Origin of the sequence: Chryseobacterium sp. POL2 (assembly GCF_011058315.1) — a bacterium.
In the GTDB taxonomy this organism is placed as follows: domain Bacteria; phylum Bacteroidota; class Bacteroidia; order Flavobacteriales; family Weeksellaceae; genus Soonwooa.
Genome location: NZ_CP049298.1, coordinates 692,059 through 922,744 on the forward strand (window position 1 = coordinate 692,059; position 230,686 = coordinate 922,744).

Below are 230,686 nucleotides of genomic sequence, written 5' to 3' on the forward strand. Positions count from 1 at the left end.
AACGGCGGATAAAACGGTTGTCAACATCACAGAAATTCAGGTGTACAGTTCCGATAAAAAAATGGTTTTTAAAGTTTGGGAGAACAAAAAAATAAAATTGCAAGGTATATTTCAATCCGCGCGAACAGGGAATCTATTTACCAAAGTGATATTTGAAGTGAAAAAAAATTTAAAATAAACTTTTTAAAAATAAAACAATGAAAACAAAAAACATCTTTTCAAAAGCTGCACTATTCTTGGGGATTTGCAGCCTTGCAGCCTGTAATTTCAGTACAAAAACAAATAATGATAAAGTAGATAACATGGAAACAGTAAGCAATAGCGAACAGAAAATTCGCAACGGAATTCAATGGGAAGAAACCGGTGGTGTAAAAGTGGAAAGCGCCTTTCTGATGCTGGAAAGCGGCGAGATAATTTCCGATGAAAATACCGTAAAACCTGATGAACGCTTTAAATTGGTTTTAAAAATATCGGGTTGGAAAGCAGAAAACGGGAAAGTACAAATTGGAGCGATTGAGCAGGTTCATGACGCCAACCGTCCGGTTCCTTTGGAAGGAGCCGATCTTTTTGGTGGAAACGATGCACTTCCTGAAGAAACTGCAAAAGTTATTTCACTGAAGATGGGCATTCCGGCGGCTTCGGCCATTTATGAAGTGTATCAAACCGATTTTAAAGTGTGGAACAAAAACGCCGATCAGTATATCACGGGCAGTTATCGTTTTAAAGTTAAAAATTAGAAAATGAAGATACCTAATTATTTAGTCAAGATTTCGTTGTGCATTTGCATTTTGGGTCTTCTTTCTTGTCAAAATGAAACAAATAAAACCGCAGAAAATAGCGAAAAACAAGCCGGTTCAAATGATACATTGGCAATTGTTCAAACAGAGGAAACCGCATTTCCGTTTCCTCTAAATGTAGACATCCTTTTGCCCACACAATACAGAAAGGAAAGCCACGGCTATCCGAAAGGTGTAAAAGAAAAAGATTGGTACGAAATATACAAAGATGTAAATACAGGAAAATGGCACATCGGAAAAGCGGAATTGAAAATCACTTATGGACGTGACGAATGCGTGGGCGAAGAAGTCATGATTATTAAATCCCAACACGAAGATGCGGCCTTATTCTTCACGCCGTTTGAAGGTTTATCTGAAAATCCGGTTACGGTTTTGGAAGATAAAATGCTGTTTCCCGAGCATACTGTTTCGTTTAATTTCAATGGAAAAAAATATCTTTTATCACCGATGGGTTCTTGTCTGGATGAAAAAGGACAGATAATGACCAGTGCTGAATTAAAATCGAAAACCAACGAAGAACTGGACAATAACACCAAAATTTCGGGTTATCGATTGTCTTTTGGAACGGATGAAAATTCAATGGAACTCGCCACTATCGAAAACATGGAATATGCTACACCCCGACTGGTTTGGGCAGGTGATTTAAACAATGATGGTTTGCCTGATTTGATTCTCAATTTGCCTGATTTCTATGAAAGTCAGCATCTTTTCTTTTTTCTTTCCGATAAAAACGACCCAGAAAAATCCTTGAAAAAAGTAGCCGATTTATTGGTAGTAAACGATTGTTAAAAGGATAAATTACAAAATCTAAATTTTTATTAAAAACAAAAAATCAAATGAAAAAGTATCATTTTTTAGCCGTATTAATTTTTGGAATTTTGGGATGGATGACGAGCTGCGGACAATCTTCGTCTAAAACAGAAAACCTTGAACCCCAAAAGGCAGAAACCGAAGTTGTAGCCAATGATAGCGTCGCTATTTCCCAAGCTTTTGAACAATTGAAAACCGATAAAACCTTCTTGAAAGACCTCGGTTTGGAAACTGAAAAACATTTCGCCTGGAATAATCTGCATCGACTGTTTCGGGGCGATTTGGATGGGGATGAAATAGAGGATGTCTTGCTTGCTTTTTCAATAGAGGGAAGAGGTCGCGGAAACAATTTCGATGCGCATTTTGCAGCATTTTTAAACAAAAATAAAGAGTGGAAATACGGCGGACAATTGGATGCGAACATTTTTGCAGAAGATCGTTTTTTGGAAATCGATAAAATTGAAAACGGTATTATCAAAGGAAATTGGGTGGGCAATAAAAATGAAAGTTTAACTCCTTTTCAAGCAGAATATCTTTTAAAAAACGGAAAGTTCATCAATACTTTTACGGCATTGCACAAAACAGAAAATGTAGAACGGGAATATTTGTATGTTGCTGAAATTCTTACCCCTGAAAATAGTTTAGTTCCCCTAACGGCCACCGCAAAGGAATATGAAAAGCTGTTGGGAAAAGGCAAAATTAGCACACCCAAAGAACAACCCGAATGTGGGGCTTATTTCGATGAAGGACTTACCCGCTATTTGGATTATGCTGATTTGCAATTTGAATTGAGCGACCAAAATGATGCAGCATTAGTAGAAATTCAGTTTAAAAAGGAATTCCGTATGCAAACCGATAAAGGAACAATTAACGAAAACACAACACGCGAAGATTTAAAAAATTGTTTCTATAAAAAAGAAAGTTGGATGGTATATGATGAAGAAAACGGGTTAAAAGTTTTTCCATTCCCGACGGCGCCGAATCGGATAACCAATGGCAATTTACATTTGATAAGAAGGGCAAGTTGATTAAAACGATCCTGTTTGTCCCTTGTTAAGAGAATTTTTGTTGTGAAAAATCTCCATCACATCATCGTAGGGTGGAACAAGAGGGAATATGATATTGCTGATATAACTAGAAACAGAAATCTAAAAGACGGATCTTATCTTCACTTTGCATATTTTGTCAAGCTTAGCTTTAATCTTTTATTTAACAACTTTCAAAGATTGAGCGTGTTTTTTTTCCGCATCAATTATAGTTAATATATACAAACCTTTTTCTTTTACCAGTGAATTAATAAGAATATTTTCACCAATTGTATATTGTTTTTTGTGAATAGTTTGTCCTACAGAATTGCTGATTAAAAGTATGAAATTTTTAATTTTTGAGTGAACAATAATTTTTGAATTCTCATCAATTGGATTTTTTGTAACGGCAAATTTTAGATTATTTAATTCAAAATCCGGAGTATTTAAAAGGATTGGATTATTTCTACATTCAATTGTTGAAATTGAATTATTAGAGTTCAATAATATTGAATAAATGTCAGAATTTGAATCTATGCTAACAACATTTTGTAAAAAAGCTGTTTGCGAGGAAGGGAAGGATTTTGAAACGGATATTACATCTGTATCTAATATTGATAGATTTTCAGTGGTCAGATTTGAATAGGTGGTAACATAATTTATAAAATCAGTTTTATCGAAGCCTATATTCAAATTAGAAATATGTTCCAGTTTTGCGTAATATTGATGCAAATTATTACTTTGTTGATAGCAATTTAATTGTGCAAAAGATAATTTAGTTGTCAAAAAAAGAAAAAGAAGAAAAAGTAATTTTGTTTTCATATCAGTAGTTTTTTGGTCATTTTTTTTTGAAATTATAACTAAAAAAATATTGGCGAAGTGCCAGAATCCAGAGAACCGAAAGTTCAAGCACAATCAAATCTAGCCATTATTTTTCAATGAAACTAAGTTACTCAAAAAAGTGAAATTTGAAAATAATGGAAAATAAAGAAGTGGAGTAGTTCAACTTTTCCCAGAACCCTGCATTTTGCCAATACTATTATTGGCAGTTTTTTTAATCCTCAAAATAATCTTTTAATGATTTTGAAAAGGGAGCATGAAAGTAATCAGCAATATGTGAAATTACACGAATCATAAAATCCTTAAATTCTTCTTCGTTGGGGTTTGGATTATTTACAAAATAATCTTGTTCATAAAACCAATATTTATACGCCCAATATTTTACATCAGGATCAAACGGATTTTCCTTTTCTCCCTTATAAAATCGTGTATACCAAAATTTATCGTCTTCCATTTTTACTCTTGTCGTACCATCGTCAACAGCATTTTAAAACGTTCAACAGCTTTTAGTGCATGCGGAATATTAGCTGGCATAATGATGCAATCGCCTTTTTTTAGATGATGAGGTTTTCCACCAATTGTTATTTCCGCTTCACCATCCAAAATCTGCACAATTGCGTCGAAAGGTGTTTTATGTTCCGATAAACCTTGCTCTTTGTCAAACGAAAACAAGGTTAAATTTCCACCAAGTGATTTTGTAACCTGCTTGCTAATAACACCTCCGTTAGTGTATTCTATTGAATTTTCGAGATTGAAAATTATTTCTTTTTCAAATGTTGCCATAATATAAATTTTAGTTGATGTTTTAATCGCCGCCAATCATTTTTGAAGCAATACCTTTTTTAGAAGAAAACTCCGCAATAGCTATTCCAACGAAGTGAAAAACTATAAAAATCGGGAATGCATAAACTCCCCATTTGTGTACGGTTTCTATCCCATCTTTCCATGGGGTAAAAAATTCTTTTTCAATACAGATTCCTGTAATGGCTGCAATAAAAACAAAAAAATAAAAGTACACATAAGTAAATCCTTGTAAACGCTCTTTAAACGGTTGGTTGCTTTTGAACGGATTGGGAAAACGAATACCTTTTGTGAGCATATAAAGTATTCTTGCAAGGAATGCAACAATCATCACATTTGCAAAAATTTCGTGCCATTGCCACATGGGTTCTCGAATTGTTTTAGCTATGTCCGTCATCAATTCTTTGGGGATTGCTGATGTTTTACTTGCGATGATTCCTGTAATTTCATTTTTATTCATCCAATACATGCGTAGGAATCCGGTAATGAATAAAACGGGCATTGCAAAAGCCATTAGCCAATGTAATATTCGATGAAAGATGGTGAACTTTTGTGGAGATTTCATTACTGAAAATATTAATTAAAATATTGGTGATATTGTTGATAAGAATTTTGTAATTGTAAAAGCATTTCTTTGGCTTTTGTTGCATCGGTTTCATTTTCCAAAGCTTTTACTGTTTCAAGGTGCGGATGTAGCCATTTGTGAAGTTCGTCGTGACTTTTTCCATCCATAGTACAGCTTTTTACGAGTTGTTCATTTTGTTCATTCAGTTGTTTGGCAAGCGTTTTATAATCGGTTTCATGGTTTTGAATATAAGCATTTACCAATTCTTCGCCTTTTGAAACATAAGGCTTCATTTCCTCGTTCACGATCCATTTTTCTCCATTGTTCAGTTCAACAGCGTCTGTTTTTTCATCATGATGGTGTTCTGTTTTTGTTTCCTGCTCAGGAGTTGATTTTTCAGAAGCATTATTACAGCTCCATAAAAGCATAACACCCATTCCCAATAACATTACTTTTTTCATATTTTTTAATTTTTAAATTGGTTAATATTTGCGTATTTGACAATAAACTTGATTAAAAAGAAAGATATTGACAAAAGCTTTAATTGCGATGAAATTAAGTTTTTTTCACACCTGTAATTTACGAAAAATTGAAGACAGATCGTAAAGATTAACCAATTCCGTTAACAATTTAAAATGAATCTAGTTAATAATATGAGTTGTTTTGTATTAGTTTGGAAAGGATTATTTCTTAATAATTTTTGACAAATATTTTCAAAATCGTTTTTTGCTCAAATTTTCACTTTGCAAATAGGCTAGAACCTTTCTACAAAAGCTACAACTGCAATTTAATTTTGCTAATTGCTCGAAAATAAACTTACAATATGTTATTTAATCTCAACTTCATAAATATTTATGAATAGATTACTCATAATTGTTTTTTATTAATTAAAAAAATGAATAACGTTTAATAACGAATTAAAAAATTAATCCTTTATGTAAAATACCAAGGCTGACATTGCCGAGAAAAATATTTTTTCTTATACAAGACAATCCATAGTAGTGTCAAACCAAAAGTCAGCATTATTTTTTAAAATATAATCAAATGAGAAATTATACTTAGGAAATTTTAATAATATCTAATTCAATAATATTGTAAATAATTACAATTTATTGAAAATCAATTTGTTAAATACACTATTTAACATAATATAAATTATAGGCTGTTTTGAAATAGTGAGATGTATGCCGTTTAAATTTGATTTTGAACCTCTTTAGAAATTAATTTTTGAATTTGTCAAGAAAAGCTTATTTTCGACAAACAATTTTTTATTAACCAAAACATCAAAATATATGTCTTATTATCCACTTTCAAACATTCCAGATTATTATCTGATGGATGATCTTTTAACCGAAGAACACAAACTCATTAGACAATCTGTTAGAGATTGGGTTGAAAGTTTTGTAATGCCTCAAATTGATAAAGCAGCTCAAGAACATCGCGATATTCCAAATCTAATGAAAGAATTAGGAAAAATTGGTGCCTTGGGCCCATATATTCCTGAGGAATATGGCGGCGCTGGACTCGACCAAATTTCGTATGGAATCATTATGCAAGAGCTAGAACGTGGCGATTCAGCAGTTCGTTCTGCTGCTTCGGTACAATCTTCTTTGGTCATGTTCCCTATTAACGAATTCGGTTCCGAAGAGCAAAAAAAGAAATATCTTCCAAAATTGGCAACTGGTGATATGATCGGAAGTTTCGGTCTTACAGAGCCTAATCACGGTTCAGATCCTGGTTCCATGGAAACAACGATTAAAGACAATGGCGATCATTACCTTCTTAATGGCGCCAAAATGTGGATTACCAATGCGCCGCTTTGTGATATTGCTGTGGTATGGGCAAAAAATGAAGCTGGCAAAGTACGTGGCGTAATTGTAGAACGCGGTATGGACGGTTTTACAAGCCCCGAAACGACAGACAAATGGTCGCTTCGCGCTTCCAAAACTGGAGAATTAGTTTTTGATAATGTGAAAATTCCAAAAGAAAATCTACTTCCAAATGTTGAAGGTCTTAAAGGCCCTCTATCCTGTCTTAACTCGGCAAGATATGGTATTTCTTGGGGCGTCATTGGAGCGGCAATCGATTGCTATTGCACAGCCGTACAATATGCTTTGGAGCGCAAACAATTTGGGAAACCAATTGCTTCTTATCAATTGCAGCAGAAAAAATTAGCAGAATTTTTAACAGAAATTACTAAAGCACAATTGCTTTGTTTGCAATTAGGAAAGCTTAAAAATGAGCACAAAGCTTCTCCTGCACAGATTTCTATGGCAAAAAGAAACAATGTTAAAATGGCGATTGATATTGCACGAGAATCTCGTCAAATCTTAGGCGGAATGGGAATCATGGGAGAATTCCCGATGATGCGTCACGCAGCAAATTTAGAATCTGTAATTACTTACGAAGGTACACACGACGTACATTTATTAATCACTGGTATGGATATTACGGGGATTAATGCTTTTTAAAGGAGAAAATAATTTCTAAAACATCATTAAAACTGTAGAATTTTTATTAATTCTGCAGTTTTTTTATAACTGAATTCAGTGATTTTTAAACTATTTTTTTAATATTATTTCAATTTGGTTTTTATAAATTCTATTCAATATTTAATTTTTAAAATTCTATTGAACCGCTCTAAAATTAGACAATGACAAAAATTATCATTCTATAATTTTGCATGATTTTCAGATATTTTAGGTTTAATTGATGTATTTAATAGTTTTCATTTGTAATACTTTCATTTTAAAGAGATATAAAAAAAAGTAGATTTTTATTATCTTTATAACAAACTAAAAACTATTTATCATGAAAAAATTTTATTCAGTTTTACTGATGGCGATATTGTCATTGGTAAAAGCGCAGATGACCTATACTGCCGCTAATTATGCTAATGTAAGCGACCAAGCCAATTACCATTTAGGAAACACCTCTACCAGTCTTAATTTTGCCGCAACAGGTGCTAATTTTCAATGGAATTTTGCGGCGGTTCAAAATCAATCGAGCAAGCAAATCGCTTATGCAGACCCATCTACAAGTGTTTTTAAAAATCTTTGGTGCCAATCTTTGGGTTATACATCGGATTGCGATGTAGAATTTAGTGATAATTTTAATGTCGCTCAAAAATTAATTAACAATCCAGAACCAGCAGGAACAAATAGTACTTTAGAGGATCTTTTTGCTCATTACTATAAATCTTATTCTGATTTTTCCACCAAAATGTTGGGTTTAAAAATGAATTCTTCTGGTAACGAAATTGTATTGACGCTCAATTATCAACAGCCAGATGTCATGTACAAATTCCCAATGAATTATAATGATTCCTATACAGAAGCTTTTTCTTATGATGGAGAATCTATGGAACAGAGTTTTTTATTTAAAATCAACGGAACCGGAACGCGCACCAATGTTGTCGATGGTTATGGTAATCTTGTAATTAATAATCAAACATTTTCAAATGTTTTGCGACTAAAAACAATTTCTGATCAACAAATTACAATCGTTCAAAACAGTGGAACACAACAAAGAAGTATTAAAACAATTAATTACCAATGGTTTCATCAGGATTACAAATTCCCAGTTTTGGATGTTGTTGCTATTGAACAAAATAATATAACCATCCCAATTGAGATTCGTTATTTGGAAAACTCGTCAACTCTTGCAAATTCGTCAAATGAAAAATTAGGTAAACACTTTATTTACCCCAATCCTTCCAAAGGTATTTTCAAAACCAATATTCCCGAAAATGAGATTAAAAGCATAGAAGTTTATAATCTAGCAGGACAATTGGTTTCAAAATCATTAAACTTGTCGCAGCTTAACAACGGTCAATATATTGTAAAAATTAATACTGCTAAAGAAAGTATAAGTCAAAAAATTATTAAGAACTAAACAACCTCGGCTTTTCAATTGAAAAGCCGAGGTTATTACCAACTTGTATGTTCTTTTTCCTCAAAAGGAATTTCTGGATTCAGAATTAAATTAATGAGCGAAGCTATGGAAAATTCAATTTCGGAGTCATCCAAATCGTCTGCGGTTAAAGAAGCAACGCCTTTATTAACCTCCGCGAACGACCAAATGCCAGGTTCTAAAACGTTTTTGTTATAATCTTCATCTTGTTGCAAAACATATTTATAAATGGACAATTGCAAGGCTTGTTTATAATCTTCGTTATAAAACAAAGTTTCCAATTGTTCGGTTTTATCTTTAACTTTCAGGTTCAGTTTTTTAATCTTTGCAGTTTTATAGTCAATAATTCTTACAACACCGTCCAGACGGTCTATCCTATCAATAAAACCGTTAAACATCACCGAATCTGTTTTTTCAGCATTAATAAAAAATTCAGCTTTTACATTTTTTTCAAGTTCGATAATTTCTAAAGAAGAACCGTTTTTCACCAGGTTTTCGTCATACTGCAAAATGCTTCGGATAACGCGTTCTGCTATTTGACGATGGACATAATTCATCCCGCGCTCATAAAATTCTTTTTCATGCTTTAAGGTTTTAATGGCATGCAAAATGGAAGCTTCTACTCTATCTTTTAAAACTTTAAAATCGTCCAAAGTCAAAATTTTATTTTTGAAATCTTCATATAAATATTGCACAGCAAAATGCACGAGATTACCATAATTTCTCACAGAAAGTTCTTCTTCGATTTCGTCTGTATCTTTGACTTTTAGAACATATTTTAGATAAAAATCAACAGGATTATACAAATAACTTGTAAGATGTGATGCCGACACAGATTGCTTCCATTCTTGAAGTTTTTCGAGGACAGATTCTGTTTTTTCGATTTTCATTAGTTCCTGAACAATAGGCTCGGACGCATTATCAACCACAATATGATTAATTTTATGCGCACTTTCCATTTCAATTTGAGTAATAAAGCGACTTTTTTCTCCAGTGTTAACACCCGAACTTAAAGCATTAAATAACAAATGAACATTTTTAGAATCTTGAATTAATCGGTAAAAGTGATACGCATAAATGCTGTCATTTTCTAAAAAAGTATTCAGTCCAAAATTCTTACGAACATCAAAAGGCAAATAGGTATTTTGGGTATTTCCCAGCGGTAATTTCCCTTCGTTGACAGAAAGCAAAATGAGGTTTTCGAAATTAAGAAGTCGGCTTTCCAAAAGTCCCATAACTTGCAAGCCTGCCAAAGGTTCACCTTGAAAATCTATCGATTCGGTATTCACCAATTGATTGATAAGAACCTCCAAAGTTTCCATTTTTAAAGGGATTTTGTAAGGCTCTATCTGGTTTTTTAAAACTCTAAATGATTGTTCAAAATGGCTAATATTTTCATACAAAATATCGTCATCATTAATTCTGAATTTCAGTTCAGTACAAAACTTAATGAGATCGTCTAAGAATTTAATAACATTGTTAGGCTGCTTTAATAAAGAAAAATAGCTAAGCTCACCTAAAAGCTCAATTATCATTTTGGAAGAAATGTAAACAATATTTCGGCTTTCTATGGTCGCAATAAAATCGTTGATGATTTTTTGATCTTCATCCGAATTTGGTAACTCTTGCAAAATCGGAAAAATATCTGCATAATAATAAGAACTCGCTTTTTTTTCTAATTGTTTTTGAAGATAAAATAGCTTTTTTATCGCGTTGCTAAAAGACAAATTCTTCAACGGAAATCCCATTGTAATATTGAGATTTTTTACTTGCGACATAGCATCCAGACTTGCTGGCAGAAGGTTTTCATCGAGTAAAATAACTGCTGTTTTAGAAATATCTTCAAGCGCTATATTTTCAAAAATCTTGGGTAAAACCTTAGTCTGAACAATATTCCCTGAGACTTCATAGACATTAATATTTTTAGACTTTTGGAAATCATTTTCAATCCAATTGAATACCCGCGAATCATTAAATTCTTTCCATTTTAGATGTTCTCGCAAAAATTTTCCAGCCTCTTGCCTTTCGTCCTCAATATAATAAGAATCTGCCTGAAAGTAACAAATGGCTTTGTCCCAATGCAACAGATTTTTCACCACACTTTCTTCAATAGGCGTAAAGGCGTTAAACCCACAAAATATAAACTGTGCCGGCGTATCTTTTGCGAAATCCTGGATTTTTTCTTTTGCTGCGACGTGTATCATGCCAGAAGTCGCCCAATTTTTAGCATCGAGTTCGGTTTTTAATAATGGTAAAAACGCATTCATCTTTTTCCAGAAATTGAGATTTCTACGGCGTGCATTATCTTCTTCGCCCAAGTCTTCGCCCCAATTTTTGATACGTTCTTCATCCAGCATCCATTGCAGCACTTTCTCATTATCATCGGTAAATTTCAGCATATCATCCCAATCTTTTTGCAAAGTCGGAAACCATTTTAGAAAACTTCCAAAATCCTCTGAAGCATCAATATTTTGATAAATTTTATAAGCAAACAAATGAAGCGCAATGCCTTGTAAATGCTGTTTTGCCGCCAATTCTTGGATAAGATCTTCTATGGTCGAGAATTGTGGCAACATCCCGTTGTAGGATTTTTCTTTCAGAATCCGATTGATAAAAACCAAGGGCCGTTTACCCGGCAAAACGATATTAAGCTGTGATAAATCTGAAAATTTAGACAACAAATCTTCGACAATTTTCTCAAGAAATTTCATAAAAAAAGACCTTTTTAAAAGGTCTCAATTTAGTTATTTTTTTTGTGTAAAAACTACTCCACTACAATTTGTTTTTCTAGCCAAATATTCTCTCCAGAAGCATTTTTGCCTTGCCAAAATTTGAAATAATAAGTTCCTTTTTTCTGAGGTTCAAATCTGATTAAATTAAAAGCGCGGTAAGTGCCTTCTTGACAAGTTTGGTTATTTTTGTAGGCGTAATTAACAACTGTTCTTGTAGAATCCTGAGGGATATAATCTACACCATAAAAGCCTTCGCATTCTTTATTATAAGTCGAAAACACTTTAATTGGCTGCATATTAAAAATCGTCATAGTGTCTTGATCTATAATAACGCTGTCAATTTTTCTAGCCTGTACTCCAGTAATTTCGTAAGCGTCGTTGTTACAAGATTGTAGAAAAACGAGGCCTAACACTGCAAAACTTATTTTAATAAATCCTTTCATAGTTTAAAATTACTAAAAAATATTTCCTTTAGAGATATAAACTACTTTTTTTGTTTCATAAAAATCTTCTTCGAAATAGTTTTTCAGTTGAAAAATTTCCGATTTGATGCCTGCTAACTCTTCACCCAAATCGCCGCCCTTAAGATAAAGTACGCCGTTGTGTTTTGGATTGAATTGGTCTTTCTCAAACTTGCCATGCAACCAACGCAAAAATACGGGCATCTGCGTTACAGCACGACTTACCACAAAATGAAATTTATCTTTTAGTTTTTCTGCTCGTCCGTGTATCGCGGTGACATTGGACAATCCTACACCTTCGGCAACCGCTTGTACTACGGTGATTTTTTTGCCAATGCTATCTATTAATGTAAACTGTGTTTCTGGAAACAAAATCGCTAAAGGAATTCCTGGAAAACCGCCGCCTGTACCGATATCCAAAACTTTGGATCCTGGCGCGAAAGTCATAACTTTTGCAATTCCTAAAGAGTGTAAAATGTGCTTCTCATAAAGACTTTCCATATCTTTTCGGGAGATAACATTTATCTTTTCGTTCCATTCGTTATACAAATTTTCAAGTTTTGAAAATTGCTCTTTCTGGGTTTCCGAAATATCGGGGAAATATTTTAAAATAAGTTCTAAAGACATGTTGCGAAATTAAGGAAAAACTTCGTTAAAAAGATAACCAAACTAGTTGATTATCTTTTTTGTTAACGTATTAGTTTTGGTACTAATTTTCAAAATAAACATGCCTTTTGCAAATTGATTCAAAGAAATTTGAGCTGCTTTATTATTAGGTTTAGTTTGATAAACCAATCTTCCCAATGCATCATACACTTCAACTTCTTCGATATTGTCCGTTTTTGATGTAATGACAAAAGCATCATTGTTTTTGTAAACTAAAACATCTTTTTGAGCTTCTGTTACCGCTAAAGTTGTTTCTTTCTTTTTATAAACAATTTCGAAGCGTTCATTATAAATTCCTTTTTCACCATAAAAATTGTAAGAACTGTTAGATAAATCTATGATTTGAGAATTCGAATTGTCTTTTAAATAGATGTTTTGATTTTGGTTAAAAATTCCTTCCACATCACCCAAAGAAATACTGTAGTTACCAGCTGCAGAAAGTTGTACACCTAGTTTAACAACATCTTCTTGGTTATCATTCCAACTTCTAGCCTGGATGCCTAATTGTTTATTATCCAGATTGCTCCAGATTGCATCTTCACCAACTGCTAATAGCTCTGTATCCAAGTCTGCATCAAAAGCATTGCTTGCATCCTCCAAATAACCTATAAGAATTTCGTTATTGATATCCGCTTCTGATTTAAGATTTAACCAAAATCTATTTTTTTCAGCTGCTTTATAATTAAAGAATACACCTTGCTCTTTTGTTCGCATAGCATTGGTAAAGCGAAGTGCTTTATTTTGGCCTGTAGCTTTAGCTTTTATGATAAAGCCTTGTGATGTTTTTACAGAAATGTTAGGGATATTTTTGTTTAGACCTTTATAAGTGGCTGGGATACCGCCCATTCTGTTGTAGATTGCATAGTTATTACCATTGTATTGAGAACCTTGCTGAGTAGAGATACTCATATCATTATTGGTCCAGAAATATGCGATTGGCTGAATAAGATCTGCGTTTTCGATAAAGAATATGTCAAGATCAATATTTGATGGATAAGGATTTCCTACCAAATTATAGCCATGATCTTCGTTTGTATATTTTAAAATATAGGACTCTATCGTTCCGTTGTTTGGTACACCAACAAATTTGAATTCGGCTTCTGGCGATGTTGCATTAATTTCTGTAGGAAAGCTGTTTTTTCCACGAATAGCGTAACCACGAGATTTTAAAAACTCTGAATTGGCGTCTAATTTCAGCTCATTTGGAATTGATGTAACAAAATAATCATTTTTTTCATTATAGATAAAAAATTGATTCCAAGGTGTTCCTTGTGGATTCGCAGGATTACTAGCTTGGTTATAACCGTCAGAAAACTGATAAAGATTCTGTCCTGTAACAGGCGAAGACCAATAGTTATAACCTTTTTTTGGAAGTTTGGTTGTTCTTTTTACAGTAACTTTTCCAATATTAGGTGTGTTGTTGGTTTGTAAAAAATTAGCATCTGGAGCAAAAACAATATTGTCGCCAGTTCCCAAATTGGTTAATGCATTACTAAGTTTAATATAATCGTTGTTATTAACAGTAACTTTCGTTTCGCTATTAACTGTAATATTGGAAGCTTCTATCGATCCATAAAGTGAAGTGTCATAATTGGCAACAATTACAGCATTTTTTAACAGATTCGGTTTTCCATTGTCCCAATAAGGTTGCGCTGGATTTACCCAACTTGTTACATTATAATTTGACACAATAGCTTTAACTAAAGGTCCAGACAAAGGTTTTGCTGATAATCTTATTAATAAGTCGTTATAACTTTTATAAGGATAAAGCCTTACAAATACCTTTTCTCCAGGTTTTAGAATTGCGTCTGCACCAAAGTCAAAACTAGAAGCTTTCCATTTGTCATCATAAGCAATTTCTGATGTTAAAACTTTAACTCCAGTTGCAAAATTTGGATCTTTAGAATATTCCATTTTAAAATAACCAGTTCCTCCATTTGCACGGTATTCTATATCAAAGCTTTTAAGATCCAATTGTTTTCCGTTTGGTTCAAAAGTAAATTCAATATACTTATTAAGATCTATAGCTTCAGTAGGTTTGGACAAACCAGAAATCTTAAAAATAGGTTCGCTCCACGTATCACCACTTATACCTAAAATATTGCCTTTTACAGATTTTCCAATTACGCCTGGGATAAGTGCATGGGCAGAAAGTGACAAATTATCCCACTGTATAATTGAAATAGTTTTCTCTGCTGTAACATCAACATCTACTCTAGCCAAGCTAGAAGTGCCATTTGCATCTACAAGTCTGTAAAAGAAAAAATCCTTTCCTATAAACGATACTTCTGGTGTATATGTAATGCTATTGTCAGTATTTATACTTACTGCGCCATGAGTTGGTGCCGTATCTATAACAACATTAGTCGTGGTTTGAAAAAAATCGTTATCTAGAATTTTGATATTAACATCATTATTCTTAGTTGTTGTAGTCGTATCGTTTTCAGGAATTGGCACAATAGCTTGTTGGGCTTTCGCTGTTCCTAGAATTGTGGGGCCATCAGAATCCTGTGTGTATTTTATTTGAAATCTATTATTGGTTTGATAAACATAAACTCGCACATAAAGTGCTTTTCCAGAAACAATTATTTGACGAGGTAATCCAGAAAAATCAGAACATGAAAGTTTTGCCCAAGACTTATTCTCAATTAACAAATCTTCGACAAGCACTTTATAATTCGAAAAATTAGGATCCACAGAATATCTAATTTCTAATTTTGCAGAACCGCCTTGCATACGGTAATCAAAATTGAAACTATTCAAATTAATTTGGTTTCCAATCTTAGGTTTAACTGTAAATTGTACATACTTATTGGTATCTAAAGTTTTTTCAGTTAAATCATTATAATTTGGCGTTGGCCAATCGGAAGTATTAAAAAAAGTTTGATTGTCTTTCTCGGCAGATATTCCTACTGTAGAAAATATATTTTCCGCGGAAACTAAATTATTTTTAACAGTTGGGGCAAAATTTTGTTTATTCCATACCGCTATTGATGTTTGTGCTAAAAAAAAGTTAACAACAAGCGTAGATATAAAAAAAGATATTTTTTTCATTTGTATTTAATAATCAAATAATAAGGTTCGTAGTGTTTTATAAAAATTGGGACTGCAAAAATAGAATATTAAATTTATAGGATTATCAAATACGCATTAAAATAAGCTTAAAATTAAATTTTAAATAAAAGCATTTAAAAATTTTATTAAAACAAATATTTATCACAATAAATAAGATTTATCATAATAATAACAGGGTTTTTGTAAACAAACCTCATTTTTAAAACTCTGCAAGACACATGATTAAAATCAGAATTGCTAAAACTCACCTCCTAAACAGGGCGTTTTCTAGAAATTTTAGAGTATATTATCAACACTTGTTGACTGATTACAATTATCTATATCTTTGCAAAAAATAGAAGCTTAAAATGGAAAGATATTCGGATCGCGTCAACCGACTTAGCTATTCGCAGACGTTTGTAATGAGTAATAAAGTTAGAGAGATGAAGGCGGAAGGCATTGATGTTATCAGCCTCACTTTGGGAGAACCCGACTTCAATGTTCCTACAATTGTGAAACAAGCAGCGATACAAGCCATCAACGACAATTACAGCCACTACTCGCCTGTCCCTGGTTTTTTAGATCTAAGACAAGCCATCGCTGATAAATTAAAGCGTGACAACAATCTTACCTATATGCCAACACAAATTTGTGTTTCCAACGGTGCCAAACAATCTATCATGAATGTCCTTTCTGCACTCATCAATGATGGTGACGAGGTTATTCTTCCTGCACCATATTGGGTAAGTTATGACGAAATGGTAAAAATGATGGGCGGAACGTCAGTTTTTATTGAAACGAGTTTAGAAACAGATTTCAAAATGACTGCCGAACAACTAGAAAAAGCGATTACACCAAAAACAAAAGCTATCCTTTATAGCTCGCCTTGTAACCCATCTGGAAGTTTTTATACTTATGAAGAACTTAAAGCAATTGCTACAGTTGTTGCAAAATATCCACAGATTACTATTATTTCTGACGAAATCTACGAGTACATCAACTATATAGGAAAGCATATTTCTATCGCAGAATTTCCAGAAATATATGAACAAACCGCAGTTATCAATGGTATGAGCAAAGCCTTCGCCATGACAGGATGGCGAATCGGCTATTCGGCTTGTCCAGAATGGCTAGCAAAAGCTTGCGATAAAGTACAGGGACAAGTTACTAGTGGACCAAATACCATTGCGCAGCGCGCTTCGATTGTCGCTCTTGGTTTGACAAAAGACGATTTGTCTTATATGATTGATGCTTTCGAAAAACGAAGAAACCTAGTCTACGAACTCATGAAAGACATCAAAGGATTCAAATGTAATCTTCCCAAAAGTGCATTTTATTTCTTTCCAGACATCTCTTATTTCATAGGAAAAACCATCAACGGTACTTTGATAAGAGATGCAGATGATTTTGCAATGTCCTTATTAGTAAACGCTCATGTTGGGTGTGTTGGCGGAACATCATTCGGGAATCCCAATTGTATTAGATTCTCGTACGCCGCATCAGAAGAAGATCTGATTGAAGCCATGAGAAGAATAAAAGAATTCACGAAAGATATCTAATAAATTCTAAATTGTTTTATTAAACTAAAATGTTTACTAACAAATATCATATAAAACCAGGCTTCAGGAGTTTGGTTTTCTTTGTTTTAAGTCTTATATTTATATAGAAAATAAAATGAGTGCGCTCCGGATGGAACGGCCTGTTGGAGCTCTTTTTGTAAGCAAAGGAAAAAGCGACGGAACAAAAAAGCGACTAGTGACAGCCGGAAAAAGCGCCAAAATATTTAAAATTAAAAGAAATTCGTAGTGATAGATTTTATAAATTGATTATTGTTTTTCAATACATAAAATCTTACTATCTTTACAACATCAAATTGTTAATAACAAGTTTAACTAAAAAATATAAAAATTATGTCATTAGTAGGAAGACAATTTCCAAATGTAGCAATTGACGCGATGAGCGAAATGGGTGATAACTTAAGAATTAACATCCTAGAAGAAGCGGTTAACAACCAACAAAAAGTTTTGTTGTTCTGGTATCCAAAAGATTTCACTTTTGTATGTCCTACAGAATTGCACGCTTTCCAAGAAGCTTTGGAGGAATTCAAAAAAAGAAACACTATCGTAATCGGTGCGTCTTGCGATACCAACGAAGTACACTTTGCATGGTTGAACACGCCAAAAGATAATGGTGGTATCGAAGGGGTAACTTACCCTATCCTAGCGGACACACACAGACATCTTGCTAACCTTTTAGGAATTGTTGATCAAGATATCGATTTTGATGATGAAGGAAACGAAATCTTCACAGGGTCTAACGTAACTTACAGAGCAACTTATCTAATCGACGAGACTGGAAAAATCTTCCACGAAGCGGTTAACGATATGCCACTTGGTAGAAATGTTGCAGAATTCTTGAGACTTATCGATGCCTATACGCACGTACAAAAGCATGGTGAAGTTTGTCCAGCTAACTGGGAAGAAGGTAAAGACGCTATGAAAGCAGACAGAAACTCTACAGCAGAATACTTAGCAAAACACTAATTATTGTGAAATAATCTAATGTGATAATTTGTAATGCTGATGGAGACTGAAGATGATTATTTACAAATTATCACATTTTTAATACCCAAAAATCAACAAAATGTTTTTAGAATTAACAGAAGATAACCTACAACAAATCCTTGCTGACAACCCAAAAGTTATGGTGCAATATGGTGCATCATGGTGCGGCAATTGTAGAATTATGAAGCCAAAATTCAAAAAATTAGCTTCAGAAAACGAAGATATTCCGTTCTATTATGTAGATGCAGAAAAACTTCCAGAAAGTAGAAAAATGGCGAACGTGGACAACCTTCCAACTTTTGCAGCTTTTGAAAATGGTGCTTTGAAAAATCAAGTGCAAACCAATCAAGCAGAAAGTTTGAACAATTTGTTCAACGAATTGAAAGCCTAAGTTTTTTTCAATTTTAAATTATACGAGATATGAAATTACCAATTATAAGACAATTTTATCAAAACCAAACACCAGAGCAACTTAACACCGCTTTGGAGGTTTTAGAAAATTACTGTGAATTTCGTAGCGTGAAAGAAGAAGAATTGGATGTTGTTGGCGAAATGATTACCAATATCTGTGGCGCGCTAGAAGTACACAACGAAGTTAAAAACGGTTTGTCAGAAAAAGATGCCCTGAATGCTTTTGCACAAAAAGTAATGGGTTCTATTGATAAATAGTTGTTTATTTTTTTAGTTGAAAAGACCGTTTTTTAGCGGTCTTTTTTATATTTTGCATACATGAAACTTAAAAATATTATATTTGATTTTGGAGGCGTTTTAATGGATTGGGACCCTAGATATTATTTTAAAAACCATTTTGAAACCCAAAGCGAGATGGATTTTTTTCTTAATAATATCGCAACCAATACCTGGAACATGGAGCAAGATCGCGGAAGAAGTCTGGAGCGTGGCACAGAAAAACTTGTCAGAGAGCATCCTCTTTTCGAAAAAGATATCCGCGCCTATTACGATAACTGGACAACAATGTTGCGTGGTGACATTCCTCAAAATGTTGCAGTTCTTAGACAATTAGACGGCAAATATCCATTGTATGGTTTGACCAATTGGTCTTCGGAAACTTTTCCTTATGCTTTAGAAAACTATGATTTTTTCAAAATTTTTGATGGCAAAATTGTAGTTTCGGGGGACGAAAAACTCATCAAACCCGATCCTAAAATTTATCAAGTTTTATTAAAACGTTACAATCTGAAAGCTGAAGAATCTGTTTTTATTGACGATAATATCCAAAATATTGAAACAGCAAAAGATTTGGGATTCGCAACAATTCATGTGAAACAAGAGACGGATCTCGGGCAAGAACTTCGTAACTTAGGCTTCGAGTTTTAAATATAAAATCTTTACGATTTTACAACTTACATTAAAGCAATTTAACAACCTATAAAAAATATGAATCAAAATAAAATGAAAGTAGAAATCTGGAGCGACATCATGTGTCCTTTCTGCTATATTGGAAAACGCCACTTCGAAGCGGCTCTAGAACATTTCGATCACAAAAAGGATGTGGAAATCGAATGGAAATCTTTCCAACTGGATCCCACAATTCCCGAAGAAGTGAAAATCCGAACAACAATGACCGACTATATGGCCAACCGAAAAGGCATGAACGTTGACGATGTCCAAGCCATGTTCGAGAATGTCGTTTCTATGGCAAAAGATGCGGGATTGGATTTCGATTTTGATATTCAGTTATTGGCGAATTCTATTAAAGCGCACAGAATTATTCAGTTTGCTAAAGAAAAAAACTTAGGAGATCAGGCCGAGGAAGTTTTCTTCAAAGCATATTTTACCGAAGGAAAAGATTTGGCGGACGATGCAACTTTGTTAGAATTAAGCTCTAATATTGGGCTTTCACAAGACGACGTCAACAATGCCTTATCGCAAGATGAATTTTTGAAATACGCCAAAGACGACATTGCCGAAGCACAAGATTTAGGCATTGACTCGGTTCCGTTTTTTGTATTCAATAGAAAATTTGCTGTTAAAGGCGCACAGCCAGCACATCATTTCTTAGATGCTTTGAAACAATCTTATGCGGATTATAGTAAAGAATCTGGTTTTAAAACATTGGATTCTAATGATACTGCAAGTTGCGATGTTGACGGAAAATGTGATTGATATTAAATTTTAAAATCCATTAAACATAAAAACCGGGTCCATAAAGCTCGGTTTTTGCATTTATATTTTAAACCAACTTTTCAAAGGCTTTTCTGGCGCTGCCTCGGAAATATACTTCTCCGCAATATTGATAATTCAGTTTGTCTAAAATTCTCATCATTGCAAGATTATCAAAATTGGTATCCACTTTTACACTATGGACATTTTTGGACGTTGCAAAATTTTCAACTTCATTGAAAAACCGAGTTGCAATGCCCATTCCTTTCGAGCGCTCTGCTGCAGCTACACGATGCACCACAACATAATCGCCATCGGAAAGCCATTTCCCAACGATGTCGTTATAGGCAGGTTCTTCATCAAAAATCACAGCGCCGTAAGCTAAAACACCGCGTTCGTCAGCTAAAACATAAGCACAATCATTTTCTAAATCTTGAAGTATTGAATTCCGGTTAGGATAACCATCTTGCCATTGATTGCTGCCATCATTTTTTCGACTCTTAATTGCAAATTGCAGAATACTCCATATCTCATCCACTTCTTCAAAATGGGCTTTCCTAAAAATCATTTTCTAAAAATTTATTGTAAAAAATTTTCTACTTTTTTTTCCAAATCTTCCAAATCAAATGGTTTTTCAATAAAATCATCTGCCTGAGCTTCTTTGGCAAGCGCAACAATATCGTTATTTGCTGTGGTATAAATCACTGGAATATTTTTGAATTCGTCATGCGATTTCAAAAGTTTTGTAGCTTCTACGCCACCAATATTTGGAATCCAATTATCCATCAAAATAACATTCGGTTGGAAATCTGCAACTTTTTCTATAATATCATGAGACGTTTCAGAAATTTCCACTTCATAACCTGCATCTTCAAAAATAATTCCCACAACTTCCAGAATTACTGCGTCGTCATCAAAAATTAAAACTCTTTTCTTACTCATTTTTATCTTTTTTTAATTCCTTTAATTTAAAATTTCTTGTTTTTTGGAATAGTATTTTAATGAATATATTTCAAACGATTAATTTTCTGAGCCAAATCTTCGGCCTCAAAAATACAATCAAATTCTACATTTCGTATCGCCTGTTTTGGCATATAATCGACTTCTGCAGTGTCAGGATTTTGTATCCAGACTTTTCCTTTATTTTTTTTAATATATTCTAATCCTTCGGTACCATCGGCATTGGCGCCAGATAATAAAATTGCCACCACATTTTTCCCGAAGGTTTCTGCCGCGGATTTGAAACTTACATCAATCGAAGGTCTTGAGTAATTTACTTTTTCCGAAGCATCTAAAGATACTTTATTTTTCGATTCAAAAAGCAAGTGATAATCCGCTGGTGCAATGTAAATACATTTTTTATCGAGTTCTGTTTTGTCCTCAACTTCTTTCACTTTTAATGCTGAAATTTGTGTCATCAAAATAGGCAAAAGACTTGTAGATTGCGCTTTTCTGTGAACGACTAATACCATTGGAAAACCCAAATCAATATCCAGTTTTTTAATCATTTCCAAGATGACTTGCAAACTTCCTGCGGAACCTCCAATAATTACCAATTCTGTATTTGCTTCGTTCATAAATTATTTAATGATGTTCTAGTTTTTTCCAAATCTTCTGATTATCAATTTGATGAAAATTATTATTAAGTTTTGAAAATCTCAAGGTTTCTTTAGAACCCAAAGCCAAATATCCTAAATTTTCCAGACTCTCGTCAAACAATTGAAAAACCCTTTCCTGTAATATTTTTTCAAAATAAATGAGAACATTTCTACAAATTATCAATTGAAAACTGTTAAATGAACTGTCTGAAACTAAATTATGAGTGGATAAAATGAGTTTTTCTTGTAGGCTTTTATCAAATTTCACACTGTCATAATTGGCAGTATAATAATCTGAAAAATCTTTTTCTCCACCAGATTGAATATAATTTTCGGTGTATAATTTCATTTGTTGAAGCGGAAAAATACCTGCCCTAGCCTTTTCCAAGACCGATGGATTAATGTCTGTTCCGTATATCAAAGATTTATGATACAAATTAGCCTCTTTCAATAAAATAGCGATAGAATAAGCTTCTTCACCTGTGGAACACCCCGCGACCCAAATCCGAATCAATGGATAGGTATCCAATTGTGGTAAAATATGCTCCCGCAAAGTTTTGAAAAATGATGAATCACGAAACATCTCGGTGACATTGACTGTAATTTCCTCTACGAAACGTTTGAAATACTCTGGATCGTTAACAATTGTATAGCGCAATTCTGCATAACTTGTGAATTTATCGATTAAACAAATGCGGTTAATACGGCGTTTGAAGGAAGCTCTGCTGTATTGTGAAAAGTCGTAACCATACAACTCATGAATATCTTTTATAAGAAATTCTACATCCTCGTCCTTTACAATACTTGGTTCCAACATTATAATAATTTTTCCATTGCTTTTATCAAAACATCCACATCTATCGGCTTTGACACATAGTCCTGAGCACCTGCTTCCAAACATTTCTGTCGATCTTCGGGCATGGCTTGCGCGGTAACTGCGATTATCGGAAGGTGTTTTATTTCTTCAATATTTCTTATCAATTTGGTTGCTTGGTAACCGTCCATTTCTGGCATCATCATATCCATAAGCACAAGATTAAAATCGTTTTGAGATTTTAAAATTTCAATATTAACTTTCGTACATCCAAACACGAAGCAAAGACAACAACTGATCGGTATCTACAGGTTTTGAAATGTAATCTGAAGCACCTGCTTCGATGCATTTTTCGCGTTCGCCAATCATAGACTTTGCAGTAATGGCAATAATAGGAAGTCGCGCCAACGTGGGTTGTTTGCGAATTTCTCGAATGGTTTCGTAGCCGTCCATTTCGGGCATCATCATATCCATCAAAATAACATCGATATCTGGATGTTCTTTAATTTGATGCAAAGCTTGCTTTCCGTCCATCGCCAAAACCACTTCCACTTTGTATTTTTCTAAAACTTTGGTCAAAGAGAAAATATTGCGAACATCGTCATCGGTAATCAATATTTTTTTACCACTCAAAACCTCTGTTAAAGAACCCAAAGTTGTACTTCTGGTTTCCTCATGATTGTTTTTTTCTTCCACCAAATGTAAGAACAAACCAACTTCATCCAGAATTCTTTGATAAGAATGTGCCGTTTTTACAACAATAGAATCTGCATATTGTTTGATTTTCAATTCTTCAGATTTTGATAAATTTCTATCGATAAAAATGATAATCGGAAGATTTTCCAAACCTTCATGACTTTTGATGGATTCTATAATTGCATATTCTTCGCCCCGTGAATGTTCCACATTCAGGATAACGCAGTCAAGATTTTGTTGAGTAAAAGCCTTCACGCAATTCTCCGCTGTATCTTCCACCGAAGAAGAGATATTAAAATTGCTCAGAAAATAAGATAATGCAGTAGCATGTCTGGCATTTTCTTCAACAATTAAAACTTTTTGCAAAGACTTACTCAAAGCATCTTCAATCTTTTTGAAAACATCAGCCATTTGCTCAAGAGCTATTGGTTTACTAATAAAATCAATAGCACCTTTCATCAAACTTTCTTGTTTTACGTGCAGAGATGACATCATATGCACAGGAATATGCTTGGTCTGGAGGTTTGCTTTCAGTTCGTCCATGACTTGCCAACCATCTTTTACAGGAAGTTGCACATCTAACAAAATCGCCAAAGGATGATAGTTAAGCGCTGCTTGAAGTGCATAATCCCCACGCACGATCGCAACGGCTTTATAATTTTGGGTATGCGCATATTTCACCAAAGCTTTCGCAAAATTAACGTCATCTTCAACAATAAGAATTACTTTATCATCTTTAAGAATGCGATCTCTATCATCGGGAATATCCTCTGGAATTCGTAAAATATCAACGGGCACAGGCAGCTCAACATCGTCATAAGCGATGATTTCTTTAATCTCCTGAATATCCTCCTGAATTGTTTCTATTAAATCTTGATCTCTATTAACGTATTCTGTTTTTAAATTTGATGAAATGGGAATAACTAAACTAAACTCTGAACCTTCATTAACTTTGGACTGAAGTAGCAATTCGCCACCCAACAATTTTGCAATTTCTCGACTGATAGAAAGTCCCAAACCAGTGCCTCCAAATTTTCGTCTTGTTGATCCATCAGCTTGTTGAAAAGCCTCAAAAATAATACGTTGTTTATCTTCTGGAATTCCGATTCCTGTATCTTTTACCGAGAAAATCACAAAATCTTGTTGAGCTGGATCTTTTCTAATATTAAGCCTAATATTTCCTTGCGCAGTGAATTTGAGTGCATTAGACATTAGATTTCTCAACACTTGGTCCAATCTCAAACGATCCGTTTCGATGCTTGTCTGAAGTTCTGGATCGATATTGATAATGAAATCAATGTTTTTTTCCTGCATCAAAGGATTGAAAAGCTTTTGCAAATCTTTTACAACATCTTGTATAAAAACCTTTTGGTAATCCAAACTCATTTTTCCAGATTCAATTTTAGCCAAATCCAAAATCTCATCAATAAGCGTCAGCAAACTGCTCCCAGAACTTAAAATTACTTTTGCAGATTCTATTTGATCTTCGTTAAGATTTTCGTCAGGATTTTCCGCCATCAGTCGCGAAAGCAACAATATAGAATTAAGCGGTGTACGCAATTCGTGCGACATATTCGCCAGGAATTCCGATTTATACTTGGTGCTCAAAGCCAATTCTTCGGCCTTTTTTTGAATTTCGATATTGCGATCGGCAATCAAATGATTTTTTTCTTCAAGCAGTTTTGAGCGTTCTTCCAGTTCGGCATTGGTTTGCATCAATTCTTCTTGTTGTACGCGCAATTCTTCTTCAGAAGCTTGAAGCTTTTGCGTTTGCGCTTCAAGTTCGGTATTCAAATTTTCCAGTTCGGAATGCTGTACTTGCAATTCTTCCGACTGTGCTTGCGTTTCTTCCAAAAGTCGCTGCTCTTTTTCGCGACCTTGGGCGGCATTGATCGCTATACCAATAATTCGGCAACACTCAACATAAAAATTCACCAAATCGTCATTAAAATTTTCACCAGAATTTAGCTCAATAATTCCAATGGCCTGGTTTCCCAACATAATCGGAACGTGCAAAATTCCATTAATTCTTAGTTGTGCGCTTACAAAACTTGCCACAACATCTTCTTCTTTAATATTATTGTATGCTTTGATTCTTTTTTGTAAAAATGACTGGCCTAAAATACCTTGTCCAGGCTCAAAAACAGTTTTCACATTATTTTCAAGTCCATAAGAGCTAAACAATTTCAAAGCATTGTCGTCTAATAAATAAAGAGCGCCACTCGCGCAGTTTCCATATTCTACAAGATGATTTAAAGCGGAATGAGAAAGCTCCTTGATGGATTTGTTTCCAACTAAAAATTCATTCAAACTCGCCAAGCCTTTTTGATTCCAATCGCTTTTGTTGATTTTATTAAAAGACTTTTGTAAAGATTCTGTCATATGATTCAGCGATTCTACCAAAACGCCCAAATCATCCTCTTCCTCCGCAATGGCACGTTGGCTGTAATCACCTTTTGCTACGCGGTTTGCAACTTGCTGAATGGCATTAACACGATTGGTCATCATCTTATCTTTAGCCAAAAGTTTTCTTTCCAAAATATCTCTCCTACGAATGTCGTTCCGCAATCTAAAATATAAATATGAGGTGATGACAATAGCGGCAAGCCCGGAAAATAAAAGAAAAAAGTTTGTAATTTCTGACGATTTTTTGAGCTCTGCGTTTTTTAAATCCAGTTGATTTTCCTCAAAATTTACAAAATCATCAACCAATTTTCTGGTTTTATCCATCGAAGTTTTGCTTTTCAGCATTTCGGATTGGGAGATATCTTCGCCTTTTCTTTTTTTATCGATCAAATATTCTAAAACTGCGCTTCTCTCGTTAACCAATTTTTCAAGCTCGTTAGCTCTCTCTTTTTGAATTTTATTTTCAAAACTTAAATTTTTAAGATTGGCAATAGCTTTTGGATATTCTGCCATCCCTCTCTCAAAAGGCTCCAGATAAGCTTCTTGTCCCGAAAGTTGGAAGCCTCTGTTCCCTGTTTCAGCATCCAAAAGTGCAAACAAAACATCTTTTGCCGCAGTAATAGACCGTCGAGATTGGGATCTGTTTTCGCGGAATTCGACTTGTTTTTGAATGCTGAAATACGAGATTATTAAGCTCGCAAACAGCATAAATAATGACATACCGATTCCAAATTGTAGATTTCTTATAATTTTTTTTGCCATATATTATACTCTTGGTAAGGTGAAATAAAATGTAGATCCTTCATTAATAACGCTAGATAAACCTATGCTTCCGCCATGCTGAACAATAATTTCTGCACAGATGTAAAGTCCAATTCCCATGCCTTGAAACTGTAATGATGATTCTTCAACACGATAAAACTTATCAAAAACAGAAGCTTGTTTGTATTCTGGAATTCCGATTCCGAAGTCCGTAACGCTTATTTTAACATCTTGCTCATCAACAGAAGTGGTCACAATAACCTTGTTGTTTTCTGGGGAATATTTTATCGCATTTGTAAGAAAATTAATTAAAACCTGTTCTACTCTTATGCTATCGAATTGCATGAGAAAATCAGGTTTTTGTCCGTGTCTTTCTATTTTAATACTATTTTCATCATGGGTATGCAGAATGGTTTCCAAAGCATTTTGGATGACTTCTTCCAAATTGTTGGTTTGTAGGTTCATTTTTAGCTTTCCATGTTCGATTTTTGAAATATCTAACAAATCGGTGATGAGATTATTCAACTTATCGATTTGATGTTGAACTTTTGCAACATAGCCTGCTTCTGGACTAGATTTATCGAGTTTCAGTTTCCGTTCTAAAAGCTGAACATAAGCTTTGATACTTGTGAGTGGTGTTTTCAACTCGTGGCTGGCAATACTAAGAAATTCGTCTTTTTCCTGTTCTACCCTTTTCTGATCGTTGATATCTGTAAAAGTCCCTACCCAATTTTTGATTTTCTTATTTACTAAAATTGGTGACATTCTCAAAAGATGGTAACGAAATTCGCCTGTTTCAACATTTTTAATTCTAACTTCTAAGGCGATAATTTCAAGATTATCTTTTTGTTTGCGGTATTCTTCTACCAAAACACTATCATCTGGATGAATGTCTGGGAAATGTTTTTCGGACTTAGAATATTGAAACCAACGGCCATTTACGAATTCTATTTCGCCTACTTGATTAAGTGTAAAAGCGATTTGCGGCAGCGCTTCCAGCATTTGTTGAAAATGATCCAACTGCGACTTCATGACTACTTGTGTTTCGCGGCGACCTTTAACTTCTAGTTCTAAATTTTGTTGCGATTTTTTCAGTTTGCGGTTTTGTTCCTGAATATTGTAATAGGTTTCCACTTTCAACAACAAAATATCTGGATCGATAGGTTTGGTAACATAGTCGATTCCGCCAGACGCGTAACCCTTTGTAATAAAGCGTTTCTCAGTATTAACAGCCGATAAAAAGATGATGGGAATATCTTTGGTTTTACTGTAATCTGCAAGCGTTTCGGCCACTTCGAAACCGTCCATATCTGGCATTTGCACATCAAGAATAATCAAAGCATAATTATTTCTCAAAGCTTTTGACAAGGCTTGTTCACCAGAATTTGCTGTATCTACAGGGAAATTCTGAGATTGTAGTAATTTTTTTAAGGAAAATATATTGGACTGATTATCGTCTACAATTAAAATCATAAAAATAAGCTTAGTGATTTTTCGGTTTTTACCGATATTAATATTCAAAAATAATTAGAAAATTATTAAGATGAGTGATTTGGAGATATTATATTTGCTTTTTTACTAAACTATAAATTTATATGAAAAAAATTACTGTTTTAGCATCATTTCTTGTAACAATAATGATGTCTGCACAAATAACATTTGAAAAAGCTTATTTTATTAATAAATCTGGAAAACGTGTAGAATGTTTCATTAAAGATTATGACTGGCGATCCAACCCTACGAGTTTTGAATACAAATTATCTGAAAATGATCCTGTGAAATACGGAAAAATATCGGATGTAAGCATGTTTGAGATTTATAACAAAGCAAAATTTGTTTCGGAAAAAGTCCAAATAGACCAATCTTCATCAAACCTCAATTCGCTAAGCCCTCAGCGCGAGCCAATATATACTGAGGAAGAATTGTTTTTGAAAGAAATTGTTGATGGCAAAGCGGATCTTTACCAATATGTAGATGGTACGCTAGAACGTTATTTCTACAGATTAGACGATAACAAGCCTGTACAGTTAATACATAAAGCTTTCGATTATGCGAATGATCAAGTTGGGTATAACAACGACTACAAAATCCAATTAAAAAAAGATCTGAATTGTGCCAGCATCAGTTCCTCAAATATAGAAAATGCAAAGTATAGGTTGTTTGATTTGAAAAGAATCTTCACCAACTATAATACTTGTATCAATCCTAATTTTAAACAAGACATAAAAGAACAAACAAAATTTGATTTTAATTTATCTATAAGACCAAGAATTAATTCGGCTTCGATGAAGCTTTCCAATGCATTTGACTCTGAGTCTTATAGCCTTGGAAATGCAATGTCTATTAGCGGAGGTGTTGAGTTTGAATTTATAATGCCGTTCAATCGTGGAAAATGGGCACTAACTCTTGAGCCAAATTATCAACAATACAAAGGTGATGCTACGTTGACGGTGCCATATCAGGAGAATCGTACGAAACATACAAAAGCAGATTTCAAATCCATCGAAATTCCGATAGGTGTAAGACATTACATATTTTTGAATTCTGATTCGAAATTATTTTTAAACGTTAACTATTCTTTTAATATTCCTATGGATTCTAAAGCAAATTACGGTAGAGATGGACAACATTATTACGATATAAAATTAGAAGTCAACCCAGCCTTTGGATTTGGAGCTGGCTATACTTTCAAAAATAAATATACAGCTGAGGCAAGATATAGCACAAAAAAAATAAAAACAGATACCAACTCTTGGACTGGCACCTATGACCTTTTCTCAATTATCTTAGGTTATAATATTTTTTAAAATAAAAAACCTTGTTAAATGCAATGTTTCTTTTAAGGTAACTTTAAATTAATTTTCAAAAATTGGTTATTTATTAATAATTATTATACTTTTAATAAAAATATTAACACAAAATAATGAAAAAAACAATCTCTATAACATTGCTTTTAATGCTATCGTTTTTCTCTGCTCAGAAGACAAAATTCTACACGTTTGACAAAGAAATTATTTACACTTTTGAGGCTTTAGCCAAAAAAACAGATACTTCTATTTTCATAAATTCGGATGACGATTCTTATTTCTTAAGAGTTTATTCAGGAATAGCAGGTTCCACAGCAAAAATTTTCGATTGGAAAAATAAACAAATTCATATTTTTAATCTTAGCAAAAATCCAAAAAAAGGAGAAAATTATTATGATTTTCATTTTAACAAGACCACTAACTTATCTGCTAGTTCTACAATAAAAAAAGACAAAATTTCTATTGAAGATTTGTCTAATGAGAATAATAAAAAAATTGTTATTTACACTTCAAAACGCAAAAAAAGAATTGACAGAGAAGTAACTTTTTCTACAGTAACTTCTGATAAAAACTTATTTTTCGCATTTCGTTACATAGCACTTCATCCCTATGAGCAAGCAACCAATATTGACATAAACGATAAGGCGATTGTAGAAAAGGCGATTGTTAAAAATGCTAAACTCCTCTGCAATTATAAATTGAAAACAATTAATCCCGTTTCATTAGATCTAAAAACAAATTAAAATTTCGCAATAAAATATCTTTACAAGAATCAAAATCATATTTTCCTTAATTGTAAAACAAATTCCATTTTACGGTTTACCGTATTTTAGAATAACAATTTTTTTTAGTTTTGAAAAATAAGTTTTTGAAACTTATAACCAAACTTTATATTGTATTGTAAAAAGGCTTCTACTAATTGATAGTAAAAGCCTTTTTTATTTTACTTTTGAAAAGGATTTTTTATTAAAGTTATACACTTTTTTATTTTTAGATCACTTTAAAAAACAGCGATTTTTATAAGAAATGTCTATCAAATTTCATAAGGCATTTAAAGCAATTACAAAACCAAACTGCAAAACCAAAATGCAAAATAAAACTTTAAATAATCCTTTTAAAATATTGATAATCAATTATATAAACAGTAAAACATTAATTATAAATTCAATAATAAGTATTTCAAAGCTTTCTCCTATTCTCAACATGGAATTTCTGAGTTTTTAATATATTTTATCAATCGATTTTTAATTTAATTCCTAAAAATCTTTCGCTTGTTATCGGAAAAAACTTAACTTTGCCTTTAATAAAAATTAAGCAAAAAACGCTTAGTTTCATCTTTTTAAAATAATCAACGGAGTCTATTTGATTCCTTAAAACAAACAACATGGCAGTAGAAAAAAACAACGTCGTAGCATTGACTTACACGCTTTATTCAGTTGAAGAAAACGGCGAAAAATTATTAGTAGAATCTACCACTGCAGAGCAACCACTTACCTATTTGCATGGTGTGGGAATGATGCTTCCAAAATTCGAAGCAGAAGTAGAAGGTCTTAATGCTGGTGATACAAAATCTTTTATTTTAACTCCTGAAGATGCTTATGGACAACGTACAGAAGATGCCATTGCGCAACTTCCTATCGATATGTTCAAAGAGTCTGGTGTGCCGCCAGTTGACGCAATTCTTCCTTTGCAAGATAACCAAGGTAATCACTTCAATGCGATTGTTAAAGAAGTAACGTCTGACGTTGTGGTTGCTGATCTTAACCACCCAATGGCGGGGAAAACACTTAACTTCGAAGTTGAAGTTTTACAAGCGCGTCCTGCAACTGAGGAAGAACTTTCTCACGGTCATGCACACGGTATCGACGGTACAGAAGGTCACTAATCCTTTTAAAATATATAAAAATAGGCTGTCTCACTTTTGAAACAGCCTATTTTTTTATTAAATTTTCCTGGAAATTATCGTTTCGATTTCAATCGTAAGAAGTATTTATAAATTTCAAACCATAGGACAGAAATCATGGCAACTCCAAACGCCAATAACAAATCATTAAAAGAAAGTGACGTGAGTTGGAAGAAGTTTGAAATGGGTTGTACATATAAAATAAGCATCAGCAAAGCTAAAACTGCAATTGAAATTCCCACTAACAAAGGATTTCTGTTTCTAAAACTTTGAAAAACACTGTAGTAAAAAGATCTGTTGACGAAGCTTAAAAAGACATTCGCAAAAATAAGGGTACTAAAAACCATTGCTCTAGTTTCCTCTTCGGTTCCGCCATTCTGAAAAGTCCATTGATAAACAAACAAAATTCCTAAAGTAATCACCAAACCTTGAACAATGCTAATGCTCAATTCTTTCCAATTCAGGAAGGTTTCCGTCATTTTCCTTGGTGGTTTTTGCATGGCATTTTTCTCCATCGGTTCATTTTCATAAACAATGGAACAAGTTGGTCCCATCACCAACTCTAAGAAAATAACATGTACAGGCGTGAAAATTTGAGGAAAAGCCCAACCTAAAAATAAGGGCAACGACACCGTTAAAATAATAGGAATATGGATAGAAATAATATACTGAATGGCTTTTTTAATATTCGAATAAATACGTCTTCCAGCGGCAATACCAATAATTAATTTTGAAAGATCGTCATTGGTAAGAACCAAATCTGCGGCAGCTTTTGCGATTTCCGTTCCTTTATTTCCCATGGCAACGCCAATATGAGCCGCTTTTAAGGCTGGTCCGTCGTTTACACCATCACCAAGCATTGCTACCACTTCCCCATCCTTTTTCAAAGCGTTTACGACAGCCAACTTTGCTTCGGGAAACATCCTTGCAAACAAAGTGGTTTCATCGGCTGACTTCATCAAAGCGTCTTCGCTAAGTTCCATAACTTCGCTGCCTTTTAAAGCTACAGAATTATTGATAATTCCAGCCTGATGTGCAATAGCATTGGTCGTTTCGGCATTATCACCAGTTATAATTTTTACTTTAATTCCAGCCTCATAGATTTTTTTAAAAACCTCTTTAATGCCTTTTTTTGGTGGATCATAAAATACCGTAAATCCTAGAAATTCAAAAGGGAAATCCTGTTGTTTTTTCGGGAAATTATCGCCTTCAAAATGAGCTTTTGCAACACCCAAAACGCGATAACCTTGCTTTCCAAATTCTTCAATTTTTTCACGAAGTTTTTGTTTTTGATTTTCAGATAATTCAGAAACTGCTAAAATAGCTTCTGGAGCACCTTTCGCAGCGATAATTCTCTTTTTTGAAGTATCCTGAAACAAATGCGTCATCATCGGTGGTTTTCCTTCTAAAGGATATTCATGAAAAAGCACAAAATTCTTTCTAACATCTTGCTGATGCGTATTTCCGTAAACTTTATGCAAGGTAATTTCCATGGGATCAAACGGAACTGGCTCGCTGCTCCACATAGCATATTCAATTAATTCTTGAACTTCGGTATTTTGAAAATTTTCTTCAGAATAAATTTTATCCGATTTAAAATCATACAATTCCTTAAGTTGCATGCTGTTTTCGGTAATCGTTCCTGTTTTGTCGGTACAAATTACGGTCGTACTTCCCAGAGTTTCTACAATGCTACTGCGTTTAATAATAATACCTTCACGCATCAGTTTCCAAGCGCCTAATGCCATAAATGTAGTAAAAGCAACAGGAATTTCTTCTGGTAAAACCGACATCGCCAAAGTGAGTCCACTCAACAAACTTTCTACCCAATTTCCCGTTTTCACATAACTGAAAATACACACCAAAATAAAAATAACAATCCCAATATAGGCCATTCCTTTGACGAATTTGGTGATTTGTATTTGCAATGGTGAAGCGACTTGACTAATATTCTGAATGGACTCTCCAATTTTCCCGATTTGAGTTTCTTTTCCGATGTTCTGAACTTTAAAAATTGCCATTCCAGAAACCACAATAGTTCCGCTAAAAACCTGTTTGTCTTTGCTGTTTTTATCTTTAAAAACGGAATAACTTTCTCCCGTTAAAGCCGATTCGTTAACCGAAAAATCATGACTGTGGACAATTTCTCCATCCGCGTTAATCATTTTTCCTTCTTCGATAACGCAAAGATCGCCCACAACAATATCATGCGTCGGAATTTCTATAATTTTAGAACCTCTCAAAACGCTACTCAATGGTTCATTGAGTTTTTCCAATTCTTCCAACGCCTTCTGACTTCGGGAATCCTGATAAAAAGAAATCGCCGAAACCGCAATAATCGCTGCAAACATGAAAATAGCTTCGGCATAATCGCCCACCAAAACGTAAATAAATGAAATGACGATCAACAGAATAAGCATGGGCTCTTTCACAATATCCCAAAGAATATTCCACCATTTATGCGGGCTTTCTGCCTTCAGTTGATTGAGTCCAAATTGTTCGCGGGATTGTTTTATTTCTATTTCCGAAAGTCCTTTTAAATGTTCTGGAATATTATATTTCATATTGAGAGGCTTATAAGTTGAAGTTACAAATTATTAATCATAAAAGTGGTCTGATTTTTTTACTTTTCCTCATTATTTTTAAGTTTCATAAGAAGTGTGTAAGCGTTTTTAGTGACGATTTTTTTGTTTTTAAAATCATCGGCATTTAAGATTTTTATAAATCCATTTTCAGATTCACCTAATTTTGCAAGAGTTAAACGGTAGGTTTGTTTTTTTTCCTCCACAAAAACGTAAGATTTCGCTTCAAAATCGACAATACTTTCTTCTGGAAGTGCATTTACAATTTCGGTTTCGGTTTCAATAATCGCATTCATGTACATTCCAGGAAGTAAGCTTGCTTCATACTTATCAAATCGGCAAAATACTTCTGCAACGCCGTTTGTAGCCACATCTTTTCCTGTAAGCATCACTCTTCCTGTATATTTTTTGTCGGGATGGTTGTTGGTGAAACCTTCAACACGCATTCCAGCTTTTAAAAGTTGCAAATCTTTTTCGTAAACTTTTAAATTCAATTGAATATCATTGGGATTTATCAGTTCAAATAAAATATCCGAAGGCGTTACAAACTTGCCAATATTCACGTTCACTTTACTTACAAAACCATTAATGCTACTAAAAATAGAAACACTTTTGCGAATATTCCCAGAATTAATCGAAGATGGATTAATATTAATGATTTGAAGTTGCTGCGCCAAAGCATTCATCGTGATTTGCTGACTGTTCATTTCCGATTGCGCTTGTTGCGTTACTTTGTCGCTGCTGGCTTGGCTTTGGTTGAGTTTTTTCTGACGATCATAATCCAATTTTGCAAAATGATATTTGGATTTTGCCAACAAATAATCTTGCTGAAGCTGCACAAATTCAGGATTTTCAATAATTGCGATGACCTGACCTTTACGCACTTGCATCCCCGGAATAAGCGAGGTGCTTTTCAGATAACCGCCCATTGGCGTACTCACCGAAACCAAATTTTGTGGCGGAACGTCCACTTTTCCGTTGAGTTTTAAAGTCGTAGAAATACTTTTATCCGACAAAGTTGTGGTTTCAATAGGCGCATTTTTCAGTTGTGCATCGGTAAGTGTTACCAAATTTTCATCGACAATTTGTTGGTTTTCAATGGTGGCTTCTTCCTTTTTTTGACATTGAACAAAAAGCAAAAAACCAAGACCAATAATAGTGTATTTATAACGTTTAAAAATAGATTTCATAGGGGAAATATTAAGGTTGTCATTCATTTCTTTATTTTTTAAAATGAATTAATTAATACTCGGATAATTCAGTAAAATAGCACTTTCGTTAAGCTTCCAAAGCGCATCGATATAGTTGCTGCGCACGCCAATGGCTTGATTCAAAAGGATGACAAAATCCAGAAAATTGATCTCTCCATTTAGGAATTGTTTTTTGGAAGTTTCGGTAATGACATCGGCATTTTTCAGCTCGCTGCTTTCGTATTGTTGAACAATTTCGGTGTTGGTTTGATAGTTTTCCAACAATTGTCTTTGTTTATTTTGCAAATTAAATTGTGCATTTTGAAAATCGTTTTCAGCAATATTTTCCGCCAATTTTGAAGCTTCAATTCTTGATTTTTGAGCGGAAGAAAAAATCGGTACCGACACGCCCAATTGCACAGAATGAAATTGTGGCGTCGCCGTGTACAGCTTATCATCAGGTCCCAAACCTTTGAAACTATTGAGATTATAAGCCACAGATAAACCCGGAAGTAATTTCGATTTTTCTACTAAAGTTTGTTTCTCGCTGATATTTTTTTGTTGTTCTAAAATCATCAAAAGTGGATTTCCTTCTTGATTTTGCGTTTGAACATAAAACTTTTCGTCATCAATAGTCAATTGCTCTTCCGCATTCAAAAGCCATTGTAGCTGCAAAGTCAGTTGTTTTATTTCTTGCTGAACTTGCTTTAACTGAATAGCGATGGCGTTTTTTTGTTGTTGGGCCGTAGTTTTTTCCAAAATATTGCTTTCGCCAGCTTTCAAACGAAGTTGGGCTTTATCGGAAAAATCCGTGTACAATTGTTGCGCTTCCTGCAACAAATTTTCTTTTTCCTTCCAATACAAAATTTGATAAAACACCAGACTTACCGACTTTTTCACCTCGAAAGAACTGAGCTGCACATTCATCTCAGTTTTTTTCCATTCTTCGGTTAAAAGATTTTTTTGACGTTTATAAACTCCCGGAAATGCAAAACTTTGTTCCACTCCCAATTTAACATCATTGTATGGAGAATTAATTTGCCCATAATCCGCTGTAATACCTGTTTGTGGAACATCTGCAGAAGATTTAATCAAAGTTTTTGCATAGTCGGATTTCAGTTTTTCGGTTTTTAAAGTGCGGTTATTTTGTTCCGCCATTTGAAGCGCCGTTTTCAAATCGATATTTTGCTGAGCTTGCGCAACATTAAAACTGGAAATTCCTATTAAAATAAGAATCGGAAGTGTATGTTTTGAGATTTTATTTTTCATTTTAAAACCTTTTTCGAAGTTGATAAATAATAAAGGAAGGACGAATAAAGTAAGGAAAGTTGCGACCAACAAACCGCCAATAACCACCGTTGCCAAAGGCCTTTGCACTTCCGCACCAGCGCCGTTGCTCAACGCCATTGGGATAAAACCTAGAGAAGCCACGAAAGCCGTCATCATAACAGGTCGCAGTCGCGCTTCGCCACCGTCCACGACAATTCTTACAATATTGTTGATGCCACTTTTTCGAAGTCTGTTAAATTCAGAAATTAAAACAATTCCGTTGAGAACAGCGACTCCAAAAAGGGCAATAAAACCTACACCAGCACTAATACTGAACGGCATTCCACGGGCTGCCAAAAAGAAAACCCCACCAATTATGGACAACGGAATTGCGGTGTAAATGAGAATACTTTCTTTCACCGATTTGAAAGCCAAGAATAAGAGTAAGAAAATCAAACCTAAAGCCACAGGAACGGCAATCATCAAACGATTTTTGGCGTTGTTAAGATTTTCAAACGAGCCACCATACGTAATGTTGTAGCCCGTTGGGAGCTGAATTTGTTTTTCTACTTTCTGCTGAAGTTCTTCCACAATGCTTTGTACATCGCGGTCTTTTATGTTAAACCCAACGATAATTCGGCGGTGTGCATTTTCCCTCTGAATTTGGTTAGGACCTTGCACAATGCTCACATCCGCCAATTGCGACAACGGAATTTGATTACCAGAAGGCGTTGGCACCAATAAATTTTGAATATCCTGAAGATTTTTTCGACTGGTATCTTTCAGACGAACTACCATGTCAAAGCGTTTTTCTCCTTCGAAAACCAACCCGGCACTTTGTCCGGCAAACGCTGCATTTACAATTCGGTTAATATCCGAAACGGATAATTTGTATTGCGCAATTAAAGGTCGGTTATAGTTAATCACCACTTGCGGAAGCCCAGAAATAGGCTCTACATAAAGGTCTTGCGTACCTTTGATGCCTTCCACAATTTTCCCTAATTTCTGTGCATTTTGTGATAAAGAATCCAGATCGTCTCCAAAAATCTTCACCACTACATCTTGTCGCGCGCCCGTCATCAATTCATTAAAACGCATTTGCACTGGATATTGAAAACCAACGCTGATTCCCGGAACATCTTGCAGCGCTTCGGTCATTTTTTCGGAAAGTTCAGGGAACGATTTTGCAGAAGTCCATTCTTTTTTATTCTTTAAAATCACCATCATGTCAGCAGCATCCATCGGCATTGGATCGGTTGGAACTTCGCCACTTCCTATTTTGGTCACTACTTTTTCCACTTCTGGAAATCTTGTTTTTAAAATATGAGCGGCTTTTTGCGTGCTTTCAATACTTGTATTCAGGTTTGAACCTGGTAAAACTCTGGTGTCCACAGCAAAATCGCCTTCTTCTAAGGACGGAATAAACTCGCCTCCCATTTGACTTAAAACCGCGATTGCTGCAATAAAAAGTCCGATGACAATGGCAAATATAGTTTTAGGAATACGAATAATTTTTAAAAGCGATTTCAAATACCAAGCTTCCACTTTTTTCATCATTCTATCAGAAAAACTCGGTGTTAATCTTCGTTTTTTCAAGACAATAGAACTCATCATCGGGATGTAAGTCAGTGATAATAAAAATGCGCCTAGTAAAGCGAAAGCAACGGTTTGCGCCATAGGTTTGAACATTTTTCCTTCGATGCCTTGTAAAGTTAAAATCGGTAGATAAACAATGAGAATAATAATTTGTCCAAAAACCGCACTGTTCATCATACGTCCCGCAGAAGAAACAACAATTTTGTCCATTTCTTCTGTTGGAACTTTTCTTAGATGACTGAATTTTTTATGATTCGAAAAATGATGCAAAATTGATTCTACAATAATCACGGCGCCATCAATAATTAATCCGAAATCCAAAGCGCCCAAACTCATTAAATTTCCGCTCACTCCAAAAAGGTTCATCATACAAATGGCAAACAGCATGGATAAAGGAATAACCGAAGCGACCAAAAGTCCCGCACGGAAATTCCCGAGGAAAAGCACTAAGACAAAAACCACGATTAATGCACCTTCCAAAAGGTTGGTTTCTACTGTTTTAATGGCATTATTCACCATTTTGGTTCGGTCGAGAAAAGCTTCTATTTCTACACCTTCGGGAAGACTTTTTTGTATTTCTTCCACTCTGGATTTCACATCTTTAATCACCTGACTGCTGTTGGCGCCTTTCAGCATCATGACAATTCCGCCAGCAACTTCGCCATCGTCATTGTAGGTGAGTGCGCCGTAACGCGTTGCAAATCCCATTTTCACTTCCGCCACATCCCGGATGAATAAAGGCGGTTGATCTTCAGCTTGAGGAATCGCAATATTTTCGATATCATCGGTTGTCGTTACCAAACCTTCACTGCGGATATACAAAACTGTTGGCCCTTTTTCGATATATGCGCCACCCGTATTTTGATTATTGCTTTCTAAAGCATCAAAAACATCGTTAATGGTAATGCCGTAAGCGTTCAATTTGTCGGGTTCTACAGCAATTTCGTATTGCTTCAGTTTCCCACCAAAGCTGCTGACTTCGGCAACGCCTTTAACGCCTAAAAGCTGTCGACGAACAATCCAATCCTGAATGCTGCGAAGTTCGGTAACATCATATTTTTGTTCAAAACCTTTTTTAGGACGAATGACGTATTGATAAATTTCCCCTAAACCTGTCGAAATAGGCCCAAGTTCTGGGTTTCCGATTCCGGGTGGAATCTCTGTTCTTACGATTTGGAGGCGTTCCGCCACTTGTTGTCGCGCCCAATAAACATCGACATCATCATCAAAAACAATGGTTACTAATGACAAACCAAAACGCGAAAAACTTCGGATTTCTTTTAATCCAGAAATATTACTGTTCGCCTGTTCTATAGGGAAAGTCACCAGACGCTCGATATCGGTAGCCCCAAAAGAAGGCGCAGTGGTGATAATTTGTACTTGGTTATTGGTAATATCGGGTACGGCGTCTACAGGCAGTTTGGTCACCTGATAACTCCCTACCAAAATAAGTCCCAAAACCATGATGGAAATGATGAGTTTATTCTTGACAGAAAACTCAATAATTTTTGAAAGCATGTTGAATTTTGTTAAGCTTTATGTTAATAATAAACGATACGACATTGTATTACAGGATTTTACAAACAAATTCTGTATTTAAAAAATGCATAAGTTTATTATGATTCGAGAAAAAACATATAAAAACTTAACTAAATTTTGGTGGTTGCCAAATGGCATTGAAATAATCGACATCAAGAAACAAATCATCGTAAGCGATAATTTTGTCCGTATCAATAGGAATTTCGTGTGTTTTAAAATCGAGGCTCAATCGTGGTGTTATGGTGAAAATAACCGTCATGTGTTCAGAATGCAAAACGAATGGAAGTTTTTGATCTTTCTCGAAATCTGCATCTTTAACGGGATTATCGTAATGCATTTTCAGAAAATTCAAGAACGTCATTTTTTTGTTTTGAGATTTGTGCTCGATAAAATGTTCGATGAGAATAGGGATTTTCAAAAACTGATACAGTTCAGTTGTTGAAAACAAATACATGCTTAGCATTAATATTGAAAGCCATTTTCTCACCTTGTAAAAATACAAATTTATTTATGAGAATCTTATTTTTAACAAAATTTAGAATTAAACTAAAAAAAGCAGCTTGCAAATCGCAAACTGCTTGGTATAGATATTTAAAAACTATTAAAAAGAAATTCTTTCTCCTACTTCCAATTTATTATTTTTCGCTAAAACACCACACATGTGGAAAAGCATTCTTGCGCCCACATTTCCGTCCCATTCGTCATTTTCTCCTGGAGCCACTTCAACTAAGTCTATCCCGATGATATTTTTATTTGAATTAGCTAAACGACTTAAAGCATAAGTAGCTTGTTCATAAGATACCCCCCCTGGAACTGGCGTTCCTGTATTGGGGCAATACCATTGGTACAAAGCATCGATATCAAAACTTACCGCCACATTTTCTGGAAGCAAACTTATCATTTCATCCACTTGTTGTTGCCAAGTTGTTCCTTCAAACTGCGCTTTTTTCAAATCTGAATCGGTAAAAACTTTCACTTTATCTGAAGCTTTGATAACACCAACTTCTTCTTCACTAAAATCTCTAATTCCCACCTGAACTAATTTGGAAATTTGCGGCAACTGAATGGCATTATACATGATAGAGGCATGTGAATAAGTGAATCCTTCGTAAGCAATTCTCAAATCCATGTGGGCATCGAAATGTAAAATTCCAAAATTATCATAATTGCTTGCCAAAGCCTGATAATAACCCAGCGGCGTTGAATGATCTCCACCCAACAAAATGACTTTCTTGCCTTTAGTTTGCCATTCTAAAATTCTTTCTTTCAACTCAGCATTCAATTGAGTAGAAGCCTCATTTATTTGATCTAAACTCGCTTTCAAAGCATGATTTTCATCAATCAATTCCCCATTTTCTAAAGCTTCAATAATGGGTTGAGCCATCGCTTTATACTCATCGCTTGTAGATTTCCAATGTTCAGCACCTTCATCAAAATAAATTCCTAATTTCCACAATTCAGGAAATTCTTGATGCAGCAAATCCACCTGAAAAGAAGCCTCTAAAATAGCTGAAGGACCTTCTGAAGCGCCCGCTCCGTAGCTCACCGTAACTTCCCACGGAACAGCCACAACTACTATTTCACTTTCTTCTGAAGTAAATGGTAGACCAAAAATACTAGCATCTGCTAAACCTGGTTGCGAAGGATCAAAATTGTTTATTTTATCTTGTTTTGTTGACATTTTTTAGTTCATTTTATAATCGTGCAAAGATAAGATTAAATTTGATTTTCATTTAGAATCGAATGTATAGAAAACACTTAAAATTTTAGTCAATTTATATTTAATATTAGATTAATTCAGCATTCAAAACTCATTCTATTTTGAATAGCAGAAAAATATTTGGTATTATCGTATGGGAACTGAAAATATTTCTGGAAATTAACACAACTAATAAATGGGAACAATAATAAAAGCCGAATGCCATTGCGGTTTTAAAACCAATGAGCTTTATTTGGGCGCAGGAATGCAAAATTTTATGGATATTTCTAATATTCCTGCTTTAAAGAAAAATGCTTCCAATATCAAAATGTTAAACTACAAGGAAAAGCAAAAATATCCAGATTATCTATTTTATAATGATCCAGAATTAACTGGACTTTCTAATAGCAGCGTCTCAATCGAATGGGACGGCATCGCGATTTTTGAACAATACAATTTTTGTCCACAATGCAAAAAGTATAGCTTATCTTTTATTCCTATTGGACTTTTTGATTAAGTTTTTGAGGATTAAATTAACAAATCAAAAGCAACCTGTACTCGTCTTTATTTTCCACAGGCGCACGATGTATGCAAGGCAAAACCGCTTGATCAGAATGATCCACAGCCAAACGCCAAAGATGACTATTTCCTAGATTAATAGGCTTTGCGTTGGTTTTTGCTGCATAATGCAAATCGAAGAAATTTTCTGTTAAAAATTCTTCAAAACTTTGCTCAGTGTTATTATGAAGTTCTTTTAATTTCTCTCGAATTTCGGGAATGAGAATTTTTTGTTCTGCTTCAGAATTGGAAATAATATCGCTAGAAGCACCGAAATATGTACACAAAAATGTGTCCATCAACACAGGTGAACGATCGACATGAAATGAGTAAACATCGGTGGAAATAAAACTAAATTCGTCATCTCGGTCATAATTTTTGAGAAGATTAAGAGAAGGTTGCGCTCCAAAATCCTTTAATAATTGCATATCGTTGAGGATAATTTCTCTGGCAATATTTCCTTCTGCTGACAATTTTAATTCAAGAAGATCTTCAACAGAAACTTCTGTAATATTCTCTTTTAGTTCCAGTTTTGAAACAATTTCCTTAAAATCGCCTTCCGAGTTTCTGTGCCAACAAAGCGCATTGTTTTCTCCTTGAAAATCTGTTTTGACAAGTTCTTCGAAAGAAGAAACCAATTTAACCTGATTATGATTTGATAATGCTTGGTTCATATTTTTATTAAAAACGAAACGTGTTTTCCTTACAAAAATACTGAAATGTTATTTATCATATCGTTTTGGAATTTGTTATTTATGAAGCTTTTTGAATGAAATACATTTAAACTTTCAAAAAAGAAAAAAATTATGGAAATTTGCAACATGCATCCACGAGAACTGAAAATTGAAAATTTCACTTACAATTTACCTAACGAAAAAATAGCTTACACACCTGCTAATCCAAGAGATTCTTCTAAGCTGTTAATTTATAAAAACGCAACGATTTCGACGGACACTTACCAACATATTTCGGAGTATTTACCGAAAGATTCTGTTTTGGTTTTTAATGACACAAAGGTTATAAAATCCAGGATTTTCTTTCAAAATGAGACTGGCGCAACGATTGAAGTTTTTTGTTTAGAACCTTATGGTGAAAACCTTAATTATGAAGATTATTTTCAAAAACAAGGCAGCGTGCTTTGGACTTGTCTTATCGGAAAAGTTGCAAAATGGAGATCGCCAAAATTGTCAAAAAAACTAACGATTAATAACCAAGATGTCGAATTATCAGCAGAAATTGTTGAGAAATTGGGCGATTCTTATGTTGTAAAATTGTCGTGGACACCATCGGAAATTCCGTTCGCAGAAGTGGTGGAAGTCGCAGGTGTTACACCACTTCCCCCCTACATCAAAAGGATTGCGGATAAAACCGATGAGGAAACTTACCAAACGGTATATTCGGAGCACGATGGTTCTGTAGCTGCGCCTACAGCGGGATTGCATTTCACAAAACGAATTTTGGATGATCTTTCCGAAAGAAAAATTCCCACATTATTCACCACTTTGCATGTCGGCGCAGGAACTTTCAAACCTGTAAAATCCGAAACTATGGAAGACCACATCATGCATTCGGAATGTATGACTATTACTTTGGATTTTCTGGAAAGTTTGCTTTCAAAAATTGACAAAGCTATTATTCCTGTTGGGACAACCTCCATGCGTACGATTGAAAGTATATATTGGATGGGAAACAAAATTGCCAATAATCCTAATATCGAATTTGAAAATCTAAAAGTCACGCAATGGGAGCCTTACGAAACCGAAACTACACATTCTGCAAATGAAGCACTTTCTGCATTGATTAATTGGATTAAAAAACATGGGCAAACACATATCTCGGTAGAAACAGAAATTATTATTGCGCCAAGTTACAAATTCAGGATTGCAAAAGCTTTGGTGACTAATTTTCATCAGCCGCAATCCACTTTATTGCTTTTGGTTTCAGCTTTAATTGGAGAAAAATGGCACGAAATCTATGATTATGCTTTGGAAAATGATTTTAGATTTTTAAGTTATGGCGACGGAAGCTTGCTATTTCCGCAAGACTAAAATTTGAAACAACACCTAAGTAAAAAGCCTCATAATCAAAATATTACGAGGCCTTTTTGTGTTTTAAAACTTATTAAAGTGCACTTACCAAATCTAAAAACCAATTTTTAATATCACCTTCCAAGTGAGGGCCAATTTTTTCCTCACATTTTTTATGATAAGCATTTAACCAACTGACTTCATCTTCAGACAGCATTTCTTTAACAATTATATCTTTAAAGAATGGGCAGAATGTCAAGGTTTCAAACTCATAGAAGGTTCCAAAATCTGTTGTTTCAACCTCTTTAACCGCTACAAGATTTTCGTGACGAATACCATATTTATTTTCCAGATAAAACCCCGGCTCATTGGAAACTACCATTCCGGGAAGTAATTCTTGAGGATTGAGGTCTTTACGGATACTTTGTGGACCTTCATGAACATTCATAAAACTTCCAACACCGTGTCCTGTTCCGTGGGCATAATCTTTACCAGCCATCCAAAGCGGAAGTCTTGCAATCGCATCCAACTGTACGCCACGCGTGCCTTTCGGGAATTTAACCATTGATAAACGAATCATACCTTGAAGCACCAAAGTTGAATCTTTTTTAAACTCTTCTGAAACATCACCAATCGCCAAAGTTCTTGTAATATCTGTAGTCCCTTCAAGATATTGACCTCCAGAATCGACCAAAATAATACCTTTATTAGTTACCTCAGAACTTCCTTCTTTCTTGGCAGAATAATGTGGTAATGCAGCGTTGCCTTGGTAACCGATGATACTTCCAAAACTTTCACCTACGAAATTGTCTAGACTTGCACGGAATTCTCTTAATTTCAGACCAATAGAATATTCGGTCATCGGTTCTTTTCCGACATTATGTGTTAACCAATACAGGAATTTGACCATCCCAACGCCATCGCGCTCCATAACAGTTCGGAAGCCTGCAAGTTCGGTTTCATTCTTTTGGGCTTTCATCAAATTTCCTGGAACCGCAGCTTTTAATAATGTATTATCAGTAACTAATGTATTAATAATGGCTTGATTGGTATTTGGGGAAACCAGAACTTTTTCATTCTTAATGGATTTTAAAAAGAGATAAAATTCTTCGTAAGCTATCGTTTTGACACCTGAAGCGTCCAGTTGTAATCTTGCTTCTTGATTAAGTTTTTCCAAATCAACAAACAAAATAGCTTCGGTTAAAGAAAGATAAATATAGCCTAAAAAAACAGGATTGGATTGCACATCGCTTCCTCTAAGATTAAGCGTCCAAGCGACATCATCTAGACTAGAAATAATATGAGTTGTCGCGCCTATCTCGTCCATTTTTTGACGAATATCAGAAAGTTTTTCGGTCACCGATCTCCCAGCGCGTTCAACGGGATGTACAAAAATTTCATTTTTAGAAGGTGTTCCTCTATCTGTCCAGATTGTATTTAACAAAGCCAAATCCAGTAAGTGAATATCTGCTTTTTTCAATTGATTTTCTATCAGTTCCCAGTTAGCGTTGGACGTTGCCAAAGCATTAACTGCAACTTTTCCACCTTTCGGGATTTCAGAAATAATCCAATCAACAAACTGCGGTGTACCTTCTACTCCTTCTTTCATCAATTCGATTGTTGAATCTTTAAGTTCTTCGGCAGCCTGAACAAAATAACGTCCGTCTGTCCAAACGCCCGCCTTATCTTTGGTGATTACCGCAAAACCTGCAGAGCCTGTAAAACCTGTTAACCAACTTCTCTCCTTCCATTCGTTTGGAAGATATTCACTCATGTGCGGATCCGCAGAAAAAATAATATAAGCATCAATTTTTTGCTGGTGCATTGCTTCACGAAGCTTTGTTAATTTATCTTGTGTTGTCATAATATTATATGAAATTTTCAAAGGATAAATTTACTCAAAATCTATGAGACAAAGGCCGATAAAACTTTAAAAAAGCACCAAAATTTCTTTAATAAAGCTAAGTTTTTATTTAATTAATTTTAAAAAATCGTTGCAATTAATAAATAAACATTGAGTGAAAGTATAATGGCACTAATTATAAAAATTAAAATTTTTAGCCAGTTTTTATTGGCAAATTCTCCCATTTTAAGTTTGGAATTGGTAAACATTACCAAAGGAATTACAGCAAAACTAAGTTGCATCGACAAAATAACTTGACTAAAAACTAACAATTGGGACGTTCCTCTTTCGCCATAAATTATCGCAACAATCAAGGCAGGAATTACGGCGATAAGTCTTGTTATCAAACGGCGTACCCAAGGTTTTAGTCTAATATTTAGAAATCCTTCCATAACAATTTGTCCAGCTAAAGTGCCCGTCAAAGTAGAGTTTTGTCCAGAAGCTAATAAAGCAATTCCGAAAAAAATACTTGCGAAAGTTGTTCCTAAAATTGGCGTTAAAAGTTGATATGCATCGTGAATATCAGCAACGTCATGATTGCCACTCGTGTGAAATGTTGCAGCAGATAAAATCAAAATGGCCGCATTGATAAAAAAGGCCAACATTAGAGAAAAACTACTATCAATTGTAGCAAATTTAATAGCTTCTTTTTTGCCCGGAATTGTTCTTGGATAATTACGGGTTTGGACAATACTGCTGTGCAAATATAAATTGTGAGGCATGACGGTTGCGCCCAAAACACCAATGGCGATATACAACATCGAAGGATTGGTAACAATTTCTTTCTGCGGTACTAATCCTTGTAAAATAGGAAACATTTCTGGTTTGCTGACAATTAATTCATAAAGAAAACATCCTAAAATAATAAATATTAAACCACCAACAATACTTTCTATAATTCTGAATCCTTTTGCTTGTAAAAACAAAATAATAAAAACATCAATAACCGTTATCACAACACCCCAAGTTAATGGAATCCCAAATAACAAATTGAGCGCGATAGCCGTACCTATAACTTCTGCTAAATCGCAAGCGGCAATAGCTATCTCGCATAAAATCCATAAAAAAAAATTGACAGGCGGACTGAAATGGTCGCGACAAGCTTGTGCCAAATCGCGTTCTGCAACAATTCCCAATTTTAAAGATAAATGTTGTAAAATAATTGCAAATAAGTTAGAAATTAAAATTACTGATAACAAAGTGTATCCGAAGCTTGCACCACCTTCGATATCAGTCGCCCAGTTTCCTGGATCCATATAACCTACAGCAATCATGAGTCCCGGACCTGTGAAGGCTAATAGTTTTTTCCAAAAACCTGCATTTTCTGGAACTTTTATTGATGAATAAACTTCTTGTAAAGAATTTTGGTGTTTTTCTCTACGCCAAGCACTGGTTGATTTTTTGAACATTCAAATTAATATGTTAGAATAATCTAACAAAATTACGCTATATTATTTTATCCCACAAAAAAAGCCGTCACAATGGACAGCTTTTTTTATAAGTTTTAAAGTTTTTATTTCACAAAGCGAATAGCCGTTTTTCTGTCAGCTTCTCTTTCTTTATCAGATGCTTCCGCAGGTACTTTTGCAAACTGCGATCCGTAACCTTCAGCTTCTTTTACTTGTGCAGAGTTCAAGGCTGTTTTGATAGCTGCAGCACGATCTTTAGACAGTTTTAAGTTAACTGCTTCGTCACCTCTTTTATCAGTGTAAGCACCTATCTTAATACTAGCGGCTGGAAATTCTTTTAAGATTGCCTTTAAATTATCCAATTGTGCTTGAGATTCTGGCGTTAATTTGGTTGTTCCAAATTCAAAGTTCAAATTATCAAAATTAAACCATTTCTCTTTTAGTTGATCTTCAGTAGCATTTTTATAGTCATCAGATTTTAGGAACGTTACAATTTGATCCTCGATACCACCTTTATAAGCGTTCAAAGTTTTGCCACTTGGTAAAGTTACTACCACACTTTCTCTTTGTAGCGTTGTAACATTTGCTGAATCGCCATTCATATTTGTTGACATCGTATCTGTTTCTTGTATTGTAGAATTTGTTGTTAATGCTGTATTGTCTGTTTTTTTGTCACATTGTTTCCAAAGGAACCAACCAGCTAATAATAACAAGAGTAAAGGCAGTAGCCATTTCAGTACAGAACCGCCTCCGCCATTATCATTGGGTGGGGTGTGCATGTTTCCACTTTTAGTTACATGAGGACCAGAATCCTTATATTCTGTTTCTTTATTTAAAATTGGTTGGGCTACTTCTACTTTTGGTGTAGACATATCACTTGCTGACCCCCCAAAGCCTAAGCTTGCCAGGCTAAGTCCTGCTGGTAACAAACTGGATACAATAGATTTTTGATCATTCAATAAATTAGTAAATTGAGTATGATCCAAATTGTTATCTGAAATATATTTGCCTAAATATCCAAAAGTACTACCTCCTACCAGATCTAATAACTGATTGCCAGAGGCCGGACTTACGCCAGCAAAATTAGATACTGTATTTACCAATGCATCTAATTTTCCTCCAAAAATTAATGAAATTAAAGATTTTATGGTTGCTGCTACACTATCTGAACCACTGGTCATCTGTGAAACAAAATCGGAAGATGCAATATTCTTCAAACTATTGAAAATACTGACATCTCCCGAGTTATTTGCCATCCCGCCAACAATGGCTGGTAAAAATGCGCTAATTGCGTTAGACACATTAGAATTGTTTTCTCCCAAATGTGTTGAAACCTGAGAAACAAGTTCTGGACTTAGCTGCGCTTTGATAAGGTCGATTAAGTTAATTGCCATAGGTGTTTATTTTTATTAATACCAAGACAAACAAAAACCAAACCAATAATTAACTTTTCTTCAATTAAAACTAGATTTTAATATGCTTTTGCAAACAAAACACGTTGTTTTGACGGCTTCCCTGTAATCATAGAAACACCTTCTTCCTGCTCATTTTCCAAAGGAATACAACGTATGGTTGCTTTGGTTTCTTCTTTTATTTGTGCCTCTTCTTCATCTGTACCATCCCAATGCGCAGAAATGAAACCTCCTTTTTCTTCCAAAACTTTTTTGAACTCTTCATAAGAATCTACTTTTGTGACGTGGGTATCACGATAAGTTTTAGCTTTATTAAAAATATCTTCCTGAATTGTTTTTAACAATTCTTCAATATAAAGATCAACATTTTCAATTGGCTGAACCTCTTTTGTTAAATTATCTCTTCTTGCAATTTCAACCGTTCCGTTTTCTAAATCTTTTGGACCAATCGCCATTCTAACAGGCACACCTTTTAATTCGTACTCAGCAAATTTCCATCCTGGTTTGTTTTGGGTATCATTATCAAATTTAACAGAAATACCTTTAACTTTTAATTTAGCTTGAATATCTAATGCGACTTTACTAATTTCTTGCAGCTGTTCCTCACCTTTGAAAATAGGAACTATTACAACCTGAATTGGCGCTAAACTAGGCGGCAAAACCAAACCTAAATCATCCGAATGTGTCATGATTAAAGCACCCATAAGCCTTGTAGAAGTTCCCCAAGATGTTGCCCAAGCGTGTTCTATTTTCCCTTCTTTATTTGTGAATTTCACATCAAATGCTTTTGCAAAATTCTGTCCTAAAAAATGGGATGTCCCTGCCTGCAAAGCCTTCCCATCTTGCATCAAAGCTTCTATACAATAAGTTTCGTCTGCACCTGCAAATCTTTCAGAAGGCGTTTTGAAGCCTTGTATTACAGGGATTGCCATAAAATTTTCAGCAAAATCTGCATAGACTTGATTCATTTTTTCAGCTTCTTCAATGGCTTCATCTCTTGTAGCGTGCGCCGTATGACCTTCTTGCCAAAGGAATTCTGCAGTTCTTAGGAATAGACGTGTTCTCATTTCCCAGCGTACTACATTCGCCCACTGATTAATAAGAATTGGTAAATCTCTGTAAGATTGTATCCAGTTTTTATAAGTACTCCAAATAATAGCCTCGGAAGTGGGTCTTACAATAAGTTCTTCCTCCAACTTAGCTGCTGGATCTACAATAAGTTTTCCAGGGTTATCTGGATCATTTTTTAAACGATAATGTGTTACCACAGCACATTCTTTGGCAAAACCTTCTGCATTTTTCTCTTCAGCTTCGAAGAGGCTTTTCGGGACAAACAAGGGGAAATAAGCATTAACATGTCCTGTTTCTTTGAATTTGCGATCCATCTCGTCGCGCATTTTTTCCCAGATTGCATAGCCATAAGGTTTGATAACCATACAGCCACGTACACCAGAGTTCTCTGCTAGATCAGCTTTTACAACCAATTCGTTGTACCATTTGCTGTAATCTTCTGCCCTTGTTGTTAACTTTGCCATAATTTTTTTTGATATTTCTTTTAACTTTTCTTTATGTTCTTAATCTAAAAATAAAAGACGTATTTTTACGCTTCTATTTATCGTACTTTTGGTACAAATTTGGTATAAAGAAATGCAAATATAATAAACTTAATACTCTATTGAAAATGAAAACTTTTATCAATTATAACATTTTTAATCTAATTAAGTCTAAAACCTTAATGATGATTTCTGGCAGTCTCCTTTTAACATCTTGTGTTGTGTACACAGGAGGTTACTCTGAGACAGATGGTGTTTATTACGATCCTAATAGGGACAGCCTTCCAGAAGGTTACACTAGCAATCAAACTAACCAGATAGATCAGTATTATGATTATTCTGATGCTGGCATTGTTGAACAATCTTTAAAAAATCAACAATTGAGCAATAATCGATATGGTAGCTATGACTCTGACTGGGGTTCTTATACAGGAACCGAAACCTACTATACCAATTTTAACAATTGGGGATGGGGATCTAGCTATTATGGTTGGGGTTACCCTTATTATCCTTCTCGTTGGGGATGGGGATATGGTTGGAATATAGGATTTAGTTGGGGTTGGGGAAACCCTTGGTATGCTGGTTATAACTCATATTGGGGCTATGGCGGTGGCTATTGGGGTGGCTATTACCCATCTTATGGCTATGGTGGCTATTATCCTTATTATGGTAATTCTTACTACATTCCTAGAGGAAATAGAAATACTAATGGTAACAGATTAAGTGGAATGTTAAGAGAAAACACTGTTAGAAACATGAATAATTCTAGTGTCAGAAATCCTAATGGTGGAAATCGTAGTCAAGGCATGATTAATAACAATGCAGGGACAAGAAATCCTAATAATATGGGAGGCATTAGAAATAACACTTATCCAAACCAAAGCAACGGTTCTATCCGTCAAAATGGTGGCGTGAGAAATGATAGTGGCGTTCGTAATAATACTGGCGGAATAAGAAATACTTCACCTATGCCACAACAAAATACTGGAGGATTCCGTAACAGCGGTTCTAACAGTGGAGGTTTCAACTCTGGTGGCGGAATGCGTTCAAGTGGAGGCAACATGGGAGGAGGCATGCGCTCTAGTGGCGGTGGCGGAATGCGATCTGGTGGACGTTAATTTAATAATAAATAAAAAATTTAAAATAGTTTTTAAACAACATTAATATGTTAAAGAGAACATTACTGGTACTTTGCCTACCTGCAGCTTTTTATCTTAAGGCACAAGACATATCAGAGATTAGAAATACTACAGATGTCTATAACAACAATCGTATATCGGGAACGGCAAAATATGTAGGTATGGCTGGATCCATGGGAGCGCTCGGTGGTGATATTTCTAGTCTAAATGTTAACCCTGCAGGCTTAGGCGTTAACATCGCAAGTGACCTTAGTTTGAGTCTATCAACTTTTTCTAACAAAAATAAAAGTACACTAGCAGGCACTTCGGTATCTAATAAAGTTAATAAAACTGATCTGGGCAATGCATCGGCAATTATTGCTTTTGATCTTACCAATATGAATTCCAAATGGAAGTTTGTTAACATTGGTGTTAGCTATAATTCTATCTTTCTTAATGACGGGCTAGGCACTCCAGGAAATAACAATATTGTTATTCAAAAAGATTTAATTGATGCTAACAACAATCCATTAGTAGGAAACTTGACCTATAAAGGTCATGTTTATAACAGAGATGGACGTTTGAACAAAACCAACTTTTCTCTTGGAGCCAATTATGATAACAAAATTTATCTAGGTGTTGGCGTTAATATGAGCAACGCTAATCTCACACAGGACGATTACGCTTTCTTTCATCTGGATGCAAATAATGTTACGGATTCTTATGAAAAACAATATACACCTTACCTAGAGCAGGCTAATGGATTCTCTGCTAATTTTGGTATTATTGGAAAAGTTAACAATATGTTCCGTGTGGGAGCAGCTATTGAAACACCAACTTGGTGGTCTACAGAGCGCGTCTATAGAGATTATATGATCGATAATGATGGATATACAGATGCAGCAGACTTTAGCGAAAAGAGAGATTTGAGAACACCTTTCAAGGCAACCTTAAGTGCCGCTTTTGTTCCAAATAAAAACTTTGCGTTTAACGTGGATTACATCCAAGGATTAGGAAAACCAAAATACACCACAACATCAGCGGTGAACACAGATCTCAATGCGTTTTATAACGAAAATTATAAAAGCTCATCAGAAGTTAGATTAGGTGCTGAATACCGTTTCCAAGGTCTTCGCGTGAGAGCGGGTTACGCATTTTCCAGCAATCCATTCAACAATATGAGCTTATCGAGTTATAATGACAGTGGCATCATACAAGACACCAACTACTCTAATTTAATTCTATCTAAAAGAAATACTTTGGGTGTAGGACTTGGTTACGATTTCAAAGCATTTTATATCGATGCGGCATACCAAAATGTTTCATCGGATTATAACAATCCATTCTTGTATGGAAATGTTGACCAAGGCACTGGTTATTACAGTAACAATTTTGATATTAACGCGCCTGCTTACGCCGTTTCTAAAGTTAAAAATCAAGTGAACAATTTTGTTTTCACATTGGGTTGGAAATTTTAATTGAATCAATTTACATACAATAAAAAAGCTATTCATTTCTGAATAGCTTTTTTATTAAGGCTATGTCAACTGTTTGTCAGTTGGTCGTTGTTTCTTTTGCGTAAACTTTTTAACAACATAATCAATAACAATTGGTGCTAAAATGGTCAATAAAGTTTTGAATAGTTTAGATCTCATAATTAAATATTTTCTCAATACCAACAAGATTTAAGCCACAATTATCAAAGCTATTTTTCAACCAAAGCTTCCCCATCGAATTTAACATCGTCCCAACCATACTTCATAAAATTTCGGATATTTTGATGATCACTTCCAGTAGGATTTTTCAAAACTTCTTTTGTGTAAAAATCTCCGAATAAAGACAAAGTTTGATCTTTTGTTAAATCATTTAATTTTGCAAAACTAAAAATCTTACAAGATCCGTTATTTTGATTAGCAACATTCACTTGGTCACCATTGGTAAATTTGGTTGGATAAAAATGATAATGGCTATCAATATAAGCGATAACATCATTAAAATTAAACTCAGTTTTCCCGTCTTTTATCTGTTCTAAAATCGTACTCATTGTCTATTCATTAAATTTAAAATCATTTCTAAAACCAAAATTACAACAAAAAAAATCCGAATTCAATGGAATCCGGATTTATATTAATTAATGTCCTGAATTATCAACAGCCTTGGCTACTGTTTCAGCATTATGTTTGTGTCGGAAAAGAATGGCGAAAGCCACACCAACTATCAACGCGTAAATCGCGAAGGTCAGCCATATCTCATGCCAATTTTTCATTAAAATTGTTGTTGATAAAATACCATCGGGACCTATGCTAGCATTGAAAGAATTTTTAAGTATTGACAAGAAAGTCGGGTTATCAACCGTTGTTTCCAAATAAGTTGCCAACTCTGTCGCCGTTGTGAACTTGTATGTGAAGTATTTATCAATCATCCAACCTGCAACATTACTCCCGATAACGGCCCCGAAACCATTTGTCATCATCATAAATAAACCTTGCGCAGATGATCGGATTTTTTTCTCCGTAGTCGTCTCAACAAACAAAGAACCCGAAATGTTGAAGAAGTCGAATGCCATACCATAAACAATACAAGACATAACAATCATCCAAAGTCCATCCTGTGGATTACCATAGGCGAATAATCCGAAACGTAAAACCCAAGCAAACATACTCAGCAACATCACGTTTTTGATACCATATTTCACTAGGAAAAATGGAATGGCAAGGATAAACAAAGTTTCAGAAACCTGAGAAATTGCCATAATAATCGTAGAACGTTGTACTACAAAAGAATCGGCATATTTCGGAAAATTAGCAAACTCGCTCAAGAAAACATCGCCATAAGCATTGGTCAATTGCAACGCAGCCCCCAACAACATCGAAAAGATGAAGAACAAAGCCATCTTATAATTCCCGAAAAGCTTGAAGGCATTAAGACCCAATTGCTCAGTAATCGGTGCTTTTTTATCGATCAGGTTTTCTGGCGGACATTTTGGAAGCGTTATCGCATAGACGCCCAAAAGCACAGCAACGGCTCCTGCGATATAGAATTGTCCTTCTGTAGCCTTGCTTCCTGATAGGTTGGTGATAATCATCGCAACAATGAAACCAACGGTTCCCCAAACACGAATGGGCGGAAAATCCTTGACAACATCCAGATTATTATTTTTAAGAATGCTATAAGAAATTGAATTACAAAGCGAAATCGTTGGCATATAGAAACACATCGCTGCTAGCATAATATAAAAAAATGTACTAGGACTGTCTGCATGAGGTAGCAAAAATAACGTAGCACCATATAATACATGCAAAATAGCATAAATCCTTTCCGCGTTCACCCAGCGGTCAGCAATAATCCCCGTAAGGGTTGGCATAAATATCGCCGCAATCCCCATGGTTCCGAAAACTGCCCCGAATTGTGTACCGTCCCAATGTTTTGTTCCAAACCAGAAGTTAGCCATCGTAATGAGCCAAGCTCCCCAAACGAAAAACTGAAGAAAACTCAGTATCGTTAAACGTAATTTTATGTTCATAGTAAAGTAATGTAAATAGAATTATTCAATCTTTCGGTTGCGCTTTTTGATTTCTTCTTGAATGCGCATTGCTGTGTCAAAATCTTCATCGCGAACGGCATCTTCCAATAGTTGATTCAGTTCTTGCGTAGAAAATTTAGAAAATGTATTTTTATCTGTGAAATCTGCTTTTTCATCAAAAGATTCTTCTGTATAGTTTTGTTCTTCTTCTTTTTCTTCTATTTCTAAAAGTATTCCGGCCTCGTTAAGCACTTGCTCTGTTGTATAGATGGGCGCATCAAAACGAACCGCCATCGCCACAGCGTCAGAAGTGCGGGCATCCAATATAAGATCTTCGTCCGTAATATTATTCGTAAATACCAAATTGGAAAAAAATACACCATCCAAAATTTGATAAATTATAACAGAACTAAGCTTGTATTGCGTAGAGGTCACAAACTTTGCAAACAAATCATGTGTAAGCGGTCTAGGTGGCTGGATGTCTTTTTCTAAACCTAAAGAAATGGATTGCGCTTCAAAATTACCAATAACGACAGGAAGTTTGACACCCGTCTCTTCGTGTTCTAAAAGTAATGCATAAGCGCCAGATTGGGTCTGGCTATAGGAAATTCCTCTAATGATAAGTCTTTTGTAATCCATATAGCAAATATAAAGTTTTTTAGGAATTATCGTATCTGTTTTTATAGTGAGCTTAATCATTTGATTTGTAATAAATAAACTTAGGATTCAAAAAATTCTGGGATAAAGAAAAAACCCCATTTTGTTGGTCAAAACCTAAGTTGTAAGCTCATTAAAATTCATAGTTTTTTAGGGCTTAAAAAATAGCAAGCTTGCCAAGGCCCAACGGCAAGCTTGGTATCAGTCAATAGCAAGCTTGTTATCATCCAATAGCAAGCTTGCTTTTTTGTGGGATCTAAAATTCTTGAGATCCGTTGGTATGTGCAAAGCTGGTGCGCCCCGGATGGAACGGCCTGTCGGAGCTCGCGCCGCAGGCGCGGGCATTGGCTGTGGCGCGACGCAGCGACTAGTGACAGCCGGAAATGGCGCCCAAATAAAAAAGCCCGAGAAAATTCTCAGGCTTTATATATGGTCCAAAAATCGATTACGATTTGAAGGCTTTTAATTTTTCCGTTAAAGCGGGTACGATTTGGAACGCGTCACCTACTACCCCGTAATCCGCAGATTTGAAGAATGGTGCTTCTGGATCACTGTTGATTACCACAATGGTTTTGGAACCGTTAACTCCTGCTAAGTGTTGGATAGCGCCAGAGATTCCTACGGCGATGTACAAGTTAGGCGAAATTGCTTTACCTGTCTGTCCAACGTGCTCAGCGTGGGGTCTCCATCCAATATCTGCTACTGGCTTGGACGATGCTGTTGCAGCGCCAAGAACATTAGCTAGCTCTTCGATCATTCCCCAGTTTTCTGGACCTTTCATCCCACGACCTGCAGAAACTACGATTTCGGCTTCTTTTAGGTCTAGTTTTCCTGATGATTGCTCGTGGCTGATGACTTTTGTGTCTTCGTTAACAATGCTAAGGTCTTTCACTTCTTCGGAACCTGCAACAATGTTTTCTTTAACACCGAAAGCGTTTTGAGATACAGTCACAATAACTGAAGTTGCATCTGCTTTTGCTATCATAAAGCCTTTTCCTGAGAATGCTTTTCTTTTCACTTGGAAAGGTGTGATGTTTTCTGGTGCTGCAATAACGTTAGTTAATAGCGATGCGTTTTTTTGGATGGCTAACATTGGCGCGATAGAAGATGCATCTGTTGTATGTGGGAAAACCACGATGTTGCCTTCTGCTACTTGGTTAACGGCATCTGCATAAGCTTTTGCACTGAAACTTTTAAGTCCTTCATCTTTAACATTCACAACTTTTGTTGCACCGTATTTGTATAATAAATCTGAAGAATCTGTTGGGTTGATAGAGATTGCAGTTACTGTATCGCCAGCTTGATCTGCAATTGCTTTAGCGTAAGATACTGCCTCGAAAGCTGCTTTCTTGTAAACGCCATTTATATTTTCTGCATATACGAATATTGCCATGTCTTTAAAATTTGAAATTAAACAATTGAGATTTGAAATTAGATAACTTTAGCTTCTTCGTGAAGTAGTCTTACCAATTCGTCTAAGTTGTCTGGAGAAACCAATTTAACAGCTGCTCTTGCAGGAACACTATCAAAAGAAATAGCGTCAACTTTAACTTCTGAGTTGATTGGCTCTACCACTTGCAAAGGTTTGGTTCTTGCAGACATAATTCCTCTCATGTTAGGAATAATCAAATCTTTTTCTTCTACGATCCCTTTTTGTCCAGCGATAACTGCAGGTAACTTAACAGAAATGGTTTCTTTACCACCTTCAATTTCTCTAACTGCTGTTGCTTCCGCACCATTAACATCTAGTCCGACACATGCATTTACAAAAGGTTGATTTAGCAATGCTGCCACCATACCAGGAACTGCGCCACCGTTATAATCGATAGACTCTTTACCTGCCAATACGATATCGTATCCACCATCCTGAGCTACTTTTGCAATTTCTTTAGCTACAGAAAAACTGTCTTTAGCGTCGGAGTTTACGCGTACAGCATCGTTAGCTCCGATAGCCAAAGCTTTACGGATAACAGCTTCTGTACCTGCGTCGCCTACATTAACCACCGTAACTGTAGCGCCTTGAGATTCTTGTAATTTTATAGCTTTTGTTAAAGCGAATTCATCCAAAGGATTGATTACCCATTGGATACCATTCTTATCAAATGCAGACTTGTCTGCTGTAAAGTTAATTTTACTTGTCGTATCAGGCACACTGCTGATGCAAACTAATATTTTCATCTGGATAATTTTTAAAAATTAAGCTTCGTAAAGATACTAAAATTTACTATGCGTGCATAATATTTTAGTATTTTATGAATAAGAAAAGCTTATGCTTTGATATAAGGGAATTTGATAAACGGTACGGGAAAAACTTCATTAATATTTATTAAATAAAATAGTCATCTGTGAGTTCATGCAATCCCAAAAATCTTTATCAACTTCCGAAATCTGTATTTGTTAATTATTTTTTTACTTGACTTGCCCGCAATTCTATCTTAGAAGGAAGGACGCGCGGATCCATATTTAGCATGTTAATAATTAAATCACCAACATCACTAGGTTGTATCTTCCAAGCATCTTCTTCTTTCGGTTCAGAATTGTTAAAATAGGTATTAATTGATCCTGGCAAAATCACAGCGCATTTGATATTAAACTTTCTCAAATCTATCATAGCCGCTTGTGTAAAGCCAACAACGCCAAACTTAGAAGCATTGTAACCACTTCCCTTTTCAAAGAAATATTCTCCCGCCAAACTTGCAATGGAAATGAAATAGCCTTCGGTTTTCTTCAAAGCTTCGATCGATGATTTTAATGTATAAAAAACGCCTGTCAAATTGGTGTCAATCATTTCGTGCCAGTCTTCAATACTCAACTCATCAACAGATGCAAAATGCCCCAAGCCAGCATTGGCCACCACTAAATCTATTTTTCCGAATTTTTCTAAGGTTTTTGAAATCGCTTGTTGTTCATCTCCAAAATTTTTAACATCGGATACAATTCCCAAAACATGCTCTCCTAAAGGATCGAGTTGAGTTGCTGCCTTATCAACATCTTCGGGTTTTCTCCCAGAAAAAGCGACTTTAAAGCCATTTTTTAAGAGAACTTCAGCAATTCCAAAACCAACACCTTTTGTTCCACCTGTTATATAAGCTACTTTATTAGACATATTAAAACTTTAATTATGTAAAAATAAAAAAGACAACTCAAATTGAATTGTCTTTTTTATACATTTTATCCTTTTGCGTAAAACTCAAAGAAATACGGAATACTTTCAATGCCTTTATAATAATTGTAAAGGCCGTAATGTTCGTTGGGTGAGTGGATTGCATCCGAATCTAGACCAAAGCCCATTAACACAGATTTTGCGCCCAACACTTTTTCGAATAATGAAGTAATCGGAATACTTCCACCACTTCTGTAAGGAAGAACTTCTTTACCGAAAGCTTTCTCCATCGCTTTTTTCGCTGCTTGGAATTCTTTGGTATCACTCTCTAGCACGTAAGGCATTCCACCGTGATGTGGTGTTACTTTTACTTTTACGCTTTTCGGAGCGATTTTCTCGAAATACTTCGTGAATTTTTCTGTGATTTCTTCAGGGGTTTGATTCGGTACCAAACGCATCGAGATTTTAGCAAAAGCTTTAGAAGCGATTACCGTTTTGGCGCCTTCGCCTGTGTAACCTCCCCAAATTCCGTTAACATCTAAAGTCGGACGAATAGAGGCTCTTTCTAAAGTCGTATATCCTTCTTCCCCTTGAATATCGTTTAAACCAATTGATTTTTTATATGCTTCTGGATCGTCTTTCAATTTGTTCATTTCTTTACGATCTTCATCAGAAACCACCAAAACATTGTCGTAGAAACCATCAATGGTGATATGGCCTTTATCATCGATAAGATCGCCAATCATTTTTGACAATACATTAATCGGGTTAGGCACTGCTCCACCATAAAGTCCAGAGTGCAAATCTCTGTTTGGCCCTTCCACTTCTACTTCTACATAACTAAGACCTCTAAGTCCCGTAGTTACCGTAGGTTGATCAACCGAATAAATATGCGTGTCTGAAATTAAAATAACATCACATTTTAGTTTTTCTTTATTCTCTTCCAGGAAATCGGCTAAACTTGCAGAACCCACTTCTTCTTCCCCTTCAATTATGAATTTAACATTACACGGCAACGTATTGGTTTTCATCATCGCTTCGAAAGCTTTCACATGCATAAAGAACTGACCTTTGTCATCGGCAGAACCTCTTGCGAAAATTGCTCCGTCTGGGTGTAACTCCGTTTTTTTAACCACTGGCTCAAAAGGATCGCTTGTCCATAATTCTAACGGATCCGCTGGCTGCACATCATAATGCCCGTACACCAAAACAGTAGGCAACGCTGGATCGATGATTTTTTCGCCATAAGCCACGGGATAGCCTTTGGTTTTTAATACTTCAACATTATCCGCGCCTGCTTTTTTTAAATGTCCTGCAACAGTGTCAGCACATTTCAAAACCTCTTCTTTGTAAGCTGGATCAGCAGAGATGGAAGCTATTCTTAGCACATCAAACAATTCGTCTAAAAAACGTTGTTTATTTTCTTGAATATAATTTTGAGTTTCGTTCATTTTAGAAAATTTGAAATTAAAATATATAAAAAATGTCTCACAAGACGTAAGACATTATATGCTTTTAACAGTATTTTATTAATTTGCTTTTACAGTATCAACTTTTGCAGCAGGCATTTCCTCAACAGCAGCAGTTTGTACTGGAGCCGCTTTTGTTGTATCAACCACTGCTTTGTAAGTTCCTTTTGGTGCGTTAGGATCATCATATCTCACCACATCGTCGGTTTTCTTAACACGACCTTTGTTACCGCCTTCTGGCAAACTACAAGATACTATAACTAAAGCTGAAGCCAATAATAAAACTGATTTTTTCATTCTTAAAAATTTAAAGTTCAAAATTAATAAAACTAGCCGTCACAACAAAATAAAAGCACGAAATTTATTCAGGTTTTAAATAACCTCTTTACGCATCCAAACTTCTGAGAATAATTTTCCCTTTTTGACTTTGCGTAAATATTAAATATTGATTTCCACCATCTTTTATTTTGTATTTCTTTTTGATGTCGTCGGGCGACAAAGGATGGTTTTTTGAAATGATATTGTATTTTGAATTTTTCTCAATCTGTTTGGCATCTATTTTTTCAATGTTTAAAATTCGACCTGGAAAATTTTTCACCAATATTTCAGAAGTATAAAAATGGGTATTGGGATGAAGTTTTGTCAAATTAAATGCTTTTGAAATTAAATTAAAAGCGCCCGATTTCAAAATCGAATTGTTCGGAATGTACAGATAATTGGAAGTTTCGCCGAAACTTGCGTGACTGCGTTTTTCATCATCAATATTAAATGTAAAAACCGCTTCGTTGCTTTCCAGATTAATGCAAGAGCATTGTATTTCTTTGTAAGAATGTTGCGGTTCTATAACAACCAACAATTCTTTAACGTCGTTTTTGACAGCGATAATCTGGATTTCAGTTATGTTTTTCAAAACCGAAATCAAGTAGGAAATATCAATTAATGGTGATAATTTAACAACTATTTTCTTCCCGACTTCATTCAATACATCTTGAATTTCTAATAAATTTGGCGACAAATCTTCTAGTAAAAATTTCTTTTTCAGTTGCTGGTCGCGTCGCGCTGGATCGAGATAAATAACATCAAATTGACTTTGATTTTTGGACAAAAAAGTTTCTAAACTTTCATTGATAAACTTAGCTTTTCGATCAAAAACAGTCCAGTTGTGTTCTACGATTTTAATCAAACTTTCGTTCTGCTCAACCAAAGTAACTTGCTCAAAATTTTGAGACAAAAAATAAGCATCAATTCCAAAACCGCAAGTCAAATCAATAAAACTTTTTCCTTGCAACAATTGCGCTTTGTAAACGGCTGTTGATTGTGACGAAGCCTGCTCCAGATTAAGATTTGGAGGGAAAATTATTCCCTCTTTTTTTAAAAATGGAAACTTTTTTTCGGCCACTTTTTTGCCTTTTATTTGCTGAACAATTTCGTGCATCGAAATCCCATCAAAAGGGGATTTTTTCAACAATAAAGAATGCAAATCTGCGTGGAGATTTGCATTAATATAATATTGTATGTCTTTATTTAAAATAGTCTGCATTATTCAAACATTTCTGCCCAACGCACTGCTTTTATTTCGTTTTTATTATAAAGATCAGCAACCGATTTTGTAATATCAAGTTTTGGATAAAGATTGACACCAATTAATTTAATTTTACCTTCTTCCACCCAAGATTGCTCTTTTGTTGCTTGGTTAAAAATAAGTTCTTGGATTTTCCCTGACGCAATAGATTTTGTAAAACCTCCGTTTTGCTCAATGTTTAGGAATAAAGTCCACGTTTTTTCTGACAATTGTCTGGTAATATCTTCGATAACATAACTGCCAGAAGTCGCGTCCTCAAAGACATTGATGATACTTTCGTAAGCCAAAACAATCATCTGTTTGAACGAAACTTCTTCCGAAAGTTTGCTTTGATTATTTATTTTGAAATTGTTTGCAAAAACAGCATCGGCTCCACCAATCATGGCTGCCGATAATTCTAAAGTTGAACGAATTAAATTGTTTTCTTCATCATTATTAGCTTTGTTTCTAAAACTTGTTTCAGCAAAAATATATGGGAATAAATTAAGTCCGTATTCTTTTGACAATTGATTAAACAAATATTTGAAAGCGCGGATTTTTCCGATTTCTAAAAAATATTGATAACCAACTGCAAAACGGAAACTTAGTTTATCTAAAATTTCGGCACCGAATTCTTCTACCAAATCTTTGGTTTTCGCTAATGCGATTGCCAACTGCTGAACCAAAGAAGCGCCAGCATTTTGATAAATTGTAAGGTCAACACCGATATTTCTTTTGAAATTTTGATTTAATAGATATTGTGCTAATTCTACATTAATGCTTGCATCTGCATTGAAAACATCCACCAAAGAGATATATTGATTGGACGCGTCCTGACTAATGTTTTTCGCCAAAACAGCATTGGTGAAAAACAAAATTTTCTCAGCAACTTTTACATCTTCATCAATCAAAAATGCATAAGCATCTTCTTCTAAAGTCTCGTTATATTTTGCGACAAGATGTGTGCTTTCTTCTAGTCTTGGAAGTTTTGGCGCTGCTGGATTTGTATTATCGTAATAAGGTTTTACGATAATATCTTCAAGATTTTCTTTAATTAATATTGAATAAATATCTTCGGTTTTCAATTGTTTTTGTACCAATTGTTCCCAATCCTGAAGACTAATTTTTGGAAATTCCATGTTTACTTTTTATCAATTGTTGTACTGTCTGCTACGAGAATAAAAATTTCTTCATTTGGTTTTTTCATAAAGTAATTTTCGCGTGCATACTTTTCTTTCTCATCTTTATTATTCATGAGTTTTTTGAAGAATGCATCATTTTTCTCGTATTCATTTTTATAATAATCAAGTTGGTGTTCATACTTTTTGATGTCACCATTTAGTTCATTAACAACCAAAAAAGAGGTGTTATCAAAGAATATCATCCATACAAAAAACATCATCAAAGTGATGGTATATTTGTTAAGAATGTAAGATCTAACAAAAGTAAATCCTGTTGATTTTTTCTTGATATCTTTGATAAGTTCTTTCATTATTTCTTCAGAGAATTGTTAATAACCGTTGTCAGAAAATCTATCGCTACTGTATTGTTTTTCATATTCGGCACGATAAGATCCGCTTCATTTTTTGATGGTTCGATAAACTCCTGATGCATTGGCTTTAGCGTTGTTTGGTAACGGTGAAGCACTTCTTGCAAATCTCTTCCGCGCTCTTGTGTATCGCGACGAATTCTACGTATAAGTCTTTCGTCAGAATCTGTATGAACAAATACTTTAAGATCATATTCTTTAAGAAGATCTTTATTGGTCAACACCAAAATACCTTCTACAATCAACACATCTTTGGGTTCTACCAAAACATGATCTCCCGTTCTGGAATGTGTTACAAACGAGTAAACAGGTTGTTCTATGGCTTGGTTATTTTTTAGCGCACGAACATGTTGTGTTAACAATTCGAAATCTATAGACTTCGGATGATCGTAGTTTAAAGCTTCGCGTTCTGTTAAAGTTAAATGTGGATTATCGTGATAATAATTGTCCTGCGAGAGAACGTTAACGCCTTCTACATTAAGCTGTTGAAGAATTTTGTTAACGACTGTGGTTTTTCCAGATCCTGTTCCTCCGGCAATTCCAATGACAAGCATATTTTGATTTTTTACAAATTTAATTTAAAAATCACATTCAGCACAAAAGAAATAGCTACAAAAAACATGATTTTACGTACAAAAATTAGTTCTCTTTCGGTGAAATTCCTAAAACATAATAAACAACTGCCAAAACTCTTGCTAAAAATTCTCGGGTATGATTTCTATAAAAGCTTTCATTTTTAGTAACATCTTGGGCATCAAATCCCAAAGCATTCATATTATTATTTCGTGCAAAAAACAAAGCTCTTAGATTATGAAAACCTTGTGAAACGATAATCACATTCGACTGTTTATAAATATCTTTGCAACGCAAAATACTTTTGTGGGTGTTAAAACCTTTTGGATCTTCGATGATAATTTCTGGTGGGACACCTTCTGTATAGACCAAAAATTTTTTCATTGCGGCTGGCTCATCATAATTCTTACTTTTCTCACCACTTACGATGATTTTTTTAATTTTTCCATGATGATACAAAGTCCCTACAGCAGCCATTCTTGCGGTGAAATAAGGATTTGCAAAACCCGATCTCATTTTGGGAGATGTCCCAAGAACCAAAGCGCTTTCGCGAGGTGGCACTTTGCTAATTTTGGTATACGTCCTTCCACTGGTTAATGCGAATACCCAGAAATTTGCTAAAATCATCAGCAAAAAAATCAGTTCAAGGCTAACAAAAATAGTCTTGAAAAAAGATTTTATAAACTTCAACATACAAAGGATCCGCTAGACGTCATTTTTTTTGAAGGAGTGAATTTAACTATAATTTTTTAAAAATGAAAAAATTATTAATCCATTAAATCAAAATCCAAAAATAAATCTTGACTCATCGCAAAGGCAGAACATGGCAAAATTTTGGACTGTGACAACTCTTTATCTGTCAAATATTCATTTTCTTCCATCTCGACTTCGCCTTTTTCCAGTTTACAAATACAACTTCCGCACACGCCAGATTTACAAGAATACGGTACATTAATCCCCATTCCTAAAAGTTGTTGCAGGATTTTCCCTTTATTATTTTTCAAAATAATATCGTCTTTTATAAGATGATTGTATTTTATTTTCACCTTAATATTTTCGATTATCGGGAAAGCTTTTTCTTGCGGATAAATATTGTCGTTAAAAGATTCGAACAATTCAAAATGAATGTCGCGTTTTGGGATTCCATTATTATAACAGGCATTTGCGACAGATTTTATCATATCGCCAGGACCACAAATCACCACTTTGTCCGTAGAATCCCAAATTGTTGACTCGTCATCTTCGTCGTCCAAATGCAGAATTTGATTAATAATAAGTTTGACTTTTTTTTCGTCTAAACGCCCTTCTAAAAGTGGATTATTAAGCTTTTGGCGGGAGAAAAAATAATAGACAAAAAAACGATCTGCATGGTCTTTCTGGAGTTGCTTTAACTCATCAAAAAAAATAATATCCTCTTTGGTTTTGTTGCTATAAAAGAGAAAAATCCTTGTCCTAGGCTCTTGATACAAAAGATTTTTTATGTGACTGAAAATTGGCGTAATCCCAATCCCTGCAGCAAAAGCTAAAATACTTCTTTTCTCATGCGGTTTTATGATCAAACTAAATCGACCTTGTGGCGGACTTACCAAAATCTCATCGCCAACTTGATAATTTTGGTACAAAGCATTGGCAGAACTTTCTGAAGATTTTATTTTAACGGCCACTTCAAAATTTGACTCGTTTGGGGAAGTAGTAATGGAGTAATCATTAATTATTTCGTGCTGATTTTCATTAAACTTCAAAGCAACATACTGTCCTGATTGATAACCGAATACAGCCTTCTTATCTTCAGGAATACCGAAACCTAATAGAAAACTATCTTTGGTCAAGTCCATTTTTTTAACTATTTTTAACCGATAAAACCGAGGCTGGTTACCAACTGATAATACTTGTTCTGTCATAGCCTCAAAATTAATCAAAAATTATCAAAGTATAATTTCAAAAAATCAACAACAACCGAGTTTAATCAATAGAAAATAAATGAAAAAATACGTCTTAGGTCTTATTTTAGGAACATCTTTAATCGCATGTAAAAATGATAAAGATTTGAAGTTTGAAAACAAAAACAACGCAGAAGATTCTTTAGCAATTGACAGTACACAAGAAGTTGATTCTCTTGGTGCGCATCGAGAATTACTAGAATTAACACCTGAAAAAATTCCTACTTTGCTATCTGCAAAAACCAATGATACGCTGTATGTAACCAACTTCTTTGCGACCTGGTGCCAACCTTGTATGATAGAAATTCCGCATTTCAAAGAAAAAATGGAACAATTAAAAGATCAACCTGTTAAATTCACTTTTGTAAGTCTGGATAACAAGTCGGATTGGCCAACACAAGTTAGCGATTTCGCTGATGAATACGGACTTCGCAACAATATCGTTTTGTTAGATGGCAGTCTTTTGACACCCGAATTCTTCTCTCAAAATTTTGACACTTGGAATGGAGAAGCTATTCCTTTCACCTTGATGCGTCGCGGAAATATGGTGGACGAATATATGGGCTCAATGAAAAAGGAAGAAATAAATGCCAAGATTGATAAGATGATGGCTGCCAATTTCACTCCAAATATTAATGAGCAAAAAGAAAAAAATAAAATTACTGGCAAAAAATAATCTAAAAAAGGTATCCAATTGGATGTCTTTTCTTTTTAAATAATCGTATTTTTGGCATTCAAAATTAAGTATGGCAAAAGGCTTTGGAATTCTCGGTATTGTTTTAGGCATCGGCATTCTTGTGGCGGTAGTTGTTAATCTTAATATCGGATATATCCCATTAGAATTATCGGATTTTTTCGATAAAACTGCTGACAATTCTGCGATCGCAGACATCCGTATCAATCGTGTTTTGGCCATGCTTTTAGCAGGTATATCCATCCCAAGTAGTGGATTTTTATTACAAGAATATTTTAAAAACCCTTTAGCAGGACCAGATGTCTTAGGCATAACATCGGTATCGAGTTTGGCAGTGGCTTGTTTTATTTTTTTTTCACAATCTTGGATAATGCCAGATTTTATACAAAATAGCTTCATCAGCATATCAGCCATTGGCGGTAGCTTGATTTTAATGCTTGTTTTAATTTTGTTTTCAAAACGTTTTCAAAATGCTTCTTTCATTATTATTTTTGGATTTTTAATTTCAGCTTTGGCAGGCGCAGTTGTCAGCATTTTACAATTTTATGTCGAAAGTCAAAGCCTGAAAAACTATATTTTATGGTCTTTTGGAGCGAATAATAATGCAAGTCGAGATCAACTTTTAATTTTGTTTTTATTTGTTGTGCTGGGCTTATTTTTTAGTTTTAAATCTATAAAACCTTTGATGGGAAATGCTTTCGGCGCGGCTTATGCAAAAAGTCTAGGTGTTAATCTAGATCGACTGAAATACACAATCATCATCGCCACATCTTTGCTATCAGCTTCTGTCACAGCTTTTCTTGGTCCTATATTGTTTGTTGGAATTGTTGTTCCACATTTTTGCAGATTACTTTATAATCCATCAAAACTTTGGCACCAATGGATTCTGAATATGATTTTAGGCATTTTTATCATGCTTAGTTTTTCAGTTTTAGCAGAATTAACGCAATTTCCTATCAATATCATAACATCAATTATTGGCATTCCTGTCATCCTTTTAATGCTTGTCAAACAATCTAAAAATCTAGCGTAATGGAAAAATTTTTAGACTTAAAAAACTTAAGCATAGGCTACAAAAAAGCTTTAGTAGAAGACATTAATGCAGAACTTCACTTAGGCGAAGTTGTTCTGTTGATGGGAAATAATGGCGTCGGCAAAACTACTTTGATTAAAACACTTCTCAAACAAAATACTATTCTGCAAGGTGATATTTTTTTAAACTCTAAAAACATAAAATCATATAGCCAGAAAGCCATTGCAGAAGAAATTGCAATTGTCTTTTCCAAAGCTGATATTCCGTACAATTATAGCGTTGAGGAACTTATCAATTTCGGAAAATATATCCATTATCCTTATTATTTTAAAATTGACGCAGCAGATAAAAACGACATTTCAAATCTTATTGAAAAATTAGACCTTGAACAATATCGTCATACCCAACTGCAACATTTGTCAGATGGAAATCTTCAAAAAGCATTTATTGGTCGTGCTTTAGCACAGAATTCTCCCATGATAATTTTGGATGAACCAACAACGCATTTGGATGAAGATAACAAACTAATGATCCTGAAACTATTGCGTCAATTGGCGAAAAAACATAACAAACTGATTTTGTTTTCATCACACGACTGGCGATTAGCCCGTGAATTTGCGGATAAAATTTGGTGGATTCGCGATCAAAACTTACAAGCTGGTTTAACAGAGGAAATTCTTTTAAAGAATAAAAACTTCCTAGATCCTCATATTTTCAATGTTAATCACAATTTTGTTTCCCCAAAAATCGACGCGCCACAATTGGAAAAAGAGTTGCTATTTTCTTTTTTGCAAAAGAATTTTGACGTAAATTTATCTTCATTTTCAATTACTTATAAAGAAGACAAATGGTCGGTAATCTCTAATTTTTCAACAACTTCCCACAAAAGTTTAGCCGAAATTAAAAATTCATTACAAACACTCTTAAATTCTACAATTTAGATAATCAATTTTAAATTTTATTACGAATAGCATAACAAATAACCTGTTGATTTTCAATATTTAACATTTATTTAACGGAAATATACTATGCATGCATAATATATTTTCTTATTTTTGAATAATCACTTTAAAGGTTATTATGGACAAGAAAAATTCAGATAAAGTTGAAAGTGTAGATTTATTACTTAAGTCTGCGTGGTTAGCGGTTTCAAAAATGTATTCGGATAAAGCATCCTTATACAATTCAACAGCAGTACAAGCTTTGACATTGTTAAAAATTGACCCAAAAGAAGGGACAAGAAGTACAAATCTAGGCCCTAAAATGGCTATTGAACCAACTTCTTTAACAAGAATCATTAAGCTTTTGGAAGATAACGGTTACATCTATAAAGAAAAAACTACGACGGACAAACGTGAAGTCATTATCAAACTTACCGAAAAAGGTATCGAATCGAGAAATCTATCAAAAGAAGTCGTTCTGGATTTCAATACTCGCGTTATGGAAACAATTCCGCAGGAGAAGTTTGATGTCTTCAAAGAAGTAATGTCTTCGATTCTTAAAATAGCAAACGATCTAAATAATAAAAAATAACAAAATTATAATGAAAAGACGAATCAAACACGTTACAGTTTTAGGTTCCGGAATTATGGGAAGCGGGATTGCTGCACACTTTGCGAACATTGGTGTAGAAGTTTTGCTTTTGGACATCGTTCCTTTTGAACTGACTGAAGCTGAACAGAAAAAAGGACTTACCAAAGAAGACAAAGTGGTTCGCAACCGTATTGCTTCAGAAAACTTTGCGAAACTTCAGAAAGCCAGTCCAGCGCTACTCTATTCTCCGAAATTTGCAGATAGAATTAAAGTTGGAAACTTCGACGATGATTTAAAGAAAATCAAAAACACCGACTGGATTATCGAAGTTGTTGTGGAACGATTAGACATCAAAAAATCGGTGTACGAAAAAATTGAACAGTTCAGAAAGCCTGGAACATTGGTTTCTTCTAATACTTCGGGAATTCCAATTCACCTTTTAACAGAAGGTAGAAGCGATGATTTCAAAGATTATTTCGCAGGAACGCATTTCTTCAATCCAGTGAGATATTTGCCTTTATTAGAAATTATTCCTACGCCGCACACAAAACCAGAAATTGTCGATTTCTACATGACTTACGGTGCAAAATTCTTAGGAAAAACAACCGTTCTTGCAAAAGATACGCCTGCATTTATCGCCAACAGAATTGGGGTTTTCGGCATTATGAACATCTTTAATACCATCCAAAAATTAGGTCTGAATATTTCTGATGTTGATAAATTGACAGGTCCTGTAATCGGTCGTCCAAAATCAGCAACTTTCCGTACAGCGGATGTGGTTGGTTTGGATACTTTGGTGCACGTTGCCAACGGTGTTCGTGAAAGCGGTGTTGAACAAGAGATCTTCAAAGATCAGTTCGCCATGCCTTCTTACATCGATTTCTTGATGAGCAATAATTTCTTAGGTTCAAAAACCAACCAAGGTTTCTTCAAGAAAGTGAAAAATGCCGACGGTAAATCAGAAATTTTAAGATTAAACTTAGACACTTTAGCATACGAACCTCAAGGAAAAGTAGCTTTCCCGACTTTAGAATTAACAAAAACCATCGATAAACCTATCGACAGATTCAAAGTTTTAATTGGTGGAAAAGATAAAGCAGGCGAATTCTACAGAGCTTCTTTCGGTGCGATGTTCGCGTATGTTTCACACAAAGTTCCAGAAATTTCTGATGACATCTATAAAATCGACGATGCCATGAAAGCTGGTTTCGGTTGGGAAAACGGTCCTTTCGAAATTTGGGACGCAATTGGTGTTCAAAAAGGAATTGATTTGGCTAAAGAAGCCGGTTACGAAGTTTCTGATTGGGCGAAAGAATTGGCGGCAAAAAATGAAACCTTCTATAAAGTAAATGACGAAGGCCAAAGCATTTTCTACGATAAAAATACCGGAAACTACGATCAAATCCCTGGTCAGGAAGCTTTCATTATTTTAGATAATATCAGAAAAAACAAAACCCTTTGGAGCAATTCCGGATCGGCAATTTTAGATTTAGGCGACGGAATTATCAATTTCGAAATTCGTTCTAAAATGAATTCTTTGGGTGGTGAAGTTCTGGACGGATTAAACAGAGCCATCGATCTAGCCGAAAAAGAATACGACGGTTTGGTGGTTGGAAATCAAGGTGCTAATTTCTCTGTAGGAGCCAATTTAGCCATGATTTTGATGATGGCAATTGAGCAAGATTGGGACGATTTGAATATGGCAATCGCGTATTTCCAAAAATCGATGATGCGCGTTCGTTACTCATCAATCCCAGTCGTAGTTGCGCCTCACGGAATGACTTTGGGCGGTGGTTGCGAAATGACCATGCATGCAGACCGCGTAGTTGCCGCTGCCGAAACCTACATCGGATTGGTAGAAACCGGAGTTGGTGTCATTCCTGGCGGTGGTGGTTCCAAAGAATTTGCGTTGAGAACATCTAGAGAATTCCATGCAGATGATGTTAAAAACAACCGTCTTCGTGATGCGTTCATGAATATCGCCATGGGTAAAGTAGCGACTTCCGCTTACGAAGCTTACGATATGGGAATCCTTGAAAAAGGAAAAGACATCGTGGTGGTTGACAAGAAACGTCAGATTGCAGAAGCTAAAAAAGTAGCGAAATTATTGGCCGAACAAGGTTACACCCAACCAATTGAGCAAACGGTAAAAGTTCTTGGAAAAGATGCTTTAGGAATGTTCTACGTAGGAACCGACCAAATGTTAACCGGTAATTTCATTTCAGAACACGACAAGAAAATTGCGGACAAACTAGCCAATGTTTTAGTAGGTGGAAATCTTTCCGAACCAACTGTTGTTACTGAACAATATCTATTAAATCTTGAAAGAGAAACTTTCCTGCAATTATGTGGCGAAAGAAAAACTTTGGAAAGAATTCAGTACATGTTGCAAAATGGGAAACCACTTCGTAATTAGTGGAGAGCTCCGTAGGAGCGAACTGTTAATAGATTGAATAATTGAATTCAAAAACGAGCCTCGTAGAGGCGACCTGTTAATTTTTATGGCAAACACGTACACACAAATTTATGTTCAAATTGTTTTCGCAGTTAAAGGAAGACAAAATCTGATTTCAAAAGAAAACAGAGAAGAATTGCATAAATATATCAATGGAATCGTAAGCAATAGAAAACAGAGATTATATGCTGTTTTTGCAATGCCAGATCACGTTCATCTACTTATAAGTATGAGTCCAGCTATGTCGATTTCAGATTTGGTAAGAGATATTAAAGCGGGTTCTTCAAAATTTATTAATGATAAGAAATGGATGAATGAAAAATTCAATTGGCAAGAAGGTTATGGCGCATTTTCTTATTCCAAAAGTGGTGTAGATCATGTGATAAAATACATTTTGAACCAAGAAGAACATCATCAAAAAAAATCATTTAAGGAAGAATATTTAGAATTTCTACAAAAATTTGAAATTGAATACGATTTTCAATATTTATTTGAATGGATTGAAAACTAACAGGTCGCTCCTACGGAGCTCCGCACCCCAAACCATTATTAAATTTATTAACAAAAAACCTCTACGAGGTAAAAACAAAATTAATTTTAAATCAAAAAAATGAAACAAGCATATATAATTAAAGGTTACAGAACCGCAGTAGGCAAAGCGCCAAAAGGTTCTCTTCGTTTTACAAGACCCGATGTCATGGCGGCTACCGTAATTGAAAAATTAATGGCGGCTGTACCACAATTAGATAAAGACAGAATCGACGATCTCATCGTTGGAAACGCAATGCCAGAAGCAGAACAAGGCTTGAATGTGGCGCGTTTAATTTCCTTAATGGGATTAAATACCGACAAAGTTCCTGGTGTTACCGTGAACAGATATTGCGCATCGGGTTCGGAAGCGATTGCGATTGCATCCGCTAAAATCCAAGCCGGAATGGCAGATTGCATCATCGCGGGTGGAACAGAATCGATGTCGTATATTCCGATGGGCGGTTACAAACCCGTTCCGGAAACGGATATCGCAAAAACAAACCCCGATTATTATTGGGGAATGGGCTACACTGCGGAAGAAGTGGCAAAACAATACAATATTTCTCGTGAAGAGCAAGATCAATTTGCTTTTGAATCTCACATGAAAGCTTTAAAAGCCAATGCGGAAGGGAAATTTGCCAACCAAATTGTTCCAATTCCTGTGGAATATAATTTCTTGGACGAAAACCAGAAAATGCAAACCAAAAAGTTCGATTTCTCGGTAGATGAAGGTCCAAGAGCCGACACTTCTTTGGAAGGTTTGGCTAAACTTCGTCCCGTTTTTGCAAACGGAGGTTCTGTTACCGCAGGAAATTCATCTCAAATGAGTGACGGTGCGGCTTTCGTGATTGTAATGTCCGAAGAAATGGTGAAAGAATTAGGCCTTGAACCAGAAGCGAGATTAGTCGCTTATGCAGCAGCAGGTTTGGAACCAAGAATCATGGGAATGGGACCAATTTATGCCATTCCAAAAGCGTTGAAACAAGCTGGTTTAGAACTAAAAGACATCGAATTAATCGAATTAAACGAAGCTTTCGCTTCTCAATCCGTAGCTATTAAAAAAGAATTAGGTTTAAATCCGGATATTCTGAATGTCAACGGCGGCGCAATCGCACTTGGTCACCCACTGGGTTGTACAGGAACAAAATTAACGGTTCAGCTTCTAGACGAAATGAGAAAACGCGGCAACAAATACGGAATGGTTTCCATGTGCGTAGGAACCGGACAAGGAGCGGCTTCCATTTTTGAACTGCTTTAGCTTAGACTTGAGGATAAGAGACAAGGAGATCATAGACAAAGAGATAATAGACGAAGAGATAATAGACGAAGAGATAATAGACAAAGAGATAATAGATAATTGAAAAAAATGAGTGATTTTAAGCGACATAATTTTAAAAAATTAAAAATATGGCAAATGGCAATGGACTTGTCAAGAATCACTTTGGATCTAACGGATACTTTTCCGGCTTATGAAAAATACGGCTTGAAAAGTCAAATGGACAGATGTTCAATATCAATCCCTTCAAATATTGCAGAAGGTTCCAGTAGAACAAATAAATCGTTCAGTCATTTTTTAGATATTTCTTTAGGTTCTTCATTCGAACTTCAGACTCAACTTTTATTGGCTGCCCACAGAAAATATCTAGCTGATGAAAATTGTGAAATTTTTGAAAATAAAATCGAAGAATTTCAAAAAGCGACGATGGTTTTTCAAAACACTTTAAATCAATAAAAGTCTATCCGTCTATCATCTATCCGTCTATCCGTCTATCATCTAAAAAACTATAATTAATTACAAATAAAAACAAAATCATATGGCAAATTTAATTGGTGGCGAGTTCCTTATCAAGGAAGTTCCTACAACAGAAATCTTCACCTTAGAAGAACTTTCAGAAGAACAAAGAATGCTTCGTGACAGTATTCGCGAATTTATCGATAGAGACGTAATCCCAAACAACCCTCGTTTCGAGAGCAAAGATTATGCATTAACCCACGAATGCATGCAAAAATTAGGCGAAATGGGTGCTTTAGGAATTGCTGTTCCGGAACAATATAACGGACTTGGAATGGGTTTCGTTTCTACAGTTTTGGCTTGTGACGTAGCTTCCGGAGCCAATGGTTCTTTGGCAACAGCTTACGGAGCGCATACCGGAATTGGGACGCTTCCTATCCTACTTTATGGATCCGAATATCTAAAAAACAAATACCTTCCAGCTTTAGCAACAGGTGAAAAATTCGGGGCGTATTGTTTAACAGAGCCCGATGCAGGTTCTGATGCCAATTCAGGAAAAACCAAAGCGGTACTTTCTGAAGACGGAAAACACTACATCATCAACGGACAAAAAATGTGGATTTCTAACGCAGGTTTTGCAGATACTTTTACGTTTTTTGCAAGAATTGACGATGACAAAAACATCACCGGTTTCGTGATCAACAGAAGCGAATTGGAAGATCCAAATTCAATGACTTTTGGTGAAGAAGAGCACAAATTGGGAATCCGTTCCTCTTCTACCCGTCAGGTTTTCTTCAACGATATGAAAGTTCCTGTGGAAAATCTTTTAGGAGAAAGAAATAACGGTTTCAAAATCGCCATCAACGCTTTAAACGTAGGTAGAATTAAATTGGGTGCGGCAAACTTGGACGGACAAAGAAGAATTCTAAACCATTCGCTTCAATATTCAAATGAGAGAAAACAATTTAATGTTTCTATTTCTACTTTTGGAGCGATTCGTAAAAAATTGGCTGAAATGGCGACTGGCGTTTTCGTTTCGGAAGCTGGAGTTTACCGTGCTGCAAAAGATATTCAGGACAAAATTGATGAATTGGTTGCGGGTGGAATGAACCATCAGGAAGCGGAATTGAAAGGTGTTGAAGAATATGCCGTTGAATGTTCAATTTTGAAAGTTTTCGTATCGGATTTAACACAAAAAACAGCGGACGAAGGAATCCAAATTTATGGTGGAATGGGATTCTCCGAAGATGCCCCAATGGAAGCGCCTTGGAGAGATGCCAGAATTGGAAGAATCTACGAAGGAACCAACGAAATCAACAGACTTCTTGCCGTTGGATTGTTGATCAAGAGAGCCATGAAAGGTCAGTTGGATCTTCTTTCTCCGGCAATGGCTATTTCTAAAGAATTAATGGGAATTCCATCATTCGATGTTCCCGATTATTCAGCATTCATGAGTGAAGAAAAAGCACTTCTTGCCAATTTGAAAAAAGTTTTCTTAATGGTTTCCGGAGCTGCCCTACAAAAATACATGATGGATATTGAGAAACAACAACACTTATTGTTAAACGCTTCCGAAATCCTGAACCAAATCTACATGGCAGAATCGGCGGTATTAAGAGCTGAAAAACATTTCGCACCGGATTCTGTAGAAGCAGCAATGGCTCAGTTGAATTTATACAAAACGGTTGATGCCATTATCACAGCAGCTAAAGAAGGCATTGTTTCTTTCGCAGAAGGTGATGAGCAACGAATGATGCTTTCTGGCCTTAGAAGATTTACGAAATATACCAACACACCAAATGTGGTAGCACTTACAGAAAAAATTGCTGCTCATTATGTTGAAAAAGGGAATTATTAGAATCTTAAAAATAATAAATATAGGCAGCTAATTAATTGCCTATAATTATCTTTAAGAAAACAAAAAAGCCTCGACTTCGTCGAGGCTTTAATATTTAAAATCGTTAAAATTATTTACCCAAATAAGATTTTAGAATCTTGCTTCTTGAGTTGTGTTTTAGGCGTTTGATAGCTTTTTCTTTAATCTGACGAACACGCTCTCTTGTAAGATCGAATGTCTCCCCGATTTCTTCCAAAGTCATAGGATGTTTTCCGCCAAGACCAAAATACAATCTAACAAGATCTGCTTCTCTCGGCGTCAAAGTATTCAATGCGCGCTCAATCTCGATTTGTAGAGATTCTAGCATCAAATCTTTGTCAGGACTTGGAGATTCTCCAGAACGCAAAACGTCGTACAAGTTAGAGTCTTCTCCTTCTACCAAAGGGGCATCCATAGAAAGGTGACGTCCAGAATTCTTCATAGATTCTTTGATGTCTTCCTCGCTCATGTCCAACACTTCAGCCAATTCTTCTGGAGAAGGTGGTCTTTCATTTTCTTGTTCTAGGTGTGCGTAGGCTTTGTTAATCTTGTTGATAGACCCAATTTTGTTCAACGGAAGTCTTACAATTCTCGATTGTTCAGCCAAAGCTTGCAAGATAGATTGTCTAATCCACCATACTGCGTAAGAAATGAATTTAAAACCTCTCGTCTCATCATAACGTTTCGCAGCTTTCATTAAGCCTAAATTACCCTCGTTAATAAGATCCGGAAGCGAAAGTCCTTGGTTTTGGTATTGTTTTGATACTGATACAACGAAACGAAGGTTGGCTTTAATTAATTTTTCCAAAGCGGCTCTGTCGCCAGCACGGATGCGTTGTGCCAAATCTACTTCCTCGTCGGCAGTAATCAATTCAACTTTTCCAATTTCTTGCAGATACTTGTCAAGCGAAGCGGTTTCCCTATTGGTAACCTGTTTTGTAATTTTTAACTGTCTCATTATAGATATTCCTCAATATAGAGTTCTATTAGATTATACGAATAAGTTTGCCAAAAGGTTACAAATAATTTATTTTAACTATTAATTATCTTTTTTTAACGGCGCCATTTCCGGCTGTCACTAGTCGCTGCGCCGCCTCAAAGCTATTGCCCGAGCCTGCGGCGCGAGCTCCAACATACCGTTCCATCCGGGGCGCATAATAGTCATCCGTAGCAAATTTTATCTATAATTAGAAAGCCTTGTTAGGGCTTCGAGCCCTAACAAGGCTCCTATATTTTTAAAATTAATATCAAAATTAATTTTTTATGCCTTCACAACAAATTTCGAAGATAAACACTTTGTCATTCCCAAGAACGAGAAACCGAAGGCTCAACGTCGTTAAATCTAGTAAAACTTCAATTTACATAAAATTCTACGCTTCGCTAGGTTCTGAATAACAAAATCTAGTAATTTTAGGCTTTTGAGACAACCACATTTTATTTCCTAAATAATTTCACCATTTCATTTAGAAGCATCGGAATTAAACCTAAACCTAAAATCCAAAGCCATCCTTCACCATGCAACGGCTGCAAATGAAAAGCTTCTGCCAAGAAAGGAATATACAAAACAATCGTCTGCATTAGGAACCCCACTACCACAGCGCCTATTAAATATTTATTTCTTAACAAACCACCATTCAGAATGGTGTGGTGAATGCTGTTGTAAGACAAAGACATGAAAAGCTGACAAGAAACTAAAGTCATAAAAGCCAGTGTTCGTGCATATTCAAGAACATTTTGGGGAACATTAGAATCAAAAGGAGAATAACCGTGTTGGTTGTAGCCATGCCAAAATCCAAAAATAGTCACCAAACCAATCAATACTCCAGCGATTAAAATTTTGGCGGCACCGCCGTTAGCAAAGAAACCTTCGGATAGCTTTCTAGGTTGCTCTTTCATCACATCTGTACTTCCCGAATCTAAACCTAATGCCAAAGCCGGCAACGAATCGGTGATTAAATTAATCCACAACAATTGGGTTGCAATTAATGGCATCGGCATTCCCGCAACCACCGCAATAAGCATGGTAATTACTTCGCCCAAATTACTGGAAAGTAAAAATAGAACCGATTTTTTAATATTGTTAAAGATAATTCGGCCTTGCTCAATCGCATTAACAATGGTACTGAAATTATCATCCGCCAAAATCATATCCGAAGCCGATTTTGCAACATCTGTACCCGTAATTCCCATCGCAACGCCAATATCGGCAGCGTTCAGAGATGGCGCATCGTTCACGCCATCACCCGTCATCGACACAATATTTCCTTTGGACTGAAAAGCTTTTACAATATTCACTTTATCTTCAGGGGAAACCCTTGCAAAAACCCGACATTCCGTTACGGTATCGTTGTATTTTTCTGGCGCAATCATTCGAAGGTCCACACCAGAAATAGCTTGTTTGTTATCTGTTGCAATGCCCAATTCTTTGGCAATAGCCATGGCTGTATTTTTGTGATCGCCTGTAATCATCACGGTCATAATCCCGGCTTGTTTTGCTTCGTTAATGGCGTCTTTTACTTCTAATCTTGGCGGATCCATCATCCCCACCACACCAACTAAAATAAGATCGTTTTCGTATTGTGTTTTCGGAATATCCGAATTTTCCCGTTTGTACGCCAAAGCCAAAGTTCGTAACGCATGGTCCGACATTTTTTCTGCAGCTTCCTGTATCAGCATTCTGTGAACATCGGTCAGTGGGATTACTTCATCGTTTTCCAACACATATTTAGAACGTAATAAAATAGAATCTAAGGCGCCTTTCACATAAATTTCTCGAGTTTCATCAGCTAAAAGATGACAAGTGGACATCATTTTTCGCTCCGAATCGAAAGGCAATTCACCAATTCTGGGATAAGAATCCGTAAGTTTTTGACGGTTTAATTTTAAATCATCTGCAAACATCAATAAAGCAATTTCCGTAGGATCACCCGTTGCCACATCATCTTCCAAAGTGGCATCTGAAGCCAGAAACATACCTTTCGCTAAGCATTGGGAAGAACTCGTTTTAATAGTAGAAAAATCATCAATTAAAGCATCAGAAAAAGTATAAAATTGCGTAACGGTCATTTTATTTTGGGTAAGCGTTCCCGTTTTATCCGAACAAATAACACTTACCGAACCCAAAGTTTCTACAGCTGGTAATTTTTTGACAATTGAATTTTGACGCGCCAGTTTGGTAACGCCCACCGAAAGGACAATGGCCACAATGGCGGCTAAACCTTCCGGAATAGAAGCCACAGCCAAAGAAACCGATGTCATGAAAAGTTCGAAAACCTCGCGCCCCTGAAAATAACCAATCCCAAACATAAGGACACAAACACCAATAGCAATTTTACCCAAAGTTTTTCCGAGTTCGGCCAATTGAATTTCCAAAGGTGTTTTGCGGTCTTCTTCTTCAGAAATAATCGTGGCTATTTTACCGATTTCTGTAGAATTTCCCGTGCCTACAACCACGCCAACGCCTCTGCCATAGGTCACCAATGTGGACATGAACGCCATATTGTGAAGATCGCCAATGCCAAGATCTGTTTTACTGGACAAAGTTTCGGCAGTTTTTGGACTGGCCAACGATTCTCCTGTAAGAGCAGATTCATCGATTTGAAGATGGGCGGCTTCGATGATTCTAATATCGGCAGGAACATTTCGTCCCGCTTCCAAAATAACCAAATCGCCAGGAACCAAATCTGAGGTGTTGATCTCCAAAGTTTGTCCATTTCTTTTAACAATGGCGTGCGGATTGGAAAGTTGTTTGAGGGCTGCAATGGCGTTTCCAGCTTTCATTTCCTGATAAACACCCAAAACAGCATTCAGAATAACAACCACCAAAATAATGATGGCATCTACCCATTCTCCCAAAAATAAAGTGATCATCACTGCGCCCAACAAAACATAAATGAGGGCATCGTTCAATTGTTCCAAAAGCAATTTGAAAACAGATTTGGATTTTTCTTCAGTCAAGGTATTGAAGCCAAACTTTTTTTGGTTTTGCAATACTTGTTGATCGTTCAAACCTTCGGCTTGCTGAACGTTAAACTGCTTTAGAATTTGCTCTTGGGATTGAGAATACATAGATTTCAGATCAATCATATTGTGATGACTTTTGCAGCTATAAATTTACAAGGATTACATAAGATAAAAAAATTCATTAAGGGAAAATGACTATATAATTTTTAGTATATTTTATGTTCATTTTTTTAGTAATTGATTTAAATTCTTGTGACCTAATCAGAGATAATGATTTGATTAAGAACACAACGAAACCTCAGTTTTTTATTAAGGAATTTTGAATAAAAATATATTCGGGAAACCTAAAGAAAAGTTTTACAACAGAAAATCTTTAAATAATGAAAACTTTTGATACTATTTTGATACTTTTCATGGCATTGTTCGAAACATAGCTCTTTCCTAAACGCAAAATACCTAAAGCCTAGTTTGTTACAACAAAATAAAAGTCTTGTGGCATAATAAATGTACTAATTATAATAACAAAAAAAACATCTATAAAATTGTCAAAAACATTTGCAGATAGAGTAATTGCGTTTAATTGCAGTTTGCATTATACAGGAAAACTCCCAAAAACTTTTCGGGTAATGAATCCTTATATGGACAATCCAGAAACTTTAAAAGTAATGCAAGCTTTTTATCATAAATATTACAACGATAACAAAGAACGAAAATTTATTATTGGTATCAATCCTAGTCGGCATGGTGCAGGAATAACAGGAATTCCGTTTACCGATACAAAACGTTTGGACAGTATTTGTGGAATAAAAATGCAATCGGCCCATACCCATGAAATTTCCTCGGTTTTCATGTACGAGATGATTGCTGCTTATGGTGGAGCAAAAGACTTTTATAATGATTTTTATATCAACTCGCCTTTTCCATTGGCTATTGTTCGGGAAGCAAAAAAAGGGCAATTATTGAATGCCAATTATTATGATGATAAAGATTTGTTCGACGACGTAAAAGATTATATGATAACATCTTTGCAGCAGCACATCAGCATAGGGCTGAACACTTCCGAAGTCTATGTTCTTGGAAAGAAAAATGCCAATTTTATTCAGAAACTAAACCAAGAAGTCAAACTATTCGACCGTTTAATAGTTTTAGAACATCCACGCTACATTCAACAATACAAATCCAAAGAAAAACAACACTATATTGACAAATATCTTTTAGCTTTTCATCAATCAAAAGAATCATTATGAAAACAAAATTTAAAGTTGGCGACAAGGTAAAATGGAATTCGGAAGCGGGTATTGTTTCGGGAACGATTATCAAAATACACACAACAGATTTTAAATACAAAACCTACACGCATCATGCCACAGCTGCTGATCCGCAATACGAAATAAAAAGCGACAAATCGGATCATATTGCCGCCCACAAAGGCTCTGCACTAACTAAAATTTGATACAAATTCAACACAATTGGCTGAAAGCAAGAAAGGAATTACACACTCTATTTTACTGAATTCTTTTCTTTCTCACAAATGAAGATTGGCACTGTTCCTGCTTTATTATAAGCAACAACAGAAACTGTTTTATCAATCAAAATATGTAAAAAAGACATTCAATTTCAAACCTATTTTCGCGATTCTTCTGGGAAGTGGATTATTTCTTTTTTCTTGCAAAAACATTCAAAATAGCGCTAACCAAACGCTTAATGAACAAATATCAACCGACCAATTAACAGAGAACAACAAAAAAATGCTAATCGGTTCTTGGGAAGATTAATCAGAAAGTGCATTGAATTTTAGCTTGTTTGGCGGCGGTACAGCTCAATCGGATACTATGTCAACTTTACTGTATGAAAGATGGAGCGTGGAGGGCAACCAACTTACTTTGACCGCAAAAAGCATCGGTAACAAACAGTCTTCCATCGACTCCAAAATTTATTTCATCCAAAAACTGAATGACAAAGAATTGGTTTTAAAAGATAAAATGCAACTTCTGAACTACAAAAAAGTAAACACGAAATCTCAGCAAAAATCTAAACCTAAAAGGACAATTGGTTTTCAGTCATGAAGTTCGGACCTTCCAAGCCTGTGGAAGCGATAAGTTATATTGGATTTCCGATCAAACAGGAAAAATAAAAGACGTTTACAGCCAGCTCACCAAAGATCAAAAATCTTACACTCCAATTTTTGTAGAAATACAAGCGGAAGACCAAGGAAAATCCAATGACGGTTTTTCAGCAAAATACGAAAGTGTCTATCATGTTACCAATCTTTTAGAAGCCAAACTTGTTACCGAAAATGATTGTCATTAAAAACAAAAACGTATTTTCCGAAATTAAAATAGAACTCAAAAAAAACCGTAAAACTTTAATCCAACTTAAAAACAAAATCCCATTATGATGAATACACTTAACAATCAAGTCATCATCGTTACCGGCGGTGCTGCGGGAATCGGCGGTGGCATTACCCAAGAACTTGTTCAGCGCGGCGCTACTGTAATTGCTGTAGATGTGAATGAAGAAGCAGGCACACAAATCGAAAAAAACAATCCAGGAAAAGTTATTTTCCTAAAAGGAGATGTTTCTCAAAAATCGGTTGCCGATGAAGCCGTAAACATTGCCGTAAGCCAATTCGGAAAACTAACCGGCGTGGTGAACAACGCACATGTTTCCAGACAAAAACCACTCATGGATCTTACCGAGGACGATTGGGCGATTTCCTTCGGAACAGGATTTAACGCCACACTTAATTTCATGAAATCCGCTTATCCCGAACTCAAAAAATCGCAAGGTGCTATCGTGAATCTCGGTTCGGGCGCAGCATTGCAAGGAAGCAGGTTTCAGGCGAGTTACGCAGCGGCAAAAGAAGCCATTCGGGGTTTGAGTCGTGTGGCAGCAACCGAATGGGCCGCGGATAATATTCGGGTAAATGTGGTTTGTCCTTTAGCTTTTACCGCAGGTGTCAAAAACTGGAAAGAAAATTTCCCAGAAGATTACCAACATGTGGTCGAAAAAATACCGTTGGGACGTTTTGGAGATCCACAACATGACGTTGCGCCGATTGTAGCTTTCCTTCTGAGTGAAGACAGCAAATACATGACGGGACAGACTTTAATGGCTGATGGTGGTGATATTATGCTGCGCTAAAAACAAAATTTGAAATTCAGAAAACGAAAATAAGACAAGAAAACTCAAAGGATTACGAACAAATTTTTGAACTCATTAAAAATGTCTTCGAAAATTAAATCCAGTCCGATCATCAAGAGCAATTTCTTGTAGAAAGATTAAGAAAATCTGAAAATTTCATCCCTGAATTATCGATTGTTGCAGAAATAGACCAAAGCATTGTTGGATATATTTTATTGACAAAATTGAAGATTAAAAATTCCGAAAACGAGTTTGAATCTCTTGCATTAGCTCCAGTTGCTGTATTACAAAAACTTCAAAATACAGGAATTGGAGCTTCTCTCATAAACTATGCGCAGGACAAAGCAAAGGCATTGAATTTTAAGTCCATAATTCTTCTCGGTCACGAAGATTATTATCCAAGATTTGGTTATAAACTTGCTAAGTCTTTTAATATCAAATTACCGTTTGATGTTCCCGATGAAAATTGTATAGTCATTGAACTCGAGGAAAATGCACTGAAAAACATCAGCGGAATTGTGGAATATCCTAAGGAATTTTATGATTAAAAAATGATTCTTACAAATCTTGAATTATAAATGAAAATACCGCGGATCTGGATATTGAAATTCAAAGTCCAAATCAGCAACTAATTTTGCAGATGAAATTCGTTTTCCTTTTGGCCCGGATTCTTCGGAGTAAGGCTTATTTTTTTGAGCATTGATGACTTCAGATTTACTCGGATGAAGTGGTGCAACGACATTGTAAACTTTGGATTGAGATTTTAATGCCATCATCTTTTCCACAACCGAACAGATATCCACATAATGAATATGATTAACCGACACATCCAAATTAGAAATATTATAATTGGACAAAAGTCGGTTGTCCCCCATCAATCCTGCTAAACGTAAAATATTAATTTGTGGAAATTTTCCTTTCATCATGCGTTCCCCTGAAACCTGATTAAGAGGCACATTTTCTTCCACAAATTCTTGTTCTAAATCGGGATAAACACTTGTAGAACTCATGAAAAACATCAATCCTTTAAAATCTCCAATAAAGGCATGCAAATTCTGAGTCCTGTTGTATAAAGAACTAACGCAACATGTTTTTTCCGAAAAAGGTATCGTAATAATGATGATGTCCAAATCCGAAATAATATTCCATTCTGTTTTTTCGGTCTGTTGATAATCTGTAAAACAAACTAAAGTGGGATGAAATCCTTTAGCATCCAAAGTTTCTTTTTTATCGATTGAGGTTGTCGTGGTATAAATTTGAAATCGTGGTGACAAATGTTCTGCAAGTCGCAATCCGAGCCAGCCACAACCTATTATTCCTATCTTTTGCATGATTTATTTTTTTGATTTGATGATGATGTCGTCGAGATTGGACATGAGTTGATCTTTTGTAAGTTTTGGAAGCCCAAGACAATCCTGAACGGCAAAAGGAATATGACTTGCTTTTTCTTTGAGCTTCGCTCCTTTTTCGGTTAAACTTATCTGGACGATTCTTTCGTCTGAAGAGCTGCGAACACGCGTCAACAAGCCGTTGTTCTCCATTCGTTTAAGTAATGAGCTTAGCGTAGCCTTGTCCAAATGCAAAAATTCACCAATTTTAGTGATACGCATACTGCCGTTTTCCCACAAAACCAGCATCACCAAATATTGCGGATAAGTCAAAGATATCTCATCCAGAAAAGTTTTGTACAAACTGGTCAAGTATCGAGAAAGTACATAAGTTTTGAAACATAAATGATCCGACAAATTCATCATAACGTACATATTGAAATACAAAGCTATTCTTTTTATTTCGCATACAAACTATTTGTTTAAAAATAATAAAATGCAGCAAGCTGTATTTATATGTAGTTTCTGTTTAGAATAGAAAAAAACAAGCTTATTATAATTTACGAGAATTCTTAATAATAAATAGAGTTTAGAGATTGATTTTTGTCAGAAAAAATTAGCTTCATTGAAGAATGACTATTTTTTATTCAACATCTAATAACATTTTTTAGCTGCTTTATCAAACATTTGATTAATTTATCAATTATTCTAAATTATTTAAGTATAAAATTATTAATAATATAAAAACTAACAATCGTTAGGATATTTATCATACTCAATAATTTCATCTTAATATCAATTATTCATACTTTTGTATTAGAAAATTAACAAAGATAATTCAATAATAACTATAAAAAATTATAAATATGAAAAATACATCTAAAAAAATTGGAGTTTTGGTTGGCGCATTAATGCTTGGACTTTCTGCTAACTTTTTAAATGCACAAAAAATAAGTCAACAATCTTCTAATATAAAAATTGATGGTACATCGACATTACACAAATGGGATATGACATCCACGCAGTCAACTTTTACAGGTGATGTTAATGGTAACAAAATCGAGGATGTAAAATTCGTAATGAAAGCAACGAGCTTAAAGAGCAAAGACTCATCATTGGATAAAAATGCTTACAAAGCTTTGAACACGACGAAATATCCAGATATCGTTTTCACAGCAGCTAGTCTGCCAACATCAGGAACTGCGACAATACAAGGCAACATGACCATTAGCAATGTTACAAAAAATATCAGTATTCCTGTAAGTGTTACAAAAAATGGCAATTCTTATGTTATAAAAGGTAGTACAAAAATGAAGATGACAACATTCGGGATAAAACCACCAAGTGTGATGATGGGAACCATAAAATCTGGAGATGAGATAAACATCAACTTTAATATAACAACTAAATAATATTTAACTCAACTATTTATAAACAATTAAATCAAAAAACTATGAAATCTACAATACTAAAAGCAACAGCCCTAGGTGCAATTTTCTTCAGTGGATTAGCTTATGCACAAGAACAAAAGTTTGATAACTTCAGTCCAAAAGACCAACATGGTATCAACCAATTCGAAAGTCCAAAAGATTCTATCACGACTTTTGAAAAGTTGAAAGTTAAAGTTGGTGGTGCATTTGCTCTACAATTCCAAGGTATTAAACACGAAAGTGGCGCAGACCCATCGGTTCCTGCAACTAAGTTATACAATATCGGAAATAACTTTAACCTTCCGACAGCTAACTTAGACATTGATGTAGCTTTGTACGATGGTGTTAACTTACATTTGAGAACTTTCCTTTCATCAAGACACCACAACGAAACTTATGTGAAAGGAGGATATTTACAAATCGACAAATTAGATTTTATTAAAAAAGACTTCTTAGGCGATTTTATGAAATATGCTACAATCAAAGTAGGACAGGACGAAATCAACTACGGTGATGCGCACTTTAGAAGAAGTGATAATGCCTACACGCTTCGTAATCCATTTGTAGGAAATTACCTTATGGATGCCTATGCAACTATGGTTTTCGCAGAAGTTTACTATCAAAGAAATGGATTCTTAGGAATGGCTGGTGTTACCAATGGACGACTTAACCAAAATGCAACTGGCGGAACAAGTCCTTCTGTATATGCAAAAGTGGGTTATGACAAACAAGTTAACAACGACCTTAGAGTACGTTTAACAGGTTCCGTTTATAACGCAGCGCAAACACAAAGATTAGATTTCTACGATGGCGACAGAGCAGGTTCTAGATATTATTTTGTGATGGAAAACGCAGCAGCAACTTCTTCTGCCAACTTCAAATCAGGACAAGTTGTTCCAGATTTCAAAAATAAAGTGACCAGTTTTATGATTAACCCATTTGTGAAATACCAAGGTTTAGAATTCTTCGGAATCTTCGAAACTTCTTCTGGTAGAAACTTCGCAGAGGTTGACAGAAGAACTTGGAATCAATATGGTGCTGAATTGCTTTACAGATTCGGAAATAACGAAAACCTATACCTAGGCGGACGTTACAACATGGTAAAAGGAGAACTAGCAACCAAAGAAGATGTAGAAGTATCTCGTTACAACATCGGTGGCGGTTGGTTCATGACAAAAAATATCATGGCGAAAGCAGAATATGTTAGTCAGAAATATGATGGCTACTCACCTGCAAGCATTTTGCACAACGGAAAATTTAATGGTTTTGTTTTAGAAGCAGCCATTTCATTCTAGATTTTTTATAGTTTATATTGTTTGTACTAGAAGGGGAAATTCCCTAAGACTTTCCCCTTCTTTTAAATTTTTCATGATGAAAATTTTTCACATTCTATTGTTTGCTGTCTTTGGTCTATTAAAAACTTATGGCCAGCAAAATTTTATAGAAATAAATGGCAAAACCAATGTCAACACTTTCAAATGTATTAATGACATTTCGGGTGAAAGCCAAAAACTTAGCTTCGTAGACACGCAGCTTCCCGAATTGGAAATCAAAGTTGGTGGCTTCGATTGTAAAAATCGAGTGATGACCAACGACTTCAAAAAAACATTATCCGAAAAACAATTTCCAAATATGTACGTGAAGTTCCTCAACTTCTCAAAAACCAGTAACAATCAATATCTGGCGAATGTGGAAGTTAAGATTATGAACAAAACGCAGAAGTATCAGATTAATTTTTCAAACCAAAACGGAAGGCTTAGCGCAAAAAAGAACGTAAAATTCAGTGACTTTCAAATCACACCACCGAAGAAAATGGGCGGTATGGTAGTTGTGAAAGATGACTTAACATTACAGTTTTGTCTCGATGCTAAGATATAATTAAAAACACACACTTTATATAAATTCCACGTTTCGGAGTTGCTCTTTCGGGAGCAGCTCTTTTTTATTTATACATGATTAAATAAAAAATGCGACAAGCATACAATTTCACAAAATATAAACATCATTTTATATCTTTGCATGGTGCAAGTTAGTTCAGAAAATTTACAAGAATTAGAGTTTCCACGTTTGTTGGCCGAAATCGCGCCACTCGCCTACTCTCCAAAAATATCCGAGAACATCCTTCATCTAAAACCAATGCCAATAGATGAAGCCGAATTGTCGTTGAAAAAAACATCAGAATTTTTAAGTTCTTATGAAAGTGACAACGCGATTCCGTTTGATGAATATGAAGATATTGAAGCCGAACTAAAAGTCATGCACATCGAGAATTATCGACTAGACAATCATGCTTTTATTAAAATTAAAAATCTGACAGAACAAGTCGGAAAACTTCAAAACTATTTTCCAAAGCTGATTGATATTTTTCCAATTCTCAATAACGATGTCAAAGACTTGGATTTTCAAAAAGAAATTATTGAAAAAGTCAACAAAGTTTTCAACCGATTTGGCGAAGTCAAAAGCGATGCTTCTTCGGATCTACAAATACTTCGCTCGGAAATTCAACATGCCAAAAAAGCCATTCAAGAGAATTTTAACAGAGCTTTGTCCGCTTTAGCACAAGGCGATTTTCTGGATGATATCCGCGAAAGTATTATAGACGACCAACGTGTGCTAGCTATCAAATCGGGTTATAAAAAACGGGTTCCTGGAAGAACTTTAGGTGTTTCCAAGACAGGTTCTATTACATATATCCAGCCAGAAAGCGTTATAAAACACCAGTTCAAACTGCGTGAAAATGAAGAGGAAGAAAAAAAGGAAATCGACAGAATTCTTAGAAAACTTACTGCTGAGCTATCGGCTTTTCAACCACAACTAGAAAGCTATCAACAATATATTTTCAATCTCGATATCATTCGTGCCAAAGCGAGATTTGCAAAACTCATCAATGGTGTTTTACCAAAGATAAATCGACATAAAAGTCTAAGGCTTATCAATGCTTTTCATCCATTATTATGGTTACAAAATACGGCTGAGAATAAAGCCATTTTTCCACAAACTTTAGAATTGTCAGACCACAACAGAATCATTTGTATTTCTGGTCCCAATGCCGGTGGAAAATCGATTACGCTAAAGACTTTAGGATTGTTGCAACTCATGATTCAGACAGGCATTTTAGTTCCTGTACATCCAAAAAGTGAGATGTTTTTCTTTGACAAATTAATGACGGATATTGGCGATAATCAATCCATCGAAAATCATCTTTCAACCTATTCCTCACGTCTTAAAAAAATGGCGAGTATCATTCGCGAAGCCGACGAAAACACTTTGCTATTAATTGACGAATTTGGCACAGGTTCGGATCCAGAATTAGGTGGCGCATTGGCAGAAAGTTTCCTCGAATTTTTCTATGAAAAGAAAAGTTTTGCAATTATCACAACGCATTACACCAACATCAAACTGGTTGTCGAGCAACTTCCACACGCGATAAATGCTGCGATGCTTTTCGATGAAGAAACTTTGGAACCGATGTACAAACTGGAAATTGGCCAGGCAGGAAGTTCGTTCACTTTTGAAGTTGCTGAGAAAAACAGAATCCCGAGATTTATCATTCATAACGCCAAGAAAAAAGTAGAACACGACATCGTTAATCTTGACAAGACCATTGTTAAACTACAACAAGAAAAATACGAAGTAGAAAAACTAAAATCGGATCTTACCGTACGCAAAGAGTCTGTAGAAGACAAGCGCGACAATCTTCATAAACTGAATGAGCAATTGCAGCAAAAGTTGTTTAATTTTCAAAAATTATATGAAGAGGAACACCGCAAGTTACAATTTGGTAACAAAGTAGAAAACTTTATAGACAGCTATACCAAAGGAAAATCCAGAAAAGAAGTTGTCAAAGATTTTGTAAAACTTTTGGAACAAGAAAAGTTCCGAAAAGTAGGTGCCGACAAAGATGAGAGCAAACGTCTACAAGTTGTAAAACGCAAAATTACACAGCAATTAAAGAAAGAAGAAGTTCAGGAAAAAATTGCTGAAACCAATGAGAAAATTGAGGAAAAACGTCAAAAAGAACGTGCGCTTTGGTTGAAAGTTGGACAACGTGTTCGTATCGCTGGAAGTACAAGTGTTGGCACGATTGAGATGATTAATAAAAATAAAATCACAGTTAACTACGGTACTTTCAAAACGGTGATAAGTGGCGATGAGTTAGAAAGAATCTAAATATTCAATCTCTTAGAAAGTCTAACTTTAAAATAAAACACTTTCAAAATTTCGTTTTAGTTTAAAAAAAAAAAAAAAAATCCGCGACCAAAATCGCGGATTTCACTTAAACTTAAACTTTATATCAAGAATTAATTCTTTTTATAATAATTGATTCCACATTCTAAGAATTTCTTGAAATCATCTTTTGGCATATAGCCTGATACTGGCGTGTTAATCACCTTTTGGTCTGGCGTTACCAATACATAGTGTGGCTGCGAATTGTTATTAAAATTCACCTGTTGGAACATGGACCATTTGTCACCAATGGTTTTAATTTTCTTCATTTGACCGCCACCCATATCAATTTTCATTTGCTCTGCTTCTGGCAATTCTTCTTTGTCATCAACATATACTGAAGCAATCACAACATCGTTCTGTAATAATGGCAAAATATCTTCCTGACTCCAAACGAATTCCTCCATTTTACGACAGTTTTCGCAACCATAACCTGTAAAGTCGATAAGTACCGGTTTGCCTTGTTTCTTGGCTTCTTCTAAAGCGTCGAAATAATTATGATGCAGTTTTAATCCTAAAACGCCATCTTCTTCATTATGAAAATAACTTACATTCATCGGAGGAAGAATGCCACTTAACAATTGAAGTTTTGGTTTGTCAGAAGGGATAAGACCATAAATTAAATAACCTAAAAATCCTAAACCTAAAACACCTAATAATTTTCTTCCTAAAGAAATCTTCGGTTCTTTATCATCGTGTGGGAATCTTATTTTCCCGAATAAATAAAGGACTAATCCAATAGTTATGATAATCCATAACACAATGAAAAGTTCTCTTTTTAATAAGAAAGTTTTGGAAACTAAATCTGCTTTTGAAAGGAATTTTAAAGCCAAAGCGACTTCGATAAATCCTAAAACAACCTTCACAGTATTCATCCAGCCACCTGATTTTGGAAGACTTTGTAATGCTTGCGGGAACAATGCCAAAAGCCCGAATACCAATGCCCAAGACAATCCAAATCCTGCTAATGCAAAAGTTAATAAAGTCGGCACATTGGACGATCCTGTAACAACGCCTCCTAGCAAACTTCCCAAAATAGGTCCTGTACACGAAAACGAGACGATAACCAAAGTTAAAGCCATGAAGAATATCCCGATAAGTCCACCCGCTTCTTCTGCTTTTGATGATTTGTTTGCAACCCAGTTTGGTAAGGTAATTTCGTAATAACCGAAGAAACTGAATGCAAAGAAAATAAAGATGATAAAGAAGAAAATATTCAACCAAATATTTGTTGAGATTTGATTAAAGATATTTCCAGAAATACCATCAATAATATGAAACGGAATACTTAATAATACGAAGATTAATAAGATGAAAAATCCGTAAATAAAAGCGTCGCGTTTTCCTTTTGCTTTGTCTTTGCTTCCTTTTGTAAAAAACGAAACCGTCAAAGGAATCATTGGGAAAACACAAGGTGTCAACAAGGCAATAAGTCCACCCAAAAAACCTAACGCTAAGATTAACCAGTTGTTATCGCCACCAGCATGCTCTTGTACAACACCACAATTCGTCAATGGATTTCTGAAATCCAAAGAGTTAATTTTAAGTTGTTCTTCGTGATTTGTGCTAACAGGTGACACCACTGTTATTTCGCCATTAGCTTCTGGAATGGCCACTGATGCCGTATCTGTTGTAGCAAGTGCTTCTTCTGGTTTTGTAGCATCTTCAACTTTAGGCGTTGTGCTTTTAACCTCTTTTTCGAATTCTAAAGTTGTTGGCGCAAGACACAATCTGTCGTTACAAACTTGATAGGTAATTTCTGCCGCAACTTTAAAATCTTTATCAGGATTTTTAGCTTTAAATTTTTGTTTGAACAAAACTTGGTTGGCGTAATAAACAATCTGCGCCCCGAAAGCTTCGGAATATTCGTCATGCTTCTTCCCTACCTCCAAGACTTTACCTATTGTTGTAATTCCTTGTTTTGAAGACAACTTAAATTCTGTTGGAAATCCAGAATCTTCTGGCAAATCTTGTGAATAGATATGCCATTTGTCCTCCATTTTTGCAGTTAACACAGCTTCATACTCTCCTTTTCCTAAGTCTTTAACATCAAATTGAAACTTTACAGGATTCTGAACTTGTGCTACGACTAAAACTGAAAAAATAAAGGAAAGAAATAATAAAATCTTCTTTAAATTCATTTTTTGCTAAATATTAAGAAATTAATCTAGAATGTTGTATTGATATTAAGCGTAAAACCAGTGTTTTCCGGAACCATACGACAAACGCCACCTACGCATATTAACCCACCTCTTTGACGTCCATAAGAAGCTTGAATTCTTGTTGAATTCTTTCTGAAAACTCCTCCGAAAGTATAATAATGCATTTGTTTTTCCTTGTCATCGTTTCCGTAATTATACATATCGCTTACAAATATAGACCAATTCTTTTTAAAATTAAACTCTGTGAGTGCTGCCGCCCAATTTTTATAAGACGAATTTGCCCACTGATGCTGTAATTCTAGCTTTAATGAATTTTTATTTATTTTGAATAAGTTATCCCAAACTGTTGTTGTCGCGTACACATGCCCTTCTGTCTCTTGGATTCTGTCGGTATTATAATCTTGATAAACATAGATTAAAGCCGTATTCCAATTTTGTGTTAGTTTTTTTCTAATATCAACATTGAAATCTGAATAATAACGTTCTCCTAGATCCAAGGCCTTAGTCTCCACTGTGTTATAATCTTCATAGACACGGTATTTTCCTTTTAGTCCATACCAATTTGCGAAGTTGACGGCGATGTCTGTACCATATTTTCCTCCAAGAGCTGTGCCTTTTTTGAACTGGTAATTAATGTCAAACTGAGAACCTATTTCACCAGCTTTTCTTTGTGGGAAGAAAGTCATTTGTGGTTGCGCTTGATAAACGTAGATATTTGCTAAACTATAGTCAAACTGTTTTGTAAGTGCTGGCGTGTAGTTAAGCAAAGCTTGATTGTATTGATTGCCAATACGTTCTCTATCCGAATAGATGTTGAAATTTTCCAAACGACGAAGCGTTCCACTAATACCAAAACCTGTCTTTGCAAATCCCAGAACAACATTCATGGCATTTCCAGAATATACGTTAACTGGATCCACTGCTGACGCCATTTTGATGGCATCTTTAGTTTTATAAAGATATTCTGCGTTTAGATAAAAATCTTTGTATTCGTTATTCCAACGGACACCATAAATATTGACGTCTGCTGGTGCATTTATAAAATTAGGATCTTCGGATTCATGCTTGTTGACAAAACTGAATCCAACATTTGAATCAAACTTATCCGATCCCAAAGCTTTCGTCAATTGGAACTCTGCATCAACACCTGCAACGCTGGTTTTGGAAAGATCGAACCCCATCCCAACACGTTGTTTTCCATAAAGTGCTTTCACCGTTGCTAAGTCATCAGCAAAAGATAATTTGACGCGACCACCGACTAAGGAGTTGGCAATTCCCAATTGTCTGTCTTCCCAAGTTCTGAGTGCCAAGCCCGATCCAAATTGGTCGTAGAAATGTCCTAAAGTAACATCAACCCCTTTTTCGTTATTATAGTTAACATAATAAGTCCCAAGGTTTACACTTTTAAAATCTGGTGAATAATTGAGTAAAGCTTTTGGCTCATAAGATTCTACCTGTGCTCCTACTGTAAATTGCTTATATTTATAAGTCATGGTTAAGTAAGAGTTGGAGCGGAATCTTTGGTCGGCTTCGGTTTCTGCTAGTTTTATTTTTTTGTCATCTACATAATATTGATTATTAGAATCTAAACTGGCGTTGAACTGGGCATACATCATACCTTGTCCTAGTAGCATTATTATAGGGAGTAGTTTTTTCTTCATATTAAAAAATTACTGCAATTTTTTTAGTTCTTCAAAAAGTGTTACTTCGTCACCTGGCACATATCCCACATGAGAATAAACTAATTTGTTTTTATAATATACTAGCGTAGTCGGTACATTGTTAACATTGAGTTGTCTTTTGATAGATTGAGAAGAATCTAAAAGAACTTGGTCAAACTCCCAGCCTTTCCCTTTAACAACAGTCTTCACTTTAGCAACAGTTCTTGGGTCATCTGTAGAAACCGCAACAAAATCAAAATCTCTTTCTTTTTTCCATTCTTCCAAATTCTCATTAACAACATTTAGTTCTTCCATGCATGGAAGGCACCAAGTTGCCCAGAAACTCATTACTAAAGGTTTTTCATTATTCATATCCTTTAGTGCAACATTTTTTCCTTCGATGTTTTTTGCTACAATATTGTCAATTGCTTGCGCATTCAATAAAGTACTGCCGATAATCGCTAGTCCAATTGCAAATCTCTTCATAATACTTAATATGTGATTTATATATTTTTTTAAAACACTAAACTATTAATAAAAATTTAATTCTAGATTCAAAAACTTAATTTTTTTTTACGAATATCGTTTATTATATTTTTTTTCACTTTTTTATCATTTTATTTCCTACTTAAACGAAAAAATATTTAGTTTTACATAAATCTTTTGAAATTACGTATAAAATGAAGAAAATATTACTATTGCTAACTTTGTTTGTTATTTTACTAAAATCATGTGCAGGCTCGGAAAGTGATGAAGGTAGGGATGTGGTAACTTTTGTTAAATTATCATCAAGTGAAAACGCGGTTTTGTTAGGAAATTCTGTAAAATTTAGTTTAACAGACAATCTTAATAACGATGTAACTGCGGAAGCGAAATTCTATATTAATGGTGTACAAATCGACGAAAACACCTATATCCCAGAAGCTATTGGCGATTATAAGATTACTGCAACTTATAAAGAATTTACAAGTAAAGTTTTATCCATAAAAGCGATTGCATTAACAGGTGTTAACTTTGTACATCGTATCATGTATGAAGATTTTACAGGAACCTGGTGTGGTAACTGCCCTATTGCGAGTGTTAGGTTTGATAATTTAATCAAACAAAATGACAAAGCAGTAATTCTTGGCATCCATGGACCAAATGTAGGAAGTGATCCTTTCACAAGCGAAGCGTCGCAAGCCCTTATTTCGGAATTAAAAATTGGGGCCTATCCAACAATTTTGCTAAACCGTACAAAGAACTGGAGCACAGCGAATAATGATTTTGCGGATGTTTCTTTTCCGATATCTTTAATAAAAGCTTATAGTAAAATTGGTATCGCGATTACATCAAAACTAGAAGGCAATACCTTGTCTGGTGAGTACAACCTAGCTTTTGCGGACAACTATGACAATCTAAAATTGGTAGCTTATATTGTGGAAGATAAAATTACCTACCCTCAACACAACTACTTCAACGGATCTGGTGGAAAACCAATCTTATATGGTGGCGTTCCTATTATCGAAAATTATGTTAATCATAATGTTTTGAGAGCCTCATTAACGCCTATAAAAGGCGAAAACATTCCAAATACTAATTCTCAAAACAACACGGGATATTTCAAAAACTTTAGCTATACCATTCCAGCTAATTTTAATAAAGAAAATGTAAAAATAATCGTTGCCGTTATGAATGCGCAAAACGAAGTGTTGAATGTTCGTGAAGCAATGGCTAACACAACAAACGCATTAGAAACATTATAAAAAAACGTAAAACAATTTATAAAAAGTAGAGTTATGAAGAAATTTTTTATCCTTTCAACATTCTTAGGATTTGCATTATCCAATGCACAAATGCTTATCAAAAAACACGACGGTACAGTTATTAACGATGGCGCAGTATTCTCCTTTAATACTTTTGATGATGATGCCAGCAAAATGTATTACCGAGTAATCAATTCATCAACTACAGAAGACATCAAAGTTAAAATGATCTGCGAATCTCTAGAAAATAGCGATGGCGATAGCTTCCAGTTCTGTTTCGGTGGATATTGTATGCCTTTCGTAATGCTTAATTTTAACTACCCACCAGAAGGTTACGTTATCGCACCAGGCTCTAACTCGGGAGATAATGACTTCTTATGGAACCAAAAAGATTATGATGCGCCAATGAGTGCTTCTTTCAAATTCTATCAAGTAGATGCGTTTGACAACGAAATAGGAACGCCAATTCGTGTAAAATATATCTATGACAAAAATCTTGCAGTAACAGATGTTAACGCTGTTAAAGATGTTTTAGTTAAAAATACAGTCGTTACCAATTCTTTAGAATTAAATTCTAAAATCAATACGAGTTTCCAGTTGTTTGACATGAATTCCAAATTGGTTTTGAATTCTGATATTAAAGTTGGAGATAACAAGGTTAATGTTCAAAACTTAGCAACCGGTGTTTATATTTTGAATATTAAAAATGCGAACGGTAAAAACCAAACTCAAAAAATTATGAAGAAATAATTTCCCCCACCAACCCAAAACACACAACCAAATCACAAAATATTTTTATGAAAAAACTTTACACTGTAGCGGCAGCATTTTTGCTCGCCAACACGCTTAGTGCACAGGTGCATTATTCGCAAAATTTTGAATCTTTAGATTTCAACACTTGGACAAACACCGACCTAGATGGCGATGGGAAAAAGTTCTTCGTAGCCAATGCTAGTAATATTTATCCAAATGCTGGCTTAGGTACCAGAACGCTAGGATCATACTCCTATCAAAACATTCCGTTGACGCCCAACAATTTGGTTACTTCTACGCCCATAACCTTACCTACTGGTGTTAATAACATTTTCTTAAAATACCAAGTGGCATCATACAACGGATCTTATGGTTCCGAGCATTATGCAATTTACTTATCACCAACTAATGTTGCAGCGGATGTGCTTGCCACAACACCTATTAAAGAAGAAACGCTTCCATTTGTAGGTGGAATCAAAGAAGTGGCTATAGATGTTTCTAGCTACGCTGGTCAAACAGTTTATTTATCCTTTAGACACTTTAATACTTCGGATATGTATTATCTATTGTTCGACAATCTTTCAATAGAAACATTAGAAGATAATAATGCTAAACTCGTTTCATCATCCATCGATAAATACATTGTTGCTGGAAGTCAAAATGATTTGATGTTTAATATTAAAAATATGGGAGCCAATACTATTACTTCCTTAGAATTAAATTGGAATGATGGTACAACAGATCATATTGCGACTGTATCTACTAATATTGCTCCAGGAGCTTCGGCGCTTGTGGCGCATCCAACAAAAGTAAATTACTCTGATATTACAACAAAAAACTTTAGCTTAACAATTTCTAAAGTTAATGGCTCTACAGATTCAAATCCAAGTGATAATATTGGTACAGCAAAAACCTCTGTAGCATCCCAACTCGTAGCTAAAAAAGTCGTTCTTGAAGAAGGTACGGGTACATGGTGTGGCTGGTGTCCTCGAGGAATGGTTGGGCTAGACAAAGTTAACCAAGACTATCCTAATGATCAAATTAGTATAGCCGTTCATAATGGTGACCCAATGGTATTGGCCGCATACAACTCAGGAGCTGCTTTTGCTGGTTTCCCAGGTATGAATGTCGATAGAGAACTAAAGAACGAAGATCCAGGACCAGCAGGCATTAACGATTTTGTAATTAGCAGAAAAAATCTGCCTACACCAGTTAAACTTTCTGGAGATTATACCATTTCTGGTTCAGAACTCACAGCTAATGTTAGCGCACAATTCTATATCAATAATTCTTCGGCCAATTTCAAAATGGGCGTTGTAGTAGTAGAAGATGGCGTGAAGGGCACAAGTTCTAATTATGGACAAGTTAATTATTACGCTGGCGGTGGTAACGGACCAATGGGAGGATTCGAAAGTCTACCAAGTCCTGTCCCAGCATCACAAATGATATACGACCATGTCGGTAGAGCATTGTTAGGCGGTTATGCAGGGCAGGCAGGATCTGTTCCTACAGCAATCACAGATGGATCTACTGCAAACTATACATTTAGTTATACAATTCCTGCGGCTTATAATGCCGATAAAATGAGTGCTGTATTGTTATTAATCGATGCTAATGACGGAAGCATCCTTAATGCGACAAAACTTAATAAAACACTCGCAGTTAATGATATCTCAAAAATCGGAGCTAACACGTTAATTTATCCTAATCCTGCAAAATCTGAATTCAATATCAAACTTGTTGACGATGGTAAATATACAGTAAGCATTTATGATATGTCAGGACGCGAGGTGAAAAATTATGGTACAATGAACTCTTCATCCAAGAATATCAATGTTCCGATTAATTTACTACCTGGAAAATATATGATCAATATTGCAAAAGATGGTGTGTCTTTTACAAAAGATCTGTTGGTTAAGTAATTTTAAATTACTAAACAGAAATATTACTTCTGTCTAGTAATACTTTATAGATATGTTTTTTTCATTATGGAAAAAACATATCTATTTGAGTTTAATATAGGTTTAAAAAAATAATCTAAATAAATTTATTATGAAGAAAAACTATCTTTTAGCAATAGCATTATGCATAACTACTTTTGCTAATGCTAGTACGATGAACCTCCCAGACAATGGGACTAATTTTAATGTAGTATCAAAAAATGTTTTTGCAACCAACGATGTTAAAATGGTAAGTGCTAAACTCGACAAGTTTTTACTACCTGGCGGAGAAACTTTCATTAAAGCTACAATAAAAAATGTAGGAACCAACTCCATCAGCTCAGTTGAAATTAGTTGGAACGATGGTACAAGCGAACGCAAACAAAGAATCACGGCCTATCTAAGTGCAGGCCAGCAACGAGAAGTTACCCATCCTATCGCGGTTTCTTTTAGCGATCCTACAGTTATGACAAGAAATATTACACTGTCCATTACTCAAGTTAACGACACTCCCGACTCTAACCCTGCGGACAATACAATAAACTTACAAAACAGCATTGTTTCTCAGCAGATTTCAAAAAAAGTCGTTTTTGAAGAAGGTACAGGCACATGGTGCGGCTGGTGTCCTAGAGGGATGGTTGCACTAGAACAAGTTAACCAAGAATATCCAGATGACCAGATCAGTATCGGTGTTCATAATGGCGACCCAATGGTTGTTGCCGAATATAATAGTGGTGCTGCTTTTGGTGGATTTCCAGGGATGAATGTTGACAGAGAACTAAAAGGTGTTGATATCAACCCTAACTCAATAGGAAATTACGTTCTTACAAGAAGAACTATTCCTGCACCAGCTATATTATCAGGAAGTTTTAATATTGATGGAACACAATTAACTGCGAACGCCAACTCTCAATTTTTTATTAATAATCCAAATGCCAATTACAAACTATCTGTTATTATTGTAGAAGATGGTGTAAAAGGAACGGCTAGCGGATACAGACAATCTAACTATTATGCCGGTGGTGGCAATGGAGAAATGGGAGGCTATGAAAGTTTACCAAATCCAGTCCCTGCAAACCAAATGGTTTACGATCACGTTGGTAGAGCTATTCTAGGTGGATATAAAGGACAAAACGGATCAATCCCAACAAATATTACAGATGGTTCGGCGGCTAATTTTACTTTTAATTATAGCATTCCATCTAATTTTAATGTGGATAAATTAAGTGCCGTATTACTACTACTTGACGGAACGGACGGAACCATCTTGCAAGCCACTAAACTAACCAAAACTTTAGCAGTGAGCGATGTTTCAAAAATTGGCGCAAATACCTTAATCTATCCTAACCCTGCTAAATCTGAATTCAATATCAAACTTGTTGATGATGGCAATTACAGTGTTACAATTTTTGACATGGCTGGTAGAGAAGTTAAAAATTATGGAAGTCTTAAATCTTCTTCTAAAAATATCAATCTGTCAATTAACAATTTAACTCCAGGAAAATATCTTGTGAACATTGTTAAAGACGGCGTTTCATTTACTAAAAATCTATTGGTTAATTAATCAATTGGCTACTTTTATAATTGTTAAGGGAAGTTAATAGCTTCCCTTTTTATACAAAAAAAACCGAAGAATATTCTTCGGTTTCATTATTATAATGATGGTTAACTACTTTGCTTTTGCATTTTCTAAAGTTTTGTTGTAAGCATCTTTAACATCAGAAGCAGCTTTTTTGGTAGCATCTTTGGTATCTTGTGCAGCTTTGTTAACGTCGCTTTTTACATTTTCTGTCGCAGTTTTCAAATCTTTTTTAGCATCTTTTGCCGCTTCATTCGTTTTTTCTACCGCGTTGTTAACCCCAACTTTTACATCTTGTGCGGCTGAATTAACAGCGGCTTTAGTATGCTCCCAAGCTAGCTCTGCATCAGACAATGTTTTTCTTGCACGCTCCTCAGCAACTTTATCGCCTTTTTTGATTGCAGCGTCCAGATCTGCTTTCGCCTGATCAACTTTAGCTTTCGCTTCTGTCTCTGTCATTATAGTAGTTTCTTCAGTGTGTACAACTGCTACAGTATCTGTATTGTTATCAGTCGTAACAAGTGTACTGGTTTCTTTTTTACAAGAGATTGCAGTCAATAACAATGTAGCTGATGCTGCTAAAAATAATTTTTTCATAGGTTTGAATTTTGGATTTTTTTTAATATTTGTATTTAACTCCAAAACATTAGTAAATATTGTACCAAAATTCATTTTTATAAAAAGTTATTTCCCTAACACCTCAACAATAGGCTCTCCAATGTTTCCGCTTGGATTTTCAATTTTTAAAAACTGAGCCAATGTCGGTGCAATGTCGGTCATATAATACGGTTTATTGCTTTCACCATTTTTAACTTTCCAGCCCATGAATATCAATGGAATATGCGCATCATAAGAATTCCAAACAGAATGTGTGGTTCCTTTTTTAGCATAATAAGCCAAATAGCCGTCTTTGGTCACCATTTGTATATCGCCGCTTCTTTTCCAATTGTAGCCATTAATCGTTCTTGTTTTTATCGGTTCTGGAATGGGTGCTTCTCCAATTTCCGTCATATCTACGGCGTACAAAATTTCCGGTAATTTTTGCAAATGCGAAATAATGGCTTTTTTAACATCATCAAGATCCAAACTCTTTTCAGCAATGAGTTTATCATGGGTATAAACTTGATAATTGTCGATTTCCATCACCAAACCAGCGGCTCCAAATTTCTTTTCCAGTTCTTCGTTGATTGATTTTTTTAAACCTTCACCAAAGAAACCTGTTGGCATTTTGTTCTCTTGCAAATAACCCACAGAATGCGCACCACCGTGATCCGCAGACAAGAACACCAAATAATTATCCTTCCCTACCTTTTTATCCAACATTTTGAAAAACGCTGCCAAATCACGGTCGAGTCTTAAATAAGTATCTTCAACTTCGATAGAATTGGGTCCAAAAGCGTGACCAACATAATCTGTAGAGGCAATATTAATCGCTAAAAAATCGGTGATTTCATCCGCGCCCAATTGATAGCCATCCACGGAAGCTTCTGCAAACTTCAGCGTATAGGTATTTCCGAAAGGTGTTGTTCTCAGAACGCCTTTCTTTTTATCATAATCCGCAGGCAAATTATTGTACGGAAAAACAGGTTTCGTTGCCGATCCCAAAAGACTTTCCCAAGGAACGTCATCTCTGGAACTTTCGGTGTATTGTTCAATTGGCAATAAGGTATTCCAACCTTTAGAAACCAATTCTTTAGCGAGATTTTTAGCATTAAAATCGTCCACCCATTTCGGTAAATCCTGCATATAATAAGTGCTGGTAATGAAATTCCCTGTGGTTTCATCAAACCAAAAAGCACCCGTTGGATTGTGTCCGGCAGGTAAAATGGAAGCGCGGTCTTTCAAAGAAACGCCCACGACTTTCGATTTAAAATTAGTGGCGATGCCCAACTGATCGGTAATGGTTGTGCTCCAAAGATTTCTGGGAGAATGTGCACCGATCTTTTCAGAGGTTGTCCCAACACCTTTGTACGCTGTATCGGTAGTACAATAAACGCTTTTTCCGGTCTCCTTATCCGTCCAGTCGTTTCCTGCAATCCCATGAATGGAAGGTACAGAACCCGTGTATATACTGGTGTGACCAATGGCGGTAACCGTCGGTAAATACGGAATCATAACATTGTTGAAAGAATAGCCCTGTTGAAGCATTCTCTTGAAACCATCAACTTGAAATTTATCATAATAACGGTAGAGATAATCCCAACGCATTTGATCTATAACCAAGCCTACCACCAACTTTGGGCGCTCTAGTTTTGTTTGAGCCGACACCTGAAATATTCCTAAAAAAGCAATCGCGGCTGCAATTCCTAATCTTTTTACCATTTTAAAAATTTTATTGTCACAAAGTTAAGATACAGATCTTGGATAGAAAAATTAATTCTGATTAATAACAAAAAATAAACACCTCGGTTTGCTACATTTTTTATAATTTATTGATCAGAAGAGGAATATTTCGATTAAGGTAATTTATTTCAGAAGAAACGGGAAAGTTTTTTTGAATATCAGTTTTAAGCATAATAACAGATTGTAAAATAAAATTAAAATCACGGATAATTTCTCGTTGTTCTTTTTCACTTTTTGTTTTTTGGAGTTGCTTTTCTAAGATATTACGTTGATGTTTGCCTTGATCAATAACATGCTTAAGTTTGTTTATTTTCTGATTCATCGTATTGGGCGCATAGTCTACTGCTTCTTGGATTTGGGACAAGTATGTTTTTGTAATGTCGAAATTATTTTTGTTTTGGGTTTGCGCAATGAGCTGAATATTAAATATCAGCATCAAGAATAAGATTGTTTTCATAAAATATTTTTTTATTTTAACCTCAACAGCCAATTCAGTAACTGCATTCGATGTCGTAACCTGCCTTTTTAAAGGCTTTAGCAAGGCGTTTCATAAATCGGTTTGGATAATGTTCTTTATTGATTTCGGTGGAAAACAAATGCGTTTTGTCTGTTTTTGTTTTCAGAATTTTGCCGTTTTTTTCGTAGTGGGTTTGGGTTTCGGTAACGTCGTTGTCTAAAGTTTCAAAATAAATGTTGTGATCCCTTCCAATATTGATTATTTTGTTTAATGGAATTTTACTGTAGATGCTTATTTTTCCTCCATCGTAACTCTTTATCGTATAACCAAAATGCAAGATATTGTTTTCATCTATCCGAAAGGCTTCTGTAACGGTAAAGTTTTCTCTTTCTTTCTCATTATAAAAATGCGTCATTTCTTTTTGCAACTGTTTGTTGAGTAGTTGCGCAATTTTGTGGTTTTGTCCTAAGGAGATTTGACTTATCAGCAACAAGAAAAGTAACACTATGTTTTTCATAAGAGATGTTTTAAAAAAATTCTGAACTTAGATTATTTACAAATCTTTGGCGTGCTTACCGCCGTTTCTAACGATAGCTCGGTATAGGTTTTCATAATCTCGAATTTTGTTTTCTGCTGGAGGAGTCAGTCTTTTCTCTTCATCAATCCTACTTTGAACAAAGTCCAAAAGCGTCATTCCATCTTTTTTATCAACAAAGTTAAAGTCACATTTATAAGCAATTACCAGTTCTGATGCAAAACGATGGTTTGTGCTATCAATCGCAAACTTAGCGATGTTTAAATCTTCAGAGCGGGACCCGCCGCCGACTTCGCATCTAATATTTTCTTTATGTTTTGCCCACATCTTACGTACTTTTTCACGTCCAACCTCGGTTGGATCTACTTTAGGAACGGCACATGCCATGTTCCAAAGAGAACGATGATAGGTATATCCAATACCGTCTGGTGCTTCATCTTTTTCATAAAATCGAACTGTTCGACAGAGGTTGGCGATTTGGTCTGCCGTCGGTGCTGGGCATTCATCAATTTCCTGTAGTATTTGGGCAAGATAGCCTTGGTCTTTTTGGTTATCTACCAACCATGCAGTCAGGCGAAGTGCTTCGTCCCAACTGAGCGACAATACTTTTGTTTCTTCTATAAAATAATAGTCATTCGGTTGTTGGGTAATTCCACAGAAAAGCGACCATTCTTTTTGGGTGGTTTCGGTTTTAATAATAGAAGCCATTTCCAGAAAATGTTCTGGCGTTATCAACGGATTAGACTCTTTAGAATGGGCGTGTGCAGAATTCCAACCCAATAATAATGCGAATAGTAACACTATGTTTTTCATAACTCTTTTTTCTATTTATAGGTATCTCTTTTCTTTAACCAGTTTTCAGAATGTTTACCGCCTGCTCTTACAATGGCATCATAAACTGCTTGGTATTCAATTAATCGTGCTTGTGGTTTTGGTATGGTTCTATTAGCCATATCAATCCTAACTTTAACAAAATCCAAAACTGTTAATCCATCTTTTTCATCAATAAAATTAAAATCTACTTTATAGGCTATTGCAAGTTCTCTTACAAAACGAATCCCCGTAGCATCCACAGCGTGTTTGGCAACACTTAAATCATCAGTATCTCTACCTCCTGTTGCAGGACAACGGATATCTTTTTTGTATTTATTCCAATAGCGTTGTACTTTTACTCTGCCAACTTCGGTTGGGTCTATTGTAGGCTTGGCGCCAGCTAATTTTCAAAGTTCATTTTGATAATTGTATCCAATGGAAGTTTCCGAAGTATCTTGTGCAGATGTCATTAACTCGCTACAAAGTGGCGAGACAGATGCTGAGGTCGGTGCAGGCGCATTGGCAATTTCCTTTAAAATTTGTTGTAAATAGTTTTGGTCTTTTTGATGTTTAGCCAACCACTGACTTACAAATTCAGCATCTTCCTGAGTCAGGATGATTTTCTCTTTCGGATGCGAAGCGGTATATTTTTTAGCGTCTGTATTTTTCACAAAATTCCTGGCTTCTGCACCATTAGCTAAGTTCATTATATCATAAAACAGTATCCATTCTTCGTAGGTGGTTTCGAAACTTGTTTTATGAATGCTTGTATCAATGCGTTTTTGAACTGCAGGTCTTGAGGCTTCTACCATAATAGAAGCCAGTGAACAAAGCAAAATAAAAAGGAAATTACATTTTTTCATAATAATTTATTTTAAGTAAAATGATTAGTCTTGAAACAATGATTCTTTTAAATCTGTATAATCTTTTACTTTTACGAGTTTTCCTTTTCTATTATAAAAATAGGCTTTGTTACCCTTCACGGCTTGAAATAGTTTGTCATTTGCAAAGTAATTCACCCCATCATATTCTATAGGTACGATGATTTTCCCCGATTCGTCTATAACTCCCCAAAATCCTCCCATTAATCCTAGGATTTCACTTTCCGTAGCCCCTACATTTACTTCTGCCCAGCCTTCATCGGAAAATTCTTTGGCATCATCATAAACAGGTTTAATAACCATTTTTCCTTTTGCGTTTTCATACCCAAATTTATTTCCCACTTTTTTAATTGTAAGCTCTTGAGAAAATGCAAAAATTGTTGCTCCAAATAATAGGATTGCCGTAAGCGTTGTTTTTAATGTGATCATGATTATATTAATAATTTGTAGTTTTAACCTCTCCGTTGATGTTGTATAGCTTCCACACTCCAACTTTTTTACTGTTATTGTATTCCCCCGTTTCAACAAGTCTTCCTTTTTCAGCATATCTTTTATAAATACCATGGAGGTTTCCATTTAAAAAGTTTTCTTCAATACGTAGTTCCCCTTCAAAACTATACGTTTTTCGTACCCCAGAAAGCTGTCCTTTGGAATCAAAATTTTGGATCATTTGCGTTTTTCCGTTCTGGAAAATATATTTAGATTCACTGATTGCAATTCCATTTTTATAATTCCATAGTTCTGATATCCCGCCTTCTGGATGATAACTTTTCCATTCGCCATCTTTTAGCCCCTTGCTATATTTTCCAATTTCCCAAATATTACCATTGGAATGGTATTTTTTCCATTCGCCTTCCTTTAGTTTGTTAACCAAATTACCTTCTTCAAATTTTTTCTCGCTTTGTCCGTAGTAATATATCGTGTTTTGAGAAAAGGAATAGATGCTAAATAGCAATAACATTGCTGCAATTCTTGTTTTTAACTTGTTCATGATACTTATTTTTTTTGCTTAGAATTTTTTAGTTTTTTTCAAAAGTGCCCGATTCTAAATAATGGACAATTTCGTTTACTGGCGTATTAAAATAGCCGGCTTTTTCTTCGTCGTATAGGTTTTTCCAATGCACAAAACCAAACTCGTAATCGGGCAATTCGCAGCGATCGTCCTTGAGTTGTGTGGTACTGTTTCGCAAAGCGGCTTCGGCAATAGGGATGTGCAATATTTCTTTTAATCCGTCAGGGTGTTGCGGATTTTGAATATTGACATTGAGTATCGCAATATGAATAATGCAGCCCACTCCTGTATAATATTCTATTTTGGTTATTTTTATGGTAGAAGCTTCCTCGCCTAGGCGCGTATGGTAATGCCACTCTTGCGCTACTTGGTAGGCGGGTGGCGGTGTTTCTTTTTTGTTGAATAAATTGAATAGACTCATAGTTTTTATATAAACCCAAACGGAATTTTGAACTCCGTTTGGGTTAGTTTTAGAATATTTCAATTTTCGATTACAGCATAATAAAATGAAGACATCATTCCATAATATTTAATTTCTATAATTTTACGAAACTTTGCACTGTACTGTTTTTCAGGAATCATTAATGTAACATATGATATTGTCCTTAGTAATTCCAATGGATCTTGCGTTTTTTTTTCAAGTCTTATATGGTATTTCGTAAACTTCACCCCTTTGCCTTCGCCATAAACATCTTCATCTTCCTGATTTTTTTCTATTTCGTATTTTTCTATTTTGTAGTCTACTTTTTTTTCATTTTCAAATTTAATTTTTAATGTTTTAGCTTTAAGGTCAATAGTATAGATATCTGATATCTTTTCTCCATCTTCCAAGTCCATAGTGGTTTTATACTCCATTTTTTGTGCAAAGCTTGTAATGCTAAATAGCAATATAATTGCAGTGATGATTGTTTTTGTTTTCATAATTTAATTAGTTTAAAATTTTGTTTTTTGTATAAAACCTTGTCAGGGTTCGGAATCCTGACAAGGTTAGATTTTTCTGTCTTAAGCCCCAGTCTTGGGGTTCTAGATAGAAGTATTGGAGTTTTTTACTGCTATTTTTCTCTCTTTTACCGAAAATTTGGAGCTTTTAAGTCCAAAATTGCGGTTGGTGAAGCTTATTTTTTCGGTTGTTAACCTCAGTTTTTAGGTTTTTTAGTTGAAAATTAGGCTCATCAAACGCCAAAACTTCTATTTTTTAATTCATCATTTGTGTTTAGGGGTTCATTTATGGGGTCTCCGACCCATCGGTTGGGGTTTCAGACGGCTTTTTTGGGGTTCGACTAAAAAACTGTTTCAGGTCGTTTTGTTTGGTTTCATAACCTGGCGTACTGGTACCTGCCATGTAATTGGTGTAGGCATAGTCAATGAGTGCTTCCTGATAATTGTCGTAATCGTATAGGGTTTTGGCATTTTTCAGTCGGGTAAGCAGATTTTCTAATCGGCCCGTAAGGTTTTCCATGAGCATACGGCTGTTGTAGTCGTTTTCAAACTCGGTCCAATCAACTTGTGCGTTTTGCAATTGCGGCTGATTTTTGTGGTAATCGTAAATTTTGTTAACAAAGAGTTTGTTTTGTTCATTTACGCTTCCATAGCGTTGGCGGTCTTCGCTAGTCAGGTTGATGTTGATTCCTGCTAATGCGTTTTCTAACTGTGTTAAAGCGTCTAATGCTTCTGTAGTTTCTGTAGTGCCAAGGTGCACATTGTTGAGATTGGATAATGGCATAATAAATTTTTTTTTATGTTAATGTTTTTATCAAAAATAAATTTAATATATTCACAAAAAAATAGCTACATCTAGCTATTTACAAGTTATAAACCATTTGTTTTTGATGGATAAGATAGAGAAACTACGAAATATTTGGGAAAACATTCCAAAATCAATAATTGAACAAATAGATCTTTCGCAGAAGGAAATCATCAATCGGTATATGGATGTGTTTCATTTTGGCGATTATTTTTATGTGATTTTTAATACCCGTACTGCCCAAATGGAATACGTGCATCCCAATGTAGAAAAGGTGTTGGGTTATGCGCCACAGGATTTTGAGTTGGCAACGGTTTTAGAAAGCATTCATCCAGATGATTTACCGTATTATTATCATTATGAACAAAGTGCTGTTCGTTTTTTTAGTAATCTTACGCCTGATCTGTTTTTTAAGTATAAATTTTCTTATGATTATCGTTTAAAACTAAAAGATGATAGCTACAAAAGGCTGTTGCAACAGGTAGTTCCTATTTATTTTTTTCCTGAAGGTGGTGCCCGTACTTTGGCTATTTTTACAGATTTATCACACCTAAAACTTACGGGTATTCCCAAACTATCATTTATGGGTATGCATGGGGCACCGTCTTTCTACAATGTGCATCTGGAAGAGGATTTTAAAATGATGGAGTCGCTTTTCTCGAAAAAGGAATTGGAGATTTTACAGCATATGATTCAGGGTAAAAAAAGTGAGGAAATAGCGGATCTGCTGGCACGGAGTATTCACACCGTTCGCAATCACCGCAAAAATATTCTTCAAAAATCGGGTTGCAACAACGTGCACGAGTTATTGGTAAAATCAGTAAGAGAAGCTTGGGTATAACAAAAAAAAGAATGCACTTTCGTACATTCTTCTCTATTTTAAAAAATTCGATTTATTTTCCGCCACCCTGATTTTTTTCTGCATCGGTTTTGGTATTTTCTTTTACTTTTTGGTTTCCAAAGCGTTTGGTAATGGTAAAAGCAGCGCCGTACCAATCGGAATTATTTACATTTCTTATTGTTCCCACTTGGCTATAACTTGTTCTGTCAAAAACAGGTCTCAAGAAAATATTATTAAGTTGCAAAGAGGTTTCAATGCCATTATTTGGAAATATTTTGGTGATAGAAATATTATGGAAAACATTGAGATTATTACCAATAGAATTACCATTATTGTGTTGATAAGCACCTACCCAACCCGAAACATTAATGTTTTTATTGAACAAATTGGTGTACGAAAAGTTAGAACTAGCCGTAAAACTCGTTAAGTAACTTTTCATATCCAGGTTATTTCTTTTATTGAAATCGCTATTGTCGGAGTAGTTCACTCCTACCGTTAAGTTGACGTTCAACTTATTTTTGAAAAAGGTTTGATTGGTATTTAAACTAAAGTTATAACGCTTAGATTTTCCGTCAAAATTATTTTCAAAAATCACAAGCTTTTCTCCGTCACGGTAATAATCTGTCCAATAATCTTGATCGGTAAAATAATACGATGCAGAAAGAAAATACTTTTTGTAAACACCAACCTTAAAGGTGAATCTATGATTAGGATTGGGATTTAAATACATATTTCCACGGCTGTAAGTTCCATCATTATTTGGCAACTCAAACGGATTAAATTCCGAATACCAAGGCCTCCATAAATTGTAATTATAGGAAGTAGAAATATTGAAATTAGGTGTAAAAGTATATTTCAAAAGGGCATTAGGTAAAAAAGTTCCATAAGAGTCTTTCCTTTCTAAATGATCTGTTTCCTGAAGAATTTTGTAGGTAATATATTCATACCTCAAACCTACTCTAACATCTAATTTTTCAAAAAATTTAGTACTATAATTGGCGTAAACTGAATTTAGATTATCTGTATATTTAAATCTGTTGTGCAAATTAGTAGGTTGATTATTTTGATCTAAAAACCCGTAATAATCACTTGGTATAACATTGTTATTAAAATTGAATTTTGCACCCACCTCAAAGCTGCTACCCACACTGTCTAAAGGCTGAGAATAATCTAACTTTAAATAATAATTTCTAGTCTCGTTGTTTTCAAAAATTTTGGTATTGGTGGACATTGGTGCAATTAACTGAGTCTTATCAAAAGTTCTATCCGTCTGTTGCCCATTGTAATTTACCCCTAAATTAACATCCAAGATTTTGTTTTTAACCTTATCATAATATTTGTAAAATAAATTTGAACTTAAAACTCGGTATTTCCAATTTTGATTCTGATCCAAATGATAATTATTGTACAGAACATCATTGACTGTTTTGACAGCATCCGAGGCGTTTTCAGATTTACTCTTATTCTGATACAATTCTACAATAACTCCAATGTTATTTTTATCATTTAATTCTAATTCAGACGTAGATGAAACCGATGGAGATTTACCTCTCCACATGCCATTTTGGTGAATTTCTGTGTATGAATTATCTTTATATTCTTTAATTTCATTTAAAGAAGACGAAACATTTGTATTGTCATTATAACTTCCTACCAAAGTTTGTGTAAAGTTCTTTTTGTGATAATTCACATTAAGATTCGAATATTGATTGTTCTTTCTATTCTGTGTATTCGTCATAGAAACGCTTCCTTTTATACCTTCGTCGTCACGTTTTTTAAGAACAATATTAATCACCTGTCCGGTTGTTTCGTATCTTGAAGACGGATTGGTAATGACTTCTATTTTCATCAAATTATCGGCTGGAATAGATTTTAAATATTCCTTCAACTCTTTTCCTGTGAAAACAGATTTTCTATCGTTAATATAAACCGTTACACTTTCTCCTTCAGATTTTATAACGTCATCGCTATCTATACTTACCAAAGGCGTCATTCTTAAAACCTCCCAAGTGGTATTTCCTGCAAGAATGGAACTTTCGGCAACATTGAAAACGGTTCGGTCCACTTTAGTTTCTACTGTTGGCTTTTTAGCAACAATTTTTACTTCTTCAATGGAGCTTGATTTTATGGTATCTTGAACGGTGGTTTGAGCCATAAAAAAAGTACTACAAACTAATCCCGCACTTGCCAAAAATAATTTCATGTGTTGTTTTTAATATAAGACAAACAAGTATATCATTATGTTACATCAAAATTAAAATTCGTCACTAAATATTTCGTTATATACTGATTATCATCTCATTAATTTTAGCTGAAAACAAAAAAAGGAGCACATTTCTGTACTCCTTTATTATATTTAAGCAAACTTAATTAGAATTTCAAATCGCCATTTACTTCTCTTACTGCATTAGCAGCTTCTGCAAACTTCGCTTTTTCAGCGTCTGTTAAAGTAATATCAACAATTTTTTCTACACCGTTAGCGCCAATAATTGCTGGAACACCAAGACAGATATCAGATTGTCCGTACTCGCCATCCAACATTAAAGAACAAGGAATCATTTTCTTTTGATCGCAAAGGATAGACTGCACCAAAACAGATACAGCAGCACCTGGCGCATACCAAGCAGAAGTTCCTAAAAGTTTAGTCAATGTAGCTCCACCCACTTTAGTTTCTTCAGCTACGTAAGCTTGTTTTTCTTCAGATAAAAATTCAGTTACTGGAACTCCGTTTCTTGTCGCTTTCGTCATCAAAGGAAGCATTCCTGTATCAGAATGCGCTGCGATTACCATTCCGTCCACATCAGAAATTGGGCAATCTAAGGCTTCCGCCAATCTGTATTTGAAACGTGCAGAATCTAAAGCTCCACCCATACCGATGATTCTTTCTTTTGGAAGGCCAGAAGTTTTGTGTACCAAGTAAGCCATAGTATCCATAGGGTTAGAAACTACAATGATGATAACGTCTGGAGAATGTTTTACTAAGTTTTCTGTAACTTCTTTTACAATTCCTGCGTTAATACCAATAAGTTCTTCTCTTGTCATCCCTGGTTTTCTTGGGATACCAGAAGTAATAACTGCTACTTTAGACCCAGCTGTTTTGCTGTAATCTCCTGTTGTACCAGTAATTTTAGTATCAAAAGCGTTAAGAGACGCACACTGCATTAAATCCATAGCTTTACCTTCTGCAAAACCTTCTTTAATATCCACTAAAACCACTTCTGAAGCGAAATTTTTCATCGCAATATACTCTGCACAAGATGCTCCTACAGCACCAGCGCCAACAACGGTTACTTTCATTTATTTTTAAATTTAATTATTATTAAAATTAACGTTTGTAAATATACTAAAGATTGAGCGAATAGAAAATATGTCTTGAGCTAAAAAATATCATTTTTCTGCAATACCAAATGTGATTAAAATCAAATTACAAAAATGTTATCTTCACAACAAAATGCCGATTTTTTTGTAAATTCGCGTACTAATTATATTATCATGTCAAATCAAAAAATAAAAACAGTCGCTGTTTTGACTTCTGGTGGAGATGCACCAGGCATGAATGCTGCAATCCGTGCAGTGGTGAGAACCGCAAATAGTATGGGATTGGAATGTTATGGCGTTCGCGAAGGCTTCAATGGTCTTATCCATGGGGATTTTACCAAAATGGGACCTCGTTCGGTTAAAAATATAATTAATGCAGGAGGAACCATTTTGAAATCTGCCCGTTCTTCAGAATTCAAAACACCAGAAGGCCGTGCCACAGCTTTTGAACAATGCAAAAAACATCATATTGATGCTTTGGTATGCATCGGTGGAGATGGTAGTTTTACTGGTGCTAAGATTTTCAATGAAGAATTTGGAATACCTGTTATTGGCGTTCCTGGTACTATTGATAATGATATCTTTGGGACTGATAATACCATTGGTTATGACACCGCTTTGAATACCGCAATGGAAGCTATTGACAAGATTCGTGATACAGCGACGTCTCATAATAGAGTTTTCTTTGTGGAAGTTATGGGGCGCGATGCTGGTTTTATTGCGCTTAATAGTGGTATTGCAACTGGGGCTTTGGATATTTTAATTCCTGAACAAAAAGACAGTCTGGATGAACTTTTTGGTACTTTCCGAAAAGCTGAAAAAGTTGGAAAATCATCAAGCATTGTGGTGATTGCAGAAGGTGAAAAACTCGGAAATGTCTATGATCTAGCTGAAGCAACAAAAGCGGAATTTCCAAATTTTGATATTCGGGTAGCGGTGTTGGGACATATCCAGCGTGGTGGCTCACCAAGTTGCGCGGATCGTGTATTGGCTAGCAAAATGGGTTATGGTGCCATAGTTGGTCTTATAGAAGGTAAAAACAAAGTGATGGTTGGGATGAAGTCTAACAAACTTATTTATACCCCTATCGAAGAGGCCATTAAAAAACATAACGAAATAGATAAAGACTTGCTAAAGATTTCCGAAATATTAGCAATGTAATTAATATAAATTTTTGTAATTTTAGAAACAATATATTATCAAATTAAAAAGTAAAATATGTCAACAATCAAAGTAGGTATCAACGGTTTTGGTAGAATTGGAGGATTAGTATTCAACGCTATGTTAGAGCGTGACAACATCGAAATCGTAGGTATTAATGACCTTATCAACGCAGAGTACATGGCTTATATGATGAAGTATGATTCTGTACATGGACGTTTCAATGGAGAAATCAGAGTTGAAGGTAACAACCTAGTAGTTAATGGAAAAACAATCCGCATTACTTCAGAAAGAGATCCTAATAACTTAAAATGGAACGAAGTTGGTGCTGACTACATCGTAGAATCAACAGGTCTTTTCTTATCTGCTGATACTGCAAATGCGCACATCAACGCTGGTGCAAAGAAAGTTGTTCTTTCTGCGCCTTCTAAAGATGATACACCTATGTTCGTAATGGGCGTTAACCACAAAGAATTAACAGACGATATCAAAATTTTCTCAAATGCATCTTGTACAACCAACTGTCTTGCGCCTTTAGCAAAAGTAGTACATGATAATTTCGGAATTGTTGAAGGTCTTATGACAACGGTACATGCTACAACAGCAACACAAAGAACGGTGGATGGCCCTTCTATGAAAGACTGGAGAGGTGGGCGTTCTGCACTTCTTAACATCATCCCATCTTCTACAGGTGCTGCCAAAGCAGTAGGAAAAGTGATTCCTTCTCTTAATGGGAAATTGACTGGTATGTCTTTCAGAGTACCTACAGCAGACGTTTCTGTAGTGGACTTAACGGTAAGATTAGAAAAAGCAACTTCTTATGACGAAATCGCAGCAGCAATTAAAACAGCTTCTGAAGGTGAACTAAAAGGTATTTTAGGATATACAGAAGATCTAGTCGTTTCTCAAGATTTTATCGGAGATAAGAGAACATCAATCTTTGACAAAGACGCAGGTATTATGCTATCTCCAAACTTTGTTAAATTAGTATCTTGGTATGATAACGAAACTGGTTATTCTAATAAGTTAACAGACCTATTAATACATTCAGCTTCTTTATAATCAAAAAGATTTTAAAATTATAAAAAAAGACTTTCCAATGTTGGAGAGTCTTTTTGTTTTAAAGACATATTTAATTCTTAAAAAAATAAAACTCCCTCTATTTAAATAAAGGGAGTCCTTGAAAGAATAAAAAAATCCTGAAAAAATTTCAGTTAATTATATTTAATTAAAATCTATAGCCTAATGACAATCCAGAACGAAGACCCGCCCATGGACCATCTAGTTTCACAGTACCACCGTTCGCATTAATATGAGCTTCATATTTAACAATAGGAATATTTAAGTCATTAATCTCATCTTGTAAATCTTGTTGTTCTTCTGGAGTAAGAGCATATTTAGTCTTTCCAGCAAGATCACCTTTTGCGAATCCATAATGACCTCCGATAAGCCACCAATCTAATACCCAATTTTGTTTTTTGCCCAATAGCCATTGTACTCCTATCATTAATCCAAAACTGTGGGCAGAAAACTTACCATTTAAGTCAATCGGATTATTGGTTTCTACGTTAGTATCTTCATCATAAGTGTAGAAGTTATATCTAATTTCATCAATTTTCATATTAGTATAGCGATAATATGGTGCCAAATAAAATCCGCTGTTGTATTTTTTTCCAAAATAAAATCTTGTTTCTAGAGTGAAAGCTGTATTTCCTAATTGGATATCGCCAATATCTTCGCGATTTTCTTCCTTTACAAAAGAATTCAGAAAAGGAACGTCGCCTTTGGGCATCGTTGCAAAAGTCGCACTAACAGCGATGGTTTTGTTAATAGATCTTTCGTAGGTAAGATTAAAATTCCTAAATGCATAAGCCGTAAGATTAGTCTTAATCGTGTTTTTGTTGATGATTAAGCTATCCGCAGATTGTTGGGCAGAGATGAAACTTGAAGCTAATAAAGAAAATAGTAAAATCTGAGTTTTCATGGTTTTTAATTTTTAATAATTTTTTGAGTGATAATTTGGTTTCCAAAATAAAGTTTTATTAAATATGATCCTTTTGCTAAGTCTTTTACAGAAATGCTTTTCGTTGGATTTTCATAGGTTTTTATAAGTTTTCCTGAGAGATCAAAAATTTCTAATTGATTTAAATTTTCTTTTTCTTCTAATTTTATATTGATGAAATCTGAGGTAGGATTTGGATAGATTGTAACTTTAGTTTGGGCAACGTCTTTTACAGCTAAAGATCCACCCATTTTATAAAGACTATATTTTGAAGTAATCATAGCCTCATCCATATACTTTTTTGTAAGTAGCATAAGGTTATTATCATTGGTTTTAATAATATCTGAGAAATTAACTAAACCGTTAAAAATTTCATTGTCATAAGAATGTTCCCAAGCAATATTTCCATCGGAAGTTAGTTTTTTAATATTTGCTGTGCTTCCATTATCAGTAAGACTACTTAGTTCAGTAGCTATAGTATATTCATTAGGAGAGAATTCTATAATTTTAGATAGATTAACATTATAATCATTATAAGTAAATGTTTTTCTCCAAACCTCATTTCCTGCGCTATTTATTTTTGTTACAAATGAAGTCTCATTATCATCAATATAATAGTTACCAAATACTACAATGTCATTATTCGCAGAAATGATAGAGTTTTGGATATAGGTATCCTCACTAGATGCATAATCTAAATACTTTTCCCAAACCAAATTACGTTGACTGTCGTATTTTGCGATATAACCAGCTTCGCTATAGTCAGCATCAAAACTTCCTCCCGATACAATCACACCTCCATCGCTATGCGGCATTACATTCCCAATATAAGCAATTGGAAAACCTGTAAACGATTTTTTCATAATCCAAGTTTGATTCCCATTACTATCATATTTTGCATAAAAATAACCACCCGAAGTCTCACCCATTTCATAGGTTCCACAAACTAAAAGTGAATTATCACTTAGAACATTTATACCATATATATAAGTTGGATAAGACTCCACGCTAATAGACTTTAGCCATTGTTGTTCACCATTTGAGTTTAATTTTCCTATTCGATCCTCTACTCCTTCCGAGCCTTCATAAAGCAAAAAAATATTTCCCGAAGAATCAGCTTTCAAACCAAAAGCATAATAGCCTGCAACATTGGCATATTGTTTTTGCCACAACACCGTTCCTGTTGGAGAAAGCTTCGATAATTCGGGCGAAACTATCCCATCTACAAATACATTGCCTAGAACCAAAAAATTAGAATCTTGCAATTGTATAATTTCATCAGAATTAAAATCTGAAGAGCTCGACTCAAAATCTTTATTCCAAAGAATACCAGGTGCTTCTGATTGCGAGAAAGCATTAATAGCAAATACTAACGCAAAAGAAGTAATAATTGTTTTCATGGTTTTTAATTTTTATAATAATAATAATCCAAATTTATTCTATCACAAACAATAAAATATACCTAGTATTAGGTATATTTTATCTTTTATAATCTTTGAGAAAATTTATCTATATTTTTAAATAATTTAACTAAAGATTTTTCCGTATTTTTGACTCATAAAATTACTTATGAGCAATATTGAAGATAAAAAGAAAGCACTCCAATTGGTGCTTGACAAATTAGATAAAACCTACGGAAAAGGCACTGTGATGACGCTTGGTGAAGACTCTGTAGATCACACGATAGAAGTTATTCCATCTGGTTCTTTAGGATTAGATTTAGCCTTGGGCGTAGGTGGCTATCCACGCGGAAGAGTCATCGAAATCTATGGTCCAGAATCTTCGGGAAAAACAACCTTGACCCTCCATGCCATTGCAGAAGCACAAAAACAAGGCGGCATTGCAGCATTCATAGATGCGGAACATGCTTTTGACAGAACTTATGCCTCCAAATTAGGTATCGATTTGGATAACCTAATTATTTCTCAACCAGACAATGGCGAACAAGCTTTGGAAATTGCCGATAACCTAATCCGTTCTGGCGCTATTGATATTGTCGTAATTGACTCCGTTGCTGCATTAACACCAAAAGCTGAGATCGAAGGCGAAATGGGAGATTCCAAAATGGGACTTCACGCAAGATTGATGTCTCAGGCTTTAAGAAAACTAACAGCGACTATTTCTAAAACCAAATGCACCGTGATCTTCATCAACCAATTAAGAGAAAAAATCGGGGTTATGTTCGGAAATCCAGAAACAACAACTGGTGGAAATGCACTGAAATTCTATGCCTCTGTAAGAGTTGATATCCGTAAAGCAAGCGCACCAATCAAAAATGGTGACGAAGCAGTTGGAAGTCGCGTAAAAGTGAAAATCGTTAAAAATAAAGTAGCGCCACCTTTCAAAATGGCAGAATTTGACATTATGTACGGCGAAGGTGTTTCTAAAGTTGGCGAAATACTAGATCAAGGTGTTGAGTTGGGCGTTATCCAAAAAAGCGGTTCTTGGTTCAGTTATGAAGGGACAAAACTAGGACAAGGTCGAGATGCTGTTAAAGAAGTGATTAAAGATAATCCTGAATTAGCTGAAGAACTAGAAGCCAAAATCAAGGATAAAATTAACAATCCCGATAAATAAAATTTAAAACAATTCTGTTTTAAAAACGCATACAATACTTATTTGTATGCGTTTTTTTGTATGCAATCAAAAAAAAGCTTTTTCAAAACTGACAAATTAATACCTAAAACAAACAATAATCAAAACAATACAAATAAAAACCAAACAATTACATGAAAGTTTTAAAAACTAAGCTCAATTTTTTATAATTTAACATTCGTAATTTTAAAGTGCTTTTTTTGAATTACATTCATTTTTTGATAAATGTCAAAGGAATGCTTTTTTAATTGTCGGAAATTTGTAATTTCAACAAACAACAAAACAAAATGAAAAACAGAACTAAAAAATGGGCGGGAATCCTATTTTTATTTCCTTCGCTTGTTTTTTCTCAAACCTCCGCACCCACTTTGCAAGAGCTCATCAACAGCGCACTTGCCAATGACGGGACGCTCAACGAACAGATTTTGCAGAACAAAATCACGCATTTGGATGACGAAAAACTAAAAGATGTTTTCCTTCCAAAAGTCGATATTTCAGGACAAGCCAGTTATCTTTACACTTCTGCACATTTCACAACACCCCAATTTAATATTCCGGCCATTCCCAATCTTTTCCCAGGTTTAACGATTCCAGAAGGTGGAAACAGTTTGAATATTTCAGGAATTTCAACGATGGCAAAGGCGGAAGCATCCCTCCTACTCTATTCTGGTGGAAAAGTAAAATACCTGAAAGAAGCCAATCGTGAGAAAAATCTTTCCGAACAAAAATTGATGGAAAAAAGCAAAGACGACGTGGTGACCAGCATTTCGAAAGCCTACGACACTTTTGCACTGTTGGAAGAATCCCGAAAAGTTTTGGATGAAAGTAAAAAACGATTAGACATTAACCGAAAAACCGCTGATAAAGCGCTTGGTTATGGATTAATCACGCCTTATGATCACAAAAAAATTGAGTTAGCGCAGGCTACTTTAGATTCAAAAATTGTGGAATACGAAGGCAAAAAACAACTTTTAATGACACAATTGGAAGTTTTAACAGGCATTGACCGTACCCGAATTGCTGCAATACAACCTATTTTAAAACCTATTTCTTACGCATTAATAAATGAAAACATCGATAATCGCGCGGAAATTCAGGCATTGGAACATGGAATAAAAGCTTCCGAATATAAAATAGAAGCCGAAAAAAAATGGTGGGTTCCGAAAGTACAGGCGCAGACCTCACTCTCCTATTTTGGTTTGTACGACAATCATATTTCCACTTCTAAAGATTTACTTCAAGGCTTCAACTCAAAGTTGGATCTTAATCCTTCTAACTTAAATATCTTTCCGTTGTTCCAGGCCGGGGTAGGTTTTAAATGGGATATTTTTGATGGCAACGAAGGAAAATCAGCGGTGGAAGGCGCAAAAATTAATAAGGAAATCCTCGAAAATAAAAAACGGGACGCCCAGAAAAAATTAAAATTAAATTTAGCCAATAACCAAACCAACTACGACATTGCCAATGCCCAAATTACGCTGAAAGAAAAAGCCAAAAACATTGCAAAACTAGCCTTGGAAAATGTGGAAAAAGAATTCCGTTATGGAACCAAAAAATCATCCGATCTTATTGATGCAGAAAACGATTTACAAACCGCAGAACTCGACTACCAAACCGCCATCTACAACCAAAGACGCAGCGCTATTGAGCTGATGAAAGCAACCCAAAATTTAGACATCAACAAACTATAATCCATCTTAGAAATGAAGATCTTATTCAAAATATTTACACTTACTGCAAGCCTCACTTTAGTTGCTTGTAACGAGCAAAAACCACAACAAGGTTTTGAAGGAAAAACAAAAAAAGAAGTCATTTCTTTTTCGCCGAAGGTAACGGGAAGAATCCTCGACATTTATGTTGAAGAAGGACAAAATGTAAAAACAGGTGACACTTTAGCAAAGCTAGACGTCCCAGAAGTTTCGGCAAAAATTGCCCAAGCCAAAGGCGCTACAGCAGCAGCAAATGCCCAAGCGCAGTTGGCAAAAAACGGCGCATCAGCAGACCAACTGCGTCAATTAAAAGCCAAGCAAAAAGGGCTAAAAGAACAATATGATTTTGCTTCGAAATCATACAATAGAGCACGAAATATGTTCCGTGACAGTCTGATGTCGCCCCAAAATTACGACGAGGTTTTCGCTAAATATCAAGGAGCAAAAGCACAACTAGATGCCGTAAACGCCGAACTTCATGAAGTGGAAAAAGGCACCCGTTTTGAAAAAATTAATATGGCAGAAGGACAAGCCTCACAAGCCATGGGCGCTTTACAGGAAGCCAACGTAGCCTATTCTGAACGTTATGTTATTGCGACCAACGATATGGAAATTGAAACCATAAGTCTCCACAAAGGCGAATTGGCAACGGCTGGCTATGCGCTGTTCAATGGTTATGTCCCGAATTCCACTTATTTCCGATTTACCATTCCAGAAAGTAAAATTTCAAAATATCAAAAAGGAATGACCGTTCAAATGAAAAGCACCTACGGAAATCTAGAATTTTCTGGAAAAATTGTGAGCATCAAACAATTAACAAAATACGCAGATATCACCACCGCTTTCCCAGATTACAACCCTGAAGATGCCGTGTATGAAGTGAAAGTAATTCCTGCTGACCCATCCAAAACTGCTTCACTTTTGGTGAATGCAAGTGTGGTTCTACAATAAAACAAAGCCATGAAACATACATTATTTTTAATAAAAAGAGAGTTCAAGCTCTTTCTTTCCAACAGCACCTTGCTTTCTGTATTCTTCTTGGCACCGCTTATTTACGCACTTTTAATGGGCTTTACGTATCAACAAGGAAAAGTAACCGACATTCCGGTATTGGTAATTAATCTTGACAAAACGCCACTTTCGCAACAAGTGGTTGATATGTTAACAGATAATTCTTCGTTGAAAATCCTTAATTATCTGGAGCAGCCACTCAATTTAAAAGATGAAGTGATAAAAAAAGAAGCGGCGGCTGTGGTGGTCATTCCGGAACGTTTTGAGGCGATGATGCTTCAGAAAAAATATCCCGAAGTGAATGTTTTTGTAAACACGTCTAATGTCCTAACCGCTAATTTTGCGAGCAAAGCCATACAAACGACTTTGGGAACTTTCTCTGCCGGCGCAGAAATTAAAGCGTTACAAAAGAAAGGCCTTTCAGCTTCCGAAGCCAGCACGCAATACGAGCCTTTCAAAGCGAATTACATCACGCTCTTCAACACCACCAGCAATTACCTTATTTTTATGTGGCCCGCTTTAATGGCGGTGGTTCTTCAGCAGGTAATTTTACTGGCGATGGCGGTAAGCTTTTCGGAAGAGTTTAAACGAGAAGGTTTCACCATCAGTTTTGATGGAAAAGAAAAATATGCTGCTTTAATTATGGCGATAAAATGTCTTCCGATTTGGTTATTTTCTGTGCTTAATGTGTTGATGTTTTATGCATTCAGTGTTTATTTTAAAATTCCAGCGCCTGAGAATGTGATGAATTTCTTTTGGGTTACTGCATTTTTTGTGTTGGCTTCTACCAATTTGGGTGTTTTTTTCAGCATTATTCTTCCTGATGCTTTGAAGGCGACGCAGGTTTTAATGATAATCGCTTCGCCCGCATTTATCATCAGTGGATTTACCTGGCCAACTTATGCCATGCCCGATGCCATCAGAGCTTTTACCGATATTATCCCATTGACGCCCTATTTGGAAGCTTTGAAGATTACGGTAATCCAACATGGTTCCGATTATCTTACACAAAAATATTTCTGGCACCTGTTCATCCTTGCCATTGTGTATTTTGTTTTGGGTTGGGTGGCTTTAAAAATTAAATTAAATTTTCTCTTCAAAAAATACCGAGCTGAAGAGCAAGTCTTGGAAAAAGATGGAGTAGCTGAATAATTCAGTTTTCATTTTGTATTTGTTGATAAGGATTTTCTGAGTTATCGGGAAATCCTTTTCTTTGCAATTCAATTGAGTTATTTTAAACAAAATCAGATTTTGCGAAGTATGAAATTTTTTGATATTCTTTCTGAGTTTTTCCCTAATGATACCGAGATCCGGGACTTTATGCTGGAACATACCCAAAGTTTGGAAATCAAAAAAGAGGACATCATCAGCAGAGAAGGTGGTTACAACCGTAATATTTATTTTGTTGAAGAAGGTTTGCTGCGTTTATTTTATTTTGAAAACGGAAAAGACATCACCACCAATTTTTTCCCAGAAGGCAAGTTGGTTGCTAATATTGACACGCTTTTCCAGCAAGAGCCCAGTCGATTTACTATTGAAGCTTTAGAAGATTCAAGCATTGTATTCTGCAATTATGAAAGCTTAGAACAGCTGTGCAAAGAATCGCTTCCTGCAGCCAATTTCAGTCGGTATATTTTAGGGAATCTTATGGTACAAATGTCCAAAAGAATGACTTCTTTGCAATACATGACAGCAAGGGAAAAATATGAGGATTTAATGGAAGAAAACAAAGACATCATCCTGCGTGCGCCATTAGGAATGATCGCCACTTACCTTGGCATTTCCCCCGAAACTTTGAGCCGAATTAGAAGCAGCATTTAGTAAATCAAGTTTATATTTTGTCCTAAACTTCATAAAAAAATGAGAATCAAATTTTAAATCTGATTCTCATTACCTATTTAATCAAGTAAGTTTATATTTACTTTAACTTTCTTTGTTTATAGATTTCTTCAGCTTTCTGAACTGCTTTGTAAGAATCTACAACGCCTCCAGAAACCGAGATATCTTTTAATTGGTCGTTTTTATTTACGGTTTCAACTAAGATTTGTTTGATATCTTTTGCTGTTAATTTCGGGTAATGTGACCAAACCAAAGCTGCAACTCCCGCAACGGCAGGCGACGCCATCGAAGTTCCTTGCGCAAAACCGTATTTGCTTGTTCCCGGAATGGTTGAGTAAATTTCAGTTCCAGGACCAAAAACATCAACCGCTGCTTTACCGAAATTTGAGAATCTCGCTCTCAGATTATCCGCATTACGCGTGTTTGCACCTACTGTAATCGTTGTTGGGCTGTATTGTTTTCCATCAACCAAAGTGATGGGATACAAAGTAGTTTCATCAACATTTAGGTTGTTATTACCCGCAGCTTTTACAATTAGAACATTTTTTGATTCGGCATATTTAAAGGCTTCTTTCACCAGCGGACTATTATCATCCACCAATTTTCCGAAAGACATATTTAGGATTTTTGCACCATTATTTACCGCATAACGGATTCCGTTTGCCACATCTTGGTCACGCTCGTCTCCATCTGGAACGGTACGTACGCCCATAATTTTCACATAGTTTCCGCCGCCGGTTCCCATCATTCCTTTTCCGTTATCCCATTCTGCAGCGATAATTCCAGAAACGTGCGTACCATGGAAATCCGAAAGTCCTTTCACATCATTGTTTCCATAGGTTTTACCAAGACCTTCTTGCGGATTGAATGAAAGATTATAATTGTACTTCATATTATTGTCAGCGCTGGCTAACATTCCTGAGATTTTTTTCTCGTAAGAAGCAGTGATTTCTTCAATTGTTTTGTTTTCCCAATCTTTTTGTGGAACTTCTGAAAAAACAAACAAAGCTTCTAAAGCCAATGGATCTTCCGAAACAAACGAATCTACTTTTTTCTTAGTCAGCGTTTCTCCGGCAAAAGCTTTATTTAATGCATCTAGTCTTGGTTTTACATAAGACATTCTAGCATTTGCAACTTCTTTGGTCATTTTATATCTTGTAATTGTAGAAAAATAATCTTTTTTCAGTTCAAGATATCTTTTGTATCCTTCCGGATCTTTTACTTTTGCGGCTTCATTTCTTTCGAATTTTTTAGCATATTTCGAATATTGTCTGGTTAATTCTAAAGTATCTTCTGCATACGATTTTCCGTCTTTATCTGTCACAAAATTCCAACCATGAATATCATCTATATAACCATTTTTGTCATTATCTTTTTTGTCATCAGCTTTCTCTTTTGGATTTACCCACATGATGTTTTTCAAATCCTCATGGAAATATTCTACCCCACTATCCAAAACACCAACCACGATATTTTGTGGTTTTCTGTTATGTTCTGCTAAAAAGGCTTTCGCTTTCAAAGTGTTTACACCATAAATACCAGTAGCCTGAAAATCAGAATGCATCCAATTTTTCAATAAAGTAGAATCTACTTTGGCAGCAGTTTCTACCGCCTGCACGCTTTGTGCATTAATGCTAGCAAAGGAAGCCAAAAGGCTTAGACTAAAAAATAATTTCTTCATAAACTAATATCTTTGCCAGATAAGTATAATTTTTTGCTTATTCGTTACAAATAAATCGATTTTTAATTTATTTTTATTCTAGATGTATTTTTAATTTAGCAAAATCACTTGATAATTTTTCCTGCATCGGTTATGAACAAAAACTTATAGTTTGGATATCGCTTAGCCAACTTCTTCCCTTCTTTTTCGCCCAAAACCATGATGGAAGTACTCAACGCATTCGCAAATTCGGTGGAAGGTCCATAAATCGTAACACTCGTTAACCCAGTCGCTGGCAATCCTGTTTTAGGGTTAATAATGTGAGAATACCGAATAGCATTGATTTCTGCAAACTTTTCATAGCTTCCAGAAGTTGCCACCGACAAATTTTTAAGTTTTAAAATCTTAGCTATTTTATGTTTTTTAAAAGGATTTCTAATTCCGATATACCAAGCTTTTCCATTCGGTTGCGTTCCCCAAGTGGCGATATCGCCAGAAGCATCTACAATTCCGGATTTTACACCAATATTTTGCATCAATTCTCGACCTTTGTCCGCTGCATAGCCTTTTCCTATAGATCCAAAACCTATTTTCATTGCTTTTTCAGCAAGGAAAATAGTGGAATTTTCATGGTCTAAAACAATATTCTGATACCCAACATGTCGAACCGAATTTTTGATTTCCTCCTGAGTTGGCATTTCCGTCATCGAGCCATCAAATTTCCAAACTTTGTCCATTGCAATAATCGAAACATCAAATGCGCCATTGGACATTTTAGAATAGTCAATCGCGCGTTTTGTTAAATCAAATACTTCCTGATCTACTTTCACCGGCTTTATTCCTGCATTTCTGTTGATTTCAGAAATTTGGGTTTGCGGTCGCCATTCGGAGATCAGATTTTCAATTCTTTCGATTTCTGCAATGCATTGATCAATATTGGCATTCGCTTTTACGGAATCTTGGTGAACAATTGTAATATTAAAAACAGATCCCATTAAAGTGACTTGCCGCGAAAACACCAGCTCAGTTTGTGCAGAAATCGAGTTTGCAAAAACTAGAAATACAATAAAAAATAATTTGAAAATTTGGTTCATTCTTTTATTTCAGAGCCTTGACAAGGCTTTCAATTATAATCAATAACAATCCGACAAAATCTGCGAATGATAATCCGTTAACGATTTTTGCTCATATTTCTGTACAATTTCCTCCAAAACCATTTCAACATCGCGCTGCATTTTGAGCGCACCACAAATCATAATCGTACCGCTATTCTTGAGGATTTCGGCAAAATAAGCTTCATCACGGCGAATTAAATCCATTACATATTGTTTATTTTCTTCTCTTGAAAACGCAAAATGAATGCTTTCTAAATGTGATTTTGAAATCTGTTCATCAGCAAACTTTCGGTATTGATCGGTTAAAGAATTATCGTGTCTAAAGCCTGTGTACAAACGAATATTTCGCTTCAAAACATTGTCATGAATCATTCCTAAAAACGGCGCAATTCCTGTTCCGTTGGCAATCATCACGACATTTTCAGTTTCTTTTGGAAAATGAAATTTCGCATTGTTCATCACGCGACCGGTAATTTGATCGCCAATGTTCAGTTTGTTTAAAAATTCAGAACCCAGACCATTTTCGAATAATTTCACAACCAACTGAATGGCGTTGTCTTTTTTTCCAATCGAATAAAAACGCTCCCGATGGTCATTTTCTGGATAAATTGCCAACAAATCTCCAGATTCGAAAACTTGCTTTTTCTTAGGTTTTAAAACCACTTTAAACGTTGAATTGTCTTCCGAAGTCGATGTCTTTTCAACCACTTCAAACTGAATTAAACCTGGAATTTTAGTTTCATAAACCGCAGGTGCAGTTGCCAAAGCGTACAAAGATTTTTCGCTCCAAAGTTGCGTCCATTTTACAAATTCCTGAGTAGAACGATCGTTCACGGTGATTAAAGGAAGTAATTGTTTTGCCCAAGATTGTTGTTTCAATAGCGCATCTACCCTTTCCGCATAAGCACAATAATCTGCGTAAGACTTCGATCCAAAGCCGACTACGGAATATTCCAGATTCTGATTTTGAGGGAATTTTTGAAGCAATTTTTCAAATTCTGTTGCGTTGGTTGGTGCATCACCCAAACCATAAGTTGATGTGAAAATTAGCAAATGCTTGGCTTTTGGGAAATATTGAAACTGATTCATCTCAGCCAAGAAAGATTTCTGATTTTGCCCCAATAATTGTTTATGAATATGATTGGCAAATGTTAAGGTCGTTCCATTTTCCGACCCCATCAAAATGATGATTTCCGCGTCTTTTGCACCAAATTTATTTTTGATTTTTGTTCTCGTTCTGCGGAACATAATCACAAATCCTGAATAAATGAAAAACAGAATATTTAGCGACGCCAAACCTAAAATAACCGCCCAAATAATACTGGTTCTTCCCGTATGCAAGTCAATATTTATTTTTTCTAAAACCAGTGAATAAGGATACAAACTTTCAGAAATAATTTCACCAGTCACTTGATTAACGGTTACCGATCTGTCTTTTAAGTGTACGATAAAAGGTTCCGCCTCATCATCGGGAATAAAAGGAAATTCAATTCTTTGGACATCCGTTAGTTTGGTGTTTTTGAAGAACAAAATATCTTTTAAATTGCTTGGTTTTGCATCTGTTTTTAACGCATGTTTTATTTCTTGATTTTCACCTTTAAAGTAGTCTAAACGTACCAAAAAAATGAGCGTTCCGGTAAGTGCAATGACCAAAATGGGAATCAGCAACCAACGTCCTGTAACAACATGAAAATATTGTGAGAAAAAATCTTTATTAATTTTCGTAAAAAAATATCGTAATCCCTTTTGACGCTTGATAATCAGCACAAATCCGCTAATAGAAATCAGCATCAATAAAAACGAAACGACACCCACGATGGCTCGTCCGGTTTCTTTCAGAAATAAAGAACGATGAAGCGCTGTAATCCACTGTATAAAGCCACTTTTGGGTTTAATTTCACCAATGATTTTAGCATTCGTAGGATCAATAAAACCTTTGATGGATTTTCCATCTTCGTCCAAAGCGTCGATGGTCACAAAATCGTTGTGATCTACTTTGACTTCAATGATTTCAAAATAATTCTCGCGCAAAGTAGGCAATACTTGCGCGAGATTTAAACTTTGGAAATTCTCGACTTTATGATGGGGTAATTTCTCGTCAATTGCGTCGTACGCGAGAATTACGCCTGTCACAGAAAGAATGAGAAGAAAAACCGTGGACAAAATTGCCAATGCCAAATGGGCATATCTCCAAATAGATACCGTCATGTTTTACTGAACTTTGATGAATCGGACCGCTTTGATATATCCCGTTCCTCTAATTCCCGCTTTATTGTCTAAAGCATCTGTAGATAAAGCGATTTCCGCATCTTTGGGGAAATATTTTTGAGTTTCAACTGCAGATTCGAAGCGAATTTTGTAACCTTTATTCAACTTTGCAGTATCAAATTCAATCACTCTTGTGGCACGTGCCCCACCAGCAACCGAAGCACCGGTAATCGCATTGAGTTTTTCTTTCTTCTTAATTCGGAATTTTTCCCATTCTTTAAGCGTATTGTACCACTCATTATCATCACCCAAAACCCCCAAAGTCGCTTCGTATTGCCCTTTTGGATTAATTAACGACACCACAACATAAGCTTCTTTCCCAGAATAAGCATTCATCTGTATCATGGTTTTATACTTGGTGGTTTGTGCAAAAATAGTTGAAGAAAAAAGTATTGCGAAAACGCTGAATACTACTAATTTCCAGTTGTTTTTCATTTTTTTCGATTTATTTTAAAAAGTCGATTGAAACTTTATTTTGAGTTAAAAATTCATTTTCTTTAGCCAAATCATATGCCGTTTCTCCGAATTCGGTTTGTAAATCTTTTTTAACGCCCAATTCCACTAAAGCTTTCAATATTTTATCGTCTTTCGATGTTAAAGCCGCTTTGTGCAACGCCGAATTTCCGTCTGCATCTTGCGCATTGACCTCAACACCCAATTCGGCCGCTTTTTTCACCAAAGAAAGATCGCCTTTATCCACGGCTAAAAGCAATAAGGTATTTCCGTTTTTTTGTGGTGCTTTGATGTCTAAACCTGAATTTTGAAGTAAAGCTAATTTTGTATTAAAATCATCAGAACCATCATTTGGTTTGAAAGAATTGAACCAGTAGTACACCAAATTATTTCCGTCTTTATCCAAAATCTTCGCATCGGCGCCGTTCTTCAATAAAGTAGCAACAACATCCGCAGCACCAGAAGTCATCGCTTTCATCAAAGCAGTTTCGCCCTTTTCATTGGTTGCATTTACATTTTTAGCTTTTGACAATAAAGTTTCCACCAATTTTGCATCTTTTCCTTGGGAAGCTCCCATTAACACAGTATTTCCTTCTTTATCAGCTTTGTTAACATCCACGCCTTTTGCTAAGAAATAATTGATGATTTCTGCATTTGGTCTTCTCACAAGATTGTGCAATAAAGTACTCCCTGTTGGACTAATCGCTTTTGGATTCAACTTATATTTATCCACCAAAGTTTGATAAGTTTCTATACCATTTTGTTTTGCTCTGGAACCCATTGTCGCAAAAAACAAGGCTTGATCTGTCGGTTTTACACCTTTAGCAATGAGCTGATCTATAATTTCAAGATTACCAAGTCGCGCAGCATAATCGGCTAAAGTACGTCCGTAGTTGTCTTTATCTTTAATAGACAATCCTTTTGAAGTAAAATAATCGGCTAATTTAAACTCGGGATCATTCGCAATCGTGAGCATCATTAAAGTAGCACCATCTTCATTTTTGGTTTTTACATTTGCACCCGCTTTAATCAGCGCGCCGTAAACCGCCGTATTTTTATTTCCAGCTTCGGCTGCATACGTGATGACATCTGAGCCATGACTGTCTTTATAATGCACATCCGAAGCTTTAGCCAAAAGATAATTCACCAATTCAAGATTTCCAGACGCGGCCGCCCATTGCAAATACGTTCTGGAATGATGCGTTTTCTTATCTACAGTATTTCCTTTTTGCTCCACCATGAATTTAATAACATCGGTAGAAACCCTATTGTTAATAGCCATTACAACAGGATCGAAGAAACCAGAGTTTTGCTGTGAAGGACTGTTTCCTTTAGCTATTTCTGCTTTTACAGTTTCTATATTGGGATTATTTTTCCAAAATCCGCCATCTAACAACGTGTTTTTTTGCGCTTTTCCAAATCCGAAAGCCATTAAAAACAAGGCAGCAATCAAAGTTTTTTTCATAAGTACTGATGATATTATCGATCTTAATTTTATTTAAAACAATTATAAATAACAAAATTAGACATTATAATTTATTCAGCAAGAAAATTGAAATAAAAATTCATGATAGATGTTAGGAATTATAAGCCTTTAAATAAAAATTTTACCGTTTTGAATAAGCAGTTTATGTTCTTTTTCTAAAATTTTGACACTTCTAATGACTGTTTCTACGGCAAGGCCCGTAAGACAAGCTAATTCTTGTCTGGTATGTCTGATCTGAAATGAAAAGGCGTCTTTATTAAACTGAAAACTTTTAAGATAGTTGAGCAAAGTCCACACTTTTTCTACAGGATTTTTAACCGAATTATTTTTTATCATAATCATTTTATAATACATCCTTTCTGAAATATAATGGATTACCGCTACGGAAATTTCTGGTTTTTCTTTTAAAAGTTTGAAAAAATCATTTTTGGGAAGGCATAAAATTTTACAATCGGAAATTGCGATAGAATTCATAGGATAAGGTTTCTCATTAAACAGAGAGGATTCTCCCAAGCTTTGCCCATCTCCTAAAATATTATGAATAAACTCGGTCCCATCGGCATTGTAGTTATTAATTTTCACTTCGCCTTGATGAATTTGGAAATAATAATGTACAAGATTTCCTTCCTCAAAAATAATTTCTTTTGGTTTGAAATTTTTAATACTAGCCCCATTTTCCATTAAAATATTTTCATGAATAAGCATAGTGAGAGTTTTAGTTAAAGACCAGTTTCGTCGCCTAACAAATATAACAAAAGCTGACTAAAATATGGAACAAACAGGCTAAGTAATTCTTTCAAAAAAACAAAAAATTGTGTTATGTCAAAATAATACAACAATATGCTCTTAGAATTTATGATTGTAATCATAAAATTGTCCTTTTTAACCGCTGTAAATTTAGAGAACTAAAATTTTTAAACATTTCTGTCATGGATGGACTTTTCGGTAATACGGGTATACAAATTACAATTCTGTTACTTCTTATCCCTATAATATTTGCTTTAATTTTAACATTAATTAAAGTTAATCACATGATTTCTAATATTATAAAGAAAAGAGAGCTTAGAAATATATATACCAAAATTTCTGAATTAAAGCCTGAAGAAATTGATGAATTAAGAAAACGAAAATCCGAATTAGAATTTGAACTTTCTGGAAATGAACTTTCGAAAAATCTAAACATTGAAGACAAAAGAGGTCTTATCACAGAAAGTAAAGAAGTGAAAGATATGCGTTTTATGCAAACCAAACGCTACGAAAAATCCATTATAAAAATTCCTAAAGCAGAAAAAAAATTAATACTATGGTACATTGGCTGTAGTATTTTTTGGTTAATTATTGGGACAACTATCGGAATGTATTTGGGAATCAAATTTGTTGCTCCGGACGCAGATCATGTGAGTTGGTTGAGCTTCGGAAGGTTACGTCCTACGCACACCAATATTGTGTTTTGGGGTTGGTCTTCTATTGCGATGGTGGGACTTTCTTATTTTGTGGTTCCGCGCGTTGGTAATACTATTATACATAGTTTAAAGATAGGTTATGCTACTTTAATTTTGATGAATTCTGCCGTGTTATTGGGAAGTATAAGCCTTATGGCTGGGCTTAATAATAGCGGTGGCGAATATCGTGAATATATTTGGCCTATTATGCTTCTCTTTGCAATTGGCATTGTTATTACACTTTACAATCATTTGAAGTGCATTGCTTCTCGAAAAACAGAAGAAATCTACTTATCGAACTGGTATATTATTTCAGCCTTAATGTTTGTAATTGTTATATTAATTGTTGCTTACTTTCCTTTTTGGCAAGATGGCCTTGGAGAAACTATTGCACAAGGATATTATATGCATCAAGGTGTGGGAATGTGGTTTATGTTTTTCAATCTTGGGTTGATGTATTATTTTCTTCCTCAGGAACTTAATAGTCCTATTTATTCTTATAGTTTGGGGATTTTAGCCTTTTGGACACAGATATTGTTTTATACTCTTATTGGGACCCACCATTTCATTTTTTCTGCAATTCCGTGGTGGATGCAGACCATAGCAATTGTTTCCAGTGTCGGTATGGTTATTCCAGTAGCAGCGGGAAGTACCAACTTTTTTTTCACTATTAAAGGTTCTTGGCATCGTATAAAATTAAGTTATGTTTTGCCATTTTATGTGGTTTCCATTATTTTTTATTTTACTGGATCTTTACAAGGAACTGCGGAAGCCTTTCGTTCTACCAATCTCATGTGGCATTTTACAGATTTTACAGTTGCCCATTCACACATTACGATGTATGGGATTATTACTTTTATGCTATGGTCATTTTGCTATACTTTAATCCCTAGATTAACTTCGTATGAACCACCTAGTTTAAGTGTTGGAATCCATTTTTGGGTAGCATTAATTGGTCTTTTGATATACGTATTCTCTCTCATGATAGGCTCTACAGAAAAAGGACTTTCTTGGATAGATAAAAAACCTTTTATAGAGGGTGTTGTTAATATGATGCCTTATTGGCTGTGGAGGGCTATCGGCGGGACTATGATGTGGATTTCGCATCTCATTTTTGCTTATAATTTTTATAGAATGCTAAAACCACGTGCCGAAATTATACTTCCAGAATCGCCTCAAGAAGTTTTAAAAATTATTCAATCTAATAAAAATATCAAATGATGGATTTTTTTAACGATCATAAAAAATTATATTCAGCCTCATTATTATTCTTTTTGGTGCTTACTCTTATCATTTGCATATTGCCAGCGCTCGACAACCAAAGGATATATCAACCTCTTTCTACGAGCAAAGCGATGACAGAGACTGAAACCAGAGGCAAAATGCTATTCATTAAAGAAGGTTGCGTTGCATGTCATACCCAACAGGTTAGAAATGTGGATATGGATCAGGTCTTTGGAAGTCGACCAAGTATTGCTTCGGATTATGCTAGAAACAAAAGATTAAATTTATTTCAGAATACAGCCACTTTGATGGGAACCGAACGTACCGGTCCAGATTTAACCAATATTGGGCAACGACAATCGAGTCTAGATTGGCATTATACACACCTTTATAATCCAAGGGCTGTCGTTCCACAATCGATAATGCCTGCCTATCCTTGGCTATTTATTGAAAAAGATGCTTTGGATCCCAATGATGTTGAAGCCAAAATCCCAACCGAATTTCTAAAATCAAAAACAAAAAAAATCGTGATTTCGCAAGATGCAAAAGATTTGGTTGCCTATCTTTTATTTTTAAAACAGCCTGACCTTCCAAAATCTATTGCACCAAAAGAATTCTTATATAAACAAAAAGAAAGAAAATCTGAAACAGGATCAAAATCCAATTTACCCGATGGCGAAGCTTTATTCATCACCCATTGTGCTACTTGTCATCAGGCATCTGGAGAAGGCGTTCTGGGAGCTTTTCCACCTCTTAAGGGCGACCAAGTCGTATTAGGAAATAATATCGATTTATACGTTACCATCATCATGAATGGTTACAATGGCCTTGCACCAGCCTACGCAGAAATGCCTGCTGTAGGGACAACAGCCAACTTAAAAGCCGAAGAAGTTGCTGCCATTATTAACCATGAACGCAAAAGTTGGGGGAATAATGCGTCCGAAGTAACGGTAGAAGAAGTGCAAAATATCATGGATAAAATAGAAAAAAAATAACATGAAAAAGTATCAATTAATAAGTTTCATTTTTGTTTTGTTAGGAAGTTTTTCTAAAGCTTGCGAGGCTTGCAAATTACAACAACCCAAAATAACACAGGAACTCACCCACGGAAAAGGCCCGCAGTCCAATTGGGATTGGGCTATTGTTGTCATTATCTCGGTCATCACTTTGGCAACTTTATTTTATGCCGTCAAATTTCTAATGCATCCTGGCGAGAAAAACAAGTCACATATTAAAAATAATGTTTTAAGCTACTAAACATGGAAAATAATAGCCAACATAATGCCCTTGTCATTTTGTTTATAGACGATGAAGTGAATCCTATTGCAGAATTGCAGACGCCTATCGTCTTCAATCTGGACACAACCAAGTTAACAGATGGCGAACATGTCTTAAAAATCGTGAGCAAATACGGCAAAAAAGAAGGTCTTAAAACCATTCCTTTCATAGTTAAAAATGGGCCCATAATCAACATAGAAGGCTTATCCGACAAAGAAACTGTCAACGGTATTATTCCACTAATGCTCAACGCTTACGACACAGGCAAAAAGCAAAGTTTCATTATCAAAGGCAGCGAAAATCCACGCGTGATTCCTGTATGGGTATGGGTAATCATTCTACTTTTTGCAGCTTGGTCTGTATATTACATTATTACCAATTTTAGTGTAGACTAAATATTTTCATTTATAAATACTGAGCAATTCTTTTATTTAAAATCTCTTTTCGATAACGAAATTTGAAGTCCTTTTTTTACAGTGTGCATATTAACATTTCCACCATATTTTTATTAAGTTATGAGAAGAAAAAAATAGTTACCGAAAAAGTAAAAATTAATAAATAAAATAAAGTCGAAATTCTTTCTCATCATAATAAAGCCTAATACCTGCAAAATATCATATTTCAATTCATTTAAAAACATCAAAATGTCCGTTTTGTCCAATTTTATACAACTATAATATTATCTTTTAATAGTAATTCTTTGGAAATTTGCACTTCTAAATCACAAATTTACGATAGAAGATGAGCAACCAAAACCAACCCAACAATATACTAGAAAACAAAGATTTTCGGGACTCTGTAGCCACCGCAACAAAAGACGGAAAGCGCAAATGGGTATTTCCACGAAAACCAAAAGGCAAATACACCAACTACAGAAGTTATACGAGTTATGTTCTTCTTGCCTTATTTTTAACTGTCCCTTTTTTGAAACTTAATGGCAATCCGTTTTTTAGATTTAATATTTTAGATCGAGAATTTTTTATTTTTGGTCAAGCTTTCTACGTTCAAGACTTTTTTATTTTTGGATTGGGCGCAGTAACATCGGTGATTTTTGTAATGGTTTTCACCATTGTTTTTGGTAGAATATTTTGCGGATGGTTGTGCCCCCAAACCTTGTTTATGGAAATGCTTTTCCGAAAAATTGAATATTGGATTGAAGGCGACCGCAACAAACAAATTAAACTTGATAAACAAGATTGGAACGCTGAAAAAATTAGAAAAAAACTCATCAAATGGGGTATTTTCGCTTTTATTTCATTGTTGATTTCGCACGTTATGTTCATGTATATCGTAGGTCCTTCCGAGGTTTGGAAAATCATGAAAGCTGGTCCGTTGGAATATCCTGTCAACTTCATCGTGATGCTCGTTTTCACGACACTTTTTTATTTCGTTTTTGCGTGGTTGCGCGAGCAGGTTTGTACACTTATTTGCCCTTACGGAAGGCTTCAAGGCGTGTTAGTTGATAAGCAGACTATTAATGTTTATTACGATTTTAAACGTGGAGAAAATCGTGCAAAATGGAGAAATGGAGAAGACAGAACAGCAGCTTCAAAAGGCGATTGTATCGACTGTAATCAATGTGTGGTGGTTTGTCCAACAGGAATTGACATCCGAAACGGACAACAGCTAGAATGCATCAACTGTACTGCGTGTATTGATGCCTGCGACGAAATCATGCTAAAAGTGGGACTTCCAAAAGGTTTAATAAGATATGCCACAGAACAGGAAATTGAAACCCAAACCAAGTTTAAATTCACTGCCAGAATGAAGGCGACAGCCATCGCATTATTCGTATTAATTGGATTTTTGGGATATTTATTAAACGACAGAGGTCTTATGGAAGCCAAGTTTCTAAAAGTCCCAGGCTCTAGTTTTATCATTCAGAATAATGAAATCCGAAATTCTTTTACCTACACGATTATCAATAAATCCAACGGAGATTTAAAATTAAATTTTAAAGTTTTAAGCTCCCAAGATGCTAAGATTAATTTGTATGAAAAATCTCCAATTCTGTTAAAGAAAAACGAGATTAAAAAAGGTGATTTACAAGTTGTTTTTCCAGAAAATGAGATGAAACTTAGCAAACAAGAAATTGAAATTGGCGTTTTTGACCAAAACGGAACAATGATAACGTCCTACAAAACCATATTTGAAGGGCCTTTCAAATTAGTTTTGTAACAAAAATTAATGCTTCCGATTTAGCATTAAAAATTCGGAAGGTGTAAGTCCAGTTTGTTTTTTAAAAAATCTGGTGAAGTACGGATATTCTGAAAAACCTAGACGAAATGCAATATCCACGAGGCTTTCATCCAAATACACCAACATACGTTTGGCTTCCAAAATTGTTCTTTTTGAAATAATTTCGGAAGCTTTAACGCCCAAGACAGATTGCGAAATTCGGTTCAAATGTTTCGTAGAAATTTGTAATTGATCCGCATAAAACTGAACTGTTTTTTCGGAAATAAAATGTTGTTCCACCAGATTTTCAAAATCATGGAGCCTTGTGAGATACGAAAGCGAGCTTTGTCTTGAGAATGTTTTTTCTTGCTCTAAAAATAATCGTGAAGACCTAATCAAAACACTGGAAACCAAATTCCGAATCATGTGGTTTTTTAAAATTTTAGTGTCCTGATGTTCTCTCCAAATGGCTTCAAAATAATGCTTCATTTCTGAAAAATCAGTATCGGAAATTTGCAATAATCTCGGAAAACCAATCGATCCGAAAAACGGAAAATCTTTCGCTTTAAGATCTGCAAAATACAAATCGAAAAAAGACTGCGAAAAAAAGAAAATATAACCTTCTATATCTACCGACAATTGCCAACTGTGCACTTGGCCTGGCGACATGAAAAAAAGACTGCCCGACTTCACGTCATACGTATTAAAATCGATATCATGACTGCCCGAACCTTGGGTAAAATAAACCACCAAATAAAAGTTGTGGCGATGCGCTCGTTCAATATGTTTATGACTTTCTTTAAGATGATTCTGCAAGGTGTTACAATAGAACTCGATGTTGGAATCTAGCTGCTGAAATTGGTCAATATGAAGAACCGTAATAGGATTCATTATTTGTTTTGGTCGGTATTTCTAAACGGCATTTCATGTTGTTTAAAACTACTTTCAATAACCGCTTTTTCTAAATTTAAAATATTTTTCAACGAAGCATAATCTACTTTTTCAGCATCATCTGTCGGTTTATGATAATCGTCGTGTCCGCCTGTATGAAAAAACAACACAGGAATTTCTTTCTCATAAAATGAGGTTTGGTCCGAGCCGCCTCTACCCTCGTAGCCCGTATAAAATTTTACAAAATTTTCTGGCTGAATTTCTTTAAAAATCGTTTCGAAAGCAGGCGAAGTCCCATAACCAATAATGGAAACGCCGGTTTCTTTGTTCAGTCTGCCAATCATATCCATATTCAGCATCCACTGAATTTTGCTTAAATCATAAGTCGGATTGTTCACAAAATAGCGCGAACCTACCAAGCCCAATTCCTCGGCACCAAAAGCGATGAACAAAAAATTAACAGGCTCTTTTTCTTTGTTTTGAGAATAAATACGCGCCAATTCTAATAAGCCAGCCACGCCAGAAGCATTATCATCCGCACCATTATGAATAATTCCGTAGCTATTTTCTGCGCGGGAACTGCCTTGTTTTCCTTCGCCGATATGATCGTAATGTGCGCCAATAACGATGGTTTTCTCAGCATTGTTATTCAAAAAGCCAATCACATTTCTCGCCTCACGAATGCTGTCTGTTACTTTTACTTTTCGAACTTTTGCTTTAAAATCTTGATAAAAACCATCCGTTCCTAAAGCGTCTAATTGGTATTTTTTGAAATGTTTAGCAATATATTTTGCAGCTTTTTTATTTTGTTTGCTACCTGTTCCGCGACCTTTCATAGCATCGTCAGCAAGATAATAAATGTGTTTTTCTAAATTTTTAATTTCTACTTCTTGTGCGTTGGCTTGCAATCCCAAAAGGATAAAAATACTTAGAATGGCTGTTCTCATGCCAACAAAATTAACGAAAAGTCATTAGAATTCGCTTTATAAAATTTTACATTAGGAAAAAAGAAAGTGAAACATAAACCATTGAATGATATTTATTTAAAACAAATCACATTTAATTATTTTACACATTAAAATAAGACATAATATTTAACTTATTGACAATTAATAAAGCAATTAAATAACTTTAATTTAAATTAAGGCATGATATATGTATTAAAATGCATAATAATATTTAAAACTTAGCATTATGAGAAGCATTTTATGGACCGTAGCTGTCATTTGTATTATCGTTTGGCTGCTGGGTATGATAGGCGTAATTCCCGGAATAAGTACGGGTTATTTAATTCACATTTTATTGGTAATTGCCGTTATTGTCGTTCTTTTTAACATTATTTCCGGACGAAAACCGCTGGATTAAAAAACATAAAACCTCCTTAGCGAGGTTTTTTTTATCGCATTTCATCATTTTTAATTCTTAAAAACGATGCTTCTTTTTAAAACATTAATTTCAAAATAAAACGAAGAAAGCGTTTCTCTAAAAAACCTCGTATTTTTGCAGCAAATAAAAAAACCTTGCAAACCGATTTACTTTTAATTACGCCTCCTTTTACGCAACTCAACACACCATATCCCGGAACGGTCTATTTAAAGGGGTTTCTGAATACTTTGTCCTACCAAATATTTCAGTCGGATTTGGGATTGGATGTCATTTTAAAGCTATTTTCCAAGCAAGGTTTAACGGATTTATTTGAGTTTATTGAGCATCAAAATGTAGAATTGGGCGAAAATGCTCAACGCATGTTGATATTGAAAGACGATTATATTTCCAGCATTGATCCCGTTATTCACTTTCTGCAAGGCAAAAATTCAACGTTGGCGGATTCTATTGTTCAAGATGGATATTTGCCCGAGGCTTCAAGATTTTCTCAATTGGAGGATTTGGATTGGGCTTTTGGAGCGATGTCTTTTCAGGATAAAGCCAAGCATTTTGCCACTTTATATTTAGAAGATTTATCGGATTTAATTATTGAAGCTGTAGACGAAAATTTCGGTTTTAGTCGATATGCAGAACGTTTGGGAAGATCAGCCCATTCTTTTGATGAGTTGTACAATGAACTTCAAAATAAACCCACTTATATTGATAAAATCACGCTTTCCGAATTAGAAAAACTGATTCAGAAAACGCAACCCAAAATCATTGGATTTTCCGTGCCTTTTCCTGGAAATTTGTATTCGGCTTTTCGTTGTGCGCAATACATAAAAACCAATTATCCCAACATAAAAATCAGCATGGGCGGAGGTTTCCCGAATACAGAATTGCGTTCTTTGAGCGATGTTCGCGTGTTTGAATTCTTTGATTTCATTATGTTGGATGATGGCGAAGCACCAACGGAACAGCTCCTAAAATTCATCTATAACGAAGCCGAAATTTCAGATTTAAAAAGAACATTTATCCTTCAAAATAATGAAGTAATTTACATCAACAATCCTGAAATTCGGGATTATAAATTCTCAGAAGTTGGAACGCCCGATTATTCGGATTTAAGATTGAATGAATACATTTCTGTGATTGAAGTGGTGAATCCGATGCACCGACTTTGGAGCGATGGCCGTTGGAATAAACTGACGATGGCGCACGGTTGCTATTGGGGAAAATGTACGTTTTGCGACATTTCTTTAGATTATATTAAAATTTACGAACCTATTGTTGCTCAACAAATTGTTGACAGAATGGAGGAACTGATAAAAACCACTCAAAATACAGGTTTTCATTTTGTGGATGAAGCCGCTCCACCTGCTTTGATGCGTGAAGTAGCCTTGGAAATTCTCCGCCGAAAACTCACCGTAACTTGGTGGACGAATATTCGTTTTGAGAAAAGTTTCACCTATGATTTGTGTAGATTGTTGAAAGCTTCGGGTTGTATTGCGGTTTCTGGAGGTTTGGAAGTGGCTTCGGACCGATTGTTAAAACTCATTGACAAAGGTGTAACCGTGGATCAGGTAGCGATTGTAAACCGAAATTTCACCGAAGCTGGCATTATGATTCACGCCTATTTGATGTACGGATTTCCGACACAAACTACCCAAGAAACTATTGATAGTTTAGAAATGGTTCGTCAGTTATTTGAAATCGGGATTTTGCAATCTGGTTTTTGGCATCAATTTGCGATGACGGCTCACAGTCCGGTGGGTATGAATCCCCATTATTACAAAGTCATCAATCACAGTACAGAACTAGGAACTTTTGCAAATAATGATATGCTGCACGAGGAAAAATCAGGCTTAGATCATACGCAATTTTCGTTTGGTTTGAAGAAATCTTTGTTCAATTATTTGCATGGTGTAGGATTTGAACTGCCTTTGCAGGAATGGTTTGATTTTAAAATTCCAAGAACAACGATTCCGAAATTTTATATTGAAGATGTTTTAAATAATGAGACTTTTTCTGGTCACAAACCCAATCAGAAAGTCGTTTGGCTGGGTGGAATTCCGCAATTGAACATCACCACAAAAACCAAAAAAGGCATCATTTACGAAAATGCAATGTTAAGCATTCATACCAAACAAGATGCTGTGGAAATCCGTATGGAGAAAGAAATTGCAGAATGGTTGATTAACTTCATCCAACTTTTAAACGAAAGTCCAAAAGCATTGACTTATCAACAGATGAAAACTCATTTTGAAGAAGCTTTGGAAATAAATTTTGATGTTTTTATAGCATCAAAACCTGCAGAAAAATTGAAGGAGATTGCATTGCTTTTTGTTTAATTTTATTATCCGTTTTTAATCGCAATTCTGAGTTTTAACTCAAAGTCGCAAAGGATTTTAAAAAGCAAACTGTTATTAAGTTCGCAAAGGATTTTGATTATAAAAATTGAGAATTTGTTATTCTAAATTTTCAACTTTTGAATTGAATAAAATCATTAGAATTCCCATTGAAATAAAACCTGAAACCAATAACAGTCCATATTTTGCAAAAGAAAAAGGAATATAAATAACAGAAAAAAGACTTGATAATATTAAAATAATTTCATTAGAAATAACCCCGAAAACTAAAATATAAAGTCCAAACTTAAAGAATTTTCTATCTTTATTTTCCTGAAACTCCCCTATTTTCCAAATTAAAAATAGACTTACGCCTACTAATAAAACCAGATGCAAATAGGCAATTACGATATTAATATTGTTAAATGCCAAAACGCCAATTTCTGGAATGGCAGAAAGTCCTTGTAATACAAATTTTAACAAAAAAGTGATTCCTACAATTTTTAAAAGAAGTTTACTCTCAGTTTTCATAGTTGCAGAAATATTTTTCCATTGTTGCACTACGATTTTGTGAATTTTTACAGCGCCAAAAAGTTGAATAATTCCCACTATTCCCATTGGTAAGAACCAATTCTGTGCAGATTTCATCCATAATACAGAGAGTCCGTATCCTAAAAAAGTTCCTAAAAAAAGAAGAATAAAAGTAATTTTGTTGTCTCTTTTAGAAATTGTAAAGCCATATTTCCGAAGGCTTATCCATACAATTCCAATGCAAGAAAAAAGGAAAAAACCGTTGTATTGATAATGCAAATAGAAATAACCAGAAGCTCTATAAATTTCTTCAAACGCTTCTTTTTGGGACGAAAAATACGCAAGACCAAAAATCCCGATGGCAGAAAAAACCGCAAAAAATGCTGCATATTTTAACCAAATAATTGCAGGATCTTTAATGGTTTTAGTATCCTTCCATACAAATAAACAATACGCAAAGCCCGTAAACAAAGCAATTGCGGAAAAAACGATAGACAACCAATAATATCCACCGTATAAAAACGAAAACAACATTCCGTAGGAACCAATTTGATTAGATATCATTAAAATTTGATATTTAATCTTGTTGAAATCAGGTTTATTCTTTTGGATATAATTGGCAACAAAAATGTAAATACACGAGGAAACCCAGCCGTAAAAAGCAAAATGCGAATGCGATTCCTGCATAAATTTATGTGTAAAACCCGGAAGAGAAAACACCAAATTATACCTCATTAAAGTTCCTAAAAGCGAAACTAAAAAGAAGTTAAAAAGACTTATTCTAATCCAAAACTTTAGATTTAACATCGGCTTATTGTATTTCTGTTCTCAAGAGCATGTTATTATTCAGCAAATATAAAAACTAAATGCCGAATAAAAGAGTTAAAAGTCTTTTATTCAATTGATAATTATCAGTCCTTAAATCTTTTAAAAATCTTGTTTTGGAAATGGATTTTGTAGTTTTTATGAATTAGAAATTTGAAGTCATATTTTTTTTCCTTCTAATTAAATTAACCTATTTCTAAGATTTATCATGAAGGAGATGATCCTAGCTATACCTATTACGATGGTAAAACCAACGGAAGCATCGAAATTCCAACGGAGAATATATCAAAAGAAGTTGGAGATTATTTCATTGTAATTTTCACCAATGATTCTTACAGCGAAGTTTCTAAGCGTGTCCAGTTCGAAATGTATGATAGCACCTTAGGAACTGCAGCACCAGATGCCCATAACAACGAGCTACAAGTCTATCTAATCCTGCAAAACAAGGTGAAAAAAACCGTCTTAAAATCAAAATATCCGATTGACCAAATTGATATTTATGACATGACAGGAAGTTTATTCTATACCTCAAAAAATATTCATGCCCTCAACTACTCTATCATTAATCAAAGTCTTCCAAAAGGGACTTATATTATGAAAGTACATTCTAACAAACTTTATACTTTAAAAATGATTATTAAATAATTGTTTGCAGAGTGCAATTAATACAAACGGCAGGATTCTTCTCGTTGTTTTTTTTATTTTTTTTAAAATTTAGAACTTCTAAAAACCTAGACATTATTTACAAAACATCTTATATAAAAACTTGAAATTTACACTAAGCTCAATATGCATAAAAAAGCTGTAAATTTGCGACATGAATCAGGACACAATTTGCGCTTTAGCCACTGCCAATGGAATGGGCGCCATCGGGATCATTAGGATTTCTGGAGAAAAATCTTTTGAAATCGTTAATAAAGTTTTTGAAGGTAAAAATCTGGAAAAAGTGGCCTCTCATACTGTACATTATGGGTTTGTTAAAGATGAAACCGAAACGATTGATGAAGTTATGGTTTCGGTTTTTCATGCACCGAAGACTTTTACTACAGAGCATTCGGTGGAAATTTCTTTTCATGGCTCACCGCATATTGGGGCAAAAATCCTAGAAGTGTTGATAAAAAATGGTGCAAGAATGGCGAAAGCTGGGGAGTTCACCATGCGTGCATTTATGAATGGCAGAATAGATCTTTCCCAAGCCGAATCTATTGCTGATTTGATTGCTTCTGAAAATGAAGCGTCACGAAAAGTAGCTTTGAACCAATTAAAAGGTGGAATTACACAGGAAATTTCGGTACTGAGAAATGATTTGCTGAACTTCACTTCTCTTATTGAACTCGAACTCGATTTTGCTGAAGAAGACGTGGAATTTGCTGATAGAACCGCTTTGGTAGGTTTGATAAAGAAGATTCAGATGAAATTAAAATCCTTAATTGATAGTTTCCAATACGGAAATGCCATCAAAAACGGAACCGCCGTTGCCATTATCGGGAAACCTAATGCCGGGAAATCTACCCTACTGAATGCATTGTTGAAAGAAGAACGTGCGATTGTGAGCAATATTGCGGGAACGACAAGAGATACCATCGAGGAAATTCTGCATATTAAAGGACATGCCTTCCGATTGATTGATACCGCGGGACTTCGTGAAACGGAGGACGAAATAGAAGCGATAGGTGTAAAAAAAGCCAAAGAAAAGGTGGAACAAGCGGAGGTTTTGGTGTATTTGGTGGATGCTGCAACTATAGATTTTAGCGAAGATTTCGACATGCTGAAAAGCCTCATTCGAAAAGATTTAGAAGTAATTGTTTGCGCAACGAAGATTGACGAGGTTAGCCCTTCGGTTTACGAGAGTATGGAATCCGCGTTCCGAAATGAAATTGATTTCCCATTTAATTTCATTACCATATCTGCGGTTGAAAACCAAAACATTCAAGATTTAAAGAATGATTTATCCTCCTATGTTGAAAGTTTGAAAGCCCAAGAAGGCGGTGTAGTGATTACTAATCAACGTCACTATGCAGCTTTGCAGAACTCTTTGGAATCGGTAACGCGTGTGGAAGAAGCTGTTTCTCATCAAATCACTACCGAACTGCTCGCCTACGAATTGAGAAATGCTTTGGAACAATTGGGTGAAATCTCTGGTGAGTTTACTAACGATGAAGTTTTAGGCAATATTTTTAGTAAGTTTTGTATCGGGAAGTAATTATATCCGCCAAATGATGATTTATTACATATAAAGCGCATGTTTTGTAATATTTTTACTATTTATCCTAACAACAGTGTTGCTGTTAGGGTTGAGCCATGGGTAATTGTGTCTGATTATTGATGAGCCGAAAACATTTGCTTTTACCTTCTTAGTGGACTCTTGTACTATTACTTTTATTATTGAGTCTCCTTTTTTCGGTTTTGGTTTCATGAATTATCCATACACCATCCATACATTCTCCATACACTATTTATACACTACCCGTAAATTAATAATGAAGTAATTTTTAATGTAATAATGTAAGAAACTAATGATGTTACAAAGGGAAGGAATTTTTGGCCCGTGAAATTCAGAAATGTGTTCCATAGTCCACCAGGCACTCCTTTAATCTTATCTGCATTTAACAAAAAAAGAGCCCACGCCGTTGTATATACTATTAGAGTATCTAGTGAGTGTTTCTTAACCTCACCCTGCGGGTGTACAAGCACCCTCGTCATATTTTTAGCTATCCAATGATTAATTCGATGCCCGCTTTTTCTGCTTTGTACTTTATTTTCGTCTGCAAGTCATAATAACTCCAATTGCGAAGCACAAATTCCTTTTCTTTTGCAATTCCTATTTTATCTTCCTGATTGGTTAATATCAAGGTTCCTGCCTGTTGTTGGACACAGAAATCGATGAGCTGTCTGCTGTACACATGAAGCCGATGGCTCACATAGCGATTTTCCAAATTCTCAGTGGTATGCAAGGCTTTTTGTTTTCGTTTCGCTCCTTTTCCTGATCGGGCATAAGCAATGCCTTCTTGAATTCTTTTTTGACTTGCCTGAATCGCCAATCTTCGATACAAAAACTCTTCTTTTGAACCAATATTGATTCGTACATTGTTGGATTTTACGACGATTGGATGTTCTAATGACAGAGACGCTTCCGCAATGATTTCGGGTTTTAAATGATGCTCCGCTTTTTCAAATTCAAATACGGCCAGCCAATAGATTTTCCCTGCTTTCAACTGGATCTGTGAGGTGCAAAGTTTTATTTCTTTCCTTAACAGTTGTTCCATAATCAAACGTTTATCCGAGAAATCGTTTCCTAGATAGGTTTTCACCGGTATTGCAAACATGTTGAAGCAGAAGGCTTTCTTCTCAGGGCAATACCTCAATTTGCTGATGCATTTCACCGGCAGCGGTATGGGAATGTCTTTTTTAAAGTTTTGTAAAGATTTTAGGCCTTGCCCATAGGCGGCTTTGTTTTTAGAGAAAATGGATTGAATGGTATTATTCAGGCTTCCCAAAATATCGGTGGGAATTTCTCCTTTGAAACGGTCGAAGACCATGCGCGCCGTGGTATTTATTTTTGAACGATTAAATAGTCCCATTTCATCTTTGTTTGCATCAACCAGCTTGTATTGTATTTCTTCGGTGAAGTAAAAGAAATCCTTTATCATTTCCTGAACATACAAATGGGAAACGATGAGATTAGCGGCTCGGAAACAACGGTTCTGATAGCGGTAGAGTTTTTCCCACATCACATTTTTTTCAGTTGAAGGAACATCGATCAGCAGCTGAATTTTTCTGGTTAGTGTCATGGTTGATTTTTCCATTTCAAAGAGGTCTTTCAGAAATGTTTTGATTTTGTAAATACTGATAAGCAAACACAAATTCACGATGCACTAGCCTTTCGGGTAATTTCAGTTCTTGAGCAATAATTGCAAAGGAAGATTTCTGCTCACACCTTCTTTTTAAAATCTCTAGTTGTTGGCTATTGAGTGTATTTTGCTGTTGGTGACTCACCGTATTTTTTTTATTTGGTTGTTCAAAGGCACTTCCTTTGGTAATTTTTCGAAGATCTTCGATGGCGCGGCTCACTTCATTGCTGATGTCTTTTACACTGCTTCCCATGGCCTGTGCAATGGGTGTGTACTGAAAGCCATATTCAAGGCAAAGTTTGATAAGGTGCTTTCGTTTAGGATGCAGTACGTTCAACAATTTTTTTACTTCGTCAAAATTTTTCTGATCGGACTCTTGACGGAGCAGATGCTCGGCATCGTGCAGTGGATCGTATCCAATGAGATAATCCTGGTAATTTTCAAAACGTTCAAGAGAATCGATTAAACGAGCGAATTTGCTTCTAGGTGCATTGAAATAGGTGATACAATCTCTCTTCAAAACAAAACGTAGAAAGCCAAGAATATGTTGAGGAGATTCAATAGATTGGCGGTTAAACCAAAGTTTGAGGAAAGCATCTTGCACGAGCGTTTCCACGATGAATGTATCTCGAAGCATTCTGTTTCCTACCCAGAAAAGGAGTTTTTTATAACGAAAATGAATGTGTTCTAACGACTTCGGATTGCCTTCTTTCAGCAGTTTCAACAACTGATGATCATTTAGCGTAAGCCGCAAGGAGTTTGTTTTGGTCATATTAATTTTTTTCACTAGTAAAGTTCAAGAAACAAGAAGAGATATTCTATTCAAAAAAGGGATATAATATCCGGGATTATCATACACCGAGTTTTGGATGTAGTATAATCAGTTGGCGTTTCATTCAAAAGAGTAGCCTTGTAATGCTGCCTTGTGATTAAGCATCAATACAAACTTTCCTGCTCTGTGAAAGCGCTGCATGAGCAATTACAAAAAGCATAACATCACACTTTTTCAAGCTCTTAATTGTAAGGATTTTTAGTACACGAAACAGATGTCCATCTTCTACCTTAAAACCAATGAAAGACAAAACAATGTATTGTGCTGAAGCCACCTCGTATCACGTGTTTACGGTAATGTATGAAAGAAAATATTCATTATTGCTAAACGGTGTTTTGCATTTTAAATTCAAAGAAATTCTTCTCCAGTACTCTATTTTTATTTTTGATAAAAATACGTTCAAATAGCAATGGACAAGTTTTGGTCTCAAGCCTGAATAATCAATACTTTTGCGGAATAAAATATTCGATAGAAGGGATATTTTACAGGATATTTTTTTTAACTTTACACTTCATACGAATGAAGAGATAAAGCTCTATTCGTACGCTTATAAAATTTTGATCACCGTTATGGAACAGAAAATACATCAGGGAAGAAACGTGAAACGCTTTAGAGAAATGCTGGGCATCAAACAGGAAGCTTTAGCTTTTGACTTGGGCGAAGACTGGACTCAAAAGAAAATATCGTTGTTGGAGCAAAAGGACATTATAGAAGATGATCTTTTAAAAGCCATTTCTAATGCCCTGAAAATTCCAGTAGAGGCTTTTCAGAATTTTGATGAACAACAAGCAATTAATATAATTTCAAACACCGTCAATAATAATGACAATGCTAATGGTAATTCACTATTCAGCTACTATCCAACAATTAATCCAATTGAAAAATTGGTTGCTTTGCATGACGAAAAAATCGCTCTATACGAAAGAATGCTAAAAGAGAAGGATGAGATGATGGCGCGGCTGGAGAAGTTTATTAATAAATAAAATATAGATCTTAAAGACAATCCCCTTATAGTATTAAAGGCTCAACAGTATGTTGGGCCTTTTATTTTATAAAGCTATACGAATTAATATTTATTTAAAAGCTGTCGGCAGATACAGACTCGTTAAAATAAGATTCTGAGGTTAAAGAGACATCATTAATTTTTTGTCAGTATTTATCCACAAAGACATTTAAATACGGAAAACCGTAATTAAACTCATTAAACTTTTCACTATTTTTGAAAGATTAGTATTTTGTAAAAATATGGCGAAAAAGCTACCAACGAAAAGCACCGAAGAAATCCTTTGGGATGCAGCAAATAAATTACGTGGTTCGATCGAACCATCCGAATATAAACACGTGGTATTGAGTTTAATCTTCTTGAAATTTGCAAGTGATAAATTCATCAAACGTAGAGAAGAATTAAAAGCAGAAGGTAAAGAAGCCTTCTTAGAAATACCCGAATTTTATCAGGCAGAAAATGTATTCTATTTGCCTGAAGAATCTCGTTGGACGTACATTATCGAGAATGCCAAACAAGAAGACATTACCTTAAAAGTAGATACAGCACTTAAAACCATAGAACGTACCAACAAATCATTAGAAGGTGCGTTACCCGATAACTATTTCTCTCGATTGGGATTGGATCAATCCAAGTTTTCGGCTTTATTGGATACCATCAACAACATCGATACGCTTCGTGATGAAGCCCAGGATATTGTAGGACGTGTGTACGAATATTTCTTGAGCAAATTTGCCATTGCCGAAGGAAAAGGGAAAGGTGAATTCTATACGCCGAAGTCGATTGTAAACTTAATAGCCGAAATGATTGAACCGTACAAAGGTAAAATCTATGACCCTTCTTGTGGTTCTGGTGGTATGTTTGTGCAGTCGTTGAAGTTTATAGAGAAACACCAAGAAAACAAAAAAGACATTTCCATTTACGGACAAGAGTTAACGAATACCACGTTTAAACTGGCTAAAATGAACTTAGCCATTCGTGGGATTTCTGCCAATCTAGGAAATAAAGCCGCCGATACATTTAGTGACGATCAGCACAAAGAACTGAAAGCCGATTACATCATGGCGAATCCGCCGTTCAACTTAAAAGATTGGCGCGCTGAAAACGAATTAACAGACGATCCACGTTGGACCGGTTACGAAGTGCCTCCAAAATCCAATGCCAATTATGCGTGGATTTTGAATATGATTTCTAAATTGTCGCAAAACGGTGTCGCTGGTTTTATCTTAGCCAATGGAGCCCTTTCGGGTGGTGGTGAAGAATACAAAATCCGTAAACAAATTATAGAAAACGACTTGGTAGAAGCGATTGTGATTTTACCAAGAGCGATGTTTTACTCTACAGATATTTCGGTAACACTTTGGATTTTGAACCGAAATAAAAAAGAACGCACTGAAGTAAGGGCGAATTGCGATTCGCCCCGACATTATCGTAACCGCGAAGGTGAAGTGTTGTTTATGGATTTACGCCAAAAAGGTGAACCTTTTGAAAAGAAATTCATTCAATTTGCTGAACAAGATATTGAGCAAATTGCAGCAACGTATCACAACTGGCAGACATATAAAAGCGAAAGTAAGGGAAATAAAAGTATGGGCGAAAGTAAGGGCGAATTGCAATTCGCCCCAACCGTCCCAACCGCCCCGACCTACCAAAATATACCCGCATATTGTTACTCTGCCACTTTAGAAGAGATTCGTAAAAAGGATTATTCGTTGGTACCAAGTAAATACATTGAGTTTGTCAACCGTGACGAAAATATCGACTACGATACCCAAATGCAAGCCTTGCAAACCGAATTGAAAGACTTGTTTCAGCAAGAAGAAGCCTTAAAACAAGAAGTAGCTAACGTTTTTAAAGCTTTGGGGTATGAGTTATAAGATTCTTGGAGATTATATCAGAAAAGTTGATAACAAGAATAGAGACATGAAAGTACTTAACCTTCAAGGATTGAGTATGACTAAAGAATTTAGAAAATCAACTTCTAATATTGTTGGAACTGATCTTTCAAAATATAAAATCGTAAAGCAAGGACAATTTTGTTGCGATTTTATGTCTGTTATTCGAGTTCATAAATTACCAGTTGTCTTAAATAATTTAGGAGAAGATGTCATTATTTCTCCAGCTTATGTTGTATTTGAAGTGATAGACGAAAATCTTTTACTACCAGAATATTTAATGCTATGGTTTAGAAGAACTGAATTTGATCGTTATGCAGATTTTAGATGCGATAGTTCTATTCGTGGTGGTTTTCAATGGGAAGAATTATGTGAAGTAGAATTACCCGTTCCATCCATCGAAAAACAACGCGAAATTGTAGCCCAATACCAAGCGGTAGAAAACAAAATAAAAGTCAACGAACAAATCTGCGAGCAATTAGAAGCTACTGCGCAAACCTTATACAAACAATGGTTTGTTGATTTTGAATTTCCTGTAACGGACACTGAGGCTCTCGAAGTGTCCGATGGTGTGGCTTCGAGTGCCTCAGCCACCGGTTATAAATCCTCTGGCGGTGCGATGGTGTACAACCAAGAATTAGAAAAAGAAATTCCTGAGGGCTGGGAGGTTGGATTATTATCCGATTTAATTACGGTTAAATATGGTAAAGATTATAAACATCTGAGTAAAGGAGATATACCATTATATGGATCTGGAGGAATAATGAGTTATGTAAATGAAGTTCTTTACAATAAGCCTTCAGTTTTAATACCTAGGAAAGGTTCTTTAAATAATATTCTTTATGTAAAAACACCATTTTGGTCAGTTGATACAATGTTTTATACAATACCTAAAATAGATAATACATTAATTTATGTTTTTAATGTACTTTCTAAGATGGATTTTAATTCTTTAAATGTTGGTTCTGCTGTTCCAAGTATGACTACTGAATATTTGAATAGTATGCAGATTTTAATACCTGAAAATAATGTTTTAAAAGCGTTTGACTTCGAATTAAATCAACTGGAAGATTATAAAATATCGGTTAACACCCAAAACCAAAAACTCACACGACTTCAATCGTTGTTGTTAAGTCGTTTGGCGAGGTTGGAGGGGTAAACTAAAACTAAACTACTATAAACTTAAGAAACACAAATGGGAAAAGAAATTTGTATTAGCGAAGTATATATTAAACAATTTGTAGAAGGCTTACGACCAGAAGATCACGAGATACGCAAACAATTAGATTATGGGTATTCTTGGGAAAAGAATACTGCTATTTTATATACAATTCGTCCATTTTGGAATAATCCGAATGAGTTAATTCAGTCCGATTTTGCAAAAATACGATTTACGAAAACCACCAATTCTTGGTCCTTGTATTGGATGCGAGCTTCAGGTAAATGGGAGTTGTACGAGCCACACCCAATTGCTAATAATTTACAAGATTTATTAGCGATTATAAAAGAAGATCAGTTCAATTGCTTCTTTGGGTAAAAATACAAAACACTCCCAACTTCAATCGTTGTTGTTAAGCCGATTGGCTAGGTTGGAGAGGGTAACTTAAAAATACTAATAACCAAAGGAAACACTATAAATTATGTCACATGTAAGAATCCAAAGTATATCAATAGAAAATTACCGTTCATTTGGAGATATTCAGGAATTTTCTTTTCCTAATTCTGATTATCGTAAGCCAATTTCTATTATAGGCTATAATAATGCTGGAAAAAGTAATTTATTGAATGCTATTTTATATGGAATTGGTGAAAAATTTATATCAGACAAATCATTTGAAATTGTAGATCAACATAATTTACAGATTGATAATCATATTCATATTAATACTTCGATAGATGGAAGTGATTATGCACCAAACAATAGATTTGGAAGACAATCTATAGCTGGTAATTATCATATATTTACAAGTATAGAAAATGATGAATTGAGAAGTAAATGTGAGCCATCTTTTTTTGGGAAAGGAAAACATTACAATATATTTTATATTAATTTTCATAATATTAAAGAAGAAATTTCTACTCAAAAAACAAGTTGGGGAAATCTTAAATCGTTTCTAGCTAAGCATATACAAAAGTTAGTAGATGCTGACAATACGATGAAAGCTAAAAAAGATGTTTTTGAAAATGAAGTTAAAGATGCAACGGATAAAGTTTTAGATAATTCTCAGTTAAAACAATTTATTGAAACTATACAAAAAAATTACCATCAAAACCTTAGAAATAACAGTTGCGCTGTTGATTTTGGTTTGCCTAGTTATGAGGATATATTTCTAAAAATGATGTTTAAAGTTGGTTTAAATGGTAATTCCGAGAATCTAATTCCTATTGATCATTTTGGAGATGGCTTTATTTCTATGTTTGTTATGGCAGTTATACAAGCAATTGCGGAAACTAATATCGATGATAGATGTTTGTTTTTATTTGAAGAGCCGGAGAGTTTCTTACACGAAAATCATCAAGAGTATTTTTATAAGATGGTTTTATGTACTCTTGCTGAAAAAGGTCATCAAGTAATATATACTACACACTCAGACAGAATGATTGATGCTTTTGATACAAAAGGTATTATCAGATTAGATACTGACGAAAATAATCAAACAATTAAAGCTTATAATAATATTGGAAATTTTGTAGATCCGCTTTTAGGGTTAAACCCTGCTGATTTTGATGAGCCAATTAATGTAGCACGATTTAACGAATATATCAAAACGGTTGAACCTAATCTTAATAGAATGCTTTTCAGTAAAAAAGTAATTCTTGTAGAAGGGCCTAATGATGTTTTAGTTTATAAAGAAGTAATAAGGAGAAAAGTACTAGAAGCTATTGCTACAAGAGATAATATAATTGATAAATCTAAATTTGCGGATACTTATTTAAATTTTGAAAATATATCATTTGTTTGTCATCATGGAAAGGCAACAGCCTTATACATTGTTGAATTGTGTAAACATTTTCAGATAGATTATTTCTTAATTAATGATTGGGATTTTGATTTAGCAGATATTTCTATCGCCCAAATTAGAGGGTTTGCAGATTTAAACGCATTGCAAACCGATCCTATTTATACAGGTGGTGATACTACTAAAAAAGGAATGCTGACAACAAATAGAAAATTAATTGAAAGTACTGAAAAAGAAAGAATTCATTTTAATGTTAAAAAGCTCGAAACAGTAATTGGCTATAATAGTGTAGATAAAAGTGGTTTGAAAATATGGAATCATATTAATAATCCAGGTTTTATAATTACGGATAATTTGTTTCCTGAAAATTTGGCTCTGTTTGTAGGGATAAATAATTTAACACATGTTAATCCATTACAAAACATACAAGTTGAATTAAATGATGATTTGCCATTTTAAAACATGAAACATACCAAAACTCAATTAGAACAAGCTTTTATAAGCCTTTTGGTGATAGAGGAGTAATCAAATTTTTTGAAACAGTGGGCGAAGTTAGTAAGGACGTAGATAGTAAGGACGAATTGCAATTCGCCCCAACAAAAAACTATCAGTATATTATACTTTTAAATAGCTAAGCTATGAAACAATACAACCCAAATAAACACCATCGCAGATCGATACGTTTGGTTGGCTATGATTATAGCCAAGCGGGATTGTATTTTGTTACTTTAGTTTGTCAAGATAGAGCGCAATTGTTTGGTGATATAAAAGATGGTATCATGTATTTGAATGAATTTGGGCAAATTGCTGCCGGTGAGTGGTTGCATACGCAGGAAGTGCGAAATAATGTTGTATTGCACGAATTTGTAGTAATGCCTAATCATATCCATGGTATTATAGAAATACTATATCCTAAAGAATCCAGCAATATTGTCGGCGCTTTTAAATCGCCATCCCAAACCATAGGTGCAATCATCAGAGGCTATAAAATAGCTACAATAAAACGAATAAAAGAACTAGGAAAACGAACAAAAGATAGTAAGGGCGAATACAGTAAGGGCGAAGATAGTAAGGGCGAAAGTAAGGGCGAAAGTAAGGGCGAATTGCAATTCGCCCCAACCGCCCCAACGAGGGGAATCATAAAATCCTTAGATTATAAGATCTGGCAACGTAACTACTATGAACATATCATAAGAGATGAAAAGGCTTATATCAATATCAGTAATTACATTATTGAAAATCCTCTTAATTGGGAGGAAGACCAATTGAATACACCATGAAATACACCGAATCACAACTAGAACAAGCTTTTATCAGTCGTTTGAATAAAAAAATACAGAAGTAAATTACGCTATTTTGTAACAAATTTTCACTAAATTTGTTACAAAACATAAAGATATTAACAAGTGAAATCCTCTAAAAATCAAATAGAAACAAAGGTTTTAAAATCATCATTAGGCGAAGTATTTTTCGCTGAAGATTTCTATACGTATGGTTCACCAGGTAATATCCGTTTAACGCTTTTTCGTTTGGTTAATGAAGGCATATTAGAACGTTTGGCTCAAGGCATTTATCTAAAACCCAAAAGAGATCCGTTGTTAGGTACCCTTTATCCTACTACGGAAGAAATAGCCAAGCAAATAGCACAACGCGACAAAGCACGTATTGCCCCAACGGGTGTATTCGCTTTGTATTTGTTGGGGCTAACCACACAAGTTCCTCTAAAAGCGGTGTATCTGTCCGATGGTTCACAAAGAGAAATTAAAATAGGAAACCGCACCATTCAATTCAAAAAAACAGTTCCTAAAAGTTTTGCCATAAAAGATGAATTATTACATCTCATCGTACAAGCCTTTAAAGAAGTGGGACAAAAAGAAGTAACCACTGATTTTTTAAAAAAAATAAAACCCTCTATACTTCAGCTTGATGACCAAGTGGTACAAAAACAATTAAAATATGCTCCAGTTTGGATTCAGAAACAGATAAATAACCTTTATACAACTTCCCAAAATGTGGATTAATCTTTCTACTGAACAAAAAATACAAGTATTAGAACAAACAGGTATTGCCAAAGGTTTACCTGCTTTTGTGATTGAAAAAGATTGGTGGGTTTGCATATTATTAAGGGCTATTTTTCAATCAAAATACGCAGATTCCATTATTTTTAAGGGAGGTACCTCTTTAAGTAAAGCCTATCATTTAATAGATCGTTTTTCGGAAGATATTGATTTAATTATTGATCGGCATTTGTTAGGATTTGACATTCTTGATTCAGGTTCAAAAATAAAAAAATTGCGTAAAGCCTCAGGTTCCTTTATCATTAATGAATTTAGACAAGAATTGATGCATCAATTACAGCAAATGGGGATTTCAAAAGAAGATTATGAAATACAATATAACGAGCACGTAGACGATACAAGTGATCCCAATACATTAGAAATTCATTATCACTCTGTTGTACCCGTCAGCAATGTCTACATTCAACAGCGTGTTTTGTTAGAAATGGGAGCAAGATCTTTAACAGAACCAGCAGAAACAAAACCAATCATCTCATTTATAGACGAGAACTATAAGGGTTTACCTTTTGCAGAAGAAACTTTTAATGTACAGGTGGTTGTTCCTACACGTACTTTTATAGAAAAGACTTTATTACTTCATGAAGAATTTTCGAAACCTATTGATAAAATCAGAACCGATAGATTAACACGTCATTTTTATGATTTAGATAAAATGATGACAGCTGGTTATGGGGAACAAGCCATTGAAGATGACGAACTATTCCAAACCATCGTTGAGCATCGTAAAAACGTTAATCCATTAAGAGGTTTAGATTATTCAAATCATCAAAAAGGAAAACTAAGCATTATTCCACCCGATGAAGTGATTTCAAAATGGGAAGAAGATTATAAAACGATGCAAGAAAATATGATTGTTGGAGAAAGTTTATCTTGGGATGAACTTTTACAAAGATTGAAAAATATCGAAAATGCTTTCAATCAAATTTAAGATTCATAATTATAAAATAGTAGCCTGATTTCAGGTCATGTTACAAAATGTCAAAAATTGTAACACGTTATTTTTTCATGTTACAAAAAGTCGAAAATTGTAACACGTTCTACTATTTCAATTACAAAAGCCAAAAAAACACAACTTGAAAAAGTTATTATGAAATACACCGAATCACAATTAGAACAAGCATTTATAAGCCTTTTGGAAACAATTAATAATAAGACAGAAAATTAAAACGTCCGTTATTTAATACGTTTTAATTATATTTGTATGAAATAACGCACATTTATGAAGAAGCAACTTGTTTTACCTAGATATAAAAACGCCTTGGGACAAATGGGAGAGCAAATTAAACTTGCTCGTAAACGTCGCAAATTAACGGCGGTGCAAGTCGCAGAAAGGGCAGATATTTCGCGTTCTACCTTAAGTTTAATAGAGAAAGGAGAACCTAGTGTGGCGATGGGGGCTTATTTTAATGTACTTCGTGTCTTAGGCTTACAAGATGATTTTTTAAAGTTAGCTGCTGACGATACGTTCGGGAGAAAATTACAAGATTTAGACTTATTATAAGATGGCTGTACAAAAAACAGATATTTATGTGTATGCAGATTGGCTGGGGCTAGAAGGTCCTCTGCTCATGGGCATTTTATCAGCCCATCAAGCCAAGGGGCGTAAAGCGTTCAGCTTTTCGTACGATAAGCAATGGCTTAAGTCTGGTCACCAATATCAGTTAGATCCCGATTTACATCTATACACAGGGCCACAATTTGCCAACGAAAAAGAAAATTTTGGTCTTTTTTTGGACAGTATGCCTGATACTTGGGGACGTACCTTAATGAAAAGACGTGAAGCCCAAATGGCCAAACTAAAAGGTGAAAAAGCAAAAACGCTATACGATATCGACTTCTTGTTGGGTGTATATGATGATACGCGAATGGGCGCCTTGCGTTTTAAACTAGATCCAAATGACGATTTTTTAGATAACGATACAGAAAAAGCGACACCACCTTGGTCTACTGCGCGAGAGTTACAACAAGCTGTCGTTCATTACGAAAATGACATTGACAATGAAGCCATGAGCAAATGGTTGCAACTATTAATCGCACCTGGTTCTTCTTTGGGAGGAGCACGTCCGAAAGCGAATATTTTAGATGAGAACAAGCATCCTTGGATCGCTAAATTTCCATCTAAAAATGATACAATAGATAAAGCGGCTTGGGAATATTTAGCGTATCAATTAGCGATACAATCCGGTATAACTATGGCCGAATGTAAAATAGAGAAGATTAAGGGATCGTATCATACTTTTTTTACCAAACGTTTTGATCGTGTAGGTACTCATCGAATTCATTTTGCATCTGCGATGACCATGACTGGTAATAATGAAGAAACCATCAAACATCAGCCGGCCAGTTATTTAGATTTAGTGGAGTTTATCCAAACTAAGGGAACTCATATCAAAGAGAATTTAGCGCAATTGTGGAGAAGAATCATTTTTAATATTGCCATATCCAATACCGACGACCATTTACGAAATCATGGGTTTATTTTAACGAAAGAGGGTTGGATTTTATCACCTGCTTATGATTTGAATCCATCGATAGATAAAGACGGTTTGGCGTTGAATGTAGACATGGATAATAATGCCTTAGATTTTGATTTAGCGAAAAGTGTCGGTGAATATTTTCGATTGACACCCAAAGAAATGGATCAGATAATTGAAGAAGTGACCGCTGTCGTTAAAAATTGGCAAGCGATTGCAAAACAAATTGGCATTCCACGAGCAGAACAAGAATTAATGGCAAGTGCATTTTATACATAATGTTTGAATGATATTTCACAAAAACTAAAAAACTGAACTTTAAAAAGTGACCATGAAATACACCGAATCACAATTAGAACAAGCTTTTATCAGCCTTTTGGAAACAGAAGGCTATCACTATATTAACGGAAAAGAGTTAACAAGAACATCTAATCAAGACGTTTTATTGAAAGATGATTTACGTTCTTTTCTTTTAAACCGTTATCCTGATTTAGAAGAAATTGAGTTGGAAAGTTTGGTGAACGAAATCGCCTTTCAATCGGCTTCTAATTTGTATGATTCCAATAAATACATCTGTAAATTATTGGCAGATGGTTTGATTTTTAAACGCAACGATCCATCAAAAAAAGATTTACATATTCGTTATATCGATATTGAAAATATCAGAAACAACAACTTCAAAATTGTTAATCAATTAGAAATTCAAGGTTCGGAATTGCGTATTCCTGACTTGATTTTGTATATCAACGGAATTCCTGTCGTGGTTTTTGAATTTAAAACTGCTATTAAGGAAGAAATTAGCATTCATGATGCGTTTAAACAATTAACGATTCGCTACCGCAGAGATATTCCCGAACTAATGAAATACAATGTGTTTTGTGTAATTTCGGATGGCGTGAATAACAAAGCAGGAACGGTATTTTCACCTTACGAATTTTATTACGGTTGGAATAAAATTACAGGCGATGAGAAAAAAGCATTATCAGGAATCGAAACCACAACATCAATCGTTCACGGAATGCTGAATCAAAACAGATTGGTAGACATTATTCACAATTTTGTTTTATTTCCTGATAATTCAAAACACGAATTGAAGATTTTGACTCGTTATCCGCAGTATTATGCTTCAAATAAATTGTATCAAAATATCTTGAAACATCGCAAACCCGAAGGCGACGGAAAAGGGGGAACTTATTTTGGTGCAACAGGTTGTGGGAAAAGTTATACGATGTTGTATTTATCACGTTTGTTGATGCGTTCTACAGAGTTTTCTAGTCCTACCATTATCATTATTTCAGATCGTACAGATTTAGACGATCAGCTATCCAAAGATTTCACCAATGCGAAGAAATTTATTGGCGATGAAAACATCATTAACATTGAATCAAGAGCCGATTTAAGAGAGCGTTTACGTGGAATTGAAAGTGGAGGCGTTTATTTAACAACGGTTCAGAAATTTGCTGAGGATGCTGAAATTTTATCTGATCGTACCAACATCATTTGTATTTCAGATGAAGCCCATCGTTCGCAAGTCAATTTAGACTTAAAAGTAAAAATTGACGAAGAAAAAGGTGTAACAAAATCGTACGGTTTTGCTAAATATTTACACGATTCTTTGCCTAATGCCACTTATGTAGGCTTTACAGGAACTCCTATTGACAAGACTTTAGAGGTTTTTGGCGATGTCGTGGATCAATACACCATGTTTGAATCGGTAAATGATGAAATCACCGTTCGTTTGGTGTATGAAGGTCGAGCTGCAAAAGTGAATTTAGATTACAATAAAGTTCAAGAAATTGAATCCTATTACGAAAATGCCGTAGCAGAAGGCGCATCAGAATATCATGTAGAAGCCAGTCAGAAAGCCATTGCCAATATGGAAGTGGTTTTGGGTGATAAAGATCGCATCAAAGCCATTGCAGAAGATTTTATCGAACATTATGAAAATCGTGTAGCAGAAAATGCAACCGTTGCAGGTAAAGTGATGTTTGTTTGTGCTTCTCGTGGCATTGCGTATAAGTTGTATCAGACCATTATTAATCACCTGGGTGCTAGAAGCTCCAGCTTCGAGCAAAACAATAACGCCCAACAATCCAGCTTCGAGCAAGGCCAATCTATAGATCCTACTAATTATGCACAATACTTCACAAAATCGTTTGGACTTCCAGAAGAATGGCATACAAGAAACCTTCCACATCGAAATAAAAAAGAACTCATACAATTTATAACTTTTCGACTAGCAGACAGCTTACCTCAAAACACCCTAAAACAAATTGAGCAAGAAATAAAACATCTATCAGACAAAGAAAAGGATATAGAAAAAAGAAAAAAGCACGAATATTGGTTAGACAAAGGCCTAGGATCTTGTGCATTATCTAAACTAGAAATGGCAACAAAGGTTAAGGAAGCATTTCTGTATCATGACGGTACAAAATATGATTTACTAGCTTGGTCCATTATGCCTAACCACGTTCATCTATTAATCAAAACAAAAGAAGACCTTCCTAAAATCATTCAATCATTAAAATCCTATATTGGAAAATGGGCATTACAGCATAATGAAGAATACAATTTAGGATTAGATAAAGAAGCAACACAATTTTGGATGCCAGAGTATTGGGATAGATTTATACGAGATGAAGCACATTTTAACGCCACTATTCAATATATTTTAAACAATCCCGCAAAAGCAAAACTACCTAAAGATCATATTGCGTATAAATTCACGGGAGTTGGAGACGGTTTAGAAGCGGAAGCTAATCGAATGAAGCAGGAGCTTCATTCGGCCCAGGAGATTTATTCAACCCAAAAGCTACATGCATCTCAAATTAAAATGGTAATGACCCGTAATAAAGACGATGAAAAGGAATTATGGGACTTGTTAGGTACTAAAGAGGATAGAAAAGAATTAGAGAGACAGTTTAAAGACATTGAATCTAATTTCAAAATTGCTATTGTAGTAGATATGTGGTTAACAGGATTTGACGTACCTTTCTTGGATACAATTTACATTGATAAACCTTTACAAACGCATAATTTAATCCAAACCATTTCTCGTGTTAATCGTAAATACCAAGGAAAAGACAGAGGTTTGGTTGTTGATTATATTGGCATTAAAAAGAATTTGAATCACGCTTTGGGGTTATTTAATAATCAAACAGCAGAGGACGATTTTGAAGACATTGCACAAGCCGAAATCATTGTACGTGATCAAATGGATTTGTTGCGACAATTTTTGCATCGATTTGATACAAAAGATTATTATGAAGGCAATCCTGTTGAACGTTTACAATGTTTAAATAAAGCTTCTGAATTGGTTTTAAAGACCGAAGAATCAGAGAAGTTCTTTGTGAATATAACGAAGAAATTAAAATCGGCTTATAATTTAGTCAGTGGTTCAGAATTGTTTACACCTAAGGAAGTCGATGAAATTCATTTCTATTTTGCCGTGAAATCCATTGTGGTAAAATTGACTAAAGGCGAAGCACCTGATACCGCTCAAATGAATGCAAAAGTGGCTAAATTGGTAGAGGAAGCCATCATCTCGGAAGGAGTTGAAGAAATATTTAAGCTCGATGATAATAAAGCCAATGCGATTGATTTATTCAACGATAAATTCATTGAGAAGATTTCTAATCTCGAATTACCGAATACCAAAATTAAAATCTTAGAACGTTTACTAAAACAAACCATCAACGATTTTAAAAAGGTAAACAAAGTAAAAGGACAAGATTTTTCAGAACGTTTACAATCCATCATCAACCGTTACAACGAACGTAGCGAAGGTGATATTTTAGATTATGAAGGCATTCAGTTTGATACAGCAGAACAAATGTTGGACTTAATTATCAAACTTCGTGTTGAAATGGATTCGTTCCAAGATTTAGGTATCGATTATGAAGAAAAAGCTTTTTATGATATTTTGGACATGATTTGCAAACAATACGGCTTTGAATTCGATAACGACAAAATGCTAGAGCTTGCTCGTGAAATAAAAATAATTGTAGAAAATACAGCCAAATATCCCGATTGGAGCGACCGTGATGATATTAAAGCACAACTTAAGATGGATATTATCGTTAAACTTCATCAATATGGTTATCCACCAATTACACAAGATGATGTGTACAAAAATGTATTGGAACAAGCGGAGAATTTTAAGAAGAATAGGAATTAGATAGTGTCTTCGACGAACTCGAGACACCGGTATACGAGAAGCTCGGGTAATAAAGGGAAGTTTTTATTTTCGATGTAATGATTAAAGTTTTTTTTAAGAAGGTCATAATCATTAAAGTCGCGCCCACCAATAATTCCCATATCTATAAGCTCAATTTTAACGCAAAAATATCGATGGCTATAGACAAAATAGGACTTTTAAAAAATAGCTTTGAACTACAAGAAAAATTAGAAGAGAAAGAAAAATTATAGACAGAATCTTTAGAAAGAATTTCAAAATAATATCAGTTTTTTTTTCATTTGTTCCTTTATTTCTGAAAGTAAAAACATACAATAATAGCGGTGGAATATAAACGCCTGAACTTTTAGATTTATCAATTTGCGTATTCATAACCTTTTTGTTCAATACATTGATATAGAGGTTTTTACAATAAATTATAATGCAAAAAAAGCAGAGGGTGAAAAAGAATAAGAGGGTTAAATAATTTAGCAAATCAACATCAATCTCAACTCACCGTGATTTTCTTTTGGCGCGCGATGTACACATGCTAAAACAGCTTGGTCGGGATGGTCAACGGCTAATCTCCAAAGATGTCCCAATCCTAAATTAACAGGCTGTGCATTGGGTTTGGGTTGATAATGCAAATCGAAGAAATTATCTTTTAAGAAAGTTTCAAAATCCACATCAGAACCCTCATGTAAATCTTTCAGTTTCTCACGAATTTCTGGAATCAGAATTTTTTGTTCCACTTCATCATTCGGAATAATATCGCTGGGAGCTCCAAAATAGGTGCATAAATAAGTATCCATTAAAACTGGGGAACGGTCCACATGAAAGGAATAAACATCAGTAGAAATAAAATTGAACTCGTTGTCTCTTTCGTAAGATTTCAATAAATTAAGGGAAGGTTGTGCTCCAAAATCGGTTAACAACTTTAAATCATTCAAAATAATTTCTCTTGCAGTATTTCCTTTTTCCGATAGCTCTAATTGCCATAAATCAGTTTGGGTAACTTCAGTAATATTTTCCTTGAGTTCTAACTTAGAAACAATTTCTTCAAAATCTCCATCCAAATTTCTTTCCCAACAAAGCGCATTATTTTCTCCCTGAAATGCCGTGTTCACCAAATCAGAAAAAGAAAAAACGGTTTTAATTTGATGGTAATCTGAAAACTTATTTTTCATAAGGTGTAAAATTACCATATTTTACGTTTAAATAAAGTTCTAGATTAAATTTTCAGTTTTAAGTAGCATCAAAAAAATAATTCCAACATCTTTCAACATTGGAATTTTTTCTTTAAAATTTTAGTTGATGAATTGAACTAAAGGATTAGTTGAATTCGATTCTATTTTAAGCTTCTACTGTCGCCGAAGATCCTTTTCTAAACGTGAATTTGCCGTAGATGTGTCTTCTTGCAAAACGGCTAGGAGAATCGGAGTTGATCATCTTGATATAAAGATTTCTAGAAATCCCCATATATTCGTAGGTTACACCGTTTGTGTGAATAATGTACAGAATTTGCTTTTCCAGATAAAAATCTTGTATGATAGAATTGGTAATGGTTTCGGTATATTCTTCCAGATTTTTATCGTGGGTTTCTGGGTTGATGCTTACTAAATAATGATAGGCTTCAATAATATATTTACTGCTTTCTTCAGCAGCCAACTTCCCTACTTCATCATCAACAAATTTATCAGGATGCGTGTCTTTCATGGCATTTCTGTAAATCGTTTTTAGATCCTTTAGCGATGCCTCTTTATCAACACCTAATAATTTTCTGAATTCGTTAATTTTTTTCATACTTTCATTATCTCTAAGCGGCTGCAAAGATAGTCTAAATTACTGATTTGCAAACACTTTATTTTTCCTTCGGTAAAGTATATCAAGTTTCTATAGAGAATATGCTATTTATAGCCTACAAATCTAATTGGAATTCCAGTCCATTGGATCTAAGCTGTTAGGTTGTTTTTTGTTTGGTTTAAACCTAAAAAAAGACCTAATAAATAGGTCTTTCAATATGATTTTAATTCTTGATATTAATAAATTGTGGGATACTTTGCGGGATTAACTTCGTTAAACATAGCATAAATCTTTTCTACCATGTCATCTGTAGATGGTTTTGAAAAATAGTCGCCATCCGTTGCATAAGCAGGTCTGTGGTTCTCCGCGGAAATACAAAGTGGTGCAGAATCCAAATATCGGAATCCATTTTGTTTTTCCAGAACTTGTTGAAGAATAAAGGCCGAAGTTCCACCTTCCACATCCTCGTCTATTACCACAAGGCGATTGGTCTTTTTAAGACTTTCTGCAATGTCGCCAGATAAGTCAAACGGAATTAAAGATTGGATGTCCACAACTTCCGCAGAAATGCCTAGTTTTTCCAATTCTTTAGCAGCTTCCATCACAATTCTCCAAGTAGAACCATAGGTAACCAAAGTGACATCGCTACCCTCTTTTGTTACTTCTATTTTCCCAACAGGCACTGTGAATTCGCCTAAGTTATCTGGTTGTTTTTCTTTAAGACGATATCCATTAAGACACTCAACAATCAAAGCGGGCTCATCGGCTTGCAACATTGTATTGTAGAAACCTGCAGCTCTTGTTAAATCTCTTGGTACCAAAACGTTAATTCCTTTTACGAGATTGATGATTCCTGCCATTGGCGATCCAGAATGCCAAATGCCTTCTAGTCTGTGTCCACGCGTTCTGATGATAACTGGTGCTTTTTGCCCACCTTTGGTACGGTATTGCACCGTCGCAAGATCATCGCTCATACCTTGTAAACAATATAGAATATAATCTAAATATTGGATTTCTGCAATTGGACGAAGTCCACGCATAGCCAACCCAATACCTTGTCCCAAAATTGTTGCTTCGCGAATACCTGTATCGGCAATTCTAAGGGCGCCATATTTTTCCTGAAGTCCTTCCAAGCCTTGGTTAACATCACCAATGTTTCCAGAGTCTTCACCGAAAATCATGGCTTGAGGGTATTTTTCGAAAATTTTATCAAAATTATTACGAACCACCATTCTACCATCGACCATTTCGGAAGCATCAGAATATATTGGTTTAACCTCTTGGATATTGGTTGCTTTCCATTGAGATTGAGAATATAAGTGAGACGAATAATTATCTTTCTCAATATTAAATAAAGCCTCGTATTGCGATTGTAATGTTTGTCTTTCAGAAGAATTAGTTCCGCGCGTTGCCAATAAAGCCTGACGCATAAGGTGGAAGATGTCTTTTTTCCCAACACTAACCAAAGCTTTGAACTTTGTAATAGCATCAGAAATATCTGCATTTTGAGCTAAAGCTTCTACCAATGGTAAGGCTTTATTTTTGAGCTCTGTAATTGTATTTTGGTAGGCTTCCCAAGCTTTCTTTTGACCATCTTTCACTTCTTTTTTAGCATCAGAATCTATTTGGTCAAGTTCTTCTTTGGTTGCGATAATTTGGACATCGCCACCCTCCTCAAATTGGAATGAATACGTCTCTATCCACTCACGGAATTTTGATATACAATCGAACTCTGCTTCAAAATTAAGACGTTCTTCATTTTTGTAACGCTCATGAGATCCCGACGTTGAATGTCCTTGTGGCTGTGTTACTTCGATAACGTGGACAACAACGGGTACGCTTTCTTCTCTTGCAAAATGTTCTGCTTTGGCATAAGCATCCATCAATGCGGGATAATCCCAAGCTTTAACCTGGATAATTTCGCAGCCTTGTTTTTCATCATTTTGTCTTTGGAAACCAGACAACATTTCCGAAATATTGGCTTTAGCTCTTTGATTTTTTGTTGGCACCGAAATCCCATAGCCGTCATCCCAGATGGAAACAATCATCGGCACTTGCAAAGCGCAAGCTGCATTAAGAGTTTCCCAAAAATGACCTTCTGCTGTGGATGCATCGCCAATGGTCCCGAAAGCAACTTCTTTCCCATTGTTTGAGAATTTCTCAACACCATCGAATTTTATTTCTTTATAAAACGTTGAAGCTTGAGCTAAGCCCAACAATCTTGGCATTTGCCCTGCTGTAGGAGAAATGTCCGAAGATATGTTTTTCATCTTCGTAAGATCTTTCCAAGTGCCATCTTCGTTGATGGTTCTTGTAGCGTAGTGACCATTCATCTGGCGACCGCCAGACGCAGGCTCTCTATCAACATTGGTATCTGCATAAAGTTGTGCAAAAAAGCTTTCTACAGACAAGGCACCGATTGCCATCGCAAAAGTCTGATCTCTATAATAGCCCGAGCGGAAGTCTCCATCACGGAAAACATGCGCCATTGCCAATTGTGGGAGCTCTTTCCCATCGCCGAAAATTCCGAATTTGGCTTTACCTGTCAATACTTCTCTCCTGCCTAGATAACTCATCTCACGAGAAAGTCTCGCTAATTTGTAATTGGCTAGGATTTCTTTTTTAAAATCCTGAAAAGAAAGCTCTTCTGTATCTATGAAAGTCTCTTGCATCTTTATACATTTTCTACAAATATAATATTTTTAATTAAATGCGAAAACAATATTTTTATGTTATTAATTTTTTTCGATTTTACTATTTTTAGTTTTATTACAAGTACATTTAGCAACAATAAGCATTGAAAATTATTAATTTAATAAAATATTTAAAAATTAATTAAATCTTAATAAGTTTTAATAAAACAAAAAATCCTAAGTAAAAACTCAGGATTTTCAGTGTGATATATTAAGCTTCGAAAGGCTCAACTTTTAGAATTTCAATTTTTCTTTCGCCGCTTGGGAAAGGATAATCGATAACATCTCCAACTTTGTAACCAACAGTTGCCAAAGCGATTTCTGAAAGAATTGAGTGTTTGTTTTTCTTTACTTTTGCTTTTGTAGTAGGTACCAAAATATAATCTTGCTCTGTATTGTCTTGATGGTCTTTGATGGTGATAACTCTGTTAACCGTTACAACATCTTTCGGCAAATCGCGACGAAGAACTTGTTTTGCATGTTTCAGTTGTTCTAAAAGAAGTGTTTCTTCTTGTTTTGTTACTCTTTTTCTTCTGACGTGATCTTTGATGGCATCATAAATTCCGGTTGTTACTACGATAGGTTCTAACATATTTTTAAATTTTAATTTTTTTTTATTCAATGTTATTATTTTAAAAACCGGATATACCAAATTCTACTATAATGTAGCATACGTTTTTACATCGAATAAATTTTGAATAATTGAGAAATTGTTCACCAAATACCCCTGTCCCGGCTAACGACAGGGTCTAGAGGACAAACTCTTTAGAACTTTGTAGGAATATATCATCACGCAAATATGACAAAGAACCTATAAGTCTTTGGCAATGGATAGTTTGATATTGAAATCTATACTTTATCATATTTCGCGAGAATTTTACGAATTTACGATTTTAAAATCCTAAAACCAAACTTTAGCTTTCGTAATTAGTTTTAAAAAAAAAATAAAGTCCCTAGAAACTATTGTTCTTCGGGACTTTATAAAAGCACAAATTATTTAATTAAATAACTATTTTAAAATTTTTCGCAAACCATGGTGTAGTTAACATTGCCCCCACCTGCGTTTCTGGTTACAAAGCTAACACGATATATATTGTTATCGCCGGGATAGCTGATGTAATATTCATCCAAAGTATTGTTATTAAAAGCTACAGCATCCGACCCAATATCAACCCATGCATTGGCTGTTGTTAGGTTAACAGATTGGTTTGACTTGAAGCTTCTATTAGTCGCATCAAAAGAGGATGTTGTCCCGTCTTTTTTTCTTATTCTGTTATAATAAACTGTCAAGTTAGCTGTGGGTGCTGTGACCAATCTCAATTGTGGCATAACTGGCGTGTTGTATCTAAACTCAAATTTACCGCAAGGCACAATGGTAGTGGGGTCTGGTCCTGTTTTTGAAGCTGTAAATTTTTTGTTTACCACATACAAAGTTTCCATCGCATCCATAACATCTTGTCTTGTCCAATAGTCTATATTACCATTAGCATCTTTTACAAGCACTTTGTCGTATAATGGGTCTGCCGCTTTGTCTTCTAGTAGCCGCACTCTAAGATCACCATTAACATCTAATGTTCTTGTAGGCGTAGTCGTGTTGATCCCGACTTGAGCATTTGCCGTGATACACAAACTGAATATTAATAATCCTGATATTTTTTTATAAAGCATCTTGCAAGTAGAATTTTTCACAGATTAAACCAAAAGTAGTTATAGTTGACGTATTATTAAAACGACTTAGCGTAATACGGTAAAGATTAGCTTGTTTTGGCAAAACTAAGGTGTAGATACCTATTGTACTATTACCAAAATCATTATCATCTAGATTTCGAAATTTATTGTAATAGGTTGCACCTGTAGGAGTTGTTGTTTGGAAGTTAACACCTGTTTTATCAGCGTAAGAGTATGCAGTCCCGGCAAACTTTTTTATGCCGTAAGACAGATTAAAACTATTAACCTCGTTACTTGTAAAAACGTCTGTTGTTTTTAGCTTAAATTCAGCTTTAAGACCATTAAAACGCACAACAATATCGCCACAGCTACACTCTTTACTAATATCGGCTGCGGTTGCATTGTATATAGAACGTGCAACCTCCATATTATTTTTATTGGATTGCTGCAAGGATTTGAGATCGATATAGTCAACATTTCCATTTTGACGATTGGCAGCCAGTAGAAAGTCTGTACCAGGAGTATTTGACTTGTCAACCATGTCAGTCACGCGCAAATTTCCATTAATATCCAATGTTCTTGTAGGGCTTGATGTATCTATCCCGACGTTTTGGGCGGGTACTAAACCTATTGTTCCCAAAAGAAACATACTTAATAAACTCTTTTTCATAAATTAAAATTTTTCACACGCTGATACGAAATCATAGCTATTAGAAGTATGTCCCACTTTATAAATTGTCAATCTATAGATATCTTGATCGCCTGGATATTGGAAGGTCATCACATTTTGCTCATACAATGCAAGATTGGAACTTTTAAACTCCTGTGGGGTATTATAATTGCTCGTTGTAAAACTAAAGGGTGTATCGGTACCATTCGTACTATTTGTACCTTGATAAAATTGAAAGCCATTGCCATTCCAATTTTGCTCCATATTCATATAAATGCTTACCGTGCTTGCTGGCTGCTCATTTAGGCCAAACATAATATTAGAAGAGGTAGTTTCATTGAAAACAAAGAAAAATTTTCCACATTTAAGCTTTTTTGTAACTATTCCACTGGTGCTATCGTTGTTATAGATTTCACTATAACTTTCTTTATCTACGGCACCAATTCCTCCACTGGGCAAAAAAACTTTTCTGTTGGCGTAATCAACATTTCCATCTGGATCACTAACCAATATTCTTTCAAAGGCGGCATCTTCTGATGCATTTTTTAGATTGACAACTTTTAGATTTCCTTGCACGTGTAAGCTTCTAGTAGGATCTGGAGTATTAATTCCCACTTGCGCAAAAGTGTTAAAAAAATAAAAAAACTTGTGCTTACAAGTATTTTCTTCATGATTTGTTATTACTATTTATTTCCTAATTAAAAACAAATCTTTTTTCGCGTTATCTGTGTTTTCACAAATATAAAAAAATATCACGTCATTAAGAGTATTTCAATTTACAGAAAACAGAATTTAACAATAAGTAAATATAAAAAAGCATCCAAAGAAAAACAAAATATAAGCATTAATACACTGAACAACAAACTACTAAAATTACATTTCGTCAATGTTAGATAATTTGATTTGTAAGCTTTTACGGCTTTTCATTTTCGGGAAAACAATAATTAAAAATTTTATCTTTAAAAGAAAATAAACTTAAGAATCTATTATTTAAATTTGTAGTCAAATAATAAAAATAACTATTTATATTTTTTAATTATTTAATATATTATAGAATTTAATAAGAATACATAAATTTAAACGATTATTAAATAAATTAAAAACAATTACAAAAAACAGCACTTAGACCTCTTTTTATTTAAAAAAATAACAATGCACAGCATACTCATTTTCATAATAATTATCCTTGCCATAATCATTGGAATCTTAATTGGTGGAATTGTTACCTATTATTTTGTTAAACAAAAAACAAAAAGAGATTGCCAGCTTACAAAATAGTTCGCTTAACACAGAAAATAGTTTTCCATTAAAAAAAATGCCTCAGAAAAATCAGTTTTAATCCAGAAAAACAAGAAATTTTTGTAGAAACAAAATGCTGCGAGGATCTTAGTTTCATGTCTGTGGAAACAAAAGTCAAGATCATACAAAAGCTCGAAAAGTTTGAAGAAAGTGGACTTTTTACTAATAAAAATCTATCTCTTCCCTATCTGGAAGCACATTTGGAAACCAATACAAAATACCTTTCACGCGTTATCAAAAACTATAAAAACACCGATTTTAACGCCTATATTAATAAATTTAGAATCGATTATATCTTAAGAAAACTCAATGATAATAAGGATTTTCGCCATTTCAAAATCACTACTTTGGCCGAAGAAGCGGGCTATGCGTCACACAGCAAATTTGCTGCGATTTTTAAACAAATTGTAGGCATTTCGCCTTCGACATACGTTCAACATTAGAGATTGGAAAAATTTCGAGAAATATTCCCAATATAGATTTTGAAGAACCCAACTTGGTCGTATAAGCTATTAATTCTCAAAAACCCGTAACAACGCGGCTTGTTGCATCACATCATATTTGCTATTGATGAGATTGTAGTTCGCTTGTAACCAATTGTTGCGGACCACAAAAAAATTATACGCATCAATCAAACCTTCGCGGTATTTTTCTTCGGAACGATCGAAAGACAACTTCTGATTTTCAAAATTTTCTTGTAACAAACGATTTCTTTCGGAAGCATTAAGATATTGTTCCGCAATGATATTCAGCACTTTATACAATTCTGTTAATCGTTTTTGATTTTCAAGATGGATGTTGAGTTGATCCAGTTTGGCTATTTCAACATTATTTTTCACTTGGAATTGTTGAAAAACAGGAATATTAAAACCCAAATAAACTTGTTGGTTTTTGTTTTGTGAAAACTGATTAGAAAAGGATTCTGAAATTAAATTAGCATTAAGCGTTTTACTGTAAAATGTTGACCATTGGTATTGTCCAGAAATCGTGGGAAGATAATTCGACTTTGCCATTTTAATCTTTTGAACAGCAATTTCAGCATTTTTTTGATTTTCTAAATAAATAGGATTTCTCTTGATAAGCTCCTCAATCATTTCGTTTTTAGAAGTCCAAGACAAAAGAGAAAGCGCTTCGTCTGGCATCACAAAATCCACAGAATCTTGATTAATATTTAAAGCTGCCAAAAGATTAATTTTTGCCAAATTGTTGTCATTTTGCGCGGAAATCCATTGCTCCTGGATGGTTCCAAAATTGGCTTTAATATCGTAAACATCGCTTTTTGCACGGTTTCCGATTTCCACTTCTTTTTCTGTTCTTATGATTTGCTCTTTCATTCCCGCCACTTGAGGCTCAAGAACTTCCAGCCAGGATTTGCTTTTCTGATACTGAAAAAACAAATTGATAATCGATAATTGAAGATGGTTTTGAGCTGTTTTCACACGAAATTCCGAACCTTCTTTATTGAGTTTTGAAAGTCCAATATGGAGGTAATTTTTCCAAGAAAAAACATCCAGATTGGCTTGTGCAAAAAACTGATCGTATTGCACATTCGTGGCTTCACGAGCGTTGTTGGACGGATTAATTGTCGAACCAAAACTGTAACTATGACCAACTCCCATACCCACCGAAGGAAGTAATTTTCCGTTGGCTTTATTTTTTTCATGGATGCTTTTGTTAACTTCCAACAACGACTGCTGCACATCAGGATTATTTTTCAATGCATAATCCAAACATTCCTGCAAATTCCAGGATTGCTGCGCCGGAAGCCAATTAATGATGAATAAAAAAACTAACTTTTTCATTGTTTAGATGCTATAAATTCCTTTTTTTCTGCAATTCGGAATTTTGGATTTTAATATTTTGATGATAATGTCGCGAGATTTCTTGCACCTCGGAATGACAAATTGTTTTTTCTAGTTGTTGGTTATTGGTTATTGGTTAATAGTTACTAGTTATTGGTTATTGGTTACTAGTTACTAGTTACTAGTTTCTAATCTCAAATTTCAAATCTCTATCTACTCGTATTTCAGATATTTCACAAGATTGACTTTGGTAGCTTGATAAGCTTTAATACTAACCACCGCGAAGGTCAAAATAAGTAATACAACCAAGCTCAAAATATAAGGCCAGACTGGCATATCAATTCTATAAGCGAAGTCTTTTAACCATTCGTTCATTGCGTAATATCCAAATGGAAGACTAATGAAAACCGCAATTATACAGATGATTAAGAATTTTTTTGTTAGATCCCAAACGATGGTTTTTTCGTCGGCACCTAAAGTTTTTTTGATGGCTACATCTTTTAATTTTTGTTCGATAAGTAAGGATGAAAGCGCGAATAATCCTAGCAAAGCAACGATGAGAACAATCCCATTAAGAACAGAGAATAATGTTTTCTGCTTTTGAAATTTAGCAAATGTTTTTTCAAAATTTTTATCTACAAAACTATACTCAAACGGATATCCCGGTTCTAATTTTGTACTCCAAAGCTCATTAATTCGTTCAATAGTTCCATCGATATCATCTTTTGATAATTTGATTTGAAGATTTCCCATATTATTTTTCGACCAGTTTCTATCGTAATTGAAAAAAGCCGCAGCTTCCACAGGCTTATCCACGCCACTGAAGTAAAAATCCTTTACCACACCAAGAATGTTATTCAGTTCAGATTTTACGCCCCAACCTACCAATACATCTTTTCCAATGGCTTGTTGTGGACTCCAGCCCATTTTTCCGACAAAAGATTCATTAACAACCAATCCTTTAATGGTGTCCGAAGCTTTATTCCAATCCAAATCTCGTCCAGCAATAATTTTCATTTGATAAAAATTGAAATAATTGCGTTCAATTCCGCCAACAACAACACTATTAATAACTTTTGTTGTATCCGAGCCTTTTTTTACACTAGAAGCATTTGTAATCCCCGATCCTACCACCGAAACAGAACCTGTAACATCTTCTACACCACGAATTTTTTTCACCTCATCACGAGCCAATTCGTATCTTTTTACGTTGTAATCTTTATCTTGATAATTGTATTTTTTGAAATCGACTTTTATGACTTGATCACCTTTGAAACCCAAATCTTTCTTCATCATAAATTTTACTTGGGTGTAAATAATTAATGAACAAATGATGAAGAATGATGAAATAATAAGCTGAATCGTTAAGATAAAATTCCGCAATAACACGCCACTTTTGCTTCTTGCGAAATTGCCCTTTAAGGTATTAATCGGTTTAAAATTCGATAAATAAAAAGCAGGCAACAATCCAGAAATAAGCGCAAAAATCAGAACAATAAATCCTGAATAAACGAATAATTTAGGATCATTTAATTGGAGTTCTTTTTCTAAAAATTTGTTGTAAGTCGGTAGTAAAAGTTCGATGAGTGAAACTGCTACAAGAAATGCTACGCTACAAATGATGAGATTTTCCAGCAAAAACTGCACAATTAGTTTTTCTTTTGAGCTTCCTAAAGCCTTTCGCACACCAACTTCTTTGGCTCTTTGTGAGGCTTGTGCGGTTTTCAGATTGATTAAATTGATTCCTGATAAAACTAAAATGAGAGCGGCCAAACCTAGCAAAATGAAAATTGATTTTTTATCTCCTTTATGAATGCCATCGCCGATAGCGTCTAACTTCATTTTGTCGAGCCTCGTTAAAATCACATTAATTGTTGGATCAGCTTCATAACCCCATTTTTTACTGGAAATAACATCTTGTTTGCGCAATTCCGAAGTCATTTTTTCCTGTAATTTTAAGATATCTGTCCCGGGTTTCAATTTTAAAAAACCAGTATAACTGTAGTTTGTCCATTGGTCTTTGGCTTGATCTAAACTGGGCATTTTAATCATAAATCCTGGCGCAAAAACAGATTTTTCCTTAGGTAATTTATAAATTGAGCTAACGGTGTACGACTTATTGTTGTTATCATTTTTCACGACTTTACCTATCGATTTATGATAATCTTTACCAAAAAGTTGTCGTGCTGTATCTTCAGAAAGAGCAATTTGAGATTCATCATTTAATGAATTATCATAATGTCCTGCTACTTTTTCAAATGGAAAAAATTGAAAAACCGAGTTTACCACCGTCCCCATCGGAACATAGACCGATCGAGAATCTGCCATGATTTTAGTTTCTCCCCATGTATTAAGAATCGTAAAATCTTCAACTTCAGGATAATTTTCTTTGGAAAAACGCAATTGCGGATAGCTGGAAATGGACATTGCTCCAAAAAGTTTGTTATCATTCTCAATCAAATAAATGTTCTCCCTATTGGGAACCCATTGTTCATAGGATTTTTCGTCTTGCCAATTGATGAATACCAAAAGGAAAATACACAATCCCAAACTTAATCCCAACACATTAATGATGGTGGAAAGCCAATTCTTTTTATAATTGATGAATGCTATTTTTAGCCAGTTTTTTAACATGATAATTCGTTTTTTTCAATGAAGAAACACAGAGAAACCAGAAATATATCAAAGCTTCTCTGTTGATTCTTGTGAAAATAATTTAGTTTAATAATATTTTTAAAGTTCCGAAGCTTCTGCTTTTTCGAAAACGTCTTTTCGTTGTGAGGTCAGCTCTTCACTAAATATTTCGCCGTCTTTCATATTGACAATTCGTGAGGCAAAACCAGCATCGTAAGACGAGTGCGTCACCATCACAATGGTGGAACCTTCGCGATGAAGTTCTGCAAGAAGATTCATCACTTCGTTTCCGTTGGAAGAATCGAGGTTTCCCGTAGGCTCATCGGCAAGAATAAGTTTTGGTCTTGTCACCAACGCTCTGGCAACCGCCGCTCGTTGTTGCTGCCCACCAGAAAGTTGTTGTGGATAATGCTTTGCGCGATGACTGATGTTGATTTTCTCCATAATCTCCTCGACTCTTTTCTTGCGTTCTGACGAGGAAATTCCGTTGTAGATCAAAGGAAGTTCGATGTTTTCGTACACGGATAATTCATCTATCAGGTTAAAATTTTGAAAAATAAAACCGATATTTTTCTTTCTTAAACCTGATTTTTTCTTTTTTGAAGACTTCACCGTTTCCGTGTCAAGAAACAAATATGATCCTGAAGAAGCCTCGTCTAAAAGACCTAAGATATTAAGCAATGTTGATTTCCCGCAACCTGAAGGTCCCATAATGGCAACAAATTCGCCAGGTTGCACTTTGAATTCCACATTGTTCAAAGCCTTAGTTTGTACATCTTCTGTGCGGTATATTTTTGAAAGTTGATATGTTGTTATCATTGTTTTGGTGTTTAGTATAAAGTTGATAGTTTATGGTTTAAAATCTGATGTCTATTTAGTTTTAAATTTCACCACATATTCCTGCAAAGGAAAACCGTCTAACGAAACGAAATTTCTTCCAACAAGAATGAATTCATATTCTTTATTCGGTTCCAATTTCATTTCTATTTTCAAAGCTTTGTTATTATCGATATAAACAGGTTTTGAACTAATCGGAACGGCTTCTTTTCCCAAATCTCCCCAATTAATAGAAAGTCCTTTTCCTAAAAGCTCTTGGTCGAAATAAACAATCATTTCTTTGATAGACGGATCGACATCATTTTTTCCATTGATATCGGGCGAAACTGATTTTACTTTTGGAAGCTTCACTTCGTAATCTGCAACAATTGTTTGCACATTATTTCCCACATTTTGGAAAAATTCTACAATTTTTGGGTAAAAGCTTTCAAGATTTGGATATTGCTTTCTGTTCAATTGATAATGTTCTAAAAGTGCGACCAATTCGGGTGTCCAAAGAAATCTACGTTTCATTTGATCTTTATATTCGGCTTTAATATCAGCTTCGGAAAAAGCATTTTCTTTCATGTAAACGATTACCGCAGCACGAACAATCGATTCGTTGATAATAGTTTCCCATTTTCCATAAGCTTGGTTTGACATAGGCTCTTTCACAGCGCTTAAAATCTTTTCGCCAGCAGATTCTAATTCGTTTTTATAATTTTTGGTGTCTAGAATATAATTCACAAAAGAATGGTTGAACTCATGAATCAAAGTCGGCGCATAAGCGCTTGTATATGTCAATTTTCTACCATCAAATTTTCCGCCGCTCACAATGGCATACACCACATCACGTTTTTTTCCTTCGACGCGTGGGCCATAATTTCCGCCACCGTTTCCGTATCCAATAACGACTTTGTAATCTTCATTCGGTTGTTTTCCGTAAAATTTCGGATACCATTCTTGATTCAGTTTCACCAAAACCGAATCGTTAAAAGCTTTCGCTGCTTGCTGATAATCTTTTTGATGGGATTTATAAAAATCATTAAACTTGGTTTGTTTGTAATACTGATTCAAACTCTGGATAAAATCGGGAAGTTTCTCCGTTTTCCAACGTTTGTCCAACGAGGTTCTTTTGGGATCGATTAAACTAATTTTTCCGTTTTTAATTTTTAAATTTACCGCCATAGACATCACGGCATCATAGCCCAAACCATCATTATTTCTGTCTTTTGCAAGATTTTTTAGAAATTCTGAATTTTTAAAAGATCCAAAATATTTTTCTAAATCTTCGACATACAACGCATTATTTTTCTCGCTGTATTCTTCTGCATCTATCATCCTGAAAACAGAGCTCATCAGCTCCACACGTTCATCCACATAAGGTTCAATTTTGTTTTGTGCGTTTGCCAAATTCCCAATCAACATTAACGTTAAACCTAAATATACATTTACTTTTTTCATCTTATTTTTTCAAGTCTAAAATTTCATAATTTTTATAATCACTATAATCCGAAACGATTACTTTGTCACCTTTTTTCAATCCCGAAGTCACTTCGTAAAACAGTGGATTTTCTGGTCCCAAACTGATATTTCGTTTTTCGGCTTTCGTTCCGTTTACTACAAAAATCCATTTTCCGTTGGTATCTTTGTAAAAGTTGCCTTTCGGAATCATCATACTTTGCGTGTCTGCGGAGAGTTTCAGCTTCACACCGAAGGTCATTCCTATTTTGAGATTGTTTGGTTTTTCTGTATCTGCGAAATTCAATTCTACAGAAAACTGTCCATCTTTCACTTCTGGAAGTACTTTTGTCACAATTACATTGTCACTTTTCCCATTGTTATCCAGCGTTCCTTTTATACCAAGTTGTAATTTGTTGATGTAATATTCGTCCACTTTTGCCACCAACTTGTAACCATCCATCAAATCGATTTTCCCAATGCTTTCACCCGAAGTCAGGTTCTGACCCAAAGATAGACTGAAAGACGATAATCTCCCAGAAACAGGCGCCATAATGAGAAAATTATTTTTGTTCGATTTCAAAACATTCAAACTTTTCTGCATCTGATTAATCGATGAATTAATTGCTGAAATTTGCTGATTTCTGGAGTTGTTTTCGCTGACGATACCTTGTTCTGTAATCTGTTTTCTCTTTTTTTGATATTGCATATTTTGTTTAGCCAAATCAAATTCAGATTTTTTTCCAATTTCTGCATCATAAAGACGCTTTTGAAGATTATAGGTTTGCAAAGCCGTATTGTAATCATTTTGCGCTTGCAATAACTCTTTATTTTGATTGAATTCCTGATCTTTCAGTTCCAAAAGCGAATTTCTCATTTGGTTGATCTGTTGCATAATTCCTGTTTCTTGATTCATATAATTGAATTCTGTATTCGGATTGTACACGCGCGCCAATGGCTCACCTTGGCTGACCATTTGTCCATCTTCGGTATAAATTTCTTTTACCATTCCGCCTTCCAAAACATTCACAAGAGAAGAATTTAACGATTGCGTTTGTGCTGTAATCATCAACATATCTTCAAATTTCCCTTCGCTCACTTCTTCTATTTGGAGATTTTCGATTTTCACATTATAAGTTTTTTTTTGCTGAAAGAAATAGCTTAAAAAAATACCAATGCCAAAAATCCCGACCAAAACGATGATGATGATTTTGATTTTCGATTGTTTTTTCTCTACCTTCGTATCCATTATAGTAGTTTGATTCACAGTTTATTACACGAACATAATGCCACAAAAATTATAAATCTGTAATATCCTGATAATGAGATTATGAAGAAAACAAATCAATTTTAAAAGTGTTCGAAAATGAACAGTATTTGTTCAAAACCGAACATTTATTTTAATAAACATGAGAAAAAAAGAAGCCGGAATCCTAATTGTCGATGACGACGAAGACATATTATTTTCCGCCAGAGTTTGGCTGAAGAAGTTTTTCACAAACGTTATCAACATCAGTTCGCCACAAAAAATAATTTCTACGATTAATGAAAATGATATTGACGCCATTTTGCTGGACATGAACTTTAGAAGAGGTTTCGAAGATGGAAAAGAAGGTTTGTATTGGCTTTCTGAAATCAAAGAAATTAATAAAGACATTCCTGTGATTCTCATGACGGCTTATGGCGAAGTAGAATTGGCTGTAGAAGCTTTGAAAATGGGCGCTACCGATTTTATTCTGAAACCTTGGAACAACGAAAAACTCTATGCTTCTGTAAATCTCGCTGTGGATTTGTCCCGAAAAAATAAAAAACTTTCACAATGGGAAAATCTGTTGGAAAAAAATACCAATTATCAATTGGAAAGCCAATCTGCAAAGATGAATACCGTGATGCAAACCTTACAAAAAGTCGCAAAAACTGACGCAAATGTGCTTCTTTTAGGTGAAAACGGAACTGGAAAATACGTGATGGCAGAATACCTCTATCAACACTCTTTGCGAAAAAATGAAGCTTTTGTACATATTGATTTGGGCGCGATTTCCGAAAATTTGTTCGAAGCAGAATTGTTCGGTTACGCCAAAGGTGCTTTTACTGATGCCAAAACCGATAAAGCTGGAAAGATTGAAAATGCCGATGGTGGAACCGTTTTCCTTGATGAAATTGGGAATTTATCGTTGGGTTTGCAACAAAAATTATTGACTCTAATTCAAACTAAAAAATTATCACGAATTGGCGAAACCAAAGAACGTTTTCCCGATGTGAGATTCATTTTTGCGACCAATGCTAATTTGAAAAAACTGGTTGCAGAAGGCAAATTTCGGGAAGATTTGTATTTCAGAATCAATACTGTGGAAGTGGAATTGCCGCCGCTTCGGGAACGAAAAGAAGATATCCCAAATTTAGCCGCATTTTTCATTGAAAAATTTGAAAAAAAATACCATAAATCCAATATTGAAATTTCTAATTTAGAGGAAGTGATTCAATATGCTTTTCCTGGAAATATTCGTGAATTGGAACATAGTTTGGAGCGCGAAATTATTTTGGCAGACACCAACAAAATTCAGTTGAAATGGCAAGGTTTCGAAAAAAATCAAGAAACTTTAGTTTCTTTAAATTTGGAAGAAATGGAAGAAAAACTCATTAAAAATGCCTTGAAAAAATACCGTGGAAATATCTCTGCCGCCGCCGATGCCTTGGGACTTTCTCGTGCTGCACTCTACCGTAGAATGGAAAAATTTGGAATATAAGCAATGAATAAAATTTATTGGATTTGGCTGTTTTGGAGCCTTCTCAGTTTGGTATTTTGTCTTCTGGCTTTTGATGCATTTTGGCATCAGAAAGTCTTTACAGCGGTTATTTTGTTCGTTTTTGCTGTCATTTTTCACATGTTGTGTTGGTTAAATTTTAATCAAAAAATGAATGAAGTAGAAAAAATCATTTCTTCCATTCGTCAAAAAGATTTTTCACTTTTTCCAAAAATCTCCAAGTCCAACGACTTAAAATCAAGTGCTGTAAAGCTTTATTATCAAACAAAAGACGAACATAAAAATTTGTATTCTTACAAAAATCTGTACGATTCTATTTTGGACAAAATGGAAATTGGATTTTTAATTTTAAACAAATCATCTTCGGAAAAAGACTGGCAGGTTTTCTACTGCAATCCGAGTTTCACCAGAATTTTAAAAGTTCCGAAATACAATTCTTGGGCATTTTATCAAGAAAAATCGCCAGAATTTTTTAAACTCATTGAAGCAACAGATTTTCTGGATTCGCAGGAATTTATAGATATTTCCATTCAAGAAAGTAGCGCGCAATCGTTCTCGATTCGAACTTCCAGAATTTCCAATTTTCAAAATGATTTTTGTGTGATTTCTATGGAATCCATCCAAAAAATTATCGACAAAAAGGAGAAATTAGCTTGGAATAATCTAATGAAAGTCATTTCGCATGAGCTTCTCAACACGCTAACGCCAGTTAATAGTTTGATTCATAATCTGGAATATTTAACCGAACAAGAAAATCTAACCGACGAGGATCAAGAAGAAATAAAAGATTCTTTGAAAATTATCAATTCCAAATCGCAACAATTACTCCATTTCATCGATAGTTATCGTCAAATAGCAGAACTTCCAAAGCCTAAAAAATCGAGAATTAATCTACGGAATAGTATCGAAAAGGTGTTAAAAATTTTCGAACCCGAATTTAAAATTCAGAACATAAAACTTGACGTGGACCTTCAAGATTTCTTTATTCAGGCAGATGAAAGCATGATAGAACGCGTTTTGGTAAATCTTTTAACCAATGCACAATTGGCGGTACAACATCAAGAAAACAAACACATTCGATTGCAAGTTTTCGAAAGCAACAATCGTGTGGTTATCAGCGTTGAAGACAATGGGCAAGGCATAGACTCGCAGATTGAATCTAAAATTTTTCTTCCGTTTTTTACCACGCGACCAAATGGTTCGGGAATTGGGCTTACGCTTTCCAAAAGCATTATGGAAGCGCACAATGGCTATATCGTATATCGCCGACTAGAAAAAGGTTCTGTATTTGAACTTTGGTTTTTGTAGAAAACATATTTATAACAAAAAGTTATTGACTATAATTATTTATGATTTGATTCGTAATAACAAATACAGGTAATTTGCAGAAAAAAATAATGGGCTTTTTAACCTCCAATAAAAACATTCAAATTTTAATATTTAGTGTTCTTGCAATTTTATCATTTAGCGGTTTGGTAAGTTCGCCTATTGCGTTATTGCTCGGTCTTTTCTTTGCCATTTTGGTCGGAAATCCCTTCGAAAATAAAGTTTCAAAATACATTTCCAAACTCTTGCAGATTTCTATTGTCGGACTTGGATTTGGACTGCATCTCGATGAAGCTTTGCAAGTTGGGCAATCTGGTTTTTTATTAACGGTTGGCAGTATTTTTAGTGTTTTGATTCTCGGCTATTTTTTAGGACAACTTTTAAACATAGAAAGACCGCTTTCTTATCTTATTTCCGCTGGTACAGCTATTTGTGGAGGAAGTGCCATAGCCGCCGTATCTCCAATTATCAAGGCGAATACCAAACAAATTTCGTTGGCATTGGCTATTGTTTTTTCGCTCAATTCCGTTGCTCTATTCGTTTATCCAAGTATTGGACATTGGCTAATGATGTCGCAACAAGACTTTGGAATGTGGTGTGCGATTGGCATACACGACACCAGTTCGGTAGTTGGCGCAGCCAGTAAATATGGTGATGAAGCTCTGAAAACGGCAACAACAGTGAAACTAGCACGCGCACTTTGGATAATTCCAGTTTCTATTTTAACGATGTTTATTTTTAAAACTAAAGATTCAAAAATTAAAATTCCTTGGTTTATTGGCTTTTTCATCATCGCTATTTTATTAAGTACTTACTTTCCTATTTTTGAAGTGGTAAGTCCTACGGTTACAGAGATTTCAAAATTGGGGCTTAATCTCACCTTGTTTTTAATTGGTTCAACCTTATCGCTTGAAGCGCTAAGATCGATTAGTATAAAACCATTATTCCTAGCTATTTTTCTTTGGATTTTTATAAGTATCGGAAGTTTAATATTAATTTTAAACTAAATTTCAGTAATTTTAGGTTTTAATATAGAACAATGGCTGAGGTAAAACGCAATCCAAAAGTTGATGCATATCTAACAAAGAAATCCGCTTGGCATAACGAAATAACCGCTCTTCGGGAATTGATTTTAGAATTTGATGTGGAAGAAGATTTCAAATGGTATCAACCTTGTTACAAAGTCAATGCTAAAAATGTAATAATAGTAGGTCCTTTCAAAGACTTTTGCGTTTTAAGCTTTTTCAAAGGTGTATTGTTGAAAGATCCAAAGCAACTTTTGGTACAGATGGGTGAAAACTCGCAGTCGAGTCGCGTGATAAAAATAACTAGTCTGGAACAAATTGAAACTCTAAAAAGTGATCTAAAAAACCTAATTGCCGAAGCTATACAAAATGAAAAAGAAGGCAAAAAAGTCACCTTAAAAAAGACCGAAGACTACGACGTTCCAGAAGAGTTAACTGCCATGTTCGCAGAATATCCAGATCTAAAAACAGCTTTTGAAAAATTGACACCCGGACGACAACGCGGCTACCTTTTACACTTTTCCGCAGCCAAACAAGCTGCAACAAGATTAGCAAGAATTGAAAGGTATATCCCACAGATTATGGAAGGTAAAGGCTATCAAGAATAATTCATTTTTTATGATTTATTAATAATTATTATTACCTTTAAAGAAAAAAAATATGGAAACGATAAAAATTGACATCATTATTTTGGCACCAGCTTCCAAAGTTTGGGAGTTATATACACAGTCGCACCATATTTCGAAATGGAATGTCGTGGACAACCGTTGGCGATGCACTTCTTCACATATCGACTTTAAAGAAGGTGGCACGTTTAAAAATACAATGGCACTAAAAGATGGCAGTTATTCGTTCGATTATGCTGGTGTTTTTGAAAAAATTATTCCGAACGAAGAAATCATCTATCGCACCAAAGATGGGCGTGTAGTAAAGGTTGGCTTCGAGACGATTGATGCAACAACGACAAAAATTACACAAGATATAGAGCCTGACAAACTTAATTCTTTCGAAAGTCAGCGCCAAGAATATTATAACATTCTCAATAATTTTCATAAATATGTTGAGAATCACTAAAACAAAAATCCTCCAAATTAGGAGGATTATTTATTTATAAAATAGCTTTCAATTCGTTTTTTTTATAGGTCTTTTTGATAAATTATATTCTGGTCTAATTTTTTGTTTAAAACTAGAATTCCAAAAAAAAGCTCTTCGATTTGATTTTTTAACTGGTAAAGTTTCACTTCCATAAATGCAACATCAGCCTCTTTTTCTGTTTTTATGCTTTCTTTTTTATTTTTAATAATACCGCCATCGTAAAGAATTTGATTCAGCTCGCCATACACCCGATATTGATCTTTACTAATTTTATCAATTTCAAACCCAGGTAGTTTAATACCTAGACTTGTCACATCCGATTGGTAGGTTGCTTGTGCATTTACGGAAAATTGTGGTAAGTAGCCTTTGCTGACATTGCTCAAAGAGTATTCTTTTGATTTTTCCATCAAGCCGAATTGTTTGATCAAAAGATAATTTTCTCTTGCCCACTCTTGGCATTGTCTTATACTTATACGAGGGGCTCCTTGTCTGCGGACATTGGTAAAACTTGCGAAACTAAGGAGTACAATAAATTATAATTTTTGCATCTCTTTTGGATTATATTACAAATTCCAGAAGAAAAAAAATGATTTTTCTCTATCTTAAAAAACCAAACTAATATAATGATAAAGATTTGAGATCTAAATTTCTAATCAATAGATTATGCTATTTTACACATAATTATCCCAAAAGGCATTCACTTTCTTCCCAAAATAAAAAAAAATGAACGCCTCTAAAGAATCGCAAGAAATACGACAATAAGAAGTTGAAAAACTTTTGTGTGTTTTAGAAATATTTATTCAATACTAAAATTAATTTCAGCATCTAGTTTTGGAAATTTATTTTGAGAAACGAATTTTCTCCCTGTGCAATCAACTTCTTGCCAAGCCTTTTTGCGTCCAAGATCGCCAACCTCAACCACATAAGGAATCAGTTTAATATTACTAATCTCAGCATCAAAAATCTCTTTGTACTGCACCGCAACATCAAGAACACAATCAAAATCCGTATTGAGTTTTACATTACGATAAATGATATCAAAATGGCTTTCTTTATTTTCTGGAATTCTGAAATAAGCTTCGTAACCTACCGTATCGCCTCGCAATACAGCCATGGTTTTCAGTGCATAAAACAAGGCATATGTGTAATACTTTCGGCTCTGTTGTCTTCCATAATCATTTGGATAAAAACCGCCTTCAAACAAGATTGTCGGAATCCCAAATTTCATCAAATTATCACCTGAGGAAGTTGGATAAAACTCGTCATTATAACGTGCAATCTGGTTCGGAAGGAATTGTTGCATTTGTATAAAAATCGCCGAAATAATAGCCATACTTTTCTTTCTATTTTCCGTTAAACTTCGCTCAGTATCTTGTGAAGGGGCCAAAAACGAAAGGGTCGCCGGAAGATCTTTATCGGCAGAAAAAATAGTACGCTGATCATGAAGATTTAACGCATAATCATATTTAGTATCTTTTATAAAATTTTTCAAAATTCGCATTTCGATACTTGATTCTTTTAAAAAATCCCTGTTAATATCGATATCAAAAGCATTACGACGCGTCCAGACTTCCGAGCCATCAGGATTTAGCATAAAAATAAAATCTAAAGTCAATGCTAAAAAAAGCTTCTGCTTAACCTCATCATGCGCCTTAAAAAATTCTAATAAATCCAGCATTGCTAGAGTCGCGGTGGATTCGTTGCCATGCATTTGTGACCAAGCCGCCACTTTAACAGGACCATTTCCTAAACTTAATTTATAGATGGGTTTTCCTAAAGATGATTTTCCGATCTCCGTGATACAATCGCTGAGATTGGCTTGTAGGTAAGAAAATAATTTTTCTGGGGAAATATAGCGTTCTGGGAAATCTTGATTTTTTACGTATTGAAAAATTCCAGCCATTATTTGATAATTTAAGTTTGTCAAATTTATGAAAAAGCAATGAATAATTTAAAGTTTACAATTGTAATTTCATTAAACACATGTAAATGTCATCTTGTCTGTTGAAAATATTGTTAATTGAACTATTTATAATTAATTTATACAATTATTTGATTATCAGCTTTTTATATAATTTATATAAATACTTAATTTAACTTTACTTTAAGTATAAAAACACTACTTAATCCTCATTTAAGGACTAATTTATCAAACATGACAAATGTGAGTAAACAACTACCCAATAGCTTGTTATACATTTGTTAATTATAAAAAAACTATTAAAGATTAATAGCAGATAGTATCAAAAGCCATAACCTATTGCTTAATAGAATTTTAGTAAATTTTAATCAAAACTTGGTTTTTTAATTAATGTAAAGTTTACAATTTTATACGATTAAACTTTCCACAATATTTTAACAATACAAGATTTTTATATCATTCAACTACTTGATTATTAGATATATAGTGTTTAATTTACATTTGTAATTTCTAAATGTTTACTTCTGTAATATTTACTCTATTTATAATTGTAAAAGTTTTATTACATTTGTAAAATGGAAATTAATGAGAGAATCTCCGTTATTATGGAGCATTATAATATTAGTCCGTCAGAATTTGCTGAGAAAGTAGATGTCCAGCGGTCGAGTATTTCGCACATCACTTCAGGGCGGAACAAGCCATCTTTGGAGTTTATCACCAAAGTCAAAAATAGCTTCCCAGACATAGAATGGGACTGGCTAATCAATAATAATGGGCCAATGATAAAACCTAAAGTAGAAATTATTGAAGAAAAAGTGGAAGTAAAAAAGCTTCCCCTACCCGACCTTTTCTCTATAATCGAAGATGAAAGTTTTGGTCGAAATAATTTGATTCCAGAAAAAGAGCAAAAAACTAATGCGTCAGAAACGAATAAAATGTCCTCTGACAAAGAAGAAAAAAAAATAATCAATTCTCAGCCATTAGAGAATTTTCCAATGGTACACGAAAATTCTTCGAAAAAAGTGAAGCGCGTTATTTTATTTTTTGAAGACGGCACTTTTGAAGCTTTCGAAAATTAAATCGTTTTTATTTTAAAATCTCACTAAGAAATTGCAACGTGTGTTTCCAAGCACGTTTTGCCATTATCGGATTGTAATCTTCAGATTCTGGATTGGTAAAAGTGTGTCCAGAATTGGCATAGGTAATAATCTGCCAATCGGCTTTTCCATCATTCATTTCTTGGATAAGCATATCATAATCCTCTTTTGTTACACTCTTGTCATCCGCTGGATTTTCAACCAAAATCTTTGTTTTAATAAGATCATTCGGACGCGATTTATCCTTAAAAAGTCCTCCATGAATACTTACAACTCCTTCAACAGGAAAGCCTGCTCTAGCAACTTCTAACGCGCCAGTTCCGCCAAAACAATAACCAATAACTGCTATTTTTTTGGGGTCAGCATTTTGTTTTATCAAAGCATCAAGCGCCAACTGAATCCGATGCTGGTAGGCTTTGTAATCTGTCTTATAGAATGTCGCTATTTTTGCAGCTTCCTCATTGGTTTTAGGAATATTTCCTTCTCCATAAATGTCAGCAATCAAAGCGATATAACCTTCTTTTTGTAAATCGAGCGCGGCTTGTTTGGCCTCGTTATCAATGCCTTTCCATGCTGGTAAAATCAAAACTGCTGGACGTTTTTGTTGCGTGTTGTCTGTTACCAAGGCATTCAACTTTTGCTTAGCATCTTGATAGGTGACTTTCTTCAAAGTTTGTGCGGACATACTTGTCAACATAAATAAACAGGCTGAGATTAAAACTAATTTTTTCATATTCTGGATTTTTGGTTTTATTAAAATTAAACATTTTTAAATTAAATAAATTCACAAAAAAAACAGCTTCAAAAAACTGAAGCTGTTAACTAATTTATCTTGTATTCTTCCCGTCAACTTTGATACGTTCTGGACGATTCGCCAATTCCCAAGCCGTTGTGAAAACCAATTGTGTCCGCTTTTGTAGCAAAGGATAATCAATCTTGTCTGGTGTATCTGTTGGTTTGTGATAATCTTCGTGAATGCCATCAAAATAAAATATAATCGGAATATTATGTTTTGCAAAATTATAATGGTCTGATCTGTAATACAATCTGTCAGGATCTTTAGGATCATCATATTTATAATTTAGAATCAAATTATGACTGTCTTTATTTGCTTGTTCATTAATCGTTTTAAGCTCGGAACTTAACATTGCAGAACCGATAACGTAAACATATTGTTTGCCACGATTTTCGGGGTCATCACGACCAATCATATCGATATTAAGATTAGCAACCGTATTGGCTAATGGGAAAACTGGATTTTTCGCATAATAATCTGATCCCCAAAGTCCATGCTCCTCACCTGTTACATGAAGAAAAAGAATTGAACGCTTTGGACCAAATCCTGCTTTCTTAGCTTTTTGAAAAGCTTCTGCAATTTCCATTACGGCAACTGTTCCGCTTCCGTCATCGTCGGCACCGTTATAGACAACGCCATTTTTCATCCCAACATGATCGTAATGTCCAGAAATCACAATCAGCTCCTCTGGTTTTTCACTTCCTTCGATATAAGCCAAAATATTTTCAGATTCTGGAAGTTGACCATTACGCGTTTTCATAAACTCGGAAGGTACTTTTTGATAATAAGAACCTAAAGCTTTAGGAAACGAAATTCCGTAATTTTTATATTGCTGAATCATATATTCTCCGGCTTTTTTTTGTCCTGGAGAACCTGTGTCACGACCTTGCATATCATCCGATGCAATGATGTATAGATCTCTTTTAAGATCTTCCACAGTGATACTATTATAAGCATTTTTAAAAGCTTCAGACGTCACCGAATAGTCATTTTTCCCATTAAGATTAGAACTTGTAGCACAATTTTGTGCAAAAGCTAGCGCAGCTATAAGTCCTACAAATTTTAAATTCTTCATATATAAATCTATTTCTTTATTAATGAGCCTCTAACCAGTTATCACCAACACCAACTTCAACCGTTAAAGGCACTTTGGTAGAATAAGCCGATTCCATAGCGTCTTTTATAAGTTTAGAAACCTCATCAACTTCTTCCAAAGGTGCTTCAAAAATTAATTCGTCATGCACTTGCAGCAGCATTTTGGTTTTTAAATTTTTCTCTTTTAAAACTTGATCAATTTTAATCATTGCCAATTTGATGATATCCGCCGCACTACCTTGTATGGGAGCATTCACCGCGTTACGTTCCGCATGACCTTTCACTACAAAATTGGTAGAGTTGATGTCATTAAGATGTCGTTTTCTTCCCAACATTGTTACAACGTAACCATTTTTTCTAGCATTTTCAACTTGCTCCGACATATATTCTTTAAGACGTGGATAGGTTTGGAAATAAGCATCAATCATAGCTTTCGCTTCGGTTCTTGACATGCCGGTTTGGTCCGCTAATCCAAAAGCACCTTGTCCATAAATAATCCCAAAGTTGACACTTTTGGCTTGCGAACGTTGCGTTTTTGAAACTTCTTCAATTGGGATTTTAAATAATTTTGCAGCCGTTGCAGCATGGATATCTTCACCATTTTGGAAGGCTTCAATCATATTTTCTTCATTCGAAATTTCAGCAATAAGGCGCAATTCTATCTGCGAATAATCGGCAGAAATTATCTTCTTACCTTCATCCGCTACAAAAGCACCCCGAATCTGTTGTCCGCGTAATGTACGGATAGGAATGTTTTGTAAATTAGGATTAACACTCGCCAAACGGCCTGTGGCAGCCACAGTTTGCGCATAAGTCGTATGCACGCGGTTGTCTATCGGATCTATCTGATTGGGCAATGCATCAACATAAGTGGATTTTAGTTTTTGCAGTTGACGATAATCTAATATTAATGCGATAATTTCGTGTTTTGAAGCCAATTTCTGCAGGACATCTTCGGAGGTGGCATATTGTCCTGTTTTTGTTTTCTTGGCTTTAGGATCGAGCTTTAATTTTTCAAATAAAACTTCGCCTAATTGTTTTGGCGAGTTCATATTAAACTCTTCGCCGGACAATTCAAAAATTTGAATTTCTAAATTTCTAAGATCATTTTCTAAATCTAGGCTTTCCTTTTTTAGCCAATCGGAATCAAGTTTTACGCCTGCCAATTCCATATTAGCTAAGACATTCATCAAAGGCATTTCAATATTCAGAAAGACATCTTCAAGATTTTCTTTCTTCAACTGAGGTGCAAAAAGTTGATACAATTGAAACGTTATATCGGCATCTTCTGCAGCATAAGCGGTTTGTTCTGCCAAATTTACTTCTCGCAACGTCAATTGGTTTTTACCTTTTTTCCCGATTAAACTTTCGATAGAAATAGGTGTATAATTGAGATACATTTCCGAAAGATAATCCATACCATGACGTCCATCTGGATTCAGTAAATAATGTGCAATCATGGTGTCAAACATTGGACCTTTGACTTCGATATTGTAATTTCTGAGAACTTTATAATCGTATTTGAGGTTGTGAGCAATTTTAAGAACATCTTCGCTTTCAAAAAACGGACGGAAAATTTCAACAATTTCTTGTGCTTTTTCTTGGTCTTCGGGAATCGGAATATAATAAGCTAATCCCGATTTATAGGAGAAACTCATTCCGATAAGTTGTGCTTCTAGCTCATTAAGTGACGTAGTTTCTGTATCGAAACAAACGGCAGGTTGCATCAACAAATTTTTAAGTAAAATCTGCATGGCCTTTGGTTGGTCGATGTATTGATAGAGATGATCGTTTTCTTTAATATTTGATTTTGTCGTCGTCGCCTCGTTTAGTTCTTCAAAATTAGCAAAAAGATCCAGCTGCGTTGCTTGTGGTTTTGCGGCTTTATCAGATTTAGAAACATTGTCATTGGCAATGCTTGTGGCGTTTGTGTCTGTTGCAAAAGCTCGGTATAAATTTTCATAAAGTCGACGAAATTCCAGTTCATCAAAGATTTCTTTTACTTTTTCAAAATCTGGCGTTTCAAGATCATAATCTTTTTCATGAAACTCCACTGGGGCATCGCAAAGAATGGTTGCAAGTTTTTTTGACAACAAACCGCGTTCGGCGCTTGCTTCCACTTTTTCTTTTAGTTTACCTTTCAGTTCATGTGTATTGGCCAATAGATTTTCCATTGAGCCGTATTCTTTAATAAATTTTTTAGCGGTCTTTTCGCCAACACCTTCCAATCCTGGAATATTATCCACAGCATCGCCCATCATTCCTAGATAATCGATAATTTGTTTGGGATCATCAACATCATATTTGGCTTTAACTTCTTCAACACCTAGAATTTCGATATCGCCACCTTTTAATCCGGGTTTATATATTTTAACTTTATCGGTTACCAATTGGGCAAAATCTTTATCGGGCGTTACCATAAAAACCTGATAATCTTTCTCTGAAGCTTTACAAGACAAAGTACCAATAACATCGTCCGCTTCGTAGCCTTCTACTCCTAAAATAGGAATATGCATCGCTTTTAAGATGTCATGAATATAAGGTTTTGCTATAATTATAGCTTCCGGCGTTTCGGCTCTATTCGCTTTATAATCGCTATAATCCTCGTGGCGGACATTGGTTCTTCCGACATCAAAAACGACTGCCAAATGTGTAGGGCGTTCTCTTTTGATAAGCTCTATCAAAGAATTTGTAAAACCAAAAATCGCCGATGTATCCAATCCTTTTGTTGAAAGTCTAGGATTTCTAATAAATGCGTAATAACCACGAAAAATCATCGCGTATGCATCAATTAGAAAAAGTCTTTTATCTGTTGTCATAACAACAAAAGTAAGGAAAATTGCTTCAAAAATAAACCTCTGAATAAATCAAAATAAAAAGCAATGCACATTTCATAAACATGTTATTTTTTTTAAAAATAATTATTGTTAAACTTTCTTAAAAAAAATCTATTTATGAAAATATTTGGTTGTATTTTTGCATTGTAATCACGATGAATAAAAAGCTACTTTTTGGTATTGGCGTTGTTGCCGTTTCATTTATTTTAATAAGCTGTTCCACTGCTGGAAAAAGCCAAACTGCTGTTGCACAAATGGCACAAAAAAATAATATTAAAAGAATTCTTTATTTTATACCAGAAGTCATTCCCGATATTGAGGAGATCAAACAACCAACATACGATGTTTTTTTTAATGCTGCGAGCGACAAAATGATGTCTTTGGGGACACGCGATTATTTAAGAATTGACATTCCCGTGGAATATGATAGCGTGAATGTAAGCATGCTCCGCGAATTTTGTAAAAATAATGATGCCGATGTTGCCATTGTGCCGCGTGTTAAATACTTCAAAGTTGGCCTTGGCAAATATGTTTTTTCTAATCAAGTGGAAGTCAGTTTAAAACTTTTTGATGCAGAAGGCAACTTTCTACTAGAAACCAGCTACGATACGTATAAAGCTGGCGGAAGAATGTTGGGTTCTGCAGAAAACTCAGTGAAAATAGGAACCAAAGGCGCGCTTCAAAATATGAATAAAGAACTTCAAAACAATAAAATATTCTTTATTAAATCGACTTAAGAGGTCTTGAAGATTCCGCTTCATTTCTTTATTCATAGAGTTTTTAATACTTTTGCACCTTAAACAAAAAAGCTTTGGAAAACACGGAACTTATAAAAAACCCTGCTGATATTGCCGAATCTCTAAGTGGACTACCTGCTAAAGATAGGCTTTTAGCATTTTTGAAAGTTCCGAAAACGGATAAAGCCGAGGTTTTTGCACATCTTGATCCTGACTTTCAGGAAGAAACAATCCGCAGTATTGGTAGCAACGAGGTGGCATACATTCTTAATGAAATGACGCCCGATGACCGTACGCAATTGTTTGAGGACTTTCCAGATGAGCTCATCAAATATTCTATCAATCTACTTAATCCGCAAGAACGCCGTGTAGCCTTGAAACTTCTTGGTTACCATTCCGATTCTATTGCAAGATTGATGACGCCTTATTACATCCAAATTCGTAAAGAATGGACGGTGAAACGTTGTTTTCAACAGATAAAAAAAGTCGGTGCCAAAGTGGAAACCATGAATTATCTATTCGTGGTTGATGAAAAAAATAGATTGATAGACGACATTACCATCGGCACTCTTTTATTAGCTGATGAAGAAAATTTGGTTTCGGAATTGTGTGATAATCATTTCGTAGCCATTACAACGACGACTTCCAAAGAAGATGCCGTCCCTTATTTTGAAAAATATGATCGCAGTGCCATGCCAATTGTCACCGAAGCTGGCGTTTTGGTTGGTATTGTAACTATTGACGATATCCTTGACCAGATTGAGCAACAAAACACCGAAGACATTCAGAAATTTGGTGGTTTGGAAGCTTTGGATTTGCCTTATACACAAACACCTTGGACAGAAATGATTAAGAAAAGAGCCAGTTGGCTTATTATTCTTTTCCTTTCGGAAATGTTGACGGCAAGTGCGATGGGTTATTTTGATAAAGAGATTGAAAAAGCTGTTGTGCTGGCCTTATTTGTTCCTTTAATTATTTCGAGTGGCGGAAATTCGGGATCGCAAGCTGCAACTTTGATAATCCGCGCGATGGCTTTGCAAGAGCTTAATCTTCGCGATTGGTGGTATGTTATGAAAAAGGAAATTATCTCAGGGCTTTGTCTTGGTTTAATTTTAGGAGCTATTGGTTTTCTCAGAATTATGATGTGGCAAGAGCTAGGACTTTTCGACTATGGTGAATATTGGATGTATGTTGGGCTAAGTGTTTCTGTTAGCTTAATAGCCATCGTACTTTGGGGAACTTTATCAGGCTCTATGATTCCTTTTATTTTAAAGAAATTAAATCTTGACCCTGCAACATCTTCCGCTCCTTTTGTCGCAACACTAGTTGATGTAACAGGATTAATCATTTATTTTACCGTAGCGGGATTATTTTTAACGGGCAGACTTTTATAATCGATAATGTTGATAACAGCAAAATATACATTTCCTGCAAAAGGAAAATTGATACTTGGTTTATTATTAAGTATTTTTTTCAGTGTTATTGTTATTCTTAATCGGGATTTGGTTATCGATGATGCTTTTATAACATTTCAATACGCCAAAAATTTTGCAGAACATTTTAAACCTTGGTATAATCTAGATCCTTTTTATCAAGGAAATGGTCAAACAAGTGTTTTGTGGATGCTGGTTTTATCTGTTTTCAACGTATTTGGAATTGCTTCCGAAGATATTTTTTATATTCTTAATCTCATATTGGGATATGTTCTGATTTATCAATTCATCAATCATTTTTTTAAAACTAAAAACAGCATTATTGAAATTATTTTCAAAACTGTATTCTTAATATTTTTCTGTTTTTGGATGGGGCTTAATGCCACGCATGGTTTAGAATCTCTGGTATCTACCATGGTTCTTCTAATGTTCCTTAAAAACTGGAAAAATCCAAACAATTATTGGAGTTTGCTCATGCTTTTGGTACGTCCAGAATTTGGTGTTTATTTGGTGTTTTGGGTATTGGATTCAGATTTTAAACAAACCAAAACATTCGTTCGAAAACTCATACTTGCAGCAAGTTCCTTTGCTTTGATAGCTCTTTTTTATTTAAGTTTTTTTGATTATTACATTCCGCTTCCATTTATCTTGAAATCCCAAAGTACAGCTTATGGATTAGTTGGTGTTAAAGTATTTATTGGTTATTTATTGCTTTTTGCGCCTATTATTATCAGCCTTTTCAAAGAGAAACGATATCTTTTTTTAGCACCATTATTATTTTTTATATTTTACTATACATTCAGTATCAATAGCTATTCAGGAGGAATTTATGTTCGTTATTTCTTTCCGTTGATGGTTTATTTTTTATTTATCAATTTTAAAATTAAATTTAACAAATGGATTTTCGCATCTATTTGCATGCTTTCAATACTAAGAATGTTGGATTTAAGCTTTAACTTTTATGAAAATAAAAACAACGTCATCATTGATAATCAAGGTTTTGTAACCAGTTATGGTGAAATGACCAAACGCATCAAACCGACTGATAAAGTTCTTATTATGGATGCGGGACATGTCGCTTATTTCTCGGATGCCATGGTCTACGACGGACTTGGACTCAACGATGCTACAATGCTTCTAGCACGGAAAAATAAAGACAGTCTAGGTTACCGAAAATACGTCGAAAGTCGCAATATAAACATCGTAAGTGTTGTTTCTAGTGAGCCAGATCGTTTTGTGCCTCGCCATGATTCTACTTTCACCTATGAGAGTCTTCATCTAAAATCGAAAAAAATACTTTACGTTTTCCCTCTCGACAACCACTATTTTTTATTTGTTTATCAATATTAAGCTTTAGAATTCTGTAATTTTTAGTATTTTTAAAACTTAGAAACAGCATCACATTATGATTAATAAAACTGTAAAAAACGTAGAAGAAGCCTGTCATGACATTGATGACGGCGTAACAATTATGCTAGGAGGTTTCGGTCTTTGTGGCATTCCGGAAAATTGCATCGCCGAATTGGTTAAAAAGAATGTCAAGAATTTGACGTGTATTTCCAACAATGCTGGTGTTGACGATTTCGGGCTTGGACTATTGCTTCACCAAAAACAAATCAAAAAGATGATTTCGTCCTATGTTGGCGAAAACTCTGAATTTGAGCGTCAATTACTAAGTGGCGAATTGGAAGTTGACCTTATCCCACAAGGGACCTTGGCAACGCGTTGTATGGCCGCTGGATATGGGATGCCAGCCATCTACACGCCAGCTGGTGTTGGCACCGAAGTCGCGGAAGGCAAAGAGGTACGTAATTTTAACGGAAAAGATTATTTGTTAGAATATGCTTTCGATGCAGATTTTGCAATCGTAAAAGCTTGGAAAGGCGACACAGCCGGGAATTTGATTTTCCGTTCTACCTCGCGTAATTTTAATCCACTCATGGCAATGGCTGGCAAAACAACGATTGTCGAAGTGGAAGAATTGGTTGAAGCGGGCGCCTTGAATCCTGACGAAATACACACGCCAGGAATCTATGTCCATCGTATTTTCCAAGGAAAAAATTACGAAAAAAGAATCGAGCAAAGAACCGTTCGTAAAGCTTAATATTTTTTAAATTAAATAATACTATGAATTTAGGTGCATTTTCAATTAGTTTAAGTGTTAAACATCTTGAAACCTCCAAGTCTTTCTACGAAAACTTAGGTTTTGAAGTCTTTGCAGGTTCTTTGGAGCAACACTATCTCATCATGAAAAATGGGGATTGTCTTATCGGACTTTTCGAAGCTATGTTTAATGGAAATCTTTTGACCTTTAATCCGGGTTGGGATCAAAATGCGCAAAATATGGAAAACTGGGACGATGTGCGGACAATTGCTGAAAGTCTTGAGCAAAAAGGCCTGAACGTCAACAAACAAATCAGTACAGAATCTGGTCCAGGAAGTCTTAGTATTATCGATCCAGACGGCAATATGATTCTTATCGATCAACATCGTTCGTAATAATTTTTAAAATACAAAAAGCTTAGTTTCCACTAAGCTTTTGTTTTTTTATCAGGATCTTTTTTCTTTCGTCCAGCATTCATTAAACTTTGATGAATCAAAAATTCGATTTGACCATTCACACTTCGGAACTCGTCAGCAGCCCATTTTTCGATGAGTTTATAAGTATCTTCATCCATTCTTAATACAAAACTTTTTTTGCTCATTTTAATAACTTTAAAAGCATCAAAGCTTTTATTCTAAGCTTGATTAATTATACAATGTTCCGGCATTCAAAATAGGTTGTACTGCTTTTTCGCCACACAAAACCACCATAAGGTTGGACACCATCGCGGCTTTGCGTTCGTCATCCAAATCTACGATATTTTCCGCGGACAACTTTTTCAAAGCCAAATCTACCATGCCAACAGCCCCTTCCACGATTTTGGTTCTTGCTGCGACAATTGCCGTGGCTTGTTGTCTTTGCAACATTGCTCCAGCAATTTCTGATGCGTAAGCTAAGTGCGAAATTCTTGCTTCCTGAACGACAATTCCCGCTGGAGCCAGACGTTCTGTTAATTCTCTTTCCAAAATATGGTTAACATCTTCACCACCGCCACGCAATGTAATTGGCGCATTTTCGTCTTCTAAATTGTCGTAAGGAAAACTTACCGCCAAGTGTCGCACTGCAGCTTCACTTTGAGTTTTAACGTATTCTAAATAGCGTTCTACATCGAAAGCAGCTTTGTATGTATCGCCGACTTTCCAAACGATAACGGCACCTATTTCGATAGGATTTCCCATTTTATCGTTTACTTTAAGCGTTTGACCTTGCAGGTTTTCTGATCTAAGACTCATCCTTTGCGATGAATACAAGGGATTTATAAAGAATAATCCATTATCTTTTACCGATCCAACATATTTCCCAAAGAAATTAAGAACGCGCGAATGATTGGGCTGAATAATCATTAAACCTTTCATAAAGAAAAATGACAATAAGACCGCCAAAACAGCAATAACAGTCAAAAAAGGATTATAATCGATAGAATAGATAAACAATCCTATTCCTCCAAAAAATAAAACAAGGCTTATTAATAAAGCAATGTAACCAGACATGGGTTTTAAAACTTTTTCCATAGTATTAAAATTTTGATATTAATTTGATATCATAAAGATATAAAAATTTTAATTATAAAACAAAAAAAACGCTACAAGAGCGTTTTAAAACATTACAGCTTTATAAAACTATGTGATGTTACTTTATTTTTTGTTTTAATAATCAAAATATAATTTCCTTTCGGTAGAAAATCTACATTTATCGCAGAATCTCTCAGACTATCACTTTTTAAAATCTTACCTGATGTATCAAATATTTGATAATCAAAAATAAAATCAGCATTGCGCACATTAATTATGTTATTAACAAGACTCGGATAAATATTGATCGCCTTATTCTCAAAATCATGTGTTGACATGGTGGCACAATTATCCTGAACAAATGTACCCGATACAACTACAATACTATCATTACAATCTTTTTTTATCAGGTTAAATCCTGTATTAGCCTCAATATTAATTAGTGTAATATTATTGACAAAACCGTCCATAAAATCAAAGGATATCAACTGATTGTTTTTTACAAGAATGGTTTTTAACAATGGGTTATTACTAAATGTTATGTTTGACAAAATATTAGATTCTGCTGAAAACCAATTTAGCTTCGTAAGTCCTGACAAGTTAAGACTGGTCAATTGATTCCCATTGATGTGTATACGTTCTAGATTAATGTTTTGCGAAAAATTGAGATTGCTTAGCTGATTGTTAACCAAAAATAGACGTTGCAAATCTTTCAATTCTGACAAATCTATACTAGTCAATTGATTATCATTAATGTATACAATTTTAAGTTTAGAATTTGTTGGAAAGATAACTTCCGACAATTGGTTATTGTTAAGCTCCAAGTTGGTAAGATTGCTTAGTGATGAGATATCTAGCGTACCAACAAGTTTATTTTTTCGGAGATTAAGCGTTGTGAGTTTAGTATTTTGTGATAAGTCAATCTTGTTAAGATTAATCAAATCTCCAAGATTAAGCTCTGTTAAGTTGGTAAAATACTCGATACCTGTTGCATCATAAATATTAGGATAATTGGCGAGGTTTCTGATAGATGTTAGACTTTTTGCTTCATCTTGAGAAATTTGACTGTCCTTGTTGCTATCTACCGCAGGGTAAGCTTTGATAATTGCCGCTTTAAAGTTAGCATCTGGAAAGTTAATGATTTGCGCATTGGCAAGATTTGCGACCATAACAAAACCGCTGAGAATTGTAAAAAATCTCTTCATAAGTATAAAATTAAATTAGTTTAACTCCCGAAACCACAGGGATATACTCATAAAGAGTCTTTATGAAAAAACAAAAATGTTCTTCACCTTTATCCCCGAAAGTATCAACATTAGGCAGGTCTCCTGGCTTACATCTTGATGTCGTCCTTCCCAAATTTTTGTTCAGTGGACTCAAAAAATGACATCAAGTTTTTTAGTATACAGTTGCGGGTACAGCTCAGGTCTTTAACCTGATTCCCTTTTCATAAAGTAAAACTTTAACCTAATTGCTGCAAATATACGATAAATAAAGCTTTTTCTGGTAAAACAAAAAAAAGACACATCCGAAAATGTGCCTTTAATATATTTTAAATTATACAGAATTAAGGTTCTACATCTGTTCTTTCATCTTTTTTAATATGAAGACTTTGGTGGAGCTTCTTGTATTTAATATAAGAAACTAATGTTAAAGTCAACATAAATGCCAATCCAAGATATACCCAAAGTGGTATAGGAATCGCATCTCCTTTTGCATACGAGTGAAGTCCTGTCAAATAATAATTAACGCCGAAATAAGTCATCACCATAGAACAAAACGCAAACATGGTCATCACATGGAAAAGATGTCTTCCTCGTAATCCAGGAACCAATCTCATGTGTAAAACAAAAGCATAAACCATAATGGAGATAAACGCCCAAGTTTCTTTCGGGTCCCAGCTCCAATATCGCCCCCAACTTTCGTTAGCCCAAACACCACCTAAGAAGTTACCAACTGTTAAAGCCAACAGTCCTATTGTTAAAGACATTTCGCTGACAATAGCCAATTCTTTTATAGTCGTATCATTGTGTTTTTTGAAAATATTAGGCGTTGCTATGATATAGAAAAATAGTGATATAACAGCAATCAACATAGATAACGAGAAGAATCCATAACTGGATGTAATAATTGCCACGTGAACAATTAACCAGTAAGATTTAAGCACCGGAACCAAAGGGGTAATTTGTGGATCCAGAGCTGCCCCACCGTGGGCAAAACCCATCATAATAACCGCCACTAAGAATCCCGCTGCAGGAATCAAAGCATTTGAGTTTCTGTACAAGGCAAAACCTGCAGTAATACCAACCCAAGAAATAAAAATAATTGCTTCGTAGCCATTACTCCATGGTGCATGACCAGAAATATACCATCTTGCAATAAGACCTAAGAAGTGTAAAACATAACCAACGGCACCAAGATAAATTAAAGTTTTAACAACTTTATGCATAATTTTACTTGGTTTAAACAATTCTATAAATGCTAAAATTAACAGCAATCCTCCAAGAATAGTATAGAAAATCAACAACTTAAAGTTGATATCAATTTTGTTCATGAAAACTTCCAACTCAATTTTTGCATCTGGCGGAATAACTTGTTTTCCCCATTTGTGTTGATAAGCTTCAACTTTTGCAAGCTCTTGATCTGCTTTTTTCCAATCGTTATTTTGGGTTGCCATAAGAACCGATGACAAATATGGACCTAAAACTTCTTGCGCATTTTTATCTGCCTCAAAATCTGGCGTCATTACAGAATTCCATGTATGATTAGCATCGTTTTGAACAGGAATCGTACGGAAATATTGATAAGACATCAAAGCATTAAGCACCTGGACTTTATCATTAAGCTTGATAACGGCTTCATCGAATTTGCTCTTATCAACTGGTTTTTTGCGGAATGCTGCATTGTATTCGTCTTCTAGTACGAAACGTAAATTTCCGCTCGCATCCGCTGGGAATAATTTCACCAAACTCGTGAAACCTTCTGGCGTTGCTTTGGTAATTTTCGCTAAATCTTTCCCAACTTTTCCACGCGTTTCGATTTTAATAATGTTGACTTGCGCCCAGAACATTGGATCGATAATCGCCGCTAAAAACCATTGATCGGCATTAAGATGTTGGAAACTTCCTTTGCTTGTCAATTTATGCAAAATATCCAATGCCTGCGTATTAACTGGCTGGATACGACCTTCATAAGACTGTACCAACATGTGTCCAAACTTCTCGGCGTGATCGGGATCAATCTTAATATTTTTTACATAATCATCGGCAGACAACATTCCCGCACCAGCTTTTGGCTGTGGTGTTGGGCTTGTTTCAGAATTAGATTTTGGAGCAATCGCATGTTCTTTACTACCATCATTAACAGAATGTGTTTCGATGTTTTGTGCATTTAATCCTAAACTTAAAAACAATACAACAAGACTTGCCATTTTTGCTTTTTTCTTGCTGACATCGCGTAACATTTTGTTAAGATTCCAGAATCTGGAACCTTTCCAAAACATGGATACAAACATTCCTAAGAATAAAAATGCATATCCGATGTAGCTAAACAAAGTTCCCCAATAGTCATGGTTAACCGACAATACAGTTCCTCTTCTGTCAGGATCAAAACTTGCTTGAAAGAATCGGTAACCTTTATGATTAAGAACGTGGTTCATATATATTTTGTAAGGTGTTTCTTTGCCTTCGTCAACAATTTTCACATGCGACTCATAAGCAGACGGCGAAGAACTTCCTGGATAAGTCTCCATAACAAATTTGTCTAATTTTAATGCAAACGGTGTGTTATAAACTTTTGGCCCGAAACCAATCATCACATTCATACCATCCAAGGTAATTTGTTTATAAGCGTTGGGATTTCCTTTTTCTACCGAAAGATCGACTAACATTTTAGATTTTGGTCCTTGTACTTCCACCGTCAGTTGATCTGGAACATCTTTATCTTTCTGCTTGTCCCCTTCGTAGGCTGTAAGATTTCCTTTCATAACGCCTTCTGGAACAACCAAACGCAAATCATTAATAGTATAAAGACTTCTCAATGCCAATGGCTGGAATTTGTCTTTATGTGTGGAACCAGTCTCCTGCGTCGCCATTGTCATATATTGCGCATCTACCGGCGTTTTGATGTAAAGTGAGTCATTATTTCTTTGGAATTCAACAGCACCATCTATCGCGGTTCTGTTAAAACTCACCAAAGTTCCGTTGATATTTTGTACGTCACCTTCTGCCAAATAGATGTTTTGACGTCCGCCTTGATCATTTGTAGAAACGAGATGCAAATATTCTTTACCTTTCGGGGAAGCTGTGAGGCTGTCTTTTTTTCTTTGTAAAAAATGAACAGCTTTTACGGAAACTTCTTTTTCGTGAAAATTAAATTTAGCTTTCAAATCATAATGTAACGGCGACATCAGATAAGGAATATCTGGATAATGCAATTCTTCTCCTTTTTCTTCAATCTTAACTTTTAAGAAAGTTTTATCGGTGATAATTTCGTTACTGGTTTCGCCTTCACGGATGTGCATAATGCCTTCAAAACTAATATAACGTGTAATTGCACCTCCAATAAAAATTAAAATGAACGCAAGGTGAAATACCAGAACAGGCCATTTTTCGCGACGCAATAGTCGATAACGGGCGATGTTTCCTATAAAATTAAGAATCAGCAAAAACATAATGGCTTCAAACCATTTGGCTTCATAGATCAAAGCCTTTGCTGTTGGAGTTCCGTAATCGTTTTCAACAAACGTGGCAACCGCCATGGCTACTGCATACGCTAACAACAAAACCGCCATGGTACGCGTAGAAATCAGAATATCCTGAATTTTTTTCATAATAATCCTTTATAAAAGATAATTTTCCAAATCCAGAAACTCAAAAAAAAGCCTAGATTCGGTTAAGTGCAAAAATAGTGATGTTATTTAGAATAAATATATAAAATAAGATATTTATGACAATTCTCATAATTGATATTCGCTATTAAATAATGACATTCAATTCACAAAATAGATTAGACTTCAACAAAATCAATTTTATCAATCACAGAAGGCGAAATTATCTTTTTTTATGTTATTAAATCTTAAAAAACAAGCTAAAATACAACTTTAATCATAACTATTTTTATTAAATCTAAATAATATTTTTAATGTGGTTTAGACAAAAAATTATCGCATTTACTTTCAAATAATTGGAAATTTTCACTAATAAAGCGCTATATTTAGCTTCAAAATTCATTAAAAAAAGACTAAATTTGCAGGTTATTGACCACATCTATCAATGGAAAAAAGCAAACATACAAACACCGATTCTCAACCAAAAATCCTCTCCAAATCCCGAATTGTAACTGGCATCTTGTTTTTGTGCATCGCCGGAACCATGGCAATTGCCTTTGTCTCCTATCTGATGAACTGGAAAGCAGACCAGTCGCAGGCTGGCACGATGGGAGATCGACTTATTGAATCCTCGAATGTACTCGGCAAAGTCGGCGATTGGCTTGGTAATATTTTTATTTTTGAAAGTATTGGTATAGCCGCATTTATTATTTCATTTTTAATTATGGTTTTAGGCTTTGTCATCCTTAAGAAAAATTATTTCAAACCATGGAAAACCATTTCTCATAGCTTGTTTTTCATTTGTTGGTTACCCATTTTTTTAGGAGCTATTACCAAAGGCGATGGCGTGTGGAGCGGTGTTTATGGTTATCAAATTATGGATTACCTCCGTGCTTATGTAGGTTCTGTAGGCCTTTGGGTGATTATCCTCGTAAGCATTTTGCTCTATTTCGTTTTAGAATTTAATTTGAGACCGAGTAGCATCAAAAATAAATTTAATAAAATCAATGAAAATACCATTGGTAAGATTAAAGAAATGATGCCAAAGTCTGAAGAGAATTTTGATGCCGATGAAGAATTGGAAGAAGAAAAAACGACTCAAATCATCGAAGAAGAAAAGGAAACGCCAACTGAGTTACCCAAAATAAAAGTTACTGAGGACATACCAACTATTATTACGCCTAATAAGACAAGCTTTGACAATGTTGAAGAAAATCTTACTTCTAAAATTGAAGTTCCAGAAACGCTATCTTTAAAAATAGACAACGATATTCCTGCACATTCTTCGGCTGAAAATTCCACAAGTGCAAAAGCTAACGCAATAGAAAACAATGATATCGCTTTTAATATCGAGGTTAAAAAAGAAGAAATCCTAGATCCTGCTGATGAAAAATCAAAAGATTTGGTGAAAGAGTTCGGGCTGTACGATCATCGTTTAGAATTATCAAAATTCCAAATGCCTAGTGTTAACCTTCTTAATGAATATGGAAACGAAGAAATTACCATTAATAAAGACGAATTAGAAGAAAACAAAAATAAAATTGTCGGTCTTCTTAAAAACTTTAATGTTGGTATTGCAGAAATCAAAGCCACGATTGGTCCAACAGTAACACTGTACGAAATCGTCCCAGAAGCAGGGATTCGCGTGGCTCAAATTAAAAAATTACAAGACGATATTGCGCTTAATCTTTCCGCTTTGGGAATCCGTATTATTGCGCCAATGCCAGGGAAAGGTACGATTGGTATAGAAGTTCCAAGAAAAAATCCTACCATGGTGTCGATGCGTTCTGTAATAGGTTCGGCTAAGTTCCAAAATTCGGATATGGACCTTCCGGTGGTTTTTGGTAAGACGATTTCCAACGAAATCTTTATGGCTGACCTTTCCAAAATGCCTCACTTATTGATGGCTGGTGCGACAGGCCAAGGTAAATCTGTTGGTATCAATGCCATCTTAACGTCCCTACTTTACAAAAAACATCCTAGCGAATTGAAATTCGTTATGGTTGACCCGAAGAAAGTAGAACTTTCGCTTTATTCTAAAATAGAAAGACATTATTTGGCCAAACTTCCAGACGCGGAAGATGCGATTATTACAGATAATAATAAGGTAATTAACACGCTTAATTCACTTTGTATAGAAATGGATAATCGTTATGAATTGTTGAAAAATGCCTTCTGTAAAAACTTAAAAGAATACAATAAAAAATTCACAGAACGAAAACTAAATCCAGAAAACGGACATCGCTATTTGCCATATATCGTTTTAGTTGTTGACGAATTTGCAGATTTGATTATGACGGCTGGCAAAGAAGTTGAAGTTCCTATCGCTCGTTTGGCACAGCTTGCAAGAGCTATTGGTATTCACTTAATTGTTGCGACACAACGTCCGTCGGTTAACGTTATCACAGGTATGATAAAAGCCAACTTCCCAGCTCGCGCCGCTTTCCGAGTAATACAAAACACCGACTCCAGAACGATTTTGGACTCACCAGGCGCAGAACAATTGATTGGTAAAGGCGACATGCTTTATTTCAATGGCAACGAAATTACACGTCTGCAATGTGCTTTTGTCGATACGCCAGAAGTTGAAAAAATCGCAGAATTTATTGGAGAACAAAAAGGCTATGCAGATGCTTATCTTCTTCCAGAATACAGTGGTGAAGAGACTTCTTCAAATGTTGGAAGTTTTGATCCTAATGAAAAAGATCAACTTTTTGAAGACGCTGCGAGAATTATCGTATCCACGCAACAAGGTTCAACATCCATGTTACAGCGTCAGTTAAAATTGGGTTACAACAGAGCTGGAAGAATTATGGATCAGCTGGAAGCTTCGGGTGTTGTTGGCGGTTTTAATGGTGCTAAAGCCCGAGAAGTTTTGATATCGGACCTCAACAGTTTAGAACAATTTTTAGATAATTTAAGAAAATAAAAAACGCGGCAATCCGATTTTGGATTGCTGCGTTTCTTTAATACATTTAATCAAACTTTTACATTGAATAATTAAGTTTAAATTAAATACTAAAAAAGCGCATCAAAATCATTGATACGCTTTTTATTTTCTTCTTATTTATTTTTTAAGCTTCAAAAAAAGCTCTCAAATTTTCCAAGTTATTTTTGTCGCTTCCCGCAAATATTTGTTTATCGGTGATGAATACAGGACGTTTTAGAAAACTATAATGGTCGAGAATCAAATCTTTGAAATCTTTTTCACCCAATGACTTTGTATCGATTTCTCGCGCTTTTATTTGCGTTGACTTTTTGCTGAACAAGGCTTCATAAGAATTTGTCAACTTATACATTTCTGCCAATTCTTCTGTTGTTACTGGTTCCGATTTTATTTCGCGAAGTTCCCATCCGTTAAGGTCAAACTCTGCCATTATTTTCTTACAGGTTCCGCAAGTTTTAAGATAAAATACTTTTTTCATCATCAATAATGTTTATTTAAAATTTGAAAGTATTGGCTGGAAACTCTTTGTTAACTTCAATTTTAAAAATAGAAAGAACATAGTCGCTGTCTTTTTTTGGAGACGAAGATTCGATGCGGTAAGGCATCAAAATATTTCCTATTTTTTTATAGTCGTCGTAGGTAATGGTTTCGTCTTTTTTCATTTCTTTATAAAGCATAAATGTTTTAGCATCGAAATAATAAAGGGTTTTGTTAACATTTTTTGTCAACTCTATTTTAAAATATGTATTGTTTCCGATTTGTTCTTTTCCAAGAAGATTAGCTTCAAAACCTTTGTTTTCCCAATCTATAAAATCGTTGTCAAAACTCTCCGGAACATAGCTAGGATATTCTTGGATTTTGTTCTGCGCATAGTTCATCGCATAACCTTTTTTGCCGTCGTAACCTTCAACCGTTGTTTCTTTTTGATTAATCATAATCACGGTTTTGGTAAGATTGGGACGTTTTTGATAGATTTTGAAAGGATATTCGTCGTTAACGCCCAAAGTCACGCGACCTTGTAGCATTACAGAGTTTAGAAGTTTCCAGTTGGTAAGTCCGCCGGTTAACTCTATATTTTTGTCAATAATTTCTTTTGCTGTTTGTGCCTGAATAATGCACGATAAAACCACACCAAATACTAATAATAATCTCTTCATTAATTGCAATTAAAAGCCAAATATAAGTTTTTTTGAATGCTTACAAGTTTTGAAAATTATAAAACTTGTTAATTATGTCCAATTATCAGCTTTGCTTTCTCCAGATCCTCTGGCGTATCGATCCCAACGCCGACAAACTGGGTTTCTATTAGTTTAATTTTCATACCATATTCTAGATAGCGGATGCATTCTATTTTTTCCGAAATCTCTAGCGGCTTCATCGCTAATTTTGAAAATTTTATTAAAGCCTCTTTTCTGAAAGCATACACGCCAATATGCTTATAATAGTTGACGTCATAGCTTATTTCCCGATGATACGGAATTACAGAACGACTGAAATACAAGGCAAAACCATTGTTGTCGGTAATAACTTTTACGTTATTAGGGTTTTCAATTTCTGATTTTTCAGTGAGTTCGATTTTCAAAGAAGCCAAAGAAATTTCTTTGTGCGCATCGTTTTTAAACACCTCAATCAGTTGTTTTAAAGGTTCTAGTTTCAGAAAAGGTTCATCACCCTGAACATTGATAACGATGTCACAATCGATATTTTGTACCGCTTCCGCAATTCTGTCGCTTCCCGTTTCGTGTTCGCCCGTCATCACAGCTTTTCCACCGTTATTTTCAATTTCTTTAAAAATAATTTCGGAGTCTGTTGCAACAAAAACGTCTTCGAAAAGTCCTGTGGCAACAACATTTTCGTAAGTTGTCGTAATGATGCTTTTGTCCGCCAATTTTTCCATAAGTTTCCCAGGAAATCTTGTGGAATTATAACGCGCGGGAATAACAGCTATGATTTTCATAATTTTTTTTAAAATGTAACAGTGTAACAATTTGAGTTGATACTGCTACACTGCTATATTATTAGATTAAAGAAATAAGTGCTTTTTCAAGTTTCGGAAGCATTTCTTGGATTTCTTGAACGGAAACGCCACCTACCGAAGCGCGGAACCATGGCTCTGTCGTAGAACATCCAAAGGCCGAAAATGGTACAAAAGCGACGCCGCCTTCACGAATTAAATAAAATACCAAGTCCGAGGAAGATTCTATCGCTGTGCCATTCGGCATTTTTTTCCCAATATAATCCATCTTAATAGTAAGGTACATAGCGCCCATCGGCTGAATACTATCTACTTTTAGTCCTTTTTGTTTCAAATCCTGAATTGCGTTGTGCAGAACTTTTAAGCTGTTTTCTAATTCGCTTTTAAAATGATTAACAAAACGATTCAGTTCCGCAGTATTCTGGTAATAATTGGCGGTTGCTTCTTGCTCTGGTTTTGGTGCCCATGCGCCAATATGTGTATTGAGTGCTTTCATTTTATCGATAATAACAGAAGGGCCAAAACTCCAACCGACTCTAACGCCAGTTGCAGCAAGACTTTTGGAAATTCCGTCGACGAAAATGGTGTATTCTCTCAGTTCTGGAAATAAGGAAACTGGATTGAAATGCTCTTCACCAAAAGTCAAATTAGAATAAATCTGATCAAATAATAAATAAAGTGGTTTTTGATCTGCAGAACGACGTTTATTTTCTTCTAAAATCACTTCACAAATACCATATAATTGCACTTTCGTGAACATCGTCCCCGTAGGATTCAAAGGGGAACACAAAGATATAAGAACCGCTTCCGACACATAAGGTTTAATTTCTTCCGCAGTTGGTAAAAAGTTATTCTCTGGTTTTGTTTCCACTTCAATACCTTGCGCAGCAGTCAAGTAGGTATAATGGTTGTTATTCCACGACGGAACTGGATAAATTACTTTATCGCCTTCATCAACGATTGTTTTGTAAATCGCATAAATTAAAGGTCTTGCTCCCGCTGTAATCAAAATATCAGCCGGCGAATAGTCCAGATTCCAACGGTTTTTCAAATCCTCGGAAACGGCTTTTCTCAAAGATAAAATTCCGTTAGCTGGTGGGTAATTGGTCTGGTGGTTTTTATAAGCTTTTTCAATTTCTTTTTCCAATAATTCGGGAATTGGGTACAGCTGCGAGTTAAGATCGCCGATGGTAAGATTAGCGATTTTGGCGCCATTTGCCTTCATATCGTTAACTTCGTTACCAATTTTTACAATTTCGGAACCGATTAAGTTGGTAGCTAATTTTGAAACTTTCATTTTGCTTTTTAGGTATTTAGATTTATTCGTATCAGAATTTTTAATTCTATTTTTTAAGAAGAAAACTTCTATAATTTTCCGATTATAAAGTTATAAAAAACAAAAATTCGGGACTTCAAAAAAATCCCGAATTTGATATTAATTGAGATTTAAGCTCGATTTTACGGCGTCAATCTTTGCTTCTAATCGTGGAAGCTTTTCTACAAAATCTGCTTCTGAACTGATGCTGTCTTTCACAGAAACATAGAATTTAATCTTAGGTTCTGTCCCGGAAGGTCGCACACAAACTTTCGTTCCGTCTTGTGTATAGTATATCAAAACATTGGATTTTGGAATGTCATCCATCACGTTTTTCGCGTTTTTGGAAACGACAAAACAAGTTTGCTCTTTAAAATCTTTAATTTCTTCAACCAATGAACCTGCAATTTCTTTCGGTGGATTTTCGCGGAAGTTTTTCATCATATTCTGAATTTCTTCTGCACCTTCGCGCCCTTTTCTAACAACGTTAACAAGTCCTTCGAAATACAAGCCTAAGTCTTGGTAAATCTCGATCATATATTGATACATCGTTTTACCATTGGCTTTGCACCAAGCTGCGATCTCGCAAGCTAACAAAATAGAACCACAAGAATCTTTGTCGCGAACGAAATCTCCTGTCATAAATCCAAAACTCTCCTCGCCTCCACAAACAAATTTTTCTTTGCCTTCGAAATCGCGAATCATCTTACCAATCCATTTGAAACCTGTAAGACCAACTTTGCAATCAACCCCGAATTTTTGAGCGATATCAAAGAAAATATCAGAAGTAACAATAGTAGAACCTATGAATTCTTTTCCCGTAATTTTCCCTTGTTTTTTCCATTGATCTAAGATATAATACGTGAGAATTGTATTGGTTTGGTTTCCGTTTAATAATTGAATTTCATTATCTAAATTTCGTACAGCAATTCCCAATCTATCACCGTCTGGATCGCAACCAATCACGATATCGCCATTGGTAATTTTTGCTAAATCCATTGCCATTTCCAAGGCTGCTGGTTCTTCTGGATTCGGAGATTCCACCGTTGGGAAATTTCCACTCGGAATCATCTGCTCTGTCACCAAATCAACTTTTGTAAAACCCGCTTTTTTCAAGGCTTTCGGAATGGTTGTGTAAGTTGTTCCATGAATAGAAGTGAAAACAATATTCAGATTGTCGCGACCAATATTTTGATACAGCGAGTTTTGCATACAAGCATCGATATAAACATCGTCTTGCTCTTCACCAATCCATTCGATTAAATCATCGTTTCCATTAAATTTAATTTGATCAAACTGCGTTGCATAAACTTCTTTAATAATATTCTCATCATCTGGAGGAACCACTTGCGCACCATCATTCCAATAGACTTTATAACCATTGTATTCTGGTGGATTATGAGAAGCCGTCAACACAATTCCTGCATTACATTTTTTATCACGAACAGTGAAAGACAATTCTGGCGTTGGTCTGTGATTTTTGAATAGTAAAACCTTGATGCCGTTGGCAGTCAAAACATCCGCTACCAGTTTCCCGAACTCCTTTGAATTGTTACGAACGTCATACGCGATAGCCACTTTTATGTCTTGATTCGGAAACTGCTGGTGAAGGTAATTTGCCAAACCTTGCGTCGCTTGCCCTAGCGTATATTTGTTAAGACGATTGGTCCCAACGCCCATTATTCCGCGCATTCCACCAGTACCAAATTCGAGTTCTCGGTAAAAAGAATCTTCTAAATCTGGCGCGTTCGCATCGATAAGTTCTTGTACTTTCTCTCTCGTTTCTGCGTCAAATATATCTGTTAGCCACAATTGTGCTTTTTCTAATGTTGTCATCTGTTATTATGTTTTAGTTTAGAACTTTATTTTGCATAGTTGCCTTTTCGGTCACTTTTATTTTTTTTGAAGGATTGCCGTAATATACCAATTTGCTGGTATCGGTCACGCTTCCTTTTATTTCTTCATCGACATTTACTTCTGTATAAGTATTATTTTTCGCGTCCAATTCTAGACTATTAACAAACCAATAAGGCGAAATAATACTGGCTGTATCAGCCGTTTTCACATAAGCTAAATCTGATTTTCCTAAAAGATTGGCGCGGCTTTTTTGGGTCATATTAACCCAAGCTTTCTGCGAAATAACCGCTCCTATGAATTTGGATTGGTCTTGGAGTGTGAGTTTAAAATCATTCACTTTCATTTGGCTCGAGATGTTAAGTTCTACAGAATCAGCAAGTTTAACATCGTCAAAAGGATGTTTTCCATAAATGGTTAAGTTATAAAAACCGATTTTTTCCGTAGGACGTTTTTCTTTGATATTCAGAACTTTATTAGACACATTGATTTCTAAATTATCAAAAAAATTGGGTGTGGTCTCAACAGTTACAAAATTGTGAGGGCTTTCCACATAAAAAAGTCTGAATTTACCTTTTGCATCCAATTTGTCAAACTCCGACAATTCCACATCTTTTGCAACAATATCACCTTTCGGTTCAATATTTCCACACGATACCAATGTTAGCATTGACAACATTAAAACGACAAAATTTTTCATGAATTTGTTCATTTTTAAAATTAAATCACCTCTTCTATATTATAATTTTTGTGCTCTCTTTTGGTTCTGATAATCATCTCGCCAAGGAAACCTGCAACAAATAGCAAAGTTCCAAGAATCATCATGGTTAATGCGATATAAAACCAAGGATTAAGCGCTATAAGATGACCATAAACTCCTTTGGAAACATCTATCAATTTAGAAATTCCTAGCCAAAGTGCCGACAAAAATCCAATGATAAACATCAGCGTTCCTGCTGCTCCGAAAAAATGCATCGGTCGACCACCAAAACGACTTACAAACCAAAGCGTTACGAGATCCAGAAAGCCACGAATAAAACGTTCTGTCCCGAATTTTGATGTGCCGTAAGGTCTTGCCTGATGTTGCACTATTTTTTCTGTAATTCGTCGGAATCCAGCATTGGCAGCCAAAACCGGAATATATCGGTGCATATCACCATAGACATCAATCGATTTTACAACTTGTTTTTTATAAGCCTTTAAACCGCAATTGAAATCGTGAAGATAAACGCCCGAAAGTTTTCTGGCGGCACCATTAAAGATTTTTGATGGAAGATTCTTTGTCATAACGTTATCAAAACGTTTCTTTTTCCAACCCGAAACAATGTCGTAATCGTCTTTAAGAACCATATCGTAAAGTTCAGGAATTTCTTCTGGAAAATCTTGCAAATCAGCATCCATTGTAATGACAACTTCACCCTTAACTCTCTCAAAAGCAGCGTGCAAAGCTTGAGATTTCCCATAGTTGCGAGAGAATTTTATCCCATGAATTTGTGGATATTGTACTTTTAAATTTTCGATAATACTCCATGACAAATCTGTACTGCCGTCATCAACAAACCAGACTTCATAAGATAACTGATGCTGTCGGCAAACAGCATCAATTCGGTTGAATAATTCTTCTATGGATTCTTCTTCATTAAGAAGTGGAACTACTATGGATAGATTCATTTAAAATCTTTAATCAGTTTATAATCAGCAAATTATTCGTAACGTTTTTTGTTTTTCAAAAACGCAGCAATAATGATAGACAAAAGTAAATAAAATAATAAGATGCCCCCAAAGAGTTTTCCTAAAAATTCTAACGAAAAATAGTTTCGTTTTTCCTTTAAAGCAATTTCTCTAGCCTCTTTTGCTTCTTTGTAACTTTTCTCCAAATCCACAACTACATTGGAATCTTTGTGATGGGCTGCATCAATTTTTTGTTTTTGATAAGCTTCTTCAAGATTGTTAAGTTCCGTCTGTATATATTGATAATTCAGCAAATCTCTTGCGCTAGTATCAACATAATTGAGAAACAAAAACATGCTTGCCATGGACAAAAAGCCACCTACAAATAATGTTACAAAAGATTGTTTGAAGGCTTGCGGATAAGTTATTCTTGTGCCTTTTCTCAACCGATAAGTGGATATAAAAGCCGTTATACCATAAATGAATGTTAAACCAAATGCATTGATTTTCATACTGGTATCCCAATAATTAGCATTTGCAAAAAAATAATATACGCCAAAGAACAATAACATCGTTATTCCGTATAAAACTAAACCAATAATAACTGGATTTTTCGTCATAATTTTCTTAAGTGTGGGAAAATTGATAATAAAAAGACTTGTTTTTATAATTTAAAAGCTAAATATATTTATTAAAATAAAAAATTATCCATTTTTTTCAAATTAAAAATCAAGCTATTAGCCTTAAAAAAAACGGTCTTTTCTGATTTTTCTATCATCGTTCTTCCAAATTCATAAATAATTTCTATATTTGCACCGGCAAGTCCTACACAACCAGCTCCTGTGAATCCTCCAGGGTGGGAACGCAGCAAAGGTAAACGGTTGTAGCGGTGTGATGTAGGTAGCTTGCCATTTTTTGTGTCTATACGTTTCGTATTTTCTTTAAGAAATAAGAGATTTTAAAATTTATTTTTCATTTTAAAATCTCTTATTTTTTTAAAATTCAAATTCCTCTCCTAATTCTGGTAAAACAAAATCAATTCCTGCATCTGCAAAATGTTTCTTGGCATTGTCATGATTAATTTTGATCGGCTCAAATGTATCGAAATGACAACCAATAACTTTAGGCGTTAGCAACAATTCTTTCGCTGCAAAAGCCGCTTTTCTTGGACACATCGTGTAATGACGACCAATCGGAAGAATAGAAACATCCAACTTTCCGAATACTTTCGGGAAAATTGCCATCTCTGCAGAAACGCCTGTATCGCCTGCTAAATAAAGATTTTTGCCTGGCAAACGGAAAATATATCCTGCTGCTAATCCCCCATAAGTTCCGTCTGGGAAAGAGCTCGTATGATTTGCAGGCACCATAGATATTTTAAGATCATCTATCTTCGCGGATCCTCCAAAGTTAATGTCAATATTGTTAGCATGTTTGTAATATCCACAAATCTCTGGTTGTCCAATAACTGTCGCTTCAGGATGATTTGCAAGAACTTCTGCCACGTCGGCTGTATGATCGCCATGAGCATGTGTAACCAACACATAATCAATCTTTTGTGATAAAATATCAAATCCTGTTTTATCTTTTTGAAAGTTATAGAAAGGATCGCTCAGTATTGTTTTTCCGTTGTGTGTGAACAAAAAACAGTTTTGTCCTAAGAATTTTATTTTCATTTTATTTCTTTTAAAATTTTATGTTTAAAAATTATTCCGATGGAAATTTATCTTCTATCAAATTAAGTTTTACACCATGCTCTAACCAAGCTTTGCAAGCGTCCAAAACCGTTGTAAAACCGCCAGTATTATCATTAATGACATTCAATAACTCCTCGCCTTCTTGGGTATAACCATAACTTTTAATCTGTACCAAAGTTCCGTTTTTCATGGATATAAAGTCATAATCTACGTGTGTTGCAGGATTTCCCCAAAGCGTTTCAATCTTTTGATTGGGGATTATCTTCAGAGTTTGTACTTCTGTTGAAACATTATACATTTCCCAAGTCCAAGTTGTGGTTTCACCCACTTTTAGTTGACCACTTGATTTTGTGAACCAAAATTCAGTTGTGATTTCTGGATCAATGAATGCATTAAAAACCTCATCAATAGGTTTTCTTATGAGCATTTGACAATTCACAAAAGCCTTGATTTGCATATTTAATTATTTAAAAAAATTAAGTCCGAAAGCTGTTAAAACCGCCATCATAAAGGTTAAAATCCCAACTTGTTTTAGAAAAGGATCAAGCTCTTCATGGGCTTTCACTTGCATAATTTTTCGTCGCAAAGCTGCAAATGGAAACAACAAAATCATAACAATAAATGCATAATAATTGCCCGCAGCTTGTAAACCATTAATCATTAAAAAGGTTAAAATCAACAAGATAGGAAGTTGCAACAATAACATTTCGTAAATCATTGCATTTTTAAAACCAAGTCTCAATGCCAAAGTTTTTTTGCCTGAAGCTGCGTCGTTTTCCATATCGCGCATATTGTTGAGATTGAGTACTGCCATACTTAGCATTCCTATAGCAGCACCTGGGATTAATATATCCCAACTAAAACTTTTGGTAAACAAAAAATAACTACCACAAACCGATAGCAATCCGAAAAATATAAAAACGAAAATATCGCCCAAGCCCATGTAACCATAAGGTTTTTTACCAACTGTGTAACCAATGGCCGCCAAAATACTGGCAATGCCTAATCCTATGAAAATGTAAAAATCATTCATATAACTAGGAACAAAAGCGACATACAAAAGCGCAATAGTTGCTACAAATGATAAAATGGCCATTATAATGACGGCGTTTTTCATTTGTTTTGGCGTTATTTTCCCAGAAGCCACGGCTCTGGATTCTGCTTCGTTAATTCTCAATTGGTCTGTTCCCTTCACGCCATCGCCATAATCATTAGCAAAATTGGAAAGTATCTGATACAACAAAGTCACCAAAAGTGCCAATGCAAAAACCTTCCAATCCCAAACACCTCCTTCTTCAGACAATCGCCATTTGGCAATAAAAGAACCTAAAATAATTCCACTGAGAGAAAGTGGTAAAGTACGCAGACGTGCTGCTTGTATCCAATGTTTCATTTATTTTTTTAGATATTAGATGTTAGATTTAAAATGTTAGAATAGATCTTTTCGTTCTACATTCTAAATTCTAAGTCTTTTTAAGATATCCATTGATCTTCGCCGAAGTCTGGTTTGCGTTTTTCCAAAAACGCATTTCGACCTTCTTTAGCCTCATCTGTCATATAAGCCAAACGGGTTGCTTCGCCTGCGAAAACTTGTTGACCAACCATACCGTCATCTGTAAGATTCATTGCAAACTTCAGCATTCTGATAGACATTGGAGATTTTCCAAGAATCTCTTGTGCCCACTCATAGGCTGTATCTTCAAGCTCTGCATGAGGAACAACTTTGTTAACCATTCCCATTTCAAATGCTTCTTGTGCAGAATAATTTCTACCTAAAAAGAAAATTTCACGGGCTTTTTTCTGCCCCACCATTTTGGCTAAATAGGCAGAACCATAACCGCCATCAAAACTGGTAACATCCGCATCGGTTTGTTTAAAAATAGCATGCTCTTCACTAGCCAATGTTAAATCACAAACTACATGCAGCGAGTGTCCGCCACCAACGGCCCAACCCGGAACAACAGCAATAACGACCTTTGGCATAAAACGAATCAAACGTTGGACCTCCAAAATATTAAGACGGTGTCTTCCATCTTCGCCCACATAACCTTTTTGTCCACGTGCTTTTTGGTCGCCACCACTACAAAATGCCCAACCGCCATCTTTAGGACTTGGACCTTCGCCAGACAACAATACCACGCCAATAGATGGATCTTCTGAAGCATCAAAAAAGGCATCATAGAGTTCTGAAGTCGTTTTTGGACGAAAGGCATTTCGTACCTCTGGTCTGTTAAAAGCAATTCTGGCTACGCCACCACATTTTTTGTAGGTAATATCGTCGTATTCTTTAACCGTTTTCCAGTCTATCATTTTATTAAAATTTGGTGTAAAGATAAGCAGAATTAACGGCTTAGACAATGACATTATGCAGACACTCAACAAAAAATAAGCGCCTCCGACATGATGTCAAAAGGCGCTTTACAATATAATAATTGTGACTGGTCGGTGTTGATTATTTTACCACTTTTATAGCACTTGCTAAAAAGCGTGTTTCTGTTTTTGGCTCTTTTATCGCATCAATTTCTTCTTGCGATTTTTTTGCATCTTCTGCATAATGTTTTAATTCGTTAACAGAAGTCGTTTTGCTTTCAGCATTTCCTTCCATAACAACTGTTTTTCCAACTAAAGCTTCTGGCACGAAGAAAGCATAATCTTTCATTTTTACAAAAAAGTCTTTGCCTTCATCTGATTTTAGTTTTACCCAACATCCTTTTTTTGGACACACTTCTGTAACCGTTCCTTTTACCGCAATGTTTTCAACTTTTGCCTCTTTGGTTAACTTTTTATTAAGATTAGAAACCGAAATGGCTTTTTTCGCAACTTTCGTTTCAACATCTTTTCCGTAGAATTCTCCTACTTTAGCTTCTCCAGCTGGAGGTCCCGCTTGTGCGAATGTCATAACACCAAGACCTAAACCCAATAAAAACAACAGATTTTTCATACGTATGTTAAATTTTTGTAAATGTAATAAAAATTATTTGGAAACAGTCTTATCTAACTTCTTATTTTTTAGCCAAAGCGACGTGCTCTCGTAGGTTGCGATGGTTTCGTTCTTTAATTTTTCATCAATTTGAGTTCTCGGAATTTCATCGAAATACGGATTAAAATTCGCTGAAATATCATTTTTTTGAAGTTTCAGATCATATTGTTTCACTTTTTTAGTTGGTGAAATAATGGTCAAAATATTATTCTTAATTAATCCTAAATCTTGATAAGTCGCAATATAAGCACGCGGCTGATAATTGGGTTTAAAAATATCTTGTCCTAAAAATTGACTTTCATAATTGAAATTCATTAAACCAAATAAAGTCGGCATCAAATCTATCTGCGACATCAAAGTATTAACCTGTTTTGCTTCTATAAGTCCTTCGGAGAAAATCATGGCAGGAATTCTATATTTATCCATCGGAAGTTCTGTTTTACCAGCAGAAGAAGCGCAATGGTCCGACACAATGACGAAAATTGTATTCTTGTACCAATCTTGCTTTTTCGCCATTTCGAAGAACTTCTTAATCGAATAATCCGTGTATTTAACGCCGCCATCACGAGATTTTGCCGTTCCCGGAATATCAATTCTTCCGTCGGGATAGGTAAAAGGTCTGTGATTACTCACGGTCATCCAATGGTTAAAAAATGCTTTCCCAGCTTTAGCTTCTTTATTCATAGTTTCGACAGCTTTTTCAGCCATATCTTCATCACTTACGCCCCAAATATTAGCAAATGTAATTTCATTTGGTTTAAAAGCTGCGCGATCCACAATATCATAATTGTTTCCACCAAAGAAATCTTTCATGTTATCAAAATAAGAATCGCCGCCATAAAGATATTTGACTTGATAATCTTTGGATTTGAAAACCGATCCCGTCGTGAATTTATTTTTATTATCAATTCTTTTTACCACACTTTCGCCAGCCGTTGGTGGGATGCACAATGTCAAAGCTTCTAGCCCGCGAACCGTACGATTCCCCGTTGCATACATATTGGTAAACATCATACTTTTGGTCGCCAAACTGTCTAAAAATGGCGTTACATTATTTTGGTTTCCGTAATGTGACATAAAATCCGCAGACAGACTTTCTATAGAGATTAGCACCACGTTTTTTCTAAGTTCGGGATGATCAGAAACCACTGGACGACGAAGCTCTGAAGGTGAAAATTGTTTTAAAAATTCAGTTTGCGCTTGCGCCTCGCCCATACTTGGATAAAATTGTACATAATCCAGCGATTTCGTATTAAAAGCGGTATAAAATTTTTCTAAACCATTACTTTTAATCTCTTCCGAAAACGTATTTTGATAATGTATTTTTTTAATTTGACCAATCACGAACAAACTTAGTCCAAACAACACAATATAAGTGGCTACAAAAATCATTTTCTGCACAAAATTAGGAAGTGTTAAAAGCTCGGATTTGGTCCTATTATAAATGAAAATTGTAACCAGAATTGCTATGGCAATCATCACCGAAAACAACGGAACAACAGGATAAGATTCCATAATATTTCCGATAACCTCGTTGGTATAAATCAAATAATCTACAGCGATAAAGTTGTATCGAACCCCGAACTCGTTCCAGAAAAAATACTCGCTTACTGCATTTTGAATAATCAAAAACACATACAAAAAAAGTGTGATGAAATAAAGTATATTCCTGAAGCGCACACGCTGGTTAGGAACAAAAAGTAATAATCCGAAAAGAATTGTTTTTAAACCCACAAAAATTAAAGCAATTTCCGCAACCGACCCGCCATATTGTTTAAAAATATTATTCGGGACAAATGCAATATACAATGCAAATGCTAGCAACAATCCAAAAATAATATAGCCCCAAGGTTTATCATATTTAGAATTTGATAAAAATAAAAAGTAAATCACCAAAAAAACAGAAGCTATAGAAAAAATGAAAATATCGTTAATCATCCCAAGTAGAATGACACCGATACTCTCAAAAAAGCCAAAGCTACTTGTGGTTATTGGATGAAAAATAAAGACGATTCTCAACAAAAATGAGATTAAAAGATAAAACGCACCGAGGTAAAAAAATGCTTTCAGTTTTTTGATGTCCATGTTAAGTTTTAATATAGTTTTTCGACCTCGCAAGATAATATTTTATTAATAATATTAGATTTTAAATATTAGATGTAACAAAATGACAATTCTGGTTGTCTAACTATATATTAATACAAATCATTAAACAATATTTACACATGAAAACAAATAAAATTTGCCTCGTATTATTAGCATTAAGCTTATCATTAAGTGCATGTAACTATTCAAAATCCAATGGCGAATCCGAGTTCAGCGTTGGCGGTTTTTCCTTGGGAAGCAGTGAAGGAAAAGGTGCATTAATAGACAAAACTTACACTTTCAATTTTGATGAAATTAAAACCTCGAATTCTTTGGATGTAGAAATTGTAAAATCCAACACCGAAAAAATCGTTGTCAACGCGCCATCTGACATTATTGACAAAATTGAAGTAACGCAAGAAGGATCCACAGCCATTATCCGCGTTGCAAAAGGCGTGAGAAACCTTTCCACCAACCGTGTTCGCGTGAAAGTCTATGCCAAAGATTTTTCTAAATTATCCACTTCTTCTAGTTCGACAGTTAAAGTACTAGACAGCTTCAAATCTGACAAATTTGACATCCAGGCGTCCAGCTCTTCAACGATAAAAGGCGATTTTGACGCGGCTAATGTTTCTATCCAAGTCAACAGCAGCGCCGATTTTTATGGTCAAGTCATTGCGAAAAATGTTGTCGCACAAGTTTCTTCTTCTGGAACATTAAGCATGAAAGGTCGTTCGGAAAATTTGTCAGGTCAAGCCTCATCTTCTGGTGATTTGGAAGCAGCAGAATTTACAGCTGACACGGCAACATTACAAGCCTCATCATCAGGAGGCATAAAAGTTGGTGTGAGAAATTCCGTAACTGGAAGCGCCTCATCAAGTGCTGACATAGTTGTTCTTAAACGTGGCGACCTTAAGAATGTCACTGTAAAAGAAAGCAGTTCTGGCTCGGTAAGCGTTAAGTAAAACTAATTTTTGTCTTATTTCTGAAATTTGGCACACAATTGTCTATTTAGAATTTAACTTCTAAAAACAAAAAGTATCTAAAAAATTGAACTAGAAAAGAATAATATGAAAAAAATATTAGAAAAGACGACGTTGTTGGGGATTTCATTATTCACGTTTGGAATTTCGTTTGCCCAAAAGATTGATCGAAAATCACAAAGCATTTTGGATGCGGTAACGTCAAATTATAAAAGTAAAAAAAACACCTACTTCAAATTTACTTACGGTTCTGGAACTGGACAAGTAACCAAAGCAGAAACAGGAATTTTTTATTCTAGTGATGATAAGTACAAACTTAAAATCATGGGTATAGAACAAATATTCGACGGTAGCAAAGTTTACAACATCAATGATAGCGACAAAGAAGTAACCATTGCAAAACCTAATGATAACGACGTCATGTTTTCGCCACTTAGTTATCTAGAATCTTATAAAAAAGATTACAATGTAACTTATGTTGGTAAGAAAAATATCAATGGGAAATCTTTGGATTATATCAAAATGACACCAGTAAAAGACAATGGGCTGAAACAGGTTAATCTCTATGTCAACACACCACAAAAAAAATTGGTGAAACTGGAGCAAATCGCGACGAACAACCAAATCGCGACTATTAACATTAGCGATTACAAAGAAAATCAAAATTTGTCATCGGGTATTTTTAGCTTTGATAAATCCAAATATGCCAAATATTTAATTACAGAACTTTAATTATTAAGTTCAACCAAAATATAAAAAGTCATAATGTCTTTCGCATTATGACTTTTTTGCTGTATTTTTGAAACCAAATTAGATAATTTTTCCATTTGAAAAAGTTAGACCAATATATCATTAAAACTTTTTTCGGGCCATTTTTTTTCATTTTTAGTGTCCTGTTTTTTATCTTCATTGTTAACATCATTTGGGTGCAGATGTCGCAATTTACAGGTAAAGGCCTGAGTTATTGGGAGATTATCAAATTTTTGTTTTACATGAGTGCGAGCGTTGTGTCGATGGTATTGCCACTTACGATTCTACTTTCGTCGATTATGACCTTTGGGGATTTTGGGGAACGCTACGAACTTGCAGCCATGAAAGCCGCAGGCATCAGCCTTACAAGAGTTATGGCGCCTTTGTTCATCACCGCAACTTTTCTCTCGTTGTTGCTATTTGGCTTTTCCAATAACATTATCCCCGATTTTCAGAGGAAAGCGAAGAATATGTTGTTCAACATTGTTTCTAGCAAACCGGCTCTTAACTTTACACCGGGTGTTTTCATCGATCAAATCTCAGGATTCTCTGTTAAATTTGATAAAATAACGGGCGAAAATGGTGAAAACCTAGAAGGTGTTTTTCTTCATAAAAACTCCAATTCTTACGAAAATCAACAAACGGTAATTTCTAAAAGTGGTCGTTTTGCAAAAGCAGTTGATCCTAATTATTTGAAGTTAATCCTTTACAATGGTTACGTTTATGAAGATGAAATGAACAACAAAACCTATCAGGAACGCCTTAACCAACCCAATCAGGCTATAAAATTCGATACTTTAGTCTATCATTTCGATATCAGCGAACTCATCAATCAAGCTATTGAAAACGAAAGAATAACAGATGATTATCGTTTTCAAAGTTACGCGGAAGTTGCCGAAACTCTTGAGAAAACAAATGCTAATAACAAAATTAGCGTTAACAGCATTGCCAATCAGTCCATGTTGATGGTTAATTCTTATGTGCCATACCTTGATGATAAAAAAAATAAAACCAAAGCAACGCCCAATTTCACCGCAGACAAATTAGATCAAGATAAAAAACTTGAAGTTTTGTATAACGCCTATGCGAAACTTAACAATCTGAAAGACACCAACCGAATGTCGCAAGATCAAGTTTTAGAAATGAAAAAATATAAAAACAAAGTTATCATCTATCAACAACGGATTATATCTTTCTCAGTGACTTGTATCATTTTCTTTTTAATTGGCGCCAGCTTAGGTTCCATTATTAGAAAAGGCGGCATGGGACTTCCCGTAGTTATCGCCATTGTTATTTTTATCATTTTCTACGTGATTAACCTGAGTGTCGAAAACCTTTCTTGGAAAGGCGAACTCGATCCTTATTTAGCGACTTGGTTCCCGAATATCATATTGTTCCCATTCAGTATTTGGTTGACTTACAAAGCACTTACCGACTCTCAACTATTTGATATTGAAAAATATAAAGCTTTATTAAAACCAATTACCAAGCGTTTTTCAAAGAATAAAGAACATCAACGTTATCAATAATTGTGTATGGAATTTTCGTTGCAAACCCGTTTAGAAAATGAGATTTTAATCCTTGAACCGCTTTCAAAAGAAGATTTTGAAGCAATATATGCGGTTGCTTGCGAAAAGGAAATTTGGGCGCAACATCCCAATCCCGACCGCTATAAAAGAGCAGTTTTTGAAAACTTTTTTCAAGGCGCTATGCAAAGTGGCGGCGCTTTTAAAATCATTGATAAGAAAAGTGGAAAAATTGCAGGCAGCACAAGGTTTTATGATTATAATGCGGAAGACAAAAGCATCTTAATCGGTTATACGTTTTACGGAACCCAATTTTGGGGAACAGGCATTAACCATTCTGCCAAAAAGTTGATGATGGCGTATATTTTCCAGTTTGTTGACAAAGTTATCTTCCATATTGGTGCAACTAATTTGCGCTCTCAAATTTCTATTGAACGACTTGACGCGCAAAAAATAGGTGAAGAAGAAGTTGTTTATTTTGGTGAAACTTCAAAACTTAATTTTGTATATCAAATCACAAAGAAGATTTTTTTAAATCATCTTAATCCTATTTAAAATACATTTATTTCCGAGCCAATTGTACAATTTTCTGAATTAAAGTAATTACCAAAACCATAGCAGTTCCCACCACAATACCGAATCCAAATTCTTTAATTATATCTGGAACATTCGGAAAAAGATGATGGAAATAATCGATGTTGTGGAGGAAGATTCCACCAGAAACCAATAACAAAGCTATCGTCCCAACAACGCCCAATATCTTAATAACGACTGGTAAAAGTTTTACCAAAAAATGTCCTATTTTCGAAAAAACGCCCCGGTTGTTGGATTTATCAATTAATTTGAATCCTGCGTCATCCATTCTCACAATCAGCGCAACAATACCATAAACGCCGACAGTAGCCAAGACAGAAACAATACAAACCGTTACAATTTGAATATTCAGAGGTTGTTTTAAAACCGTTCCCAGCGCGATAATCACAATCTCGATTGACAAAATAAAATCTGTGGTAATGGCCGCTTTTATTTTTGCTTTTTCTTGTTGTTCTGGGAGTTGATGTTCAAGAACTTCTGTAATATTGTTATCCGTTTGTTCAATTTCTTTTTTATGAAACAGAAAATGAAAAATCTTTTCCATACCCTCAAAAGCCAGATAACAACCTCCGGCAATTAATACATATTTAATAACAATTGGAAAAAAAGCATTCAGCAACAAAGCAATCGGAACAATTATCAACTTGTTGAGAAACGAACCTTTTGTAATAGCCCAAAGTACAGGAATCTCGCGGGAAGACTCAAAACCTGTCGCTTTTTCAGCATTAACAGCGAGGTCATCACCCAGAATTCCTGCAGTTTTTTGTGTCGCCACCTTACTTGCCACAGCCACATCATCCATGAGTGCTGCAAGGTCGTCCAATATTGCAAAAAAGCCTGAAGCCATAATTTTTTATTAAATTTTATTCTGCAAAAATATTAAATGCTCAAAAACAATTGAACAATTACCGCTACTATTTTTTGAAATAGCATTACAGATTTTCAATGTTTGTGATTAATTGGCCAACAACTTCATCCGTGGTCGCCCAAGAGCAAATCAACCGAATGGCAGAATGTTCTGCATCAATCTGTTGCCAGATATAAAAATCAAATTCGTGTTGTAAAATTTTGATATGGTCATTTTTAAGAATCGGAAAAATCTGATTGCTCAAAGAATTTGTCAAAAAAGACACATTTTTCTTTTCAAAAGCCGACTTTATCTTTTGGGTTTGTCGATTGGCATGTTTTCCCAATTCGAGATACAAATCATCTTTCAAAAGCTCCAGAAACTGAATGCCCAACAATCTGCCTTTCGCCAACATCGCACCTTTTTGTTTGATAACAAAAGGAAAATCTTCGCTTAATTTTTCGTTATTAAAAATAATCGCTTCGCCTATTAAAGCGCCATTTTTGGTTCCTCCAAAATAAAAAACATCAGAATTTTTCGCGATAATTTCCAGACTCAATTCAGCCTCAGGAATCGCAATGGCTTGTGACATTCTAGCGCCATCAATAAAAAGATAAAGATTTTTGGATTGACAAAATTGATACAACTTTTCCAATTCTGTTTTAGAATAATGTGTTCCAATTTCGGTGGTATTTGAAATATAAACCAGCTTTGGTCGCACCTGATGAGGAATATTTGGATGTTTGTCCAAAACCACTTGTATATCGCTGGGTGTAATCTTTCCATCTTTAGTTTGAATGAGATTAATCTTATGCCCAACCGCTTCTATGGCGCCCGTTTCGTTGGTTTGGATATGTCCAAAATCCGCAGATATAACGCTTTCAAAAGGTTTTAACAAAGAAGAAATCACCAACAAATTAGCCTGCGTTCCGCCACTTACGAAATATACGCCAGCATTTTCATTTTTTATTTTTTCCTGAAACAATTTTGTAGCTTGTTGGCAATATTCGTCTTGTCCATAGCCCAATTGCTGTGTTTCGTTAGTCTCTATTAAGGCTTGCAAAATCCGAGGATGACAAGCTTCTGTATAATCATTTTTAAAAGAATATTTCATTGATATCTTATCGTTCTACAATTTGTTTCTGGACCATTCGCTCCAAGATCCGACATAAAGATTTGGAATTTCAAAACCAGCTTCGTTCATCGCCAACAGCGTATGGCAAGCTGTTACACCCGAACCACAATGCACAATAATATTTTCTTTAGAAAAATCGTTGAACAGCTTTTCATATTTTACATGCAATTCTTCAGGTGTTTTAAAATTTCCATTCTCGTCCAGATTTTCAGCAAACGGCATGTTAATCGCATTGGGAATATGCCCCGCCACCAAATCTATCGGTTCGGTAATCCCGTTATAACGTTGTGCTTCGCGAACATCGATGATTACAGCATTTTTTTTCAAAGTAGCTGCTTCTACTTCATCGATATTTTTTTGTGGAAGTTTCCAATCTGTAATTGGATAATTGCTTTTTTGATATTTAAAATTTCCCGATTCTGTTTCTAAATTTTCCGAAATAGCTCGTTGAAGTCCACCATCCAAAACCTGAACTTTCACGTGACCAAAAGCTTTTAGCATCCACCAAAATCTCGCAGCGGCATTACCACCATTTTTATCATCATACATAATAACATGCGATTGCGGCGAAATTCCCAAATCGCCTAAAGTCTGTGCAAATTTTTCTGGACTTGGCAAAGGGTGACGTCCACCATTTTCAAAATTACCAATTTCTGCTAAATCATTATCTAGACTGACATAAACAGCATTTTTGAGATGTTCTTTTTCGTAGTTTTCAAAAGCCTTTGGACCTGTTCTCACATCAAAAATTCTGAGTTCTGGACTGTCTTTTATTGTATTAAAACATGGTATTCTTAAAATCGGTTTCATGGGTGAAAATTTTATAGAACTAAATTAAGTATTTATCGACGTTACACGAAATAAAATATTGAAAATTATTTAAGATACCATGCGCAGTTAGGCTAGATTATTTGGTTTAAAAATTTCGAAAAGCAACAAAATTTAATTAGATTTGTCATAACTAAAAAGTAATTATGAACACGGCTACAGAACGCATTCTTATCACCGGTGCTCTGGGACAAATAGGCACTGAACTTACCCTAAAACTTGTAGAACTCTATGGCAAAGAAAATGTCTTCGCATCTGGACTAGACAAATGGAAAGAAGGGATTACCGAAGCGGGACATTATGAAAGATTGGACGTTTCCAATTTTGAAGCAATGACCGACTTTATCAAAGAACATCAAATTACAACGGTGTACCATTTAGCTTCTCTCCTATCCGGAACTTCGGAAAAGCAGCCTCTTTTCGCCTGGAAGCTTAACCTAGAACCACTTATCCACCTTTGCGAATTGGCAAAACAAGGTGTTATTAATAAAATATTTTGGCCAAGCTCCATCGCAGTTTTTGGAAAAGGTATTCCTAAAGAAAATGTAGGACAAGAGGTGGTTCTTAACCCTTCTACAGTCTACGGAATTTCGAAAATGGCTGGTGAAAAATGGTGCGAATATTATTTTGAAAAATATAATGTTGACATCAGAAGTATCCGTTATCCAGGTTTGATTTCTTGGAAAGCGCCGGCTGGCGGTGGAACAACAGATTATGCGGTAGAAATTTTCTACGAAGCGGTAGAGAACGGTAGCTACACAAGCTTCATCAAAGAAGATACGAAAATGCCAATGCTGTACATGGATGATGCGATAAACGCAACAATCAAATTGATGACGGCACCAAAAGAACAAGTTAGGGTAAGAACTTCTTATAATCTTGGCGGGATGAGTTTCAATCCTAAAGAATTGTCAGAAGAAATTAAAAAAATTATGCCTGAATTTACTATTAAATACGAACCCGATTTCCGTCAAGCGATTGCAGATTCTTGGCCAGCAAGTATTGATGATTCTGTAGCAAAACAAGATTGGGGACTTAGTTATAATTTTGATATCGAAAGCATGTCAAAAGATATGATTAAAAACCTAAAAATAAAATTGGCTAAATAAGTCAAAACCTGTTCTGAAGATGCTGTTACTAAGTATTAACCTTACAATTCCTTTTGGAAAAGACCGTATCAATCCAGAAATTGATGATGAAACATTAATAGCATCTTTGGAACAAAATATAGAAATAATTGTTCAAAACCTTGACATCTATTCTACTCTTGTCACTTTTTTTGTTGATGTTTCTATTGCAGAACGCCTTAAGAAAACTTTAAAAAAACTAACAACGGCAGGACACGAGGTTGCTTTTTACAACATTCGTTCTACAACTTCCGAAATCGAAATTGCTAAAAAGATTCTTGAAGATGAACTTCAAAAAAAAATCCGCGGCCTTCGTCAAAAACTCCTAAAACTTCCTAATAAAGATATAAAAAGCTTGGACTTTTCTTATGTTTCGAATATCGAACATTCCAATATTGGTTTTATTTTTAGACGTTTAAAAAAGGATAAAACAAAGCTTTATTATGATGACAGCCTCGTCTTTGTGCCAGAAAGTTTGTCACCGTATTCGCAATTACCTTTCAACGATTATGTGTTCCAAATAACGCCTCAGAAGTTTTATGAAAATATGATTTTGGAAACTTTGCAAAACGAAGATTACGTCCAAGTTTACATGAATGCTTGGCAATTTTTTGAAAAAGAGGAACTTCCTTACGCATTTCCTTTTTACAAAAAATACAATCTTGGAAAAAGTTTTGAGGACAAATTGATTGCTTTCCTGGATTTTGTGACAGAAAATGAACTAGCAACTTCTCGAATGAAGGATTATTTGTTTTAAAATTTAACTTAATTCAAACAAGGTAATTTCTGGTAAAATCCCCACTCTTCCGGAATAGCCAATGACACCAAAACCTCTATTAACATAGAGATAGCGACCATTACTTTCATAAAGATCCATCCATTTTTTGTAACGATATTCTATGGGGGACCATTTCACATTTTTGAGATCGACCCCAAACTGCATGCCGTGTGTATGCCCAGACAAAGTAAGGTGTACAAAGTTAGGATTGTTTTTCACGGCATAATCAAAATGTGTAGGATCATGCGACATCAAAATTTTAACAGCATCACTTGGTACATTTTCTAAAGCTTTGTCCAAATCGCCATATTGAGGAAATGGTTTTTCGCCCCAGTTTTCAACACCGAGAAGGTAGATTTTTTCGTCGTTTTTTTCAATGCTAAGATGCTCATTTCTTAACACTCTGAAGCCTGCTTCTTTTTGATATTGAATAAGTTTAGGAACATTTTGGTATTCCTCTTCCTTAGAATTAAATTTACCATACTTACCATAGTCATGATTGCCAAGTATAGAAAATTTGCCATCTTTTGCCTGGATGCTTTTAAATAAATTAATAAACGGCTGAAACTCTTCCGCATAATTATTCACCATATCACCCGTAAATAGGACTAAATCTGGTTTTTGTTGATTAATTAAATCAATGGCATGTTGCAACTTCGACGGATCTTGAAATGTACCGCTGTGTACATCCGAGATTTGAACAATTTTGTAAGCTTTAAAACTTTTGGGAAGATTTTTTAATTTTAATTTCACTTTGCGAACACGATGGCGGTATTTTCCGAAAATAATTCCATCCAAAAAAGCGTAAGACATTATTCCTGCAGTACCTAGACCTATCAAGCTAACAAATTTTCTACGACTCGGATAATGTCCTGTTTGTCCAGAAGAAAACGATTGAACTCCAAATCTCAACAAACGAATAATATCTTCAATTAATAAGAAAAAGAAAGTTAAAAGTTTTGGGATTGCAAATACCAAAATAAGTCCCATAATGAGATTAACTTGCATAGGACTACGATTTGTCCTATCGAACTGCGTCACAAGAAAAATTAACAACGCATAGATGCTAACGGTAACCACCCAATAGACAGCACGTGCCCATGTATTGCTAACAACGGTACGAACCGCTTGGTAAATATAAAATTCGATGAGAACAAAAAAAGCAATGATTCCCAAAATGTTTTTCATCATAAAGCTTCAACTTTAAAATAAGCACAAACAAAAAGCACAAAGTAAACCAAATTGTTACTCTGTGCCTTTTTGACTTATATTTATTTTAAATAAATTAAATTTTATCCTTTGGAAAGCGATATACCACGCAATTGATATTCATCCCAGCCCCAACAGAAGTAAAGATAATATGGCTTCCAGGCGTGAAACTTTGTCCTTCCATTTTACCTTTTCTTATCAAATCAAACATTGTCGGAACTGTTGCCACCGAAGAATTCCCGAATTTCTGAATGGTCATCGGCGCAATAACATGATCATAATCTTTGATGCCATATAGTTTGAACAATCTTGAAATCATCGCATAATCCATCTTGGCATTCGCCTGGTGAATTAAGATTTTATCAATATCTGCAATGTCCAGATTGGCTTTATCAATAGTTGCTTTTATAGCATCTGGCACATTTTTCAGTGCATATTCGTAGATTTTTCGCCCACGCATACGGATGTATAATTTGCTTTGATCATCTTCTAAATTAAGAGATGTTCCGTTTTCCAAATAACACAATTCTTCACCATTATCACATATTGTAGAATCCGCAATAATACCAACATTTTCTTCCTCTGTAGTTGTTACCACGACTGCTCCCGCACCATCTGCAAAGATCAGTTTGTTTCTATCAAAAGGATCGGTAACACGACTTAAGGTTTCACCTCCTACTACCAAAATTGTTTTAGCACGACCAGATTTTAATAAAACATCGGACAAGATTAACGCTTCTACCCAACCAGGACATCCAAAAATCATATCATAATTAATACAATTTCTATTCTTAATGCCAAGTTTATTCTTAAGTCGAGCCGCTAAAGAAGGCATAAAATTGGGAAGGCCTTTCTCATCAACTTCTCCAAAATTGGTGGCATAGATAATATAATCAATAGATTCTTTGTCCACACCAGCATCTTCTATTGCCTGAGTTGCAGCACGAAGACCTAAATCCGAATTGTACTCGCCTGCATTGATGTATCGCCTTTCTTCAATTTCTGTAATATCAACAAATTTGCTGATAACTTCAGAATTTGGTTTATCAATTTTTTCGTTATTTTCATCATAAAAAATTGAATCCATAAAGTAGGAACCGTCAATAACATTTTCTGGTACATAACATCCAGATCCTATAATAACTGTATTTGGCATCGAAGATTTTTGAATAATTAAAAAAACAAAATTACATATTTTTTTGAATTTGTTGTGAGGAATTCCAATAAATACCAATTTAGCTTTTGTAGGCTGATTTTAATAACCAAATAAAGCGGAATTTATCATCTTATTTTCTTGCAAATAATTACTAAATTTGCATATTGTCTTTTTGACAAAGCTTCAATTTGAATATCAGAAACAATGCTAAAAAACAACCCATCTCTGAAAGGCCTTCTCTTGGCTGTTATAGCTGCAATAGCTTCTTTCGGAATTTATTTTTTATTTCTGGCTAAACCTAATTATTATTTGGTGGACAATCCTACGCCCGATACTTATTTTTTCCGAATCAACAATGGTGAGCAAAAAATATTAGCTTCTGGACAATATCTAAAAATAGATTTGGATAAAGGCAAAAATGACATCAAGGTTTTTGACCAAAACAAAAAAATGCTTTACGACTCTAGCTTTCAGGTTATAAAAGACCGCGGAATGCTGAATATTGCACACAAAGACTATTATGTTTTCAAACAATATTATGGCTATTTCCGCGACAAAGATTCTTTGATTTTGTCACAAGGACATACCACTATCGATGGGAAAAACTTTATTGGAGACATCAAAAAGTCAAACAAACTTTACAACGAAGATTTCTATTTTAACATTGATGAAGATTATGATAAAGTCATTAAAAACATCGATAAAGTAGAAAGCCGTACCAAAATCTTTAGAAAACAAGATTTTATAAATTATTACAACGAAAACTATAAGTTTTAATCAAAATTCACGTTTAATTATATATTTTTATTTTGGATCATAATAACGTAACACCATATAATACTGATAATAGCAAGAAAAGTCAAGTCGAAGATATGTTCGACAACATTGCCCCAAAGTATGATCTTCTGAATCATGTTTTGTCAATGAAAATTGATGTGCTGTGGCGAAACACTTTGGTTAAATGGTTAAATAAAGACCAACCCAAAACTGTTTTGGACGTTGCTACAGGCACGGGTGATCTTGCCATTACAGTACAAAAAGGCACGCAGGCGCACGTAACAGGTCTAGATCTTTCTCAGCAAATGTTGAATGTGGGCATCGAAAAAGTAAAGAAACAAAAGCTTTCTGATAAAATATCCATGATGAAAGGCGATGCTGAAAGATTGCCTTTTGAGGATAACAATTTCGATGCTGTAACAGTTGCTTTTGGTGTTAGAAATTTTGAAAATCTTGAAAAAGGTTTAGCAGAATTAAAAAGAGTGGTGAAAGAAAACAAAAGTGTTTATATATTAGAGTTTTCAAAAGTTGAAGGATTTATGGGACCACTCTATATGTTTTATTTTAAAAATATTTTGCCCGCTATCGGAAGATTGGTTTCCAAAGATAACAGAGCCTACACCTATTTGCCAGACTCCGTTAACGCCTTTCCTTTTGGTGAAAAAATGAAAAACATATTGCTGCAAACAGGCTTCTCAAAAGTAGAATACAAAAAGCTAAGCCTAGGTATTGCGACAATTTATAAAGCCACAAAATAATAGGATGACAAAACTGAAACATCTTGTAGCCATCGCATTGTTAACTGGATTTACGGCTAACGCACAACTTACAGACATCTTTAGAAAAACAGATCGTCTCGATAATCTTGAAGATTTTGACACCCAAAAATTCAGTTGGGGATTTTACCTTGCTGCAAATAATTTTGACTCAAAACTGGTTTTGGATCCAAGATATGGGATGAATGGTCAAGAAAGTTTAATACACGTTAAACCTGCTTTCAGCTTCGGAGCTGGTCTTATCGGGAAAATGCGTCTTAACGACTATTTGGATCTTCGCATAGAACCAGGATTACATTTTGTAGAAAGAGAGTTTACTTTTAACACACAATCCAATGATCAATACGCAGGCGGAACAACACAATTCCCAGCTTTCACACCGATTGTGATGACCGATACAGACCGAATAAAAACAGTTAAATCAACTTATGTTGACGTTCCTATTTTGTTAGAATTTCATGGTGATAGATGGTACAACACCAGACCTTATGCCGCTGGAGGCGTCAATTATTTGATGAATTTACAATCAAACGAAACCAGTACAGAAGACAATTCTAGAAACATTTTCCGTTCTACATCGCATAATTTTGGTTGGACAGCAGAACTAGGAATTCAGATTTATTTCAGCCGATTTAAGCTCACACCAGCCATCCGTGGAACCTTCTTCATGAACAACGAAATTGTCGCGGACAATCCAGAAACACCGCCATATTGGGCGGCTGGGATTTCTACGATGAATACAAGAGCTTTCATGTTTGTTTTAAAATTTGAATAATATTTTTCATAAATTTATTGTTTTATTAAATTTCATTTCTATATTTGTCACATGAATTTATCAATGAACAAAAACTGGTGGTGGCATTCAAAATCTTGGTCAAGGTCTTGAAGCTATCGGCTTTTTGTTTAGTGTAGAAATAAAATATTAAAACCACAAAGACTTTGACGAATCCGTTGAAGTCTTTTTTTATGGGAAATTGCGGGTTGGTCAAAGGAAATTCAGTAACGAACAATGAAAATCAACAACAAAATCCATATTAAAACCAACATCAAATCTCAACTTGCGGACTTGCACACACCTATCGGGATCTACCTCCGATTGCGCGATCAATTTCGGGATACCATTTTGCTCGAAAACGCTGGAAATCAAAACTCCGAAAAATCTTTCTCATTCATTTGTGTAAACGCCATTGCTGGAATCGAAATCTGTAATTACGATGAAGCCGAACTCAAATTTCCTCTAGAAAACCCCATAAAAGTGAGTCTTAAAAATCAAAAAGTAACTACTCTTTTGCAGGAATTTTCAGATTGTTTTGTTTGCGAAACACCTGATTTAGAAATAGGAAAACAAGCGCAAGGGCTTTTTGGATATACCAGTTATGATGCGATTCCTTTTTTTGAAAATATCCAGTTCAAAACGCAATCTGAGGAAAACAAAATTTCGTTGCTGCGTTACAGATTGTACCAATACATCATCGCCATCAACCATCATAACGACGAAATGTTTCTCATTGAAAATAAAATTGAAGGCTTAAAATCCGAATTTTTAAGTATCGAAAATATCATCCATCAAAAAAATGCACCCGTTTATCCTTTCGAAAGTATTGGTGATGAGACTTCCAATCTTACCGACGAAGAATATCTTAAATCCGTTGAATTTGCTAAAAAACACTGTTTCCGTGGCGATGTTTTTCAATTGGTTTTAAGCCGAAGATTCGAGCAAAAATTCCGAGGTGACGAATTCAATGTTTATCGTGCTTTGCGAAATATTAATCCTTCTCCTTATTTATTTTTCTTCGATTATGGCGATTACAAATTAATGGGTTCCAGCCCAGAAAGTCAATTGATTATTAAAAATAAAAAAGCCATTATTCACCCCATTGCAGGGACTTTCAAACGAACAGGAAATGTCGAGTTTGATTTACAATCTGCCGAAGAGCTTAAAAAAGATCCCAAAGAAAATGCCGAACACACAATGTTAGTAGATTTAGCAAGAAATGATTTGAGCATTCACGGAAAAAATACGACGGTAACCAAATTGAAAGAAATTCATTTTTTTTCTCACGTTATTCACATGGTTTCGGAAGTTGTGGCGGATGTTTCGGAAAACCAAAATCCTTATGAAATGATTGCAACCACCTTTCCACAGGGAACTTTGAGTGGCGCACCAAAATACAAAGCCATGCAATTGATTGACGAACATGAGAAAACTTCAAGAAGCTTTTATGCAGGGTGCATCGGTTTTGTTGGCTTTGACGGAAGCTGCAACCAAGCGATTATGATTAGAAGTTTTTTAAGTAAAAACAATACGTTGTTTT

The 230,686-nt window shown here is 35.0% G+C and carries 208 protein-coding genes, 1 other RNA gene and 1 riboswitch (2 of these 210 running past the window's edge); of the genes, 95 read left to right on the forward strand and 114 right to left on the reverse strand.

Annotation, left to right across the window (positions count from 1 at the left end; all coding sequences use genetic code 11):
- The 4 genes in view from G6R40_RS03295 to G6R40_RS03310 are tightly spaced (at most 47 nt apart) and all read left to right on the forward strand, a layout consistent with a single transcriptional unit that may run on beyond the window.
- Window positions 1-178: the end of a hypothetical protein gene (locus G6R40_RS03295; RefSeq protein WP_165131507.1), read on the forward strand. The gene continues 1,226 nt to the left of window position 1, outside the view; only the last 178 of its 1,404 coding nucleotides appear in the window; its start codon lies beyond the left edge, outside the window; it ends in the stop codon at window positions 176-178.
- 19 nt (window positions 179-197) lie between these two features.
- Window positions 198-737, forward strand: coding sequence for a hypothetical protein (locus G6R40_RS03300; protein ID WP_165131510.1), 540 nt, complete (start codon window positions 198-200; stop codon window positions 735-737).
- Between the two features lie 3 nt (window positions 738-740).
- Complete coding sequence (locus tag G6R40_RS03305; protein WP_165131513.1) at window positions 741-1,586, forward strand: hypothetical protein; 846 nt, start codon at window positions 741-743, stop codon at window positions 1,584-1,586.
- Between the two features lie 47 nt (window positions 1,587-1,633).
- Window positions 1,634-2,635: a hypothetical protein gene (locus G6R40_RS03310; RefSeq protein WP_165131516.1), complete on the forward strand. Its 1,002-nt coding sequence runs from the start codon at window positions 1,634-1,636 to the stop codon at window positions 2,633-2,635.
- A 177-nt stretch (window positions 2,636-2,812) separates the two neighbouring features.
- Here G6R40_RS03310 and G6R40_RS03315 read toward each other — a convergent pair whose 3' ends face one another.
- From G6R40_RS03315 to G6R40_RS03335, 5 genes are all read right to left on the reverse strand, one after another.
- Window positions 2,813-3,454, reverse strand: a complete 642-nt coding sequence (locus G6R40_RS03315) for a hypothetical protein (RefSeq protein ID WP_165131519.1) — start codon at window positions 3,452-3,454, stop codon at window positions 2,813-2,815.
- A gap of 232 nt (window positions 3,455-3,686) precedes the next feature.
- Window positions 3,687-3,926, reverse strand: a complete 240-nt coding sequence (locus tag G6R40_RS03320) for a hypothetical protein (RefSeq protein ID WP_165131522.1) — start codon at window positions 3,924-3,926, stop codon at window positions 3,687-3,689.
- 2 nt (window positions 3,927-3,928) lie between these two features.
- Window positions 3,929-4,255, reverse strand: a complete 327-nt coding sequence (locus G6R40_RS03325; protein WP_165131525.1) for a cupin domain-containing protein — start codon at window positions 4,253-4,255, stop codon at window positions 3,929-3,931.
- Window positions 4,256-4,277: 22 nt separating this feature from the next.
- Window positions 4,278-4,838 (reverse strand): cytochrome b/b6 domain-containing protein, encoded by a 561-nt coding sequence (locus G6R40_RS03330; protein WP_165131528.1) that lies wholly within the window; start codon window positions 4,836-4,838, stop codon window positions 4,278-4,280.
- Between the two features lie 11 nt (window positions 4,839-4,849).
- Window positions 4,850-5,299: a hypothetical protein gene (locus G6R40_RS03335; RefSeq protein ID WP_165131531.1), complete on the reverse strand. Its 450-nt coding sequence runs from the start codon at window positions 5,297-5,299 to the stop codon at window positions 4,850-4,852.
- A gap of 831 nt (window positions 5,300-6,130) precedes the next feature.
- Here G6R40_RS03335 and G6R40_RS03340 point away from each other — a divergent pair.
- Both G6R40_RS03340 and G6R40_RS03345 read left to right on the forward strand, forming a co-directional pair.
- Window positions 6,131-7,309 carry an acyl-CoA dehydrogenase family protein gene (locus tag G6R40_RS03340; RefSeq protein ID WP_165131534.1) on the forward strand — a complete coding sequence of 393 codons (1,179 nt, stop codon included), beginning with the start codon at window positions 6,131-6,133 and terminating at the stop codon, window positions 7,307-7,309.
- Window positions 7,310-7,649: 340 nt separating this feature from the next.
- The gene (locus G6R40_RS03345; protein ID WP_165131537.1) at window positions 7,650-8,732 is read left to right on the forward strand and encodes a T9SS type A sorting domain-containing protein; all 1,083 of its coding nucleotides are present in this window, start codon (window positions 7,650-7,652) and stop codon (window positions 8,730-8,732) included.
- A 35-nt stretch (window positions 8,733-8,767) separates the two neighbouring features.
- On the opposite strand, the gene G6R40_RS03350 is transcribed toward G6R40_RS03345, so the two are convergent.
- Genes G6R40_RS03350 through G6R40_RS03365 form a run of 4 tightly spaced genes read right to left on the reverse strand, consistent with a single transcriptional unit; the run spans window position 8,768 to window position 15,663 of the window.
- Entirely contained in the window at window positions 8,768-11,461 is a 2,694-nt protein-coding gene (locus G6R40_RS03350; protein WP_165131540.1) for a PD-(D/E)XK nuclease family protein, read from the reverse strand.
- 53 nt (window positions 11,462-11,514) lie between these two features.
- Window positions 11,515-11,925 (reverse strand): hypothetical protein, encoded by a 411-nt coding sequence (locus tag G6R40_RS03355; protein ID WP_165131543.1) that lies wholly within the window; start codon window positions 11,923-11,925, stop codon window positions 11,515-11,517.
- Between the two features lie 12 nt (window positions 11,926-11,937).
- On the reverse strand, window positions 11,938-12,570 hold the full coding sequence (gene rsmG / locus G6R40_RS03360; RefSeq protein WP_165131546.1) for a 16S rRNA (guanine(527)-N(7))-methyltransferase RsmG: 633 nt from the start codon (window positions 12,568-12,570) through the stop codon (window positions 11,938-11,940).
- Window positions 12,571-12,612: 42 nt separating this feature from the next.
- A complete protein-coding gene (locus G6R40_RS03365) occupies window positions 12,613-15,663 on the reverse strand; it encodes a T9SS type A sorting domain-containing protein (protein WP_165131549.1) in 3,051 nt (1,016 codons plus the stop codon).
- A gap of 368 nt (window positions 15,664-16,031) precedes the next feature.
- On the opposite strand from G6R40_RS03365, the gene G6R40_RS03370 reads away from it, so the two are divergent.
- The 6 genes from G6R40_RS03370 (at window position 16,032) to G6R40_RS03395 (ending at window position 20,354) form a co-directional block, all read left to right on the forward strand.
- A complete protein-coding gene (locus tag G6R40_RS03370) occupies window positions 16,032-17,222 on the forward strand; it encodes a pyridoxal phosphate-dependent aminotransferase (RefSeq protein ID WP_165131552.1) in 1,191 nt (396 codons plus the stop codon).
- Between the two features lie 351 nt (window positions 17,223-17,573).
- Window positions 17,574-18,206: a peroxiredoxin gene (locus tag G6R40_RS03375; protein ID WP_165131555.1), complete on the forward strand. Its 633-nt coding sequence runs from the start codon at window positions 17,574-17,576 to the stop codon at window positions 18,204-18,206.
- Window positions 18,207-18,306: 100 nt separating this feature from the next.
- Window positions 18,307-18,618, forward strand: coding sequence for a thioredoxin family protein (locus tag G6R40_RS03380; RefSeq protein ID WP_165131558.1), 312 nt, complete (start codon window positions 18,307-18,309; stop codon window positions 18,616-18,618).
- 29 nt (window positions 18,619-18,647) lie between these two features.
- Window positions 18,648-18,896 (forward strand): DUF6952 family protein, encoded by a 249-nt coding sequence (locus G6R40_RS03385; RefSeq protein WP_165131561.1) that lies wholly within the window; start codon window positions 18,648-18,650, stop codon window positions 18,894-18,896.
- A 60-nt stretch (window positions 18,897-18,956) separates the two neighbouring features.
- A complete protein-coding gene (locus G6R40_RS03390) occupies window positions 18,957-19,565 on the forward strand; it encodes an HAD family hydrolase (protein ID WP_165131564.1) in 609 nt (202 codons plus the stop codon).
- A gap of 60 nt (window positions 19,566-19,625) precedes the next feature.
- Window positions 19,626-20,354 carry a DsbA family protein gene (locus G6R40_RS03395; RefSeq protein WP_165131567.1) on the forward strand — a complete coding sequence of 243 codons (729 nt, stop codon included), beginning with the start codon at window positions 19,626-19,628 and terminating at the stop codon, window positions 20,352-20,354.
- Window positions 20,355-20,421: 67 nt separating this feature from the next.
- Here the strand turns inward: G6R40_RS03395 and G6R40_RS03400 are convergent, their stop codons facing one another.
- The 7 genes from G6R40_RS03400 to G6R40_RS03430 are packed head-to-tail and all read right to left on the reverse strand — an operon-like array spanning window position 20,422 to window position 28,100.
- On the reverse strand, window positions 20,422-20,919 hold the full coding sequence (locus G6R40_RS03400; protein ID WP_165131570.1) for a GNAT family N-acetyltransferase: 498 nt from the start codon (window positions 20,917-20,919) through the stop codon (window positions 20,422-20,424).
- Window positions 20,920-20,930: 11 nt separating this feature from the next.
- A complete protein-coding gene (locus G6R40_RS03405) occupies window positions 20,931-21,293 on the reverse strand; it encodes a response regulator (RefSeq protein WP_165131573.1) in 363 nt (120 codons plus the stop codon).
- A 56-nt stretch (window positions 21,294-21,349) separates the two neighbouring features.
- Window positions 21,350-21,928, reverse strand: coding sequence for a chemotaxis protein CheB (locus tag G6R40_RS03410; RefSeq protein ID WP_165131576.1), 579 nt, complete (start codon window positions 21,926-21,928; stop codon window positions 21,350-21,352).
- 7 nt (window positions 21,929-21,935) lie between these two features.
- A complete protein-coding gene (locus tag G6R40_RS03415) occupies window positions 21,936-22,766 on the reverse strand; it encodes a CheR family methyltransferase (protein ID WP_165131579.1) in 831 nt (276 codons plus the stop codon).
- Complete coding sequence (locus G6R40_RS03420) at window positions 22,766-23,041, reverse strand: response regulator (RefSeq protein ID WP_228455902.1); 276 nt, start codon at window positions 23,039-23,041, stop codon at window positions 22,766-22,768. Before G6R40_RS03420 ends, G6R40_RS03415 begins: the two co-directional genes overlap by 1 nt.
- Window positions 23,019-26,627 (reverse strand): response regulator, encoded by a 3,609-nt coding sequence (locus G6R40_RS03425; RefSeq protein ID WP_165131585.1) that lies wholly within the window; start codon window positions 26,625-26,627, stop codon window positions 23,019-23,021. The genes G6R40_RS03420 and G6R40_RS03425 overlap by 23 nt, the downstream gene beginning before the upstream one ends.
- Before the next feature lie 3 nt (window positions 26,628-26,630).
- Entirely contained in the window at window positions 26,631-28,100 is a 1,470-nt protein-coding gene (locus G6R40_RS03430) for an ATP-binding protein (RefSeq protein ID WP_165131588.1), read from the reverse strand.
- A 122-nt stretch (window positions 28,101-28,222) separates the two neighbouring features.
- On the opposite strand from G6R40_RS03430, the gene G6R40_RS03435 reads away from it, so the two are divergent.
- The 3 genes from G6R40_RS03435 (at window position 28,223) to G6R40_RS03445 (ending at window position 31,319) form a co-directional block, all read left to right on the forward strand.
- On the forward strand, window positions 28,223-29,434 hold the full coding sequence (locus G6R40_RS03435) for an outer membrane beta-barrel protein (RefSeq protein ID WP_165131591.1): 1,212 nt from the start codon (window positions 28,223-28,225) through the stop codon (window positions 29,432-29,434).
- 116 nt (window positions 29,435-29,550) lie between these two features.
- Window positions 29,551-30,177, forward strand: coding sequence for a hypothetical protein (locus G6R40_RS03440; protein ID WP_165131594.1), 627 nt, complete (start codon window positions 29,551-29,553; stop codon window positions 30,175-30,177).
- A 641-nt stretch (window positions 30,178-30,818) separates the two neighbouring features.
- Complete coding sequence (locus G6R40_RS03445; protein ID WP_165131597.1) at window positions 30,819-31,319, forward strand: peptidylprolyl isomerase; 501 nt, start codon at window positions 30,819-30,821, stop codon at window positions 31,317-31,319.
- 74 nt (window positions 31,320-31,393) lie between these two features.
- On the opposite strand, the gene G6R40_RS03450 is transcribed toward G6R40_RS03445, so the two are convergent.
- From G6R40_RS03450 to G6R40_RS03470, 5 genes are all read right to left on the reverse strand, one after another.
- Window positions 31,394-33,901 (reverse strand): cation-translocating P-type ATPase, encoded by a 2,508-nt coding sequence (locus G6R40_RS03450; protein WP_165131600.1) that lies wholly within the window; start codon window positions 33,899-33,901, stop codon window positions 31,394-31,396.
- A gap of 59 nt (window positions 33,902-33,960) precedes the next feature.
- A complete protein-coding gene (locus G6R40_RS03455; protein ID WP_165131603.1) occupies window positions 33,961-35,109 on the reverse strand; it encodes an efflux RND transporter periplasmic adaptor subunit in 1,149 nt (382 codons plus the stop codon).
- A 48-nt stretch (window positions 35,110-35,157) separates the two neighbouring features.
- Window positions 35,158-39,492 carry a CusA/CzcA family heavy metal efflux RND transporter gene (locus G6R40_RS03460; RefSeq protein ID WP_165131606.1) on the reverse strand — a complete coding sequence of 1,445 codons (4,335 nt, stop codon included), beginning with the start codon at window positions 39,490-39,492 and terminating at the stop codon, window positions 35,158-35,160.
- A gap of 127 nt (window positions 39,493-39,619) precedes the next feature.
- Window positions 39,620-39,967 carry a hypothetical protein gene (locus G6R40_RS03465; protein WP_228455903.1) on the reverse strand — a complete coding sequence of 116 codons (348 nt, stop codon included), beginning with the start codon at window positions 39,965-39,967 and terminating at the stop codon, window positions 39,620-39,622.
- Between the two features lie 147 nt (window positions 39,968-40,114).
- Window positions 40,115-41,194, reverse strand: coding sequence for an agmatinase family protein (locus G6R40_RS03470; protein WP_165131609.1), 1,080 nt, complete (start codon window positions 41,192-41,194; stop codon window positions 40,115-40,117).
- Between the two features lie 214 nt (window positions 41,195-41,408).
- Between G6R40_RS03470 and G6R40_RS03475 the strand changes: the two genes are divergently transcribed.
- Window positions 41,409-41,729, forward strand: a complete 321-nt coding sequence (locus G6R40_RS03475; RefSeq protein ID WP_165131611.1) for a hypothetical protein — start codon at window positions 41,409-41,411, stop codon at window positions 41,727-41,729.
- Window positions 41,730-41,745: 16 nt separating this feature from the next.
- Here the strand turns inward: G6R40_RS03475 and G6R40_RS03480 are convergent, their stop codons facing one another.
- A complete protein-coding gene (locus G6R40_RS03480) occupies window positions 41,746-42,444 on the reverse strand; it encodes a DUF1826 domain-containing protein (protein WP_165131613.1) in 699 nt (232 codons plus the stop codon).
- Window positions 42,445-42,576: 132 nt separating this feature from the next.
- Between G6R40_RS03480 and G6R40_RS03485 the strand changes: the two genes are divergently transcribed.
- Window positions 42,577-43,818, forward strand: a complete 1,242-nt coding sequence (locus tag G6R40_RS03485; protein ID WP_228455904.1) for an S-adenosylmethionine:tRNA ribosyltransferase-isomerase — start codon at window positions 42,577-42,579, stop codon at window positions 43,816-43,818.
- Between the two features lie 73 nt (window positions 43,819-43,891).
- Here the strand turns inward: G6R40_RS03485 and G6R40_RS03490 are convergent, their stop codons facing one another.
- The 4 genes from G6R40_RS03490 to proS form a co-directional block, all read right to left on the reverse strand.
- A complete protein-coding gene (locus G6R40_RS03490) occupies window positions 43,892-45,661 on the reverse strand; it encodes an aminopeptidase P family protein (protein WP_165131615.1) in 1,770 nt (589 codons plus the stop codon).
- Window positions 45,662-45,780: 119 nt separating this feature from the next.
- A complete protein-coding gene (locus tag G6R40_RS03495; protein ID WP_165131617.1) occupies window positions 45,781-47,109 on the reverse strand; it encodes an Nramp family divalent metal transporter in 1,329 nt (442 codons plus the stop codon).
- Between the two features lie 104 nt (window positions 47,110-47,213).
- Window positions 47,214-48,503 (reverse strand): OmpA family protein, encoded by a 1,290-nt coding sequence (locus tag G6R40_RS03500; RefSeq protein WP_165131619.1) that lies wholly within the window; start codon window positions 48,501-48,503, stop codon window positions 47,214-47,216.
- 77 nt (window positions 48,504-48,580) lie between these two features.
- Window positions 48,581-50,056 (reverse strand): proline--tRNA ligase, encoded by a 1,476-nt coding sequence (proS, locus tag G6R40_RS03505; protein WP_165131621.1) that lies wholly within the window; start codon window positions 50,054-50,056, stop codon window positions 48,581-48,583.
- Between the two features lie 146 nt (window positions 50,057-50,202).
- On the opposite strand from proS, the gene G6R40_RS03510 reads away from it, so the two are divergent.
- Complete coding sequence (locus G6R40_RS03510) at window positions 50,203-51,192, forward strand: prolyl-tRNA synthetase (RefSeq protein WP_165131623.1); 990 nt, start codon at window positions 50,203-50,205, stop codon at window positions 51,190-51,192.
- A 47-nt stretch (window positions 51,193-51,239) separates the two neighbouring features.
- Window positions 51,240-52,670, forward strand: a complete 1,431-nt coding sequence (locus tag G6R40_RS03515; RefSeq protein ID WP_165131625.1) for an OmpP1/FadL family transporter — start codon at window positions 51,240-51,242, stop codon at window positions 52,668-52,670.
- A 227-nt stretch (window positions 52,671-52,897) separates the two neighbouring features.
- Here the strand turns inward: G6R40_RS03515 and G6R40_RS03520 are convergent, their stop codons facing one another.
- From G6R40_RS03520 to G6R40_RS03585, 14 genes are all read right to left on the reverse strand, one after another.
- Window positions 52,898-53,236 (reverse strand): HopJ type III effector protein, encoded by a 339-nt coding sequence (locus tag G6R40_RS03520; protein ID WP_165131627.1) that lies wholly within the window; start codon window positions 53,234-53,236, stop codon window positions 52,898-52,900.
- A gap of 87 nt (window positions 53,237-53,323) precedes the next feature.
- Window positions 53,324-54,715, reverse strand: a complete 1,392-nt coding sequence (locus G6R40_RS03525; RefSeq protein WP_165131630.1) for a nucleoside permease — start codon at window positions 54,713-54,715, stop codon at window positions 53,324-53,326.
- 21 nt (window positions 54,716-54,736) lie between these two features.
- On the reverse strand, window positions 54,737-55,354 hold the full coding sequence (locus G6R40_RS03530) for a bifunctional nuclease family protein (RefSeq protein ID WP_165131633.1): 618 nt from the start codon (window positions 55,352-55,354) through the stop codon (window positions 54,737-54,739).
- Between the two features lie 463 nt (window positions 55,355-55,817).
- Window positions 55,818-56,765, reverse strand: a complete 948-nt coding sequence (locus tag G6R40_RS03535; RefSeq protein WP_165131635.1) for an electron transfer flavoprotein subunit alpha/FixB family protein — start codon at window positions 56,763-56,765, stop codon at window positions 55,818-55,820.
- A gap of 38 nt (window positions 56,766-56,803) precedes the next feature.
- Window positions 56,804-57,550 (reverse strand): electron transfer flavoprotein subunit beta/FixA family protein, encoded by a 747-nt coding sequence (locus tag G6R40_RS03540; RefSeq protein WP_165131637.1) that lies wholly within the window; start codon window positions 57,548-57,550, stop codon window positions 56,804-56,806.
- Window positions 57,551-57,773: 223 nt separating this feature from the next.
- Window positions 57,774-58,478, reverse strand: coding sequence for an SDR family oxidoreductase (locus G6R40_RS03545; protein ID WP_165131639.1), 705 nt, complete (start codon window positions 58,476-58,478; stop codon window positions 57,774-57,776).
- 65 nt (window positions 58,479-58,543) lie between these two features.
- The gene (locus tag G6R40_RS03550; protein ID WP_165131641.1) at window positions 58,544-59,926 is read right to left on the reverse strand and encodes a dipeptidase; all 1,383 of its coding nucleotides are present in this window, start codon (window positions 59,924-59,926) and stop codon (window positions 58,544-58,546) included.
- Between the two features lie 78 nt (window positions 59,927-60,004).
- Window positions 60,005-60,241, reverse strand: a complete 237-nt coding sequence (locus G6R40_RS03555; protein ID WP_165131643.1) for a hypothetical protein — start codon at window positions 60,239-60,241, stop codon at window positions 60,005-60,007.
- An 88-nt stretch (window positions 60,242-60,329) separates the two neighbouring features.
- Entirely contained in the window at window positions 60,330-61,484 is a 1,155-nt protein-coding gene (locus tag G6R40_RS03560) for a THUMP-like domain-containing protein (protein WP_165131645.1), read from the reverse strand.
- Window positions 61,484-62,644: a methylmalonyl-CoA mutase family protein gene (locus G6R40_RS03565; RefSeq protein WP_185670501.1), complete on the reverse strand. Its 1,161-nt coding sequence runs from the start codon at window positions 62,642-62,644 to the stop codon at window positions 61,484-61,486. Before G6R40_RS03565 ends, G6R40_RS03560 begins: the two co-directional genes overlap by 1 nt.
- Before the next feature lie 2 nt (window positions 62,645-62,646).
- A complete protein-coding gene (locus G6R40_RS03570; protein ID WP_165131647.1) occupies window positions 62,647-62,997 on the reverse strand; it encodes an FtsB family cell division protein in 351 nt (116 codons plus the stop codon).
- Window positions 62,997-63,608 (reverse strand): uridine kinase, encoded by a 612-nt coding sequence (gene udk, locus G6R40_RS03575; protein ID WP_165131650.1) that lies wholly within the window; start codon window positions 63,606-63,608, stop codon window positions 62,997-62,999. Before udk ends, G6R40_RS03570 begins: the two co-directional genes overlap by 1 nt.
- 85 nt (window positions 63,609-63,693) lie before the next feature.
- A complete protein-coding gene (locus G6R40_RS03580) occupies window positions 63,694-64,254 on the reverse strand; it encodes an ElyC/SanA/YdcF family protein (RefSeq protein WP_185670502.1) in 561 nt (186 codons plus the stop codon).
- 140 nt (window positions 64,255-64,394) lie between these two features.
- Entirely contained in the window at window positions 64,395-65,462 is a 1,068-nt protein-coding gene (locus G6R40_RS03585; RefSeq protein WP_262887663.1) for a flavin reductase family protein, read from the reverse strand.
- Window positions 65,463-65,607: 145 nt separating this feature from the next.
- Between G6R40_RS03585 and G6R40_RS03590 the strand changes: the two genes are divergently transcribed.
- From G6R40_RS03590 to G6R40_RS03630, 9 genes are all read left to right on the forward strand, one after another.
- Window positions 65,608-66,243 (forward strand): TlpA family protein disulfide reductase, encoded by a 636-nt coding sequence (locus G6R40_RS03590; protein ID WP_165131656.1) that lies wholly within the window; start codon window positions 65,608-65,610, stop codon window positions 66,241-66,243.
- 70 nt (window positions 66,244-66,313) lie between these two features.
- Entirely contained in the window at window positions 66,314-67,294 is a 981-nt protein-coding gene (locus G6R40_RS03595) for an iron chelate uptake ABC transporter family permease subunit (RefSeq protein WP_165131659.1), read from the forward strand.
- The gene (locus tag G6R40_RS03600; RefSeq protein WP_165131662.1) at window positions 67,294-68,235 is read left to right on the forward strand and encodes an ABC transporter ATP-binding protein; all 942 of its coding nucleotides are present in this window, start codon (window positions 67,294-67,296) and stop codon (window positions 68,233-68,235) included. The genes G6R40_RS03595 and G6R40_RS03600 overlap by 1 nt, the downstream gene beginning before the upstream one ends.
- 139 nt (window positions 68,236-68,374) lie before the next feature.
- Window positions 68,375-68,827, forward strand: a complete 453-nt coding sequence (locus G6R40_RS03605; RefSeq protein ID WP_165131665.1) for a MarR family winged helix-turn-helix transcriptional regulator — start codon at window positions 68,375-68,377, stop codon at window positions 68,825-68,827.
- 10 nt (window positions 68,828-68,837) lie between these two features.
- Window positions 68,838-71,243, forward strand: a complete 2,406-nt coding sequence (locus tag G6R40_RS03610; protein ID WP_165131668.1) for a 3-hydroxyacyl-CoA dehydrogenase/enoyl-CoA hydratase family protein — start codon at window positions 68,838-68,840, stop codon at window positions 71,241-71,243.
- Between the two features lie 85 nt (window positions 71,244-71,328).
- Complete coding sequence (gene tnpA / locus G6R40_RS03615; protein WP_165131671.1) at window positions 71,329-71,793, forward strand: IS200/IS605 family transposase; 465 nt, start codon at window positions 71,329-71,331, stop codon at window positions 71,791-71,793.
- Window positions 71,794-71,892: 99 nt separating this feature from the next.
- Window positions 71,893-73,071 (forward strand): thiolase family protein, encoded by a 1,179-nt coding sequence (locus tag G6R40_RS03620; RefSeq protein ID WP_165131674.1) that lies wholly within the window; start codon window positions 71,893-71,895, stop codon window positions 73,069-73,071.
- Between the two features lie 108 nt (window positions 73,072-73,179).
- The gene (locus tag G6R40_RS03625) at window positions 73,180-73,545 is read left to right on the forward strand and encodes a four helix bundle protein (RefSeq protein ID WP_165131677.1); all 366 of its coding nucleotides are present in this window, start codon (window positions 73,180-73,182) and stop codon (window positions 73,543-73,545) included.
- Window positions 73,546-73,627: 82 nt separating this feature from the next.
- A complete protein-coding gene (locus tag G6R40_RS03630) occupies window positions 73,628-75,403 on the forward strand; it encodes an acyl-CoA dehydrogenase family protein (protein ID WP_165131680.1) in 1,776 nt (591 codons plus the stop codon).
- Window positions 75,404-75,512: 109 nt separating this feature from the next.
- Here G6R40_RS03630 and G6R40_RS03635 read toward each other — a convergent pair whose 3' ends face one another.
- Together G6R40_RS03635 and G6R40_RS03640 are read right to left on the reverse strand one after the other, a co-directional pair.
- The gene (locus tag G6R40_RS03635; RefSeq protein WP_165131683.1) at window positions 75,513-76,379 is read right to left on the reverse strand and encodes an RNA polymerase sigma factor RpoD/SigA; all 867 of its coding nucleotides are present in this window, start codon (window positions 76,377-76,379) and stop codon (window positions 75,513-75,515) included.
- A 476-nt stretch (window positions 76,380-76,855) separates the two neighbouring features.
- Complete coding sequence (locus G6R40_RS03640; RefSeq protein ID WP_228455905.1) at window positions 76,856-79,507, reverse strand: cation-translocating P-type ATPase; 2,652 nt, start codon at window positions 79,505-79,507, stop codon at window positions 76,856-76,858.
- Window positions 79,508-79,926: 419 nt separating this feature from the next.
- Between G6R40_RS03640 and G6R40_RS03645 the strand changes: the two genes are divergently transcribed.
- From G6R40_RS03645 to G6R40_RS03670, 6 genes are all read left to right on the forward strand, one after another.
- Entirely contained in the window at window positions 79,927-80,631 is a 705-nt protein-coding gene (locus tag G6R40_RS03645) for an SMUG2 DNA glycosylase family protein (protein WP_165131686.1), read from the forward strand.
- Complete coding sequence (locus G6R40_RS03650) at window positions 80,628-80,837, forward strand: DUF2945 domain-containing protein (RefSeq protein ID WP_165131689.1); 210 nt, start codon at window positions 80,628-80,630, stop codon at window positions 80,835-80,837. The genes G6R40_RS03645 and G6R40_RS03650 overlap by 4 nt, the downstream gene beginning before the upstream one ends.
- 346 nt (window positions 80,838-81,183) lie before the next feature.
- Window positions 81,184-81,450 carry a lipocalin family protein gene (locus tag G6R40_RS03655; RefSeq protein ID WP_228455973.1) on the forward strand — a complete coding sequence of 89 codons (267 nt, stop codon included), beginning with the start codon at window positions 81,184-81,186 and terminating at the stop codon, window positions 81,448-81,450.
- Window positions 81,434-81,694, forward strand: coding sequence for a hypothetical protein (locus G6R40_RS03660; RefSeq protein ID WP_165131695.1), 261 nt, complete (start codon window positions 81,434-81,436; stop codon window positions 81,692-81,694). The genes G6R40_RS03655 and G6R40_RS03660 overlap by 17 nt, the downstream gene beginning before the upstream one ends.
- A gap of 84 nt (window positions 81,695-81,778) precedes the next feature.
- Window positions 81,779-82,528, forward strand: coding sequence for an SDR family NAD(P)-dependent oxidoreductase (locus G6R40_RS03665; RefSeq protein ID WP_228455906.1), 750 nt, complete (start codon window positions 81,779-81,781; stop codon window positions 82,526-82,528).
- 98 nt (window positions 82,529-82,626) lie between these two features.
- Window positions 82,627-83,076 (forward strand): N-acetyltransferase, encoded by a 450-nt coding sequence (locus tag G6R40_RS03670; protein ID WP_317164553.1) that lies wholly within the window; start codon window positions 82,627-82,629, stop codon window positions 83,074-83,076.
- A gap of 24 nt (window positions 83,077-83,100) precedes the next feature.
- Here the strand turns inward: G6R40_RS03670 and G6R40_RS03675 are convergent, their stop codons facing one another.
- Both G6R40_RS03675 and G6R40_RS03680 read right to left on the reverse strand, forming a co-directional pair.
- Window positions 83,101-83,859: a hypothetical protein gene (locus G6R40_RS03675; protein WP_165131697.1), complete on the reverse strand. Its 759-nt coding sequence runs from the start codon at window positions 83,857-83,859 to the stop codon at window positions 83,101-83,103.
- 3 nt (window positions 83,860-83,862) lie between these two features.
- Window positions 83,863-84,282 carry a MarR family winged helix-turn-helix transcriptional regulator gene (locus G6R40_RS03680; protein ID WP_228455907.1) on the reverse strand — a complete coding sequence of 140 codons (420 nt, stop codon included), beginning with the start codon at window positions 84,280-84,282 and terminating at the stop codon, window positions 83,863-83,865.
- Window positions 84,283-84,722: 440 nt separating this feature from the next.
- On the opposite strand from G6R40_RS03680, the gene G6R40_RS03685 reads away from it, so the two are divergent.
- The 4 genes from G6R40_RS03685 (at window position 84,723) to G6R40_RS03700 (ending at window position 89,456) form a co-directional block, all read left to right on the forward strand.
- Complete coding sequence (locus G6R40_RS03685; RefSeq protein ID WP_165131699.1) at window positions 84,723-85,268, forward strand: YceI family protein; 546 nt, start codon at window positions 84,723-84,725, stop codon at window positions 85,266-85,268.
- Window positions 85,269-85,309: 41 nt separating this feature from the next.
- Complete coding sequence (locus G6R40_RS03690) at window positions 85,310-86,581, forward strand: hypothetical protein (RefSeq protein WP_165131701.1); 1,272 nt, start codon at window positions 85,310-85,312, stop codon at window positions 86,579-86,581.
- A gap of 73 nt (window positions 86,582-86,654) precedes the next feature.
- The gene (locus tag G6R40_RS03695; RefSeq protein ID WP_165131703.1) at window positions 86,655-87,164 is read left to right on the forward strand and encodes a YceI family protein; all 510 of its coding nucleotides are present in this window, start codon (window positions 86,655-86,657) and stop codon (window positions 87,162-87,164) included.
- A 141-nt stretch (window positions 87,165-87,305) separates the two neighbouring features.
- The gene (locus tag G6R40_RS03700) at window positions 87,306-89,456 is read left to right on the forward strand and encodes an endonuclease MutS2 (RefSeq protein WP_410497342.1); all 2,151 of its coding nucleotides are present in this window, start codon (window positions 87,306-87,308) and stop codon (window positions 89,454-89,456) included.
- A 131-nt stretch (window positions 89,457-89,587) separates the two neighbouring features.
- On the opposite strand, the gene G6R40_RS03705 is transcribed toward G6R40_RS03700, so the two are convergent.
- Genes G6R40_RS03705 through G6R40_RS03715 form a run of 3 tightly spaced genes read right to left on the reverse strand, consistent with a single transcriptional unit; the run spans window position 89,588 to window position 93,822 of the window.
- Entirely contained in the window at window positions 89,588-91,654 is a 2,067-nt protein-coding gene (locus G6R40_RS03705) for a protein-disulfide reductase DsbD family protein (RefSeq protein ID WP_165131705.1), read from the reverse strand.
- A gap of 26 nt (window positions 91,655-91,680) precedes the next feature.
- On the reverse strand, window positions 91,681-93,336 hold the full coding sequence (locus tag G6R40_RS03710) for a DUF6029 family protein (RefSeq protein WP_165131707.1): 1,656 nt from the start codon (window positions 93,334-93,336) through the stop codon (window positions 91,681-91,683).
- A 9-nt stretch (window positions 93,337-93,345) separates the two neighbouring features.
- The gene (locus G6R40_RS03715; RefSeq protein ID WP_165131709.1) at window positions 93,346-93,822 is read right to left on the reverse strand and encodes a TlpA family protein disulfide reductase; all 477 of its coding nucleotides are present in this window, start codon (window positions 93,820-93,822) and stop codon (window positions 93,346-93,348) included.
- A gap of 194 nt (window positions 93,823-94,016) precedes the next feature.
- Between G6R40_RS03715 and G6R40_RS03720 the strand changes: the two genes are divergently transcribed.
- The 4 genes from G6R40_RS03720 (at window position 94,017) to G6R40_RS03735 (ending at window position 99,338) form a co-directional block, all read left to right on the forward strand.
- Window positions 94,017-95,081 (forward strand): Omp28-related outer membrane protein, encoded by a 1,065-nt coding sequence (locus G6R40_RS03720; RefSeq protein ID WP_165131711.1) that lies wholly within the window; start codon window positions 94,017-94,019, stop codon window positions 95,079-95,081.
- A gap of 33 nt (window positions 95,082-95,114) precedes the next feature.
- A complete protein-coding gene (locus G6R40_RS03725) occupies window positions 95,115-95,831 on the forward strand; it encodes a T9SS type A sorting domain-containing protein (RefSeq protein WP_165131713.1) in 717 nt (238 codons plus the stop codon).
- 47 nt (window positions 95,832-95,878) lie between these two features.
- Complete coding sequence (locus tag G6R40_RS03730; RefSeq protein WP_165131715.1) at window positions 95,879-97,756, forward strand: Omp28-related outer membrane protein; 1,878 nt, start codon at window positions 95,879-95,881, stop codon at window positions 97,754-97,756.
- Window positions 97,757-97,886: 130 nt separating this feature from the next.
- Complete coding sequence (locus G6R40_RS03735) at window positions 97,887-99,338, forward strand: T9SS type A sorting domain-containing protein (protein WP_165131718.1); 1,452 nt, start codon at window positions 97,887-97,889, stop codon at window positions 99,336-99,338.
- Window positions 99,339-99,443: 105 nt separating this feature from the next.
- Here the strand turns inward: G6R40_RS03735 and G6R40_RS03740 are convergent, their stop codons facing one another.
- The 12 genes from G6R40_RS03740 to G6R40_RS03795 all read right to left on the reverse strand — a co-directional run bounded on the left by G6R40_RS03740 (window position 99,444) and on the right by G6R40_RS03795 (window position 107,117).
- Complete coding sequence (locus tag G6R40_RS03740; RefSeq protein WP_165131720.1) at window positions 99,444-99,950, reverse strand: hypothetical protein; 507 nt, start codon at window positions 99,948-99,950, stop codon at window positions 99,444-99,446.
- Window positions 99,951-100,037: 87 nt separating this feature from the next.
- Entirely contained in the window at window positions 100,038-101,675 is a 1,638-nt protein-coding gene (pafA, locus tag G6R40_RS03745) for an alkaline phosphatase PafA (RefSeq protein ID WP_165131722.1), read from the reverse strand.
- A gap of 100 nt (window positions 101,676-101,775) precedes the next feature.
- A complete protein-coding gene (locus G6R40_RS03750) occupies window positions 101,776-102,153 on the reverse strand; it encodes a hypothetical protein (RefSeq protein WP_165131724.1) in 378 nt (125 codons plus the stop codon).
- Between the two features lie 34 nt (window positions 102,154-102,187).
- Window positions 102,188-102,670 carry a hypothetical protein gene (locus G6R40_RS03755; protein ID WP_165131726.1) on the reverse strand — a complete coding sequence of 161 codons (483 nt, stop codon included), beginning with the start codon at window positions 102,668-102,670 and terminating at the stop codon, window positions 102,188-102,190.
- Between the two features lie 36 nt (window positions 102,671-102,706).
- Entirely contained in the window at window positions 102,707-103,501 is a 795-nt protein-coding gene (locus G6R40_RS03760; protein WP_165131729.1) for a hypothetical protein, read from the reverse strand.
- An 11-nt stretch (window positions 103,502-103,512) separates the two neighbouring features.
- Entirely contained in the window at window positions 103,513-103,761 is a 249-nt protein-coding gene (locus G6R40_RS03765) for a hypothetical protein (protein ID WP_165131731.1), read from the reverse strand.
- Window positions 103,762-103,908: 147 nt separating this feature from the next.
- Complete coding sequence (locus G6R40_RS03770; RefSeq protein WP_165131733.1) at window positions 103,909-104,364, reverse strand: hypothetical protein; 456 nt, start codon at window positions 104,362-104,364, stop codon at window positions 103,909-103,911.
- A gap of 24 nt (window positions 104,365-104,388) precedes the next feature.
- Entirely contained in the window at window positions 104,389-104,811 is a 423-nt protein-coding gene (locus G6R40_RS03775; protein WP_165131735.1) for a WG repeat-containing protein, read from the reverse strand.
- 7 nt (window positions 104,812-104,818) lie between these two features.
- Entirely contained in the window at window positions 104,819-105,373 is a 555-nt protein-coding gene (locus G6R40_RS03780) for a toxin-antitoxin system YwqK family antitoxin (RefSeq protein ID WP_165131737.1), read from the reverse strand.
- A 28-nt stretch (window positions 105,374-105,401) separates the two neighbouring features.
- The gene (locus G6R40_RS03785) at window positions 105,402-105,815 is read right to left on the reverse strand and encodes a hypothetical protein (protein ID WP_165131739.1); all 414 of its coding nucleotides are present in this window, start codon (window positions 105,813-105,815) and stop codon (window positions 105,402-105,404) included.
- A 59-nt stretch (window positions 105,816-105,874) separates the two neighbouring features.
- Entirely contained in the window at window positions 105,875-106,315 is a 441-nt protein-coding gene (locus tag G6R40_RS03790) for a hypothetical protein (RefSeq protein ID WP_165131741.1), read from the reverse strand.
- Between the two features lie 304 nt (window positions 106,316-106,619).
- Window positions 106,620-107,117: a hypothetical protein gene (locus G6R40_RS03795; protein ID WP_165131743.1), complete on the reverse strand. Its 498-nt coding sequence runs from the start codon at window positions 107,115-107,117 to the stop codon at window positions 106,620-106,622.
- Window positions 107,118-107,223: 106 nt separating this feature from the next.
- Here G6R40_RS03795 and G6R40_RS03800 point away from each other — a divergent pair, with 106 nt between their 5' ends.
- Complete coding sequence (locus G6R40_RS03800; RefSeq protein WP_165131745.1) at window positions 107,224-107,979, forward strand: LuxR C-terminal-related transcriptional regulator; 756 nt, start codon at window positions 107,224-107,226, stop codon at window positions 107,977-107,979.
- Window positions 107,980-108,031: 52 nt separating this feature from the next.
- Here G6R40_RS03800 and G6R40_RS03805 read toward each other — a convergent pair whose 3' ends face one another.
- Window positions 108,032-110,182: an outer membrane beta-barrel family protein gene (locus G6R40_RS03805; protein WP_165131747.1), complete on the reverse strand. Its 2,151-nt coding sequence runs from the start codon at window positions 110,180-110,182 to the stop codon at window positions 108,032-108,034.
- A 167-nt stretch (window positions 110,183-110,349) separates the two neighbouring features.
- Window positions 110,350-111,276, reverse strand: coding sequence for a malate dehydrogenase (locus G6R40_RS03810; RefSeq protein ID WP_165131750.1), 927 nt, complete (start codon window positions 111,274-111,276; stop codon window positions 110,350-110,352).
- A gap of 195 nt (window positions 111,277-111,471) precedes the next feature.
- Here G6R40_RS03810 and pfkA point away from each other — a divergent pair, with 195 nt between their 5' ends.
- Together pfkA and gap are read left to right on the forward strand one after the other, a co-directional pair.
- Complete coding sequence (gene pfkA / locus G6R40_RS03815) at window positions 111,472-112,458, forward strand: 6-phosphofructokinase (RefSeq protein WP_165131753.1); 987 nt, start codon at window positions 111,472-111,474, stop codon at window positions 112,456-112,458.
- Window positions 112,459-112,515: 57 nt separating this feature from the next.
- On the forward strand, window positions 112,516-113,520 hold the full coding sequence (gap, locus tag G6R40_RS03820) for a type I glyceraldehyde-3-phosphate dehydrogenase (protein ID WP_165131756.1): 1,005 nt from the start codon (window positions 112,516-112,518) through the stop codon (window positions 113,518-113,520).
- Window positions 113,521-113,686: 166 nt separating this feature from the next.
- Here gap and G6R40_RS03825 read toward each other — a convergent pair whose 3' ends face one another.
- Both G6R40_RS03825 and G6R40_RS03830 read right to left on the reverse strand, forming a co-directional pair.
- A complete protein-coding gene (locus G6R40_RS03825) occupies window positions 113,687-114,442 on the reverse strand; it encodes a DUF3575 domain-containing protein (protein ID WP_165131759.1) in 756 nt (251 codons plus the stop codon).
- A 5-nt stretch (window positions 114,443-114,447) separates the two neighbouring features.
- Entirely contained in the window at window positions 114,448-115,860 is a 1,413-nt protein-coding gene (locus G6R40_RS03830) for a T9SS type A sorting domain-containing protein (protein WP_165131762.1), read from the reverse strand.
- A 169-nt stretch (window positions 115,861-116,029) separates the two neighbouring features.
- On the opposite strand from G6R40_RS03830, the gene recA reads away from it, so the two are divergent.
- From recA to G6R40_RS03855, 5 genes are all read left to right on the forward strand, one after another.
- Complete coding sequence (gene recA / locus G6R40_RS03835; RefSeq protein ID WP_165131765.1) at window positions 116,030-117,037, forward strand: recombinase RecA; 1,008 nt, start codon at window positions 116,030-116,032, stop codon at window positions 117,035-117,037.
- Window positions 117,038-117,342: 305 nt separating this feature from the next.
- Window positions 117,343-118,746, forward strand: a complete 1,404-nt coding sequence (locus G6R40_RS03840) for a TolC family protein (RefSeq protein WP_165131768.1) — start codon at window positions 117,343-117,345, stop codon at window positions 118,744-118,746.
- A gap of 12 nt (window positions 118,747-118,758) precedes the next feature.
- A complete protein-coding gene (locus G6R40_RS03845; protein WP_165131771.1) occupies window positions 118,759-119,715 on the forward strand; it encodes an HlyD family secretion protein in 957 nt (318 codons plus the stop codon).
- A gap of 9 nt (window positions 119,716-119,724) precedes the next feature.
- Complete coding sequence (locus G6R40_RS03850; RefSeq protein WP_165131774.1) at window positions 119,725-120,927, forward strand: ABC transporter permease; 1,203 nt, start codon at window positions 119,725-119,727, stop codon at window positions 120,925-120,927.
- 108 nt (window positions 120,928-121,035) lie between these two features.
- On the forward strand, window positions 121,036-121,596 hold the full coding sequence (locus G6R40_RS03855; RefSeq protein WP_165131777.1) for a Crp/Fnr family transcriptional regulator: 561 nt from the start codon (window positions 121,036-121,038) through the stop codon (window positions 121,594-121,596).
- A gap of 97 nt (window positions 121,597-121,693) precedes the next feature.
- Here the strand turns inward: G6R40_RS03855 and G6R40_RS03860 are convergent, their stop codons facing one another.
- From G6R40_RS03860 to G6R40_RS03885, 6 genes are all read right to left on the reverse strand, one after another.
- Complete coding sequence (locus G6R40_RS03860) at window positions 121,694-123,295, reverse strand: S8 family serine peptidase (protein ID WP_165131780.1); 1,602 nt, start codon at window positions 123,293-123,295, stop codon at window positions 121,694-121,696.
- Window positions 123,296-123,399: 104 nt separating this feature from the next.
- On the reverse strand, window positions 123,400-124,368 hold the full coding sequence (locus G6R40_RS03865; RefSeq protein WP_165131782.1) for an FAD:protein FMN transferase: 969 nt from the start codon (window positions 124,366-124,368) through the stop codon (window positions 123,400-123,402).
- Between the two features lie 39 nt (window positions 124,369-124,407).
- The gene (locus tag G6R40_RS03870) at window positions 124,408-126,597 is read right to left on the reverse strand and encodes a PepSY domain-containing protein (protein WP_165131785.1); all 2,190 of its coding nucleotides are present in this window, start codon (window positions 126,595-126,597) and stop codon (window positions 124,408-124,410) included.
- Window positions 126,598-126,600: 3 nt separating this feature from the next.
- Window positions 126,601-127,092 carry a DUF2271 domain-containing protein gene (locus tag G6R40_RS03875; RefSeq protein ID WP_165131788.1) on the reverse strand — a complete coding sequence of 164 codons (492 nt, stop codon included), beginning with the start codon at window positions 127,090-127,092 and terminating at the stop codon, window positions 126,601-126,603.
- A 10-nt stretch (window positions 127,093-127,102) separates the two neighbouring features.
- Window positions 127,103-128,575 carry an ankyrin repeat domain-containing protein gene (locus tag G6R40_RS03880; protein ID WP_165131791.1) on the reverse strand — a complete coding sequence of 491 codons (1,473 nt, stop codon included), beginning with the start codon at window positions 128,573-128,575 and terminating at the stop codon, window positions 127,103-127,105.
- Window positions 128,576-128,704: 129 nt separating this feature from the next.
- The gene (locus tag G6R40_RS03885; protein ID WP_165131794.1) at window positions 128,705-129,301 is read right to left on the reverse strand and encodes a Crp/Fnr family transcriptional regulator; all 597 of its coding nucleotides are present in this window, start codon (window positions 129,299-129,301) and stop codon (window positions 128,705-128,707) included.
- 224 nt (window positions 129,302-129,525) lie between these two features.
- Here G6R40_RS03885 and G6R40_RS03890 point away from each other — a divergent pair, with 224 nt between their 5' ends.
- The 5 genes from G6R40_RS03890 (at window position 129,526) to ccoG (ending at window position 134,718) form a co-directional block, all read left to right on the forward strand.
- Entirely contained in the window at window positions 129,526-131,259 is a 1,734-nt protein-coding gene (locus G6R40_RS03890; RefSeq protein WP_165131797.1) for a cbb3-type cytochrome c oxidase subunit I, read from the forward strand.
- Window positions 131,256-132,257 (forward strand): cbb3-type cytochrome c oxidase subunit II, encoded by a 1,002-nt coding sequence (locus tag G6R40_RS03895; protein ID WP_228455908.1) that lies wholly within the window; start codon window positions 131,256-131,258, stop codon window positions 132,255-132,257. The genes G6R40_RS03890 and G6R40_RS03895 overlap by 4 nt, the downstream gene beginning before the upstream one ends.
- Window position 132,258: 1 nt before the next feature.
- Window positions 132,259-132,519, forward strand: a complete 261-nt coding sequence (locus G6R40_RS03900) for a hypothetical protein (RefSeq protein WP_165131800.1) — start codon at window positions 132,259-132,261, stop codon at window positions 132,517-132,519.
- Window positions 132,520-132,521: 2 nt separating this feature from the next.
- Complete coding sequence (locus tag G6R40_RS03905) at window positions 132,522-132,935, forward strand: cytochrome C (RefSeq protein WP_165131803.1); 414 nt, start codon at window positions 132,522-132,524, stop codon at window positions 132,933-132,935.
- A gap of 346 nt (window positions 132,936-133,281) precedes the next feature.
- On the forward strand, window positions 133,282-134,718 hold the full coding sequence (gene ccoG / locus G6R40_RS03910; protein WP_165131806.1) for a cytochrome c oxidase accessory protein CcoG: 1,437 nt from the start codon (window positions 133,282-133,284) through the stop codon (window positions 134,716-134,718).
- A 6-nt stretch (window positions 134,719-134,724) separates the two neighbouring features.
- Here ccoG and G6R40_RS03915 read toward each other — a convergent pair whose 3' ends face one another.
- Both G6R40_RS03915 and G6R40_RS03920 read right to left on the reverse strand, forming a co-directional pair.
- The gene (locus G6R40_RS03915) at window positions 134,725-135,609 is read right to left on the reverse strand and encodes an AraC family transcriptional regulator (protein ID WP_165131809.1); all 885 of its coding nucleotides are present in this window, start codon (window positions 135,607-135,609) and stop codon (window positions 134,725-134,727) included.
- Entirely contained in the window at window positions 135,609-136,556 is a 948-nt protein-coding gene (locus G6R40_RS03920; protein ID WP_165131812.1) for a M20/M25/M40 family metallo-hydrolase, read from the reverse strand. The genes G6R40_RS03915 and G6R40_RS03920 overlap by 1 nt, the downstream gene beginning before the upstream one ends.
- 247 nt (window positions 136,557-136,803) lie before the next feature.
- Between G6R40_RS03920 and G6R40_RS03925 the strand changes: the two genes are divergently transcribed.
- Window positions 136,804-136,974 (forward strand): lmo0937 family membrane protein, encoded by a 171-nt coding sequence (locus tag G6R40_RS03925; protein ID WP_165131815.1) that lies wholly within the window; start codon window positions 136,804-136,806, stop codon window positions 136,972-136,974.
- A gap of 155 nt (window positions 136,975-137,129) precedes the next feature.
- Entirely contained in the window at window positions 137,130-139,325 is a 2,196-nt protein-coding gene (locus G6R40_RS03930; protein ID WP_165131818.1) for a B12-binding domain-containing radical SAM protein, read from the forward strand.
- A gap of 117 nt (window positions 139,326-139,442) precedes the next feature.
- Here the strand turns inward: G6R40_RS03930 and G6R40_RS15050 are convergent, their stop codons facing one another.
- Window positions 139,443-140,417, reverse strand: coding sequence for a hypothetical protein (locus tag G6R40_RS15050; RefSeq protein WP_185670503.1), 975 nt, complete (start codon window positions 140,415-140,417; stop codon window positions 139,443-139,445).
- Window positions 140,418-141,044: 627 nt separating this feature from the next.
- Here G6R40_RS15050 and G6R40_RS03940 point away from each other — a divergent pair.
- Window positions 141,045-141,323, forward strand: coding sequence for a T9SS type A sorting domain-containing protein (locus G6R40_RS03940; protein ID WP_165131821.1), 279 nt, complete (start codon window positions 141,045-141,047; stop codon window positions 141,321-141,323).
- A gap of 172 nt (window positions 141,324-141,495) precedes the next feature.
- Window positions 141,496-142,881, forward strand: coding sequence for a tRNA uridine-5-carboxymethylaminomethyl(34) synthesis GTPase MnmE (gene mnmE / locus G6R40_RS03945; RefSeq protein ID WP_165131824.1), 1,386 nt, complete (start codon window positions 141,496-141,498; stop codon window positions 142,879-142,881).
- A gap of 508 nt (window positions 142,882-143,389) precedes the next feature.
- Here mnmE and G6R40_RS03950 read toward each other — a convergent pair.
- Both G6R40_RS03950 and G6R40_RS03955 read right to left on the reverse strand, forming a co-directional pair.
- The gene (locus G6R40_RS03950) at window positions 143,390-144,484 is read right to left on the reverse strand and encodes a hypothetical protein (protein WP_165131827.1); all 1,095 of its coding nucleotides are present in this window, start codon (window positions 144,482-144,484) and stop codon (window positions 143,390-143,392) included.
- A gap of 1 nt (window position 144,485) precedes the next feature.
- Window positions 144,486-145,283: an RNA polymerase sigma factor gene (locus G6R40_RS03955; RefSeq protein ID WP_228455909.1), complete on the reverse strand. Its 798-nt coding sequence runs from the start codon at window positions 145,281-145,283 to the stop codon at window positions 144,486-144,488.
- Between the two features lie 317 nt (window positions 145,284-145,600).
- Between G6R40_RS03955 and G6R40_RS03960 the strand changes: the two genes are divergently transcribed.
- The 12 genes from G6R40_RS03960 to G6R40_RS15105 all read left to right on the forward strand — a co-directional run bounded on the left by G6R40_RS03960 (window position 145,601) and on the right by G6R40_RS15105 (window position 159,948).
- On the forward strand, window positions 145,601-145,768 hold the full coding sequence (locus G6R40_RS03960) for a hypothetical protein (protein WP_165131833.1): 168 nt from the start codon (window positions 145,601-145,603) through the stop codon (window positions 145,766-145,768).
- 162 nt (window positions 145,769-145,930) lie between these two features.
- Window positions 145,931-146,344, forward strand: coding sequence for a helix-turn-helix domain-containing protein (locus G6R40_RS03965; RefSeq protein WP_165131836.1), 414 nt, complete (start codon window positions 145,931-145,933; stop codon window positions 146,342-146,344).
- A gap of 262 nt (window positions 146,345-146,606) precedes the next feature.
- Window positions 146,607-148,241 (forward strand): type I restriction-modification system subunit M, encoded by a 1,635-nt coding sequence (locus G6R40_RS03970; protein ID WP_165131839.1) that lies wholly within the window; start codon window positions 146,607-146,609, stop codon window positions 148,239-148,241.
- The gene (locus tag G6R40_RS03975) at window positions 148,231-149,418 is read left to right on the forward strand and encodes a restriction endonuclease subunit S (protein WP_165131842.1); all 1,188 of its coding nucleotides are present in this window, start codon (window positions 148,231-148,233) and stop codon (window positions 149,416-149,418) included. The genes G6R40_RS03970 and G6R40_RS03975 overlap by 11 nt, the downstream gene beginning before the upstream one ends.
- A gap of 36 nt (window positions 149,419-149,454) precedes the next feature.
- Complete coding sequence (locus tag G6R40_RS03980; protein ID WP_165131845.1) at window positions 149,455-149,796, forward strand: DUF3024 domain-containing protein; 342 nt, start codon at window positions 149,455-149,457, stop codon at window positions 149,794-149,796.
- A 103-nt stretch (window positions 149,797-149,899) separates the two neighbouring features.
- Window positions 149,900-151,678 carry an ATP-dependent nuclease gene (locus tag G6R40_RS03985; RefSeq protein WP_165131848.1) on the forward strand — a complete coding sequence of 593 codons (1,779 nt, stop codon included), beginning with the start codon at window positions 149,900-149,902 and terminating at the stop codon, window positions 151,676-151,678.
- A 179-nt stretch (window positions 151,679-151,857) separates the two neighbouring features.
- Window positions 151,858-152,499 (forward strand): transposase, encoded by a 642-nt coding sequence (locus G6R40_RS03990; RefSeq protein WP_165131851.1) that lies wholly within the window; start codon window positions 151,858-151,860, stop codon window positions 152,497-152,499.
- Between the two features lie 126 nt (window positions 152,500-152,625).
- Window positions 152,626-153,240 carry a DUF6088 family protein gene (locus G6R40_RS03995; RefSeq protein WP_165131854.1) on the forward strand — a complete coding sequence of 205 codons (615 nt, stop codon included), beginning with the start codon at window positions 152,626-152,628 and terminating at the stop codon, window positions 153,238-153,240.
- Window positions 153,230-154,225 carry a nucleotidyl transferase AbiEii/AbiGii toxin family protein gene (locus tag G6R40_RS04000; protein ID WP_165131857.1) on the forward strand — a complete coding sequence of 332 codons (996 nt, stop codon included), beginning with the start codon at window positions 153,230-153,232 and terminating at the stop codon, window positions 154,223-154,225. Before G6R40_RS03995 ends, G6R40_RS04000 begins: the two co-directional genes overlap by 11 nt.
- A 291-nt stretch (window positions 154,226-154,516) precedes the next feature.
- Window positions 154,517-154,798, forward strand: a complete 282-nt coding sequence (locus G6R40_RS04005) for a helix-turn-helix domain-containing protein (protein WP_165131860.1) — start codon at window positions 154,517-154,519, stop codon at window positions 154,796-154,798.
- Between the two features lies 1 nt (window position 154,799).
- Entirely contained in the window at window positions 154,800-156,050 is a 1,251-nt protein-coding gene (locus G6R40_RS04010) for a type II toxin-antitoxin system HipA family toxin (protein WP_165131863.1), read from the forward strand.
- A gap of 52 nt (window positions 156,051-156,102) precedes the next feature.
- Entirely contained in the window at window positions 156,103-159,948 is a 3,846-nt protein-coding gene (locus G6R40_RS15105) for an HsdR family type I site-specific deoxyribonuclease (protein ID WP_228455911.1), read from the forward strand.
- 485 nt (window positions 159,949-160,433) lie between these two features.
- Here the strand turns inward: G6R40_RS15105 and G6R40_RS04030 are convergent, their stop codons facing one another.
- The 7 genes from G6R40_RS04030 to G6R40_RS04060 all read right to left on the reverse strand — a co-directional run bounded on the left by G6R40_RS04030 (window position 160,434) and on the right by G6R40_RS04060 (window position 167,394).
- On the reverse strand, window positions 160,434-161,132 hold the full coding sequence (locus G6R40_RS04030) for a DUF1826 domain-containing protein (protein ID WP_165131866.1): 699 nt from the start codon (window positions 161,130-161,132) through the stop codon (window positions 160,434-160,436).
- Window positions 161,133-161,298: 166 nt separating this feature from the next.
- Window positions 161,299-161,748 (reverse strand): KTSC domain-containing protein, encoded by a 450-nt coding sequence (locus tag G6R40_RS04035; protein WP_165131869.1) that lies wholly within the window; start codon window positions 161,746-161,748, stop codon window positions 161,299-161,301.
- Between the two features lie 236 nt (window positions 161,749-161,984).
- Window positions 161,985-164,420 carry a thiamine pyrophosphate-dependent enzyme gene (locus G6R40_RS04040; protein ID WP_165131872.1) on the reverse strand — a complete coding sequence of 812 codons (2,436 nt, stop codon included), beginning with the start codon at window positions 164,418-164,420 and terminating at the stop codon, window positions 161,985-161,987.
- Between the two features lie 232 nt (window positions 164,421-164,652).
- The gene (locus G6R40_RS04045; protein ID WP_165131875.1) at window positions 164,653-165,033 is read right to left on the reverse strand and encodes a GreA/GreB family elongation factor; all 381 of its coding nucleotides are present in this window, start codon (window positions 165,031-165,033) and stop codon (window positions 164,653-164,655) included.
- A gap of 422 nt (window positions 165,034-165,455) precedes the next feature.
- Window positions 165,456-166,109 carry a hypothetical protein gene (locus G6R40_RS04050; protein WP_165131878.1) on the reverse strand — a complete coding sequence of 218 codons (654 nt, stop codon included), beginning with the start codon at window positions 166,107-166,109 and terminating at the stop codon, window positions 165,456-165,458.
- Window positions 166,099-166,779 carry a hypothetical protein gene (locus tag G6R40_RS04055; protein WP_165131881.1) on the reverse strand — a complete coding sequence of 227 codons (681 nt, stop codon included), beginning with the start codon at window positions 166,777-166,779 and terminating at the stop codon, window positions 166,099-166,101. Before G6R40_RS04055 ends, G6R40_RS04050 begins: the two co-directional genes overlap by 11 nt.
- Before the next feature lie 3 nt (window positions 166,780-166,782).
- The gene (locus G6R40_RS04060; RefSeq protein ID WP_165131884.1) at window positions 166,783-167,394 is read right to left on the reverse strand and encodes a hypothetical protein; all 612 of its coding nucleotides are present in this window, start codon (window positions 167,392-167,394) and stop codon (window positions 166,783-166,785) included.
- Between the two features lie 779 nt (window positions 167,395-168,173).
- On the opposite strand from G6R40_RS04060, the gene G6R40_RS04065 reads away from it, so the two are divergent.
- Complete coding sequence (locus tag G6R40_RS04065; protein ID WP_228455913.1) at window positions 168,174-168,521, forward strand: helix-turn-helix domain-containing protein; 348 nt, start codon at window positions 168,174-168,176, stop codon at window positions 168,519-168,521.
- A gap of 69 nt (window positions 168,522-168,590) precedes the next feature.
- Here the strand turns inward: G6R40_RS04065 and G6R40_RS04070 are convergent, their stop codons facing one another.
- From G6R40_RS04070 to G6R40_RS04090, 5 genes are all read right to left on the reverse strand, one after another.
- A complete protein-coding gene (locus tag G6R40_RS04070) occupies window positions 168,591-169,880 on the reverse strand; it encodes a TolC family protein (protein WP_165131890.1) in 1,290 nt (429 codons plus the stop codon).
- A gap of 213 nt (window positions 169,881-170,093) precedes the next feature.
- Entirely contained in the window at window positions 170,094-172,514 is a 2,421-nt protein-coding gene (locus tag G6R40_RS04075; RefSeq protein ID WP_165131893.1) for an ABC transporter permease, read from the reverse strand.
- Window positions 172,515-172,613: 99 nt separating this feature from the next.
- The gene (locus G6R40_RS04080) at window positions 172,614-173,333 is read right to left on the reverse strand and encodes an ABC transporter ATP-binding protein (RefSeq protein ID WP_165131896.1); all 720 of its coding nucleotides are present in this window, start codon (window positions 173,331-173,333) and stop codon (window positions 172,614-172,616) included.
- Window positions 173,334-173,384: 51 nt separating this feature from the next.
- Window positions 173,385-174,794, reverse strand: coding sequence for a DUF4932 domain-containing protein (locus G6R40_RS04085; protein ID WP_165131899.1), 1,410 nt, complete (start codon window positions 174,792-174,794; stop codon window positions 173,385-173,387).
- Window position 174,795: 1 nt separating this feature from the next.
- On the reverse strand, window positions 174,796-176,040 hold the full coding sequence (locus G6R40_RS04090; RefSeq protein WP_165131902.1) for an efflux RND transporter periplasmic adaptor subunit: 1,245 nt from the start codon (window positions 176,038-176,040) through the stop codon (window positions 174,796-174,798).
- Between the two features lie 160 nt (window positions 176,041-176,200).
- Here G6R40_RS04090 and G6R40_RS04095 point away from each other — a divergent pair, with 160 nt between their 5' ends.
- From G6R40_RS04095 to G6R40_RS04115, 5 genes are all read left to right on the forward strand, one after another.
- On the forward strand, window positions 176,201-177,538 hold the full coding sequence (locus tag G6R40_RS04095; protein WP_165131905.1) for a sigma-54-dependent transcriptional regulator: 1,338 nt from the start codon (window positions 176,201-176,203) through the stop codon (window positions 177,536-177,538).
- 168 nt (window positions 177,539-177,706) lie between these two features.
- Window positions 177,707-178,864, forward strand: a complete 1,158-nt coding sequence (locus tag G6R40_RS04100) for a sensor histidine kinase (RefSeq protein ID WP_228455914.1) — start codon at window positions 177,707-177,709, stop codon at window positions 178,862-178,864.
- An 89-nt stretch (window positions 178,865-178,953) separates the two neighbouring features.
- A complete protein-coding gene (locus G6R40_RS04105) occupies window positions 178,954-179,889 on the forward strand; it encodes a YeiH family protein (RefSeq protein ID WP_165137506.1) in 936 nt (311 codons plus the stop codon).
- Between the two features lie 32 nt (window positions 179,890-179,921).
- Window positions 179,922-180,515: a YdeI/OmpD-associated family protein gene (locus G6R40_RS04110; protein WP_165131911.1), complete on the forward strand. Its 594-nt coding sequence runs from the start codon at window positions 179,922-179,924 to the stop codon at window positions 180,513-180,515.
- 52 nt (window positions 180,516-180,567) lie between these two features.
- Complete coding sequence (locus tag G6R40_RS04115) at window positions 180,568-180,981, forward strand: SRPBCC domain-containing protein (RefSeq protein WP_165131914.1); 414 nt, start codon at window positions 180,568-180,570, stop codon at window positions 180,979-180,981.
- Window positions 180,982-181,043: 62 nt separating this feature from the next.
- Here the strand turns inward: G6R40_RS04115 and G6R40_RS04120 are convergent, their stop codons facing one another.
- Together G6R40_RS04120 and G6R40_RS04125 are read right to left on the reverse strand one after the other, a co-directional pair.
- Window positions 181,044-181,409, reverse strand: coding sequence for a TolC family protein (locus G6R40_RS04120; protein WP_165131917.1), 366 nt, complete (start codon window positions 181,407-181,409; stop codon window positions 181,044-181,046).
- A 389-nt stretch (window positions 181,410-181,798) separates the two neighbouring features.
- Window positions 181,799-182,905, reverse strand: coding sequence for a M14 family zinc carboxypeptidase (locus G6R40_RS04125; protein WP_165131920.1), 1,107 nt, complete (start codon window positions 182,903-182,905; stop codon window positions 181,799-181,801).
- A gap of 593 nt (window positions 182,906-183,498) precedes the next feature.
- On the opposite strand from G6R40_RS04125, the gene G6R40_RS04130 reads away from it, so the two are divergent.
- Window positions 183,499-184,002, forward strand: coding sequence for a helix-turn-helix transcriptional regulator (locus tag G6R40_RS04130; protein WP_165131923.1), 504 nt, complete (start codon window positions 183,499-183,501; stop codon window positions 184,000-184,002).
- Window positions 184,003-184,009: 7 nt separating this feature from the next.
- Here the strand turns inward: G6R40_RS04130 and G6R40_RS04135 are convergent, their stop codons facing one another.
- From G6R40_RS04135 to polA, 3 genes are all read right to left on the reverse strand, one after another.
- Window positions 184,010-184,753, reverse strand: coding sequence for a dienelactone hydrolase family protein (locus G6R40_RS04135; RefSeq protein WP_165131926.1), 744 nt, complete (start codon window positions 184,751-184,753; stop codon window positions 184,010-184,012).
- A gap of 94 nt (window positions 184,754-184,847) precedes the next feature.
- On the reverse strand, window positions 184,848-185,891 hold the full coding sequence (locus G6R40_RS04140; RefSeq protein WP_165131929.1) for a M28 family metallopeptidase: 1,044 nt from the start codon (window positions 185,889-185,891) through the stop codon (window positions 184,848-184,850).
- Between the two features lie 19 nt (window positions 185,892-185,910).
- Window positions 185,911-188,730 carry a DNA polymerase I gene (gene polA, locus G6R40_RS04145; RefSeq protein WP_165131932.1) on the reverse strand — a complete coding sequence of 940 codons (2,820 nt, stop codon included), beginning with the start codon at window positions 188,728-188,730 and terminating at the stop codon, window positions 185,911-185,913.
- Between the two features lie 173 nt (window positions 188,731-188,903).
- Here polA and G6R40_RS04150 point away from each other — a divergent pair, with 173 nt between their 5' ends.
- The 5 genes from G6R40_RS04150 to G6R40_RS04170 all read left to right on the forward strand — a co-directional run bounded on the left by G6R40_RS04150 (window position 188,904) and on the right by G6R40_RS04170 (window position 193,417).
- Window positions 188,904-189,485, forward strand: coding sequence for a pyruvate decarboxylase (locus G6R40_RS04150; RefSeq protein WP_165131935.1), 582 nt, complete (start codon window positions 188,904-188,906; stop codon window positions 189,483-189,485).
- Between the two features lie 74 nt (window positions 189,486-189,559).
- Window positions 189,560-190,879 carry a magnesium transporter gene (gene mgtE / locus G6R40_RS04155; RefSeq protein ID WP_165131938.1) on the forward strand — a complete coding sequence of 440 codons (1,320 nt, stop codon included), beginning with the start codon at window positions 189,560-189,562 and terminating at the stop codon, window positions 190,877-190,879.
- A gap of 6 nt (window positions 190,880-190,885) precedes the next feature.
- The gene (locus G6R40_RS04160; RefSeq protein ID WP_165131941.1) at window positions 190,886-192,268 is read left to right on the forward strand and encodes a hypothetical protein; all 1,383 of its coding nucleotides are present in this window, start codon (window positions 190,886-190,888) and stop codon (window positions 192,266-192,268) included.
- Window positions 192,269-192,323: 55 nt separating this feature from the next.
- Window positions 192,324-193,022 carry a CoA transferase subunit A gene (locus tag G6R40_RS04165; RefSeq protein ID WP_165131944.1) on the forward strand — a complete coding sequence of 233 codons (699 nt, stop codon included), beginning with the start codon at window positions 192,324-192,326 and terminating at the stop codon, window positions 193,020-193,022.
- 23 nt (window positions 193,023-193,045) lie between these two features.
- The gene (locus G6R40_RS04170) at window positions 193,046-193,417 is read left to right on the forward strand and encodes a VOC family protein (RefSeq protein ID WP_165131947.1); all 372 of its coding nucleotides are present in this window, start codon (window positions 193,046-193,048) and stop codon (window positions 193,415-193,417) included.
- 32 nt (window positions 193,418-193,449) lie between these two features.
- Here the strand turns inward: G6R40_RS04170 and G6R40_RS04175 are convergent, their stop codons facing one another.
- From G6R40_RS04175 to ccsA, 4 genes are all read right to left on the reverse strand, one after another.
- Window positions 193,450-193,623 carry an Arc family DNA-binding protein gene (locus tag G6R40_RS04175; RefSeq protein ID WP_165131949.1) on the reverse strand — a complete coding sequence of 58 codons (174 nt, stop codon included), beginning with the start codon at window positions 193,621-193,623 and terminating at the stop codon, window positions 193,450-193,452.
- A gap of 43 nt (window positions 193,624-193,666) precedes the next feature.
- Window positions 193,667-194,533 carry an SPFH domain-containing protein gene (locus G6R40_RS04180; RefSeq protein ID WP_165131952.1) on the reverse strand — a complete coding sequence of 289 codons (867 nt, stop codon included), beginning with the start codon at window positions 194,531-194,533 and terminating at the stop codon, window positions 193,667-193,669.
- 92 nt (window positions 194,534-194,625) lie between these two features.
- Window positions 194,626-195,738 (reverse strand): T9SS type A sorting domain-containing protein, encoded by a 1,113-nt coding sequence (locus G6R40_RS04185; RefSeq protein WP_165131954.1) that lies wholly within the window; start codon window positions 195,736-195,738, stop codon window positions 194,626-194,628.
- Window positions 195,739-195,833: 95 nt separating this feature from the next.
- Window positions 195,834-196,019, reverse strand: a riboswitch (cobalamin riboswitch).
- Between the two features lie 81 nt (window positions 196,020-196,100).
- Window positions 196,101-199,364 carry a cytochrome c biogenesis protein CcsA gene (ccsA, locus tag G6R40_RS04190; protein WP_165131957.1) on the reverse strand — a complete coding sequence of 1,088 codons (3,264 nt, stop codon included), beginning with the start codon at window positions 199,362-199,364 and terminating at the stop codon, window positions 196,101-196,103.
- A gap of 442 nt (window positions 199,365-199,806) precedes the next feature.
- On the opposite strand from ccsA, the gene G6R40_RS04195 reads away from it, so the two are divergent.
- The gene (locus G6R40_RS04195; RefSeq protein ID WP_165131960.1) at window positions 199,807-202,290 is read left to right on the forward strand and encodes an FtsK/SpoIIIE family DNA translocase; all 2,484 of its coding nucleotides are present in this window, start codon (window positions 199,807-199,809) and stop codon (window positions 202,288-202,290) included.
- A 145-nt stretch (window positions 202,291-202,435) separates the two neighbouring features.
- Here the strand turns inward: G6R40_RS04195 and G6R40_RS04200 are convergent, their stop codons facing one another.
- The 8 genes from G6R40_RS04200 to G6R40_RS04235 all read right to left on the reverse strand — a co-directional run bounded on the left by G6R40_RS04200 (window position 202,436) and on the right by G6R40_RS04235 (window position 209,743).
- A complete protein-coding gene (locus G6R40_RS04200) occupies window positions 202,436-202,786 on the reverse strand; it encodes an arsenate reductase family protein (protein ID WP_165137509.1) in 351 nt (116 codons plus the stop codon).
- A 16-nt stretch (window positions 202,787-202,802) separates the two neighbouring features.
- On the reverse strand, window positions 202,803-203,465 hold the full coding sequence (locus tag G6R40_RS04205; RefSeq protein ID WP_165131963.1) for a histidine kinase: 663 nt from the start codon (window positions 203,463-203,465) through the stop codon (window positions 202,803-202,805).
- A gap of 68 nt (window positions 203,466-203,533) precedes the next feature.
- On the reverse strand, window positions 203,534-204,265 hold the full coding sequence (kdsB, locus tag G6R40_RS04210; protein ID WP_165131966.1) for a 3-deoxy-manno-octulosonate cytidylyltransferase: 732 nt from the start codon (window positions 204,263-204,265) through the stop codon (window positions 203,534-203,536).
- 61 nt (window positions 204,266-204,326) lie between these two features.
- Entirely contained in the window at window positions 204,327-205,580 is a 1,254-nt protein-coding gene (locus G6R40_RS04215; protein WP_165131969.1) for a pyridoxal phosphate-dependent aminotransferase, read from the reverse strand.
- Window positions 205,581-205,718: 138 nt separating this feature from the next.
- Entirely contained in the window at window positions 205,719-207,434 is a 1,716-nt protein-coding gene (locus tag G6R40_RS04220; RefSeq protein ID WP_165131972.1) for a phospho-sugar mutase, read from the reverse strand.
- A 13-nt stretch (window positions 207,435-207,447) separates the two neighbouring features.
- On the reverse strand, window positions 207,448-208,152 hold the full coding sequence (locus tag G6R40_RS04225; protein ID WP_165131975.1) for a GIN domain-containing protein: 705 nt from the start codon (window positions 208,150-208,152) through the stop codon (window positions 207,448-207,450).
- A 20-nt stretch (window positions 208,153-208,172) separates the two neighbouring features.
- Window positions 208,173-209,123, reverse strand: a complete 951-nt coding sequence (locus G6R40_RS04230; RefSeq protein WP_165131978.1) for a glycosyltransferase family 2 protein — start codon at window positions 209,121-209,123, stop codon at window positions 208,173-208,175.
- A gap of 32 nt (window positions 209,124-209,155) precedes the next feature.
- Window positions 209,156-209,743 (reverse strand): DUF4199 domain-containing protein, encoded by a 588-nt coding sequence (locus tag G6R40_RS04235; protein WP_165131981.1) that lies wholly within the window; start codon window positions 209,741-209,743, stop codon window positions 209,156-209,158.
- Window positions 209,744-209,939: 196 nt separating this feature from the next.
- Between G6R40_RS04235 and ffs the strand changes: the two genes are divergently transcribed.
- Window positions 209,940-210,037, forward strand: an RNA gene (gene ffs / locus G6R40_RS04240) — signal recognition particle sRNA small type.
- A gap of 81 nt (window positions 210,038-210,118) precedes the next feature.
- Here ffs and G6R40_RS04245 read toward each other — a convergent pair.
- The 6 genes from G6R40_RS04245 to G6R40_RS04270 all read right to left on the reverse strand — a co-directional run bounded on the left by G6R40_RS04245 (window position 210,119) and on the right by G6R40_RS04270 (window position 215,885).
- Complete coding sequence (locus G6R40_RS04245; protein ID WP_165131984.1) at window positions 210,119-210,799, reverse strand: metal-dependent hydrolase; 681 nt, start codon at window positions 210,797-210,799, stop codon at window positions 210,119-210,121.
- Window positions 210,800-210,830: 31 nt separating this feature from the next.
- The gene (locus G6R40_RS04250) at window positions 210,831-211,277 is read right to left on the reverse strand and encodes an SRPBCC family protein (protein WP_165131987.1); all 447 of its coding nucleotides are present in this window, start codon (window positions 211,275-211,277) and stop codon (window positions 210,831-210,833) included.
- 6 nt (window positions 211,278-211,283) lie between these two features.
- Window positions 211,284-212,213, reverse strand: coding sequence for a 1,4-dihydroxy-2-naphthoate octaprenyltransferase (gene menA, locus G6R40_RS04255; RefSeq protein WP_165131989.1), 930 nt, complete (start codon window positions 212,211-212,213; stop codon window positions 211,284-211,286).
- Window positions 212,214-212,293: 80 nt separating this feature from the next.
- Window positions 212,294-213,130 carry a 1,4-dihydroxy-2-naphthoyl-CoA synthase gene (locus G6R40_RS04260; RefSeq protein ID WP_165131992.1) on the reverse strand — a complete coding sequence of 279 codons (837 nt, stop codon included), beginning with the start codon at window positions 213,128-213,130 and terminating at the stop codon, window positions 212,294-212,296.
- A 142-nt stretch (window positions 213,131-213,272) separates the two neighbouring features.
- Window positions 213,273-213,761: a DUF4920 domain-containing protein gene (locus tag G6R40_RS04265; RefSeq protein ID WP_165131995.1), complete on the reverse strand. Its 489-nt coding sequence runs from the start codon at window positions 213,759-213,761 to the stop codon at window positions 213,273-213,275.
- Between the two features lie 33 nt (window positions 213,762-213,794).
- Window positions 213,795-215,885, reverse strand: a complete 2,091-nt coding sequence (locus G6R40_RS04270) for an LTA synthase family protein (RefSeq protein WP_165131998.1) — start codon at window positions 215,883-215,885, stop codon at window positions 213,795-213,797.
- A 140-nt stretch (window positions 215,886-216,025) separates the two neighbouring features.
- On the opposite strand from G6R40_RS04270, the gene G6R40_RS04275 reads away from it, so the two are divergent.
- The 4 genes from G6R40_RS04275 (at window position 216,026) to G6R40_RS04290 (ending at window position 219,699) form a co-directional block, all read left to right on the forward strand.
- Complete coding sequence (locus G6R40_RS04275; RefSeq protein ID WP_165132001.1) at window positions 216,026-216,850, forward strand: GIN domain-containing protein; 825 nt, start codon at window positions 216,026-216,028, stop codon at window positions 216,848-216,850.
- Window positions 216,851-216,955: 105 nt separating this feature from the next.
- A complete protein-coding gene (locus G6R40_RS04280) occupies window positions 216,956-217,600 on the forward strand; it encodes a LolA family protein (RefSeq protein ID WP_165132004.1) in 645 nt (214 codons plus the stop codon).
- A gap of 95 nt (window positions 217,601-217,695) precedes the next feature.
- The gene (locus G6R40_RS04285; protein ID WP_165132007.1) at window positions 217,696-219,147 is read left to right on the forward strand and encodes an LptF/LptG family permease; all 1,452 of its coding nucleotides are present in this window, start codon (window positions 217,696-217,698) and stop codon (window positions 219,145-219,147) included.
- 6 nt (window positions 219,148-219,153) lie between these two features.
- Complete coding sequence (locus tag G6R40_RS04290; RefSeq protein ID WP_165132010.1) at window positions 219,154-219,699, forward strand: GNAT family N-acetyltransferase; 546 nt, start codon at window positions 219,154-219,156, stop codon at window positions 219,697-219,699.
- A gap of 7 nt (window positions 219,700-219,706) precedes the next feature.
- Here the strand turns inward: G6R40_RS04290 and G6R40_RS04295 are convergent, their stop codons facing one another.
- The 3 genes from G6R40_RS04295 to G6R40_RS04305 all read right to left on the reverse strand — a co-directional run bounded on the left by G6R40_RS04295 (window position 219,707) and on the right by G6R40_RS04305 (window position 222,530).
- Window positions 219,707-220,585 carry a DUF808 domain-containing protein gene (locus G6R40_RS04295; RefSeq protein ID WP_165132013.1) on the reverse strand — a complete coding sequence of 293 codons (879 nt, stop codon included), beginning with the start codon at window positions 220,583-220,585 and terminating at the stop codon, window positions 219,707-219,709.
- An 85-nt stretch (window positions 220,586-220,670) separates the two neighbouring features.
- Entirely contained in the window at window positions 220,671-221,699 is a 1,029-nt protein-coding gene (locus tag G6R40_RS04300; protein ID WP_165132016.1) for a threonine aldolase family protein, read from the reverse strand.
- Between the two features lie 15 nt (window positions 221,700-221,714).
- A complete protein-coding gene (locus G6R40_RS04305) occupies window positions 221,715-222,530 on the reverse strand; it encodes a sulfurtransferase (RefSeq protein WP_165132019.1) in 816 nt (271 codons plus the stop codon).
- Window positions 222,531-222,694: 164 nt separating this feature from the next.
- On the opposite strand from G6R40_RS04305, the gene G6R40_RS04310 reads away from it, so the two are divergent.
- Both G6R40_RS04310 and G6R40_RS04315 read left to right on the forward strand, forming a co-directional pair.
- Window positions 222,695-223,657, forward strand: coding sequence for an NAD-dependent epimerase/dehydratase family protein (locus G6R40_RS04310; RefSeq protein ID WP_165132022.1), 963 nt, complete (start codon window positions 222,695-222,697; stop codon window positions 223,655-223,657).
- Window positions 223,658-223,676: 19 nt separating this feature from the next.
- Complete coding sequence (locus G6R40_RS04315) at window positions 223,677-224,432, forward strand: polysaccharide deacetylase (RefSeq protein ID WP_165132025.1); 756 nt, start codon at window positions 223,677-223,679, stop codon at window positions 224,430-224,432.
- A gap of 3 nt (window positions 224,433-224,435) precedes the next feature.
- On the opposite strand, the gene G6R40_RS04320 is transcribed toward G6R40_RS04315, so the two are convergent.
- Together G6R40_RS04320 and G6R40_RS04325 are read right to left on the reverse strand one after the other, a co-directional pair.
- The gene (locus G6R40_RS04320; protein WP_165132028.1) at window positions 224,436-225,644 is read right to left on the reverse strand and encodes a metallophosphoesterase; all 1,209 of its coding nucleotides are present in this window, start codon (window positions 225,642-225,644) and stop codon (window positions 224,436-224,438) included.
- A gap of 94 nt (window positions 225,645-225,738) precedes the next feature.
- A complete protein-coding gene (locus tag G6R40_RS04325; RefSeq protein WP_165132031.1) occupies window positions 225,739-226,818 on the reverse strand; it encodes a 3-oxoacyl-ACP synthase III family protein in 1,080 nt (359 codons plus the stop codon).
- Window positions 226,819-227,022: 204 nt separating this feature from the next.
- Between G6R40_RS04325 and G6R40_RS04330 the strand changes: the two genes are divergently transcribed.
- The 4 genes from G6R40_RS04330 to G6R40_RS04345 all read left to right on the forward strand — a co-directional run.
- Window positions 227,023-227,595: a hypothetical protein gene (locus tag G6R40_RS04330; protein ID WP_165132034.1), complete on the forward strand. Its 573-nt coding sequence runs from the start codon at window positions 227,023-227,025 to the stop codon at window positions 227,593-227,595.
- Window positions 227,596-227,627: 32 nt separating this feature from the next.
- Window positions 227,628-228,353, forward strand: coding sequence for a bifunctional demethylmenaquinone methyltransferase/2-methoxy-6-polyprenyl-1,4-benzoquinol methylase UbiE (ubiE, locus tag G6R40_RS04335; RefSeq protein ID WP_165132037.1), 726 nt, complete (start codon window positions 227,628-227,630; stop codon window positions 228,351-228,353).
- 4 nt (window positions 228,354-228,357) lie between these two features.
- Window positions 228,358-229,146, forward strand: coding sequence for a porin family protein (locus G6R40_RS04340; protein WP_185670504.1), 789 nt, complete (start codon window positions 228,358-228,360; stop codon window positions 229,144-229,146).
- Window positions 229,147-229,380: 234 nt separating this feature from the next.
- On the forward strand, window positions 229,381-230,686 hold the 5' portion of the coding sequence (locus tag G6R40_RS04345; RefSeq protein WP_165132040.1) for an anthranilate synthase component I family protein. It continues 116 nt past the right edge of the window; the window shows 1,306 of its 1,422 coding nt (coding positions 1-1,306); its start codon is at window positions 229,381-229,383; the stop codon falls past the right edge of the window.

Bases quoted from the DNA above. Each gene is read 5' to 3' on its own strand.
- G6R40_RS04005 (WP_165131860.1), top strand. From the start codon at position 154,517: ATGAAGAAGCAACTTGTTTTACCTAGATATAAAAACGCCTTGGGACAA.
- G6R40_RS03390 (WP_165131564.1), top strand. From the start codon at position 18,957: ATGAAACTTAAAAATATTATATTTGATTTTGGAGGCGTTTTAATGGAT.
- G6R40_RS03775 (WP_165131735.1), bottom strand. From the start codon at position 104,811: ATGATCACATTAAAAACAACGCTTACGGCAATCCTATTATTTGGAGCA.
- G6R40_RS03860 (WP_165131780.1), bottom strand. From the start codon at position 123,295: ATGAAGAAATTATTTTTTAGTCTAAGCCTTTTGGCTTCCTTTGCTAGC.
- G6R40_RS03570 (WP_165131647.1), bottom strand. From the start codon at position 62,997: ATGAAAGAACTTATCAAAGATATCAAGAAAAAATCAACAGGATTTACT.
- G6R40_RS03425 (WP_165131585.1), bottom strand. From the start codon at position 26,627: ATGGCAAAAAAAATTATAAGAAATCTACAATTTGGAATCGGTATGTCA.
- G6R40_RS03605 (WP_165131665.1), top strand. From the start codon at position 68,375: ATGGACAAGAAAAATTCAGATAAAGTTGAAAGTGTAGATTTATTACTT.
- G6R40_RS03405 (WP_165131573.1), bottom strand. From the start codon at position 21,293: ATGAGTAAGAAAAGAGTTTTAATTTTTGATGACGACGCAGTAATTCTG.
- G6R40_RS03510 (WP_165131623.1), top strand. From the start codon at position 50,203: ATGAAAACTTTTATCAATTATAACATTTTTAATCTAATTAAGTCTAAA.
- polA (WP_165131932.1), bottom strand. From the start codon at position 188,730: ATGACAACAGATAAAAGACTTTTTCTAATTGATGCATACGCGATGATT.
- G6R40_RS04220 (WP_165131972.1), bottom strand. From the start codon at position 207,434: ATGACAACATTAGAAAAAGCACAATTGTGGCTAACAGATATATTTGAC.
- G6R40_RS04225 (WP_165131975.1), bottom strand. From the start codon at position 208,152: ATGAAAAATTTTGTCGTTTTAATGTTGTCAATGCTAACATTGGTATCG.
- recA (WP_165131765.1), top strand. From the start codon at position 116,030: ATGAGCAATATTGAAGATAAAAAGAAAGCACTCCAATTGGTGCTTGAC.
- G6R40_RS03810 (WP_165131750.1), bottom strand. From the start codon at position 111,276: ATGAAAGTAACCGTTGTTGGCGCTGGTGCTGTAGGAGCATCTTGTGCA.
- G6R40_RS03890 (WP_165131797.1), top strand. From the start codon at position 129,526: ATGGATGGACTTTTCGGTAATACGGGTATACAAATTACAATTCTGTTA.
- G6R40_RS03465 (WP_228455903.1), bottom strand. From the start codon at position 39,967: ATGTATTTGTTTTCAACAACTGAACTGTATCAGTTTTTGAAAATCCCT.
- G6R40_RS03555 (WP_165131643.1), bottom strand. From the start codon at position 60,241: ATGAAAAAATCAGTTTTATTATTGGCTTCAGCTTTAGTTATAGTATCT.
- G6R40_RS03470 (WP_165131609.1), bottom strand. From the start codon at position 41,194: ATGTCAACAAAACAAGATAAAATAAACAATTTTGATCCTTCGCAACCA.
- G6R40_RS03310 (WP_165131516.1), top strand. From the start codon at position 1,634: ATGAAAAAGTATCATTTTTTAGCCGTATTAATTTTTGGAATTTTGGGA.
- G6R40_RS03580 (WP_185670502.1), bottom strand. From the start codon at position 64,254: ATGATTTTAGCAAATTTCTGGGTATTCGCATTAACCAGTGGAAGGACG.
- G6R40_RS04160 (WP_165131941.1), top strand. From the start codon at position 190,886: ATGTTGATAACAGCAAAATATACATTTCCTGCAAAAGGAAAATTGATA.
- G6R40_RS03680 (WP_228455907.1), bottom strand. From the start codon at position 84,282: ATGATGAATTTGTCGGATCATTTATGTTTCAAAACTTATGTACTTTCT.
- G6R40_RS03475 (WP_165131611.1), top strand. From the start codon at position 41,409: ATGGGAACAATAATAAAAGCCGAATGCCATTGCGGTTTTAAAACCAAT.
- G6R40_RS03970 (WP_165131839.1), top strand. From the start codon at position 146,607: ATGGCGAAAAAGCTACCAACGAAAAGCACCGAAGAAATCCTTTGGGAT.
- G6R40_RS04075 (WP_165131893.1), bottom strand. From the start codon at position 172,514: ATGTTAAAAAACTGGCTAAAAATAGCATTCATCAATTATAAAAAGAAT.
- G6R40_RS04080 (WP_165131896.1), bottom strand. From the start codon at position 173,333: ATGATAACAACATATCAACTTTCAAAAATATACCGCACAGAAGATGTA.
- G6R40_RS03690 (WP_165131701.1), top strand. From the start codon at position 85,310: ATGAAATCTACAATACTAAAAGCAACAGCCCTAGGTGCAATTTTCTTC.
- G6R40_RS03675 (WP_165131697.1), bottom strand. From the start codon at position 83,859: ATGCAAAAGATAGGAATAATAGGTTGTGGCTGGCTCGGATTGCGACTT.
- G6R40_RS03375 (WP_165131555.1), top strand. From the start codon at position 17,574: ATGTCATTAGTAGGAAGACAATTTCCAAATGTAGCAATTGACGCGATG.
- G6R40_RS03365 (WP_165131549.1), bottom strand. From the start codon at position 15,663: ATGAAAAAAATATCTTTTTTTATATCTACGCTTGTTGTTAACTTTTTT.
- G6R40_RS04250 (WP_165131987.1), bottom strand. From the start codon at position 211,277: ATGCAAATCAAGGCTTTTGTGAATTGTCAAATGCTCATAAGAAAACCT.
- G6R40_RS03980 (WP_165131845.1), top strand. From the start codon at position 149,455: ATGGGAAAAGAAATTTGTATTAGCGAAGTATATATTAAACAATTTGTA.
- G6R40_RS03515 (WP_165131625.1), top strand. From the start codon at position 51,240: ATGTTAAAGAGAACATTACTGGTACTTTGCCTACCTGCAGCTTTTTAT.
- G6R40_RS03855 (WP_165131777.1), top strand. From the start codon at position 121,036: ATGAAATTTTTTGATATTCTTTCTGAGTTTTTCCCTAATGATACCGAG.
- G6R40_RS04050 (WP_165131878.1), bottom strand. From the start codon at position 166,109: ATGCTTTATAAAAAAATATCAGGATTATTAATATTCAGTTTGTGTATC.
- G6R40_RS03350 (WP_165131540.1), bottom strand. From the start codon at position 11,461: ATGAAATTTCTTGAGAAAATTGTCGAAGATTTGTTGTCTAAATTTTCA.
- G6R40_RS04185 (WP_165131954.1), bottom strand. From the start codon at position 195,738: ATGAAGAGATTTTTTACAATTCTCAGCGGTTTTGTTATGGTCGCAAAT.
- gap (WP_165131756.1), top strand. From the start codon at position 112,516: ATGTCAACAATCAAAGTAGGTATCAACGGTTTTGGTAGAATTGGAGGA.
- G6R40_RS03720 (WP_165131711.1), top strand. From the start codon at position 94,017: ATGAAGAAAATATTACTATTGCTAACTTTGTTTGTTATTTTACTAAAA.
- G6R40_RS04305 (WP_165132019.1), bottom strand. From the start codon at position 222,530: ATGAAACCGATTTTAAGAATACCATGTTTTAATACAATAAAAGACAGT.
- G6R40_RS04330 (WP_165132034.1), top strand. From the start codon at position 227,023: ATGCTAAAAAACAACCCATCTCTGAAAGGCCTTCTCTTGGCTGTTATA.
- G6R40_RS15105 (WP_228455911.1), top strand. From the start codon at position 156,103: ATGAAATACACCGAATCACAATTAGAACAAGCTTTTATCAGCCTTTTG.
- G6R40_RS04125 (WP_165131920.1), bottom strand. From the start codon at position 182,905: ATGGCTGGAATTTTTCAATACGTAAAAAATCAAGATTTCCCAGAACGC.
- G6R40_RS03825 (WP_165131759.1), bottom strand. From the start codon at position 114,442: ATGAAAACTCAGATTTTACTATTTTCTTTATTAGCTTCAAGTTTCATC.
- G6R40_RS03415 (WP_165131579.1), bottom strand. From the start codon at position 22,766: ATGTTGGAACCAAGTATTGTAAAGGACGAGGATGTAGAATTTCTTATA.
- G6R40_RS03640 (WP_228455905.1), bottom strand. From the start codon at position 79,507: ATGATTGATCTGAAATCTATGTATTCTCAATCCCAAGAGCAAATTCTA.
- G6R40_RS04265 (WP_165131995.1), bottom strand. From the start codon at position 213,761: ATGAAAAATCTGTTGTTTTTATTGGGTTTAGGTCTTGGTGTTATGACA.
- G6R40_RS03900 (WP_165131800.1), top strand. From the start codon at position 132,259: ATGAAAAAGTATCAATTAATAAGTTTCATTTTTGTTTTGTTAGGAAGT.
- G6R40_RS04030 (WP_165131866.1), bottom strand. From the start codon at position 161,132: ATGAAAAATAAGTTTTCAGATTACCATCAAATTAAAACCGTTTTTTCT.
- G6R40_RS03960 (WP_165131833.1), top strand. From the start codon at position 145,601: ATGAAAGACAAAACAATGTATTGTGCTGAAGCCACCTCGTATCACGTG.
- G6R40_RS03950 (WP_165131827.1), bottom strand. From the start codon at position 144,484: ATGGAAAAATCAACCATGACACTAACCAGAAAAATTCAGCTGCTGATC.
- G6R40_RS03440 (WP_165131594.1), top strand. From the start codon at position 29,551: ATGAAAAAAACAATCTCTATAACATTGCTTTTAATGCTATCGTTTTTC.
- G6R40_RS04045 (WP_165131875.1), bottom strand. From the start codon at position 165,033: ATGTTAGAACCTATCGTAGTAACAACCGGAATTTATGATGCCATCAAA.
- pfkA (WP_165131753.1), top strand. From the start codon at position 111,472: ATGTCAAATCAAAAAATAAAAACAGTCGCTGTTTTGACTTCTGGTGGA.
- G6R40_RS04215 (WP_165131969.1), bottom strand. From the start codon at position 205,580: ATGAAAGTTTCAAAATTAGCTACCAACTTAATCGGTTCCGAAATTGTA.
- G6R40_RS03395 (WP_165131567.1), top strand. From the start codon at position 19,626: ATGAATCAAAATAAAATGAAAGTAGAAATCTGGAGCGACATCATGTGT.
- G6R40_RS04280 (WP_165132004.1), top strand. From the start codon at position 216,956: ATGAAAAAAATATTAGAAAAGACGACGTTGTTGGGGATTTCATTATTC.
- rsmG (WP_165131546.1), bottom strand. From the start codon at position 12,570: ATGTCTTTAGAACTTATTTTAAAATATTTCCCCGATATTTCGGAAACC.
- G6R40_RS03625 (WP_165131677.1), top strand. From the start codon at position 73,180: ATGAGTGATTTTAAGCGACATAATTTTAAAAAATTAAAAATATGGCAA.
- G6R40_RS03785 (WP_165131739.1), bottom strand. From the start codon at position 105,815: ATGAGTCTATTCAATTTATTCAACAAAAAAGAAACACCGCCACCCGCC.
- G6R40_RS03540 (WP_165131637.1), bottom strand. From the start codon at position 57,550: ATGAAAATATTAGTTTGCATCAGCAGTGTGCCTGATACGACAAGTAAA.
- G6R40_RS03885 (WP_165131794.1), bottom strand. From the start codon at position 129,301: ATGCTTATTCATGAAAATATTTTAATGGAAAATGGGGCTAGTATTAAA.
- G6R40_RS03740 (WP_165131720.1), bottom strand. From the start codon at position 99,950: ATGAAAAAATTATTTTTAGCAGCATCAGCTACATTGTTATTGACTGCA.
- G6R40_RS03975 (WP_165131842.1), top strand. From the start codon at position 148,231: ATGAGTTATAAGATTCTTGGAGATTATATCAGAAAAGTTGATAACAAG.
- G6R40_RS04340 (WP_185670504.1), top strand. From the start codon at position 228,358: ATGACAAAACTGAAACATCTTGTAGCCATCGCATTGTTAACTGGATTT.
- G6R40_RS03730 (WP_165131715.1), top strand. From the start codon at position 95,879: ATGAAAAAACTTTACACTGTAGCGGCAGCATTTTTGCTCGCCAACACG.
- G6R40_RS04140 (WP_165131929.1), bottom strand. From the start codon at position 185,891: ATGAAGAATTTAAAATTTGTAGGACTTATAGCTGCGCTAGCTTTTGCA.
- G6R40_RS03725 (WP_165131713.1), top strand. From the start codon at position 95,115: ATGAAGAAATTTTTTATCCTTTCAACATTCTTAGGATTTGCATTATCC.
- G6R40_RS03325 (WP_165131525.1), bottom strand. From the start codon at position 4,255: ATGGCAACATTTGAAAAAGAAATAATTTTCAATCTCGAAAATTCAATA.
- menA (WP_165131989.1), bottom strand. From the start codon at position 212,213: ATGAAACATTGGATACAAGCAGCACGTCTGCGTACTTTACCACTTTCT.
- G6R40_RS04300 (WP_165132016.1), bottom strand. From the start codon at position 221,699: ATGAAATATTCTTTTAAAAATGATTATACAGAAGCTTGTCATCCTCGG.
- G6R40_RS04195 (WP_165131960.1), top strand. From the start codon at position 199,807: ATGGAAAAAAGCAAACATACAAACACCGATTCTCAACCAAAAATCCTC.
- G6R40_RS03755 (WP_165131726.1), bottom strand. From the start codon at position 102,670: ATGAAAAACATAGTGTTACTTTTCTTGTTGCTGATAAGTCAAATCTCC.
- mnmE (WP_165131824.1), top strand. From the start codon at position 141,496: ATGAATCAGGACACAATTTGCGCTTTAGCCACTGCCAATGGAATGGGC.
- G6R40_RS04180 (WP_165131952.1), bottom strand. From the start codon at position 194,533: ATGGAAAAAGTTTTAAAACCCATGTCTGGTTACATTGCTTTATTAATA.
- G6R40_RS04325 (WP_165132031.1), bottom strand. From the start codon at position 226,818: ATGCCAAATACAGTTATTATAGGATCTGGATGTTATGTACCAGAAAAT.
- G6R40_RS03335 (WP_165131531.1), bottom strand. From the start codon at position 5,299: ATGAAAAAAGTAATGTTATTGGGAATGGGTGTTATGCTTTTATGGAGC.
- G6R40_RS04085 (WP_165131899.1), bottom strand. From the start codon at position 174,794: ATGAAAAAAGTAAATGTATATTTAGGTTTAACGTTAATGTTGATTGGG.
- G6R40_RS03520 (WP_165131627.1), bottom strand. From the start codon at position 53,236: ATGAGTACGATTTTAGAACAGATAAAAGACGGGAAAACTGAGTTTAAT.
- G6R40_RS04120 (WP_165131917.1), bottom strand. From the start codon at position 181,409: ATGGAAAAATCAAAAGAATACTCTTTGAGCAATGTCAGCAAAGGCTAC.
- G6R40_RS03630 (WP_165131680.1), top strand. From the start codon at position 73,628: ATGGCAAATTTAATTGGTGGCGAGTTCCTTATCAAGGAAGTTCCTACA.
- G6R40_RS03500 (WP_165131619.1), bottom strand. From the start codon at position 48,503: ATGGCAATTAACTTAATCGACCTTATCAAAGCGCAGCTAAGTCCAGAA.
- G6R40_RS04245 (WP_165131984.1), bottom strand. From the start codon at position 210,799: ATGAAAATAAAATTCTTAGGACAAAACTGTTTTTTGTTCACACACAAC.
- G6R40_RS03620 (WP_165131674.1), top strand. From the start codon at position 71,893: ATGAAACAAGCATATATAATTAAAGGTTACAGAACCGCAGTAGGCAAA.
- G6R40_RS03705 (WP_165131705.1), bottom strand. From the start codon at position 91,654: ATGAATTTAAAGAAGATTTTATTATTTCTTTCCTTTATTTTTTCAGTT.
- G6R40_RS04310 (WP_165132022.1), top strand. From the start codon at position 222,695: ATGAACACGGCTACAGAACGCATTCTTATCACCGGTGCTCTGGGACAA.
- G6R40_RS03790 (WP_165131741.1), bottom strand. From the start codon at position 106,315: ATGAAAACAAAAACAATCATCACTGCAATTATATTGCTATTTAGCATT.
- G6R40_RS03710 (WP_165131707.1), bottom strand. From the start codon at position 93,336: ATGAAGAAAAAACTACTCCCTATAATAATGCTACTAGGACAAGGTATG.
- udk (WP_165131650.1), bottom strand. From the start codon at position 63,608: ATGCTTGTCATTGGAATTGCCGGAGGAACAGGATCTGGAAAAACCACA.
- G6R40_RS03330 (WP_165131528.1), bottom strand. From the start codon at position 4,838: ATGAAATCTCCACAAAAGTTCACCATCTTTCATCGAATATTACATTGG.
- G6R40_RS03380 (WP_165131558.1), top strand. From the start codon at position 18,307: ATGTTTTTAGAATTAACAGAAGATAACCTACAACAAATCCTTGCTGAC.
- G6R40_RS03735 (WP_165131718.1), top strand. From the start codon at position 97,887: ATGAAGAAAAACTATCTTTTAGCAATAGCATTATGCATAACTACTTTT.
- G6R40_RS03445 (WP_165131597.1), top strand. From the start codon at position 30,819: ATGGCAGTAGAAAAAAACAACGTCGTAGCATTGACTTACACGCTTTAT.
- G6R40_RS03925 (WP_165131815.1), top strand. From the start codon at position 136,804: ATGAGAAGCATTTTATGGACCGTAGCTGTCATTTGTATTATCGTTTGG.
- G6R40_RS03585 (WP_262887663.1), bottom strand. From the start codon at position 65,462: ATGGACTTGACCAAAGATAGTTTTCTATTAGGTTTCGGTATTCCTGAA.
- G6R40_RS03920 (WP_165131812.1), bottom strand. From the start codon at position 136,556: ATGAGAACAGCCATTCTAAGTATTTTTATCCTTTTGGGATTGCAAGCC.
- G6R40_RS03700 (WP_410497342.1), top strand. From the start codon at position 87,306: ATGGTGCAAGTTAGTTCAGAAAATTTACAAGAATTAGAGTTTCCACGT.
- G6R40_RS04090 (WP_165131902.1), bottom strand. From the start codon at position 176,040: ATGGATACGAAGGTAGAGAAAAAACAATCGAAAATCAAAATCATCATC.
- G6R40_RS03370 (WP_165131552.1), top strand. From the start codon at position 16,032: ATGGAAAGATATTCGGATCGCGTCAACCGACTTAGCTATTCGCAGACG.
- G6R40_RS04175 (WP_165131949.1), bottom strand. From the start codon at position 193,623: ATGAGCAAAAAAAGTTTTGTATTAAGAATGGATGAAGATACTTATAAA.
- G6R40_RS04070 (WP_165131890.1), bottom strand. From the start codon at position 169,880: ATGAAAAAGTTAGTTTTTTTATTCATCATTAATTGGCTTCCGGCGCAG.
- tnpA (WP_165131671.1), top strand. From the start codon at position 71,329: ATGGCAAACACGTACACACAAATTTATGTTCAAATTGTTTTCGCAGTT.
- G6R40_RS03385 (WP_165131561.1), top strand. From the start codon at position 18,648: ATGAAATTACCAATTATAAGACAATTTTATCAAAACCAAACACCAGAG.
- G6R40_RS03940 (WP_165131821.1), top strand. From the start codon at position 141,045: ATGTATGATAGCACCTTAGGAACTGCAGCACCAGATGCCCATAACAAC.
- G6R40_RS04055 (WP_165131881.1), bottom strand. From the start codon at position 166,779: ATGAAAAAGAGTTTATTAAGTATGTTTCTTTTGGGAACAATAGGTTTA.
- G6R40_RS03905 (WP_165131803.1), top strand. From the start codon at position 132,522: ATGGAAAATAATAGCCAACATAATGCCCTTGTCATTTTGTTTATAGAC.
- G6R40_RS03850 (WP_165131774.1), top strand. From the start codon at position 119,725: ATGAAACATACATTATTTTTAATAAAAAGAGAGTTCAAGCTCTTTCTT.
- G6R40_RS04275 (WP_165132001.1), top strand. From the start codon at position 216,026: ATGAAAACAAATAAAATTTGCCTCGTATTATTAGCATTAAGCTTATCA.
- G6R40_RS03805 (WP_165131747.1), bottom strand. From the start codon at position 110,182: ATGAAATTATTTTTGGCAAGTGCGGGATTAGTTTGTAGTACTTTTTTT.
- G6R40_RS03590 (WP_165131656.1), top strand. From the start codon at position 65,608: ATGAAAAAATACGTCTTAGGTCTTATTTTAGGAACATCTTTAATCGCA.
- G6R40_RS03345 (WP_165131537.1), top strand. From the start codon at position 7,650: ATGAAAAAATTTTATTCAGTTTTACTGATGGCGATATTGTCATTGGTA.
- pafA (WP_165131722.1), bottom strand. From the start codon at position 101,675: ATGGTAAAAAGATTAGGAATTGCAGCCGCGATTGCTTTTTTAGGAATA.
- kdsB (WP_165131966.1), bottom strand. From the start codon at position 204,265: ATGAAAATCATAGCTGTTATTCCCGCGCGTTATAATTCCACAAGATTT.
- G6R40_RS03490 (WP_165131615.1), bottom strand. From the start codon at position 45,661: ATGACAACACAAGATAAATTAACAAAGCTTCGTGAAGCAATGCACCAG.
- G6R40_RS04130 (WP_165131923.1), top strand. From the start codon at position 183,499: ATGGAAATTAATGAGAGAATCTCCGTTATTATGGAGCATTATAATATT.
- G6R40_RS03485 (WP_228455904.1), top strand. From the start codon at position 42,577: ATGGAAATTTGCAACATGCATCCACGAGAACTGAAAATTGAAAATTTC.
- G6R40_RS04115 (WP_165131914.1), top strand. From the start codon at position 180,568: ATGGAAACGATAAAAATTGACATCATTATTTTGGCACCAGCTTCCAAA.
- G6R40_RS04135 (WP_165131926.1), bottom strand. From the start codon at position 184,753: ATGAAAAAATTAGTTTTAATCTCAGCCTGTTTATTTATGTTGACAAGT.
- G6R40_RS03460 (WP_165131606.1), bottom strand. From the start codon at position 39,492: ATGCTTTCAAAAATTATTGAGTTTTCTGTCAAGAATAAACTCATCATT.
- G6R40_RS04170 (WP_165131947.1), top strand. From the start codon at position 193,046: ATGAATTTAGGTGCATTTTCAATTAGTTTAAGTGTTAAACATCTTGAA.
- G6R40_RS04035 (WP_165131869.1), bottom strand. From the start codon at position 161,748: ATGAAAAAAATTAACGAATTCAGAAAATTATTAGGTGTTGATAAAGAG.
- G6R40_RS04065 (WP_228455913.1), top strand. From the start codon at position 168,174: ATGTCTGTGGAAACAAAAGTCAAGATCATACAAAAGCTCGAAAAGTTT.
- G6R40_RS03455 (WP_165131603.1), bottom strand. From the start codon at position 35,109: ATGAAATCTATTTTTAAACGTTATAAATACACTATTATTGGTCTTGGT.
- G6R40_RS03530 (WP_165131633.1), bottom strand. From the start codon at position 55,354: ATGGATTACAAAAGACTTATCATTAGAGGAATTTCCTATAGCCAGACC.
- G6R40_RS03450 (WP_165131600.1), bottom strand. From the start codon at position 33,901: ATGAAATATAATATTCCAGAACATTTAAAAGGACTTTCGGAAATAGAA.
- G6R40_RS03400 (WP_165131570.1), bottom strand. From the start codon at position 20,919: ATGATTTTTAGGAAAGCCCATTTTGAAGAAGTGGATGAGATATGGAGT.
- G6R40_RS04200 (WP_165137509.1), bottom strand. From the start codon at position 202,786: ATGAAAAAAGTATTTTATCTTAAAACTTGCGGAACCTGTAAGAAAATA.
- G6R40_RS03770 (WP_165131733.1), bottom strand. From the start codon at position 104,364: ATGAAAAAATGTAATTTCCTTTTTATTTTGCTTTGTTCACTGGCTTCT.
- G6R40_RS04040 (WP_165131872.1), bottom strand. From the start codon at position 164,420: ATGCAAGAGACTTTCATAGATACAGAAGAGCTTTCTTTTCAGGATTTT.
- G6R40_RS04315 (WP_165132025.1), top strand. From the start codon at position 223,677: ATGCTGTTACTAAGTATTAACCTTACAATTCCTTTTGGAAAAGACCGT.
- G6R40_RS04320 (WP_165132028.1), bottom strand. From the start codon at position 225,644: ATGATGAAAAACATTTTGGGAATCATTGCTTTTTTTGTTCTCATCGAA.
- G6R40_RS03750 (WP_165131724.1), bottom strand. From the start codon at position 102,153: ATGAAAACAATCTTATTCTTGATGCTGATATTTAATATTCAGCTCATT.
- G6R40_RS04260 (WP_165131992.1), bottom strand. From the start codon at position 213,130: ATGATAGACTGGAAAACGGTTAAAGAATACGACGATATTACCTACAAA.
- G6R40_RS03600 (WP_165131662.1), top strand. From the start codon at position 67,294: ATGGAAAAATTTTTAGACTTAAAAAACTTAAGCATAGGCTACAAAAAA.
- G6R40_RS03695 (WP_165131703.1), top strand. From the start codon at position 86,655: ATGATGAAAATTTTTCACATTCTATTGTTTGCTGTCTTTGGTCTATTA.
- G6R40_RS03430 (WP_165131588.1), bottom strand. From the start codon at position 28,100: ATGATTTTAATTGTAGACGATAATCAGTCCAATATATTTTCCTTAAAA.
- G6R40_RS04000 (WP_165131857.1), top strand. From the start codon at position 153,230: ATGTGGATTAATCTTTCTACTGAACAAAAAATACAAGTATTAGAACAA.
- G6R40_RS03880 (WP_165131791.1), bottom strand. From the start codon at position 128,575: ATGAAAAAAACTTTGATTGCTGCCTTGTTTTTAATGGCTTTCGGATTT.
- G6R40_RS04235 (WP_165131981.1), bottom strand. From the start codon at position 209,743: ATGACGAAAAATCCAGTTATTATTGGTTTAGTTTTATACGGAATAACG.
- G6R40_RS03990 (WP_165131851.1), top strand. From the start codon at position 151,858: ATGAAACAATACAACCCAAATAAACACCATCGCAGATCGATACGTTTG.
- G6R40_RS03300 (WP_165131510.1), top strand. From the start codon at position 198: ATGAAAACAAAAAACATCTTTTCAAAAGCTGCACTATTCTTGGGGATT.
- G6R40_RS03480 (WP_165131613.1), bottom strand. From the start codon at position 42,444: ATGAACCAAGCATTATCAAATCATAATCAGGTTAAATTGGTTTCTTCT.
- G6R40_RS04010 (WP_165131863.1), top strand. From the start codon at position 154,800: ATGGCTGTACAAAAAACAGATATTTATGTGTATGCAGATTGGCTGGGG.
- G6R40_RS03315 (WP_165131519.1), bottom strand. From the start codon at position 3,454: ATGAAAACAAAATTACTTTTTCTTCTTTTTCTTTTTTTGACAACTAAA.
- G6R40_RS04205 (WP_165131963.1), bottom strand. From the start codon at position 203,465: ATGAAGAGATTATTATTAGTATTTGGTGTGGTTTTATCGTGCATTATT.
- G6R40_RS03635 (WP_165131683.1), bottom strand. From the start codon at position 76,379: ATGAGACAGTTAAAAATTACAAAACAGGTTACCAATAGGGAAACCGCT.
- G6R40_RS03435 (WP_165131591.1), top strand. From the start codon at position 28,223: ATGAAAAAAATTACTGTTTTAGCATCATTTCTTGTAACAATAATGATG.
- G6R40_RS03985 (WP_165131848.1), top strand. From the start codon at position 149,900: ATGTCACATGTAAGAATCCAAAGTATATCAATAGAAAATTACCGTTCA.
- G6R40_RS03830 (WP_165131762.1), bottom strand. From the start codon at position 115,860: ATGAAAACAATTATTACTTCTTTTGCGTTAGTATTTGCTATTAATGCT.
- ccsA (WP_165131957.1), bottom strand. From the start codon at position 199,364: ATGAAAAAAATTCAGGATATTCTGATTTCTACGCGTACCATGGCGGTT.
- G6R40_RS03800 (WP_165131745.1), top strand. From the start codon at position 107,224: ATGGATAAGATAGAGAAACTACGAAATATTTGGGAAAACATTCCAAAA.
- G6R40_RS03355 (WP_165131543.1), bottom strand. From the start codon at position 11,925: ATGAAAGGATTTATTAAAATAAGTTTTGCAGTGTTAGGCCTCGTTTTT.
- G6R40_RS04290 (WP_165132010.1), top strand. From the start codon at position 219,154: ATGGAATTTTCGTTGCAAACCCGTTTAGAAAATGAGATTTTAATCCTT.
- G6R40_RS03760 (WP_165131729.1), bottom strand. From the start codon at position 103,501: ATGAAAAACATAGTGTTACTATTCGCATTATTATTGGGTTGGAATTCT.
- G6R40_RS03550 (WP_165131641.1), bottom strand. From the start codon at position 59,926: ATGAACGAAACTCAAAATTATATTCAAGAAAATAAACAACGTTTTTTA.
- G6R40_RS03915 (WP_165131809.1), bottom strand. From the start codon at position 135,609: ATGAATCCTATTACGGTTCTTCATATTGACCAATTTCAGCAGCTAGAT.
- G6R40_RS03780 (WP_165131737.1), bottom strand. From the start codon at position 105,373: ATGAACAAGTTAAAAACAAGAATTGCAGCAATGTTATTGCTATTTAGC.
- G6R40_RS03610 (WP_165131668.1), top strand. From the start codon at position 68,838: ATGAAAAGACGAATCAAACACGTTACAGTTTTAGGTTCCGGAATTATG.
- G6R40_RS03795 (WP_165131743.1), bottom strand. From the start codon at position 107,117: ATGCCATTATCCAATCTCAACAATGTGCACCTTGGCACTACAGAAACT.
- G6R40_RS03650 (WP_165131689.1), top strand. From the start codon at position 80,628: ATGAAAACAAAATTTAAAGTTGGCGACAAGGTAAAATGGAATTCGGAA.
- G6R40_RS03545 (WP_165131639.1), bottom strand. From the start codon at position 58,478: ATGTCTAATAAAGTAGCTTATATAACAGGTGGAACAAAAGGTGTTGGT.
- proS (WP_165131621.1), bottom strand. From the start codon at position 50,056: ATGGCAAAGTTAACAACAAGGGCAGAAGATTACAGCAAATGGTACAAC.
- G6R40_RS03895 (WP_228455908.1), top strand. From the start codon at position 131,256: ATGATGGATTTTTTTAACGATCATAAAAAATTATATTCAGCCTCATTA.
- G6R40_RS04165 (WP_165131944.1), top strand. From the start codon at position 192,324: ATGATTAATAAAACTGTAAAAAACGTAGAAGAAGCCTGTCATGACATT.
- G6R40_RS03410 (WP_165131576.1), bottom strand. From the start codon at position 21,928: ATGAACGAAGCAAATACAGAATTGGTAATTATTGGAGGTTCCGCAGGA.
- G6R40_RS03685 (WP_165131699.1), top strand. From the start codon at position 84,723: ATGAAAAATACATCTAAAAAAATTGGAGTTTTGGTTGGCGCATTAATG.
- G6R40_RS03565 (WP_185670501.1), bottom strand. From the start codon at position 62,644: ATGGAATTTCCAAAAATTAGTCTTCAGGATTGGGAACAATTGGTACAA.
- G6R40_RS03525 (WP_165131630.1), bottom strand. From the start codon at position 54,715: ATGAACATAAAATTACGTTTAACGATACTGAGTTTTCTTCAGTTTTTC.
- G6R40_RS03560 (WP_165131645.1), bottom strand. From the start codon at position 61,484: ATGCAGACTATTTTAAATAAAGACATACAATATTATATTAATGCAAAT.
- G6R40_RS03340 (WP_165131534.1), top strand. From the start codon at position 6,131: ATGTCTTATTATCCACTTTCAAACATTCCAGATTATTATCTGATGGAT.
- G6R40_RS04150 (WP_165131935.1), top strand. From the start codon at position 188,904: ATGAATAAAAAGCTACTTTTTGGTATTGGCGTTGTTGCCGTTTCATTT.
- G6R40_RS04270 (WP_165131998.1), bottom strand. From the start codon at position 215,885: ATGGACATCAAAAAACTGAAAGCATTTTTTTACCTCGGTGCGTTTTAT.
- G6R40_RS04295 (WP_165132013.1), bottom strand. From the start codon at position 220,585: ATGGCTTCAGGCTTTTTTGCAATATTGGACGACCTTGCAGCACTCATG.
- G6R40_RS03865 (WP_165131782.1), bottom strand. From the start codon at position 124,368: ATGAACCAAATTTTCAAATTATTTTTTATTGTATTTCTAGTTTTTGCA.
- G6R40_RS03870 (WP_165131785.1), bottom strand. From the start codon at position 126,597: ATGACGGTATCTATTTGGAGATATGCCCATTTGGCATTGGCAATTTTG.
- G6R40_RS15050 (WP_185670503.1), bottom strand. From the start codon at position 140,417: ATGATATCTAATCAAATTGGTTCCTACGGAATGTTGTTTTCGTTTTTA.
- G6R40_RS03845 (WP_165131771.1), top strand. From the start codon at position 118,759: ATGAAGATCTTATTCAAAATATTTACACTTACTGCAAGCCTCACTTTA.
- G6R40_RS03715 (WP_165131709.1), bottom strand. From the start codon at position 93,822: ATGAAGAGATTTGCAATTGGACTAGCGATTATCGGCAGTACTTTATTG.
- G6R40_RS03320 (WP_165131522.1), bottom strand. From the start codon at position 3,926: ATGGAAGACGATAAATTTTGGTATACACGATTTTATAAGGGAGAAAAG.
- G6R40_RS03840 (WP_165131768.1), top strand. From the start codon at position 117,343: ATGAAAAACAGAACTAAAAAATGGGCGGGAATCCTATTTTTATTTCCT.
- G6R40_RS04105 (WP_165137506.1), top strand. From the start codon at position 178,954: ATGGGCTTTTTAACCTCCAATAAAAACATTCAAATTTTAATATTTAGT.
- G6R40_RS04100 (WP_228455914.1), top strand. From the start codon at position 177,707: ATGAATGAAGTAGAAAAAATCATTTCTTCCATTCGTCAAAAAGATTTT.
- G6R40_RS03665 (WP_228455906.1), top strand. From the start codon at position 81,779: ATGATGAATACACTTAACAATCAAGTCATCATCGTTACCGGCGGTGCT.
- G6R40_RS03535 (WP_165131635.1), bottom strand. From the start codon at position 56,765: ATGGCAATATTCGTATATGCAGAAAATATAAATGGCGTTTACAAGAAA.
- G6R40_RS04230 (WP_165131978.1), bottom strand. From the start codon at position 209,123: ATGAATCTATCCATAGTAGTTCCACTTCTTAATGAAGAAGAATCCATA.
- G6R40_RS04110 (WP_165131911.1), top strand. From the start codon at position 179,922: ATGGCTGAGGTAAAACGCAATCCAAAAGTTGATGCATATCTAACAAAG.
- G6R40_RS03875 (WP_165131788.1), bottom strand. From the start codon at position 127,092: ATGAAAAACAACTGGAAATTAGTAGTATTCAGCGTTTTCGCAATACTT.
- G6R40_RS03495 (WP_165131617.1), bottom strand. From the start codon at position 47,109: ATGTTCAAAAAATCAACCAGTGCTTGGCGTAGAGAAAAACACCAAAAT.
- G6R40_RS03595 (WP_165131659.1), top strand. From the start codon at position 66,314: ATGGCAAAAGGCTTTGGAATTCTCGGTATTGTTTTAGGCATCGGCATT.
- G6R40_RS03965 (WP_165131836.1), top strand. From the start codon at position 145,931: ATGGAACAGAAAATACATCAGGGAAGAAACGTGAAACGCTTTAGAGAA.
- G6R40_RS04095 (WP_165131905.1), top strand. From the start codon at position 176,201: ATGAGAAAAAAAGAAGCCGGAATCCTAATTGTCGATGACGACGAAGAC.
- G6R40_RS03305 (WP_165131513.1), top strand. From the start codon at position 741: ATGAAGATACCTAATTATTTAGTCAAGATTTCGTTGTGCATTTGCATT.
- ccoG (WP_165131806.1), top strand. From the start codon at position 133,282: ATGAGCAACCAAAACCAACCCAACAATATACTAGAAAACAAAGATTTT.